Consider the following 221,940-nt stretch of genomic DNA (forward strand, 5'->3'; position numbering starts at 1 on the left):
ATTGTCAAGCATCGAAATTCCCCACGCAGCCCATGTTCACCCACCGCTGTGGCGCAGCGGCCCTAAAAACTGGTTAACGGGACGGTAGGATTTGGGGCGTGGCTACCCTATGCCCGTGAAACGGGTTGGTACCCCTCAAGCAGTTGAAGCCTGTTCCCCGGCGAAAGCCGGGGTCCATGCGAAGCGGCGCTGTGCCATCTGGACCCCGGCTTTCGCCGGGGAACAGTTCCTTGCCGGAAACAATCGCCAAACAGGTTCAGGGTGACGCAAAAGAGAAACCACGCCGATATCCGCATTCCATAGGCATGGGTCTGCCCCATCGATAAAGAGCCTCCTCGGCGGTCGAACGCGACGAAATGCGCTGGCCGGACGACGAAGCGAGACGCGATCGGCCGCATGGTGCCGGCGGGTTCAGCCAGGCGCCAGCATCGCGGTTCCAATCTGTCCCGCGGGGACCGACAGGAAAGGACGACCATGTTCTGGATGAAGAAATTCGCCCTGGCGGCGCTGATCGGCGCGAGCGCCGCGACCGCCGTGCCGACCGACGCCGACGCGCGCGACCGCCACCACCGGAGCGGCTATTACGGACATCGCGACAATGATCGCTACCGCGATTACCGGCGCGACTATCGCCGCGATTATAGGCGCGATCATTATCGCGACCGCCGATATTACCGTTCCCGCCATCACTGCCGCAGCGGAGGAACGACGGGGCTGATCATCGGGGGCGCCGCCGGCGCGCTGCTGGGACGCGAGATCGACCGCTATGGCGACCGCACGCCCGGTACGATCATCGGCGCGGCCGGCGGTGCGCTTCTCGGTCGCGAGATCGATCGCAACAGCCGCTGCTGATCCGGGCCAGGCGGGCGGGCGGTGGAGAGCCCACCGATGGCGTCATCGTCATCCCGGGCCTGCCCCGAGGTCCCCGCTTCCTTTCGTGTACGGACGGAAGAAAAGCGGAAGCCCGGGTCAAGCCCGCGATGACGAAATCGATGTGGCGAACTTCAAATTCAGATGATCAGGGCGATCCGTCGCTGGCCTCGCCGTCCGGCGCGGCCGCGCCGGGCCCTGCCAATGCGCGAGGCAGCAGCTTCAGCGCCAATGGGCCGAGCCGCACGCGCGGGGCCGCCCTGTCAGGGGAGGCGAAAATCGCAAAACCGGGGTCGAGACGCAGCGCGGCGGCCGATGTCCGATCGAGCCGGACCGTGTAGCGGCCATAGGGAACCCCTTCGAACAGGAAATAGCCGTCGAACTCGCTGAGCGTCGTCGCGCGCACGCGCCCTTCGGCATCGATCAGTTCGAGGCCCAGCCCCTCGATCGCCTGGCCGCCGTCGCGCAGCGCCATGCCTTCGATCTCCCCCGCCGCGACCATCGGCAGCGTGACGCGCGTGGCAACGCCGGGACGCGGCGTCACGACGATGCCGGGCAGCGCCGACTGGACATAGGGGTCGGGCAGGCTGCCGGCATCGATCCCGATCATCACCGGACGGAAGGGTTCGAGCCCGTCGATCATCGCCTGCCCCGCCGCGTCGGTCGCGGCATCGGCGTGGACCCGGCCCGCGGTCAGCGGCACGCCGGCCATCGCGCTCTCGCCCGGCTGGCGCACCCCGTCGCCATTGTCGTCGAGGAAGATATCGGCGAGCACCTGCCCGCGGCTCGCCAGCTTTTCGCTCGACAGCCGCCAGCCGCCGTCCGGTTTCGGACCGAAGCTGAAAGCGAGCGACAGCGACGCCGCCACCGACCCGTCGCTCGCCACCTCGCCGAACCCCGAAAGCTGGAAACGCCGGAAGCGCCGCGTGTAACCGATCCCGGCCCGCACCCGGTCGTAGCCGCGATCATAGCCGAACTCGCCCCGCCACTCGGCATCGCCCTTGCCCGCCCACTCGCCGATCAGCGCCATGCGCGCGGCGTCGTTGTCGCCCGCCAGCGCCACGCGCGCCTCGCCGCGCAGGCGGATGCGCCCGATCCGGGCGTTGGCGAGCAGGGTCGCGCCGAGATTGTCGGGCGGGTCCGTGCCGAAGGGGTTATGGCTGCGGACCCAGTCGAGTTGGCCGGTCAGGCTGATCGCGCGCAGATTGGCCGAGACGCGCGCGGTCGCCTCGAGACTCGAGACGCCCGTCCAGCGGTCGACCTGCCGCGCATCGACGTGGAGGGGCAGCACCGTCCGCCCCAGCGCCACCGCCTGGTCGAGCGAGAGCTGGTACAGGCCCCTGACGGACCCGGCGAACCGATCCGAGACGAAACCGCCCCACCCGCGCATCGCATCCGCGCGCACATAGGTTTCGCCGAAGGCGGCGAGCCAGCTGGCGCGCGCCGCCGATCCGCCATCCCCGGCATAGGCGCCCGCGACCTCGACCAGCGTCGGGCCGATCGCGCGGCGCAGCGCGACCTCGCCATAGGTCCGTCGGACATTCTCGATCATCAGACTGTGTGCATAGGCGGCGACCGAGGTGCGCGCGTCGAGGCCGCGCTCGAGCCCCAGCGTGCCACGCCAGCCGCGGCGAAAGGTCGCATGATGTCCGCCGAATTCGACGAGGTCGGCGTTTTCCTGCGCAATCCCCGCCCAATACCAGGTCCGCCGCGGCGGAATCGAGTCGATGCCGACCTGCAACTGCTTGATCTCACGCCGAATCTGGCCCTGCGGGCCGTACAATATGATCTCGAAGCGATTCGAGCCATATTGCAGCGGTATATCGAGGAATTCGTAGCGGCCGTCCGCACCGGGGGTCGCAAAGGCGAGCAGCTGGCCGTTGCGGTAGAGCTCCGCATCCCATCCGGCCGGCAGATCGCCGCGAAAATCGGTCCGGTCGAAGCTGTCGGGACGCTCGACCGGACGATTGGTGATCACCGCACCGCGCCCCGGCGCCGATTGCGCGACGAGTCCGGTCGACAGGAGCCCGACGTCGCCAACCGCATAATGGGTCGCCCGGAGCGGTCCGAGCAACCGCCCCTCCGGATCGGTGCGATAGAGGCGCAGGCGGAGGCTGTCGGGAACGCCGCGATTGTCCGACGACAGGCGCGCATCGACGCTGTGCCCGAGCGCCTCGACAGCGGCGAAAACCTCGTAGCGCGCCTGGACGTGCGAGCCGCCCCGCCGGTCGGCGACGGCACCGGCCGAGGCGACGACATCGACCGACGGCGGGGTCCATGCGCGGTACGGGCGGCGCGCCTGCGGCAGGCTCGCGAGATCGAACGACACTTGCGGCCGGAGCGCGGCCGCGCGGGCGCGCCGCTCGGCGGCGAGCTGGAACGGCAGCTTTTCCGCGGCGTCGATGCGCAGCACCGCGTTCGACAGGTCGGCGGCGATCGGCAGGCCGAGCCAGGTGTCGAGGCTCTCCAGATCGACGCACCACCCTGCCGCGGTGTCGCGGATCGCACCCGGAGCGATCCGCAGGCGCTGGCTGCCCGCGCGCACCTCCCCCGCCTCGCGGTCGATGGTCAGCGTGCGCCGCTCGTCGAACACCCAGCCGGTTGCGCGGCGCAACTTGCGATCGATACGCAGCGACAGGTCGAGCGCGAGCACCATGTCGCCGAGATCGACGCAGATCCCCTGTGGCGTCTGATAACCGCGCACGCCGCCGCCGAGCCTGTAGGCGCCCGAGCGCAGGTCGAACAGCCAGCTGTCGTCCTCGTTCGGCACCCAGCCGTCGGACACGGCCGCGACCCCGCCGTCTTCGGCGGCACGCGCCGCGGCGGGCGTGCATCCGACCAGCGCGAGCAGCGCGAGGATCGCCGGCCGCCATCGCGTCAGGGCGCGCGTGAACATGGCTCGATCCGCCGAACCGGCGGCCGGTCCGCCCTATCGCACCACCCGGTCGGCCGCGTCGATCGTCGCGCCGCCGATCTCGCGATCCTCGGTGTAGCGGATATGCACCGAGCCCCGAAGCTGCGCCGCGAGGTCGGGCGGGATGCGCAGCGACACGGTGCGCGCATCGACCTCGGGATAGACGGCGATTCCGCGCGCGACGAGCAGCGGCTGCGGTTCGCCTCGCCGGGTCACCTCGATGTCGCCATAGACCGACCGCGTGCCCGAGCGCGTCAGATCGAATTCGAACGCGGGACCGTCGCGGGTCTCGCCGATCCGGGCATCGCCGATGGTCGCCGATGCCTCCAGATCGCCGATGCGGACGATCACCGGAATGGTGATGCCGTAGATCGGCGTGATCGCGATCGACACGCTTTCGCCCGCCGCCTTCGGCGCGGTCGCGGCGACGCTTTCGGGCACGGCGCGGAACAGCATGTGCGCACGATATTCGCCGGGCGGCGTGCCCTCGGGCACGCGGACGCCGACGCGGATGACCTGCGGCTGGTTCGGCGGCAGGACAACGCGGCGCGGGCTGAAGGCGATCATCGCGAGCGCGGCCTTTTCCGCCGGCGTCGCTTCCGCCTCGGCGATCTCGTCGAGTCCGCCGTCGGCGGCCATTCGCTTGACCTCGAGGCTGATGCGATAGGTCGCGGGCTCGCTGCCGATATTGTTGAGCACGACCTCGGCCCCGCGCGAGCCGTCGAGGATGAGCCGCGTCGGTGCGACGAGCAGGTCGCCCGCCGCAAGAGCGGGCGTCGCGGGCAGCGCGAAGGCCGCCATGAAAAGGCACAGGAATGGCCCGAAAAGGCGCAGCATGGATACGATCCCCACAATCGTTGTCCGGCGCAGTCCCCACCGCACCGTCTGGTCGCATCCGGCTTTGCGCCACGATGGTTGATATTTCGCTAACCATGACGGCCGGGCACGGGCGCGGGTTCGGCGCATGCGGAAAGGGCCACGCGAGGCTGATGCCCCACGCGGCCCTTCGGATCGGCGGCCGCTGGGGGCCGCCTGCAGACGCCGTTACTGGTAGTTGACGGTCACATTATAGGTGCCGGCATAGTCGCCCGACGCCTGGTTGGCGCCGACGTTCAGCGTGCCGCCGACCTGGAAGTTGCCGCCGCTCGCGCCGAGCGTGACCGTGTTCGCCGAATAGGTGAGCGCCGCGGTCATCGTGCCGCTGATCGAGCCGTTGAGCGTCACGCTCGAATCGCCCGATACCGTCACGACGGCGCCGTTCGTGCCCTGAATGTCGAAGCTGCCGGCGGTGCCGGTGCCCGGGCAGGACAGCCCCGAACCGCAGGTCCGCGTCCCCGCGGTCGTCATCGCGACGGTCGAGGCGGTCGAACCGCTGATGATCGTCCCGAAGTCGAGCGGGCTGCCGGCGGTGAGCTGGATCTGGCGAAGGATCTTGGCCTTGGCCTGTCCCGTGGCCGAAGCGGCCTGCGCCGCCTGGGCGTTCATCGCGAGGGCAGCAATAGCGACGCCGGCGAGGGCGCGCTTCATTCCAATGGTGCGCATATGATTTGGTCCCTTGAACAGTCGATAGTCGAATGGAAATCCCACCCCATTCGCCGCCCCCTTTAGCGGATCACCCGTTCAGGCTTTGCTCAACGACCATGGTTAACGGTGCGGAAGGGATTGGCAGCAAACGCGTTGCGCCGCGGCGCTGCACCGTTCACCCGGCCGGCCGGATATGATAAGTGCGACGGTGTCGATCCATGGCGGTTTTCCGCGACTCGAACCGCGGAAGCCGCGCGATGCGGGAATTCCGACCGTGCCTTCGCAGGAGGAAATCGCTCTCTACGAACGGCTGCTGAGCCGGTATCTGCGCTTCTACGACGCGCTGCGAAAGCGCGAAAGGCGCCCGAAAAGCGCCGCTCAGCGCCAGTTCCAGGACGTCGCCTGGGGCAAGGAGACGCCCGTCACCGATCATGAAAAGGCCTATGTCTATCATCTGACCAGGGCTGGAATCCTGCGCGCCCCGAAACCGCCGGTCGCGCCCGATCAGGACCCGATCGAAGCCTATCCGACCGGCATGAAGCCCGTTCCCAACGAGATCGGGCGCAAATGGGACGAACGCTGGATCGACCCGCCGGGCGGATAATCCGGAAGTTCCGGCGGACGCGCCTTCAGATCGCCTCGCCCGACAGGCGCTGGCAGATCATGTCGAGCTGGTCGAGCGACGCGAATTTCAGCGTCAGCGCGCCCTTGCCGCCCCCCGCATAATGGATCGCCACGCCGATGCCGAGCAGTTCGGACAGATGCCGTTCGACCGCGACGATGTCCGGATCGCGCGCGCCATCCATGCTCTTATATTCGAGCGGCGCCTTGCGCCCGCCGCCCTTCGCCTCGCGCACCAGCGCCTCGACCGCGCGTACCGACAGGCCGTCCTTCACCACCTTGCGCGCGATGCCCTCGGCATTGTCCGCGCCGATCAGCGCGCGCGCGTGCCCCATCGACAGCGCGCCGCCGCCGACCAAATCCTGCACCGCCGCGGGCAGATCGAGCAGCCGCATCAGATTCGCGACATGGCTGCGCGACTTGCCGACCAGCTTCGCGAGCGCGTCCTGGCTGTGCCCGAAATCCTCGATCAGCTTGCGGTAGGCGCTCGCCTCTTCGATCGCGTTGAGGTCCTGCCGCTGGATATTCTCGACGAGCGCGATCTCGTAGGTCGCGGCATCGTCGAGGTCGCGCACCAGCGCCGGTATCTGATGCAGGCCGGCGCGCTGCGCCGCACGCCAGCGCCGTTCGCCCGCGACGAGCTGATACCCCTGCCCATCGGGCGCCCGCCGCACGATGATCGGCTGGAGCAGGCCGCGCGCGGCGATCGATTCGGCAAGCTCGACGATCGCCGCCTCGTCGAAATGCCGCCGCGGCTGGCCCGGAAGCGGGCGAATCGAGCCCACCGGGATCTGCTGGACCGCGTCGCCCGACATCGGCGCCGCCCGCGCCGCCGCGCCGGGCGCCGCGAGCACCGGCGCTTCGACCGCAGCATCGCCGAACAGCGCATTCAGCCCGCGCCCCAGCCCCGAGGGCCGCTTGCGCGCCGGGACCTGTCCGGTTTCCTCTTTCTTTTCCGTCATTTAAGCGGCCTTGCGAATGTTGGGAAGGCGGTCGATCAGCTCGCGCGCCAGCGCGATATAGGCGGCCGAACCCGCGCAGCGATGATCGTAGATCAGCGCCGGGAGCCCGTGGCTCGGCGCCTCCGACAGGCGCACATTGCGAGGGATGACGGTTTCGAACACCACGGGGCCCAGACATTCGCGGACATCGTCCGACACCTGATCGGTCAGCCGGTTGCGCCGGTCGAACATGGTCAGCGCGACGCCGATGATCGAGAGTTGCGGATTGAACCGCCCGCGCACGCGCTCGACCGTGGTGAGCAGCTGGCTCAGCCCCTCGAGCGCGAAGAATTCGCATTGCAGCGGCACGATCAGCGACTCGGCGGCGATCAGCGCGTTGAGCGTCAGCATGCCGAGCGACGGCGGACAGTCGATCAGACAGATGTCCCATTGCCCGGCCTCGGCGCTCGACAGCGCCTGCTGCAAGCGATGCAGCCGGTCGCCAAATTCGATCAGCTCGATCTCGGCCCCCGACAGATCGACCGTCGCGGGAACGATGTCGAGCCGCGGCACCGCGGTGCGCACCGCGCATTCGGCCAGCGCCGCGTCGCCGCGCAGCAGTTCGTAGCTCGAGCATTCGCGTTGCGCCTGACTGATCCCCAGCCCGGTCGACGCATTGCCCTGCGGATCGAGGTCGATGATGAGCGTGCGCCAGCCAGTCGCCGCCAACGCGGTCGCGAGGTTGATCGCGGTCGTCGTCTTGCCGACCCCACCCTTCTGGTTCGCCACGGCGATCCGGATCATCGCTTCCCTCGCTGTCTTGCGCCGATTGCTCCGGCGCCGACCAATATTCGGCTGTCGGCATCGGTCAGGCTCTGTTCCACGTGGAACATTCTCTGCCACGCCGACGGGAGCAACGCCAGTTCCTTAACCGCATTTCGCCCTTTTGGCAGCAGCCAGCGCGTGTTTGCGGTGGAAAAACGCGTGGACAGCGCGATCAATCGGTCGAGCGGAGCGAACGCGCGAGCGCTGATCGTCGCCGCCGGGCGCGTCGCGACCGCTTCGAGACGCGCTTCGGCCACCTCGACATGCGCCAGATCGAGCGCTTCGGCCACATCGCGCAGAAAGGCGCAGCGCCGCTTGCGCGACTCGACCAGCAACATCGGCCGCTCGCTGAGAATCGCGACGACGAGGCCGGGCAGGCCCGGCCCGCTGCCAAGGTCGATCCACTGGCCTTCCCCCTCGCGATCGAAGGCAAGCAGTTGCGCGCTATCGGCGATATGCCGGACCCACAGCGACGGAATCGTCGAAGCAGCGATCAGATTCTGCCGGTCATTCTCCGCGACCAGCATCGTGGCGAAGCGCTCCAGCCGCTCCCATTGCCGCGCCGATGGAGAAAAAACCGCGTCGAGCCAGGCACGCGCCTGCTCGCCGTCGACGAGCAGCGATGGCGTTTCGTTCCTCACGCGGCCTGGCGGCGACTGTGCACCAGAATGGCGGTGAGCGCCGCCGGCGTCACGCCGTCGATGCGCGCCGCCTGTCCCAGCGTCTCGGGCCGTGCCAGCGACAGCCGCTCGACCATCTCGCGCGAGAGGCCGCCGATGGCCGCATAATCGAGCGCCGGATCGAGCAGGATCGCCTCGTTCGCGGCCAATGCGCGCAGCTCGCTTTCCTGCCGCGCGATATAGGGGGCATAATGCACGTCCTCGGCGAGTTCCGCGAGAATTGGCGGATCGATCCCCGCCAGTTCGGGCGCCAGATCGCCAAGCGTGGCCATCGTGACGCCGGGGAAGCGCAGCAGGTCGATTCGCTTGCGGCCGACGCCATCGCCCGGAATGGCGATTCCGAGCGCGTGATAATCCGCCGTCGCCACCGGCTCGTCGAGCAGCTGTTCGGCGCGCCGACGCTCCGCCATGCGCGCTTCGAACAGTTGCGCGGTTTCCGCGCGCACCAGCCCCAGATCGATTCCCTTCGGCGTCAGGCGCGTCGCGGCGTTGTCGGCGCGCAGCCGGAGCCGGTATTCGGCGCGCGCGGTCAGCATCCGATAGGGTTCGGTCACGCCCTGAAGCACCAGATCGTCGACCATCACCCCGATGTAGGATTCGGCACGGTCGAGGATCAGCGGGTCGCGGTCCTGCGCAGCCAGCGCGGCGTTGGCGCCGGCAACCAATCCCTGCGCCGCGGCTTCCTCATAGCCGGTCGTGCCGTTGATCTGGCCGGCGCAATAGAGGCCGTCGATGCCGCGGACCTGCAACGTCCGGTCGAGCGCGCGCGGATCGATATGATCATATTCGACCGCATAGCCCGGCACGGTCATCTCGACCCGCTCAAGCCCCTCCATCGTCCGCAACAGCGCGAGCTGGATTTCGGCGGGAAGCGATGTCGATACCCCGTTCGGATAAACGAGGGGCGTGTCGAGCCCCTCGGGCTCCAGAAACACCTGGTGCCCGTCGCGATCGGCAAAGCGGTGAATCTTGTCCTCGATCGACGGACAATAGCGCGGACCCTTGGCGCCGATCGCGCCGGTGAACAGCGGCGAGCGATGCAGATTCTCGGCGATGATCCGATGCGTCGCCGCGTTGGTCCGGGTGATCGCGCAGAATATCTGCGGAACCGTCCGGCCCCTGTTCCACGTGGAACAGGTCCATTCGCCATCGTCGGAAGGCTGTTCTTCGAGCCTAGCCCAATCGATCGTCCGTCCATCGAGTCGCGGCGGCGTCCCGGTCTTGAGTCGCGCCATCGGCAGGCCGGCACCCCGGAGCTGTTCGGCGAGCCGATGCGCGCCCGCTTCGCCGACACGACCGCCTTCGCTCTGCTCCTCGCCGCGAAACAGGCGCCCGCCGAGAAAAGTGCCCGTCGCCAGAACGACGTCCCGCGCGGCGAGCACCGATCCGTCGCCGAGTTCGAGCCCTGTGACCCGCGATCCGTCGCTCGACCGAACCAGCGCCGCCGCTTCGCCCGAAACGACGGTGATGCCGGCCTCGGCCGCGAGGAAGCTCTGGATCGCAGCGCGATAGCGCGCGCGGTCCGCCTGGATGCGCGGCCCCTGCACCGCCGCCCCCTTCGAGGCGTTGAGCATGCGATAATGGATGGCCGCCGCATCGGCGGCGCGCGCCATCCAGCCATCGAGCGCATCGACCTCGCGCATCAGATGGCCCTTGCCGAGACCGCCGATCGCCGGGTTGCACGACATGGTGCCGATCAGCGCCGGGTCGAAGCTGACCAGTGCCACCCGCGCGCCGAGCCGCGCCGCGGCGGCGGCGGCCTCAGTCCCGGCATGCCCACCGCCGACGACGATGACATCGAAATTGCTGCTGCTGTCCATGATCGTCGCGGCTTTTAGCGGAAAGCGAAGTTCAAATCCATCGGCGTCTCATTTCCGCTTCTTGTTCCACGTGGAACATTATTTGCCGATGCAGAAACGGCCGAACAGCGTGTCGAGCATCTCCTCGACGCCGGCGCGCCCGGTGATGCGGTCGAGCGCCGCCGCCGCGAGGCGCAACCGTTCCGCCAGCAGGATGAGGTCGCCCGCCTCGCGCGACGCCGTATCGATCGTCAGCCAGTTCCTCGCTTCGGCAAGTGCCGCGCGCTGGCGCTGGCGCAGCGCCGCTTCGCCTTCGCGCGGAAGCAGGGTGCGCGCCATTTCGACGATATGCCGGTGAAGCGCCTCCATCCCCTCGCCCGTGGCGGCCGACAGGACGACGTCGCAACGCGCCGCATCGGCTTCGGCGGCCGCATCGCCGCGCCAGCAATCCACCTGCGCCGCAATCAGGATGCAGCGCGGATGATCGGGCGCATCCTTCGGCGGCCCGAGCCATAGCAGAATGTCCGCGGCATCGACCGCGGCACGCGCACGGTCGATGCCGATCGCCTCGATCGCATCGGCCCCTGCGCCGCGCAGCCCAGCCGTATCGGAAAAGCGCATCGCGATGCCGTCGAGCGCGAGCGGCGTTTCGATCACGTCGCGCGTCGTGCCCGCCACCGGCGACACGATCGCCAGCTCTCTTTGCGCCAAGGCATTGATAAGCGTCGATTTCCCGGCATTGGGCGGTCCGGCGATCACCACCGACAGACCCTCGGCGATCACCTCCGCCGCCGGACGGGCAAGCCACGCACTCAGGTCCGCCGCCAGCGTCGCCATCGCTTCGGTCAGGCGATGCGCGGTCGCATCGCCATCGTCGACATCGTCTTCATCCGAGAAGTTGAGCTCGGCCTCGGCGCCCGCCATCAGGGCGAGCAGCCGCGCCTGCCAGTCCTCGACCGCGCGCGACACGTGCCCGCTCGCCATCTCCAGCGCCTGGACGCGCTGGCTTTCGGTCTCGGCGGCGAGCAGATCGGCGAGCCCCTCGGCCTCGGCCAGATCGATCCGGCCGTTGAGAAAGGCGCGACGGGTGAATTCGCCCGGTTCGGCGCGGCGCAGGCCGGGCAGCGCAGCCAGTGCCGCCTCGACCGCGGCAATCACCCCGCGCCCGCCGTGTAGGTGCAGTTCGGCCAGATCCTCGCCCGTCGCGGTGGCGGGGCCCGGAAACCACAGGATCAGCGCCCGATCGAGCGGGCCGCCCGCGCGGTCGCGAAGAAGCGCCAGCGACGCGCGGCGCGGCGCGGGCAATCGCCCCGCCAGAGCCTCCAGAGCCGCGCCCGCCCGCGGCCCACTGAGGCGCACGACGCCGATGGCCGCCGGCGGCATCCCGCTCGACAGCGCAAAGATCGTGTCGTTCGCTTCGGGGTCGATCAGCTCTTGCGTCCCCCGCCCGTCTTGTCCGGATCGGCCTTAGGCGCGGGCTTCGCGCCAGCCCCCATCAACCCGCCGCCGAACTGGCCGAGCAGCGACTGGACGAGTCCCAGGCCCGATTCGCCCATCGGCACCCAGCTCTTGACCATCGCCTGCACCATTTCGGGGGTGATGCCCTTGGCCATCAACTCCTTGACACGGCTCAGATAAATATCGTGCAGCGGTTCGAGATCGGGGAGCCCGAACAGGCGTCGCGCCTCTTCGGGCGTGCAATCCACCTCGATATTGAACTTCATCGCCCGTCTCCCACCGAAAGTGTCTCCCGCCCGAAAGCCGCGCTTTGGCTTGAGCCGCGCTGCCGCGACCGCTAGCTTCGCCTCTTCACCGGCAAGAAGCAAGAGTCAGGAGACCTCCCATGTCCGCAACCAACACCGAAATCCCCGCGCTCGACGGCGAGGGCCGGATTCCCGCCTATATCGCGCGCCCCGACGCCGAAAGCTCGCGCGCCATCATCGTGATTCCGGAGATTTTCGGCGTCAACGGCGGCATCCGGCAGAAGGTCGACGACTGGGCCGCGCTCGGCTATCTCGCCATCGCACCCGACATCTTCTGGCGCTTCGCCCCCGGGGTCGAACTCGATCCCGACGTCGAGCCCGAATTTCAGCAGGCGCTCGGCTATTTCGGCCAGTATGACGCCGACGACGGGGTCAAGGACATCGAGGCGACGATCCGCTGGCTGCGCGACCAGGGCGTCGACAAGGTCGGCTGCGTCGGTTTCTGCCTGGGCGGCCGGCTCGCCTATATGGCAGCCGCGCGCACCGATATCGACGCGTCGGTCGGCTATTATGGCGTGATGATCGACACGATGCTGAACGAAAGCCACGCGATCTCGAACCCGCTGATGCTGCATATCCCGACCGCCGACCATTTCGTCGGCCCCGAGGCGCAGCAGAAGATTCACGAAGCGCTCGACCCGCATCCCAAGGTGACGCTCCACGACTATCCCGGTCTCGACCATGGGTTCGCCGCCACCAGCGGCAATCGCCGCGACGCCGAGGGCGCCGGGCAGGCCGACGCGCGCACCCGCGCCTTTTTCGCCGAGGCCCTGGCATGAGCGGTCCTACGGGGCTCGCCGCCTGGCACGCCTATATGGCGGGCGGCGGCGACCCGCAGGCGCTGCGCGACCTGCTCGCCGAGGATGCGGTGTTCCATTCGCCGGTCGTCCACACGCCGCAGCAGGGCCGCGACAAGGTTTTCGCCTATCTGCACGCCGCCAGCCACGTGCTCGGCGGCGAGCATTTCCGCTATCTGCGCGAAATCGTCGACGGCGATCAGGCCTGCCTCGAGTTTGCGAGCGAACTCGACGGCATCCATATCAACGGCGTCGACATCATCCGCTGGAACGACGAAGGAAAGATACAGGATTTCAAGGTGATGGTCCGTCCGCTCAAGGCCATCAACAAGGTATGGGAGAAAATGGCCGCGATGCTCGCCGCGCAGGCGGGCTGATCGCGCGGCCGTCCGATGCTTCGCTGGATCGCCTTTCCCGTCCTTTGCGCCGCGATCGCGCTTGCCGCGTGGTGGGGGCCGGCGCGCTGGACATTGATCCTGTGGGTGCCGCTGCTCGTCGTCGCCTTGTACGACGCCGGGCAGCGGCGCCATACGCTGCGCCGCAACTATCCGCTGATCGCGCATATCCGCTGGCTGTTCGAGGCGCTGCGTCCCTTCCTCTATGCCTATGTCGTCGAAAGCCCGTTCGACGGGCGCCCCTTCACCCGCAGCGAGCGCGACATCGTCTATGCGCGCGCCAAGGGCGATCTCGACGCGCATCCCTTTGGCACCGAACTCGACGTCTATTCGGACGAATATGAATGGATGAGCCACAGCATCGCGCCCGTGGTCGCCGCCGACCGGACGCAGCGGGTGCGCGTCGGCACCGCGCAATGTTCGCGGCCCTATGACGCCGCACTGCTCAACATTTCGGCGATGAGCTTCGGCTCGCTCGGCGCGAAGGCGATCGAGGCGCTCAACCTCGGTGCCCGCCGGGGCGGCTTCTATCACGACACCGGCGAGGGCGGCTTCAGCCCCTATCATCGCATCCACGGCGGCGACATCGTCTGGGAACTGGGCAGCGGCTATTTCGGCTGCCGCGACGCGACCGGCCGCTTCGACCCCGCCCGGTTCCGCGACCGCGCACAGGACGATCAGGTCAGGATGATCGAGATCAAGCTGAGCCAGGGCGCCAAGCCCGGCCATGGCGGCGTGCTGCCCGGCGCCAAGGTCAGCGCCGAGATCGCCGCGACGCGCGGCGTGCCGGAGGGGGAGGACTGCATCTCCCCCGCCGCGCATTCGGCCTTCGCCACCCCGATCGAAATGGTCGAATGGGCCGCGAGGCTGCGCGAGCTGTCGGGCGGCAAACCCGTCGGCATCAAGCTGTGCGTCGGCCAGCCGCACGAAATCTATGCCGTCATGAAGGCGATGCTCGAAACCGGAATCCGGCTCGATTTCATCGTCGTCGACGGCGCCGAAGGCGGCACCGGCGCGGCGCCGGTCGAATTCTCGAACCGCGTCGGCATGCCGCTGCGTGAGGGGCTGATCTTCGTGCGCAACGCACTCGTCGGTTGCGGATTGAAGGAGGAGATCCGCCTCGCCGCGTCGGGCAAGGTCCACTCGGGCGCGGGACTCGCGGTCCATTGCGCGCTCGGCGCCGACTGGTCGAATGCCGCGCGCGCCTTCATGTTCAGCCTCGGCTGCGTCCAGTCGCTGCGCTGCCATACCGACCTGTGCCCGACCGGGGTCGCGACGCAGGACCCGGGCCGCCAGCGCGGGCTGGTGGTCGAGGACAAGGCGGCCCGCGTCCACCGCTTCCAGGCCGCGACCGTCTCGGCGCTATGGGACATCAGCTGTGCGATGGGGCTCGACAGCCCGTGGCAGATCCGCCCGCACCATCTGCACGAGCGGCTCAATTCGGCGCGCTCGGATTCGATCGACCGCATCTATAATTTCTATCCGCGCGGCATCCTGCTCGACGATCCGGGGTCGGTCGCAAGCGCCCGTTACTGGGCGATGGCGCGCGCCGACAGCTTTGGGGCGGCGATGGAGGGAACGCCGGGATAAAGGCCGGAGCATCGTGCGCCAGATCATGATGACGTGGGAAAGACGCGTCATTGCGAGCGGAGCGAAGCAATCCAGAGCGTGCGCGAACCGCCCTGGATTGCTTCGCTCCGCTCGCAATGACGAAAGAGGTCAATCCAAAGTCAGCAGGAAAAGCGGGACCCCGGATCGAGTCCGGGGTGACGACGAGAGCAAAATCGCGTTCCTGCTTAACGCACGACGCCCTAGATCAGGCTGAGCTGGGCCAGTTCGCGATAGAGGTGCGGCGGCAGGTCGGCGACGCCGCTGCCGTCCTCGGCGCTCGCCGGCGCATCGGCGTCGGCCAGGTAGCGCCAGCCCTGATGCGCGCGTTTCGGCTGCGGATGCACGCGCTCGAGCTTCGCCACGCAGACGATGTCGAGCCGCCCGTCGGTGCGATCCTCGAAGCGCAATATCTCGACCCGGCCGACGAGCGTGTGCCGGATGATGAAATGCAGCTTGCCGCCGATCAGCTCGTCGGCGCGCTTCGGCCGCATCCGCGTCGTGAAACGCACCTCGCCCCCCTCGTCCCATGCCGCGATCCGCGCGGCGAGCGACGGATAATCGGGGCATCCGACGGCGACGCGGGTCATGTGGAGCTGGGGCATGAAAACCAAAATGGGCGCGATCGCGGCTGGTTCAAGGCACACGTCGGAAGCGGGGCCGCACGCAAATGATATTCGCTCCGTCCGTCCATGTTGACCGGCACCTGCAACAGGAGCAGCGGCGCGGAAAGGATCGCGAGCAAGGGTTTCAGGCCAAAGACCAACAGGGACGGCAGCGAGAACAGAGCCAGCGCCCCAGCCGCCGCCAGGGCGAACCGCCCGAGGGCGCGCGCCGCATGACCGTTGGGCTCGGGCGCGCGCGCCGCGAGCATCTCCGACAGCACCGCCGAGGCGTCCCCATACTGCCAGGCGGGAACGGTCAGTCGAAAGCCGCCGATCGCCAGCACCTCGGGCGACACGCTCGCATAATGCTCGCCGCCGACATGGACGATAATCCCTGCCGCATCGAGCATGGCGGCGACGGCCAGCATCTCTCCGCGTCCCAATATCCACGCAATCGGCACCATCGCATCGTCCGCCATCGGCAGAGAATGAAACGGCGCGGCGGCCTTGTCCATGGCCGGTGGGGAATCGGGGTTCGGCACGGTTTCTCTTTTCCGTCACCCTGATCTTGTCTGGCAATGATCCCCTTTCGATAAGGAACCGTTCCCCGGCGAAAGCCGGGGTCCATGCTTGGCAGCGCTGTGCCATCTGGACCCCGGCTTTCGCCGGGGAACAGCGCTCGACTGGCCTGAAGAGGATATATGCCGACTTGTTTCAGAGCCTGCCCCGGACCCGATCCGGGGGGCCATGGTCTGTCCTTGAATGAGAGGCGGCGCAAATGGGAAGGGCAGACCATGGACCCTGAAACAAGTTCAGGGTGACGAAGGGAGACGCTGTGCCGAACCCCGATTCCCCACCGGCCATGGAGCAGGATGACATCGGACGGAATCGTCATTGCGAGCGGCGAAGCCGCGCGGCAATCCAGAGTGGGCGCAGGCCGCCCTGGATTGCTTCGCTCCGCTCGCAATGACGAAGTGGTCAATCCAAAGTCATCGGAGTCTAGCCGAACAGCGTGCCGACGCCGACGCTCGGGTCGACCCAGCCTTCATGGATCATCTTGACCGCGACATAGAGGATCACCGCCAGCCCGACATAGGCGATCCAGCGATAGCGCTCGATATATTTGGCGATGATGTTGGCGGCGATGCCCATCAGCGCGACGGCGACGATCAGCCCGACGATCAGGATGCCGGGATGCTCGCGCGCCGCGCCGGCGACCGCGAGGACATTGTCGAGGCTCATGCTGACGTCGGCGATCGCGACCGCCCAGGCGGCGCCGAGGAAGCTCTTCGCGGGCTTCAGGCCCGAATGCTCGTCGCCCTCGATCTCGGGCGATCCCGCGGAATGGGCGCCGGCGCGCAGTTCGCGCCACATCTTCCACGCCACCCAGATCAGCAGCAGGCCGCCGACGAAGATCAGCCCGACGATCTGCATCAGTTGCGTGACGATCAGCGCGAAGGCGATGCGCAGCACCAGCGCCGCGATGACGCCGATGAAGATCACCTTGCGCCGCTGGTCCGCCGGCAGGCCGGCCGCGAGCGCACCGACGACGATCGCATTGTCGCCCGCCAGCACGATGTCGATCATCAGCACCTGCAGGAAGGCCGACAGCGCCGCGGGTTCGGTGATGTTCGAAAAATCGTTGACGATATGCGCCCAGATGCCGCCCGGTCCGCCGAAGCCCGTGGCGGCGACGGCACCTGCTTGAGCTAGGATTTCCAGGATCACAGCGGGTCTCCGAAATAGCTGACCTCGGGAACGGGGTCATAGAAAGGATGCAGCAATGCGCGCCATTGCCGGTAGCGGTCGGACTGGCGGAAGCCATCGCGATGATCGGCGACCGACTCCCACAATGCCAACAGCAGATAGGGCTGTCCGGTTCCCGCCGGACGGCGGATCTCGAGCGAGATAAAGCCCGGCGACGCCTCGATCAACGGCCGCGCCTGCGCGACGGCCGCCTCGAACGCGGCCTCGCTTCCGGCGCGAACGGGAAGCAGCGCATGTTCGACGACGGCCATCCGCGCGGCCTATTGGTTCATCGACTCGAAGAAATCCTCGTTGGTCTTCGAATCCTTGATCTTGTCGAGCAGGAATTCCATCGCGTCGACGGTGCCCATCTGCATGAGGATACGGCGCAGCACCCACATCTTCGACAGCTTGTCCTTTTCGACCAGCAGCTCTTCCTTGCGGGTGCCCGACTTGCCGACGTCGAGCGCGGGGAAGATGCGCTTGTCGGCGACCTTGCGGTCGAGCACGATCTCGCTGTTGCCGGTGCCCTTGAACTCCTCGAAGATCACCTCGTCCATGCGGCTGCCGGTGTCGATCAGCGCGGTCGCGATGATCGAGAGCGAGCCGCCCTCCTCGATGTTGCGCGCAGCGCCGAAGAAGCGCTTCGGCCGCTGGAGCGCATTGGCATCGACGCCGCCGGTAAGCACCTTGCCCGAGCTGGGAACCACGGTGTTGTAGGCGCGGCCGAGGCGGGTGATCGAATCGAGCAGGATGACGACGTCCTTCTTGTGCTCGACGAGGCGCTTCGCCTTCTCGATCACCATTTCGGCGACCTGGACGTGACGCGTCGCGGGCTCGTCGAAGGTCGAGGAGACGACCTCGCCGTTGACGCTGCGCTGCATGTCGGTGACTTCCTCGGGCCGCTCATCGATCAGCAGGACGATCAGATAGACCTCGGGATGATTGTCGGTGATCGCCTTGGCGATGTTCTGCAGCAGCACCGTCTTGCCGGTGCGCGGCGGCGCGACGATCAGCGCGCGCTGGCCCTTGCCCTGCGGGCTGACGAGATCGATCACGCGCGCCGACTTGTCCTTGACGGTCGGGTCGAGCGCGTCGAGCGACAGCTTCTGGTTCGGATAGAGCGGCGTCAGATTGTCGAAATTGACGCGGTGGCGCACCGCTTCGGGATTGTCGAAATTGACCGCGGTCAGCTTGGTGAGTGCGAAATAGCGTTCGCCGTCCTTCGGCGCGCGAATCTCGCCCTCGACCGTGTCGCCGGTGCGCAGGCCGTATTTGCGGACCTGGTTCGGCGAGACGTAGATGTCGTCGGGGCCGGCGAGATAATTGGCCTCCGGACTGCGCAGGAAGCCGAAGCTGTCGGGCAGGACCTCGATCGTGCCCGACCCGATGATTTCCTCGCCCTCTTCGGCGAGTTCCTTGAGGATCGAGAACATCAGGTCCTGCTTGCGCAGCGTCGATGCGCCCTCGACGCCCAGTTCCTCGGCCATTTCGACGAGTTGGGCGGGCGATTTGGTCTTGAGTTCTTTGAGATGCATGGATGGATTTTCCAGAAATGAAATTCGGGACAGGGATATGGCAATTCAGCGCACCGGATGCGCCTATCCGGTCGGGGGACGACCGTTCACGATAGCATCGGCGCACGACGCGCCGCCCGCGCGGGACGGGGTTGATCGGCCCCTATATCCGGCTTTTGCCCAAGTCAATCGGGCCAAGTCGGATCGGGGGCAATCGGGCGGCGGCATGGCGGTCGCGTCGGACGAGGCGAGGCGATGACTTCGGCCCGCGTCGCAATCGCTTGCAGCGCCATGCCATCTGGACCCCGGCTTTCGCCGGGGAACCGTCGCTGCACGGTCAAGGTGCGATAATTGCGGGGCCAGCCTCGATCGTAGCCGGCGATTCCCTGCTCTTGCCCGATCAGGGCCGGACGATGACGAGGATGACGATGATCGCCGCGGCGATGCCGGGCACCTCGTTGAGCAGGCGGAGCCGCTTTTCGCTGAGCGGGCGCTCGCCCTTGCGCAGCTTCTTGAAATAGCCGACCAGCCAGCCGTGATAGCCGGAGAGCAGCAGCACGAGCAGCAGCTTGCCGTGGAACCAGCCCTCGCTCCAATAGCCGCCGTTGAAGGCGAGCAGCAGGCCGAACACCCAGACGAGGATGATCGAGGGGTTGAGGATGATCCGGCGCAGCCGGTCCTCGCGCTCGATCCATTTGCGGTCCTCTTCGGACCCCACCGCGCACTGGTGATGATAGATGAAGAAGCGCGGCATCATGAACAGCCCCGCCATCAGGAAGATGACGAAGATCACGTGCGCCGCCTTCATCCACAGCATCGTCGCCCCCAGAAATCCGACCCAGTCCGTCATTGCCCTACCCGCCTCGCACGCGCCTGATCAGATGTTCGACATGGGCAATCGGCGTATCGGGCACGATGCCATGGCCCAGATTGAAGATATGGGGGCGATCGGGGAAAGCCGCAAGGATGCGGTCGACCGCCGCGTCGAGCGCCGCGCCGCCGGCGACGAGCGCGAGCGGGTCAAGATTGCCCTGCACCGGCAGATGCGCGGGCAGCGCCGCATCGGCCCAGGCGGGATCGACCGTCTCGTCGAGCCCGATCGCATCGACGCCGGTCTCGTCTGCATAGGCGGCGAGCTTGCCACCCGCGCCCTTCGGAAAGCCGATGACCGGCGTATCGGGATGCAGCGCCTTCAACCGGCGGACGATCTCGGCATTGGGAGCGATCACCCAGCGTTCGAACTGCGCGGGGGACAGGCTGCCGGCCCAGCTGTCGAAAAGCTGCACCGCCTCGACCCCCTGCTCGATCTGTCCTGACAGATAGGCGACGCTGAGCTCGACGATCGCGTCGACGATCGCCTGGAAAGCCGCGGGATCGCCGAAAGCCATGCGCCGCGCCGCAGCCTGGTCCTTCGACCCCTGCCCCGCGACCATATAGGTGGCGACGGTCCACGGGCTGCCCGCGAAACCGAGGAAGCTCGTCTCCGGCGGCAGCGCCGCGGCGACGCGCGCGACGGTCGCATAGACGGGGTCGAGCCGCTGCGGCGCCGCTTCGAGCGCGGCGAGCGTCGTGTCGACGAGCGCGGGCGCGAGGCGCGGCCCCTCGCCTGCCTCGAACCACAGATTCTGCCCGAGCGCGTGCGGAACGACGAGGATGTCGGAAAAGAGGATCGCGCCGTCGAAGCCGAAGCGCCGGATCGGCTGCAGCGTCACTTCGGCCGCCGCCTCGGGATCGTAGCAGAGTTCGAGGAAGCCGCCCTTGGTCTCGCGAAGGGCGCGATATTCGGGGAGATAGCGGCCCGCCTGGCGCATCAGCCACAGCGGCGGCCGTTCCTGCCGCACCCCGCGCAGCGTCGCCAGCAAGCTCTTCGGTGTCGCCTTCACGCGGCCCCTCTTTCTTCTATCAAAACAAGTATAAATGGATTGTGGTGGATTGTTGGCGGGCGGATAAGTGCGCTTTAGGCGCAGGCGCCCCTTTTGCCAACATCTTGACTCCCCGGCCGCCGCCGTCCGCCGCGGAGTCGGTGGCGGTCGTCCCCGTTCTTCACAGCCTGTGGACAAGATTCGTCCCCTGTGGATAAACGGCGGGACGGAATCGGCGCGGCCGGGGATGGAATCGCTGTCCCGCTTCGCCCCCCGGCTTGTGCCGGACTTGTCCACAGCCGGCCCGCGATGCTTCGCCGCTTGCCTTTTCGGGCGGCGCGGGGACAAGAAGGGCGATGGACCGGCTCCACCTGCACCTCATATCCGATTCCACCGGCGAGACGCTCGAAAATATCGCCAAGGCGGCGATCGCCCAGTTCGACGACGTCGAGGTGGTGCGCCATTTCTGGCCGATGGTCCGCTCCGAATCGCATCTCGACCGCATCATGGCGGAGGTGCAGGCGAGCCCGGGGATGATCCTGTTCACGCTGGTCAACGGCGACCTGCGCGCGAGCCTCGAGCGGCGCGCCGGCGCGCAGGGGCTGCCGCTCGTCCCGGCGCTCGACGCGGTCACCGATGCGCTGTCGCGGATGCTGGGACAGGAAGCGAAGGCGCGCCCCGGACGGCAGCATGTGCTCGATGCGGCCTATTTCGCGCGGGTCGAGGCGATCCAGTTCACCGTCGCGCACGACGACGGCATCGGCTGGGACAATTGGGAGGAAGCCGACATCCTGCTCGCCGGCGTGTCGCGCACGTCGAAGACGCCGACGAGCATCTATCTCGCCAATCGCGGCTACAAGACCGCGAACATCCCGATCGTCCCCGAATCGCCGCCGCCCGAGGCGCTGTTCACGCTGAAGCGCCCGCTGGTCGTCGGGCTGACCACCAGTTTCGACCGGCTGGTGCAGGTGCGGCGCAACCGGCTGCTGTCGCTGAATCAGGTGCCCGAGACCGCCTATGTCGACGAGGAGCGGGTGAAGGCCGAGATCGCCTATGCCCGCCGCATCTTCGCCGACAACGACTGGCCGGTGATCGACGTGACGCGCCGCTCGATCGAGGAGACCGCCGCGGCGGTGATCCAGCTCGCCGAGGATCGCGCGGGGCGCGCCGCATGACGGAACTGGTCCTTGCCTCGCAGAGCAGCGGGCGCGCCGCGATGCTGCGCTCCGCCGGGCTGGCGTTCGAGACCACCCCCGCGCATGTCGACGAGGAGGCGCTGACCGCGTCGCTGCGCGCGGCCGGGCAGACGCCGCGCAACATCGCCGACGCGCTGGCCGAGGCGAAGGCGATCAAGGTGTCGGCGCGGCTGCCCGGCGTCACGGTGATCGGCGCCGATTCGACCCTCGCGCTCGACGACGGGACGATGCTGGCCAAGCCCGAAAGCCCGGAAGAGGCGGCCGCGCACCTGCGCCGCATGGCGGGAACGCGGCACCGGCTGTTCAGCGCCGCGGTCGCCGCGCGCGACGGCGCGCCGGTGTGGCGCGCGGTCGGCGAGGCGAAGCTGTGGATGCGCCCCTTGTCGGAGGGCTTCATCGCCGCCTATGTGGCGCGCCACTGGGACAGCATCCGCTGGACCGTCGGCTGCTATGAGATAGAGGGAGCGGGCGTGCAATTGTTCGACCGGGTCGAAGGCGACCCCTGGACCATCGTCGGCATGCCGATGCTGCCGCTGATGGCATGGCTGCGCGCCGCCGGGCTGGCGCCGGCATGAGCGGAATCCCCTATGCGCCCCCTTACGCCGAGGTGATCGGCGATCCGATCGCGCATTCGAAGTCGCCGCTGATCCACGGCTTCTGGCTGGAGGCGCTGGGCATCGCGGGCGATTACCGGCGCGCGCATGTCCGCCCCGACGGCCTTGCCGCCTATATCGCCGAGCGCCGCGCCGATCCCGACTGGCGCGGCTGCAACGTCACCATTCCGCACAAGGTTGCGGTGATGGATCTGGTCGACGACCCCGGCAATATCCGCGGCACCATCGGCGCGATGAACACGGTGGTGCGCCAGCCCGACGGCGCTCTGATCGGCACCAACACCGACGCCGCGGGCTTCTATGCGCCGCTTGCCGAACTCGACCTCGAGGGCGCGCCGGTCGCGGTCGTCGGCGCCGGCGGAGCGGCGCGTGCGGTGCTGTTCGCGCTTGCCCGCGCGGGCGTCGGCCCTGTGACGATCCTGAACCGCTCTCCGCTGAAAGCGATGGGCCTGCTCGTGACGTTCGGCCTCAAGGGCGACGTCGTCGCGCTCGACGCGCCGCTGCCGCCGGCAGCGCTGCTCGTCAATGCGAGCAGCCTCGGCATGACCGGCCAGCCGCCGCTCGATCTCGATCTGACGCCGCTGCCCGAGGGGGCGATCGTCTACGACCTCGTCTATGCGCCGCTGCGGACCGGGCTGCTTGCGGCCGCCGAGGCGCGCGGGCTCGACACGGTCGACGGGCTCGACATGCTGATCGGGCAGGCGGCGCTCGCCTTCGAGCTGTTCTTCGGCCGCCCGCCGCCCGAGGGCCGCGACGACGAACTGCGCGCGCTGCTGACCGCATGACGCATTACAAGCGCCCCGGCTCGCGGCTGCGCCGTCCCTTCATCCTCGGCCTCACCGGGTCGATCGGCATGGGCAAGTCGACCGCGGCGACGATGTTCGAGCGCGAGGGCGTGCCGGTGTTCGACGCCGACGCCGAGGTGCACCGGCTGCAGGGCCCGGGCGGCGCGCTGGTGGAGGCGATCGAGGCGCGCTTTCCCGGCACCACAGGGCCGGGCGGCGTCGACCGGCAGAAGCTGGGCGCGCGCGTCCTCGGCCACCCGCACGAACTCGCGGCGCTCGAGGCGATCGTCCACCCCGCGGTCGGTCGCGCGCAGAAGCGCTTCCTGGCGCGGCACCGCGCGCGCCCCGTCGTCGTGCTCGACATCCCGCTGCTGTTCGAAAAGGGCGGCTGGCACCGCGTCGGGGCGATCGCGGTCGTTTCCGCGCCGCTGTGGATGCAGCGCAAGCGCGTGCTGCGCCGGCCCGGCATGACCAACGCCAAATTCAAGGCGATCCGCCATCTGCAGGTGCCCGACCGGGTCAAGCGCGCGCGCGCCGACTTCGTCATCGAAACCGGCCGTCCGAAAAGCGAGACGCATCGCCAGATTCGGGCCATCACCTCTTGTTTCCGCGCCCGATAGGGTCCAGATTGGATCATCAGATGCGCGAGATAATCTTCGATACGGAAACCACGGGGCTCGACCCCAGATCGGGACATCGACTGGTCGAGATCGGATGCATCGAGCTGGTCGATCGCCGCGAGTCGGGCCGGACCTTTCACGCCTATTTCCATCCCGAACGCGACATGCCGCCCGAGGCCGAGGCGGTGCACGGCCTGTCGATCCAGTTCCTGTCGGACAAGCCGCTGTTCGCCGAGCGCGCCGACGAGCTGCTCGAATTCCTGGGCGACGCGCCGATGATCGCGCACAACGCCGTCTTCGACTTCGGCTTCATCAACGCCGAGCTCGAACGCGTCGGGCGTCCGGCGCTCGACCTCGCCCGCATGTGCTGCACCGTGCAGATGGCGCGCAAGCTGCATCCGGGCGCCAAGCACAGCCTCGACGCGCTCTGCACCCGCTACGGCATCGACCGCAGCCACCGCATCAAGCACGGCGCGCTGCTCGACGCCGAGCTGCTCGCCCACCTCTATATCGAGATGACCGGCGGCCGGCAGATCGGGCTTGGTCTGGGCGCCGAGTCCGCCGCGATGGCGGCGGGCCTGTCGATGCGACCCGCCGCCCCGTCCCGCCCGTTTCGCGAGCCGCGCCCGCACGCCGCCACCGCGGTCGAGCTGGCGCGCCATGCCGAATTCGTCGCCGCACTCAATCAACCTTTGTGGCACGATAGCCCGTGACGGCGGCTCCCAGCGCCGTCACCGACACTGGAAGGAGAAGAAAGATGGAAATCCGCGTCTCTGGCCACCAGATCGAAACCGGTGAAGCGCTGCAAGCGCGTGTTTCGGACCGGATGAACGCGATTGCCGACAAATATTTCTCTCGAGCGATCGGCGCGCATGCGATTTTCGGCAAGGGGCCGCACGACAGCTTCCAGTGCGACATCGTCGCGCATGTGATGCAGGGGCTGGTCCTCAAGGGTCATGGACAGGCGCAGGATGCGCATGTCGCCTTCGAGAATGCGGCCGAGCGCATCGAGAAGCAGTTGAGGCGCTATATGCGACGGCTCAAGGATCGCGGCACGCCGACGCAGCCGTCGCCGACCCTCGACGAGATCCGGGGCAATGCCGGCTACACCGTGTTCGAGGCCGGCAGCGAGGAGGAGGAAGCGGGCGACGCCCCGGCGATCATCGCCGAAACGCGCGTCGACGTGCCGACCAGCAGCGTGTCGGACGCGGTGATGATGCTCGACCTTCGCAACACCAATGCGCTGCTGTTCCTCAACAGCCGGACCGACACCTACAACATGGTCTATCGCCGCTCCGACGGCACGATCGGATGGGTCGAACCGCAATAGGGGCTGGATTTTCTCCGCCATCCGGCCTAAGGGCCGCGCCCAACGAAGCCCTGAACCCGGATGGCGGGGCCTTACGACCGATCCGTGATCGTTGCCATCAGGACGGCGGGACGGCGTTGCCCCGCGACCATGCAGATTTGACAAGACCGATGAACCTTTCTTCCCTTCTTTATCCCGCGACGGTGCGCGCGCACGTCCAGCTCGATTCGAAGAAGGCGCTTTTTCCCTACATCGGCGATCTTGCGAGCCGCGCGCTCGGGCTCGACGCCGGCGAGGTGAGCGAAGCGCTGCTCGAACGCGAACGGCTCGGCTCGACCGGCTTCGGGCGCGGCATCGCGCTGCCGCACGCCAAGCTGGCCGACCTGTCGGGGGTACGCGGCCTGTTCCTGCAACTCGCGCGGCCGATCGACTTCCAGTCGGTCGACGGCCTGCCCGTCGACCTGCTGTTCGTGCTGCTGTCGCCGCTCGACGCCGGCGCCGATCATCTGAAGGCGCTGGCGGGCGTGTCGCGGATGCTGCGCGACGAAAAGGTCGCCGAACGGCTGCGCGGCGCCAAGAATGACGAAGCGCTCTATGCGCTGCTCGCCGACACCGAAACGCGCGACGCGGCCTGACGCCGTCGGCGCCGGCCCATACGGCTTGCGGGCCCGCAAGCGCGGGCTTCCCGGCGAAAGCCGGAATTCCGTGGATGTCGTGCTGCGACCCGTGGACCCCGGCTTTCGCCGGGGAACGCTTCCTTGCCGGAAAGAGGCGGCACCCGGCCGCGCCCGCTATCGTTCCCGGCCGATCCGATGCCGCGGCTGAAAAGCCGCTTCCTCGTCGACCTGCTGCTGCGCGAGGCGCAGGCGGCGGGCGGTTTCGCGGCCGTCCTCGCGCGCGGCGACGCCGATGCGGGGGCGATCCTGGTCCAGTGCAGCGACCGCGGCCGGCCGGGCCCGCTGCTCGAACGGCGCTTCGCGCTCGATGGCGGCTATCGCTGGGAAGCGGTCGGACCGGCCGATGGTGAAGAGCGCGAAAACTATTGCGAGCGGCGGCGAAAGGCCGATCCCGACCTGTGGATCGTCGAACTGGATATCGCGGATGCGCCACGACTCGTCGCGGAGTGGGGCGCGTTAACTTGACTCTGTTGCACCGCACAATAGGTCGCCCGCACGTTTAACGCGTAGGTCGTCCCGCGGGTTGCATCGGTTTGTCCGACGCGCCCGGTCGAACGGTTCGGACACGCAGTCGGATGAGGACCGCAGGCGGTATCGGGTCGATGACCCCCCACCTGTTTGTCATGGTTCGGTTCCTCAGCCGCCCTTTTGACGGACCTTATGAGTCGCATTCTGAACGCCGCCAGCACGGCCGCCGTGGGCATGACCGCCCTTGCCATGCTGGTTCTGGCCGAACCGGGCTTCGCGAGCGACCTGATTGCCGACGCGAGCCCGCCCGCCATCACCCTGCCCGCCGCCGAGGCGCCGGAAGCGGAGATGGCGACAGCTTCGACCGATCCGGTTTCTCCGGTCGAAGCCCCCGAGACGATCGACGAACAGGACGAGCCGGCGCCGCAGGCCGATTCGCTCGCCGCGCTGGTCGCGGCGACGCCGCGCCCGGCCGAGCTCGACCCCGAACTGCGCTGCCTCGCCGGGGCGGTCTATTTCGAATCGCGCGGCGAATCGCTCGCCGGCCAGCTCGCGGTCGCGCATGTCGTGATCAACCGCGCCAAGTCGGGCCGTTTCCCGACCAGCCTGTGCGGCGTCGTCCATCAGAAGAGCCAGTTCAGCTTCGTCCGCGGCGGCCGGATGCCGAAGATCCGCGAAGGCGCGCAATGGGCGAACGCGGTCTCGATCGCGCAGATCGCCCGCGACGGCAGCTGGTCGAACCGCGCGCCGGGGGCACTCTTCTTCCATGCGCGCCACGTTTCGCCGGGCTGGCGCAAGACGCGCATCGCCGCGATCGACAATCACATCTTCTATCGCTGAGGCGGACCGGGGCGCCGCTGCATGGGCAGCGGGTTCGTTCGGGTTCGGTGCGGCCATCTTCTCCCCTCCCGCTTGCGGGAGGGGATTGGGGTCTTTGCAGCCATATTCGATCCGGCCGTCCACCGCTGCGCGCCGTTCATTGCCAAGCCATGTTTCATCGCGCATGGTGCGGCGATGACGCGTCTTTCTTCCGTCGCCCTGCGGACCGCAGCGGCGCTTGCTCTCGGTGGCTGCGCAACGGCGGTGCCGCCGGTCGAGGTCACCCGCTTTCACGCCAATGCCGCCGCCGGCTGGGCGCCGGGGACGCGCTATGCCGTCGATCCCGCGCCGCTCGGCGATCCGGCGGCGACGATCGGTTCGGCGCAGCCGTCGCTCGAATGGGCGAGCTATCGCACCGCGGTCGAGCGGCAATTGCAGCTTCTGGGGCTGGTCGCGGCCGATTCGGGTGCGGCGGCGCCGCTGAAGGTCCGCATCGGCTTCGACCGCAGCGACCGGCAGACCGCGGGCAAGCGGTCGCCGGTGTCGGTCGGCGTCGGCGGCTCGACGGGCAGCTACGGCTCGGGCGTCGGGCTCGGCATCGGCCTCAACCTCGGCGGGGGGGCGCGGCAGATGCAGGACCTGCAGCTCAGCGTGCGCATCGACGACGGGGCGAGCGGGCAGGCCTTGTGGGAAGGGCGCGCGCTGACCGCGGTGCCGGTGAAGGCGCCCGCGGCGCAGCCATCGCTTGCCGCGGCCAAACTGGCCGAGGCCCTATTCAGGGGGTTCCCCGGCGAATCGGGACGCACTATCACGGTGCCATGACCATCAGCATCAACGCCGCTTTCGACAGCGGCAATATCGTCGTGGAGTCGCTCGCCGGCACGTCCGCCCGCCTCTCGATTCGCAAGGACCGCGAGTCCGACTTTTTCCAGTGGTTCCATTTCCGCGTCGCCTGCGCCGCGGGCGATGCGCTCGACCTGGCGATCACCGGCCTTGCCGATTCGGCCTATCCCGACGGCTGGCCGGGCTATGCCGCCTGCGCGAGCTATGACCGCGAACATTGGTTCCGGCTCGACACCGGCTATGAAGCTCAAACCGATGGCGGCACGCTGACGATTCGCCACACGGCCGAGGGGCCCTTGCTGTGGATCGCCTATTTCGCGCCCTATTCGATGGAGCGGCACCACGACCTGATCGCCTCGGCCGCCGAATGCGAAGGCGTCGCCTATCGCTGCCTCGGCACCAGCCTGGAGGGGCAGCCGATCGACTGCCTCGAAATGGGCGAGGGGCCGGTGCAGGTCTGGCTCTATGCGCGCCAGCATCCGGGCGAGAGCATGGCCGAATGGTGGATGGAGGGCGCGCTCGACATGCTCACCGATCCCGCCGACCCGCATGGCCGCTCGTTGCGGCGCAAGTGCCGCTTTCACATCGTGCCCAACATGAATCCCGACGGCTCGCGCCGCGGCCACCTGCGCACCAACCATGCCGGGGTGAACCTCAACCGCGAATGGCACGCGCCGTCCGCCGAGCGCAGCCCCGAGGTGCTGTGCGTCCGCAATGCGATGGACGAATCGGGGGTCGACTGGGCGATGGACGTCCACGGCGACGAGGCGATTCCCGCGGTCTTCCTCGCGGGGTTCGAGGGCATTCCGTCGCTGAAGCCCGAACAGCAGGAAAAATTCCTCGCCTTCCAGGCCGCGCTCGCCGCCGCGACGCCCGATTTCCAGACCGAACTGGGGTACGAGAGTTCGGCGCCGGGGCAGGCGAATCTGTCGATGTCGACGACCCAGCTCGCCGAACGCCATGGCGCGGTGTCGATGACGATCGAGATGCCGTTCAAGGACAACCGCGACCTGCCCGACCCGGTGCAGGGCTGGTCGCCCGACCGTTCCAAGCTGCTGGCGCGCGCGTGCCTCGAGACGCTCGACCGGATGCTGTAGTGCGAAAACGGGGCCCGGAAGACCGGGCCCCGTTCGTCATGCCCCGAGAGGGAGGGGCACAAGGATATGAGCGGGCGGGTCAGGCCGCCTGCTTGCTGCCGTTCTCGACCAGCGTCGGCTTGCTGTCGCCGATCGCGATCTTGTGCGGCTTCATCGCCTCGGGCACTTCGCGCACCAGATCGATGGTCAGCAGCCCGTCGGCGAGGTCGGCACGGTCCACCCGCACGAAGTCGGCGAGCTGGAAGCGGCGCTCGAAGGCGCGCGTCGCGATGCCGCTGTAGAGCAGCTTGCGCTCCTCGCCTTCCCTGGCGGGCGCCTTGCGGCCGGTGATCGCCAGCATGTTCTGCTGCGCGGTGATGTCGATCTCGTCTTCCTTGAAGCCGGCGACCGCGATGGTGATGCGGAAATGATCGTCGGCGACCTTCTCGATGTCGAAGGGCGGATAATTTTCCGCCGAGCCGCTGCTCTCGAGGAAATCGAACAGCCGGTCGAAACCGACGGTCGAGCGGCGATAGGGGGTCCAGTCAAAACTGTTGCGCATGGGTCATTCCTTCCTTTCCAAGCGAAGTCATGGGGCTGCGGCAAAACCCGCCGCGGCCACCGTCCGGTCCCGTTCCGGCGACCGGATGCGATCAATCTGGTAACGGCCGAAACCATTTCAAGGGGGCATTGGCGTTCCGCGAAAAGCCGCGCTAAGGGGGCCGCGAATCCCCTCCAGCCGAAGGACAGACCATGCCGCAGCTCATCCTCATCCGTCACGGCCAGTCGCAGTGGAACCTCGAGAACCGCTTCACCGGCTGGTGGGATGTCGATGTGACCGAAAAGGGCGCAGCCGAGGCGTGGGCGGCGGGCGAGCTGATGAAGGCGAAGGGCATCGCGCCCGACGTCGGCTTCACCTCGGTCCAGACGCGCGCGATCAAGACGATGAACCTCGCGCTCGAGGCGATGGGGCGGCTGTGGCTGCCGGTCACCAAGGACTGGCATCTGAACGAACGCCACTATGGCGGGCTGACCGGGCTCGACAAGGCCGAGACCGCGGCGAAGCACGGCGACGATCAGGTGAAGATCTGGCGCCGCAGCTTCGACGTCCCGCCGCCGCCGCTCGACCCGGGCTCGCCGTGGGACCTGTCGCACGATCCGCGCTATGCCGGGATCGCGGTGCCCGCGACCGAAAGCCTGAAGGACACGATCGCGCGCGTCCTGCCCTATTATGAAAGCGCGATCGTGCCCGAACTCAAGGCCGGAAAGACGGTGCTGGTCTCGGCACACGGCAACAGCCTGCGCGCGCTGGTCAAGCATCTGTCGGGCATTTCGGATGCCGATATCACCGGCCTCGAAATCCCGACCGGCCAGCCGATCGTCTATGATCTGGCGGCCGACCTGACGCCGGGCGAACGCTATTATCTGAGCGAGCGCTGAGCCGGCCCCGCGCCGCGAACGGGGCGGATCATATCTGGCCCGTCACGGTGAGCTGGAAATAGCGGCCATAGGCGCGCCGCCGGCTTTCGCCGAAGGCGACGGGGCCGTCGCGCCGGTCGACGAAGACGGTGCGGTCGTAGCCGTCCTTCTGCTCCGCGAGATTGCGGTAGGACAGCTTGACGGTGAAGCCCGCGACATTCTTGTGCTCGACGAAGGCGGTGACGAACGGGCCGGCGGTATATTCGCGCCGGATCGTGTCGAGCCGGAAGCCGGGGCTGAGGCGCTCGTCCGAATAGCCGCCGCCCCAGGCGAAATCGGTTCCCGGCACGTCGTGGCGCAGGCTGAGGTCGGCGATATAATCCTGCCCGAAGCTCTGCTCGCGCCACGCGCCGGTCAGCGGGTCACGCACGCGGTTGCGTCGCCAGGTGACGTCGGCGTTGATCCGCGCGCCGCGCCACCCCAGCGGATCGAGCAGCAGCGTCCCCTTGGTCGTGATGCGATAGAGATGCGCGGGCGGCAGGTTGCCGCGCCCCTCCTCGTTCGGCGACAGCGGGATCTGGTCGACCAGATCCTGCGCATAGGCATAGGCGAGAGCGATCGACGCATGGCCCCAGCGGCCCATGTCCTGCACCACTTCCAGCTCGGTGCGGTTGACGATGGGCGGGACGAGTTCGCCGTTGCCCGTGTTCCCCTGATTGTTCGCGACGTCGACCGAGCTGGCGAAATCGAAGAAGTCGAGCTGGTCGACGCGGCGCTGGAGCAGCCAGTTGATCGTCGTCGCCGGCCCGACCTTCCACGCGAGCGCGAACTTGCCCTTCGGCCGGACGAAGCGCCGCGTCAGCCCGCCCGGCCCCGACGAGGTCAGTTCGCTATATTCGGCGGCGAGGTTGAGCTGCGCGGTCAGGTTGGGCGCCAGCGCCCGGCCCCAGGTCAGCGACGCTTCGGCGCGCCTTTCCTCGACCTCGGTCCGCTCGCCGCCGAAGGCGACGGGAAGGAAGCTGCCGTCGGCCTGGAGCAGCGCATATTCGGCATCGACGTCGAGCGTGTTGTAGGCGCCTTCGAGCGCGACCTGCCAGTCGGTGCCGCCAGCGGTGCGCCAGCCATATTCGCCGCGCAGGATCGATTCGCCTTCGTCGGCGGTCTGGCTGAAGCGTTCGCCGCTGCGCCCGCCCACCGCGCGATCGACGATGAAGGTATCAACGAAGGGGCTGTGCTCGAACCGGTAGAGAGCGATCAGCTTGAGCCGCCCGCCGGCGAGACCGAGTTCGTAATCGCCGCCGATGTCGTAGTTATATTCGTCCTCGGTCACGGTGAACAGTTCGTCGACCCGGCCGATGCCCGGCTGGACCGATTCGCCGCGGGTGCGGTTGTCGATCCGCTGCAATTGGCCGCCGACGCTGGCGTTCCACTTGTTGCCGTTCGCCGTCGTGCGCGTCAGCGCCGCCGACAGGCGCGGCGGATCGTTATAATAGCTGGCGTGCTCGTCGCGCACGAAGCGCAGGGCGCCGGCGCCGTCGAACACGCGCTCCGGGCCCCAATGCCCCTGCCGCGTCGCTTCGTTCTTCAGGCTCAGCGTCACGCCGGTGCCGCCGATCCGCCCGGTCGTCGAAATCTCGCCGTTCAGCCAGTTGTTCGCGAGCCGCGACCGCCATTCGGGTTGCCAGCGCAGCGTCGTCTTGAAGCCGCCGCCGCCTTGGCGGCCGGCGACGAGGACGACATTGGCGACCTGTCCGGTCAGCCCCGGCACGTTCAGGCTGGCGCCGTCGACGATGTCGATATGCGCGACGTCGCTGGCGGCGATGCGCGCCAGCGCCGTGCGTGCGTCGGTCGCCTTGCTGGCGATCCGCTCGCCGTCGATCAGCACATTCTCGGTCGCCTGCCCCAGCCCGCGCTCGCCGCCGTTGGTGCCGGTGACGATCAGGAAGCCGGGAACCTTCTCGACCATGTCGAGCGCGGTGCGCGGTGCGAACCGGGCGAGATCGCCGGGCGTGTAGCGCTGCGCGCCCGCGACGGGCGTGGCGATCGGCGGCGGGTCGTCGCCCGTCACCTCCTGCGCGGCGGCGGGCAGGGCGGACAACGACGCCGTCACGGCGATCGAAGAGATGCGAATCCAGGCTGGCACTTTTCCTCCCCCGTCGCAGCCCTCGACGAGGAGGTCGCGCGCTTCATGCGAATAGTTCGCAATAGGGAGGGTGCACGCGCTTGTCTACCAACGCCCGTCGGGCGTCGACGGGCGGCGGGCGGAGGGTCGCGGCGTCAGTCGCGCAGCAGCTCGTTGATGGCGGTCTTGGCGCGCGTCTGCGCATCGACACGCTTGACGATCACCGCGCAATAGAGCGACGGACCCGGGCTGCCGTCGGGGAGCGGCTTGCCGGGCAGCGAGCCGGGGACGACCACCGCATAGGCGGGTACCTCGCCGACGAACACATCACCCGTCGCGCGGTCGACGATCTTGGTCGATGCGCCGAGGTAGACGCCCATCGACAGCACCGCGCCCTCGCGCACGATCACCCCTTCGGCAACCTCGGCGCGGGCGCCGATGAAGGCGCCGTCCTCGATCACCACCGGGCCGGCCTGCAGCGGTTCGAGCACGCCGCCGATCCCGGCGCCGCCCGACAGGTGGACGCCCGCGCCGATCTGCGCGCAGCTTCCCACCGTCGCCCAGGTGTCGACCATCGTTCCTTCGCCGACGCGCGCGCCGATGTTGACGAAGCTGGGCATCAGCACCGCGCCCTTGCCGATATGCGCGCCGTGGCGGACGATCGCGCCCGGCACCGCGCGGAAGCCCGCGTCGCGGAAGCGGTTGTCGCCCCAGCCGGCGAATTTCGACGGCACCTTGTCCCACCAGGTCGCGCCGCCGGGGCCGCCCTCGATCAGCGCCATGTCATTGAGACGAAAGGACAGCAGCACCGCCTTCTTCAGCCACTGGTTGACCTGCCATGTTCCGGCATCGTCGCGCTCGGCGACGCGCAGGCTGCCGTCGTCGAGCCCGCCGAGCGCCGCCTCGACCGCGTCGCGCACCGGCCCCCGCGTCGTCACGCCCACCGTGTCGCGCGCATCCCAGGCGGCCTCGATCGTCTTCTGCAGGTCGGTCGTCATGAAAATCCCCAAGATTGCGGCAAGCTGTCGAGCCAGTCGGCGATGTCGGTGACGTGGAAATCGACATGCTCCGGCCGGTGGTCGCGATGGCCGCTTTCGCTGCCGTTGTCCAGCCACACGGTGGTCATTCCCAGCGCCTTTGCCGGGGTCAGGTTGCGCGTCATGTCCTCGACGAACAGGCTGGTCGCCGGGTCGACGCCGAGATGGCCGATCATCGCCGCATAGGCGGCGGTGTCGGGCTTGGGCGCATAGCCGGTGACGCGGATGTCGCAGATGCCGTCGAACAGGTCGGCGATCCCGCGCGCGTCGAGCACGCGCGCGGCATAGTCGGCATCGGCATTGGTGAACACCAGCCGCCGCCCCGGCAGCCGGGCGAGCCCGGCGCGCAGCCGCGCGTCGGGGCCGATGCGGTCGAGCGCGATGGCGTGGACGTCGGTCAGGAAATCCTCGGGATCGACGCCGTGATGGCGCATCAGCCCCGCCATCGTCGTGCCGTGATCGTGAAAATAGCGCTTCTGCACCCGCCGCGCCTCCGCGGCGTCGCAGCCCAGCAGCCGCATGATGAAGGCGCCCATGCGCGCGTCGATCAGGTCGAACAGCTTCGCCGACGGCGGGTAGAGCGTGTTGTCGAGATCGAAGATCCAGCTGTCGATATGGTCGATGGGCAGAGGAGGGGGCGGGGCCATGGCGCGGCGCTTAGGGCTTCGGGGCGGCGGCGGCAAGCGCGGCGCGGAGCGCCCGCCAGCGCGCGAGCTTCGCGTCGAAGCCGATGGTGTGGGCGGCGCTGCTCGACGGCAGGTCGATCAGCGTCACGCCGGGCAGCGGCGGCAGTTGCCGCCGTCCGATCGCCGCGGCCTTGCCGCCGTTGAATCCGATCATGCGCAGGTCGGGCAGCGTCGCGACCAGCGCGGCGAGATCATGCGGCCGTGCCTCGCGGATGTCGCCGTCGCTGCTGGTCCGCCGCTCGGCGCTGTGGATCACGTCCCACAGGCCGATGTGCGCGGCGCGCAGCGCGGCGAGCCGCTGATCGTAGGGCAGCAGCGCGAGCGGCCGGTCGATCACCGCGCCGAGCAGGCGCCAGAACTGGTTGGTCGGATGCGCATAATATTGCCGCTCGGCCAGCGAGCGCGCGCCGGGCAGGCTGCCGAGGATCAGCAGCCGCGCGTCGGCGGCGACGTGCGGGGCAAAGCTGGCGTGGCGCGTCGCGGTCATGCGGCGGGGCTATCGGCGGAATGGCGCGCCGACAAGCCGGCAGCGACGCGATCGGCGCAAGACGGTTCTTCTTGACCGGCAGGGGAATCGCCGCTAGGGGCGCCCGGTTCGAAAACGGCGGATGTCCGTCCTTTCGAGTCACAACAGCGCTTGAACATTGCTGGCGCGGATGGAGCCTCCGGAAGATCGTAGCGATCCGCCGGGGTCTTTTGCTGTTATCAGGTCGGCCTTTCTCACGACGGGACGAAGCTTCATCCACCGCGGTAGAGTAACCGTTCGCTCCCCCCTGAAACGGAGGGATGCGGACACGAAAAGGTGAAGCATTCATGCCCACGATCAACCAGCTGGTCCGCAAGGGCCGGACGCCGCAGAAGGCGAAGTCCAAGGTCCCGGCGATGGAAGCGAACCCGCAGAAGCGCGGCGTTTGCACCCGTGTCTATACGACGACCCCGAAGAAGCCGAACTCGGCGCTCCGCAAGGTGGCCAAGGTTCGCCTGACCAACCAGCGCGAGGTCATCTCCTACATCCCCGGCGAAGGCCACAACCTGCAGGAACACAGCGTCGTGCTGATCCGCGGCGGCCGCGTGCGCGACCTTCCCGGCGTGCGCTATCACGTCCTGCGCGGCGTGCTCGACACCCAGGGGGTGAAGGACCGCAAGCAGAGCCGTTCGAAGTACGGCGCGAAGCGGCCGAAGTAAGGCACCGCCTCCTCATCGCTATTTGATCGTCCCGCGAGCGCCTTGCGCCGGGATGCTGTTGCAAAGGAATATCCCATGGCTCGTCGTCGCCGTCCCGAACGTCGCGAAATCCTGCCCGACCCCCGTTTCGGGGATGTCGTGCTGTCCAAGTTCATGAACAGCGTCATGCTCGACGGCAAGAAGTCCGTCGCCGAACGCATCGTCTATGGCGCGCTCGAATCGGTCGAGGCCCGCGCGAAGAAGGAACCGCTCGGCGTGTTCCACGAAGCGCTCGCCAACATCCGTCCGAGCATCGAGGTCCGCAGCCGCCGCGTCGGCGGTGCGACCTACCAGGTCCCCGTCGAGGTCCGCCCCGACCGCGCGCAGGCGCTGGCGATCCGCTGGCTGATCACCGCGGCGCGCAACCGCAGCGAGACGACGATGGCCGCGCGCCTGTCGGGCGAGCTGCTCGACGCGTCGAACAATCGCGGCAACGCGGTGAAGAAGCGCGAGGACACGCACCGCATGGCCGAGGCCAACCGCGCCTTCAGCCACTACCGCTGGTAACGGCGGGGCCGGTTGGCCTCCGCTGATTAAGCGCGCGGACGCATCGCGCGTCTCGCAATCGTAACACATCTTCCTATATCGGGGGCGGCCCCAAAGCCTCCCCCAAAACCCAAGGAAAAGACCATGGCCCGCAGCCATCCGCTCGAACGCTATCGCAATTTCGGTATCATGGCGCACATCGACGCCGGCAAGACCACGACGACCGAGCGCATCCTCTATTACACCGGCAAGAACTACAAGATCGGCGAAACCCACGAGGGTAGCGCGACGATGGACTGGATGGAGCAGGAGCAGGAGCGTGGCATCACGATCACCTCCGCCGCGACCACCTGTTTCTGGCGCGACCATCGGCTGAACATCATCGACACCCCCGGCCACGTCGACTTCACCATCGAGGTCGAGCGCAGCCTGCGCGTCCTCGACGGCGCGGTCGCCGCGTTCGACGGCGTTGCCGGCGTCGAGCCGCAGTCGGAAACCGTGTGGCGCCAGGCCGAGAAATACGGCGTGCCGCGCATGTGCTACATCAACAAGCTCGACCGTACCGGCGCGAACTTCTATTATTGCGTCCAGACGATCATCGACCGCCTCGGCGCGGTTCCGGCGCCGCTCTACCTGCCGATCGGCGCGGAGAGCGACTTCATCGGCCTCGTCGACCTCGTCGAAGAGCGCGGCATCGTCTGGAAGGACGAGAGCCTGGGCGCCGAGTTCGAATATATCGAGATTCCCGACGACCTGAAGGACAAGGCCGCCGAATATCGCGAAAAGCTGATCGAACTGGCCGTCGAGCAGGACGATGCGGCGATGGAAGCCTATCTCGAGGGCACGCTTCCCGACGTCGCCACGCTGAAGGCGCTGATCCGCAAGGGCACGCTGGCGCAGGCGTTCGTCCCCGTGCTGTGCGGCTCGTCGTTCAAGAACAAGGGCGTGCAGGCGCTGCTCGACGCGGTTGTCGACTATCTGCCGAGCCCGCTCGACATTCCCGACGTCCAGGGCATCAACCCGGCGAACGACGAACCCGACACGCGCGAGACGTCGGATTCGGCGCCGCTGTCGCTGCTCGCGTTCAAGATCATGAACGATCCGTTCGTCGGCTCGCTGACCTTCGCCCGCATCTATTCGGGCACGCTGAGCAAGGGCACCTACCTGAACTCGGTCAAGGACAAGAAGGAAAAGATCGGCCGCATGCTGCTGATGCATGCGAACAGCCGCGAGGACATCGACGAAGCCTATGCGGGCGACATCGTCGCGCTCGCCGGCCTCAAGGAAACCACGACGGGCGACACGATCTGCGCCTCGAACGCGCCGATCATCCTCGAGCGCATGGAATTCCCCGAGCCGGTGATCGAGCTGTCGGTCGAACCCAAGACCAAGGCCGACCAGGAGAAGATGGGCGTCGCGCTCAATCGTCTGGCCGCCGAGGACCCCAGCTTCCGCGTCTCGACCGACCATGAATCGGGCCAGACGATCATCAAGGGCATGGGCGAGCTTCACCTCGACATCCTCGTCGATCGCATGAAGCGCGAGTTCAAGGTCGAGGCGAACGTCGGCGCGCCGCAGGTGGCGTACCGCGAATCGCTCGCGAAGCCGGTCGAGGTTGACTACACCCACAAGAAGCAGTCGGGCGGCTCGGGCCAGTTCGGCCGCGTCAAGGTGCAGGTCACCCCGGGCGAGCGCGGCAGCGGCGTCACCTTCACCGACGAGATCAAGGGCGGCAACATCCCGCGCGAATATATCCCGGCGGTCGAGAAGGGCTTCCGCGAATCGGCGGAGAACGGCCACATGATCGGCTTCCCGATCATCGACTTCGACATCAAGCTGATCGACGGCGCCTATCACGACGTCGACTCGTCGGCGCTGGCGTTCGAGATCGCCGGCCGCGCGGCGATGCGCGAGGTGGCGGCGAAGGCCGGCATCAAGCTGCTCGAACCGGTGATGAAGGTCGAGGTGGTGACGCCCGAGGAATTCATGGGCGACGTGATCGGCGACCTCAACAGCCGTCGCGGGCAGATCCAGGGCACCGACACCCGCGGCAACGCGCAGGTGGTCGAGGCGATGGTGCCGCTCGCCAACATGTTCGGCTACGTCAACCAGCTCCGCAGCTTCACCCAGGGTCGTGCCCAGTACACGATGCAATTCTCTCACTATGAGGAAGTGCCGACGAACGTCGCCGAGGAAGTGAAGGCGAAGATGGCCTGACCGGCCGCCGGCCGTGCGGGGGTTGCCTCGCACGGCAAGACCTACTAAGGGCGGCGCCTGATTCAGGCAGGCTCGTCCGGGACTGATCAACTCAACACGCGAACAAGAAGGTTCAAGAAACATGGCCAAGGCTAAATTTGAGCGGACGAAGCCGCACTGCAACATCGGCACCATCGGTCACGTCGACCATGGCAAGACCTCGCTGACCGCGGCGATCTCGAAGGTTCTTTCGGAACGTGGCGGCGGCGCTGCGGTCGATTTCGCCAACATCGACAAGGCGCCCGAAGAGCGCGAGCGCGGCATCACCATCTCGACCTCGCACATCGAGTATGAGACCGATGCGCGCCACTATGCGCACGTCGACTGCCCGGGCCACGCCGACTATGTGAAGAACATGATCACCGGCGCCGCGCAGATGGACGGCGCGATCCTCGTCGTGTCGGCCGCCGACGGCCCGATGCCCCAGACCAAGGAGCACATCCTGCTCGCGAAGCAGGTCGGCGTTCCGACCATGGTCGTCTTCCTGAACAAGGTCGACCAGGTCGACGATCCCGAGCTGCTCGAGCTGGTCGAGCTCGAAATCCGCGAAGAGCTTTCGAAGCGCGACTTCGACGGCGACAATATTCCGATCATCGCGGGTTCGGCGCTCGCCGCCCTCGAAGGCCGCGACGACAACATCGGCAAGGAAGCCGTCCTGAAGCTGATGGAAGCCGTCGACAGCTGGATCCCGCAGCCGGAACGTCCGGTCGACCAGCCCTTCCTGATGCCGATCGAGGACGTGTTCTCGATCTCGGGCCGCGGCACCGTCGTGACCGGCCGTGTCGAGACCGGCATCATCAAGGTCGGTGAGGAAGTCGAGATCGTCGGCATCAAGGACACCAAGAAGACGACCGTCACCGGCGTCGAGATGTTCCGCAAGCTGCTCGATCAGGGCGAGGCCGGCGACAACATCGGCGCGCTGATCCGCGGCGTCGGCCGTGACGAGGTGGAGCGCGGCCAGGTCCTCGCGAAGCCCGGCTCGATCACCCCGCACACCGAGTTCACCTCGGAAGTCTATGTGCTGTCGAAGGACGAAGGCGGCCGTCACACGCCGTTCTTCGCCAACTATCGTCCGCAGTTCTACTTCCGCACCACCGACGTCACCGGCGAGGTCATCCTCCCCGAGGGCACCGAGATGGTGATGCCGGGCGACAACGTCCAGCTGTCGGTCAAGCTCATCGCCCCGATCGCCATGGACCAGGGCCTGCGCTTCGCGATCCGCGAAGGTGGCCGCACGGTCGGCGCAGGGGTTGTGGCGTCGATCACAAAGTAATATAGGGCCGCGAGCCGCGCGATTCGGACGAGTCGCGCGGCTCGTAGCTTACAGGTTTTGATGGCCTCTCCGGTCTCCCCGCGGGGACTCGGAACAGGCCATTTCGGCTCTTTCGCATCGTCAGACGGGATTCGACTGGAACAGTCATGGAAACGCAGAATATTCGCATTCGCCTGAAGGCCTTTGATCACCGCGTGCTCGATCAGGCCACCACCGACATCGCCGACACGGCGCGTCGGACGGGCGCCCTCATTCGCGGTCCCATCCCGCTGCCGACGCGTATCGAGAAGTTCACCGTGAACCGCGGCCCGCACATCGACAAGAAGTCGCGCGAGCAGTTCGAGGTGCGCACCCACAAGCGGCTGCTCGACATCGTGCAGCCCACCCCGCAGACGGTCGATGCGCTGATGAAGCTCGACCTCGCCGCGGGCGTGAACGTCGAAATCAAGCTGGCATAAGCCAGCGCAGCCCCGGACTCGATCCGGGGTCTCTATCGGCCAGGCGCCACGGCGCCGGCACACGTCCGGAGCGATCCGGACCGACGATAGGGTGGATACCGCCGGTCGCTTCCATCGGAAGCATCCAGACCGGGCTGCGTCCCCCGTCTCGCCGCACCACCCCACCGGGGCAGGCGGCACCTCAGCCCGGACGGGGCGACGCATCGAAATTTCGGGCTGGGAGGGTTTCCGTCGGGACGTGTTCCGAGGGGGTCCCGCAAGCCGCGCGGAATGGTCCGCCCGGCCTCTGTTAGGAGTATGGATCATGCGGACTGGCGTGATCGCGAAGAAAATGGGGATGACCCGCCTGTTTCAGGACGACGGCCGCCACGTGCCGGTCACCGTCCTGAGCCTCGAAGGCTGCCAGGTCGTCTCCGTGCGCGATAAGGAACGCGACGGCTATGTGGCCGTTCAACTGGGTGCCGGGTCGGCGAAGGCGAAGAACGTCGCCAAGCCGCAGCGCGGCGCCTATGGCAAGGCCGAGGTCGAGCCCAAGGCGAAGCTCGTCGAATTCCGCGTCGCCGACGACGCGACGCTCGACGTCGGCGCCGAGCTGTCGGCCGACCATTTCGTCGCCGGCCAGATCGTCGACATCCAGGGCGTCACGCAGGGCAAGGGCTTTGCCGGCGCGATGAAGCGCTGGGGCTTCGGTGGCATGCGCGCCAGCCACGGCGTCTCGATCAGCCACCGTGCCCATGGTTCGACCGGCAACCGCCAGGATCCGGGCCGCGTCTTCAAGAACAAGAAGATGGCCGGCCACATGGGCGCGCGCAACCGCACCCAGCAGAATCTGGAAATCGTCCGCACCGACGCCGAGCGCGGCCTCCTCTTCGTCAAGGGCTCGGTCCCGGGCTCGAAGGGCGGCTGGCTGCTCGTCCGCGATGCGGTGAAGCTGCCGCGCCACCCCGAGGCCCCCTATCCGGCGGGCATCAAGAGCGCGGCGAACAGCAACAATGCCCCGGCTGAAACCCCTGCGGACGCAGCGGTCGAAGCACCCGCGGCCGACGGCGCACAGGAGTCCTGATCATGAAGGTCAAGGTTCAGACCCTCGATGGCAAGGCTGGCGCCGACATCGACCTCAACGACGACGTCTTCGGCGTCGATGCGCGTGCGGACATCCTGCACCGCGTCGTCGCCTGGCAGCTCGAGAAGCGCCGTGGCCCCGCCCGCGCCGCCCGCGAGCGCAGCGACGTCGCCCGCACCGGCAAGAAGTTCGGTCGCCAGAAGGGCGGCGGCACCGCGCGTCACGGCGATCGCAAGGCGCCGATCTTCATCGGCGGCGGCAAGGCGCACGGCCCGCGGGCCCGCACCTTCGGCCATTCGCTGAACAAGAAGATCCGCACCCTCGGGCTGAAGATGGCGCTCAGCGACAAGGCGAAGGGCGGCAAGCTCGTCGTTCTCGACACGCTCGAGCTCAAGGATGCCAAGACCAAGGCGCTCGCCGGCAAGCTCGGCAAGCTGGAGCTTGGCGGCCGCGCGCTCTTCATCGACGGCGACGCCGTGCATGAGAGCTTCGTTCAGGCTTCGGCCAACATCGTCGGCGTCGATGCGCTGCCGGCGATCGGGGCCAATGTCTATGACATCATCCGTGCCGACACGCTGGTCCTGACCCGCGCGGCGGTCGAAAAGCTGGAGGCCCGCTGCAATGGCTAAGGCAAAGACCATCGATGCGCGTCACTACGACGTGATCCTGTCGCCGGTGATCACCGAGAAGTCGACGCTGCTCAGCGAGAACGACGCCGTCGTCTTCCGCGTCGCCAACGACGCGACCAAGCCGGCGATCAAGGCCGCCGTCGAGGCGCTGTTCGATGTCAAGGTGCTCAGCGTCAACACGCTGGTCACCAAGGGCAAGACCAAGCGCTGGAAGGGCAAGCCCTACACCCGCAGCGACGTGAAGAAGGCCGTCGTCCGCCTGGCCGAAGGCCAGTCGATCGACGTCACCTCGGGCGTCTGAGCGTCAGGGGAAGGCAAAGAAAATGGCACTCAAGCATTATAATCCGACCAGCCCCGCGCAGCGCGGCCTGATCCTCGTCGACAAGTCGTCGCTGTGGAAGGGCAAGCCCGTCAAGGCGCTGACCGAAGGCAAGCGCAAGACCGGCGGCCGCAACAACAAGGGCCATGTCACCTCGCGCGGCATTGCCGGCGGCCACAAGCAGAAGTACCGCTTCATCGACTTCAAGCGTCGCAAGTGGGACATGCCGGCAACCGTCGAGCGGCTCGAATACGACCCGAACCGCACCGCCTTCATCGCGCTGGTCAAGTATCAGGACGGCACGCTCGCCTATATCCTGGCGCCGCAGCGCCTGGCCGTCGGCGACACCATCGTCGCGGGCAAGAAGACCGACGTGAAGCCGGGCAATGCGATGGAACTGTCGCAGATGCCGGTCGGCACGATCGTCCACAACATCGAGATGAAGCCGGGCAAGGGCGGCCAGATCGCCCGCTCGGCCGGCACCTATGCGCAGGTCGTCGGCCGCGATCGCGGTCTCGTCATCGTGCGTCTCGGCTCGGGCGAGCAGCGCTACATCCGTGGCGAGTGCATGGGCACCGTCGGCGCGGTGTCGAACCCCGACAACGGCAACCAGAACCTCGCCAAGGCAGGTCGCGGCCGCTGGCTCGGCAAGCGTCCGCTGACCCGCGGCGTCGCGAAGAACCCGGTCGACCACCCGCACGGCGGCGGCGAAGGCCGCACCTCGGGCGGCCGCCACCCGGTCACCCCGTGGGGCAAGCCGACCAAGGGCGCCCGCACCCGCCACAACAAGTCGACCGACAAGATGATCATCCGGTCGCGTCACGCGAAGAAGAAGAGGTAAGCCATGGCACGCTCGGTCTGGAAGGGTCCGTTCGTCGACCTTCATCTCCTCAAGAAAGCCGAAGCGGCCCAGGACGGCGGCAGCTCTGCCCCGATCAAGACCTGGTCGCGTCGCTCCACCATCCTGCCGCAGTTCGTCGGGCTGACCTTCAACGTCTACAACGGCCGCAAGTTCGTGCCGGTGTCGGTCAATGAAGACATGGTCGGCATGAAGCTGGGTGAATTTGCGCCGACGCGCTTCTTCCCCGGCCACGCGGCCGACAAGAAGGGCAAACGCTAATGGGCAAGGAAAAGTCCCCCCGCCGCGTTGCGGACAATGAGGCGCTGTCGGTCGGCACGCAGATTCGCGGCTCGGCGCAGAAGCTGAACCTCGTCGCTGCGCTGATCCGCGGCCGCCGCGTCGAAGACGCGATGAACATCCTCGCTTTCTCGAAGCGGGCGATGGCGGTCGACGTGCGCAAGGTTCTCGCCAGTGCCGTCGCCAATGCCGAGAACAACCACAACCTCGACGTCGACGCGCTCGTCGTCAAGGAAGCGAGCGTCGGCAAGGCGTTCACGATGAAGCGCTGGCATGCGCGCGGCCGCGGCAAGTCGACCCGGATCGAAAAGCCGTTCAGCCGCATCCGCATCGTCGTCCGCGAACAGGAAGAAGAGGCGTAAGATGGGCCAGAAGAGCAATCCGATCGGCCTGCGCCTGCAGGTCAACCGCACCTGGGACAGCCGCTGGTTCGCCGAAGGGCAGGACTATGGCCGCATGCTGGTCGAGGATCTGGAGATCCGCAAGTTCATCTTCAAGTCGCTGCCGCAGGCCGCGATCTCGAAGGTGGTGATCGAGCGTCCCGCGAAGCTGTGCCGCGTGTCGATCTATGCCGCCCGTCCGGGCGTCATCATCGGCAAGAAGGGCGCCGACATCGAGAAGCTGCGCAAGAAGCTGGGCGAGATGACGGGCAGCGACGTGTCGCTGAACATCGTCGAGATCCGCAAGCCCGAGGTCGACGCCAAGCTCGTCGCGCAGGGCATCGCCGACCAGCTCGAACGCCGTGTCGCCTTCCGCCGCGCGATGAAGCGCGCGGTGCAGTCGGCGATGCGCCTCGGCGCCGAGGGCATCCGTATCAACTGCGCCGGCCGTCTGGGCGGCGCCGAGATCGCGCGCACCGAATGGTATCGCGAGGGCCGCGTACCGCTGCACACGCTGCGCGCCAACGTCGACTATGCCGAGGCCGAAGCCCACACCGCCTATGGCGTGTGCGGGATCAAGGTCTGGATCTTCAAGGGCGAGATTCTCGGCCACGACCCGATGGCGACCGACCGGCTGATGCTCGACGCGCAGACGTCGGGCGTTCGCCCGGCGCGCGATGAACGCCGCTAAGGACTGCTGACATGCTGCAACCGAAGAAAACCAAGTTCCGCAAGGCCTTCAAGGGCCGCATCCACGGCCTCGCCAAGGGCGGCACGACGCTGAACTTCGGCTCCTATGGCCTGAAGGCGATGGAGCCGGAGCGCATCACCGCCCGCCAGATCGAAGCGGCGCGCCGCGCGATCAGCCGTGCGATCAAGCGCCAGGGCCGCCTGTGGATCCGCGTCTTCCCCGACCTTCCCGTGTCGTCGAAGCCCGCCGAAGTCCGTATGGGCAAGGGCAAGGGCGCGCCCGAATATTGGGCCGCGCGCGTGAAGCCGGGCCGCATCCTGTTCGAACTCGACGGCGTCCCCGGCCCGGTGGCCGCGCTGGCGTTCGAGCGCGCGGCGATGAAGCTGCCGATCAAGACCAAGGTCGTCGCCCGCCTCGGCGACACCTCGCACCTGGAGGGCTGAGGGCCATGGCCAAGAGTGAAGACGTGACCAAGAAGACCGACGACCAGCTCTCCGAAGAGCTGGGCGAGCTGAAGCGCGAGGCGTTCAACCTGCGTTTCCAGGCCGCCACCGGCCAGCTCGAAAAGGCCTCGCGGGTCAAGGACGTGCGGCGCACCATCGCCCGCATCAAGACCGAGCAGACCGCGCGCGTCCGCGCGGCTGCCGCGAAGTAAGGAGACTGTCATGCCGAAGCGCATTCTGACCGGCACGGTGGTGTCCGACAAGGGCGACAAGACCGTCGTGGTGAAGGTGGAGCGGAAGGTCAAGCACCCGCTCTACGGCAAGATCATCCGCCGCTCGAAGAAGTATCACGCCCACGATGAGGACAACAGCTTCAAGGCTGGCGAAACCGTCCGCATCGAGGAAACGAAGCCGATTTCGAAGCTGAAGACCTGGAAGGTGCTCGACAAGGTCGAGACCCCCACCAAGGCGAAGGCGGCCCCCGCTTCGACCCCCGCGGCCGAAGTCGAGGCGTAAGAGTTTCACGGAACCGCCGGGACGGCCCGGTAGGCCAAGGAAGAAGGAAATGCATCGATGATCCAGATGCAGTCACAATTGGAAGTCGCCGACAACAGCGGCGCGAAGCGCGTCCAGTGCATCAAGGTGCTGGGCGGGTCGAAGCGCCGCACCGCCGGCGTCGGCGACGTGATCGTCGTGTCGATCAAGGAAGCGCAGCCGCGCGGCAAGGTGAAGAAGGGTGACGTGCATCGCGCCGTCATCGTCCGCACCGCCAAGGACGTGCGCCGCGCCGACGGATCGGTGATCCGTTTCGACAGCAACGCCGCCGTGCTCGTCAACAAGAATGAGGAGCCGATCGGCACCCGTATCTTCGGCCCCGTCGTCCGCGAACTGCGCGGCCGCGGCTATATGAAGATCATCAGCCTGGCGCCGGAGGTGCTTTGACCATGTCGATGGCCAAGATCAAGAAGGGCGACACGGTCGTCGTCCTGTCCGGCAAGGACAAGGGCAAGACCGGTGAAGTGACGCAGAGCCTGCCGAAGGACGGCAAGGTCGTCGTCGCGGGCGTCAACGTCATCACCCGCCACCGCAAGCCGAGCCAGGCGAACCCGCAGGGCGGCCTCGAACGCAAGGAAGCGCCGCTGCACGTCAGCAAGGTCGCGATCGCCGACCCCAAGTCGGGCAAGCCGACGCGTGTCCGCTTCGAAACCAAGGACGGCAAGAAGGTCCGCGTGGCCGTGAAGTCCGGGGAGACCATCAATGGCTGACAAATATACCCCGCGCATGAAGTCGCTCTATGACGACAACATCGTCAAGGCGATGATCGACAAGTTCGGTTACAAGAATGCGATGGAAGTGCCGAAGATCGAGAAAATCACGCTCAACATGGGCGTGGGCGACGCGGTCCAGGACAAGAAGAAGGTCGATACCGCCGCTTCGGAAATGGAGCTGATCGCGGGGCAGAAGCCCGTGATCACCAAGGCGAAGAAGTCGATCGCCGGCTTCAAGCTGCGCGAAGGCATGCCGATCGGCTGCAAGGTGACGCTGCGCCGCGAGCGGATGTACGAATTCCTCGACCGGCTGATCACCATCGCGATGCCGCGCATCCGCGACTTTCGCGGCGTGTCGCCGAAGAGCTTCGATGGTCGTGGCAATTATGCCATGGGCCTGAAAGAGCAGATCATCTTCCCCGAGATCAACTATGACCGCATCGATTCGGTGCGCGGCATGGACGTGATCGTGACCACCACCGCCCGCACGGACGACGAAGCCCGCGAACTGCTCCGGCTGTTCGGCTTCCCCTTCCCGATCGAGGCCAAGGAAAAGGAAGCCGCCTGATCCCGCGGGATCAGGCCGTGCTCTCTCAATAAGGAAAGAGAACTTAAGTCATGGCGAAACTGAGTTCGGTGAACAAGAACGAGCGTCGCAAGCGTCTGGTGAAGAAATATGCCGGTCGCTACGCGAAGCTGAAGGCCATCGCGGCCGACACCTCGCTCGACGATGGCGAGCGCCTGATCGCGCGCCTGAAGATGGCGGAGATTCCGCGCAACGGCAACCCGACCCGCATCCGCAACCGGTGCGAGCTGACCGGCCGTCCGCGCGCCTATTATCGCAAATTCCGGCTGTGCCGCGTTCAGCTGCGTGATCTGGCCAACAAGGGCCTGATCCCCGGCGTTGTGAAGTCGAGCTGGTAAGGAACACGCAAGATGGCAATGACCGATCCTTTGGGTGATATGCTCACCCGCATCCGCAACGGCCAGCAGGCGAAGAAGGACAGCGTCCTGACTCCTGCCTCGACGCTGCGTGTCCGCGTTCTCGACGTGCTGAAGCGCGAAGGCTATATCCGTGGCTACAGCGAGGAAGCACTGGGCGCGAAGGGCCAGCACAAGGGCCTGCGCATCGAGCTGAAATATTTCGAGGGCCAGCCCGCGATCCGCCATGTGGCGCGCGTTTCCAAGCCCGGCCGCCGCGTCTATTCGGGCTCGAAAGAGCTGCCGATCGTGCGCAACGGCCTGGGCATCACCATCGTGTCGACCCCGCGCGGCGTCCTGTCGGATGCCGAGGCGCGCGAGCATAATGTCGGCGGCGAAGTGCTGGCGGAGGTGTTCTGATGTCTCGCATCGGTAAAAGGGCAGTCGAGATTCCCAGCGGCGTCACCGCCGCGATCGATGGCGGCACGCTGTCGGTCAAGGGTCCCAAGGGCACGCTGGCGATGCCGCTGTCCGACATCATCAAATATGAGGTCGGCGAAGGCAGCATTTCGGTGCAGCCGGCGAACGACAGCCGCGAAGCGCGGGCCTTCTGGGGCATGCAGCGCACGCTGGTCCAGAATCTGGTCACGGGCGTGACCGAGGGCTTCACCAAGGTCCTCGAGATCACCGGCGTCGGCTATCGCGCCAACGCGCAGGGCAAGAACCTGAAGCTGAACCTCGGCTACAGCCACGATGTCGACTATGCGGTGCCCGAGGGCATCGAGATCAAGACGCCGGACAACACGACGATCGAGATCAGCGGCATCGACAAGCAGAAGGTCGGCCAGGTCGCGGCGGAGATCCGTCGCTGGCGCAAGCCCGAACCCTACAAGGGCAAGGGCATCAAGTATCGCGGCGAGTACATCTTCCGCAAAGAAGGCAAGAAGAAGTAAGCCATGGCACATCTCACCCCTTTCCAAAAACGTCGCCAGCGCGTCCGCACCGCGCTCCGTCTGCGCGCCGCCGGGCGTCCCCGCCTGTCGGTGCACCGTTCGGGCCGCCATATCTATGCGCAGCTCATCGATGACGCCGCCGGCAAGACGCTGGCCGCGGCCTCGACGCTCGACAAGGATCTGCGCGGCAAGACCGGCGCGACCGCGGAGGCCGCTGCCGAGGTGGGCAAGCGCCTTGCCGACGCCGCCAAGAAGGCGGGCGTGACGCAGGTCGTGTTCGACCGTGGCGGCTTCCTGTTCCACGGGCGCATCAAGGCGCTGGCCGACGCGGCGCGCGAAGGCGGATTGGAGTTCTAAGCATGGCTGACGAAGTACAGAACGTCGAAGGCGCGGTCGAAACGACCGAAAACACCGGCGCTCCCCGCCGTGGCCGTGGCGGCCGCGACGGCGGTCGCGGGGGTCGTGACGGTGGCCGTGGCCGCCGCGACGATCGCCGTCCGCGCGACGAGGACGGCGGCGAGGAGCTGATCGAGAAGCTCGTCCACATCAACCGCGTGTCGAAGACGGTGAAGGGCGGCAAGCGCTTCGGTTTCGCCGCGCTCGTCGTCGTCGGCGACGGCAAGGGCCGCGCCGGTTTCGGCCATGGCAAGGCGCGCGAAGTGCCCGAGGCGATCTCGAAGGCGACCGCCGCCGCGAAGAAGGCGATGATCCGCGTTCCGCTGCGCGACGGCCGCACGCTGCACCATGACGGCCGCGGCCATTTCGGCGCGGGCAAGGTCACGGTGCGCTCGGCCCCCGCGGGGACCGGCATCATCGCCGGCGGCCCGATGCGCGCCGTGTTCGAATCGCTGGGCGTCGCCGACGTGGTGACCAAGTCGGTCGGCACCTCGAACCCCTATAACATGATCCGCGCGACCTTCGAGGCGCTGGGCGAACAGACCAGCCCCAAGTCGGTGGCGCAGCGTCGCGGCAAGAAGGTTTCGGACCTGATCAAGCGGGGCGGCGCGGCCGACCGCGTGGCCGAGGCCGAAGCCGCGGCGGTGACGGAGTAAGACGATGGCCGACAAGACGATCAAGATCCGCCAGATCGGCTCGCCGATCCGCCGGCCCAAGGACCAGCGCAAGATCCTGACCGGCCTCGGGCTGGGCAAGATGAACCGCGAGGTCGAGCTGGTCGACACCCCGGAAGTGCGCGGCATGATCCGCAAGCTTCCGCACATGGTGGAAATCATCGAGGGCTGACGCACCGATGAAGCTCTATCGCCTGTTGACCGGACCCGATGACAGCGCCTTCTGCGCGCGCGTCGAGGGTCTGCTCAACCGGGGATGGCAGCTTCACGGCAGCCCATCGATCACCCAGGTCGATGGCCGCGGCTACGTCGCCCAGGCCATCGTGATGGAGAAGGCCGGGCCCTATCCCGGCTTTCAGCCGTCGAGTGAAATCGAACCGGACTAGCCCCCGAGGGGGACGGTCCATAGCGCGAACACAGCGAAAGCGAGTGCAATGACTATCAAGCTCAACGATCTTCGTGACAACAATGGCGCCCGCAAGGGCCGGATGCGCGTCGGACGCGGCATCGGCTCGGGCAAGGGCAAGACCGGCGGCCGCGGCCAGAAGGGCCAGAAGAGCCGCAGCGGCGTCTCGATCAACGGCTTCGAGGGCGGCCAGATGCCGCTCCACATGCGGATTCCGAAGCGCGGGTTCAACAACATCTTCGCGAAGGACTTCGCGATCGTGAACCTGGGGCAGGTCCAGAAGCTGGTCGATGCCAAGAAGCTCGATCCGAAGAAGACCGTCGATCATGCCGCGCTGAAGGCCGCGGGCGTCGCGCGCGGCGGTAAGGACGGCGTCCGCCTCCTCGCCAAGGGCGAACTGACCGCCAAGCTGAGCTTCGCGGTCGCCGGCGCGTCGAAGGGCGCGGTCGCCGCGGTCGAGAAGGCCGGCGGCAAGGTCGAACTGCCCGCCGCCGCCGCTGAGGAAGCGAAGGCGGAGTAAGGGATTGCGAGGGGGCGGTTCGTCCGGACCGCCCCCTCGCCATTTAGAGACGACAGATTCGCGTTCGTGTCGAGCGAAGTCGAGACACCCGTCGATGCGAACGGATAGATGGGGCGTTGTGAAGATCGCATCCCCAAATGGGCCTTTCCCCTTGCGCTTCGGCCTGAGCGAACGCACATAGGCGCCCGGGTCGCGGGGGGCGCGGTCCGCCACTGAGGAAAGATAGCATGGCCTCTCGCGCCGACCAGTTTGCTGCCAACCTGAACTTCTCGAAGTTCGGCCAGGCGACGGAGCTCAAGAACCGCATCTGGTTCACGATCGGTGCGCTGATCGTCTTTCGCTTCCTGTCCTATGTTCCGCTGCCGGGCGTCGACCCGGTCGCGCTGTCGCAGCTCTACAGCCAGGCGGCGTCGGGCGGCGTGCTCGACCTGTTCAACACCTTCTCGGGCGGCAGCCTCGAGCGCATGAGCATCATCGCGCTCGGCGTCATGCCCTATATCACCGCCTCGATCGTCGTGCAGCTTGCCGCGGCGCTGTCGCCGACGCTCGCCGCGCTCAAGAAAGAGGGCGAGAGCGGGCGCACCAAGCTCAACCAGTATACGCGCTACGGCACGGTCGGGCTGACCGCGATCCAGGGCTATTTCGTCGCGGTGGGACTCGAGACGCTGGGCGCCAGCCAGGGCGTCGGCGCCGTGGTCGATCCCGGCATGCTGTTCCGCGTCGGCGCCGTCATCAGCATCGTCGGCGGCACGCTGTTCCTGATGTGGCTGGGCGAGCAGATCACCAGCCGCGGCATCGGCAACGGCGTCTCGCTGATCATCATGGCGGGCATTCTGGCCCAGCTGCCGCGCAGCTTCAGCCAGATGTTCACGCAGGTCCGCGAAGGTTCGATGGGCGGCGGCACCGTCCTGCTCGTCTTCGTCGGCGGCGCGGTGATCATCGCCTTCATCAGCTTCATGGAACTCGCGCAGCGCCGCGTCCTCGTCCAGTATCCGAAGCGCGCGACCCAGCGCGGGGTGATGCAGGCCGATCGCAGCCACCTGCCGCTCAAGGTCAACACCGCGGGCGTGATCCCGCCGATCTTCGCCTCGTCGCTGCTGCTGATGCCGCTGACCATCACCCAGATGCTCGGCAACCGCGTATCGGGCGAATCGGTGTGGGGCGATTTCCTGATCACGCTCAACCAGTATCTGGCGGTCGGACAGCCGCTCTACATGGGCCTCTATGGCGCGAGCATCATCTTCTTCTGCTTCTTCTATGTCGCGGTCGTCTTCAACCCCGAGGAAACCGCCGACAATCTGAAGCGGCAGAACGGCTTCATTCCCGGCATCCGCCCGGGCAAGAACACCGCGGCCTACCTCGATTTCGTGCTGACGCGCATCACGGTGATCGGCGCGACCTATCTGGCGCTGATCTGCCTCATCCCCGAATATTTCATCGCCAACGCCGGCCTGCCCGTCCACCTCGGCGGTACCAGCCTGCTGATCGTCGTCAACGTGACCATCGACACGATCACCCAGATGCAGAGCCACATGCTGGCGCATCAATATGGCGACCTGATCAAGAAGGCCAAACTGAAAGGCGGCATTGCACGCCGCTGAGGCGTCGGTTACGGCCACCGCGACGGATCAGGGAACAAAGAGGGGCTTTCATGACGCGCAACATCATCTTGCTCGGCCCGCCGGGAGCGGGGAAGGGGACGCAGGCCTCGCGGCTCGAGCAGGAGCATGGCATGATCCAGCTCTCGACCGGCGACATGCTGCGCGCCGCGGTCAAGGCGGGCACGCCGACGGGCCAGCAGGCGAAGGCGGTGATGGACGCGGGCGGGCTGGTGTCGGACGAGATCGTTTCGGGCCTGATCGGCGAGCGGCTCGACGAACTGGGCGGCGACACGTCGGTCATCTTCGACGGCTATCCGCGCACCGCGGCGCAGGCGACCGCGCTTGACGAAATCCTGGCGGCGCGCGGCCGCAAGCTCGACCATGTCATCGAACTGGTCGTCGACGAGGATGCGCTCGTCGACCGCATCACCGGGCGTTTCTCCTGCGCGCAGTGCGGCGAAGGCTATCACGACCGCCACAAGCAGCCGAAGGTCGCGGAAACCTGCGACGTCTGCGGCAGCCACGAGTTCAAGCGGCGCCCCGACGACAATGAGGAGACGGTGCGCACGCGCATGGCCGAATATCGCGCCAAGACCGCGCCGATCCTGCCGATCTACGAAGCGCGCGGCATCGTCAGCAAGGTCGACGGCATGGCGCCGATCGAAACGGTGAACGGCGCGATCGAGGCGATTCTCGGCGGCTAGACTCCGATGACTCTGGATTGACCCCCTTTGTCATTGCGAGCGGAGCGAAGCAATCCAGAGCGGTTACCGCACGCTCTGGATTGCCGCGCGGCTCCGCCGCTCGCAATGACGAGTCCATTCGATGGCATCACGGTCTAGAACCGGCCCATCCGGTCCGGTGGTTCGGACCTGAAAGCCGTTAGCGCCCGACGGTTAGCGTCCCCGTCATGCCCGGATGATAGATGCAATAGAAGCGGACGGCGCCGGGCCGCCTGAGCAGCGTCCTGCCGCTCTTTCCCGCCGGCAGATCGACGTTGAAGCTGCCGTTGCGTGCGGTGGCGGTGTGCCGGAACAGGTCCTTGTTGATCCACAGGATCGTGTCGCCGACCCGTACCCCCGGCGGCACGGGACCGAATTTCATCTTGTCGATCACGACCTGGTGCACGCGGGGCGCGGGCGCCGCGCCGCCGAGCAGCGGCACGGCGGCGAGCGCGAGGGTGCAGAGGAGCGCGCGCCTCACCGGAGGCTCGCGGCCAGATGCTCGGCGTGCTTCTGATGCTCCCCGAACAGCGTCAGCCCGGTTTCGAGCAGCGATTTCAACTCGCCGTTGCTGGCGGACGGAATCAGCAGGTCGCGCAGCGCGCCGTTGACCGTCGCATGATAGGCGACTTCGTTCGCGACATAGGCGCGGTCGAAGGCGGCGCCGTCGAGCTTCGCCAGTTCGTCGTGCTTCTGCGCCGCCTGCGCGGTCAGCGCGGCGCTCGTCGCATTGGCCTCCGGCGTCACGCCGAGCCGCCCGACCAGCGCCAGCGCCTGCTCGTTCACCGCGCCATGGTCGCGCACCATCTCTTCGGCGAACGCCCGCACCGCCGGGTTCTTCGATTTGGCGAGCGCCTGCTTGCCGGCGTCGACGTCGATCTGTCCGGCCGTGTAGGCGATATGGGCGATCTGCGCGTCGCCGGGCTTCGCCGCGTCGTGCGACCAGGCCGTGCCGCCGACGGCGAGCGCCGCTGCGGCGCCGATCCGCAGGAATGTCTTGAGCATCGTGCTTCTCCTTGTCCGAATGCGGCCATTGGATGGCGCCGTGGCGATAAGGTTCCCGGGAACCTGTCGCGCGGCGCGGCATCCAATGGGCGTCACGAGGCTGGAGGCGCGAATGGAAATGTACGATCCGGATCCCGAACCGGTCGCGATGGCGGCGGGCGAATCCCCGTGCGGGACGCAGGCGCCGCCGTCGCGGGCCGCGGTCGAAGCGGCGGTCCGCACCCTGATCGCCGCGGCGGGCGACGATCCCGCGCGCGAGGGGCTGGCCGACACGCCGGCGCGGGTGGCGCGCGCCTATCGCGAATGGTTTGCCGGCTATCGGGTCGATCCGCATCGCCTGCTGGACCGCAGCTTCGGCGATGCGGCGGGTTATGACGAAACCGTCCTGCTGCGCTCGATTCCGCTCGTTTCGACCTGCGAGCATCATCTGGCGCCGATCGTCGGGGTCGCGCACGTCGCCTATCGCCCGCGAGGCCGGGTGGTCGGCATCTCCAAGCTGTCGCGGCTCGTCGATGCCTATGCGCGGCGGCTGCAGTTGCAGGAACGGCTGACGCGGCAGATCGCCGGGGCGATCGACGAGGCCTTGCAACCGCGCGGGGTTGCGGTGATCATAGAGGCCACGCACGGCTGCATGACGACGCGCGGGGTTCGGCAGCACGGCGTTTCGCTGGTCACCAAATGCTGGCTTGGCGAGTTCGGCGCCGACGCCGCGCTTCGCCGCGAACTGCTCGCGTCTTTGCCGTGTCGGGGCAATGGTGGGAGGATGGACGGATGACGGTGCAGACCCGGACCGATCCCGGCATCCTGTCCGACGTCGAACTGGCGGCGCGGATCGCCGCGCGTGACCGCGATGCGGTGCGGATCGTCACCGAGCGCAACAATCAGCGGCTGTTTCGCGTCGCCTGGAGCGTGCTCAAAGAACGCGCCGAAGCCGAGGACGTCGTGCAAAGCACCTATATGCGCGGCTTCGCGGCGATCGGCAGCTTCGCGGGCCGCTCATCGCTGTCGACCTGGCTGACGCGGATCGCGATCAACGAGGCGCTGGGCCGCGCCCGGGCGCGCGAGCGCCGGCGAAAGCGGCTCGATGCGACGTCGGTCGTCGACCTCAACGATTATCGGGATCATCTGATGCGCGGATCGATGCAGGGCAGCAAGCCGGACGCCGAACTGGCGCAGGGCCAGATACGCGAGATGCTGGAGGCGGCGATCGCGCAGCTTCCGTCCGAATTCCGCACCACCTTCGTCCTGCGCGAGATCGAAGGCGTGTCGGTCGAGGATGCGGCGACGCTGCTCGGCATCTCGCCGGCGACGGTCAAGACGCGCTGCCTGCGGGCGCGGCGGCGGCTCCAGCAACTGCTGTCGCCCGAGCTTCGCCTCGCGCTCAGCGGCAGCTTTCCCTTCGCCGGCGCCGACTGCCATGCGCTGACCGCGCGTGTCGTGGCGCAATGGTGCGGTTGAACCAGCAGCCCCTGCGACTCGGGTGATTTCCTCCGCGTGGAAAAGCCAGTATGGCCGCACGGTATCGCCGCCGATCGGGCGCGGCGCCGGGGCTGGGGGAATGGGACATGAAGCGCAGAAGCTGTTTCGCCGGGGCGCTGTTCGCCGCGGCGGTCGTTGCCGCGCCGGCGCACGCCAAGGTGATCGACCAGGGCGATGCCGGTTTCACCGTCGCGCACACGGCGCAGGTCGCGGCGAGCCCCGACGATGTATGGGCGATGCTTCGCATGCCCCAGAAATGGTGGTCGAAGGAGCATAGCTGGTCGGGCGATGCCGCCAATTTCTGGCTCGATTCGCAGGCCGGCGGCTGTTTCTGCGAAAAGCTACCCGACGCGGGGTCGGGGATGGGCAGCGTCCAGCATGCGCGCATCCTGTTCGCGAAGCCCAACCAGCTGCTGCGCCTGTCGGGCGCGCTGGGCCCGTTGCAGGGCGAGGCGCTGACCGGCACGCTGACGATCCAGATCAAGGAGATGCCGACCGGCAGCGCGATCCGCTTCGACTATGTCGTCGGCGGCTATATGCGCTTCAAGATCGCCGACATTGCGCCCACGGTCGATGCGGTGATCGGCGAACAGCTCGCCGGGCTGGCGAACGCCCTCGGCGGCGCGCTGGCGGTCGAGCGCGGGAACGACAGGGACGACGAGGCGAAGCCGGACGCCGAAGACAGGGAATCGGCGCGCGAGCCGGGACTCGACGCCGCGGTCGCCGATCTCGTCAGGGAGGCGCCGAAGGATTAGGCCGAATGGCGGGTTTGATTCCGCTGGATCGATTCGCGCAGAGGCGCTGAGATCGCAGAGAAGAATGGGAGTTCAGGGGGCGTGGCCGACCGGCCCCTTGATCCGCCGGCTTAGCGGATGATGACATCGCATGGACTCGTCATTGCGAGCGGAGCGAAGCAATCCAGAGCGGTTGCCGCCCACTCTGGATTGCCGCGCGGCTTCGCCGCTCGCAATGACGAGTCCATTCGATGCACGATGCTCTAGGCGTCGGGCTTGCTGCGCAGCCGGGCGAGCGCCGCGAAAGGCCCCGCCTGTTCCTCGCTCAGCACGCCCTTTTCGGCGAGGATGCGGTCGGCGTCGGGGTGGCGCGGGAAAGGGTCGAGCGCGAGCGACAGCGTCTGCACCGCCGCTTCGCCCAGATCGATCCGGTCGCCGTCGAGCGGCAATATGTCGCAATCCTCGCCGCTGATCTCGATCTCTTCATCGGCCGCGTCTCCGGTCTCCACCTCGCGCAGGAAGCGCAGGTCGAAATCTTCGCGCAGCGTCGCGGGCACCGGCAGGTCGGTCGCAGCGCACGACTGCACGACATCGGCCTCAACCGCGCCCGTGGCGGCGATGCCGCCGGCGACCGCGCGCACCTCGGCCGTCAGCGCGAAGCGGTCGAGCGCGACCAGCCCGAGCCGCGCGGCGATGCGCGCGCGCGCCGCGGCGTCGGCCTCGATCGCGATGCGGCGCCCCTGCCCGGCCTCGGCCAGCGTCACGAAGTGCGAAAATTCGGTCGCGCTCATGCCCCGTCTCCGGCCGCGTCTCCGGGCAGCCGGTCGGCGGCGATCAGCGCGGCGACGGGCATCGCCGCGAGCCCCGTGCGCAGCGCCGCCACCTGCGCCTCGACATGCGCGAGCGCGGCTTCGGCGGGTGCCTGCCCGCGCCACAGGTTACGGACCAGCGCCGCGCGCAGTTCGGGCGAGCCATCGGGCGCGGCATAGGCACCCAGCCGTCCGCCGAGCGCCCCCATCATCCGCCCGACCTGTTTGCCGACGACCATGTCGCCGAAGCCGATCTGGCGCATCTGGCCGTCCATGTCGGCGACGAACAATTCGGTGAGCTGCACGCCGGCGATCGTCTGCTCCGGCTCTTCGTCGATCCGGTGGAGGACCAGCGCGAGCACGAGGCTGATCATGTCGAAACGCCCGTCGAGCGTGTCGGGAACGCCGCCCTCGACATACCAGTGCGGGGCGCGGGCCGTCGCGACGACCGCCTGCCACAGCGGGCGGCGCGCCTCGCGGGGGTCGGGGTCGGGCCGAAAGAGCTTGCGGAGCGAGATCATCCCGCCCGCTTAGGCGCAATCGGCGGCGCGGAAAAGGGGGCGGCTGTCGCCGGGCGCGCCGGGGTCGTCGCGCGACAAGCGGCTTGTGCGCCGCGCCTGCTTGCGGTTAAGAGGCGCGGGAGATGCGCAGCGGCCTGCGTCGGTCGCCGGGGCGGGCGGCCAGGGGCGAGGTCAGGACTGCGCGCGACGGAGATTGCTGATGTTCGAAGCCAAGCCTGTCCTTGCCGCCCCCCGCCTGCGCCTGTTGGCGGTGGGACTGATCGTCGCGCTGGCCGCCAGCGGCTGCACGCAGCTTCGCGGGCGGCAGGGCTATGTGGTCGACCCGGTGCTGACCGACGCGATCACCCCCGGGGTCGACAATCGCGAATCGGTCGAACGGACGCTGGGCCACCCGACCTTCGTCGGCCAGTTCAGCAACAACGATTATTATTATCTGTCACGCGAGACGCGGGCGCTGGCCTTCGCCAATCCGCGCCCGGTCGCGCAGCAGGTGCTGCGGGTCCGCTTCGACCCCGCGGGCAATGTCGCCGCGGTCGATCGCACCGGGCTCGACCAGGTCAGCAAGATCAATCCCAATGGCGACAAGACGCCGACGCTGGGCCGCAGCCGCAGCTTCTTCGAGGACATCTTCGGCAATATCGGCGCCGTCGGGGCGCCGGGCATGGGCGGCGGAACGCCCGGCCAATAAGGCTCCCGCCCTCCCCGCCGCCGGTATGCGGGGGGAGGGTGCCGGGTCCTACCCCGCGATGCCGCCGGCGGCGAGCACGGCCAGCGTTACGAGATCGGATGCCGGCGACGCCATCGTCGCGACCTGCACCGGCTTTTCCATCCCGATCAGCATCGGGCCGATGACGGCGCTGCCGCCCAGTTCGCGCAGCAGCTTCGCCGACAGATTGCCCGATTGCAGTCCCGGCATGACCAGCACGTTCGCCGGTCCCGACAGGCGGCAGAAGGGGTAGTTCGCCATCACCTTCGCGTTGAGCGCGACGTCGGGCGCGATCTCGCCCTCATATTCGAATTCGGGCCGGCGTTCGTCGAGGATGTGCACCGCGTCGCGGATATTGTCGAGCCACGACCCCGGCGGGTTGCCGAAGGTCGAATAGGAGAGGAAGGCGACGCGCGGTTCATGCCCCATGCGCCGCGCGACCTGCGCGGTGCGTTCGGCGATGTCGGCGAGCATTTCCGCCGAGGGGCGTTCGTTGACCGTCGTGTCGGCCATGAAGATGGTGTGATGCTGGCCGACGAGGACGTGGATGCCGAAGGCGGTCTTGCCCTCGGCCGGGTCGATCACGCGGCGTACCTCGCGCATCGTCTGCGAATAGGTGCGGGTGACGCCGGTGATCATCGCATCGCCGAGGCCGAGCTTGAGCAGCAGCGAGCCGAAGATGTTGCGGTCGCGGTTGACCATCCGCTCGATGTCGCGGCGCAGATAGCCACGGCGCTGGAGCCGCTCGTAGAGCATCTCGACCATCTGCGGAACGTGCGGCGAATTGACGCTGTTGTGGACCTCGAAGCTTTCGGGGTCGGCGACGCCCATGTCGCGCAGCATGTCGTGCAGCCCTTCGCGCCCGACGAGCACCGGAATGCCGTAGCCGCCGTCGCGGAACTGGATCGCGGCGCGCAGCACAACTTCCTCCTCGCCCTCGGCGAAGACGACGCGCTTCGGATTCGCCCGTGCCGCTTCATAGGCGAGGGTGAGCACCGAGGTCGTCGGGTTGAGCCGGGCGCGCAGCCGGGTGCGATATTCGGCCATGTCGGCGATCGGCCGCTGCGCGACGCCGCTGTCGATCGCCGCCTTCGCGACCGCGGCGGGGACGATTTCCATCAGCCGCGGGTCGAATGGCGAGGGGATGATATATTCGGGGCCGAAGCTGGCGGCGCGCCCGCCATAGGCCGCCGCGACCTCTTCGGGCACCTGCTGGCGTGCGAGGTCGGCGATGGCGTAGGCGGCGGCGATCTTCATCTCCTCGTTGATCGCGGTCGCGCGCACGTCGAGCGCGCCGCGGAAGATGAAAGGGAAGCACAGGACGTTGTTGACCTGGTTCGGATAGTCCGAGCGCCCGGTCGCGATGATCGCGTCGGGCCGCGCGGCGCGCGCGTCGGGCGGCGAGATTTCGGGGTCCGGATTCGCCATCGCGAAGATGATCGGCGCCGGCGCCATGTCCTTCACCATCTCCGGCTTGAGCGCGCCCGCGGCCGAGAGGCCGAGGAAGACGTCGGCGCCCTTGAGCGCCTGCATCAGGTCGCGCGCCTCGGTCGGCACCGCGTGCGCCGACTTCCACTGGTCCATCCCTTCGGCGCGGCCCTGGTAGATCGTGCCCTTGCGGTCGCACATGATGACGTTTTCGTGGCGGACGCCCATCGCCTTGATCAGTTCGGTGCAGGCGATCGCCGCGGCGCCGGCGCCGTTGACGACCACCTTGATGTCCTTGAGATCGCGCCCGGTCAGATGGCAGGCGTTGATCAGGCCGGCGGCGGTGATGATCGCGGTGCCATGCTGGTCGTCATGGAACACCGGGATGTTCATCTTTTCCTTGAGCGCCGCCTCGATGATGAAGCAGTTGGGCGCGGCGATATCCTCGAGGTTGATGCCGCCGAAGCTCGGTTCGAGCAGTTCGACCGCGTCGATGAAGGCCTGCGGGTCCTCGGTCTTGACCTCGAGGTCGATCGAATCGACGTCGGCGAAGCGCTTGAAGAGGACGGCCTTGCCCTCCATCACCGGCTTCGAGGCGAGTGCGCCCAGATTGCCAAGGCCGAGGATCGCGGTGCCGTTCGAGATGACGGCGACGAGGTTGCCCTTGATGGTATAATCATAAGCAGTGGCGGGGTCGTCGGCGATGGCCTTGACCGGGACCGCGACGCCGGGGGAGTAGGCGAGGCTCAGGTCGCGCTGGGTCGCCATCGGTTTCGACGCGACGATCTCGATTTTGCCGGGTCGGCCGTGTTCGTGGTAGAGCAGGGCCTCGCGGTCCGAAAATTGCACCTTGCTGCCGCTGTCCATATTTTTCCCCTTGGGTTCGTTCAAGGCCCGCGCCGTTTCCCAATCCCCTAGCGTCACCGGCGGCGATTGTAACCGGGCTGAGCGAAAAAGATTCGCGGGACAGGGGTCATCCGTCCCACTCTTCCGCGATAGCCATGCGCGAACTTGCCATGCCGCCCTCAATCACTAAGCAGGGTTCGATGTCCGCAACCGCCCGCACCGCCGCCAACAGCAACGCCGCCCCCGCCGCGACGCCGATGATGGCGCAATATTGGTCGCTCAAGGAAAAGGCGGGCGACTGCCTGCTCTTCTACCGCATGGGCGATTTCTTCGAGCTGTTCTTCGACGATGCGAAGGCCGCCGCCGCGACGCTCGACATCGCGCTGACGTCGCGCGGCGAGCATGGCGGAGAGCCGGTGCCGATGTGCGGCGTGCCGGTCCATTCGGCCGAATCCTATCTTGCGCGGCTGATCCGTGCCGGACACCGCGTCGCCATCGCCGAACAGGTCGAAACCCCGGCCGAGGCGAAGGCGCGCGGCGGGTCGAAGGCGCTCGTCGCGCGCGCCATCGTGCGGTTCGTGACGGCGGGGACGCTGACCGAGGAGGCGCTGCTCGAAGGGCGCAGCGCCAACCGGCTCGCCGCGCTCGCGCAGGTCGGCAGCGAAAGCGAGATCGCGATCGCCGCCGCCGATATTTCCACCGGCCGCTTCGAAGTCGTCGCGGTCCGCCCCGATCAGGTCGACGCCGAACTCGCGCGGCTCGCGCCGTCCGAACTGCTGGTGAGCGAAACCGCCGAGGCGCTTCCCGCCTGGACCGCGCGGCAGGTGGTGCGCCGCCCGGCCGGCGAATTTTCGAGCGGTGCCGGGCAGAAGCGGCTCGAGTCGCTGTTCGCGGTCCAGACGCTCGACGGCTTCGGCGCCTTCACCCGCGGCGAGATCGCGGCGATGGGCGCGATCGCCGCCTATCTCGACCATGTCGGCACCGGCGGCGCGGTCTTTCTCCAGCCGCCGGTGCGGCACAGCGCGTCGGGGCGGATGGCGATCGACGCGGCGACGCGCGAAAGCCTGGAACTCGTCCGCACGATGGCGGGAACGCGCGACGGCAGCCTGCTCGGCACCATCGACCGGACCGTGACCGCGGCCGGCGCGCGGCTGCTCGCCGACGATCTCGCGAGCCCGCTGACCGACAAGGGCGCGATCCTCGACCGGCTCGACCTTGTCGATGCACTCGCGCGCGACGCGCTGTGGCGCGGCGAATTGCGCGCTGCGCTGCGCGCGCTGCCCGATGCGGGCCGTGCGCTCGGCCGCCTCGTTGCGGGGCGCGGCGGTCCGCGCGACCTCGCGCAGCTTCGCGACGCGCTCGGCGGCGCACGGTTGCTGCGCGAACGGCTCGCGCGGCGGCCCGACCTGCCGCCGCTGCTCGCCCGGCTGCTTCCCGGTCTCGACGGGCATGGCGCGCTGGTCGACGAACTGTCGCGCGCCCTGATCGAGACGCCGCCGGTCGATTCCGCACAGGGCGGCTATATCGCCGAAGGCTATGACGCCGCGCTCGACGCGTTGCGCGAGACCGCGCGCGACGGGCGCAAGGCGATCGCGGCGCTGGAGGCGCGCTATCGCGACCGCACCGGCATCGCCTCGCTCAAGATCCGCCACAATGGCGTGCTCGGCTATCATGTCGAGGTGCCCGCGAAGCATGCCGACGCGCTGATGGCGCCCGAATCGGGCTTCACCCACCGCCAGACGCTCGCGGGCGTCGTGCGCTTCAACGCGTCCGACCTGCACGAGGCGGCGAGCCGGGTGACGCAGGCGGGGGTGCATGCGGTCGCCGCCGAGGCGGCGCACCTCGAAGCGCTGACCGAGGCCGCGGTATCGCGGCGCGAGGCGATCGCCGCAAGCTGCGACGTGCTCGCGCGGCTCGACGTCGCCGCCGCGCTCGCCGATCATGCGATGAGCCACAACTGGTGCCGCCCCGACCTTGCCGACGATCCGTGCCTCGACGTGTCGGGCGGACGCCATCCGGTGGTCGAGGCGGCGCTGGCGAAAAGCGGCGAGCGCTTCGTGCCCAACGACGTCGCGCTGTCCGAGGCCGACCGGCTGTGGCTCGTCACCGGCCCCAACATGGGCGGCAAGTCGACCTTCTTGCGCCAGAACGCGCTGATCGTCGTGCTGGCGCAGGCGGGCGCCTTCGTGCCCGCCGCGTCGGCGAAGCTGGGGCTCGTCGACCGGCTGTTCAGCCGCGTCGGGGCGAGCGACAATCTGGCGCGCGGGCGCTCGACCTTCATGGTCGAGATGGTCGAGACCGCGGCAATCCTAGCGCAGGCGACGCCGCAGAGCTTCGTGATCCTCGACGAGGTCGGGCGCGGCACCTCGACCTACGACGGGCTCGCGCTCGCCTGGTCGGTGGTCGAGGCGGTGCACGAGGCGAACCGCTGCCGCTGCCTGTTCGCGACGCATTATCACGAGCTGACGCGGCTCGCCGAAACGCTGAACGCGCTGTCGCTTTATCATGTCCGCGCACGCGAATGGCAGGGCGATCTGGTCCTGCTGCACGAAGTCGCCGAGGGGCCCGCCGACCGCAGCTACGGCCTCGCCGTCGCGCGACTCGCCGGGGTTCCCGCGGGCGTCGTCAAGCGCGCCGAGGCGGTGCTCGCGAAGCTGGAGGCGGGCCGCGAGGCGACCGGCGGCCTCGCCGCGGGGCTCGACGACCTGCCGCTGTTCGCCGCGACGATCGCCGAGGCGCCCGCGGCGAAGCCCGACGCGCTGCGCGAGGCGCTCGCCGTCATCGACCCCGATGCGCTCGCGCCGCGCGAAGCGCTCGATGCGCTCTACCGGCTGAAGCAGCTATGGGCCGAGCAGGAGGGGAGCGGGCGATGACCGACCTGTTCGCCCATCTCGACGACCGCCGCGCGATCATCGACCGGCGCGCGCTGGCGGGGCGGCTCGACGCGCTGGCGGCCGAGACGGGCGATACCGGGCAGCGCCGCCGCGCGATGGTCGCGCTGCTTCGGCAGGCGCTCGACGCGGGGCGCGCGGAGATCGGCCGCCGGCTGCTGCTCCATCCGTCGGCAGGGCGGGTGACGGCGCATGCGACCGCCTTTCTGACCGACCAGATCGTCCGCCTGAGCCACGATTTCACGATCCACCACCTCTATCCGGCGAGCAACCCGTCGGCGGGCGAGCGGCTGACGCTGGTCGCGGTCGGCGGCTATGGCCGCGGCGACATGGCGCCGTTCAGCGACGTCGACATCGGCTTCCTGACCCCGTTCAAGCAGACGAGCTGGACCGAGCAGGTGATCGAGGCGCAGCTCTATACGCTGTGGGATCTCGGGCTGAAGGTCGGCCATTCGTCGCGCTCGCTCGACGAGATGATCCGCGCCGCGAAGGAGGATCTGACGGTGCGCACCGCGCTGCTCGAGGCGCGTTTCGTGTGGGGCGACCGGGCGCTCTACGATCAGGCCTCGGCGCGTTTCGATGCCGAGGTGGTCGCGGGCAATGCGCGCGCCTTCGTCGCCGACAAGCTGGCCGAGCGCGACGAGCGGCACAAGAGGATGGGCGATTCGCGCTATGTCGTCGAACCCAATGTGAAGGAGGGGAAGGGGGGGCTGCGCGACCTTCACACCCTGTTCTGGATCGGCAAGTTCATCCACCGCGTGCGCACCGTTCCCGAACTGGTCGACGCCGGGCTGCTCACCAGCCGCGAACTGCGCCAGTTCGCGCGCGCCGAGAATTTCCTGCTCGCCGTTCGCTGCCATCTCCACATGCTCGCGGGGCGCGCCGAGGACCGGCTGACCTTCGACGTCCAGCGCGAGATCGCGGCGCGGATGCAGTTCGCCGAGCGCCCGGGCAAGAGCGCGGTCGAGCGGTTCATGCAGCTCTATTTCCTTCATGCGAAGAGCGTCGGCGACCTCACCGGCACCTTCCTCGCGCATCTCGACGACCAGCTCGCGGCGCGCGGCCGCCGCTTCCTGCCGACGATCCGGCGACGGCCGGGCAAGCTCAACGGTTTCGTGCTCGACCGCGGCCGGCTGGCGCTGCCGTCGGACGACTTCTTTCAGCAGGACCCGGTGCGGCTGATCGAGATTTTCGCGCTCGCCGACCGGCATGGCCTCGAAATCCACCCGCAGGCGATGCGCCAGGCGCGCCACGACGCCAAGCTGATCGAGACGCAGGGCGTGCGCCGCGTCGCGCGCGCGAATGCCCTGTTCCTCGACGTGCTGACGTCCCCGCGCGACCCTGAAACGGTGCTGCGCTGGATGAACGAGGCGGGGGTGTTCGGCCGCTTCGTGCCCGATTTCGGCCGCGTCGTCGCGCAGATGCAGTTCGACATGTATCATCATTATACGGTCGACGAGCACACGATCCGCGCGATCGGCCTGCTTTCGGACATCGAGCAGGACCGGCTGAAGGACGATCATCCGCTGTCGACCGCGATTATGCAGCATGTCCAGTCGCGGCGCGTCATCTATGTCGCGGTGCTGCTCCACGACATCGCCAAGGGGCGCGGCGGCGATCACAGCATCCTGGGTGCCGAACTCGCGCTGCGCGTCTGCCCGCGGCTCGGGCTGACCGAGGCGGAGACCGAGACGGTGTCGTGGCTGGTGCGTCATCACCTGCTGATGGCGGCGACGGCGTTCAAGCGCGACCTCGCCGATTTCAAGACGATCCTCGACTTCGCGCAGGTCGTCCAGAGCCCCGAGCGGCTGCGCCTGCTGCTCGTCCTCACCGTCGTCGATATCCGCGCGGTCGGCCCCGGCGTGTGGAACAGCTGGAAGCGGCAGTTGCTGGCCGAATTGTTCGACGCCGCCGAAGAGGTGCTGCGCCTCGGCCACAAGCAGCGCGGGCGGGCGGCGCGGATCGCGGGCAAGAAGGAAGAGGCGCAGCGCCTGCTCGCGCTCGACGACAAGGCGTTCGCGCGGCTCGCGAGGCGGCTTCCCGAAAGCTATTGGATCGCCGAGCCGGTCGAGGTGATCGCGGCGAACCTGATCCATATCCAGAAGGCCGGCGGCGCCCCGCTGCATATCGCGGCGGTGCCCGACGACGATCGCGGCGCGACGCTGGTGATGGTGCTCGCGGCCGACCATCCGGGGCTCTTCTATCGCATCGCCGGGGGCATCCACCTCGCCGGCGGCAACATCATCGACGCGCGTATCCACACGACGCGCGACGGGCTCGCGCTCGACAATTTCCTGGTCCAGGATCCGCTCGGCCGCCCCTTTGCCGAGGCGGAGCAGATCGTCCGCCTGACGCGGGCGATCGAGGATGCGCTGGCGGGCCGCCAGAAGCTGCTGCCGAAGCTGGAGGCGCGCGCGCTGCCGCGCACCCGCGCCGAGGCGTTTCGCGTCGCGCCGAACGTCTTCATCGACAACAAGGCGTCGAACCGCTTCACCGTGATCGAGGTCAATGCGCAGGACCGCCCGGCGCTGCTCAACCAGCTTGCCTATGCGCTGTTCCAGTCGAAGGTGACGGTGCACAGCGCGCATGTCGCCACCTATGGCGAGCGCGCGGTCGACACCTTCTATGTCACCGACCTGATCGGCGACAAGATCGACAGCGCGGCGCGCGTGAGATCGCTGGAAAAGCGCCTGCTCGAAGCCGCCGCGAGCCGCAGCGAGAATGCCGTCGCCGCCTGATCCGGCCTATCCCCGCAGCACCGCGCCCAGTTTCGCGGCGGCGGCGACGATCCGGTCGGCGATCGCCTTCAGATCGGCATCGGTGAAGCTTTTTTCCGCCGGTTGCAGTTCAACCTCGACGGCCAGGCTGACCTGTCCTTCGGGAACGCCCTGGCCGGCGAAGCGGTCGAACAGGCGGGCTCCGGTGATCGCGCCCTTGTCGGCGCCCTTCACCGCGCGGATGAGGTCGGCGGCGGCGAGCGTTTCGGGAGCGAGGAAGGCGAAGTCGCGGCGCACCGCCTGCAGCGCGGGCGGCGTAAAGGCCGCGCGGGCCGGACCGCTCGCGCGCTTCGCCGGGATCGCGTCGAGGAAAATCTGCACCGCCATCACCGGTCCGTCGACGTCGAAATGCCGCGTCAGCGCGGGGTGGAGCGCGCCGAACTCGGCGAGCACCGCCTTGGGGCCGAGCCGGAGCGTCGCCGCCTGGCCCGGATGCCAGATCGCGCCCTGGGCGACCGGTTCCATCACCTGCAGCCGGTCGGCGGGGGCGCCGGCGGCTTCGAGCAGCGCGAGCGCCGCCGCCTTGGCGTCGAACGCGTCGAAGGGCTGCGCCTTGCCCGCCTGCCAGCTGCGCGCGCGGCGTTCGCCCGCCATCAGCAGCGCCAGCGTCGGATGCTCGGCATCGGCCAGATAGCGCCGGCCGATCTCGAACAGGCGGATGCTGTCCGCGCCGCGATTCGCGTTGCGCGCGGCCGCGGCGAGCAGGCCCGGCAGCAGCGAAGGACGCATCACCTTGAGATCTTCGCTGATCGGGTTGGCGAGCGCCCAGGTGCCGCCGCCGAACGGCGCCGCCTCACGCTCGCTGACGAAGCTCCACGTCACCGCCTCGTGGAAACCCGCCGCCGCCGCGGCGCGGCGCAGGCGGCGTTCGAGCATCTGCTCGGCCGTCGCGGTCGGCTTCGCCACCCCGTCGCTGCGCGGCAACGGGGTCGAGGGAATGGCGTCGAAGCCGTGAATGCGCGCCACTTCCTCGACGATGTCGGGCGCGGCGTCGACGTCGCGGCGCCAGCTCGGCACCGTGACCTGCCAGCGTGCGCCCTGTTCGATGACCGTGAAGCCCAGCGCCTCCAGAATCTCGCGCTGGCGCGCGGGGTCGATCGCGACGCCGCCCAGCGTCGCGGCGAGCCCGGGGTCATAATCGACGTGCCGCGTAGCGACCGGCGGGGCGCCCGCGCGCGTCACCGCCGAGGGGGTGCCGCCGCAGATGGCGAGGATATGGCCGGTGACGATCGCGGTCGCGTCGTCGAGGAAAGCCGGATCGACGCCGCGCTCGAAGCGGCTGCGCGCGTCGCTGGCGAGGCCGAGTGCCTGGCCGGTGAGCGCGATCCGCTCCGGGGTGAACCAGGCGATTTCGAGCAGGACGTCGGTCGTCGCCTCGCTGCACCCGCTATGCTCGCCGCCCATGATGCCGGCGATGTCGTGGACGCCGGCATCGTCGGCGATCACTGTCATCGTGTCGTGGAGCGTATAGCTCTTGCCGTTGAGCGCGACGACGCTTTCGCCCGCCTTCGCCCGGCGCGCGACGAGCGGTCCGGTCAGCGTCGCGCGGTCGTAGATATGGCTCGGGCGGCCGAGGTCGAACATCACATAGTTGCTGATGTCGACGAGCGCCGAGATCGAGCGCTGGCCGATCGCTTCGAGCCGGCGGCGCATCCACTCGGGCGCGGCGCCGTTGGTGACGCCGGCGATCGTGCGGCCATAGAAGGCGGGACAGCCTTCGGGGTCGTGGGTGGCGATCCCGGTCGCGGGCTCGCCTTCGCCGAGGATCGTCGGGACGGCGAGCGGCTTGAGCGTGCCCAGCCCCGCCGCGGCGAGGTCGCGCGCGATCCCGCGCACGCCCATGCAGTCCTGCCGGTTGGGGGTGATCGATATGTCGATCACCGGATCGTTCGTGCCCGCATGGTCGGCGAAGGGCATTCCGACGGGGGCGTCGGCGGGCAGCTCGATGATGCCGTCATGGTCGTCGCCGAGTTCGAGCTCGCGCGTCGAACACATCATGCCGTTCGATTCGACGCCGCGGATCGCCGAGACCTTCAGCTCCATGCCGTTCGCCGGGACGACCGCGCCGGGCAGGCCGAGCACACCGACAAGGCCGGCGCGCGCGTTGGGGGCGCCGCACACGACCTGCAACGGCGCGCCGGCGTTGATGTCGGGCCCGGCGTCGACGGTGAGCACCTGCAGCTTGTCGGCCTGCGGGTGGCGCTCGGCGGTCAGGACGCGCGCAACGCGGAAGCCGGCGAGCTTCTCGGCCGGATTCTCGACGCCTTCGACCTCGTGGCCGATGCGGTTGAGGGTCGCGACCACCGCCTCGACGGTCGCGTCGGTGTCGAGATGCTCCCTGAGCCAGTCGAGGGTGATCTTCATGCCGAAATCCCCCCCGACAGCGTCGGAACGCTCAGCGCGCCGAAGCCGTAGTGGGACAGCCACCGGAGGTCGCCGTCGAAGAAGGCGCGCAGGTCGTCCATGCCATATTTGAGCATCGCGAGCCGGTCGATGCCGGCGCCGAAGGCGAAGCCCTGCCATTCGTCGGGGTCGAGCCCGCAATTGGCGATGACGCGCCGGTTGACCATGCCGCTGCCGAGCAGTTCCATCCACGCATGCCCTTCGTCGTCGCCGCTGCCGCCGACGATGCGGCGACCCTTTTCCTGCCGGTATCCGACATCGACCTCCGCCGACGGCTCGGTGAAGGGGAAATAGCTGGGGCGCAGGCGCAGCACGATGTCGTCGCGCTCGAAATAGGCCTTGAGGAAGGTTTCGAGCGTCCATTTGAGGTGGCCCATGTGGATGCCGCGGTCGATGACGAGACTCTCGACCTGGTGGAACATCGGCGTGTGGGTCGCGTCGCTGTCGCTGCGATAGACGCGCCCCGGCGCGATGATGCGGATCGGCGGCTGCTGGCTCATCATCGTGCGGACCTGCACCGGCGAGGTGTGGGTGCGAAGCAGCATCGGACGGCCGTCGGCGTTCGCCATCTGCGGCGGGAAATAGAAGGTGTCGTGCATGGCGCGCGCGGGATGCGTCTCGGGGATGTTGAGCGCGGTGAAATTGCGCCAGTCGTCCTCGATCTCGGGCCCGGTGGCAACCGCGAAGCCCATGTCGGCGAAGATTTCCGCCAGCTCGTCCATCGCCTGGCTGACCGGGTGGACGCTGCCCTGCGGGGCGGCGTCGGCGGGGAGCGTCATGTCGAGCCGCTCGGCGGCGAGCCTTTGCTCGAGCGCCGCGGCTTCGAGCGCGGCCTTGCGCGCGGCGAGCGCGCCGGTGACGGCTTCGCGCAGGGCGTGGATCTGCGGGCCGCGCTCCTGCCGCTCCTCGGGGCTCATCGCGCCCAGCGTCTTGAGCAGCGCCGACACGCTGCCCGCCTTGCCGAGCGCGGCGACGCGCAGCGCCTCCAGCGCGTCGAGGTCGGCGGCCGCGGCGATGTCGCCCACAAGCTGGGCCTGCATGGCCTGATATTCGCTCATCTTCGTTCGTCCTGCGGCGGCCGCCCGCCGAGGCGCGCGCGATCGTCTATATGGTGGTTTCCGGATGCCGGGTCGTTCCGCCGCCGCTTGCACCGAAGGCGGCGCGCGGGTCAACCCCGAAGCGCTCAGGCGCCGGGCCGGTGCAGGCCCTGCACCGCTTCGCCCGCGGCGGCGGCGCGGGCGCGGGCGGCGGCGCCGAGGATCGGCTTGGGCCGCGCCGCGTAGGCGCGCGGGCTCATCCCCATGAAACGCTGGAAGTCCCGGGTGAACTGCGCCTGGTCGTGATAGTGGTGATCGAGCGTGTCGATCCACGCCATCGTCGGGTCGAGCATGAAGCGGGCAAGGCTGCGCAGGAAGCGCTGGCGGCGGAGCAGCAGCTTGGGCGGAAAGCCGAACGCCCGGCGGCTCAGCCGCTCGACCGAGCGCGCCGACAGGCCGAGCCGGGCCGCGAGGTCGGCGACGCTCGCCAGTTCCTCGTCGACGAGCGCGCCGTGCGCGGCGCGGATCGCCGGGTCGTCGCGCGGCGCGGCGCCGAGCAGCGCGGCGAAATGCGCGTCGATCGTCCGCGCCGCCTCTTCCACGTCCGCGGCGCGGGGTAGTCGTGCGGCGAGCGGCGCGAAGGCGGCGAAGGCGGGGTGCGCTTCGCCGTCGCAGAAACGGTCCGCCAATGCCTCGGCGGATATCGGGACATATTTGGCCCAGCCCATCGGTAACAGGCCGATCCCCCAGACGCGCATCGCGCCGGCCGCGAAATAGCTCGCCTTGCTCGTCGGGCCGGTGGCGATGAAGCGCGGCGCCGGGACCGGGACGCCGCCGCCGATCGCCGCGAGCGGCGCGGTGCCGTCGATGAAGCGCATGTTCGCCCATTCGGGGTGCAGATAATCATCGACGCGGACCCCCGGCGGGGCGGCGACGTCGGTCAGATAGATGATGCTGGCATAGGGGCGCAGCGCCTCCGACACCGGGAAGAAGCGGGTCGTCACGCGCACATCGGCGCCCGGCCCCTGCGGTTGCATCGCGTCGGTCATGCCCTGTCGCTTCTGCGGACGGATGCGCAAAAAAACAACAAGCTAAGCGACCCGATTGTCGGGTTCTTACAATTATTGTCATGTTCCGGACGGCATATGTCACGCTTCTTCGGCGCGGCTTGTGCCAGAGGATGGGAACACTTCCACCGGCCGTCGGCTTTCTGCGACCCACGGCTTAGCGGCTCGGAGGGAGGGGGGCGGTGTATCGCTTTGATCATCGTCGAGACGGCGCGGGGCCTGGCTCCGCGCCGTCTCTCTTTGCGCGGCGCGCACGCAAAAGGGCGGCCCCGGATGGGACCGCCCTTTTGCGATTCGATGGCTCGATCCGGCGTTACGCGGCCTTGGGCAGCGCCGCCTTCGCCTGGGCGATGATCGTGGTGAACACGCCGCCTTCGTTCATCGCCAGATCGGCCATGACCTTGCGGTCGAGTTCGATCCCCGCGAGCTTCACGCCGTGCATGAACTGCGAATAGGTCAGGCCTTCGGCGCGGACCGCGGCATTGATGCGCTGGATCCACAGGGCGCGGAAGCTCCGCTTCTTCACCTTGCGGTCGCGATAGGCGTACTGGCCGGCCTTCTCGACCGCCTGCTTGGCGATGCGGATCGTGTTCTTGCGGCGGCCGTAATAGCCCTTCGCCTGTGCCAGAACTCGGTTGTGCTTGGCGCGCGTGGTCGTGCCGCGTTTGATACGGGACATGGGGTCCGCTCCTTACTTCAGGCCGTAGGGCGCCCAGAGGCGCACATGGGCGGTATCGGCATCGCTGAGCACGCTGGTGCCGCGATTGGTGCGGATATATTTCGCATTGTGCGAGATCAGGCGGTGGCGCTTGCCGGCGACGCCGTGCTTCACCTTGCCCGAGGCGGTGAACTTGAAGCGCTTCTTCACACCGCTCTTGGTCTTGAGCTTGGGCATTTTGGTCTCCTTTGGAAGTCCGTTTGCGTATCGGCCTGGCAGCCCTTTCAGCCAGCCGACACAATCGGAAGGCGCGCGCCTAGCGGGATTCGCGCCGAAATGCAAGTCTCGCTCAAGATCCGGTCATTGCGAGCGAAGCGAGGCAGTCTCCAGCCATCGAGGCTTCTGCATGCCGGAGGCTGCGGGTTGCTACGCCCCCCGGATCAAGTCGACATATACCCTTCAGGCGAGTCAGGAGCCGTTCCCCGGCGAAAGCCGGGGTCCAGATGGCACAGCGCTGCCTCGCATGGACCCCGGCTTTCGCCGGGGAACAGTGACTTGTCGAAAAGGGAGGGTTGCCGATCAAGTCCGGGGTCCTCGCAATGACGAGGTTCAGAAGCTCGCCCCGTCGACCTTCTGGATCGTCAGCAAATCGAGGTCGGCCGCGGGGACGCAGCGCAGGTTGACCGCCGCCATCTTCGCCCCGTCGGGGCCGGTGCCGACCGAAAAGCCCTGACAGCCGCAGTCGGTGCAGAACTGGTGGTCGATATTATGCTTGTTGAACTTGTAGGAGGCGAGCTTGTCGGCGCCGCCGGTCAGTCGGAACTTGTCGATCGGCACGAAGGTCAGCAGGAATCCCTTGCGCCGGCAGTGCGAGCAGTTGCAGCTCATCGCCGTGTCGGGGATGTCGCCTTCGACCGTATAGGTCACCGCGCCGCAATGGCAGCTTCCGTCGAACGCCATGGTCTTCTCTCCCTGGGTCTTGGCCCTAATGGTGGCAGGCGAGGCCCTCGATAACATCTTCGAGCCGCGCGGGATCGCCCAATGCGATGACATGGCCGTCACTGTCGGCGTTCAGCGGATCGCCGTTCCAGTCGCACATCGTCCCGCCCGCGCCCTCGACGACCGGCACCAGCGCCGCGAAATCGTGGAGCTTCAGCCCCGCCTCGACCACCAGGTCGATATGGCCGCTCGCCAGCAGGCCGTAATTGTAGCAGTCGCCGCCGAAGAGCATGCGCTTGTGCGCGGTCTTTGCCGCGAGTGCCATGAAATGCTCGCCGTCGTGATCGCTGAAATACTGCGGTCCCGTCGTCGCGAGCGCCGCGTCGGCGAGGCTGCGGCAGGCGCGCGTCGCGGCGGGACGGCCGTTGAACAGCGTTGCTTGTCCGGTAGCGCCGACCCAGCGTTCGCGCGCGATCGGCTGGTCGATGATGCCGAGCACGGGCCAGCCGTCCTGCAACAGCGCGATCAGCGTGCCGAAGATCGGCCGGCCGGCCATGAAGCTGACCGTGCCGTCGATCGGGTCGAGCACCCACTGGCGCGCGGCGTCGGGCCGCTCGGCGCCATATTCCTCGCCGATGATGCCGTCGCGCGGCGCTTCGGCATCGAGCAGGCGGCGCATCGCGGCCTCGGCGGCGCGGTCGGCCTCGGTGACCGGCGAGTCGTCGCCCTTCGCCTCGTGCGCGAAACCGGCACGGAAATGGGGGCGGATCACGGCGCCCGCGGCGTCGGCGAGGCGGATGGCGAGGGCGATGTCGGATTCGAGGGTCATGGGGCAGAATCCAAGTTTTTAGCGAACGGGTAGGGAAGGGGGGAGCAGGAAAATACGAATCCGGACTCCCGGTGTATGGCCTGTGAGGATTCGGCGTTCGGCGCGCTGCCTCATCTGTTCGTCATGCTGAACTCGTTTCAGGGTCCATGGCCGGACCTCCCCCTTTTGCGCCGCCTTTCAGGTGAGGGCAGGCCATGGACCCTGAAACAAGTTCAGGGTGACGAAAGGGAGACGCTGTGCCGAAACCCGAATCCTCACGGGCCTCAATCGAACAGCGACGACACGCTGGTTTCGTCGGCGATGCGCTTGATCGCCTCGCCGAGCAGCGGCGCGACGGTCAGTGCGCGCACCTTGTCGCTGTCGTTGACCGCGTCGGTCGGCATGATCGAATCGGTGATGACGAGTTCGGTCAGTTCGCTCGCGTTGACGCGCGCCACCGCCCCGCCCGACAGCACGCCGTGGGTGCAATAGGCGACGACGCCCTCTGCCCCCTGCGCCTTCAGCGCGGCGGCGGCGTTGCACAGCGTTCCCGCCGAATCGACAATGTCGTCGATCAGGATGCAGAAGCGCCCCGACACGTCGCCGATGATGTTCATCACCTCCGATTCGCCGGCGCGCTCGCGGCGCTTGTCGACGATCGCCAGCGGCGCGTTGTCGAGCCGCTTGGCGAGCGCGCGGGCGCGCACCACGCCGCCGACGTCGGGCGAGACGACCATCAGGTTGCGGTCGCCGAAGCGCGCCTGAATGTCGGCGCTCATCACCGGCGCGGCATAGAGGTTGTCGGTCGGGATGTCGAAGAAGCCCTGAATCTGCCCGGCGTGCAGGTCGATCGCGAGCACGCGGTCGGCGCCCGAGGTGGTGATGAGGTTGGCGACCAGCTTGGCCGAGATCGGGGTGCGCGGGCCGGGTTTGCGGTCCTGCCGCGCATAGCCGAAATAGGGGATGACGGCGGTGATGCGCTTGGCCGAGGCGCGGCGCAGCGCGTCGGTGATGATCAGCAGCTCCATCAGATTGTCGTTCGCCGGATAGTTGGTCGGCTGGATGACGAACACGTCCTGGCCGCGGACATTCTCGTGAATCTCGACGAACACTTCTTCGTCGGCGAAGCGGCGCACGCTGGTGTCGGCGAGCGGCAATTCCAGATAGTCGGCGATCGCGCGGGCCAGGGGAAGATTGCTGTTGCCGGAAATGAGTTTCATGCGTGGCCCCTTGTCGCCGTGTGGGGAAGGATGCGCGCCCCTTAACCAGCGGGCACGCGAAGGGGAAGGGGGTAAAGGCGGGCGGGCGGTCGCGAACGCGGCGACGCTCGGCGGTTGAAATCGGGGCGGTTGCGCTTAAACCCCTGCCATGACCGAACAGCTTAACATCGTCCTGTCGCAGATGACGCAGGCGGTCGGCGACCTTGCCGCCAACGCCGATGCGATGCGCGCGGCGCGCGCGCGGTACCCCGACGCCGACCTGATCCTGTTTCCCGAACTGCAGCTGATCGGCTATCCGCCCGAGGATCTGGTGCTGAAGCCCGCGCTGGCCCGGCGCGCGGCGGCGCTGCTGGGCGACCTGGCGGCCGAGACCGGCGACGGCGGTCCGGCGATGCTGGTCGGGTCGGTCGAGCGGGGCGACGACGGGCGACTCTATAATATCGTCGCGCTGCTCGACGCGGGGCGGGTGGTCGCGACGCGGCGCAAGCACGAGCTGCCCAATTACGGCACCTTCGACGAAAAGCGCGTGTTCGCGCCCGGCCCGCTGCCCGACGTCGTCACGTGGCGCGGGGTGCGGCTGGGCCTGCCGATCTGCGAGGACGGCTGGCTGCCGACGGTGTGCGGGCATCTGGCGGCGCAGGGGGCCGAGCTGCTGATCTCGGTCAACGGCAGTCCCTATGAGATCGACAAGGACGACCGCCGCCTGACGCAGGTGTTCGCGGCGCGCGTCGCCGAAACCGGGTTGCCGCTGATCTTCCTCAACCGCGTCGGCGGGCAGGACGAGCTGGTGTTCGACGGCTGCTCGTTCGTGCTGAACGCCGACGGGGCGCCCGCGCACCGGCTGATCGACTGGGGCGGGGAGGATCGCGTCACGCGCTGGACGAAGGGGGCGGACGGCTGGGCGTGCGCGCCCGGCGACCTCGCCGAATGGGAGGCGCACCCTGCCGACATATACAGCGCGATGATCGTCAGCCTGCGCGACTATGTGATGCGCAACGGCTTTCCCGGCGTCGTGCTCGGCCTGTCGGGGGGGATCGATTCGGCGCTGTGCGCCGCGATCGCCGCCGATGCGCTGGGGCCGGACAAGGTCTGGTGCGTGATGCTGCCGAGCCGCTTCACCAGCCGGGAAAGCCTCGACGATGCGCGGGGCTGCGCGCAGATGATCGGGTGCCGGCTCGACACCATCGCGATCGGCCCCGCGGTCGAGGCGTTCGACGCGATGCTGGCGGACAGCTTCGCCGGCCGCGCGGTCGATGCGACCGAGGAGAATATCCAGTCGCGCATCCGCGGGGTGACGCTGATGGCGTTGTCGAACAAGTTCGGGCCGATGCTGCTGACCACCGGCAACAAGAGCGAAATGAGCGTCGGCTATGCGACCATTTATGGCGACATGGCGGGCGGCTACAACCCGCTGAAGGATGCGTACAAGACGACGGTGTTCGCCATCGCGCGGTGGCGCAACGCGCATGTCCCGCGGCTGTCGCGCAACCCGCGCGCGCCGGTGATGCCCGATTCGATCATCACCAAGCCGCCGAGCGCCGAGCTGCGCCCCGACCAGAAGGACGAGGACAGCCTGCCTCCCTATGCGGACCTCGACCGGATGCTGCACATGCTGGTCGAGGAGGAAGCGAGCGTCGACGACGTCGTGGCGCGCCACGGCTTCGACCGCGCGACGGTGGCGCGGATCGAGCGGCTGCTGATGCTCGCCGAATACAAGCGGCGGCAGGCGCCGCCGGGGGTGAAGCTGTCGACGCGCAACTTCGGCCGCGACCGGCGCTATCCGATCACCCACGGGTTCCGGACGGGGTAGGACGACGTTCGGAACGATTCGCGGCGAGGCGCAGAGAAAGAAAAGAGCGCGGCCAAGCCGTCCATTTCTCTTCTTCGCGTCTTCGCGTGAACCATTGTTTCCGCCGGGCGCGCAAAGCCGCTATAGGCGCGCACCATGACCGTCATCACCCGCTTCGCGCCCTCGCCGACCGGCAATCTCCATGTCGGCAACGTCCGCACCGCGCTGCACAACTGGCTGTGGGCGCGCAAGCATGGCGGGCGCTTCCTGCTGCGTATCGACGACACCGACCGCGAGCGGTCGAAGGAGGACTATGTCGAGGCGATCCGCACCGACCTTGCGTGGCTGGGGCTCGACGTCGACGGCGAGGAGCGGCAGTCGGCGCGCTTCGCACTCTATGACGAGGCGTTCGCGCGGCTGAAGGCGGCGGGGCGCGTCTATGCCTGTTACGAGACGCCCGAAGAGCTGGACATCCGGCGCAAGGTGCTGCTGTCGCGCGGGCTGCCGCCGGTGTACGAGCGCCAGCCCGAGGGGGCGCCGGTGCCCGAAGGGCGCGCGCCGCACTGGCGCTTCCGGCTCGACCATGACGCGCCGATCGCATGGACCGACCTGATTCGCGGGCCGCAGCATTTCGAGCCGAAGACGCTGTCCGACCCGGTGGTGCGGCGCGCCGACGGAAGCTGGCTCTATCTGCTGCCGAGCGTGATCGACGATATCGCGATGGGCATTTCGCACGTCGTGCGCGGCGAGGATCATGTGTCGAACACCGCGGCGCAGATCCAGATGTTCGCGGCGCTCGGCGCCGAGCCGCCGGAATTCGCGCACGAGGCGCTGCTCGTCGGCACCGAGGGCAAATTGTCGAAGCGGCTCGGCGCGCTCGGCATGGCGGACTGGCGCGCGGCGGGGATCGAGCCGATCGCGCTCGCGGCGCTGCTCGCGCGGCTGGGGACGAGCGACCCGGTCGAGCCGGTGACGACGCTCGATCCGCTGATCGCGGGCATCGACTTCGCGCGCTTCGGCCGTGCCCCGGCGCGCTTCGACGAGGGCGAACTGGCGCTGCTGAATCAGAAGATTCTCCACCACACCCCCTATGCCGCGGTCGCGCCGCGCCTGCCTGCGGCGATCGACGAAGCGCGCTGGATCGCGATCCGCCCGAACCTGGCGACGGTGGCGGAGGCGGCCGACTGGGTGGCGGTGTTCGACGGCCCCTTCGCACCGCCCGCGCCCGACGCGGCGGACCGGCCGGTGCTCGCGGCGGCGGCGGCGGCGGCGCCGGCGATCGACTGGAGCGCCGATCCCTGGCACGCGCTGACCGGTGCGGCGAAGGCGGCGACGGGCGCGAAGGGTCGCGCGCTGTTCCTGCCGCTGCGCCGCGCGCTGACCGGGCGCGACCACGGGCCCGACATGGGCGAGCTGCTGCCGCTGATCGCAAGGGACGAGGCGATCGCGCGGCTGTCGACGGCATAGACGGGGCGGCTGTCCCGCCCCTGTCCTGCATTGAAAAGGGCGCGGTACGACGCTCTTTGGGTTTGAAGGCGCCTGCTTCTTCGTCACCCCGGACTTGATCCGGGGTCCCGCTTTTCCACGTTGCTGAACGGGACCCCGGATCAAGTCCGGGGTGACGGGCGGCGGCGGAGCGTCCCGGCATCTTGCCCTTTCCGGCTCTCCATTGACAATAGCGGTGACGTTATATTATCACATCAATCGACCCGACCGATAGCGGCGGTCGATACGCGGCGGGGCCGGGTCGGCACAGGCAAGGAGAGATGCCATGACGCTGATACCCCTGATTTCGGCCCTCGCGGCGGCGCCGGAGCGCGCCCCTGCCCCCGCCGGCACCCCCGCCATCCCGGCACCGGGCGCGCGCTACGACCCCGGCGCCGGGCATCGCCCGCTGGCGGCGCTGTTCGCCTTTGGCGTGCCCGCGGCGCTCGTCGTCGCGGTGGCACTGTCGCCGATGATCATCGAGCGCACGCCGACGAGCGCGCCGGTGCCGTGGAAGAGCTTCACCCTGCCCCCGGCGCCACCGCCCGAACCCCAACCGCAGCCGCCGCAGGCCGAGCCGCAGCCGTCGGCGATGACGACGACGGTCTCGCCGCTGCCGCCGGTCGCGGCGGACCCGCCGTCGGTGCCGCCCGCGCCGCCGCTGACGCCGCCGTCGGGCAGCGGGGCGGGTGTGGCGGTCGCGGTCGATCCGCCGATCCCGCCGCGCCCGGCGCTCGTCGCCGCCGCGGTCGATCCGCGCTTCGCCGGGACGTTCCAGCCCGACTATCCCGCGCGCGAGCAGCGCGCCGGGATCGAGGGCGTCGTCCGCGTCCGCGTGCTGATCGGCACCGACGGACGGGTCAAGGCGGTCGAACTGGTCAGCACCGACGACCCCGCCTTCTTCGAGGCGACGCGCAGGCGCGCGCTGTCGAAATGGCGCTTCAAGCCCGCGACGCGCGGCGGCGTGCCCGAGGAAAGCTGGAAGGAAATGACCGTCCGCTTCCAGATTCGCGACGCCTGACGGCGCAGCGAGTTGGGAGCGGATGCGCTTGCCCCGTTCTCGCGCAGCATCGTTCTCCGCCATGCTGAACCGATTTCAGCATCCATGATCGGACCCTGCGACAGGCACCGCCCGGCTTTTGCCGGGCCGCTGGAAGTGTGGTTGTCTTTGAGCGAACAGCCATGTGCTCCCGCGAAGGCGGGAGCCCAGAGTGTCGGAGAGCCAGCGGTGGCGCGATGAGGCTCTGGGTCCCCGCCTGCGCGGGGACACGGCGGTGCTCGATTCAAGAACGATCCAGCCACACGGTCGATAAACCGGCATATCCAGGCCGGGGCAGCCTCTCGCCCGGCCCGGCTTTCGCTTGACATAGGCGCCGAATCCCGCCAAGGGCGCCGGGATGAAGGGGGGCGGCGTGCGACGCGGCCCTCTTTGTTTTTCAGCAATCGCCGGGGCCATCGTCCCGCCGTATGCGCCGGACGGGCCGGCGGATGCGTCAATAGTTCGAGGAACATGAGGCCATGGCCAAGCCGACGACCGTCAAGATCAAGCTGGTGAGCACCGCCGACACGGGCTTTTTCTATGTCACCAAGAAGAACCCGCGCACGATGACCGAGAAGATGGCGGTGCGCAAATACGATCCCGTCGCGCGCAAGCACGTCGAGTTCAAGGAAGCCAAGATCAAGTGACGCCGCGCCCGGCGCGCCCGATGGCGCGCGGGGTTCGAAAGCGCGTCATCCGGCAAAGGCCGGACGATGGACAGAAGGGCGGCCGCGAGCCGCCCTTTTTCGTGCCCGCCGGTGCGGGGCGGCTTCCGGGGCCGTCCTGTCGGACTTGAATCGTATCCCGCCCCATCAGGAGATGGGTGGGGGCAGCGGCCTTGCGCAAGGGTTCGAGCTCGCCCCCGACCCCTCCCGCAAGCGAGAGGGGAGATCGGATGAACGCACGAAATCCGCATGGACCCGCGCCCGTCGGCGGCTGTGGGTCGCTTTCGCAGGCCAATCGCGGACGGGATCGATTCGGGCGTGCTCCGCACCGTCACCCGCGAGGGAGATTGCTTCTTCGCCGTGCTCCTCGCAATGACGATTCCCTATCATGTCATCATGCTCTAACCCGCTGGGCGGAAGGAGCGGGCATGCAGGTGATGATCCTGGGGGCCGCCGGTTTCATCGGCCGGCACATTCTGACCGCGTTGCGCGACGCGGGGCACGAGGCGGTCGCGGTGGTTCGCCGGGTCGGGCACCTCGAGGCGGCGTTTCCGGGGGTCCGGTTCGTGGCGGTCGACCTGGCCGGAGCGACCGATGCGGCGGCGTGGCGCGCGCATCTGGCCGGCGTCGCCTGCATCGTCAACGCTGCGGGCGTGCTGCGCGGGCCCGACATGGAGGCAGTCCACGTCGCGATGCCGCGCGCTGTGTATGCCGCCGCGCGCGACGCGGGGGTCGCGCGCGTGGTGCTGCTGTCCGCGATCAGCGCCCGCGAGGAGGTCGCGACCGACTATGCGCGCGCGAAACTGGCGGGCGAGGCCGTTCTGCGCGCCTCGGGGCTTGGCTGGACGATCCTGCGCCCGTCGCTCGTCTATGGCGACGGCAGCTATGGCGGCACCTCGCTGCTGCGCGGAATGGCGGGGCTGCCGCTGGCCGTCCCGTTGCCCGGCGCGGGCGACCAGCGCTTCACCCCGATCCATGTCGACGATCTGGCGCGCGACGTGGCGCGCCTGTGCGCCGACGACCGCTTCGCCGCGCGGACGCTCGAGCCGGTGGGGCCAGAGACGATCGACCTGCGCGGCCTGCTGCGCGCCTATCGCGGCTGGCTGGGGTTCGGCGCGGCGCGCTTCGTGTCGATCCCGATGCCGGTCATGCGCCTGCTCGGCCGGATCGGCGACCTCGCGGGCGACGGGCCGATCGCGAGCAACAGCCTGGCGCAGCTCGTCGCGGGCAACGCCGGCGACAGCGCCGCCTATGCCCGCGAAACCGGCAGCGCGCCGCGCCGGCTGAACGATGCGCTCGCGGCGCGGCCGGCCGAGGTGCAGGATCGCTGGCACGCGCGCCTCTTCTTCCTCGCGCCCACGATTCGCGCGGCGCTGGCGCTGCTGTGGCTCGCCTCGGCATGGCTCGGGCTGGCGCATGGCGGCGAAGCGGCGCGCGCGCTGGCGGCGAGCCTGGGGCTGCCCGCCGGTCTGGCCGACCCGCTGCGCATCGGCGCCAGCCTGGCCGATATCGCGGTGGCGGCGCTGGTGCTGCTCGACCGCAAGGCGCGCTGGAGCACGGTCGTCCAGATCGGCCTGATCCTCGGCTACACGATCGTCATCGGCCTCGCGCTGCCGCGCCTGTGGCTCGATCCGCTGGGTCCGCTGCTCAAGAATCTGCCGATCCTGCTGCTCGTCGCGGTGCACGGCGCCATCGGGGACAAAAGGTGACCGACCTCTATCTGCTGGTGAAGATGCTGCACATCGTCAGCAGCACCGTGCTGTTCGGCTTCGGCGCCGGGACCGCCTGGTATCTGTGGAACGCCCATCTGACTCGCGACCCGGCGACGATCGCCGCCGTCGGCCGCATGGTGGTGCGCGCCGACTGGATCTTTACCGGCACCAGCGGCGTCGTGCAGCCGGTGAGCGGCTTGTGGCTCGCGCATCACGCGGGCTATTCGCTGACCGAGCCGTGGCTGCTCGCGACATATGCGCTCTATGCGCTGGCCTTTGCCTGCTGGGCGCCGGTCGTCGGCCTGCAGATTCGTGCGCAGCGGCTTGCCGAGGCGGCGGCGCGCGCCGGGCGGCCGCTGGGGCCGGATTACGAGCGGACGATGCGGCTGTGGTTCCTGCTCGGCTGGCCTGCGTTTCTGGGGCTGGTCGGCGTCTTCTGGCTGATGGTGGCGAAGCCGGCGCTCTGGTGAGCGGTCACAGGTCGCGCAGCGGGCGGCGCGAGGTGTCGTCCTCGACGATCGTGCGGATTGCGATCAGCGTGGTGAAGGAATGCACGCCCCTGTCCTCGCCGAGTGCGCGGCGCGTGAAGGCTTCATACTCCTCCATCGACCCGACCTGCACCTTCAGCAGGAAGTCGTCCTCGCCGGTCACGTCCCACGCGCCGGTGATTTCGGGGTGGCGCGCGATCTCGCGCGCGAAGCCGTCCATCGTCTGCGCGCCCGCCTGTTCCATCCGCACCAGCACATGCATGGTCAGCGCCGATCCGGTCAGCGCCGGGTCGACGATCGCGCGGTCGGCGACGATCACCTTTTCGTCGCGCAGCCGCCGCAGCCGGCGCAGTACCGCCGACACCGACAGCCCGACCTTGTCGGCGAGAGTCCGCGCGGGTTCGAGATTGTCGGCGCGCACCAGTTCGAGCAGCCGGCGGTCGAAACGGTCGAGGTCGATCTTTTTTCGCATTCCCTGCGTCATAACGCGAATTTTGGTCGCCGCCATGACCAAAATCGGCGCCAATGGCCGGGCCCGATGGCGTAGATACCTGGCTGCGCCAAGGGTTTCTCCCTTCCCCTCCCTTCTCCTTGCGCGCAACGATCGATTCAGGAGATACGACATGACTCGCAACGCATCCCGTTCGGGCCCGATCGGCCAGTTCTGGACCATGATGATCGAAGCGTCGACCGCCGCGGTGGCGGTTCATTATGATTCGCCGTGGCAGCGGCAGCCCGCTCCGGCAGGCCTGCGCCGGACCGCGCGGCGTTCCGTCCTCGCCTGATCGCGGGCGGAGTTGGAGCGATCGTCTTTGGATGACGCTCCGGTCGACCCGTCATTGCGAGCGGCGAAGCCGCGCGGCAATCCAGAGCGGTGTAAACCGCCCTGGATTGCTTCGCTCCGCTCGCAATGACGAAGTGGGCCAATCCAGGGTCGTCATGTCCCAGTCCGGGGCATCGGAAGCCGTCTTCGGCGCCGGGACACATCGATTGATGGGACGGTCCTAGGCGAAGGCGCCGACGCTTTCGATGAAGCGGATCACCGATATGGGTTTCGAGACATAGGCTTCCGCCCCCGCCGCGCGGATCTGTTCCTCGTCGCCCTTTCCCGCATAGGCGGTCACCGCCATGATCGGCACCGCGCGCAGCGCCGGGTCGGCCTTGACCTGCCCGATCAGTTCGAGCCCGCTGACGTGCGGAAGCTGGATGTCCATGATGATCAGGTCGGGCGCGATCTCGCGCGCCTTCGCCAGCGCATCGCGGCCGTCGCGCACTGGGTGCGCGCTGTAGCCATGGGCGTTGAGCAGGTCGCAGAACAGGCGCAGGTTGAGCTCGTTATCCTCGACGACCAGGACGGTCTTTCCCATGATCTGCCGCTTTCCCCGCTTGCGTCCGCGGCTCGTTTAGGCGAATCGGCGGCCGGACACAATTGCTTCCCATGGAAGGATCGCCTCTTGCGGGATGATGACGCGGCGCTGGCGCTGCGGGCGCTCGGCTGGATCGTCGGCGACGAGCCGCGCGCCGAGCGGCTGCTCGCGACCACCGGGCTGACGCCCGATGGCCTGCGCGCCGCGCTGGGGCAGCGCGCGACGCTGGCGGCGGTGCTCGCCTTCCTGACCGCGTACGAGCCCGACCTTGTCGCCTGCGCCGCGGCACTCGATATAGAGCCGGACGCGCTGGCCGCCGCGGCGCGCCGACTGGAAGGACAGGAAGGACAGGAAGCATGACCCGCCCGCTCGTCATCAGCGATTGCGACGAGGTGCTGATGCACATGGTCGTGCCCTTCGCGCAGTGGGTCGACGAAGCGCACGGCGTGCTGTTCCGCATGGAGGACACGAGCTTCGCCAATGCGCTGAAGCGCAAGGATTGCGGCACGCCGCTGGAGGCGGCCGAGGTGTGGCCGCTGCTCGACGGATTCTTCCGCACCGAGATGGCGCGGCAATATCCGATCCCCGGCGCGGTCGCCGCGATGGCCGCGATCGCGCGCGTCGCCGACATCGTCATCCTGACCAACGTCGGCCCCGACCACCAGCAGCGCCGCGCCGACCAGCTCGCCGCGCTGGGCCTCGACGCGCCGGTGATCGGCAGTCGCGGCGGCAAGGGCGAACCGGTGCGCCGGCTGATCGAGGAGCGCGCGCCGAGCGTCACGGTGTTCATCGACGACCTGCCGAACCACCACCATTCGGTCGCCGCCGCGGCGCCGGGCGTGTGGCGGCTGCACATGGTCGGCGAGCCCGCGATCGCCGGCCGGATTCCCGCCGCCGCGCACGCGCATGCGCGCATCGACGAGTGGGCCGCGGCGCGCGAGTGGATCCTCGCGCGCATCGCCGGCAACCTGCCCGCCCCGCCCCTTTGACCGGACAACCCATGGAAGGATGTATGATGGATATTGCCGCCAAGCTTGCCGAACTCGGCCTGGACCTGCCGACGCCCGCCGCGCCGGTCGCCGCCTATGTGCCCGTCGTCGAGCAGGGGGGGCTGCTGCACGTCAGCGGGCAGCTGCCGTTCCGCGACGGGCAGCTCGTCACCGGGCGGCTGGGCGCCGACATGGACGAGGCGAGCGGCTATGACGCCGCGCGCCGCTGCGCGCTGATGATCGTCGCGCAGGTCGGCAAGGCGGTCGGCGGCGACTGGTCGCGCGTCGAACGGATCGTCAAGCTGGGCGTGTTCGTGAACAGCGATCCCGGCTTCACGCAGCAGCCCAAGGTCGCGAACGGCGCGTCGGAACTGATGGAATCGCTGTTCGGCGAGGCCGGGCGCCATGCGCGCAGCGCGGTCGGCGTTCCGGTGCTGCCGCTGGGCGCGGCGGTCGAGGTCGACGCCATCGTGGCGGTGCGGCCGGCGTAGCGGGCCCGATGGCCGACGCCGACCCGCCCGCGCGGACGATTTCGCTCGGCACCGGGGTCGCCGCGGTCGAGGCGGCGGCGTGGGACGCGCTGGCGGGGGGCGCCAATCCCTTCGTCGGCCATGCCTTTCTGTCGCTGCTCGAGGAATCGGGAAGCGTCGGGCCGGGGACGGGCTGGCAGCCGGCGCCGCTGCTGGTCGACGACGGCGCGGGCGCGCTGGTCGCCGCGGCGCCCGCTTACCTGAAGACGCACAGCCAGGGCGAATATGTCTTCGACCACGGCTGGGCCGACGCGTGGGCGCGCGCGGGCGGCGCCTATTACCCCAAGCTGCAGATCGCGGTGCCCTTTACCCCGGTGCCGGGGCCGCGGCTGCTGGCGGCGGGCGACGAGGACGCGCGGCTGCTGATCCGCGCCGCTGAGGCGGTGGTGCGGCAGAACGCGCTGTCGTCGGCGCACGCGACCTTCGTCGCGCCCGAACAGATGCCGCTGTTCGAGGCGGCGGGATGGCTGGTGCGGCGCGACGTCCAGTTCCATTTCGCCAATCCCGGCTATCGCAGCTTCGACGATTTCCTCGCCACGCTGACCTCCGCGAAGCGCAAGCAGCTGCGCAAGGAGCGCGCGCGCGCGGTGGCGGGGCTGCGGATCGAGCAGGTGACGGGCGATGCGATCGGCCCCGCGCACTGGGATGCGATGTGGGCCTTTTATCAGGACACCGGCGCGCGCAAATGGGGGCACCCCTATCTGACGCGCGCTGCGTTCGACCTGATCGGCGCGCGGATGGCCGATCGCGTACTGCTGATCGTCGCTTATGACGGCGATACGCCGGTCGCGGGGGCGATGCACCTGATCGGTGCCGACACGCTCTATGGCCGCTATTGGGGCTGTGTGGCCGACATCCCCTATCTGCATTTCGAGCTTTGCTATTACCGCGCGATCGACGTCGCGATCGAGCGCGGGCTGGCGCGCGTCGAGGCGGGTGCGCAGGGCGGGCACAAGCTCGCGCGCGGCTATGGCCCCGTCGCGACCTGGTCGGCACATTTCATCGCTGATCCGGGGTTCCGGCGCGCGGTGGCAGATTTCCTGGAGCGCGAACGCGCGGCCGAGATGCAGGAAATGGAATGGCTGGAAGGCCATATGCCGTTCCGGCGGGCGGATTGAACCTCACCCAAAGGCGCGAAGGCGCGCAGAGAATTGCATGGCCGGTTTTCGGATAATCTCACACGAAGACACGAAGAGGGTGTGATGCGACTCGATCGTTGCGCCGGTTTCGACGCCGGCTGGAAAAGGGCCGGACAAAGTCCGGCCAGATAATCTCCGATGACGATCGCGAGTCGGAACGGCAGAAACCGCCCTCTTCGTGTCTTCATGTGAGATTTTCTTCTTCGCGCCTTCGCGTGAGTTTCAAGAACGCCCACGCGGACCGGGCATGACGTCAGGCCGCGAAGCGGCGGGCGGCGGGACGGCGGGCGGTCTCGTCGAGCCAGGCGCGCGCCTGGCGCTGCGCCTCGGCGATTTCGTCGCGGCTCATTTCGTTCGACACGTCGGCGCGGCACTGCTGGCCTTCGACATTGCCGCCGAGCGCGGCGAGGTTGAACCATTTGTGCGCCTGGATCAGGTCGACATCGACCCCGCCGGTGCCGGTCGAGAATGCGACGCCCAGGTCGAAATAGGCACTCGCATCGCCGCGCGCGGCGTCGAGCAGCCGGCTTTCGATCAGATATTGGGCAGACTTCAGACTGTTCGCCATGATAACCCCCTGTCGCCTCCACCCCACATGGAGACCTCGGCCCCAAAGTTGCGGCTTATGGTCAACAAAGCGTTAACGACGCGTCGGTTTTTTGGGGATTAGTAGCGGCGGGCGCTGAAATCCGCGGGTTTTCAAACCATGTTTTCCCGAAAGATTCGTCGCCCCAGCGAAGGCCGGGGTCGCTATCGGCTTACGCGACGATGACGGGAAACGCCGACATCGGCCCCGGCTTTCGCTGGGGCGACGGTGCTACTCGACCGCCAGATTGTCGATCAGGCGCGTGGTGCCGATCCGCGCCGCCGCGAGCAGGCGGGCCGGGGGGCGATATTCGGTCAGGCGTTCGAGGCTGTCGGCGTCGGCGAGCGCGACATAGTCGACGCTGGCGAAGCCGCCCGCGCGGATCGTCGCCTCGGCATCGGCGAGCGCCGCGGCGACCGCGCCGCCGCCGGCGATCGCCGCCGCGGCGGCGCGCAACGCGGCGGGAAAGGCGGCGGCGGCCGCGCGCTGCTCGGCGGTCAGATAGGCGTTGCGCGACGACAGCGCGAGCCCGTCGGGATCGCGCGCGATCGGCGCCCCCAGGATATCGATCGCGAAGTCGAGGTCGCGCGCCATGCGGCGGATGATCGCAAGCTGCTGCCAGTCCTTTTCGCCGAAGATCGCGATGTCGGGGCGCACCTGGTTGAACAGCTTGGCGACGACGGTCGCGACGCCGTCGAAATGGCCCGGCCGCGCCGCGCCGCAATAATCGGCGCCGAGTTCGGCGACCGCGATATGCGTCGCATGGCCGGGCGGATACATGACGGAGACGTCGGGCGCCCAGAGCAGCGCCGCGCCTTCCTCGACCAGCAGCGCGGCGTCGTGCGCCTCGTCGCGCGGATAGGCGGCGAAATCCTCGTTCGGGCCGAACTGCGTCGGGTTGACGAAGATCGACACGACGACATGGTCGGCGACGCGCCGCGCCATCCGCACCAGCGACAGGTGCCCCGCGTGCAGCGCGCCCATCGTCGGGACCAGCGCGACGCTCTTGCGCCCCAGTTTGAGCGCGTCGACCGCGCGACGAAGCGTGGCGATATCACGGATGATTTGCACGGCCGCCCGCCCTCCGATATTGGCGGCGTCCATACGCCACCCCATGCGGCCGCCATGCCGCGCCGACAGGAAAATCGCAACGCTCATGACGAAGCCAGCCCCCCACCGGATCATCTTTGCCAATGAAAAGGGCGGGACGGGCAAGTCGACCTGCGCGGTGCATTTCGCGGTCGCGCTGGCGAGCATGGGGTGGCGCGTCGCCGGAATCGACCTCGACCCGCGCCAGCGCACCTTCCATCGCTATCTCGACAATCGCACCAGCACCGCGAAGCGCCGCGGCATCGAACTGCCCATCCCGCATTTCGAGGTGTTCGAAGGCTCGACGGTCGAGGAACTCGACGAACAGGTCGCGCGGCTGGCCGAGGACGCCGACTATCTGATCGCCGACACGCCGGGGCGCGACGACCCGTTCGCGCGGCACATCGCGACCAGCGCCGACACGCTGGTGACGCCGATCAACGACAGCTTCATCGATTTCGACCTGATCGGCCAGGTCGATCCCGAGACGTTCCAGGTCGTGCGCCCCAGCTTCTATTCGGAGCTGATCTGGGACACGCGCAAGGCGCGCGCCAAGAGCGACGGGCGGACGATCGACTGGATCATCCTGCGCAACCGCCTGCAGCATGTCGACGCGCACAACATGCGGCGCGTCGGCGAAGCGCTGAACCAGCTGTCGCGGCGCGTCGGCTTTCGCGTCATCCCCGGCCTCGGCGAGCGCGTCATCTATCGCGAGCTGTTCCCGGCCGGGCTGACGCTGCTCGACAAGGCGCATCTCGGCGGCATGGGGATGGGGCATGTCGTCGCGCGGCAGGAACTGCGCGAGGCGATGGCGGGACTGAACCTTCCGGCGCGCGAGCGGTTTCATCCCGATGGCGACCTCTTCGCCGTCGCGTAACCCCTTCGCGCAGGAGCATTGTTGATGACCGCCGTTTCCGAGCCCGTTGCCGCCCACGTCTTTCACCCGACGATGCTGCGCGAATATGATATCCGCGGCATCGTCGGCGACACGCTGACCGCCGACGATGCGCGGGCGATCGGCCGCAGCTTCGCGACGCTGATCCGCCGCGCCGGCGGCCGGCGCATCGCCGTCGGCTATGACGGGCGGCTGTCGTCGCCGATGCTGGAAGAGGCGCTGGTCGAGGGGATCAACGCGGCGGGGGTCGATGCGCTGCGCGTCGGGCTGGGGCCGACGCCGATGCTCTATTACGCCGCGTCAACCGAAGACGTCGATGGCGGCATACAGATAACCGGTAGCCATAATCCCCCCGATTACAATGGCTTCAAGATGGTGTTTCAAGGACGCCCCTTCTTCGGCGCCGACATCAGGCGGATCGGCGAAATGGCCGCCGCGGGCGACTGGGACAGCGGCGAGGGTACGGCGCAGAGCATCGATATCGTCGACGCCTATGTCGATCGGCTGGTCGAGGGATTCGCCGGCGGCGCCTTTCGCATCGGCTGGGACGCCGGTAACGGCGCGGCGGGCACCGTGATCGAAAAACTCACCGCGCGGCTGCCCGGGGAGCATCATCTGCTGTTCACCACCATCGACGGCCATTTCCCGAACCACCATCCCGATCCGACGGTCGAGGCGAACCTCGCCGATCTGCGCAAGCTGGTCGCGGAGAGAAGCCTCGATTTCGGCGTCGCTTTCGATGGCGATGGCGACCGCATCGGCGCGATCGACGGCCAGGGCCGCGTGATCTGGGGCGACCAGCTGCTGCAAATCTATGCCGCCGCGGTGCTCAGGGAGCATCCGGGCGCGACGATCATCGCCGACGTCAAGGCGAGCCAGGCGCTGTTCGACCGCGTCGCCGAGCTGGGCGGCACGCCGCTGATGTGGAAGACCGGGCACAGCCTGATCAAGGCGAAGATGAAGGAAACCGGCAGCCCGCTCGCCGGCGAAATGAGCGGGCATATCTTCTTCGCTGACCGCTATTACGGCTATGACGACGCGCCCTATGCCGCGGTGCGGCTGATCGAGGCGGCGACCAAGCTGGGCAGGAGCGTCACCGAATTGCGCGACGCGATGCCGGCGATGGTCAACACCCCCGAATTGCGCTTCCAGGTCGACGAGGCGCGCAAATTCGCCATTGTGGACGAAGTTCTCGATCGGCTGACGGCGGCGGGCGCGCAGGTCGACCGCACCGACGGCGCGCGCGTGCTCACCGACGACGGCTGGTGGCTGCTGCGCGCGTCGAACACGCAGGACGTGCTCGTCGCGCGCGCCGAGGCGCGGGACGAGGCGGCGCTTGCGCGGCTGCTCGCGGCGATCGACGACCAGCTCGCGCAGTCGGGGGTGGAGCGCGGGGAAAGCGTGGGGCATTAGGCGGCTCATGAAACCATCCCCTTCAGGGGGGTGGTAACCGCGCGAGGTAAAGCAAGGTTTCCGGCCCCCACCCGCCGCGACTAGGGCCCGGCTGACGCCGGATCCAAGTCTCGCTGCCCTCCCCTGAAGGGGAGGGCGATAAACGGTGATGCAAAATCCCTGCCAGATTGACGGTCGCCGCGTCGCTGCGCTAACGCCCCAGCGGGGGCCCGAACGGATCTGACCTGCCTATGACCGACGAATCCACTGCTGCACCTTTGGCCGAAGGCGACCATGGCGTCGCCGAGCATGTCTCGCACGTCCAGCAGGATGCGGCGGCGGGCAACGGGCTCGCGGTCGTGTCGATCGCCAAGAGCTACGACAAGCGCGTCGTGCTGTCCGACGTGTCGCTGTCGGTCGGCAAGGGCGAGGTCGTCGGCCTGCTCGGCCCGAACGGCGCGGGCAAGACGACCTGCTTCTATTCGATCATGGGGCTGGTGAAGCCCGACGCCGGGCGCATCATGCTCGACGGCGCCGACATCACCGAACTGCCGATGTATCGCCGCGCGATCCTGGGCCTTGGCTATCTGCCGCAGGAAACCTCGATCTTTCGCGGCATGACGGTCGAGCAGAATATCGCCGCGGTGCTCGAACTCGCCGAGCCCGACCGGCTGGCGCGTCAGCAGCGGCTCGACGAGTTGCTCGACGAATTCGGGCTGACGCGGCTGCGCAGCGCGTCGGCGATGGCGCTGTCGGGGGCGGAGCGGCGGCGTGCCGAAATCGCGCGCGCGCTGGCGGCGAACCCGTCGATCATGCTGCTCGACGAACCCTTCGCGGGGATCGACCCGATCTCGATCGCCGACATCCGCGACCTCGTCGCCGACCTCAAGACGCGCGGCATCGGGGTGCTGATCACCGACCACAATGTTCGCGAGACGCTCGACCTCGTCGACCGCGCCTGCATCATCTATGACGGCAAGGTGCTGCTCGCGGGATCGCCCGCCGAACTGGTCGCCGACCCCGAAGTGCGCCGCCTGTACCTGGGCGAGGGCTTCTCGCTGTGAGGGATTCGGCAGCCCCTCGAAGCGCCCTGTGTTCCCGCGAAGGCGGGAGCCCAGAGCGTTTTCATGCTTCGTTGCGCGTCGACGCCCCGGGTTCCCGCCTTCGCGGGGACACACGGACATATTGATCGCATAGCCGGTCATGGCGTTGGGTCCGCGCCTCGATCTCCGCCAGTCGCAATCGCTGGTGATGACGCCGCAGCTCCAGCAGGCGATCAAGCTGCTCGCGCTGTCGAACCTCGAACTCGAGGCCTATCTGGCCGAGGCGCTCGAAGGCAATCCGCTGCTCGACACCGCCTCCGCCGACGGCGACGGGGCGGGCGACGAGCGCGGGGAAGAGGCGGGCGAGGCGGCGCCCGAGGCCGCCGATGAAGGCCCCGATGCCGAACCGACGCTCGCCTCCGACGCGGGCAGCGACCTCGACGTCGATTTCGACGAGCGCTTCCACCACGACAGCGCGAGCGACAGCGTCGGGCTGTCGGGATCGGGCGAGGCCGTCGATTTCGACAGCTTCGCGGGTGCCGAGGGCACGCTCTACGACCATCTGCTCGCGCAGGTCGGCGAGCGCTTCGACGGGATCGAGGCGATGGTCGCCGAACAGATCGTCGCGCTGATCGATGAGGCGGGCTATCTGCGCGCCGACCTCGCCGACCTCGCGCAGCGGCTCGGCGTGCCGCTGGCGCTGGTCGAGGCGGTGCTGGCGGGGGTGCAGGGCCTCGACCCCTCGGGCGTCGGCGCGCGCGACCTCGCCGAATGCATCGCGATCCAGGCGTGCGAGGCCGACCGCTACGACCCCGCGATGGCGACGATGATCGCGCACCTCGACCTGGTGGCGAAGGGCGCCTTTCCGCAGCTCAAGCGCATCTGCGGGGTCGACGACGAGGATCTGGCCGACATGATCCGCGAGCTGCGCGGCTACGATCCCAAGCCGGGGCTGCGCTTCGGCGGCGGCGCGGCGCAGGCGGTCGTCCCCGACCTGTTCGTGCAGCGCACCGCGCAGGGCTGGGCGGTCGAGGTCAACAGCGGCACGCTGCCGCGCCTGCTGGTCAATCGCCGCTATTACAGCGAGCTGGCGCGCGGGGCGGCGGCGAAGAGCAAGGCATGGCTGTCCGAACAGCTCGCGGGCGCCAACTGGCTGGTGCGCGCGCTCGACCAGCGCCAGCGCACGATCGTCAAGGTGGCGAGCGAGATCGTCCGGCAGCAGGAGGGCTTCTTCCTCCACGGCGTCGCGCACATGCGCCCGCTGACGCTGCGGCAGGTCGCCGAGGCGATCGGGATGCACGAATCGACCGTCAGCCGCGTCACCAGCAACAAATATCTGTCGTGCGCGCGCGGCCTGTTCGAGCTGAAATATTTCTTCTCGAGCGGCATCGCGGCGACCGACGGCGACGGCGCGGTGTCGGCCGAGGCGATCAAGAGCCGGATTCGCGCGCTGATCGAGGCCGAGGATGCCAAGGCGATCCTGTCCGACGAGACGATCGCGCAGAAGCTGGCGGCCGAGGGCCATGCGGTCGCGCGGCGCACGGTGGTCAAATATCGCGAGGCGATGGGCTATGGCTCGTCGGTGCAGCGGCGGCGGCAGAAGGCGCTGGCGGGGTAGGCGGGACGTTGCCGCGGCCCCGCTGCCATGTCGGTGATCTTTGGATGATTCGCGCAGCGGTGCAAAGATCGCAGAGAGAGGAAATGGGCGGCAATGCGGCCCGTCTTTTTCATTCCGTCGCAATCGGGTGCGTCGGGTGAAGCGGTTCGCCGGCTTCTCTGCGAACTTTGCGCCTCGGCGCGAATCTTTTCCGGGCCGATCGGCGGCGGCGCGGTTGACTTTTCGCCGGCTTCGCCATAGGTGCGCGCCTTCGCGTGACAACGCTCAGACCTTTACGGAAAAGATCATGAAGATTCGCAACAGCCTGAAGTCGCTGAAGGACCGCCATCGGGACAACCGCGTGATTCGTCGCCGCGGCCGGACCTATGTGATCAACAAGACCAACCGCCGCTTCAAGGCGCGCCAGGGCTGACGGCCTTGCCGGGACCACGGGTCCCCGCGCATCTGCGAGCCAGCGTGACGCCGTCGGATGCTTCCGGCGGCGCTTTCGCGTGTCGGGAGCGGCCATGATCCGCCAAAGCGTGATCTTCGACGTCGGCAAGGTGCTGTTCGACTGGGACCTGCGCCACCTGTTCGCCAAGCTGATCGACGACCCGGCCGAGCTGGAATGGTTCGTGACCCACGTCGTTACCTCCGAATGGCATTTCCAGCACGACGCGGGGCGCCCGCTTGCGGAGATGGTGCCCGAGCGCAAGGCCGAATTCCCGGCGCACGGCGCGCTGATCGATGCCTATGCGACGCGCTTCAACGAGACGATCCCGGGGCCGGTGCCCGGCAGCCTCGACCTTGTCGCGCGGCTCGACGAGGCGGGAGTGCCGCTGTTCGCGATCACCAATTTCGGGCATGAATTCTGGCAGGCCTTTCGCCCGACGCAGCCGGTGTTCGACCGGTTCCGCGACATCATCGTGTCGGGCACCGAGCGGCTGACCAAGCCCGACGCGGCGATCTATGCCCTCGCGATCGAGCGATTCGGTATCGACCCGGCGGGCGCGCTGTTCGTCGACGACAATGCCGCCAATGTCGCGGGCGCCGAAGCCGCGGGCATCGCGGCGCATCTGTTCAGCGATGCGGCGGGGCTGGAGGCCGAGCTGGCGGCGCGGGGATTTCTGGCGCGATAATTCTATTTCACGCGAAGACGCGTAGCCATCACATGAAGCCCGATCGGATGAAAACCCACGTGCTCCCGCGAAGGCGGGAGTCCAGAGCGACACAGGCCAGCGTCGGCCAGGACGCTCTGGGTCCCCGCCTGCGCGGCGACAGGTTAAAGAGCTCGCGCTTCGGCCTCTTCGCGCCTTTGCGTGGGAGTCCCGGAAAAAGCCCTATTTCTCCACCCCGAGCTGGGTCAGCACGAAGGCATATTCCTCGGCATCCTCGCGCAGCGCGCCCCAGCGGCCCGACTTGCCGGCGTGGCCCGCGCCCATGTTGGTGCGCAGCAGCAGCGGCGCGTCGTTGGTGCGCGTGGCGCGCAGCTTCGCGACCCATTTCGCGGGCTCCCAATAGGTGACGCGCGGGTCGTTGAGGCCCGCCGACACCAGCATCGGCGGATAGGCTTTTGCCGTCACATTGTCATAGGGGCTGTACGACAGCATATAGTCGAACGCCGCCTTGTCGGTGATCGGATTGCCCCATTCGGGCCATTCGCCGGGGGTCAGCGGCAGCGTTTCGTCGACCATCGTGTTGATCACGTCGACGAAGGGCACCCCCGCGAGTACCGCGCCCCACAATTCGGGCGCCTCGTTATACACCGCGCCCATCACCTGCCCGCCCGCCGAGCGGCCCTCGATCGAGATCCTGCCCGCGCTGGTATAGCCTTTCGCGATCAGCCCCTTCGCGACGTCGATGAAGTCGTGGAACGTATTCTTGCGCCGGCCGGTCTTGCCCGCGAGATACCATGCGCGGCCGAGATCGTCGCCGCCGCGGACATGCGCGATCGCATAGATCATCCCGCGATCGACGAGGCTGAGCCGCGTCGTCGAGAAGCCCGGCGCGACGCGATAGCCGTAGCTGCCGTAGACATAGAGGTGCATCGGCGCGCTGCCGTCACGCGGCGTGCCCTTCCTGTAGACGAGCGAGGCGGGAATCATCGTCTGCCCGTCGCGCGAGGGAAGATTAACCCATTCGGTTACATATTGACTTGCATCATAACCCGAAGGGATTTCCTGCACTTTCAGTGTTTCGAGCGTGCCGGCGGCGACGTCATAGTCGTAGACGGTGTCCGGGGTGACCATCGATTCATAATCGATGCGGATCTTGTCCTGATGATATTCGGGATTGTCGCCGAGCCCCGCGACGTAGGTCGCCTCCGGAAAGGCGATGCGCCCCGGCGTCAGCGGCGCGTCGTAGCGGCGCACGTCGACCTGATCGAGCCCGTCCTCGCGGCTTTCGAGCACGAAATAGTCGCGGAAGACCGACAGGCCGGTGATGTAGCTGTGGTCGGACCCCGCGATCAGCGTCGTCCATTCGCCGGGCGCGGAAAGGCTGGCGGTCGCGACGCGGAAATTGGGATGGTCGTCGTTGGTCAGGATGTAGAGCGTGCCCTCGCGCTCGTCGACGCTGTACTCGCGGCCCTTCCGGCGCGGCGACACGAGCAGCGGTTTCGCCTCCGGATCGGCGGCGGGGAGCAGATAGACCTCGCTCGTTTCGTTGTCGCCGGTCGCGATGACGATGTAATTGTCGGCGGCGGTCTTGCCGATGCCGACGCCGAAGCCGATGTCGGCCTCCTTGTAGAGCAATTTGTCCTCGGCCACCGGGGTGCCCAGCCGGTGCAGATGGACATTGTCGGTGCGCCAGTTCTCGTTGGCGAGGCCATAGAGCAGCGCGTCGCCGCCCGCGGTCCACACCAGCGCCGACAAAGTGCCGGGGATGACGTCGGGCAGCATGGCGCCGGTTTCGAGATCGCGGAAGCGCACCTCGAACCGTTCGGAGCCATTGTCGTCGACGGCATAGGCCATCAGGCGGCCGTTCGGGCTGACCGCCATGTCGGAGAGGCGGAAATACTCCTTGCCCGCGGCGAGCGCGACCTCATCGAGGATCAGCTGCGCGTCGCCGCCCGCGACGGGGCGGCGGTACCATTTCTTATACTCCGCCCCTTCCTCGAATTCGATCCAGTAGAGCCAGTCGCCGTCCTTCTGCGGCACGCTGGCGTCGGCCTCCTTGATGCGGCCCTTCATTTCCTGGAACAGCGTTTCGACCAGCCCCTCGTGCGGCTTCATCGCCGCGTCGAACCAGGCGTTCTCGGCCTTCACATAGGCGAGCACGTCGGGGTCGTCGACCACCGGATAGCTTTCGTCGCGCAACCAGTGCCACGGGTCGGACAGCGTCGTGCCGTGCAGGGTCAGCGTATGCGGGCGCTGCTCGGCGACGGGCGCGGAGGGCAGGGGGACGGCGGGCTGGGTCAACGCTTTTTCTTCCTCTTCGGCGAAAACGGGAACGGTCCCGACAAGCAGGGTGGCAATTGCCGCCAGAAACGCCCAAATAGCGCGCATCGCAAAAACTCCCGCGGCATCGCCCCGACAGCGGGGATCGGCCGCGATGTAGGAACAAGGAAAGCCATATGTCCAGCGCCGTTCATGCCGACCGCCTCGCCCGCCTGCGCGCCGAGTTGAAGGCGCGCGGCCTCGACGGCTTCGTGGTGCCGATCAGCGACGAGCATATGAGCGAATATGTCGGCGCCTATGCGCAGCGGCTCGCGTGGCTTACCGGCTTCGGCGGCTCGGCGGGCACCGCGGCGGTGCTGCCCGCAAAGGCGGCGATCTTCGTCGACGGCCGCTATACGGTGCAGGTGCGCGACCAGGTCGACGGGACGCTCTACGACTATGTCGGGGTGCCGCAGTCGAGCGTTGCCGAATGGCTGGGCGCCAACGTCGGCGCCGGGCAGCGGATCGGCTATGACCCGTGGCTGCACGGCATCGACTGGGCGCGCGGGCTCGCGCATGCTCTCGCGGCCAAGGACGCCGAACTGGTCGCGGTCGACAGCAATCCGGTCGACGCGGTGTGGGACGAGCGGCCGGCGCCGAGCGCCGCGCCGGTCGCGGTCCACGACACCGCGCTCGCGGGGCAGTCGGCGGCCGACAAGCGCGCGATCATCGCCGACTGGCTGAAGGCGAAGGGACTCGACACGACGGTGATGACCGCGCTCGATTCGATCGCCTGGACCTTCAACATCCGCGGCACCGACGTCACCCATACGCCGGTCGGGCTGGCCTTCGCGCTGCTCCATGCCGACGCCACCGCCGACCTGTTCATCGCGCCCGAGAAGATCACCGAGGCGGTGCGCGCGCATCTGGGCAACAGCGTGCGCATCCACGACCGCGACGCTTTCGAGGCGGCGCTAGCCGAGCTGGCGGGCAAGAAGGTGGCGGTCGATCCCGACCGCGCGGTCGCGGCGATCTTCACCGCGCTCGAGGCGGCGGGGGCTCGGATCGAGCGCCACCGCGACCCGGCGGTGCTGCCCAAGGCGATCAAGAACGACACCGAGCTGGGCGGCACCCGCGCCGCGCATGTCCGCGACGGCGTCGCGGTCGCGCGCTTCCTGAAATGGATGGAGGCGCACGCGCCGCAGGGCGGGCTCGACGAACTGTCCGCTGCGGCGAAGCTGCGCGCCCTTCGCGAGGAGAGCGGCGCGCTGAAGGACCTGTCGTTTGATACCATCTCGGCCGCGGGGCCGAACGGCGCGCTGCCGCATTACAAGGTCGACGAGACGACCAATCGCGCGGTCGAGACCGGCACGCTCTACCTCGTCGATTCGGGCGGCCAATATGCCGACGGCACCACCGACATCACGCGCACGATCGCGATCGGCCGGCCGACCGCCGAGATGCGCCGCCGTTTCACCCAGGTGCTGAAGGGGCATATCGCGCTCGCCACCGCGCGCTTTCCCAAGGGCACGCGCGGCAGCCAGCTCGACATCCTCGCGCGGCAATATCTGTGGGCCGACGGGGTCGATTATGCGCACGGCACCGGGCACGGCGTCGGTGCCTATCTGGCGGTGCATGAGGGGCCGCAGCGCATCGCCAAGCCGTCGGGCGGGCAGGCGGGGACCGAGGAGCCGCTGCACGCCGGGATGATCCTGTCGAACGAGCCCGGCTATTACAAGGCGGGGCATTTCGGCATTCGCATCGAAAATCTGGTGATCGTCGTGCCGCAGGCGATCGCCGGCGCCGAAGAGGAAATGCTGGGATTCGAGACGATCACCTTCGCGCCGATTGCGCGCGATCTGGTCGAGGGCGCGCTGCTTTCGCCCGCCGAGGCCGACTGGCTCGACGCCTATCATGCGCAGGTGCTCGAAAAGCTGGCGCCCGGCATGGACGAGGCCGACCGCGCGTGGCTGGCCGCCGCCTGCGCGCCGATCGATCGCGGCGCCGCGGCGCTGGCCGCCTGAGGCCGCGATGGACCGCGACACCTGGGCCGTCCCGCTCGCCGATTTCCGCGTCCGCGAACGGGTGCGGGTGCGCTATAACGAGATCGACGGGCAGAACAGCGTCTTCAGCGCCATCTATCTCGTCTATGCCGACATCGGGGTGACCGAGTATTTCCGCGCGCTGGGCGAAGGCCAGCCGGGCCCCTATTTTCACCAATATGGTACAGATATCCGCGAAACGCATAGCGAGATCGATTATCATGCCCCGGCGCGGCTCGACGATCTGATCACCATCGCGGCGCGGATCAGCCGCTTCGAGCGGACCAGCTTCACGCTGCACTGCGCGATCGCGCGCGACGAAGAGCGGCTTGCCGATATCGAGATCAGCTATGCGCATCTCGACCTCGACAGCGGGCAGCCGACGCCGCTGCCGGGCAGCTTCATCGCCGAGGTCCGCCGGTTCGAGACGCGGACCCCGCTGCAAGATTAGCGGTTTTTCAAGTCTTTGGGATATATGCCGCCGGATTTTCCCGGCGCTTTCCGGGCGCGGCGGGGCGCGCGGCCGCGTCGTCCGATCCGGCCGTCGCGGGCAATTCGGCACGGACGAAAAAAAAGGGCCGCCCGAGGGCGACCCTTGAAAGTTTTTGGGAGAGGATGCCTAAAAGGCAAGTGTGATATTGCACTGCACAATGATTTGTGCAACTGCGAAAAGAGCATTTATTGTTGCATTTTTTGCAATCGTTCGTGCCGGGGCTTTTGCGGCGCGCATTAGTCCTGCCCCCTCGCAAATCGAGGCGATATCGCCTAGATTGGGACGATGGGAATGTTCAACAATTGGGATGTCGGCGGCGGGCTCGGCGATTTCTGGGCCTATATCCGCGAACCGCGCCCGCATCGCTGGACGATGTGGGGGGTCGCGATCGCGCTGACCTGGGTGATCTTTCACGGCGTCTCGCAATATCTGATCCCCTATGAGAAGCCCGAGCGGCAGATCATCTATTTCGAGAACTGGCAGGCCGATCGCAGCGAGGCGGATATCCGCGCCGACTGGGTCGCGCGCGCCAAGGAAACGACGCGCGAGAATGCCCGGCGCCGCGCCGAATATCAGAAGCTCGCCGACCTGTTGGGGGTCGATTATGATTCGAGCGAGGCCGACAAGCTGACGCGCGAGACGCTCGGCCAGGAAGCCGACGAGCTGGCGAAGAAGCCCGCGCCGACGCGCTCGACGCTCGCCGAACGCGCGGCGCGCGGGCCGAAACCCGCGACGGCGCCCCGGCAACCCTAGCCGCCGATGCCGCCCGCCCCGACCGATGCCGACTGGATGGCGGCCGCCGTCGCGCTGTCGCAGCGCGGCCGGCCGACGGCGGCGCCCAATCCCAATGTCGGGTGCCTGATCGTGCAGCGCGGCCGGGTCGTCGCGCGCGGCTGGACGCAGCCCGGCGGGCGGCCGCATGCCGAGGCGATGGCGCTGGCCGCGGCGGGTGACGCGGCGCGCGGCGCGACCGCTTACGTCAGCCTCGAACCCTGCGCGCACGCCAGTCCGCGCGGCCCCTGCTGCACCGACGCGCTGATCGCCGCCGGGGTCGCGCGCGTCGTCGTGGCGGCAATTGACCCCGACCCGCGCACCGACGGGCAGGGCACCGCACGGCTGCGCGCCGCGGGGATCGCGGTCGGGACCGGCGTGCTCGCCGACGCGGCGCGCGCCGCGATGGCGCCGTGGTGGACGCGGCAGACGCGCGGGGCGCCGTTCGTGACGCTGAAGCTCGCGACCTCGCTCGACGGCTGCATCGCGCTCGCCGACGGGTCGAGCCGCTGGATCACCGGGGAGCGCGCGCGCGCGCACGGTCATCTGGAGCGCGCGCGGCACGAAGCGATTCTGGTCGGGCGTGGGACGCTGCTGGCCGACGCGCCGCGCCTCGACGTGCGCTTGCCGGGTCTGGAAGCGCGGAGCCCGAAGAAGCTGCTGCTGACGCGCGGCGGGACGGCGCCCGAAGGCTGGACGGCGGTCGCTTCGCCCGAATCGGTTGCGGGCGTCGATTCGCTGCTCGTCGAGGGCGGCGCGCGCGCGGCCTCCGCCTTCCTCGCTGCCGACCGCGTCGACCGGCTGCTGCTCTATCGCGCGCCGATCCTGATCGGCGGCGGCAAGGCGGCGCTCGGCGACATCGGTCTCGCCGATCTGGCGGCGGCGCACGGGCGCTGGAGCCTTGTGGACAGCCGCCTGCTTGGCAGCGACCGGCTCGACGTCTACGAGCGCATCAGGAAGGAATGACCGCGCCATGTTCACAGGACTCATCACCGATATCGGCACCATCCGCAGCCGCGAGGACCGCGGCGACGCGCGGCTGGTCATCGGCACCGCCTATGATGTGAGCGGGATCGATCTTGGCGCGTCGATCGCCTGTTCGGGCGCGTGCCTGACCGTGGTGGACAAGGGCGTGGATGACGGCGGCAACGGCCCCGGTGGCTGGTTCGCGGTCGACGCCAGCGCCGAAACGCTGGCTTGCACCGCGCCGGGCATGTGGGACGCGGGCCGCCGCCTGAACCTCGAACGCGCGCTCAAGGTTGGCGACGAGCTGGGCGGGCATATCGTCACCGGCCATGTCGATGCGGTCGGGCGGATCGTATCGGTCGAGCCGGTCGGCGACAGCGTCAAGGTGACGGTGGAGGCGCCCGCGTCGCTGGCGCCGCATATCGCGCCCAAGGGCTCGATCACCCTCGACGGCGTGTCGCTGACGGTCAATGAGGTGACCGATCAGGCGGACGGGACCGCGCATTTCACGCTCAACATCATCCCGCACACGCAGGAGATGACGACGCTCGACGAGGCGGCGGCGGGGCGGCCGGTGAACCTCGAGATCGACATCCTCGCGCGCTACCTTGCGCGGATGCAGGCGCGGGGATGAACGCGGGTTTCCGATAAATCTCACGCAAAGGCGCGAAGGCGCAAAGAAGAGCTGCGCCGACGGCTTCGCTTTCGGATAATCTCACACAAAGACACAAAGAGGGCGTGCGCCGCTGCGTTGTACGTTCCTGGGCAAGAGGCAGCTCATTGGAGATTGGCCGGACAAAGTCCGGCCGTTCAATGATCAAGGGCGACGCCACGGCTATGCCCGCCCTCTTTGTGTCTTTGTGCGAGATTCTTCTTTTTTTGCGCCTTCGCGCCTTTGCGTGAGATTATCCGGGTACCGCCCTCACCTCTCGACCCACCCCGCCGCCAGTTCGGGGTCCGCCATGATCATCGAGCGGCGCATTGCGAGGCGACCGATGCGCAGCAGTTCGGCCTTGCGGCGCGCCGGGGCGAGCGTGCAGCGCGCGGCTTCGCGCACCACCGCCGCGCCGTAGCGGTCGGCGACGATCAGCCCGGAGGTTTCGGGGCGATAGGCCGCGGTGTCGAGGATCGCGGGGTCGAGCCCCGCGGCGAGCGCCCAGTAGAAATGGTCGCACCAGTCGCAATAGTCGGGCCATTTGCCGTCGCCGTGCAGGTCGGCGCGGCTGACCTTGATCTCGACGATGGTGATATGCCCGCGCGCGTCGATCGCGGTGAGGTCGGTGCGGCGGCCGTTGGGCAGCGGCACCTCCGGAATCGCGACCAGCCCTGCCTGCGCGAACAGCCGGCAGACGCCGCGTGCGACGTCGGGAGCGGTCAGGGGCGGTGCGAATTCGAGGCCCGCCATGGCGAAGCCTGCTTTCCTCTATAGTCGATCAGAACGGAACATCGTCGTCGAGGTCGTCGTCGAAGGGCGGACGTCCGCCACCGCCGCCACCGCCGCCCGATCCGCCGCCGCCCTGGTTCCAGCCGCCGCCGCCGGAAGAACCGCCGCCGCCGCCCTCTCCCCAGCTGTCGCCCGAACCCGATCCGCCGCCGCCGCCCCAGTCACCGCCGCCGCGCGATCCGCCGCCGCCGGGGGCGCCGTCGAGCATCGTCAGCGCGCCGCCCATGCCGGCGATCACCACCTCGGTCGTATAGCGGTCGTTGCCGTCGCGGTCCTGCCACTTGCGGGTGCGCAGCGACCCCTCGACATAGACCTTGCTGCCCTTCTTCAGATAGCGCTCGACGACGCCGACCAGCCCGTCGCCGTTGATGACGACATTGTGCCATTCGGTGCGCTCCTTGCGCTCGCCGGTCATCCGATCCTTCCAGCTTTCGGAGGTGGCGATGCGGATATTAGCGATCCGGCCGCCGTTCTGGAACGACTTGATTTCGGGATCGGCGCCCAGATTGCCGATCAGGATAACCTTGTTGACGCTGCCTGCCATCGCCGCTCCGCTCCGCTTTCCAAGTTGGGGGATCAGCCGAGTCCGAAGGCGACGGCCGTCCAATAAGTGATACCAGCAGCGGCATAGGCGAGCGCGAACAAATAGCCAACCATGAACAGCGGCCATTTCCACCCGTTGGTCTCTCGCCGCGTGATCGCGATGGTCGAGATGCACTGCGGCGCGAAGACGAACCAGGCGAGGAAGGCGAGCGCGGTGGCGAGGCTCCAGCGCCCCTGGAGGCGCTCGCCGAGCGACTGGGCGACGGCTTCCTCGTCGTCGTCGGCGTCGATCGCATTGGCGGTCGCCATCGCCGATACCGCGACCTCGCGCGCCGCCATCGCCGGGATCAGCGCGAGCGCGATGTCGTGGTTGAAGCCGATCGGCCGCACCGCGACCTCCAGCCCGCTGGCGATGCGGCCCGCGATGCTGTAGTCGACCTGGCGCACGTCGCTGTCCGCCGGGGCCTGCGGAAAGGTGAGCAGCAGCCACAGCACGACGGTGGTCATCGCGATGATCGTCCCGGCACGGCGCAGGAAGATCCACGCGCGCTGCCACAGCCCGATCGCGACGTCGCGCAGCCGCGGCCATTGATAGCGCGGCATCTCCATCATGAAGCCCGCCGCGCTGCCGCGCACGACGGTGCGGCGCAGCACGAAGGCGACGACGAGCGCGCCGACGATCCCCGCGACATAGAGGCCGAACAGCACCAGCCCCTGCATCCCGATCGGCGTCCCCGCGACGCCGCGGTTGGGGATGAAGACGCCGATGATCAGCGTGTAGACGGGCAGGCGCGCCGAACAGGTCATCAGCGGCGCGATGAGGATCGTCGTCAGCCGGTCCTTCTCGTCCGAGATCGACCGCGTCGCCATGATTCCGGGCACCGCGCAGGCGAAGCTCGACAGCAGCGGGATGAAACCGCGCCCCGACAGGCCGACCTTCGCCATCAGCCCGTCCATCAGGAAGGCGGCGCGGGTCATGTAGCCCGACGCCTCGAGCAGCAGGATGAAGAGGAAGAGGATCAGGATCTGCGGCAGGAAGACGACGACCGCGCCGACGCCCGCGAGCAGCCCCTCGACGATCAGTCCGCGCACGAAGCCGTCGGGAAGCGCGGCGGTCACCGCGCCCTGCAGGGCGGCGATGCCGTCCTCGATCCAGCCGATCGGCGCTTCGGACCAGGCATAGACCGCCTGGAACATCACGAACATCAGCGCGAGCAGGATCAGGAAGCCCGCGACCGGGTGGAGGATGATCGCATCGATGCGCTGCGTCCAGCGGCGCACCGGCGTTTCGGCGAGGATCGCGGCGCGCGCGAGCGCGCGGGCGCGCTGGTGGAGCGCGGCGTCGGAAGGCGCTGCGGCCGGCGGCCGCGGCTCGTCCTGCGCGCGGCTCGCCTGCACCGCGGCATCGACCGCGGCGAGCAGCTCGGCGATCCCGCGCCGCCGCACCGCGACGGTCGGCACCACCGGCACGCCCAGCTCGCGCGCCAGCCGGTCGGGATCGAGTGTCAGCCCGTCGCGCTCGGCAAGGTCGACCATGTTGAGCGCGATCACCGTCGGCAGGCCGAGCGCGATCAGTTCGAGCGCGAAGCAGAGATGATTGTCGAGATTGGCGGCGTCGACGACGACGATCAGCGCGTCGGGACGCGTCTCGCCCGCCTGGCGGCCGAGCACGACGTCGCGCGTCACCGCCTCGTCGGGGCTGGACGGGGTCAGGCTGTAGCTGCCCGGCAGGTCGACCAGCGCCAGCGGCCGGCCGTCGGCGAAGCTGGCGTGGCCCGCCTTGCGCTCGACGGTGACGCCGGGATAGTTGGCGATCTTCTGCCGCGCGCCGGTCAGCGCGTTGAACAGGCTCGACTTGCCGGCATTGGGATTGCCGACCAGCGCGACGGTGGGGAGCGGGCCGGTCATGGCGTCGTCGGTTCGACCTCGATCGCCGCGGCCTGCTTGCCGCGGATGATGACCTTCATCCGCCCGATGGTCAGCGCGAGCGGTTCGCGCGAGAACAGGCTGCCGCGGTGCATCGGTACCACCTCGCAGCCCTCCATCAGCCCGAATTCGCGCAGCCGGCGTCCTTCGTCGTGCGTCATCGACGTCCAGTCGATGCGCGCGATGCGCACCGTGGTGCCGAGCGGAGAGGAATCGAGCTTCGCAAGCATTGCGAGCGATTATCAATAACCCCGGGGGAAGGCCAGCCCTTTGTTGGGTGCGGTCAGCGCCCCGGATAGCGCAGGCGGCCGACGAAGCGGGCGAGGCTCGGGCGTTCGGTGCGGCGTGCGGCGCGGCGGTGCTTCCAGCCCTCGAAGCGCATCACCTGATCGATACGGCGCGCAAGGAAGGCGCGCGTGTCGGCGAAATCCTCGCTCTCGTCGTTCAGCGCCACCGCCATCGTCGCGGCATAGACGCCCGCCAGGATCGTGCGCTTGCTGTAATGGTTGAAATCGGTCGCGGTGTCGCCCGCCAGCCGCCACATCAGGTCGGCGGCACGCCAGCCGAGTCGGGCCGCGAAGCGCGCGTTGGTCGGCAGCGCGAGCAGCGCCAGCGCGCGGCGCAGCGATTCGCGATCCGGCGCGATCAGCGCGAGGCGCGTTTCGACGAGCGTCGTGATCCGCTGACGGATCTTGAGCGTCGCCAGCGCCTCGGGCGGGCAGCGTTCGGCCATCGCGGCGTCGATCGTGGCGAACCAGGCGTCGACCATGTCGCGGCCGCCGCCGGGAAAGGCGAGCCGCGCCACGTCCGGATCGACGCCCGCGCGCGCCGCGGCATCGGCGAGCGCGGCGTCGCCGAAGCCGTCGAACGCGGCGTTGCGTGCGATCAGCGGAGCGAGCGCGGCGCGAATCTCGTCGAGCGTCGGGTCGGCGGGCAGGGCGGCGGACGGGGACTGGACCATGACCATCAGATAGGCGCCATGCGGCGGCTCGGCAACCGAATCAGCACGAGCGCGGCGCCGACGAGCATGCCGCCGAACAGGTCGATCGGCCCCAGCCGCTCGCCGAACATCAGCCAGCCGGCGAGCGCCGCCACCGCGGGCTGGACGAGCAGGGTCAGCCCGATCACCAGCGGCGTGAAGCGCGGCAGCGACCAGATCATCAGGCCCTGTCCGACGATCTGGCTGGTCAGCGCGAGCAGGATCAGCGGCGTCCAGTCGCCCGGCATCACCGGCTCGCCGAGCACGAGCGCGACCGCGAGGAGCAACGGCACGCACACCGCCGACGCGATGGTGAGCGCGGTCCACGGCTCCAGCGTGCCGCGCACCTGCTTCATCAGGATGACGTAGCCGGTGTAGAGCATTCCGGCGAGCAGGCTGAGCAGGTCGCCGGCGAGATAGGCGGGCGACAGCTCGTAGCTCTGCCCCATCAGCAGCGCCGAGCCGGCGAAGGCGAGCAGGATCGCCAGCGCCTGCCAGCCGCGCGGCAGCTCGCGGGTCAGGAAAATGCCCCACAGGACGAGCAGCAGGCTCGCGCAATTGCCGAACAGCGTCGCGTTGGCGATCTTGGTCTGGAGAATGCCGACATGCCAGGCGGCGAGGTCGAGCGCGAAGAAGATGCCCGCCGCGGCGGCGACCATGACGGCGGGGCGGGGCGGGAGCCGCCCGCCGGTCTCGCGCCACGCGAAAAGCAGCAGCAGCGGCAGCGCGAGCGTCATCCGCCAGAAGGCCGAGGCGGTGGGGCCGACGTCGTCGGCGAGCCGCACCAGCATCGCGCCGAGCGACAGCGCGATATTGCCGCCGAGCAGCGCGGCGAAGGCCCAGCGGTTCGCCCGCGCTTTCGCCTGCCCGCTGCCGTCGCCGCTGTCCATCTTCGCTGTCATTTAGATTTTCTTTTGCTACCTAGCATTGTGCCGGCACCGGAGCGTCCATAGCTTCGCTGCCCATAGCGGCGGCCATCGGGGCCGTCGCGCAGAAAGTGGATAGTGGAGGAATCATGCCCGCAACGCTGTTCGATCCGATCAAGCTGGGCGCCATCGCGGCGCCGAACCGCATCGTCATGGCGCCGCTGACGCGCGGCCGCGCCGGCCCCGGCTTCGTGCCGAACGAGCTGGCCGTCGAATATTATCGCCAGCGCGCCTCGGCGGGGCTGATTATCTCCGAAGCGACGGGAATCTCGCAGGAAGGTCTCGGCTGGCCGTCGGCGCCGGGGTTGTGGACCGACGCGCAGGTCGAGGGCTGGAAGCCGGTGACCGAGGCGGTGCATGCCGCGGGCGGGCGCATCGTCGCGCAGCTCTGGCACATGGGCCGCGTCGTCCATTCGGTGTTCAACGACGGCCGCCCGCCGGTGTCGGCCTCGGCCACCACCGCGCCGGGCAAGGCGCACACGCCGGTCGGACGGCGCGAATATGAGGAGGCGCGGCCGCTGCGCCTCGACGAGATTCCGCGGCTGATCGACGATTATGCGAAGGCGGCGGAGAATGCGAGGAAAGCCGGGTTCGACGGGGTCCAGCTCCACGCCGCCAACGGCTATCTGATCGACCAGTTCCTGCGCGACGGGACCAATTTGCGCGACGACGCCTATGGCGGCCCGGTCGAGAACCGCATCCGCCTGCTCGGCGAGGTCACCGCGGCGCTGATCGGGGTGTGGGGCGCCGATCGCGTCGGCGTGCGCCTGTCGCCCAACGGCGATTCGCAGGGCGTCGACGACAGCGCGCCCGAGCGGCTGTTCCCGGCGGCGGCGGCGGCGCTCGACGCGCTCGGCATCGCTTTCCTCGAACTGCGCGAGCCGGGCCCCGACGGCACCTTCGGCCGCACCGACGTGCCCAAGCAGTCGCCCGCGATCCGCAAGGTCTTTGCCGGGCCGCTGATCCTCAACAGCGACTATGACGTCGACCAGGCGAAGGCGGCGCTGGAAAGCGGCGTCGCCGACGCGATCAGCTTCGGCCGCCCCTTCATCGCCAACCCCGACCTCGTCGAGCGCATCCGCACCGGCGCCGCATGGGCGCCCGACAATATGCAGACCTGGTATTCGCCGGGGCCGGAGGGCTATATCGACTATCCGGCGCTGGTTGCGGCCTGACCCGGAAAGGCGCGTCGCCCCTGCGAAAGCAGGGGCGACGTGGGGGTCAATCGCGCGCGGCGACCGCCCTGTCGACGATCCCGGCACCGATCGGACCCAGTATCTGCCCGCCGAAGCGGAAGAGCAGGAAGGCGCCGGCGAAGGCGACCAGCGGCGCGATGAACAGCGCGGCGATGGCGACGACCAGCAGGACGAGGGCCAGCGTCGTGAAGCCGCTCGACAGCGTCTGCCGGCCCCTGGGGCCGAGCGCGATCGTGCGCGGACCCTTCGCGTCCCACCATTTGCCGGTGACGATCGTCTTGCGGCCGCTTGCGGCAACGGCGGCGGGTCGTGACGCGCGGGCGGGAGCGGCCGGAGCGGTGGGCCTTGTGTCGCGATTCGTCCACGGCTGCTTGCGATTCGCCTTGGCTGCGACCGCGCGATCGGCCGCGGGGCGTGCGGGCGGCGGGGGCGCTTCGGGGATTTTGGCAGGCGCCGGGATTTCGGGGACGGCGCGCGCGGCGGGGCGGATCGGCTCGTTGCCCATCCGCCGGTCGTGCTCGGCCATCCGCTCGGCGGCGGTCGGCGGCGTCCGGCCGGTGTCGCGGTCGAGCACCACCAGCCGCCCGCCGCGCTCGACGATCGCGTAGCGGCTGGGGGGCGGCCGGTCAGCCAATGCCGAATTTTTCCTTCAGGTCGAGCATCGCCAGCGCGGCCTTCGCCGCCCCGCCGCCCTTGTCCCCCCGCGTCCGGTCGGCGCGCGCCAGCGCCTGCGCCTCGTCCTCGACGGTCAGGATGCCGTTGCCGATCGCCAGCCCGTCGAGGGTCAGCGCCATCAGCCCGCGCGCGCTTTCGTTCGACACCACCTCGAAATGATAGGTCTCGCCGCGGATGATGACGCCGAGCGCGACATAGGCGTCGAAGCGTCCGGTCTCCGCGCCCAGCGCGATGGCGGCGGGCACCTCGAGCGCGCCGGGGACGGTCACCGTCTCGTGGCTGTGTCCCGCCGCCTCGACCGCGCGGCGCGCGCCGTCGAGCAGCATGTCGTTGAGATGCGAATAGAAGCGCGCTTCGACGATCAGGACATGCGCCATCAGGCCGCCTCCCCCGGGATCGCGCGCTCGCCGACGATCGACAGGCCATAGCCTTCCAGCCCGACGATATTGGTGTGCGACGGGGTGAGCAGCTCCATCGCATGGACGCCGAGGTCGGCGAGAATCTGCGCGCCGATGCCATAGGTGCGCAGGTCCATGCCGCCGGCGGGCGGCGGGCTGGCATCGGCGGCGGCCGAGCCGGGCAGCGGGCGCATCAGCATCACGATGACGCCGGCGCCGGCCGCGCCGATCGCCTCCATCGAGCGCTGCAGGCGGCGCTTGCGCGGCCCCGGCCGGCCCATGATGTCGTCGAAGATCGACACCGGATGCATCCGCACCAGCGTGACCGCCTCGGGATCGACGACGCCCTTCTGCAGCACGAGGTTCACCGACCCGTCGATCTTGTTGCGATAGGATTTGAGCCGCCAGTCGCCGCCGTAATCCGATTCGAAGGGTTCGTCGGACACGCATTCGACCAGCCGGTCGTTGCGGTGGCGATAGGCGATCAGGTCGGCGATCGTCCCGATCTTGAGCCCGTGGCGCCGCGCGAAGGGGATCAGGTCGTCGAGCCGCGCCATCGTCCCGTCGTCGTTCATGATCTCGCAGATCACGCCCGAGGGGTTGAGCCCGGCGAGGCGGCTGATGTCGACCGCGGCCTCGGTATGGCCGGCGCGCACCAGCACGCCGCCGTCGCGCGCGATCAGCGGAAAGACATGGCCCGGGGTGACGATGTCGTCGCGGCCCTTGCCCGCGTCGATCGCGACCGAGACGGTGCGCGCGCGGTCGCCCGCCGAAATGCCGGTGGTGACCCCCTCGCGCGCCTCGATCGAGGTGGTGAAGGCGGTTTCGTGGCGGGTGCCGTTGTTGCGGCTCATCAGTTCGAGGCCGAGCTGTTCGACGCGCTCGCGGGTCAGCGTCAGGCAGACGAGCCCGCGCCCGTGGGTGGCCATGAAGTTGATCGCGTCGGGGGTCGCCATCTGCGCCGGGATGACGAGGTCGCCCTCATTCTCGCGGTCCTCGTCGTCGACGAGGATGAACATGCGGCCGTTGCGCGCCTCCGCGATGATCTCCTCGGGCGTCGCCATCGGCGACAGGTCGCTGCCGTGCGTCAGCCAGCTTTCGAGCTTGCGCAGCGTTTCGGCGGTGGGGTTCCAGCCGGGCGATTCGAGGTCGCGCAGACTGTTGGCATGAAGACCGGCGGCGCGCGCAAGCCCCGAGCGGGACATGCTGCCGTCATCGACGATGGCGCGGATGCGCTCGATGAGTTGCGTGGACATGGAGGGCAGTTTTCACACTGTGGTGTGAATGTCAATGCGGATATCACATTGATACTGCATTGTCGGGTTTTGGAGGGCGTGCGAATGCTTCTCCTCACCCCGGATCAAGTCGGGGCCATGCCCCTCAGGCCAGCGCCCCGGCGAAAGCCGGGGTCCAGATGGCGTAGCGCTGCCCTGCGTGGACCCCGGCTTTCGCCGGGGAACGACACCGTGCTGGAAGAAGTGCGAGGCAGGGAAAGCCCCGCAGCCGGCCGGGTCACTTCGGCCCGAAGACCGGCCCGATGTCGCGCATCGGCGCGTCGGGCTTGGCGTCGAGCAGCGTGAGGAGCTGGCCGCTGCGGTCGTCGCGCTTCGCATAGTCGCGCGCCGACATGCCAGCGATATGGTCGGCCTTGTCGGGGTTGGCGCCGCGCCGGACGAGCAGGCGGACCATCGCGCTGTTCTTTGCCTGCACCGCCAGGATCAGCGCGGTTTCGCCGCGGCGGTTGGTCTGGTCGACCGGCGCGTTCCGGTTCAGCAGTTCGTCCGCGCCGTCGGTGAAGTCGAGCAGCGCGCTGTGCATCAGCGGCGTCACCCCCTGCCGGTCGGCGATCGCCGGGTCGGCGCCCTTGCCGAGCAGGAAGCGCAGCCAGGTCGCGTCGCGGCGCTTGACGACGATCGCCAGCGCGGTTTCCCCCGTGTCGGGGTTGCGCGCGTTGATCAGCGTCGAATCGTCCTTCAACGCGTCGGTCGCCTTGTTGCCGTCGCGATTCTCGACCGCTTGCAGAAAGGCATAGCCGCCGCGGAACTGCGCCTGCGCGCCCGGAACGGCAAGCGTCCCCAGCGTCGCCGCGATCAGCAGGGTGGAAGCGAAGCGAAAGGACGCGCGCCTGGACATGATCGAAGAACCCCCGAACAGGATCGTCGTCCCCCCAGCGACGACAAAGGTTGATTTTCGGCGTCTAGCCCCGCAAGGCTGGCCCGATGATGAACGGCCTGAATATCGCCCGAAGCCTGCTCCGCGCAAGCCTGATGCTCGTCTTTTGCACCGCGCTCGCCGCGTGCGGCGGCCCGGCCAAGGCGCCCGAGGCGCAGCCGCCGCTCGCCGGGGCGCGGATCGGCGGCCCCTTCACGCTGACCGACCAGGACGGCCGCACGGTGCGCGATAGCGATTTCGCGGGGAAATACCGCATCGTCTATTTCGGCTACAGCTATTGTCCCGACATCTGCCCGGTCGATTTGCAGAAGCTGATGCGCGGGCTGGCGCAGTTCGAAAAGGCCGACCCCGCGCGGGGCGCGAAGGTGCAGCCGCTGTTCGTCACCGTCGACCCGGCGCGCGACACGCCCGCGGCGCTGAAGCCTTTCGTCGCGCGCTATCACCCGCGCCTGCTCGGCCTCACCGGCACTCCCGAACAGATTGCGGCGGTCGCGAAGGACTATGCCGTCGTTTACAACAAGGTCGCGGGATCGGCGCCCGACCGCTACCTGATGGCGCACAGCCAGATCGCCTTCCTGATGGACCCCGACGACAAGCCGCTCGCGATGCTGCCGCTCGACGACCCGTCGACCGATGGCGACGAGGGCGCGCCGGCCGAGGTCGCCGCCGAGCTGGCGAAATGGGTGAAGTAACGCCCGCGCGCCGCTTCTGGGAGGCGCCGCTCGCCAGCCTCGACGCCGGCGAGTGGGAGGCGCTGTGCGACGGCTGCGGCAAATGCTGCCTCCACAAGCTGGAGGACGAGGACACGGGCCGCATCTATCCGACCAATGTCGCGTGCCGCCTGCTCGACCTGACGACCGCGCGGTGCGGCGACTATCGGCACCGCCGCCGCCACGTCCCCGACTGCCTGACGCTGACCAAGGCCAAGGTCGCCGAGATCGAATGGCTGCCGCAAAGCTGCGCCTACCGACTGCGCGCCGAGGGGCGGCCGCTGCCCGACTGGCACTATCTGGTGTGCGGCGACCGCGACGCGGTGCACCGCGCGGGCGAATCGATCGTCGGCTGGACGGTCGGTGAGGATTTCGCCGGGCCGCTGGAGAACCATCTTGTGGAACGCGTCGTCTGATCGCGCGGCGGAGGCGCCGCAGATCCGGATCGGCGACGAGGTCTGGCCGGTGCGGCTGGTCCACCATGCCCGCGCGCGGCGCTATCGCCTCGTCCTCGACGCCGCGCGCGCCGAACTGCGGCTGACGCTGCCGCGCCGCGGGAACAGCGCCAAGGCGCTGCGCTGGGCGAGCGAGCAGCAGGACTGGCTCGCCGAACAGGTCGGCAAGGCGGCGGCGCCGGTGACGGTCGGACCCGACACGCTGCTGCCCTTGTTCGGGGTCGAGCGGCGCATCCTCTGGTCGGTCTCCGCGCCGCGCGCGGTGCGGCTGGCGGACGATGCCCTGCATGTCGGCGGTCCGGCCGCCGGGGTGGGGCGACGGGTCGAGCGCTGGCTGAAGGTCGAGGCGCTGGCGCTGATGGAGCGCGAAAGCCGCGCGATCGCGGCGGCGGCGGGGCTGCGCGTCGGCCGCGTCGGGGTCGGCGACCCGCGCAGCCGCTGGGGAAGCTGCACCGCCGCGGGCGACCTGCGCTATAGCTGGCGGCTGATCCTGGCGCCCGACCATGTCCGCCGCGCCACCGTCGCGCACGAGGTCGCGCACCTCGCGCACATGGACCACGGCCCCGCGTTCCACGCGCTCGTCGCGGCGCTGCACGACGGCGACGTCGCCGCCGCGCGCGCCTGGCTGCGCCGCGAAGGGCGCGGGCTGCACCGCTATCGTTTCGGCTGACCGGAGCGGCCGACGCCCGATCTGGATTGCCGCGCGGTTTCGCCGCTCGTGGGGACGTCCTTGCCGAACGTCACCCCGTCCGGTCGCCCTCGCCGTTCGGCGGGCGCGCCGGGGTTTTGGGCAGGGGGACGATGATCTTCGGGGCGGCGGCCGGCGGGGCCTTGAGCTGCGGCACGGCCCTGGGCGCCGCGCCGGGGTCGGCGGGCGGGCGGCGGCCGGTCTGCTCCTCGATCCACTGCTGGTTCAGCACCGGGCCGTCGGCGGGCGGGGGCGGCGGCGCGGCGGCGCCTTCTTCGGGCGGCGGGCCGAGCGCGGGCAGTTCGATCGGCATGCCGTTCTCGTCGACCAGCGCGCCGTCCTCCTCGGGGGCGCCGAAATAGGCTTCGCCATCCTCTTCGAGCTGCCATTCGGGCAGCTTGACCTCGGTATCGAAGGGCTCGATCGGGCGCTTGGCGACCGCGACGCGCATGAAGTCGGCGAAGGCGCGCGCCGGCGCGCGGCCGCCCTGCAGCCCGCCGACCGGCTTCGCATCGTCGCGGCCCATCCACACGCCGGTGGTGATGCCGCTCGAAAAGCCGAGGAACCAGCCGTCCTTGTTGCTCGACGTCGTGCCGGTCTTGCCCGCGACCGGGCGCCCGATCTGCGCCGCCTTGCCGGTGCCGGTGTTGACCGCGGTCTGGAGCAGGTCGGTGATGCCGGCGGCGACCCAGTGATCGACCAGCACCTGCCCGCGCTCGGCGGGGCGCTGATAGAGCAGGCGGCCGTCGGCGGTGGTCACCCGCGTGATGCCATAGGGCTGCACCGACACGCCGCCGCGTGCGACCGCGGCGAAGGCGGCGGTCATGTCGATCACGCGCACTTCCGCGCTGCCCAGCACCATCGACGGATGGGTGTTGATCGGGGTGGTGATGCCCAGCCGGCGCGCCATGTTGGCGACCGACGAAAAGCCGATCTCGTCGCCCAGCTTCGCGGCGACGGTGTTCACCGAATAGGCGAAGGCGGTGCGCAGGCTCATCGGTCCGGCGAAGCGCCCCGACGAGTTGCGCGGGCTCCAGCCGTTGATCGTCACCGGCTCGTCGACGACCTGGTCGTCGACCTTGTAGCCCGCCTCGAGCGCGGCCATGTAGACGAACAGCTTCCACGCCGACCCCGGCTGGCGCACCGCCTGCGTCGCGCGGTTGTAGTTGGAGGTGACGTAATCGGTGCCGCCGACCATCGCGCGCACCGCGCCGTCGCGGTCGAGCGCGACGAGCGCGCCCTGCACGCCGCCGGGGGCGTTGGCCTGGATCGCCGCGGTCGCCGCGCGCTGCATGCCGAGGTCGATCGTCGTGTAGACGTCGAGCGGCTCGTTGCCCTCGTCGATCAGCATGTCGAGCTGCGGCAGCGCCCAGTCGGTGAAATAGCGCGCGCTGTTCTGTCCCGTCTCCTGCGCGAGCTGGACGTTGGCGGGCTCGGCGCCGGCGGCCTGCGAGCGGGTGATGAAGCCCGCGTCGACCATCGTTTCGAGCACGACGCCGGCGCGGCCCAGCGCCGCCTGCGCGTCGGCGGTCGGCGAATAGCGCGACGGCGCCTTGACCAGCCCCGCGATCACCGCCGCCTCCGACAGCGACATCTGGGTCGCGCTATGCCCGAAGAAGCGGCGCGACGCGGCGTCGACGCCATAGCTGCCGCCGCCGAAATAGACCTTGTTCAGATAGAGTTCGAGCAGCTCGTCCTTCGAGAATTTCCATTCGAGCGCGAGCGCGAGCACCATCTCGCGCCCCTTGCGCGTCCAAGTGTAGCTGTTCGACAGGAAGATGTTGCGCGCCAGCTGCTGGGTGATCGTCGAGGCGCCCTGCATGCGCCGCCCGGTGCCGTGGGTGCGCACCGCGAACACCGCCGCGCGGGTCATCCCGACCGGGTCGAGGCCGGGGTGATAGCGAAAGCGGCGGTCCTCGACCGCGACCATCGCATCCTGCATCACCTGCGGCACCTCGCGCAGCGTCAGCCAGCGCCCGTAGTTCGGCCCGAGCGAGAAGAAGACGGTGCCGTCGGCGGCGTGGATGCGCACCGTCTGGCCGGCGGGCGATTTCTTGAGCGCCTCGAAGCTGGGCATCCGCTGCACCGCGAGCCCGACCGCGACCGCCAGTGCGACCGCGCCGACGAAGGCGAGCGCCAGCCCCCAGCGGACGGCGCGGCGCAGCCACAGCCGCCAGCGCGGCAGCGCCGCCGCGCCCGAGCGGGGCGTTTTGCCCGAAGACGAGGATTTTCCCGACGAAGCCGGCTGTCGTTCGCGGCGCAAAGTCCGTGTTCCTTCCCTCGCTGCGCCCTGTCAGTCACAGCCCGTTGACGTCGGCCCCTTGGGCGCGAGGGATGTAGGGTCCTGACCCTGGTCAGCCCGCGCCGGTCTCCGCCTCATCCCGTCCGCGCTCGGCGAAGTCAAGCGCCGCGCTGTTGATGCAATAGCGCAGGCCCGCCGGGCCGGGGCCGTCGGGAAAGACATGGCCGAGATGGCCTTCGCACGCGGCGCAGCGCACCTCGATCCGCGTCATGCCGTGGCGCGTATCGCGATGCTCGCTGACCGCGCCCTCGTTTGCGGGGGCGGTGTAGCTCGGCCAGCCCGAGCCGCTGTCATATTTGGTGCGGCTGTCGAACAGCGGCGCGCCGCAGCCGGCGCAACGATAGATGCCGTCGCCCTTGAAATCATTGTATTTGCCGGTGAAGGCGCGCTCGGTGCCGCTTTCGCGCAGCACATGATGCGCCATCGGGTCGAGGGCGGTTCGGTTGTCGGTCATCGGGGCTCTCCTTGCGGGTGCGCGCGGCGGGGCGGCGCGGCCTTCCGCTCGCATATATCGGCCCGCCGCCGCCGCGTCGCAAGGGGGCGGGCGGAGGCTGCCCCCCTTTGCGACGGGGCGGCTTTACGCGCACTTAACCATGATCGTGGCAGGGTGGGGGCGTGAGATGGCCCCTCGCCCTCGTTCCGATCCTGGCTTTCGCGGCGGCGCCGGCGGCGGCGCAATGCCTGCTGTGCGCGCCCGGCGCCGCAGCCGGGGCCGCGCCGCGAATCGGGCCCACCGCGGAAACGCCGCTGCGCGTCGAGATCGAGACGCAGCTCGACATGGGCCGCGTCGCGGTCGGCGCCGCGGGCGGCGAGGTCGAGATCGACCCCGTATCGGGCGCGCGGCGGCTGCGCGGTGCGCTCTTCGATCTCGGGGGTTTCGCGCTGTCGGGGGTGGTGTCGGTGCGCGGCGAGCCGGGCGCGGCGGTGCGCGTCGTGCTGCCGGCGGTGGTCGACCTCGAAAGCGACAGCGGGCGCGCGGCGCGCGTCACCGGGCTCGTCACCGACCTGCCGCCGGCGCCGCGGCTCGGCCCCGACGGCCGGCTGCGTTTCCGCTTCGGTGGCCGCCTGCAGGTCGCGGGGCTCGACGACGGCGATTATCGCGGCCGCATCCCGGTGACGGTCGAATATCAATAGTGGGTCCGCACCCCAGGCCGATGCGGACCCGCCGTTGCGCGCGTCAGGCCGAGGCTTCGAGTTCGACCGAGCGGAGATAGGGCTTCAATGTCTTGAATCCCTGCGGAAAGCGCTGCTTCGCGTCCGCGTCGGACAGCTTCGGCGAGATGATGACCGCATCGCCGGGGTTCCAGTTGACCGGGGTCGCCACCGGCTGCGCGTCGGTGAGCTGGAGGCTGTCGATCGCCCGCAATATCTCCGCGAAATTGCGGCCCGAGCTGGGCGGATAGGTCAGGATCAGCCGGATCTTCTTGTTCGGGTCGACGACGAACACCGAGCGCACCGTATAGGTCGGGTCCGAATCGGGATGGATCATCTCGTAGAGCGCCGAGACCTTGCCGTCGAAATCGGCGAGCAGCGGATAGTCGAGCTTCTGCCCCTGCGTTTCCTCGATGTCCTTCGCCCAGCCGAAATGCGAGTCGAGCGGATCGACCGACAGGCCGATCGTCTTGACCCCGCGCTTGTCCCACTCGCCGCGCAGCCGCGCGACCTCACCCAGCTCGGTGGTGCAGATCGGCGTATAATCCTTGGGGTGGCTGAACAGCAGCCCCCACGAGTCGCCGAGCCATTCGTGGAAGCGAATGGTCCCCGCGGTGCTTTCCTGTTCAAAATCGGGTGCGGCCTGTCCCAGCAAAATCGACATGTCAGCTCTCCTTGGCAATGGCGGCGACCATCGCAGAAGGCAGCAGGCGACCGAACCTAGATATTGTTGGGCGGCGCAAATCAAATATTGAATCCCGTGATGACTGCAGGATCGGAGCATTAAACAGAAAATATATTGAACATCATCATAAAAATTTTTGCTGCTTATTGAAGCGGTAAAGAATCCTTTGGCCGATCCCAACTTATTATCGCCGCGGATTCCCAACATTTCCTTTGCCAGTTTTCCGCCCGCCGTGCGATCTGCGCCGCCATTGCGCTCGCCTCGCTGCCGCGCCGCATACGAGTGGGCAGCCGGAGGCGAAGCGCCTCCCTATCGTCGAAGGGTCGAGAGAGATGACGGCTGAAATCATGACGGCACCGCAGCATGCCCCTGCCCTGCTGACGGGCGAGCAGGCCGGGCTGGTCGAGGCGCTGGGCGCGACGCTGACCGCCGAGCAGGCGCGCTGGGCGAGCGGCTATTTCGCGGGGCTGGCGCTGGGACTGGCGCGCGGCGGCGGTGCGGCGCCGCTGACGCCGTCGGCCCCCGCTGCGCCGCGCCCGGCGGCGCGCACGCTCGCCATCCTCTATGGCACCGAGACCGGCAACGGCGCCGAACTGGCGAAGAGCCTCGCCGCCGCGGCGACCGCGCAGGGTCTCGCTCCGGTGCTGTCGGACATGGCCGACTACAAGCCGCGCCGGCTGAAGGACGAGCAGGACCTGCTGATCGTCGTCGCCACCCATGGCGAGGGCGACCCGCCGCAGCCGGCGGCCGATTTCTTCGATTTCGTCGAGAGCCGCAAGGCGCCGCCGCTGCCCGATCTGCGCTATGCCGTCCTCGCGCTCGGCGACATGAGCTATGAGCAGTTCTGCGGCGCCGGCAAGCGGATCGACGCGCGGCTGGAGGCGCTGGGGGCGCAGCGACTGCGTCCGCGCGTCGACTGCGACGTCGATTTCGACGAGCCCGCGGCCGAATGGAGCGTCGACATATTGGCGCTGCTCGCCGCCGAACAGGCCGAAGCGGTGCCCGCGGTGCCGGCCGCGCCGGCCGGTGCGGCGCCCGCGTCCGCCCCGGATGCCGGCCACGACAAGCGCAATCCCTTTCCGGCGACGGTGATCGAGAAGATCCGCCTGTCGGGGCGCGGGTCGAGCAAGGAGACCCAGCATGTCGAGCTGTCGCTCGCGGGATCGGGGCTCAGCTATCAGCCCGGCGACGCGCTGGGGTTCGTCGCGCGCAACGACCCGGCGGCGGTCGAGGCGCTGCTGACCGCGCTCGACCTGTCGGGCAGCGCGCCGCTGACCCTCAAGGGCAAGGCGACGACGCTGGAAGAGGCGCTGGCGACGTCGCTTGAGGTGACGACCGCGACGCTGCGTTTCCTCGACCATTGGGGCGCGCTGACCGGAACGGGCGACGTGTTCGCGGCGATGGACAGCGGCGAGCGCGCGGCCTTCCTCCACGCCAACCATATCGTCGACATCGTCCGCGCCTTTCCGCTGAAAGGCGTCGATCCGCAGCGCTTCGCCGATGGGCTGCGACCGCTCCAGCCGCGGCTCTATTCGATCGCGTCCAGCCTCGCCGCCTGCCCCGACGAGGCGCATATCACCGTTGCGCCGGTGCGCTATGCGCTGCACGACCAGCCGCGGTCGGGGGTTGCCTCCGGCCAGATCGCCGACCGCGTGGAAATCGACTCGGTGGTTCCCGTCTATATCCAGGCCAATCCGCATTTCCGCCTGCCGCCCGAGGGACGGCCGATCATCATGATCGGCGCCGGCACCGGCGTTGCCCCCTATCGCGCCTTCCTGCAGGAGCGCGAGGCGCGCGGTGGCGGCCGGGCGTGGCTGTTTTTCGGCGAGCGTCATTTCCGCAGCGACTTCCTCTACCAGACCGAATGGCAGCAATGGCTGGCCGACGGCACGCTGACACGGATGGACGTCGCCTTCTCGCGCGACGGCGCGCAAAAGCTCTACGTCCAGCACCGCCTCCGCGAGCAGGCGCGCGACGTCCATGCCTGGCTGGAGGAGGGCGCGCACCTGTATGTCTGCGGCGACGCGGCGCGGCTCGCGCCCGACGTCCACGCCGCGCTGGTCGCGCTGATCGCCGAACAGGCGAGCGTCCAGATCGAGGATGCCGAGGAGTATCTGCGCGATCTGCAGCGCGACGGCCGCTACCAGCGCGACATTTATTGAGGAACCGCCCGATGGACCTGCTTCCCCCCACCGACCGCAGCCAGGACGTGTCGCAGCCGCTCGACCGGCTGAGCCCCGACGAGACGCTGAAGGCCGAAAGCGACCAGCTGCGCGGGACGATCGCGCTCGGGCTGCTCGACCGCATTACCTCCGCGGTGCCCGGCAACGACATCAAGCTGATGAAGTTCCACGGTATCTATCAGCAGGACGACCGCGACGTCCGCGACGAGCGCCGCCGGCAGAAGCTGGAGCCCGCCTTTCAGTTCATGATCCGCGTCCGCCTGCCCGGCGGCATCTGCACGACCGAACGCTGGCTGAAGATCGCCGAACTGGCCTGCGCGCACGGCGGCGAGACGCTGCGCATGACGACGCGCCAGACCTTTCAGTTCCACTGGGTGCTCAAGCAGGACCTCGTCCCGCTGATCCGCGGGCTGCACGAGGTGCTGCTCGACACGGTGGCGGCGTGCGGCGACGATTCGCGCGGCGTGATGGCGACCGTCTATCCCGAATTCCCCGCGCTCCAGGCCGAACTCGCCGATCTGGCGAAGGCGGTCAGCGACCATGTGATCCCCAGGACCGGCGCCTATCACGAAATCTGGTACGGCGAGGAACGGGTCGCGGCCTCGGGCCCCGAGGAGCCTTTCTACGGGCGCACCTACATGCCCCGCAAATTCAAGATCGGCTTCGTCATCCCGCCGAACAATGACATCGACATCTATGCCCAGGACCTCGGCTATATCGCCATCGTCGGCGGGGACGGGCGAATCGCCGGCTTCAACGTCGCGATCGGCGGCGGCATGGGGCGCACCGACAAGGCGCCGCACACCTATCCGCGCACCGCGTCGGTGATCGGCTTCATCACCCCCGACCGGCTCTATCCGGTGACCGAGGCGGTGATGGGCGTCCAGCGCGACTATGGCAACCGCGCCGACCGCGCGCGGGCGCGGTTCAAATATACGATCGACGACAAGGGGCTCGACTGGATCAAGGCGGCGATCGAGGATCGCGCCGGGCCGCTCGACCCCGCGCGCCCCTATGCCTTCACCTCGAACGCCGACCGCTATGGCTGGACCGAATCGGACGATGGCGTCCACCATTATACGCTGTTCGTCGAGAACGGCCGGCTCGACCGCGATCTGCTCGACCGGATCGAACGGATCGCGCGCGTCCACAAGGGGCATTTCCGCCTGACCCCCAACCAGAATCTGATGATCGCCGGGGTCGCCGCTGCCGACCGGCCGGCGATCGAGGCGCTGCTCGCCGAGACCGGGCTTGCCGCGCTCAACGCGCGCAGCACGCTGCGGCTCAATGCGATGGCATGCGTCGCGCTGCCGACCTGCGGCCTCGCGATGGCGGACAGCGAACGCTATCTGCCCAGCCTGATCACCCGCATCGAGGCGATCCTGTCGCGCCACGGGCTGGAAAAGGAGCCGATCACGCTGCGCATGACGGGGTGTCCCAACGGCTGTGCCCGCCCCTATATCGCCGAGATCGGGCTGACCGGCCGCGCGCCGGGCAAATATAATCTCTATCTGGGCGGCGGTTTCCACGGCCAGCGCCTCGGGCGCCTCTATCGCGAGAATATCGGCGAGGCGGCGATCCTCGAGACGCTCGACGAGACGCTGGGCCGCTATGCCGCCGAGCGGCAGCCGGGCGAGCATTTCGGCGATTTCACCATCCGCGCGGGCATCGTCCGCGAAGTGACCGAGGGCCGCTTCTCGAACGATTAGGGCGCGTCTTCGGGCAAAGGGCCGATCAGCGCGCCGCCGCCGCCGGGCGGTTGCGGTCGGCTTCGTCGAGCGCGAGCAGCGACGCCCCCCTGGTCTCGCGCATCGCCAGCGCCGACAGCAGGCTGACCGCGGCGGCGATGGCGATATAGACGGCGATCGGGGTCCAGCTGTCATATTCGCGCAGCAGCGCGGTGCCGATCAGCGGCGCCCACGACCCCGCGACGATCGCCGTCACCTGATAGCCGAGCGACACGCCCGAATAGCGCATGCGCGTCGGAAACATCTCCGCCATGATCGCGGGCTGCGGCGCATACATCAGTGCGTGGATCGCGAGGCCGAGCATGATCGCGGCGAGGATCGTCGCGGTGGCGCCGGTGTCGAACATCGGAAAAGCGAGGAACGGCCAGACCATGGTGAGCGCGGCCCCGGCGATATAGACGGGCCGGCGCCCGATCCGGTCGGCGAGCGCGCCGACCAGCGGAATCGCGACGACGTGGAGGATGTGCGCGGCGAACAGCAGCGCGAGGATGCGCGTCGTGTCGATCTCGCGGTGGTGGAGATAGGTGATCGAGAAGGTGACCACCATGTAATAGACGATATTCTCGCCGAAACGCAGACCCATCGCGGTGAACACGCCGCGCGGATAGTGGCGAAACACCTCGGTAAGACCATAGCCCGCTTCGGCCGAGGCCTCGGCGTGCGCCCGCGCCTCCTCGAAGATCGGCGAGTCGCTGACCTGGGTGCGGATATAATAGCCGATGACGACGATCACCGCCGACAGCCAGAAGCCGACGCGCCAGCCCCAGGCGAGGAAATCCGCGTCGGATAGCGTCGCCGCGAGGATCAGCAGCACCGCGGTCGCGAGCAGGTTGCCGAGCGGCACTCCCGCCTGCGGGAAACTGCCCCAGAAGGCGCGGCTGCGGTTCGGGCTGTGCTCGGTGACGAGCAGCACCGCCCCGCCCCACTCGCCGCCGAGCGCGAAGCCCTGCACGAAGCGCAGCAGCACCAGCAGCGCCGGCGCCCAATAGCCGATGCTGTCGAAGCTCGGCAGGCAGCCCATCAGGAAGGTCGACACGCCGATCAGCACGAGGCTGAGCTGGAGCAGCGCCTTGCGGCCGATGCGGTCGCCGACATGGCCGAACACCACCCCGCCCAGCGGCCGGGCGAGGAAACCGACGGCATAGGTGGCGAAGGCCGCGATGATGCCGTCGAGCTCGTTGCCGGTGTCGGGGAAGAAGAGCTTGCCGAACACCAGCGTCGCGGCGGTGCCGTAGAGGAAGAATTCATACCATTCGACGACGGTGCCGGCCATCGACGCGCCGACCACCTTCTTCAGATAGGGAAGGTCGGCTGTCTGTTCATGGTCCATCTCGCTTTCCTCCCCGACGCTGCTGTCTTCCTTAGTCCCGCGCCCCGAACAGGGCGGTGCCGACGCGCACGTGCGTCGCGCCCAGCATCACCGCGGTCGGATAATCGCCGCTCATCCCCATCGAGCGCAGCGGCAGCGCGTGCCGTTCGGCGAGTTCGTCGAGCAGCGCGAAATAGGGCGCGGGTTCGCGGTCCGCCGGGGGGATCGCCATCAGCCCCTCGATGCGCAATCCGGCGTCCGCCGCATCGGCGAGCAATGCGGGCAGGTCGGCGACCGCGCAGCCGCCCTTCTGCGCCTCGTCGCCGACATTGACCTGGACGAAGAGGCGCGGGCGCCGGTCCAGCCGGTCGCACGCCTTCGCCAGCGCCTGCACCAGCGACAGGCGGTCGACCGAGTGGATCGCGTCGAACAGCGTCACCGCATCCTCGGCCTTATTCGACTGGAGCCGGCCGATCAGGTGCAACGCGATGCCGGATGCTTCGGCGCGCAGCGCGGGCCATTTGGCTGCGGCCTCCTGCACGCGATTCTCGCCGAAATGACGCTGGCCGGCGGCGATCAGCGGGCGGATGGCGTCGGCGTCGTGCGTCTTCGACACCGCGATCAGGCAGACGGCGTCGGCCTCGCGGCCGGCGCGCTTCGCCGCCGCCGCGATGTTGCCCCGCACCTCCGCCAGCCGCTCTGCCGCTTGGTCCATTCCGTTCGCCTCCGGGTGGCGTGCGCGTTGCGCGCTGCCCCGACGCGCCTATAGGAAGAGCGATGCCTCGACGCCACCCCCCGCCGCGCGGTGCCCGCCTTTCCGGTGTCTGGTTGTTCACCGACGAACGCGCCGCGACGCCGCTCGCGCGGCTGGCGGTGCTGCTGCCGCCGGGCAGCGGTATCGTCGTGCGGCACGACGGGCTGGCGCCCGGTGCGCGCTGGCGCCTGTTCCGGCGGCTCGCGCGCATCGCGCGGGCGCGGCACCTGTCGCTGCTGCTCGCGGGGCCGCCGGCACTGGCGCGGCGCTGGGGCGCCGACGGCGTGCATCTGCGTCGGCAGGGCGGCGGCGCGGCGGCGCAGGCGCGGCGGCTGGATCTGGTTCGCACGATGGCTGTCCACGACCGCGCCGAGGCGCGCGGCGCGCGTCGTGCCGGGGCGCAGGCGGTGTTCGTCTCGCCGCTCCATCCGACGCGTTCGCACCCCGGCGCGCCGACGCTGTCCGCCGCCGAGTGGTTGCGGCTCGCGCGGCTGGCGGGCGGGCAGGCGGTCGCGCTCGGCGGCATGACGCCGGCGCGCGCGCGCGCGCTGCGCCGCCGCGCGGCGGGCAGCGGCATCGCCCTGCCCGGCTGGGCGGCGATCGACGCGTGGGATGATCGGGGAAAGATGAAAGCGGCGAAGCGCCAGCAGCGTCAGAAGCGGAACGCCGTCCCGACATAGACCGCCTGGCTGTCGCGGCGCGAATCGGTCAGCGGCTGGAAGCGGTCGTCGGTACGATAGCGCACGCCCGCGGTGACATCGAGATTCTTCGTCAGGCGATAGCTGCTGACGACATCGACGCTCTGGTTGTCGCCCGGCGCGGTGATGCGGTCGGTCGCGCCCGCCGGATCGCTGGCGCGGTTGATGACGCGGGTGGCGAAGCGCGACTTGGCCTCTTCCTGCTCGGGCGCCTTGGCGACGGGCAGGTTGCGCAGGTCGGTGCCGCTCGGCAGCGCCGGGGTCACGAACTTCTGGAAGCCGACCGATGCGCCCAGATCATAGGCGACGGGGGCGATGCCGATCGGTGTCTTGCTGCGCCCGGCGGCCAGCGCGGCGGTGCGTGCGGCGCTCGACGCCTCGTCGCGGGCGCGGATCACGACGGTGATCGCGCGATTCTTGCGGCTGTCGTCGGTGATCGCGGGGGTGAAGCTGAACGCGCGGCGCGATTCTTCCGACATGCGGGCATAGCGCGCGATCAGGCGTGGATCGCCCGACGCGGGGGTGAACTGGCCGAGCAGGGTCTGCGACAGCGTCGTGTCGCGGATGCGGTCGGCGCGGCTCATCGCGGCGAGAGCAGGGGGCAGGGCAAGCGAAAGGGTCGCCAGAACGACGACGCTACCCCTCCAAAAATGTCGCGGTTTCCGCGCCATTATCCTGCGACTCCAACCCCAATCGAATCTTCAGATAGGACGGCTGCCGCCGGATTGCCAGCGTTTCCGCTTCGCCCGATCGTCCCATGCCCGCTTTTGCCCGGATTGTTGCACGATGACCACAGTCGGGACCGCGGCGGATGGCGCATTGCCGCGCTTGCCGGACGGCGGCAACGGCGATAGAGACGCTTGCAATTCCCGCAGCGCAGCCGGCCGCCCGGCCCGGCGGCGCCCCATGATAAGGTATTCGGCATGCCCCAGCTTTCCTTCCTTGCCCGGCTCGGCCGCCGCCCGGCGGCGCTCGCCCTGCTCGGCGTCGCGGCGCTCGGCCTCGCGGGGTGCGGCGGCGGGAAGGAACGGCCCAAGGCCGACCTCGCCGCGTCGCAGGTGACGACGATCGGCGTGAACAGCTATCTGTGGCGCGCGTCGCTCGATTCGCTGTCGTTCATGCCGCTGCTCCAGGCCGATTCGTCGGGCGGGGTGATCATCACCGACTGGTACGCCAATCCGAGCAACCCGAACGAGCGCATGAAGGTGACGGTTTCGATCCTCGACCAGGATCTGCGCGCCGACGCGCTGCGCGTCGCCGCGTCGCGCCAGGTTGCGCAGGGCGGCGGCTGGGTCGACGCGCCGGTGCAGGCGGCGACGGTGCAGAAGCTGGAGGAGATCATCCTCACCCGCGCCCGCGACCTGCGCCGCAGCGCGTTCGAAGGCTAATTCTCCGGCGCGGACCCGCGCCAACCGACAGACAACGGGGTAAACAGGACATGACCCGCGAATCGCGCTTTGGCGCCCTGGCTGCCGACGCCCGCTGGCAGGCGGCGTGGGAGGCCGCGAACAGCTTTGCCACCGACGACACCAAAGATATGGTCGGGGGCGACAAGCCGAAAGCCTATATCCTCGAGATGTTCCCCTATCCGTCGGGGCGCATCCATATGGGGCACGTCCGCAACTATGCGATGGGCGACGTGCTCGCGCGCTTCAAGCGGATGACCGGGCACGCGGTGCTCCACCCGATGGGCTGGGACGCCTTCGGCATGCCGGCCGAGAATGCGGCGATGGAAAAGGGGGTCCATCCCGGCGGCTGGACGCGCGACAATATCGCCGCGATGCGCGCGCAGTTGAAGCGCCTCGGCCTCGCGATCGACTGGAGCCGCGAGCTCGCGACCTGCGAGCCCGACTATTACGGGCAGGAACAGGCGCTGTTCCTCGATCTGTTCGCCGCGGGGCTGGTCACGCGCAAGGAAAGCTACGTCAACTGGGACCCGGTCGACATGACCGTGCTCGCCAACGAGCAGGTGATCGATGGGCGCGGCTGGCGGTCGGGCGCGTCGGTCGAGAAGAAGAAGCTGTCGCAGTGGTTCCTGAAGATCACCGCCTTTGCCGACGATCTGCTCGACGGGCTCAAGAGCCTCGACCATTGGCCCGACAAGGTGCGGCTGATGCAGGAGAACTGGATCGGCAAGTCACAGGGGCTGGAATTCTCATTCCGCCTCGCGGGCGGCGCGCCGGGGTTCGATGTCTTCACGACGCGCCCCGACACGCTGTACGGCGCGAGCTTCGCGGCGATCGCACCCGACCATCCGCTCGCCGAGCGCCTCGCCAAGGATTCGCCCGAACTCGCGGCCTTCATCGCCGAATGCCGGCGCCAGGGCACCTCGGCCGAACAGCTCGAAACCGCGGACAAGATGGGCTTCGACACCGGCGTATCGGTCCAGCATCCGCTCGACCCCGACTGGCATCTGCCGGTGTGGGTCGTGAACTATGTGCTGATGGATTATGGCACCGGCGCGATCTTCGGCTGCCCGGCGCACGACCAGCGCGACCTCGATTTTGCGCGCAAATATGGCCTGCCGGTCCACCGCGTGATCGCCGACGGCGACGAGACCGAACAGGTCTTTGCCGGCGACGAGGCCTACACCGGCCCCGGCAGGCTGGTGAACAGCCATTTCCTAGACGGCATGACCGTCGACGAGGCGAAAGCCGCGATCATCGCGCGCGCCGAGCATGAAGGCTGGGGCAAGGGCACGACCGTGTGGCGCCTGCGCGACTGGGGCGTGTCGCGCCAGCGCTATTGGGGAACGCCGATCCCCTTCATCCACTGCCCCGCGTGCGGCACGGTGCCGGTGCCCAGGGACCAGCTTCCCGTCGTGTTGCCCGAGGACGTCGATTTCTCGGTCCCCGGCAATCCGCTGCTGCGCCACCCGACGTGGAAGCATGTCGCCTGCCCGTCGTGCGGCGGCGCCGCCGAGCGCGAGACCGACACGCTCGACACTTTCGTCGATTCCTCCTGGTATTTCCTGCGCTTTGCGAGCGCACCGGCGGATCGGCCGTTCGACCCGGAGGTCATCCGCCGCTGGCTGCCGGTCGACCAGTATATCGGCGGCATCGAGCATGCGATCCTCCACCTGCTCTATGCGCGCTTCTGGACGCGCGCGCTCGAACGGCTGGGGATGGTCGAGATCAAGGAGCCGTTCGCGAGCCTGTTCACGCAGGGCATGGTCACGCACGAAACCTATAGCCGGGCGCAGGGCGAGGGGATGCCGCCGCTCTATTTCACCCCCGACGAGGTGACGCGCACCGCCGACGGCGCGACGCTCGACGCCGACGGCGCGCCCGTCGCGGTCGGCCGCGTCATCAAGATGTCGAAGTCGAAGAAGAATGTCGTCGATCCCGACGCCATCCTCGACCAATATGGCGCCGACGCGGCGCGCTGGTTCATGCTCTCCGACAGCCCGCCCGAGCGCGACCTGCCGTGGAGCGAGGCGGGAATCGAGGGTGCGTGGCGCTTCGTGCAGCGATTGTGGCGGATCTTCGGCGAGACCGAGGCCGTCGGCGATGGCGGTGAGGACAAGGCGCTCGCGCGCAAGCTGCACCAGGCGATCGCCGGGGTCGCCGCCGACATCGAGGCGCTCGGCTTCAACAAGGCGGTGGCGAAGATCCACGCGCTCGCCAACGAGATCGAGAAGGCGAAGCCCTCGGCGACCCGCGGCGAGGCGTGCCGGACGCTGATCCTGCTCGTCGCGCCGATGATGCCGCACCTTGCCGAAGAGGCGTGGGCGGCGCTTCCCGACAGCCGGCGCAGCGCCGCGATGGTCGCCGACGCGGCATGGCCGGCCGCCGATCCGGCGCTGCTCGTCGACGACGAGGTGACGATCGCGATCCAGATCGCCGGCAAGCTGCGCGATACGATGACGCTGGCCAAGGGCGCGGACAAGGAGGCGGCGGAGGCCGCGGCGCTGGCGCGGCCTCGCATCGCCGACCTGCTCGGCGGCGCATCGCCGAAAAAGGTGATCGTCGTCCCCGACCGGCTGGTGAATATCGTTCCCTGAAGATGGATGCTGCCGACTCTCCGGCTTCGTTGAATGCGAAAGGGCCGCTACCTTGCATCGACTTCGGTCGGAGGCCCCCTGCTGGCGGTCGACGGGCTCGACACGAACAGGGATTGCGGTCATTATTCCCCCGATGCGTAGCCTCCTGACCTTCTCGCTCGTCGCCGCCTCGCTGTTGCTCGGCGGCTGCGGACTGCGCCCGCTCTATGCGAACGGCAGCCAGGGCGCGGTGGCGCGGACGCTCGCCGATGTCGATGTCGCGCCGATCGAGGGGCATTCGGGCTGGCTCGTCCGCAACGCGCTGCGCGACCGGCTCCAGCCGACGCAGGCGGGGCAGGGCGCGGGCGCGCGGCTGCGGCTCGACGTGCGGCTCGAGGATTCGATCACCGGCTTCGGCGTCCGCTCGGACGATGCGGTCACGCGCGAGCGGCGGACGCTGCGCGCGCGCTACCAGCTCGTCGATGCGGGGTCGGGCGAGGTGCTGCTCGACGCGACCGCCGCGGCCGACGCGGGGATCGACGTCGTCGGCAGCGAATATGCGACGATCGCCGCCGAATCCTCGACCCTCGAACGGCTCGCGCAGGGCATCGCCGACCAGATCGTCGCGCGTGTCGCGGTGTTCGCGAGCCGCGGCGGCGGGCAGGCCGCGACTGCCCCGGCACTCCCGTCGGCGCGCTGAGCGGCGATGAAGCCGCTCAAGCCCGCCGACCTCGAACGCCAGACGCGCCTCGATCCCGCGGTCCGCTTCGTCCTGCTCACCGGTCCCGACGAGGCGACGATGGGCGCGGTCGCCGCGCACCTCGTCGGGCTCGCGGGGGCGGAGGCCGAGCGGCTCGATCTCGCCTCGCCGCAGTTGTCGCAGGATGCGGCGCTGCTCGCCGCCGAGGCGGCGTCGATGTCGCTCTTTTCCCCGGCGCGGGTGATCCGGCTGGAGATCGCGGGCAGCGGCGACGATTGCCTGTCGGCGGTCGAGGCGCTGCTCGCCGCCGACACCGCGATCAACCCGGTGATCGCGACCGGCGCGTCGGTGAGCGCGCGTTCGAAGCTCGTCAAGCTGGTCGAGGGCGCGGCGGGGGCGGTCGCCGCCATCTGCTACCAGCCCGACCGGCGCGCGCTGGTCGGCATCGCGATGGACGCGGCGCAGGATCAGGGGTTGCGCCTGTCCAACGCCGATGCGCAGCTGCTCGTCGATCTCGTGTCGGGCGACCAGGCGCTGATGCGGCGCGAGATCGAGAAGATCGCGCTCTACCTCGACGCCGCGCCCGACCGGCAGCGGCAGGTGACGGCGGCCGACATCGCCGCGCTGGGCGCCGCGACGCACGAGGAGGACGTCAGCGCGTGTATCAACGTCGCGCTCGGCGGCAAGGTGCGCGACCTGCCCGACATGCTGGCGAAGGCGGCGGCGATCGGCGTCGCCGAAATCCGCATCATCCGCGCGCTCGGCATCCGTGCAATGCAGCTCGCGCGGCTGCGCGCCGAGGTCGATGCGGGCGCACATCCGGCGACGGTGGTGTCGGCGCGGAGCAGCGGCGTCTTCTGGAAGGAGCGCGATGCGGTGACGGCGCAGCTCCACATCTGGGATTCGCTGCGTGTCGCGCGGCTGATGACGCGGCTGCTCGATTGCGAGCGCGCGCTCAAATCGTCGGGCACCGCGGGGGCGGTGCTGTTCCGCAAGCTGATGACCGACATCGCGCACCAGGCGGCGCGGGCGCGCTAAGCTGGACCATGATGACATCAGACGGCCTCGTCATTGCGAGCGGCGAAGCCGCGCGGCAATCCAGAGTGTGCGCAGGCCGCCCTGGATTGCTTCGCTCCGCTCGCAATGACGAAGTGGGTCAATCCAAAGTCATCAGAGTCTAATTCAGGGATCGGCTCAGGGAGCCGCCTCGCGCGCCTCGATCCGCGTGCGCGGGTCGTCGGGCGGGACGAAGGTCCAGATCGTGTCGCCCGGCTCCACCGGCGGCCGATGCTGGGCGGAAAAGACGGCGAGGTCGCCCGACGGCCGCGCGACCATCAGGCTGTCGCCGCCCGACGCCTTCATCCGCGCGACGAAATCGGCATAGGGGAATTTCTCGGTGATCCGGGTGCGGCCGAAGGTCCAGCCCGCCTGCAGCCGGTCGAGCTGCGTCTCGATCGGCGTGCCCGCGAGCGTCAGGACGCGCCCGCGCCGCCGGCTGCCCTGCGGCGCTTCGGCGATCACCCGGCTGACCCGGTCGTGGCCGACCTCGGGCGCCAGCTCGCTGCACACCAGCGCGTTATAGGCGTCGTTGTCGGTCGCGGCGATCAGCTGCTGATAGCGTCCCATGTCGAGATGGTCGTCGTGCGTCTCGTCCAGTATGTCGCCGTGATAGACGGACAGGTCGGCGTGCCGCGCGCGGCGCAGCGCAAGCTGGCTGGTGTCGGCGACCAGCACCGCGCGGCCCTGTGCCTTGACGAACTCGGCGAAGGCGATCGTCCAGCCGTTGGCGCCGACGAGCAGCACCCCGTCGCCCTTGCCGCGGTCGAGCCCCAGCCAGCGCGCGAAGGGCGCGGCGGTGAAGCCGTGCGCGAAGATCGTCGCGATGACCACTGCAAAGGACAGCGGCACCGGCGCCTCCGCGCCCGGCACTCCGTAATCCGACAGGCGTAGCGCGAACAGGCCGGTCACGGCGGCGGCGACGATGCCGCGCGGCGCGATCCAGGCGACGAACAGGCGCTCGCGCAAGGGGATGCGGGTGAAGAGCAGCGCGGTCATGATCGTCAGCGGCCGCACCACAAAGAGCAGCAGGACGAGGAAGAGCAGGAAACGAAGCTGGAAATTCTGCACGACGGTCCAGTCGAGCGTGGCGGACAGGATGATGAACACGCCCGAGACGAGGAGGACGGTCAGATCCTCCTTGAAGCGCATCAGCATATGGCTCGAATCGGTCTCGCGGTTCGCCATCACCACTCCCATAACAGTGACGGTGATCAGTCCCGTTTCGTGCATGATGAGGTCGGAGAGGACGAAGACCGCGATCACCGTCGTCAGCAGCACCGGCGCCTTCAGATATTCGGGCACCCAGCCGCGCACGAAGGCCGCGGTCAGCGCGAAGGCGGCGGCGCCGCCGATCAGCATCGCGAGCAGGCTGGCGGCGACGACATCGGTGACGATGCCGACGCCGTTCGCCGCGCTGCCGCCGTGGATGATGTAGGAATAGATGCCGACCGCGAGCAGCGCGCCGATCGGGTCGTTCACGATCGCTTCCCATTTCAGCATGTGCTTGACGCGCGGCGTGATGTTGAGCGTGCGCAGCAGCGGCACGATGACCGTCGGGCCGGTGACGACCATGATGCCGCCGAACAGCGCCGACAGCTCGAACGGCAGCCCCGCGCCGTAATAGGCGGCCGCGGTGCCGAGCGCCCAGCCGACCGGCACGCCGACGAAGACGAGCATGAACACCGCGACGCCGGCATGGCGCAGTTCGCGGAATTTCAGGCTGAGCCCGCCCTCGAACAGGATGACGGCGACCGCGAGCTTGATGATCGGTTCGCGCAGCGCCCCGAAATCCTTTGCCGGGTCGATCAGGCCCAGCACCGGGCCGGCGACGATGCCGGCGAGCAGCATCAGCGCGATCGCGGGCCGTCCCGTCCGCCAGGCGACCCATTGCGCGCCGATACCGATGACGCCGATCAGGGCGATTTTGACGAGCAGGGAGTCGATCGCGAACATCGCGCAAGCCTATGCAAGGACAGGCGAAAAGCAAAAGAAAACCGCCCGCGCGCGGGATGGCGCGCGGGCGGTCGAAGCGCGATCGCGCCGGATCAGAACTGGCCGCGCAGCGTCACGCCATAGGTGCGCGGTTCGCCGGGGAAGCCGACGAAAAGCTGGCTCGCCGTCGCCGGGAAGCCGAGTGACGCGGGCGCCGCGACCGAGCGGAAGGTGCCGCTGCCCTGCAACGGCATGTCGGCCCCGATCTGGTAGTAGCGCTTGTTGAGCAGATTCTGCCCCCACAGTTCGATTCCCCAGCGCCGGTCGGGACCGTAGAGGCCGACGCGGCCGTTGACGACCGCGAAGCCGTCCTGGATCTTCTCGACGTCGAGGTCGGAGCCGGTGTTGGTGTCGCTTTGCAGGCGCGTATCGAGATAGAAGAGCGCGCTCATCCCCGAGCCGCCGATCGGCGGCGTCCAGCTGATCCCCGCGGTCGCGACATATTTGGCGGCGTTCGACACGCCGCGACCGGGAAGCTGGAACAGCACCGGCGACAGCGGCCGGCCTCCGGTGCCGACGAGATTACGGCGATAGAGGGTGTCGACATAGGTCAGCCCCATGTTGACCGACAGATAGCGCGCGGGGCGCAGGAAGGTCTCGATCTCCAGCCCCTTGGCGACGACGCCGGGTTTCAGCCGGTCGGCCGCGCAGCCGCCGGTAAGGGCGCTGTTGTCGATCGGGCCGGTGCCGAGGTCGTCCTTGCACGCCTGGATGTTCGTCACCTCGAAATTGACGCCATTGTAGGTGTTGAGCTGGTAATTGCTGTATTCCTGCCAGAAGGCGGCGATGTTGACGTCGATTCCCGGCCCGTCCCACTTGATGCCGAGTTCGTAGGCGTCGACCTTTTCGCTCGCGAACTGGAGGTCGCTCGCCTCGGGCCGCCCGTTGGCCGGGGTGTTGGCGGGAAGCGCGAGCAGCGCGGTGCAGGCGGCGTTCTGCGCCGGCGACCCCGCGGTGGTGCTGCACGGCCGGTCGAGCGCCGAGAAGTCGAGGTTGAAGCCCCCGGCCTTGTATCCCTTCGACGCCGAGCCATAGATGAGCAGGTCGGGCGTCGGTTTCCAGCTCAGCACCGCGGTGCCCGTCCACTGGCTGTCGCTGAAGCGCGTGCCCGGCGCGCCCTTGACGAGGTCGGGCGCGGTGCCGTTGATGACGCAGGCGAGGCTCGCGAGCGCCTGCAGCGACGAATTGACGATCGCCGGGCACAGCGTGTTGGTGAAATTGGCGTCGCCGGCCAGCGTCTTCTTTTCATGCGTGTAGCGCGCGCCGATCGTCAGCGTCAGCCGGTCCTCGACGAGGTCGAAGCTGTTGTGGGTGAACAGCGCATAGTTGGTGCTGCGCTGGTGAAAGCTCGGATCGGCGGCGCCCGTGCCGTTGAGGCGCGGCGCGTTGAGCAGTGCCGCGATCCCCTGGAAGCCGGGGAAGGAGGCCGCGGGCAGGTTCGAGCAGGTGGCCGAGGCGGGATTGACCAGCGTCGGCGCGAGCGTCACCGCCGCAAGGCAGTTGGCGAAGCGCTCGTAATCGGCCCCATAGACGATGTCGTCGTCGACATCGAGCTTCTCGTTGGCGAAATAGCCGCCGATCAGCCAGTCGAGCCGCCCGTCGAACGCATCGCCCTGCAACCGCAGTTCCTGCGTGAACAGGCGGAAGCGGCGGTCGAGGTCGGTGCGGTGCAGGATGTCGAGCGCGTTGAAGTCGGCGTCCTGCCCCTGCGCATTCTTGTAGTCGCGATAGGCGGTGATCGAGGTCAGCGTCGCCGGGCCGAGCTCCCACGTCAACTCGCCCGAAACGCCCCAGTCCTTGGTGTCGGAGCGATAGGTGATGCCGGGGGTGGTCGCCTGGGTGCGGATGAAGCTCTCTCCCGGGGGCGGCACCTGATGGTTGGCGCCGAGAAGCTGGAGCAGCGGCAGCAGCGTGTTGGGTCCGGCGACCGGAAAGCCGTCGGCGCCGCGCGTCAGGCCGCGCACCGGGCCGAGCAGCACGCCGCCGCAGCAATTCTCGTCGCGCTCGCTGTAATCGGCGATCAGGCGCAGCCTGATGCTGTCGCTCGGTTCGAACAGCATCTGCCCGCGCACCAGCCAGCGGTCGCGGTCGTTGATGTCGGGTTCGCCGGGCGTCGCATTCCTGATGAAGCCGTCGCGCTTCTGCCACACGCCGTCGAGACGCAGCGCCGCCTTGTCGCCGAGCGGCGCGTTCAGCGACCCGTCGATGCGCCAGTAATCATAATTGCCGTAGCTGACCGACCCCTTGCCGCCGAAATGGCCGAGTTCGGGCCCCTTGGTGACGATGTTAATCAGCCCGGCGGTCGAGTTGCGTCCGAACAGCGTACCCTGCGGCCCGCGCAGCACCTCGACGCGTTCGATGTCGCCCAGTTCGGACAGGCCGACTCCGGTGCGGCTGCGATAGACGCCGTCGATGAACAGGCCGACCGAGCTTTCGAGCCCGGGATTTTCGCCGACCGTACCGATGCCGCGGATGCGCGCGGTGAAATTGACCTCGCTCGTCGCGCCCGACACGAGCAGCGACGGTGCGACCTGCCCCAGCGCGCGCACGTCGGTTGCGCCGGTCTTTTCCAGCGTCTCACCGGTCACGGCCGATACGGCAATCGGCACGTCGGACAGCATCTCGCTGCGCCGCGTCGCGGTGACGATGATCGAATCGGGATCCTCATATCCCTCGCCGCCGCGCGCCTGCGCGAGCGCCGGGGTCGCGGCGAAGGCGACCGCCAGCGATACCCCTAGCGCGCTGGTGTGAAGCAGGTGGGACGCGGAAAAACGCTTGGCTTTCATCGGTGGTCCTCCTCTCGCAATATCTTTTCATTCTGCGAGGAAGGAGCATATCAAAATGGCGTGAAGCGACCAGAGGCCGCCCGTTTCCGTAGCGGTTTTGCGCCGCGGGCGCGTCTTTTCTGCCACAGCTGCCACGAATGCCAGTTTGACAAAAAGAAAAAGGCGGGGCGCGTCGGCCCCGCCTTTTCCAATCGGGGCGGCCGCGGCCGCCCCGACCCCCTTGCGGCTCAGAACTTGCCGCGCAGCGTCACGCCATAGGTCCTCGGTTCGGCGAGGAACATCGAGAAGATCTGGCGGCCGCCCGGATATTGCGGATCGGCGAAATCGGCCGTCGTCGCACCTTCCTGGAACGGCGAGTTGAAGGCGACCTGCGAATATTGCTTGTTGAAGATATTCTGCGCCCACAGCTCGATGCCCCATTTCTCGTCGGGGCCACGCACGCCGAGGCGCGCGTTGAAGATGGCATAGCCGTCCTGTTCCTTCTGCGGAAAGAGGTCGGAGCCGGTGTTGTAGTCGCTGGTCATGCGGCCGTCGACATAGACGAGCCCGGTCAGCCCGCTGCTGCCGATGTCGGGCGTCCAGGCGATGCTGCCGGTCGCGACCAGTTCGGGCGCGTTCGACATATTGTCGCCGGGAAGCTTGCGAAGCGCCTGGTCGAGCGGCGTGCCCGACGAGTTGCCGACCAGATTCTTGTTATACTTGGTCCGGGCATAGGTCAGCCCCGCGGTCATGCGGAAGCTGCGTGCCGGGATCAGCGAGGCTTCGAGTTCGAAGCCCTGCGAGCGCACGCCCCAGGTCACGTCGTCCGGGGCGCAGGCGCCGGTCGTTCCGGCTGCCGCGTTGTAGTTGGGCGCGCTCGTAAACTTGCTCTGGTCACGGTCGGCCCCGCCGAGATCGGCCGAGCAGCCGTTGATCGTCTGCACGATATAGGTCGAGCCGTTGAAGGTGTTGAGCTGGAAGTTCTTGAAGTCGGTGCGGAACAGGGTCAGCCCGGCGCTGAACGGACCGCCCGAATATTTGGCGCCGAGTTCGTAGCTGGTGACGAGTTCGGGGTCGAACTGGAGGCCGCTGACCAGCGCCTGCGCGCCCGCCTGACCGCCGAACGGAACGATCGGCGATTTCAGCGCCGAGCGGTCGAGGTTGAAACCGCCCGCCTTGTAGCCGCGCGAATAGCTGGCATAGGTCATCAGATCGTCGGTGGGTTTCCACGACAGGATCGCGGTGCCGGTGAACTTGTCCTCGCTGCGCTGGTCGCTGATCGACACGCCATTGAGCTCGGCGGTAGCATTGCCCTGACAGCCGAGACCGATCAGCGCGCCGGCGAGGGCCCTAGCCGTTGCACGTTGCCCCAACACGGCAACGCTATCGCCGGGTTGGTTCTGCTGGGTCAGATCGTCGAGCACCAAGCCCTGGATCGTCGTGCAGACCGTGTTGTCGTTGGTGAAGCTGGCCGAGAATTTCTTCTTGTCGTGCGTGTAGCGCAGGCCGAGCGTCAGATCGAGCGTGTCGGTGATGTGGAAGATATTGTGCGTGAACAGCGCCCAGTTCGTTCCGTTCTGCCGATAGCGGTCGTTGATCGAGCCGAGGTCGTTGAGGCCGTCGAGCGCGGAGAAGGCGGCGACGATATCCGCCCCAGAAGCACCCGAAGCGCCGAGGATCGTATTGCGGCCAACCCCGAGCGGATTGTCGATACCCCCCGCGACGCAGCCTTCTTGGCCTGGCGAATAGAGGCCCGCAAGCGGGCTGCCGCTAACGAGGCGGCAGTTGGCGAAGCGGCCATAATCGTCGCCGAAGCGCAGATTGTCGCGCACCGTCAGCTTTTCGTTCGCGTAGAAGCCGCCAATCAGCCAGTCGAGCTTGCCGTCGAAGGCTTCGCCCTGCAGCCGCAGTTCCTGGGTGAAGGTGTGGAACTGGCGATAGGCGTCCTTGTCGTCGGCGCGATAGAGGATGTCGACCGCGCCGTAGTCGAGGTCGCCCGCCTGTCCCGAGCGATATTCGCGATAGGCGGTAATCGACGTCAGCGTTGCGCCGCCGAAATCATAGTCGATCTGGCCCGAGAAGCCGTAATCCTTGGTCTTGCCGGCATAGCTGCGGCCCGGGGTGACATAGATGTCGCGGTTGTAGCCGGGGGTCAGCGCCGCGGCGGGCTGTCCCAGGTCGATCAGCACCCGCGTGATGTTGTTGGTCGTCGCGGTCGCGGCACCCGTCGGGCTCGGATTGTTGAGGTTGCCGATATAGGGATTGACGCTGTTGTCGACATAGATGGCGGCGCAGCAGCGCTCGTCGCGGTTGGTGTAGTCCGCGATCAGGCGCAGCGACAACGCATCGGTCGGTTCGAACAGCAGTTGCCCGCGCAGGAAATAGCGGTCGCGGTTGTTGATCTGCGTGTTGTTGTTGACGTCGTTGTAGAAGCCGTCGCGCTTCACCCACACGCCGTCGATGCGCGCCGCGAGCGTGTCGCTGATCGGCCCGGTGACGCTGCCGCCGAGGCGCCAATAGTCGTGGTTGCCGTAGGTGACCTCGCCATTGGCGCCGAAGGTGAAGGAGGGTTTCTTCGAATAGATGCTGATCAGGCCCGCCGACGAGTTGCGGCCGCCCAGCGTGCCCTGCGGCCCGCGCTGCACCTCGACCCGGTCGATCTCGCCCAGTTCGTTGAGGCCGATGCCGGAGCGCGAGCGATAAACACCGTCGATGAACACCGGAACCGAGCTTTCGAGCCCGGGGTTGTCGCCGACGGTGCCGATGCCGCGGATGCGTGCCGAGCCGTTGGCCTCTGAACCGGTCGACGAAACGAGCAGCGACGGGGCGACCTGGTTGAGCTGGCGGATGTCGTTGGCGCCGCTGTTCTGCAGCGTCTCGGCGCTGACCGCCGAGATGGCGACCGGCACGTCGGACAGCAGCTGCGCGCGGCCCTGCGCGGTGACGATGATCGGCGCGTCGCCGCTGTCGTCCGCCGTCGCCTGATCCTGCGGCGCGGCGTCCTGCGCGAAGGCGGGAACGGCAACCGCGGCGACCGCCAGCGATACGCCGAGCGCGCTCGTGCGCAGCAGGTGGGCAGACAGAAGGGAAGATGATTTCATTTTGGGGCACTCCTCTCATAGAATTTCTGTTCTCGTTGCCGCGCGATCATAGCCCGATCGCTTCCGCGTTCCAGTCAAGCTCGCGCTTTTGCGCGTTTCTTTGCAACGAGTGATGCTTTTTCGCCACAGCCGCGCCGGGGCACGCCGGGCGGAATTTAGGGGAAGTCCCCTATGCCGTAGCGTCACATCCGGCGGCGTCGCGGCACGGGAAAGCGAGCAGCCGTCCCTGCGCGACGAGCATTGCGCGATAGGGGCCGGAAAATTGCTCTGCGATCGCCGCGTCGCGGACGTCGAGACCGCCCGTGAGGCTGCCGAAGGCCGGCAGCATCAGGCGCCGGTCGTCGGCGGCGAAGCAGGGGCGCGACACGCTGCGGCCGCGCAGTGCGAGGCGCAGCTTGGGGTGGAAATGCCCCGAAATCTCGGGCCGTGTTTCGCCGGGCAGGCATTGGTGGCGCAGCACGATGCCGTCGACGACCAGCTCGTCGGCGACGGTACCGCCCCACGCGTCGCCGCTCAGCCCGTCGTGATTCCCCGCCACCCAGACGAGCCGCGCCTGCGCCGCATGGCGGGCGAGCCGCCGGGCGATCGCCGGTGCGACGGCGCGCGCCGCCTGTGGATCGTGAAAGCTGTCGCCGAGGCACCAGATCTGCCGCGCCCCGGTGTCGGCGGCGAGCCGCGCGAGCCGGTCGAGCGTGTCGATGCTGTCATAGGGCGGCAGCGGCTGGCCGCGCGCGGCATACCAGCGCGCCTTTTCGAGGTGCATGTCGGCGACGATCAGCGCGCCGTGCCGCGCCCAGAACAGTGCGCGGTCGCCCGCCACGGCAAAGCGGTGGCCGGCGAAGTCCAGCGTCGGCGAAGCCGCGGACGGCGATGGGGCGAGCGGGGCGGGCGCCATCGCGCGGCTATGGCAAGGCTGCGGGACGGCGGCAAGCGCCGGGCGACAGGCTGCGACGATCAGCTTCCGGCAGCGATCCCCGCGGCGGCATAACGCAGCGCCGGGTCGCGGCTCGCGCGTTCGGGCAGGTCGAAGACGACGCGCTTGTTCGGGAAATCGATCTCGACCCGATCGAACAGCGACATGCTGTCCATGCCGAGCAGCAGCGCCGGACGCTCCGCGAGATCGAGCGCGCGAAACGCCTGCGAATCGGCGAAGCTGACCGGCAGGTCGTTGACTTCCATCCCGTTGATCGAGATGCGGCGGACGATCGTACGCATCGCCGCGACCGGCTCGCCGGTCACTGCGTTGAGCGTCACCGGAAGAAAGGGCAGGCGGTTCTGCTTCCGGTTGGCGACGAGCCGCTGGAAGGCGAGGTTGCCGACGCTGGTCTGCGCCCCCGTATCGACGATCACGTCGACGCGGTGGCCGTCGAGCCGCGCGTCGGCGAGGATCAGCCGCCCCGCCTGATTGCGCGCGGTGACGACGATCGCATCGTCGTCGCGGATGATCGGCCGCGCCCGGCGCCGGGTCTCGAGAATCGCCATGCTTTCCTTGCGGAAATCGATGAGGACGCGGCGGTCCTCGAGCATGTCGACGCCGATCAGCCCCGCGGCGCCGATATGGCGGCCGGCGAAGGCCGGGGCTTCGAACCCGCTCATGTGCAGGTCGGTCATCTGCAGCGCCGCGACGCGATAGCTCTGCGCGGTCGCCGAACCGCCGATCGTCGCGAGGCGCAGCGTCGCGCCGGGAAGCAGGCCGAGCCGCTCGGCAAGCTCCTTGGCGATCACGGTGCGTTCGGCGCCGGTATCGACGAGGAAGGAAAAGGGCCCTTGCCCGCCGACCATGACGTTGACCGCCATGCGCCGCGTCGCGTCGAGGTCGAACGGCTGGATGAAGGGCGTGACCTCGCTCGTCGTCGTCGCCGGGTCGGCGATGCCGTCGGTCGGGGACGCGGGCACGATCGGCGCCGTCGGGATCGTCGCGCCCGGCGGGGTCGATCCCAGCAGCACGGGGGCCGCGAGCAGGAGGATCCAAAGCGGCGCGCGGGTGGCGGCGTGTCTCATGGCGGCATCCTTCTTTTGATGCCAGTCTACGCCTGCGGCGGCGCCGCGGCAAGCGGGACGAGGAGTCGCCTTTTGGGTGGCCCTAGGGCCCCATCGCCGCTTCGGCGAGCGTGTCGGCGAGTTCGCCGAGCAGCGCGTCGTCGAGATCGGCGGCGGCGACGTTCTCGCGGCCGATCAGGACCAGGACGGGGATTGCGAGCGGGCTGATGCGGTCGAGCCGCTGGTGCACCATCGTTCCGGCCGCGCGGTCGAGCAGGTCGCCGAGCCGTGCGACGTCGGTCAGCCGCTCGCGCGCATCGGCCCAGGCGGCCTCGAGCAGCAGATGGTCGGGCTCGTACTTGCGGAGCACGTCGAAGATCAGGTCGGTCGAAAATGTCACCTGCTTGCCCGTCTTGCGCTTGCCCGGATGCTGGCGCTCGATGAGGCCGCCGATCACCGCGACCTCTCGGAAAGCGCGTTTCAGCAGGTGCGATGTCTCGACCCACTCGACGAATTCGCCTTCGAGGATCGTCGCGTCGAACAATGCCTCGGGATCGGTGACCGGCCTCAGCGACCAGAGCGCGATCGCATAGTCGGAGGCGACGAAGCCGAGCGGCTGCAGCCCCGCGCGCTCCATCCGCTTCGACAGCAGCATCCCCAGCGACTGGTGCGCGTTCCACCCCTCGAACGGATAGCAGACGAGATAATGCGCGCCTTCGTGCGGAAAGGTCTCGACGAGCAGTTCGCCGGGACGCGGCAGCACCGACCGCAGCGCCTGCATCTCCAGCCAGAAGCGGACGTCCTCGGGAAAGCGCCGCCAGCTTGCCGGATCGGCGAGGAAAGCCCGCACCCGGTCGGCGAGGCGGGTCGAGATGGCGAGCCGCGCGCCCATATAGCTGGGGATGCGCGCGGGGCGCGTCGTCGCGCGGACGATCAGGTCGGTGTCGCGGATCGCCTCGACCTCGAGGCTGAGCCCCGCGAAGGCGAAGGTGTCGCCGGGCGTCAGCGTGCTGGCGAAATATTCCTCGACCTGTCCCAGGCGCCGCCCGTTCCGGAACCGCACCGCGGCCATTGGCGCCTCGACGATGATCCCGGCGTTGAGCCGATGCTGCGCCGCGAGCCGGGGGTGCGCGACCCGCCAGCGCCCCGGTCCATCGGGCGCGAGGCGGCGGAACCGGTCATAGCTCTTGAGCGCATAGCCGCCGTCGCGCACGAAGCCGAGCAGGCGCGCGAAAAGCCCGGCATCGACCCAGCGATAGGGCGTCACGGTGCGAATCTCGGCAAGCAGTTCGGCCTCGTCGAACGGCGCCGCGCAGGCAAGCGCCATCACATGCTGCGCGAGCACGTCGAGCGCGCCGGGGCGGAAGCGGTCTGCGTCGCGCTCGCCCGCCGCGACCGCGTCGAGCGCGGCGCGCGCCTCCAGATATTCGAAGCGGTTGCCGGGCACGATCAGCGCGCGGCTCGGCTCGTCCAGCCGGTGGTTGGCGCGGCCGATGCGCTGGAGCAGCCGCGACGAGCCCTTGGGCGCGCCCATCTGGATCACGCAGTCGACGTCGCCCCAGTCGAGCCCGAGGTCGAGGCTGGCGGTCGCGACAAGCGCGCGCAGCCGCCCCTCGGCCATCGCCGTCTCGGCGCGCTGGCGCGCCTCGCGGTCGAGGCTGCCGTGGTGGATCGCGATCGGCAGCGACAGGTCGTTGACCTTCCACAGTTCCTGAAAGATCAGCTCGGCGAGCCCGCGCGTGTTGCAGAAGATGATCGTCGTGCGGTTCTTCGCGATCTCCGCCATCACCTGATGCACCGCATAGCGCCCCGAATGGCCGGCCCACGGCACCGCGCCCTCGGGCAGCAGGATGCGGATGTCGGGATCGGCCCCGGGCTCGCCCTCGACCAGCGTCACCGCCCCGGCATCGGCGTCGGGCGCCAGCCAGGCGCGATAGGCGTCGGGGTCGGCGATGGTGGCCGACAGGCCGACGCGGCGCAGGCCGGGCGCGATCCGCTGAAGCCGCGCCATCGCGAGCGACAGGAGGTCGCCGCGCTTGCCGGGCGCAAAGGCGTGTATCTCGTCGATCACCACCGTCTTCAGATCGGCGAACATCGCGAAGCTGTCGGGCCAGGAGAGCAATAGCGACAGCGATTCGGGCGTCGTCAGCAATATGTTCGGCGGCTTCGCGCGCTGCCGCGCCTTCCTGTCCGAACTGGTGTCGCCGCTGCGGCTCTCGACGCTGATGTCGAGGCCCATGGCGGCGATCGGACCGAGCAGGTTGCGCTCGACATCGGCGGCGAGCGCCTTGAGCGGCGAGACGTACAGCGTGTGCAGCCGGTCGCTGGGACGACCCGCAAGGTCGGTCAGGCTGGGCAGGAAGCCCGCGAGCGTCTTGCCCGCACCGGTCGCCGCGACGAGCAGCGCATGCTCGCCGCGCTCCGCCGCCGCGAGCATGGCGGCCTGATGCCCGCGCAGCCGCCATCCGCGCGCAGCGAACCAGTCGGCGAAGGGGGGCGGCAGGGCCATGCAGCGGATGTGGCGCCGTGGACGGCAGGGGGCAAGCCCCCGGACCGACGGCCGCGCTACGGATGTTCGCTTTCGACTGGAAGACGTCGTCTGTTCTTTCGTCGCCCTGAACGTGTTTGGCGTATATGTCCTTCAGGCAAGGCAGGAACTGTTCCCCGGCGAAAGCCGGGGTCCAGATGGCACAGCACCGCCTCGTGTGGACCCCGGCCTTCGCAGGGGAACAGCTACTTGTCGAAAAGGGATCATTGCTGAGTTGGTTCGGGGTCCATGGTCTGCCGCTTCCTTAGGGCGTCGCATTGGATGAGAGGGCGGGCCATGGATGCTGAAACAAGTTCAGCATGACGAAGGGGGGGAGGACCGTTTCCTACCCCAAAGCCAGCACCGGTTCAGAGAAGTTCGCTCAACCCCTTGAGCAATCTTCGCCAATGCTCGCCCAGCCGATGCTGGAACAGCATCAGCTCGAACCCGTGCCGCGCGGCGTGATGCTGCGGAATGCCGTCCCATCCGCGATGCTCGACCGTTACCCGCGTCTCGGCGCCGGTCGCCTCGAAGCGCACCTCGACTTCGGTGGTCTGGTCGGGCGCGAAGCTGGGCAGCCGCCAGCCGAAGGCGAGGCGTTCGCCGGGCGACCAGTGCCGCACCGCCCCGATCTCCCACTCGGTGTCGTCGGCGAAGCGGGTGACGAGGCGGCCGCCGGGGCCGGGAGGATCGAAGCGCAGTTCGCCGTCGCCTTCCGGCGTCAGCGGGAAGAGCGGGTGGCTCGTCCACCAGCGACCGATGTCGCGGGTGAAGGTGGTGAAGGCCGTTATCGGCGACGCGGCGACGCGCAGCGCGACGATCACCGCCGCACGGCTCACGCGCTCCGCCCTTCGACATGCGTCTTGAACGCCGCGAGCTGGTGCGCCCAGCGCGCCTCGGTTTCGGCGAGCCAGGCCTTGAGCTCGTCGGTCGCGCCGTCCTTCAGGCGATAGATGCGCACGCGCGCGTCGAAATCGGGATGCGCATCCTCGACCAGCCCGCCGGCCTTGAGCGCGCGCAGATGGCGGCTCATCGCGGGCGGCGCAAGACCGAGCGCGCCGGCGAGATCGCCGGCGCTGCGCGGCCGCTCGCGCAGCAGCTCGACCGCGCGGCGGCGCTGCGGATCGGCGAGCGCGGTGAGGGTGCGGTCGAGCGCGGCGCTCAATTGTCGAGCCGCGTCTTGGTGGTGAAACCGCCCTCGGCGTCCCATTCCTCCGCGGTTTTGGCTTCGACGGTGACCCCGAAGGTCCAGATATGCCCCTCCGGGTCTTTGGCGCGATAGGTACGGTCGCCGTAGAATTGCGTCTCGGGCGCGGCGATGATGTCGGCGCCCGCGGCGCGCGCGCGGTCGCAATGCGCGTCGATGTCCTCGCCGGCGCCGAGCTGGACATGCACCGACTGCGTATTCTTGCCGCCTATCGATTTGGGGCTGCGGTGATCGTCCGACCATTCGTTGCCGACCATCACCACCGAATCGCCATAGCCCATCTCGCTGTGCGCGAGATTGCCGTCGGCATCGAGCAGCACGAACAGCGGCTCGAAACCGAACGCCGCCTCGAGCCAGCGGAAGGCGGCCTTGCTGTCCCGATAGCTGACCGCGCTCGAAAGTCCCTTGGGACGGTGCTGTTCGGTCATTTTCCGTCTCTCCTGCGAATCATATGATTTCGTATATCTATAATATTTGCAGGAAATTAAAAATATATAGGTGAAAAGCGATGTTCGGATCCTGTCGGCGGCGCCTGTCTTTTTGAAACCAGCCTCTCCCTGAGAGGGGAGGAGCTTATCGGCCGTTCGGCCTGACCGGTCGACCGCTCAGTCGTCGAGCAAGGTCATGTTGACGCGCGCGGTGCCGGAGCGGTGCATGCCGATCTCCTTCGCGGCGGCGTGACTGACGTCGATCACGCGGCCGCGGCCGAAGGGGCCGCGGTCGTTGATGCGGACGACGACGCTCTGTCCGTTGGCGATGTTGGTCACGCGCACCTTGCTGCCGAACGGCAGCGTGCGGTGCGCGGCGGTCAGTTCGTCGGGATCGAAGGGTTCGCCGCTCGCGGTGCGGTTCCCGGCGAGTTCGTCGCTGTAATAGCTGGCGACGCCGCTGCCCATTTCGGTGCCGTCGTCGGCGTCGGCTTCGCCCGGACCCTGATCCTGCGCGATCGCCGGCGCGGCCGACCACAAGGACGGGGCCAACAGCAAGGCCAGGGCCAATCCCATCGAACGCCGCATATGCAGACCTTCCCCTTTGACGTGGGCGGCATCAAGCAGCGGCGCCCGCGGGGTGCAAGCGGCCGGCGTCGTATCGGTTCGAATTCGCGGCCAGCGGTGGACCGGTCAGACGTCGAGATTGGCGACCGACAGCGCGTTGGTCTGGATGAAATCGCGCCGTGGTTCGACCTCGTCGCCCATCAGCCGCTCGAAGATGTCGTGCGCGATGTCGGCCTGTTCGGCCTCGACGCGCAGCAGCGAGCGGTTGGCGGGATCGAGCGTGGTTTCCCACAATTGCTCGGCATTCATCTCGCCCAGCCCCTTGTAGCGGCTGATCGCCAGCCCGCGGCGGCTGTGCGCGAAGATCGCGTCGAGCAGTTCGGACGGGCGCGTGACCGGCGTCGCGCGCGCCGCGGGCGTCCGGGCGGCTTCCGCCTCCTCGTCGTCGGACGCCGCCTCGACCTCGGCCGCGGCGCTGCCCGCCTTCACCAGCCGGGCGGGGCGCGCATAGGTTTCGACCTGCTCGGCGGCGAGCTTGTGGAGGCGGCGCGCCTCCTGGCTCGCGAGGAAGGCGGGGTCGATCGCATGATGATCGCTGACCCCGCGCCAGCGGCGTTCGAGCGTATAGCCGCCGCCCTCGACCGCGGCGATCGTCCACACCGCTTCGTTGCCGCCGGTCAGCGCGCGCTCGGCGGCGTTCAGCCAGCGGCTGGCGGTTTCGGCGGCGCTGTGGCGGCCCGCGGCGTCGAGTTCGGGATCGAGCGCGCCCGCGAAGGCGAGCGCCTCGATCAGCCCGGCGTCGAGGGTGCGCGGCACGTAGCGCATCAGCGCGCGCAGCCGCCGCCCGTGCTCGATCAGCTCGCGCAGGTCCTTGCCCGAGCGCGCGCCGCCCGCGGTTTCGAGCAGCAGCGCGTCGATGCCGGCGTCGATCAGATAATTTTCGAGCGCGGTGTCGTCCTTCAGATAGACCTCGCTGCGCCCCTTCGCGACCTTGTAGAGCGGCGGCTGGGCGATGTAGAGATGGCCGTTCTCGATGATCTCCGGCATCTGGCGGTAGAAGAAGGTCAGGAGCAGCGTGCGGATATGCGCGCCGTCGACGTCGGCGTCGGTCATGATCACGATCTTGTGATAGCGCAGCTTCTCGACGTTGAACTCGTCGCGGATGCCGGTGCCGAGCGCCTGGATCAGCGTCCCGACTTCCTTCGACGAGATGATACGGTCGAAGCGCGCGCGCTCGACGTTCAAGATCTTGCCCTTCAGCGGCAGGATCGCCTGGACGTGGCGGTCGCGGCCCTGCTTGGCCGACCCGCCCGCCGAGTCGCCCTCGACAAGGAACAGCTCGCATTTCGCGGGATCGCGCTCCTGGCAGTCGGCGAGCTTGCCGGGCAGGCTGGCAATGTCCATCGCGCCCTTGCGCCGCGTCAGCTCGCGCGCCTTCTTTGCCGCCTCGCGCGCGGCGGCGGCGTCGACGACCTTCTGGATCACCGCCTTGGCATGGCCCGGATTTTCCTCGAGCCATTCGGTCATGCGGTCGGCCATCAGGCTTTCGAGCGGCTGGCGCACCTCGCTGCTGACCAGCTTGTCCTTGGTCTGCGACGAGAATTTGGGGTCGGGCAGCTTGACCGAGACGATCGCGGTCAGCCCCTCGCGCATGTCGTCGCCGGTCAGGCTGACCTTCTCCTTCTTGAGCAGTCCCGACTTCTCGCCATAATTGTTGAGCGTGCGCGTCAGCGCGGCACGGAAGGCGGCGAGGTGGGTGCCGCCGTCGCGCTGCGGGATGTTGTTGGTGAAGCAGAGGACATTTTCATAATAGCTGTCGTTCCATTCGAGCGCGACCTCGATGCCGATGCCGTCGCGTTCGGAGGTGATCGCGATCGGATCGGGAAGCAGCGCGGTCTTGTTGCGGTCGAGCCATTTGACGAACGCCGCGATGCCGCCTTCGTAGAAGAGGTCGTGGACGACATGCTCGGTGCTGCGTGCATCGACCAGCTTGATGCGGACCCCCGAGTTGAGGAAGGCAAGTTCGCGGTAGCGATGTTCGAGCTTCTCGAAATCGAACTCGGTGACGTTCTTGAACGTCTCGGTCGAGGCCTGGAAGGTGACGCGCGTTCCCTTCTTGCCCGCCGGCGCGGGGCCGCGGACGACCAGCGGCGCGACCGCGTCGCCATGCTCGAAGCGCATCCAATGCTCCTCGCCGCCCCGCCAGATGGTGAGTTCGAGCCATTCGGACAGCGCGTTGACGACGCTGACGCCGACGCCGTGCAGGCCGCCCGACACCTTGTAGGCGTTGTCGTCGCTGGTATTCTCGAACTTCCCGCCGGCGTGGAGCTGGGTCATGATGACCTCGGCCGCCGATACGCCTTCCTCCGGATGGATGCCGGTCGGGATGCCGCGGCCATTGTCTTCGACGCTGACCGACCCGTCGCTGTTGAGCGTGATGAGAACGAGGTCGCAATGCCCGGCCAGAGCCTCGTCGATCGCGTTGTCGCTGACCTCGAACACCATGTGGTGCAAGCCCGACCCGTCGTCGGTGTCGCCGATATACATGCCCGGCCGCTTGCGCACCGCGTCGAGGCCCTTGAGGACCTTGATCGAATCGGCGCCATAGGCATTGGTGTTGGGATGCTTGCCGCCGTGGTCCGGCGCGTTCGTCTCTGCAGTGTCCGTCATGTCGATCATATAGGGTCCGGGGGGGCAAAACCCAAGCGAAAATGCGCCTCTTGCCGCGGCGCCGGGGGGCGTTGCACCGACGCCGCAGGACGGCTAATTTCGCGGCATGAGACAGACATATGCTCCCCGTTCGATGCTGTGCGCGCTGGCGCTGATCGCGCTGCCGGTCGCCGGCTGTTCCAAGCCGGCGCCGCCGCCCGCCGACAATGCCCCGGCGGTGGCCGGCGACCCGATCGCCAGCCGGCCGGTGATGGTCGGCACCGAAGGGCCGAGTCTGCCCGCCTGTTCGAGCGTCAGCCGCGTCAAGGACGGCGGCACCGACGTCTATTGGGCGCCGGGCGAGACGCGCGCGGTCAAGGCGAAGCTGGCTGGCGGCGCGCCGGTGTCGCTGTGCGAGGCGACCGACGACGATGCCTGGTTCGGCGTCGTCTTCATCGCGCCGGGCACCGACAAGGACATGTGCGGCGTCGGCAAGCCGGTGCCCGCGGCGCGCGAATATCAGGGCCCGTGCCGCTGGGGCTGGATTCGCGGCGGCACGGTGCGGCTGGGGGCTTAAAGGGACAAAAACTCGTATCGGTGGGTCCGGTTTGTATCCTTTGTGGCTTTAAGGAGACGTTGCGCGGGCGCGGGGCGGTCTGCCTTGCCGTGTCAGCGCGGGGCAGGGGGCGCGGATGACGAGCCGACGAGCGGTTACCGCCTGCTCCGGATTGCCGCGCGGCTTCGCCGCTCGCAAGGATGGTCCCCAATATATGAATCCCTTTACGGTCTGCGGGAATCCGGGGTTCGGCGCGTTTTTTCTCATTCGTCACCCTGAACTTGTTTGGCGTTTATACCCTTGAGACAGGGACGCTGGTGATCCCCGGCGAAAGCCGGGGTCCATGCGAGGCAGGCGCACGTAGCTGGACCCCGGCTTTCGCCGGGGAACGCTCACCTGTCGGAAGGGGATAATTGCCAACTGGTTTCAGGGTCCATGGCCCGTCTTTGAATGAAAGGCGGCGCAGAAGGGAAGGTCCGGTCATGGATGCTGAAACGAGTTCAGCATGACGAAGGATGGGGCAGCACGCCGAAACCCGAATCCCCACAGGCCGTAGAGCAGCGTGCCGTTAATGCGCCGTTTGCCCTGAGCACGAACGGAAGAAGGGATGGCGCATCATTTCCGAGCGCGTTTCATCGGCAATCCTCGATCACGCGGCCGATTTCGGACTGCACCGGCAGGGTTAGGACGCGGCCGGCGCCTTCGAGCGCGAAGCGGCCGCGGCTGAAGGCGATGCGGTCGAGGCGGATGTCACGGTTCGGCACCGTCGCGCTGCCGCCGTCGAAGCGGATCTGGTCGGTGCCCGCGCTGGTGCGCAGCGCGACCGGGCCGTCGAGCCCGGCGGTCAGGCGGATGACGCCGCCGCTGCACGCCATCGTCAGCAGCGGGCGGGCGCCGCCGGTGGGCACGAAGCGGGCTGTGCGGCTGCCGGCGTCGTAGCGCCACGCGCCGCCGTCGAGCGCGCGTGCGTCCCACGCCGCGGCCGGCGGCGGCGCGGGGGACGGCGGCACCGCGGCGGTCGGCGGAGGCGCGGGCGGCGGCGCCTCTGGCGCCGGGATCGCGGTGCAGCCGGCGGCCGCGAGCAGCAGCGCCGCGGCGGCGGCGGAACGAAAGCGGATGGATGGGCGGTTCATGCGTCGAATCCCTGCCAGTCGATGACTTCGTCCAGCCCAACGCGCGGCACCGGCCAGCGGTTCACTGGCGCCTCCTCGTCGGCGTGGCCGATCGCCAGCCCGCAGAATAATATCTGCCCATCGTCCAGCCCCAGTTCGGCGCGCACGGTCGCACCATACATCGCCCAGCATTCCTGCGGGCAGCTCGCAAGGCCGTGCTCGACGAGTAGCAGCATCACCGATTGCAGCCACATCCCCATGTCGGCCCATTGCGGCGGCCCCATGATCCGCGAGCAATGGAGGAAGACCATCACCGGCGCGCCGAAGCCGCGGTAATTCTGCTGGAACTGGGCGATCCGCCCCGCCTTGTCCTCGCGCGCGATGCCGAGCGACGCGTAGAGCGCCTCGCCGACGCCGAAGCGGCGGCTGTCCCACGGATCGGTGAGCCCCCGGGGATAGATGTCATATTCGGGCTGGAACCCCTCGCGTCCCATCGCGATACGCGCCGCGACCGCGTCCTGCACCGCCTGCCAGCGCTTTCCGGTGACGACGGTCGCCTGCCACGGCTGGAGGTTGCCGCCCGACGGCGCGCGCTGCGCGCTCTCGAAGATCCGCGCGAGCAGCGCGGGGTCGACGGGCCGGTCGGTGAAGGCGCGCACCGAACGGCGGCGGGCGAGCGCCTCGCTGGCCGAAAGGGAGAGGGTGTCAGTCGCTGGCATATTTATCCTCGCGTCGCTTGCCGAACAGCAATTTGCGTTCGAGCCGGGTCTTGAGCTGGCGATAATAGGAAAGCAGGAAGACGTCATCCTCTTCGGCGATCGGCCGGCCGATCTTGTGCCGGATCGTGTCGGCGACCTCGCGCATCACCCGCGCGTCGCGCCCGCGCAGCACGCGTTCGAGCTCCTGCAGTTCGAAGATGCCATAGACCGAGAGTTCGGCATCGGTGAAGCGCAGAGCGTCGCCCGCCTCCGCCCCCGCCGCCATGTCGCGGTCGAGCTTCGCGCGCTGCGCCATCACCACCCAGGTGCCCGCGATCAGGTCGCCCATCCGCATCCGGTCGCGGTTGAACAGCAGGAACAGGCTGAGCGTCGCCGACCACAGCACCCCCGCCAGCGCGGTCCAGCCCGACACCATGTCCTCTGCCGCGCCGAAGCCGATCATCATCAGCGGCAGGAAAATCTCCAGCTCGCGCATCAGGTTGCGGGCGATCACCGCATCGGCGGTCAGCCGCCCGCCGTCGCGCGCGACGACGCGGATGCCCATCGCGCGCTTGCCGGGGGTCGCGGCGCGCTGGCCCAGTTCGAAGCCGACGAACCAGAAGGTCCGCAGCACGAAGGCGCCGAGCAGCCAGATGCTGATCATCAGGTCGGAGTTCGACGCGAAGCCCGCCCAGACCATTAGCAGCGTGAAGGCGACCAGCGCCGCGAGCAGCAGCATGAGGTCGATCAGCAACGCCCCGAATCGCAGCGACGCGCTGGCGATCCGCAGTTCGAGGTCGACGCCCTCGGGCGTGACGAAGGCGCGGACCTTGTCGCGCCGCGGGCGCGCGACGGCGGTCATGCGGCGTCCTTTCGCCGCGGGAGGTAGTAATAGGCGAGCCAGAAGAGCAGCATCGCCGTCCCGATGCCATAGCGCAGCAGCGTGTCGGTGACGAGCTGCCGCCCGAAGCCTTCGAGCAGGCCGGCGGCGAGCAGCATGAGGATCACCCCGACCATCACCTTGCCCGCGGTGCGCCCCGCTTCCGACGCCGCCTGCAGCCGGCCGCGCGCGCCGGGGAAGAGGATCGCGGTGCCGATGCGCAGCCCGGCGGCGCCCGAAAGCGCGGCGGCGAACAGCTCGGTCGTGCCGTGGATGAACAGCCAGCCGCCGAAATCGACCCCCAGCCCCTTGCCCGTGAACAGCGCGAGCATCGCGCCGAGCCCGATCCCCTGATAATATTCGAGCATCATCGTCGGCACGCCGAAGGCAAAGCCGAGCGCAAAGGACAGGATCGACACGCGGCTGTTGTGCGTGAACAGATAGGTCGCGAAGATGTGCAGCCCGCTCTGTTGTTCGTCCGCCGCCTTGCCGTGGCCGAGCGTCGCTTGCAGGAATTCGGCCGTGGCGCGCGGGTCGCGCCCGCCCGCCATCTCTTCGGGCACGAAATTGAAATACCATTCGGGATTGTGCGCGACGAGCGTCCAGCTGGTCAGCGCGCCGAGCAGGATGACGAGCGCGACGATCAGCGTCTCCTTCCACAGTGCGCGCACCGCGGCGGGCCAGTCGGTGCGGAAGAAGCGCCGCACCCGGCTCCAGCGCGTCTCGCGCACGCCATAGATCAGGAAATAGCCGCGCATCGATAGCGATTCGAGATAGTCGAGCAGCGCGCGGTCAAGGCTGGTCGCGCGCGCGATCGACAGCGACGACAGCGTCGCGCGGTACAGCGAGGGCAGTTGCAGCAGCTCGTCGCTGGTCAGCGCCTTCGCGCCCTTGCGTTCGAGCCGACCGAGCAGGGTTTCGAAGGCGATCCAGTCGGCCTCGCGCTCGGCGCGGAAGCGGCTGGTCGAGAAATTCGGCGTGTCGAGCCGGGCGAGCGCTTCGGGGGCCGGGATCGCGGGCGGCATCACAGGCTGCCCTGGCGCTTGATCGCCAGATAGGCCTCGACGACGCTGGCGCCCATCGCGTCGGCGGGCACCTCGATCACCTCGACGCCCAGCCGCTGGAGCCGCGCGATGACGCGCTGGCGGTCGCGCAGCATCGCGGCGGCGACGTTCGACCGGGTGACGTCCGACGCCTGTTCGGGGCGGCGGCGCTCCTCGCTCTCCAACTCCTCGTCGCGCAGCACGACGCACAGCAGCCGGTGTTTGCGCACCAGCCGCCCGGCGGCGCGGATCATCAGGTCGGCGCTGGTCGCATCGGTGAATTCGGTGAACAGGACGATCAGCGAGCGGCGGTCGAGCCCGGCCGACAGCGTTGCCAGTGCGAGGGTGAAATTGCTTTCGACCGGCGCATAGTCGATGCGGCTCGCCGCGCGCTGCAGTGCCGGGAAATCGCGCGTGTGCATGTAAGCCGGGGTCAGCGCCTGCGGCTGCGCGGCGAAGGAGAAGAGGCTGATCCGGTCGCCAAGCTTCAGCCCCGCATAGGCGAGCAGCATCGCCGCCGACACCGCGCGGTCAACGCGCGGCATGCCTCCTGCCGGTTCGGCCATCGTCCGCCCGGCGTCGATCGCCAGGACGAGCCGGTTGTCGCGCTCGACGCGATATTCCTTCGCGAGCAGGCGGCCGTGGCGCGCCGAAGCCGTCCAGTCGATTGCGCGGCGGTCCATCCCCGGATGATATTCGGCGAGCGCCTCGAACTCGCTGCCCTCGCCGCGCAGTTGCTGGCGGCGCAGCCCGAACCAGTCGCCGCGCCGGAACAGTCGCGCCCCCTCCTCGCGCACCGCGCGCAGGCTGGGGACGACCGCGACGACGTGCCCGATCGGAAAGCGGCGCTGTTTCCACGCGAGCCCGAGCGGCCCCGCCCAGCGCAGCCACAGCGCCTCGACCGGCGCCGGCCCGCGCCGCGCCGCCGCGAGGGTCAGCGTCGCCGACAGCACCCCGCCCATCGCGCCCGCGCCGCCCGCGCGCATCGTCGCGGCGATGCGGCCGCCGGGCGCCAGTCGCTCGTCGAGCGCGAGCGCCATGTCGGCGCGCGGCGGCACCGCGCCGCCCGCCGCGGTGAAGGCCAGCTCGAACGGATCGCCGACCCCCGCCTGATGCGGAATCCGCGCGTCGAGCGCCAACCGGCGCGGATGCGGCCCGGCGAGCGCGTCGAGCGCGAGGCAGGCAAGGATGACCGCGATCCATCCCGGCGCAACGAGCCACAGCTCGGGCCGCGCCAGCCCGAGCAGCAGCGCCGCGGGGGCGCCGAGCAGCAGCAGATAGATGGCCCGGCGGGTCGGGTAGATCACCGCGGCACCTCTTCGCGTTCGAGCAGTGCGGCGACGACCTGTTCGACGTCGCGGCCCTCGATCTCGGCCGCCGCCGACAGGATGACGCGGTGACGCAGCACCCCCGCCGCGAGGCGCTGGACGTCGTCGGGGATCACATAGTCGCGCCCGTCGAGCGCCGCCGCGGCGCACGCCCCGCGCGCGAGCAGGGTCGCGGCGCGCGGGCTCGCCCCGCATTCGAGGTCGGGGCTGGCGCGCGTCGCGCGGATCAGGCGGACGATATAGTCGACGATCTCGTCGGCGAGGCGGACCGTCGCGATGGCGTCGATCGCGGCGGCGATGGCGTCGGCGTCGGCGATCCGCTCGACCCCGAAATCGGCGACCGCCGGGGTGCGGAAGCGGCCGCCATGCTCGGTGACGATGCGCCGTTCGGCGTCGGCGTCGGGATAATCGACGACCAGCTTGAACAGGAAGCGGTCGAGCTGTGCCTCGGGCAGCGGATAGACGCCCTGCTGCTCGATCGGGTTCTGCGTCGCGAGGACGGTGAAGCGCGGACTGAGCGCGTGCGGCTCGCCGCCCAGCGTCACGCGCCGTTCCTGCATCGCCTCCAGCAGCGCCGCCTGCGTCTTGGGCGGGGTACGGTTGATCTCGTCGGCGAGCAGCAGCTCGGTGAAGATCGGTCCCTTGGTCAGCGTGAAGCTCGACGTCTGGAAGTTGAACAGGTTCGACCCCAATATGTCGCCCGGCATCAGGTCGGGGGTGAACTGGATGCGCCCGAAATCGAGCCCGACCGCGCGCGCGAAGGCCTGCGCGAGCAGCGTCTTGGCGGTGCCCGGCGGGCCTTCGAGCAGCACATGGCCGCCCGCGAGCAGCGCGATCGTCACCATGCGCGTCAGATCGGCCTGGCCGATCACCGCCTTGGCGACCTCTGCCTCGATCGCGGCCCCGAGGGCGCGGACGCTGTCGATGGAACTAGCTGTCACGGAGAAGATCCTTCCTGATGGCATGCAGCGCCTGTGCGTCTGCAAGGAAATCGTGCCGGCTCCGCGCCAGCGGCAGGCGCCGCGCAAGGGCCGAGAAACGCGGGCCGTCGGCGCGCATCCGACGGTCGATCCAGGCGTCGGTCGCCGCGGCGTCGAGGCCGGGGGGCGCGTGCAGCCGCCGCGCGATGGCGCGGCGCTGGCCCTGGACATAGGCGTCGGCGCCGTCGAGCTCGCGCCGCGCCTGGCGGATCAGGTCGGCGCTGTTCGCGATCAGCGCTGCCTTCGACACCGGGATCGCGCGCTGCGGGCGCAGCGTCGGGCCGAAGCGCATCCAGGCCTGCCACAGCGCGAGCAGCCCCGCCGCGATCAGGCACAGGGTGATGCCGATGAAGGGCGGCACGAAGGCGAAGCGGAGCAGCGACCGCTGGCCGCCGAAGCCGTTCAGCGTCAGGTCGAAGGCGAAGCCGTCGGCATCGGCATCCTCGGCGACCGCGTCGATCAGCAGCGCCGCGCCCTCGGCCTTCTGGCGCGAGGCGAAGGCGAGATTGTCGACGAGGTCGGGGTCGGCAAGAATATAGAGGTCGCGGTCGGTCGCGCGCGCCAGCACCGCGCCGCCGTCGGGGGCCGCGACCAGCGTTTCCAGGGCACCGCCCGCGATCGTCTGCGCGCGGTCGGGAAGATGCGCGGTGAAGCGGCGCCCCGCGACGTCGGCGGCGACCGCCCGCGGCCCCGCCTTCGAGGCATCGATGCGCACCGGGCCGACGAGCGCCTCGACCAGGCGCGAAGAGGGCGCGCTGCGATAGGCCTGCGCGACCCAGCCGGGCTTGCCGCCCTGCCCGGGCGTACGCATCGCCTGCCACTTGGGCAGGATGACGAGCAGCCGGCCGCCCTGCCGGTCGGCGAGCGCGCGCAGTTCGTCCGGCCGGGTGCGATGCGTCGGGGTCAGGATCAGCAGCGGCTGGTCGGAATAGCCCGTGCGCGGACCGGGCTGGCGGCGCAGCTCGACATCGCCGCCCGCGCGCTCGATCAGGTCGACGATCCCGGCATAGCCCGGCGCCGCGCGCGACAGGGCGTGGCCGCCGCCGTCGTTGCCGCTCGAAAGCTGGGGGCCGAGCGCGACGAGCGCCCACAGCGCGATGAAGGCGACGACGCCGATCGCCACCACCCCCGCGATCAGGCGCGGATCGAAGCCGCCCTCGGCGTCCGGCGCCGCGCTCATGTCCGCGCCCAGGCGCGCGGGACGGTCAGCTCGGCATAGGCGGTGCGGCACTGCTCCCACGCGGCGGCGTCGATCGGCCGGCCGCCGAACAGGCTGATCTCGACCGCGCGGGCGATGCGCCCGAAGGCGTCGCGCGCCGCGCCGGGCAGGTCGCGCGCCCCCGCGAGAGCGCGCGAGGTCGTCGCGGGCCGGACGAGGCCGGGACGGCGGCCCGCGATGTCCTCGATGCTGCGGAAGAGCAGCAGGTGGACCGCCTCGGCATAGCGGCCCGCTGCGGCGAGCGCGTCGGCCTCCGCCAGCAGCGCGCGCGCCGCGCCCGCCTCGGCCGTCCCCACCGGGTCGGGCGCGGGCGCGTCGCCGCGCCGGCGGCGCAGCGCATCGACAAGGCGCGCGAAGGCGGGAACGAAATGATAGAGGAGAACCAGCGCGAGCAGCGCCACCACGATCCACAGCAACGGCTTGCCGGCGGGCGCGCTCCATTCGAAGAAGCGGGCGAGCGCCCTGCCGATCGCCAACAGCCATGTGGGCGTTTCGGGAACCGGCGGCGGGGGCGGGATGCTGGTCTGGATGCTGCCGGACGCCATCGTCTGGCCGAAGCCCGGGCCGATCAGTTCGGGGTCGAGCAGCCATCCCCGGTCGGATGCCGCAGCGGATGGGGCAGCCGCCGACGCCTGGGCGATTGCCAATGCCATCATGTGGAAAAACAGGCCCCGCGCCGCTCGCTCATCGCGACAGGTGGTAGCGCGAGGCGGCGCGGCAAGGCAAGAGATGCTTGCGCCGCCGGGGACCGCACGGCAAAGGCGGCGATGGTTGCAGGCGTAACCGGATGGCGAAGGCGCAGCAGGAGGATCGGCGTGGACGCGGCACAGACGGTGCATGAAAAATTCCTCGCGGCGTTGACGGCGGGCGCGCTGCCCGATCGCGCCGATGCCCCCGATCCGGGCGCCGTCGGCCTGTCGCGCGCCGAGGCGACCGACATCTTCCTGTCGCAGCTCAACAGCCGCCAGATGGACCGGCTGTCGCGCGCGCTGCAGGCGCGCGGCGAGGGTTTCTACACGATCGGGTCGTCGGGGCACGAGGGCAATGCCGCGGTCGCGGCGGCGCTGCGCGTCACCGACATGGCGTTCCTCCACTATCGCTCGAACGCCTTCCAGCTCCACCGCGCGCGCCAGCTCCCGGGGCAGACCCCCCACTGGGACATGCTGCTGAGCTTCGCTGCGTCGGCGGAGGACCCGATTTCGGGCGGGCGGCACAAGGTGATCGGGTCGAAGCCGCTTTCCATCCCGCCGCAGACCTCGACGATCGCATCGCACCTGCCCAAGGCGGTCGGCGCCGCCTTTTCGATCGGCATCGCGCGGCGGCTGGGGCGCACCGGCCTGCCGCTGCCCGACGACGCGGTGGTGCTCGCGAGCTTCGGCGACGCCTCGGCCAACCATTCGACCGCGCAGGGCGCGTTCAACACCGCGGGCTGGGCGGCGTATCAGCGGACGCCGCTGCCGTTGATCTTCCTGTGCGAGGACAATGGTATCGGCATTTCCACGCGCACCCCTGACGGCTGGATCGCGGCGCAGTTCCGCCAGCGCGCGGGGCTGCACTATATCGCGTGCGACGGCAGCGATCTCGTCTCCGCCTATGCCGGGGCGAGAGAAGCGGCGGACTTCGCGCGCCGCACCCGCAAGCCGGTGTTCCTCCACATGCGCACGGTGCGGCTTTACGGCCATGCCGGGTCGGACGTGCAGGGCGCCTATCTGCCGAAAGCGCTGATCGAGGCCGACGAGGCGCGCGATCCGCTGCTGGCGGGCGCGGCGCTGATGACCGAACGCGGCTGGATGACCGCGGCCGAGGTCGCCGAGGCCTATGAGGAGATCGGCGCGACGCTGGCGCGGCAGGCCGAGGCGGCGATCCGGCGGCCGAAGATCACGACTGCCGCCGGGGTGATCGAAAGCCTGATCCCGCCGAGGCGCGAGCGCGCGCGGGCGAACACGCCGTCGGCCGAGGATCGCGCGGCGCTGTTCGGCGGCGACGCCGCGCAGATGGGCAAGCCGATGCACATGGCGCGGCTGCTGTCGTGGGCGCTCGCCGACCTGATGCTCGCGCACGAGGAGATCGTCGTCGCGGGCGAGGACGTCGGGCCGAAGGGCGGCGTCTACAACGTCACCGCAAAGCTGCATCAGCGCTTCGGTTCGGCGCGCGTCGTCAACACCCTGCTCGACGAACAGGCGATCCTCGGCCTCGCGATCGGGCTGGCGCACAATGATTTCCTGCCGATGCCCGAGATCCAGTTCCTCGCCTATGTCCATAATGCCGAGGACCAGATCCGCGGCGAGGCGGCGACGCTCAGCTTCTTCTCGAACGGCCAATATGCGAACCCGATGGTGATCCGCATCGCCGGGCTCGGCTATCAGAAGGGGTTTGGCGGCCATTTCCACAACGACAACAGCCTGGCGGTATTCCGCGACATTCCGGGGCTGATCCTGGCGGTGCCGTCGAACGGCCGCGACGCGGTGGCGATGCTGCGCGAATGCGTGCGGCTGGCGCGCGAGGAGCAGCGGGTGGTGGTGTTCGTCGAGCCGATCGCGCTCTACATGACCCGCGATCTGCACGCGGAGGGCGACGGGCTGTGGACCAGCGTCTACGAGGCGCCGGGCGAAGGCGCGCCGATCCGGCTGGGCGAGCCGGGGGTGCATGGCGACGGGACCGACCTGGCCATCGTCACCTATGGCAACGGATATTATCTGTCGCGGCAGGCGGAAAAGCTGCTCGCCGCCGAGGGCGTCGCGGCGCGGGTGATCGACCTGCGCTGGCTGGCGCCGCTCGACGCCGACGCGCTGCTCGCCGCGACCGGCGCGGCGGAGCGGGTGCTGATCGTCGACGAATGCCGGATCACCGGATCGCAGAGCGAGGCGCTGATGGCGCTGTTCGCCGAGCGCGCGCCGGGCAAGCGGCTCGCGCGGATCGCCGCCGACGACAGCTTCATCCCGCTGGGCAAGGCGGCGACGCTGACGCTGCCGAGTCGGGACTCGATCGTCGCGGCGGCGCGGGAGCTTCTTTCCAGAGACTGATCCTCAAATCCGTTCGCCCTGAGCTTGTCGAAGGGCTGTCCTTATTTTGAACCGAAGAGAGAAGAAAGAGAAGAACGGTGCTTCGACAAGCTCAGCACGAACGGAGGGCAGGATGACCGCGAACAAGAAGACCGCGATCGTTGTCGCGCCGGGGCGCGGCACCTATGGCAAGGGCGAACTGGGCAGCATCGCGCGGCTGCACGGCGCGCGCTTCGCAGACCTCATCGCCGATTTCGACGCGCAGCGCCGCGCGCGCGGGCAGCCGACGGTGAGCGAACTCGACGGCGCCGACCGCTTCAGCGTCGCGACGCACATGCGCGGCGACGTCGCGGCGCCGCTGATCTATGCCGCGACGCTGCTCGACTGGCTGAGCATCGACCGCGAGCGCTACGACGTCGTCGCGGCGCTCGGCAATTCGATGGGCTGGTACAGCGCGCTCGCGATCGGCGGCGCGGTGTCGGTCGCCGACGGTTTCCGCATCGCCAATGCGATGGGGCTCAACAGCCAGGCGCACGGGCCGGGCGGGCAGATATTGCTCCAGATCGTCGATGCGGACTGGCGACCGGTGCCGGGGCTGCGCGACACGCTGCTCGCGCTCGCCGCCGCGATCGACGCGCGGCCGGGGCATGCGCTGGCGCTGTCGATCGACCTTGCCGGGATGCTGGTGTTCGCGGGCAATGAGGAGGGGCTCGCCGCGCTGCTGGCAGAGGCGCCGCCGACGCCGGGCCGCGACCCGCTGCGGCTCGCCGGGCACGGGCCGTTCCACACGCCGCTGATGGCGGGCAGCGCCGAACGCGCGCGCGCCGAACTGCCGGCGGCGCTGTTCGGCCGGCCCGCGCTGCCGCTGGTCGATGGGCGCGGGCATATCTGGCGGTGCTTCTCGGCCGACCCGGCGATGCTGTGGGACTACAGCTTCGGACACCAGATTCTCGCGCCCTATGATTTCGCGCTGTCGGTGCAGGTGGCGGTGAAGGAATATGCGCCCGACGTCATCATCCTGCCGGGCCCCGGCGACACGCTGGGCGGCGCGATCGCGCAGGCGCTGATCGGCATCGGCTGGCAGGGGCTGACGAGCAAGGCCGCCTTTGCGCAGCGGCAGGCGTCGGATCCGATCCTGCTGGCGATGGGCCGCGCCGAGCAGCGCGCGCTGGTGGCGGGGTAGAGCATCGAGCCATGAATCCGAACGATTGGGAGTGATGCAGATTTACGGCACGCCGCTTTAGGTTGCGGCCGGCGGAGGTGGAACCTCCTCCGCCGGCACGCGTGGGACGCACGGTCCAGGTGGGGTTGGGCCCGTGCAGACGAACGGCGACGCCGATGGGGACCAACTCAAGGGCGGACCGCCGTTCGATCTCCTTATAGGCGGGGCGCGGCGCCGCCGGTCGCGCCTGCGCCGAAATGGACCGGATTGCCGCCGCGCGCGCCCTCCTGCTCGACGGTGAAATGCAGCCGCAGCAACTCGGCGACGCTGGCGGCGCCGGCGCGGCGCATCATGCTGGCGCGGTGCACCTCGACGGTGCGCGGGCTGAGGTCGAAGCGCCGCGCGATCGCCTTGTTGCCGAGCCCGGCGGCGACCGCCTCCAATATGTCGCGCTCGCGCGGGGTCAGCGCGGCGAGCCGGGCCGCGGCCTCGCGGTGCCGCGCGGCGGCGCGTTCGCGTTCGCGCCACTCGTCGAGCGCCGCCTCCACTGTGCGGCGGACGAGCCGCGGGTCGAGCGGCGCGGGCAGCAGGTCGCGCGCGCCCGCGCGCAGGATCGCGCGCGCTTCGTCGAAGCTGAGCCGCTCGGCGGCGACGAAGGCGATGAGGTCGCCGCGCCCGGCGATCCGGTCGAGCAGCGCGGCGCCGCTCGTCGGGCCGGGCTGGCGCCAGCGCAGCAGCAGGATGCCGCCGCGCGCACCGTCCTGCGCCTCCAGCCAGGCGTCGGCGCTGGCGAAGCTGCGCACCACGCGGTTGGCGCCGCGCGCCAGCAGCCGGAAACAGGCCGCGCGCTCGACCGGGTCGGGCAGGACGAGATGGATATGGCCGCCGCTGTCGCTCACGCCCGCGATGCTGCGGGCGGGCGCCGGCAAAGCCCAGCGGGATTCGCTCGATTCCGGCGCCGATCCGAAGCGATCGCAGGGGTGCGGGGGTCAGGTGGGCTGGTTGTACATCTCCGTCGGCCCGGGATATTCGCGGCCGTCGTCGGCCCCGACCTCGCGCGCGACGAGCGCGTTGACCATCTTGTTGAGCCGCAGCATCGTCGCCTTGTGCTTCGGGTCGTTCGCGAGGTTGACCATCTCGCCGGGGTCGGAGCTCGTATCGTAGAGTTCGAGGTCGTTCATCGCGGTCAGCGTCTTCCAGTCGGTCGGCGTGTGGTGATGCGCCGGCGCGAAATAGCGCGCGAACTTGTAGCGGCCGTCGTGGATGCCGCGGTGCAGGCGGCGCTTCGACAGATCGAAGCGTTTGCCGTAATCGGGCTCGCCCGACGGCAGGTTGGCGGCGCGGTTGGCCGCGACCGACGTCGGCTCCCAATAATGGGCGACCGCATAGTTGAAGAGATGCCCCTGCCGGTCGCGCTCGGTCGGCGCGGTGGGCGCCGCGAGCAGCCCCGAGACGTCGAGCCCGGGCAGGCCGGGGAAACGCGTCTTCTGCTCGTCCGCCGACAGCCCCGCGAGGCTCATCAGCGTCGGGGCGAGGTCGATCGCGCCCATCAGCCCGCGTGTCGTGCGCCCGCCCGCGAAATCGGGGTGGGCGACGATCATTGGGATATTGACCTCTTCGCGGTACATGGTCGCGCCCTTCTGGCGCATCCCGTGCGCGCCGGCGCGCTCGCCATGGTCGCTGGTGTAGATGATGATCGTGTTGTCGATCTGACCGCTTTCCTTGAGCGCCCAGAGCAGCTGGCCGATGCTGCGGTCGACGTCGCGCAGGCAGTTGTAATAATAGTTGATGAAGCGGTGCCAGCTTTCCTCGTCGTCGTGGGGCATGGCGCCGTAGAAGAGGTCGTTGAGGCGGACGATCGCGCGATGCGCCTCGGGCTTGCCTGACAGATCGTCCTTGTAGAAGCTTTCGGGCAGGTCGAACTTGTTGTCGACCGCATAGAGCGGGTCGCCCGGCTCGCGGCGCAGAGGGCCCAATATGTTGGGATCGGGGCGGCTTTCGGCCTGCTTGCCGGTCGCGTCATAGAACATGATGTCGTGCGGATTGACGAGCCCGACGACCTGGAACCAGGGCTTGCCGCCCGCCTTGTCGCGCTGCGCATAGTCGAAGATCGAGCGCGCCGCGTCGCCGGCGACGAACCGGTCGGCGCGATAGCCGTCCCAGGTCAGCCCGACCTCCTCGCCGTCGAAGCCGTAGTCGTGGAAGCCGTATTTCTCCATCGCATGCTCGGTGGTCGGATAGATGCCGCCCGGAATGCGCGTCCAGTTGCGGTCGAAGTTGATCCGGCTGAGGTGCCACTTGCCCTTGTAGCTGGTGTAATAGCCCGCGGCCTGCATCATGTGGCCGAGCGTCGGCATCGTCTCCGCCGCGACCGGATAGGGAGCGTTGTCGCTGTTGAGGAACAGCCCCGTCTGCTGGGTGTGGTGCCCCTGGAAGATCGTCGAGCGCGACGGGGTGCAGGGGGTGGTGTGGACGTGGTAGTTTTCGACCAGCATCCCGCGTTCGAGCAGCTCGCGGTGCGCGGGCAGCTTTTCGAGCAGCCCCCTGGGATAGCTGGCGATGCTCTGTTCCTGGTCGGTGACGATCATCAGGACGTTCAGCTTCCGGCCGTTCTTCGCATAGGCCGGCAGCGCCAGCCCCGCGGTGGCGAGCGCCCCCATGCCGACGAACGTGCGGCGATCCAGATCCCAGGTCATCAGACTCTCCCGTATAGGTCCTTTTGCAGAAACAGAAAATCCCGCGGCGCCGGTTCGCGCCGCGGGACATGGCCGTCAGAATTTGACCGCGAAGTCGACCCCGAATTCGCGCGGCGGCTGATAGAATTGCGAGATCGGGGTCGCGCCGGCGTTGGTCGCGCCCGAAATCACCTTCTGGTCGGTGAGGTTCGAACCGTAGAGGGTGACCTTCCACCGGTCGTCCTCGCCCGCGACCGCGACGCTCGCGTTGAGCAGCACGACCTCGTCGCGGTAATAGCCGGGCAGGTTGCTGCGGCCCCAGGTGTTGAAGCGCGACGAATAGCGCGCGTCGCTGTGCAGCTTGATCTCGCCGAACGACATCGGGATCGCATAGTCGACCGCCAGGCTGCCGCTCCACTTGGGCGCGTTGGCGAGGTCGAGGCCCGACGAATCGGTGGGGACCGCGAAGGTGCCGTTGGGCACGCCGTTGATCAGGATCGGCTGCGCCGGACCGCACTGGCCGGGTTCGGGCGCCCCGTTGGTGAAGACGCCGTTCGTGTCCGCGCAGAAATCGGTATAGCGCGCGTGGAGATAGGCGAGGTTGGCCCCGATCGTGAGGCCGTCCGCCGGACGCAGCAGCGTCTCGACCTCGAAGCCGTAGATTTTCGCCGCGGCGATGTTGGTCGTGATATTCTCCGCGCGGACGGCGCCCATCTTCGTCACCGACCCCTGAAGGTCGCGGTAGTTGTTGACGAAGCCCGCGACGTTGAAGCGCAGCAGCCGGTCGAACAGGTCGGTCTTCGCGCCGACTTCGAAGGCGTTGACATATTCGGGGTTATAGGGGCCGACATTCTCCGCGATCGTGCCGCGCGAGTTGAAGCCGCCCGCCTTGTAGCCCTGCGAATAGTTGGCATAGATCATCGCGCTCGGCGAAACGCGATATTCGACGGTCAGGCGCGGGGTGAATTCGGACCACGACGCCTTGAGGCTGGTCGCGAAGGACGAAAGCTGCGCGCCGCTGAGCAGCGACTGCATCACCGCCTGGGTATAGGCGTCCCCGGTCAGGTTCCCGACCGAGGTGGTGTTCGTGCGCACCTGCGTCGCGATGTCGTATTTCTTGCTGTCATGGCTGAAGCGGCCGCCGAGGGATAGTGTCAGCCCTTCGACGGGGTGCGCGTTGACCAGCGCGAAGACCGCATAGCTTTCGGTGTTCTGGTGCAGCTGCGCCAACGTCGTCGTCGTGGGGGTCGCGAACACCGTGTTGAACTGCCGCCACTTGTCGGTCTGGTAATAGAGGCCGACGACGAAATCGACCGGCTCGCCCGCCGGCGAGACATAGCGCAGCTCGCCGCTCTTCGATTCGCCGGAGAAATCGCGGATGACATCGAGCGCCGGACGGGGATCGATCAGCCCGTCGAAATCGCCGCGCGTGACATAGGTCAGGTGGCGATAGCCGAGCACCGAGGTGATCGTGCCGTAGCCGACGTCGAGGTTCGAGGTCCACGACCCGCCATAGGTTTCGGTGTTGGCATAGGGATCGAACAGCACCGCCGCCTTGCGGACGTCGGTCTTGACGACGTCGGGCAGCAGGTCCCAGTTGGCATCGCCGTTGTCGAGGACGTGCGGCGCCGGACCGGTGGTCTTCTGCTTCAGCCAGTCGGCGACGATCGTCGAATCGAAAGCGCCGCCCCGGTCGAAGTTGAGCGCGCCGCGCACCGACTTCACATTGGCGCCGTTGAGGCGGTTGCCGGTGATCACGTTGCGGGCGTAGCCGTTATAGTCGCGGAAATTGACCGAGACCTTGGCCGCCAGCGCGTCGTCGGCGAAACGGCCCGAATTGAGCTTGCCGCGGAACTGCTTCAGCCCGAACGAGCCGAGCGTGACGCGCGCCTCGCCGCTGAAATCGTCGGTCGGCCGCGCGGTGATGACGTTGATCGTGCCGGCCAGGTTGTTCTTGCCAAACAATACGCCCTGCGGACCCTTCAGCACCTCGATGCGCTCGACGTCGAACAGGTCGAGCATCGTGCTCGACACGAAGGGGATGTAGACGCCGTCGATGATCGTGCTGACCTTGGGGTCGGCGTTGGGATCGGGGTCCGCCGTGCTCATGCCGCGGATCGAGATCATCGGCACGTTGGCGACCAGCCCCTGCGTCTGCAGCACGACGTTGGGCGCGATGCCGTTGAGGCTGGTGATATTGGTGCTGCCGCTCGATTCGACCATCTCGCTGTTGAACGCGGAGATCGAGATCGGCACGTCCTGCACGCTCTCGCTGCGGCGCTGCGCGGTGACGACGATGTCGCCGAAACCGCCGCCCGAAGCGCCCTCGTCGGCCGACTGGGCGTGGGCGGGCGCGCTCGTCAGCGCGACGGCGGCGACCGAAAGAAACAGAAATGCGGTTTTCATCATGTCCTCCCTGATGGGCGGACGCACGCGCCCGCCCGCGCATCTGCGCGGCGAACCGTCATACGGCCGCTGCCTTGGTGGAACGGGAGTCCTGGGGGCTTTTTGCCTCTTCACTCGCGATGCGGCCCCGGCCTGTGTCCGGCACCGACGGGTCTGCGATCCTCACGTCCCACGGCTCCATTAGCATAGGAAAAATATACTTCAAGTACTAAGTATTATCAGGCTGAAAAAGGGGAAATCCCCGGAAAAGCGCTTGCTACATCGGGAGTGGATTGGCTACAAGTTAGATATCTAAGTATTTTGCGCGACTCCGCCCGGCAGGCGGGAGGCGCGTCGGGGGAGCGCGGCGGTGCGAGAATCGAAAGGCGGCGACGAAAGGATGGCGGCGGCTCGGCGCGCGCTGCGCCCGAGTCGTTTCGCCGCGCGCGCCCGGCGCGGAAAGGCTGCCCGCCGATGATCGCGCCGCGCACACTCTACGACAAGATATGGGACGCGCACGTCGTCGCCGAGGACGATGGCGAGACCTTGCTCTACATCGACCTGCACCTGCTGCACGAGGTGACCTCGCCGCAGGCTTTCTCCGCGCTCGCCGCCGCCGGCCGGCCGGTGCGGCGGCCCGCGCTGGCGCTCGCGCTTTCCGATCATAATGTCCCGACCGAAGAACAGGCGGGCGGGCCCGCCGCGGTCGCCGACGGCCAGGCGCGCGCGCAGATCGAGGCGCTTTCCGACAATTGCGCGCGCTTCGGCGTCGAGCAGTTCGCGATGGGCGACCCGCGCAACGGCATCGTCCATGTCGTCGGCCCCGAACAGGGGCGCTCGCAGCCCGGGATGACGATCGTGTGCGGCGACAGCCATACCTCGACCCACGGGGCCTTCGGCGCGCTCGCCTTCGGCATCGGGACGAGCGAGGTCGAGCATGTGCTCGCGACGCAGACGATCCGCCAGCGCCGCTCGCGCAACATGCGGATCACGGTCGACGGCGCGCTGGCGCCGCACGTCCACGCGAAGGACCTCGCGCTCCACCTGCTCGCGATGCTGGGGGTCGACGGCGCGACCGGGCATGTCATCGAATATGCCGGGTCGGCGATCCGCGCGCTGTCGATGGAGGCGCGGATGACGCTGTGCAACCTCAGCATCGAAATGGGCGCGCGCGCCGGGCTGATCGCGCCCGATGCGACGACCCATGCCTATCTGAAGGGGCGCCCGGCCGCGCCGGCGGGGGCGGCGTGGGACGCGGCGCTGGCGCGCTGGGGCGCGCTGGCGAGCGACGAGGGCGCGCATTTCGACCATGAGCTGTGGGTCGATGCCGCCGCCGTCGGTCCGATGGTGAGCTGGGGCACCAATCCGGCACAGGTGGTCGGAATCGGCGGCCACGTCCCCGACCCGGCGCGCTTCGCCAGCGCCGAGGCGCGCGCCGCCGCGGCGCGGGCGCTCGCCTATATGGACCTGACGCCCGGGCAGCCGATCGCCGGGCAGCGGCTCGACCGCGTGTTCATCGGCAGCTGCACCAACAGCCGGATCGAGGACCTGCGTGCCGCCGCCGCAGTGCTGCGCGGGCGCCGCGTCGCGCCGCACGTCCGCGCGATGGCGGTGCCCGGGTCGGGGCTGGTCAAGCGACAGGCCGAGGCGGAAGGACTCGACGCCGTGTTCCGCGCCGCGGGCTTCGACTGGCGCGAGCCGGGCTGCTCGATGTGCGTCGGGATGAACCCCGACCGGCTGCATCCCGGCGAGCGCTGCGCGGCGACGTCGAACCGCAATTTCGAGAATCGCCAGGGGCGCGGCGGCCGCACCCATCTGATGAGCCCGGCGCTTGCGGCGGCGAGCGCGGTGGCGGGCGCGATCGCCGCGCCCGACGACCTCGACGCGCCGCGCTGAGCGGCGTGCCTGCGTTCAGCTTCGCTGCGCCACCCTCATCGCGTTTGACCTATATGCCCGGCGGTCGGGCAAGGGGCCTGTTCCCCGGCGAAGGCCGGAGTCCTGATGGCGTTTTCGCCGGGGAACGATCCGTGCCGGACCGGGACGATCGTCAACTTGTTTCCGGGGGCATGGATGCTGAAACAAGTTCAGCATGACGAAGGTGGGGATAACCCCGTTGAAACCGGAATACTCACGAATCCCCGACCGAACGCGCCTCGCGGGCGGATTCGAATCGGGCGATCGCGGCGGCGTGGCGCAGCGTGCGGTTGATGTCGTCGAGCCCCTCCATCAGCGTGCGGCGGTCGTCGGGATCGACGGTGAAGGCTAGCGATTCCCCGGAGGCGAGGTCGATGCGCTGCTCGGCGAGGTCGACGGTGATCGGCGCGAACTGCGCCAGTTCGACCTCGCGCCGCAGCCTCTGGCACAGCGCGTCCGGAAGGCGGACCAGCAGCAGCCCGTTCTTGCGCGCATTGTTCGCGAAGATGTCGCCGAAGCTGGGCGCAATGACGCAGCGGATGCCGAAATCGGTGAGCGCCCACACCGCATGCTCGCGCGACGAGCCGCAGCCGAAATTGCGGTCGGCGATCAATATCTGCGCGTTCCGGCACGGGCCGCGGTTGAGGATGAACGAATCGCGCTCGGCGCCGTCGTCGCGGTAGCGCAGTTCGTGGAACAGGTGGCGGCCCAGCCCGTCGCGGGTGAGCGACGTCATGTAGCGCGCCGGTATGACCATGTCGGTGTCGACATTGGCGAGTGGGAGCGGTGCGGCGGTCGCGGTCAGCCGATCGAATTTTAGCATGGCCCATCCTTTGAACTTAGGATACTAAGTATATCGGATCGGCGGCGCTGTCCAACCCTGCCGGCGCGCCGAAACTATTGCCGGACGAATCATAGGCCCCTACGGTCGGTTTCAGGTTCGTTCGATCAGACAGGGTCCGCGCGACCGGCGGACCGACGGGGGAAGAGCATTGGCCAAGACGAATCCGACATTGCGCTATCCGGCCGAATATTTCACCAATCCGGAAAACAGCATCGGCTATCTCGCCCGCATCACCTTTCGCTCCTTTTCGCGCCTGCTCGAACGCGGCACGCTGTCGCACGGCGTATCGTCGGGCCAGTGGCGCTTCCTGCGTCAGCTGTGGCGCGAGGACGGCATCACCCAGCGCGAGTTGAGCGAGCGGGTCGGGATGCGCGAGCCGACGACGGTGGTCGCGCTGAAAGGGCTGGAGAAGGCCGGCTTCATCACGCGCCGCAAGACCGACGCGGACCGGCGCAAGACCTTCATCTATCTGACTCCGCACGCGAAGAAGCTGGAAATCCTGCTCGCGCCGATCAACGCCGAGGTGCACCAGATCGCGACGCGCGGGATGAGCGACGAGGAGGTCGCGCAGCTGCAGGCGCTGATGCGCCGCGTCATCGCCAACCTCGCCGACGAGACGGCGAAGCTGACGATCCTGTCGGACGCCAGCGCCTGATCCGTTCGTCGGCGGTTGCCCCCGCTACGATTGAAGGTTAGAACACTAACCAATTTCGATCGGGAGGGACCATGACCCATATCGCAGTCATCGCCGGCAGCACGCGCGCCGGATCGTTCAACCGTGCGCTCGCCCGGCTTGCCGCGGCCCGGCTCGCGGCGCATGGCGCCGAGGTGGTCGAGGTCGATCTGGCGACCTTCGACCTGCCGCTCTATTCGGCGGCGCTGGAGGCGGAGGCCTTTCCGCCCGACGCGCTGCGCCTCAAGCAGCTGTTCGCGGCGCAGGACGGGCTGCTGTTCGTGTCGCCCGAATATAATGGGTCGGTGCCGCCGCTGCTCAAGAACGCGATCGACTGGGCGTCGCGCCCGACCGGCGACGAGGGGCTTGTCGCGCTGACCGCCTATCGCGGCAAGGCGACGGCGGTGATGGCGGCGTCGATCAGTCCGTTCGGCGGGCTGCGGGCGCTCGCGCACCTGCGCCAGATCCTCTCGACCGTGCAGACGCTGGTGATTCCCGAACAGGTGCTGGTGCCGAACGCCCATGCGGCGTTCGACGCCGACGGCGCGCTGAAGGATGCGCTGCCCGCGTCGCTGGTCGACATGACCGCGGCGCGGCTGGTCGCGGTCGCCGGGGCGTTGGCGGGCTAGGACGTCGAGGTCAGGCGCGTCCGGCGGCGTCGGGCTGGCGCTCGATATTGTCGCCCCAGTCGGCCTCGAGCGCCTCGAGCAGCGCGTCGAAGCGCTCCTGTCCCAGCTTTTCGGCGAGCTGGCCGGTGAGCGCGTCCATCGCGCGCTGCGCGTCGCGGCGCATCCGCGCGCCGAGTTCGGTGAGCGACACGGTCATGTGGCGGCGGTCGCGCGGGTCGACCTCCAGCCGGACGACGCCGAGCCGGACCATCTGGTTGATCGTGCTGTGGATCGCCTGGCGCGACACGCCGAGGTTGCGTGCGATGTCCGACGGGCGCACGATGCCGCTGGCGATGTTGGTCATGATCATCGACTGCGGCCGGCTGATGTCGGGCCAGCCGCGATCGTGAAGCCGCGACTGCAACCCTTCGTCGAGCCAGCAGAAGCGTTGGAACAGTGCGATGATGAGCTGATTGGTGCGCATGGAATGCCGCGATGAACCCCTGTTTCCCGGTCGGACGCCGGCGGCGCGACGCTAGAAGAAGGGGCGGGGCGAAGCAAGGCAGAGCGGCGTTGCAAACCGGAGATACTTAGTATACTATGCTTTTACCGGCCGGGGATGCAAGGAGGCCGGACCAACGAGGGAGGATCGCGGGCCCATGGACGGACTGATGCAGAATGTGCCGCTGACCGTCGATCGCATCATCGATCATGCGGCGGCCTGGCACGGCGCGCGCGAGATCGTGTCGCGCGATGCCGAGGGGCGCGTCACCCGGTCCACCTATGCCGCCGTCCGCGCCGACGCCAGGCGCGTGTCGAACGCGCTCGCCGCCGAGGGGATCGCGCCCGGCGACCGCGTCGCGACGATGGGCTGGAACGGCGCCCGCCACCTTGCCGCCTGGTACGGCGCGGCGGGGATGGGGGCGGTGCTTCACACGCTCAATCCGCGGCTGTTTCCCGAACAGATCGCCTATATCGCGAACCATGCCGGCGACCGGCTGCTGATCGCCGACCCGGCGACCGCCGACCTTGTCGAGGAATTGCTGCCGCAGGTGCCGTCGATCGAGAAGGTGATCTTCTTCTGCGATGCCGCCTCGCTGCCGAAGACGAGCTTTCCCGCCGTCGCCTTCGACGACTGGATCGCGGATCATCCGGCTGACTATGCGTGGGGCGGGTTCGACGAGAATGCCGCCTGCGGCCTCTGCTACACCAGCGGGACGACGGGCAATCCGAAGGGCGTGCTCTATTCGCACCGCTCCAATTACATCCACGCGCTGATGACCTTGCAGCGCGACGCGCTCGCGCTGTCGGCGCGCGACACGGTGCTGCTCGTCGTGCCGATGTACCACGCCAACGCCTGGGGTGTCGTCTATTCGGCGCCCGCGGTCGGTGCGAAGCTGGTGCTGCCGGGGCAGCGGATGGACGGCGAATCGATCTACAACCTGATCGAGCAGGAGGGCGTCACCTATTCGGCCGCGGTGCCGACCGTGTGGCAGATGCTGCTGCAATATATGCAGGAGAACGGCAAGCGCTTCACGACGCTGGAGCGCGTGACGATCGGCGGCTCGGCATGCCCCGAATCGATCATCCGCACCTTCCGCGACGATTATGGCGTCGACGTCATCCAGGGCTGGGGGATGACCGAGACCTCGCCGCTCGGCACCGTTTCGGTCCCGAACGCGTCGGTCGCGGCAAAGTCCGACGCCGATCAGATGGCGTACAAGCTGAAGCAGGGCCGGCTGCTCTGCGGGCTGGAGATGAAGCTGGTCGACGATGCGGGGAACCGCCTGCCGCACGACGGCCGGACGCCCGGACGACTGATGATCAAGGGGCCGACGATCGCGGCGGGCTATTTCGGCGGCGAGGGCGGCGACGTGCTCGACGACGAGGGCTTCTTCGACACCGGCGACGTCAGCACGATCGACGCCGAAGGCTATATGCAGATCACCGACCGCGCCAAGGATGTGGTGAAATCGGGCGGCGAGTGGATCAGCTCGATCGAGATCGAGAATATCGCGATGGGGCACGAGGCGGTCGCCAACGCCGCGGTGGTCGGCGTCGCGCATCCGAAATGGGACGAGCGGCCGATCCTGCTGTGCGAGCTGAAACCCGGCGCGACGGCTTCGGCCGACGACCTCAAGGCCTTTCTCGACGGCAAGATCGCCCGATGGTGGATGCCCGACGACGTGCTGTTCGTCGACGCCATCCCGCTCGGCCCCACCGGCAAGATCGACAAGAGGGCGATCCGCGCCGGGCTGGAGGGCTATGAACTGCCTTTCGAGGTCAGCCGTTGATATGTTCCCCACTTTCGTCATCCCGGATCAAGTCCGGGATGACGATGGTGAGATATAACCAGCAGGAGAGAAACTAATGGACCCGAACGGGATCGAAGGACTGGACGCGCAATTCATCGGAAGGGTGTCGCCGACCGCGCCGCGCATCCAGGCCGGCGGGCATCCGTGCCAGGGCATCTACTGGACCGAGGCGGGCAAGCGCCCGAAGGTCGCGATCATCGCCACCCATTACAACGTCGATTTCTCCGAACATTATATCGCGCCCTATTTCGCGCGGCAGGGCTTCGGCTTCCTCGGCTGGAACACGCGCTATCGCGGGATGGAGGACCAGTTCCTGCTCGAACATGCGGTGCTCGACATCGGCGTCGGGATGAAGTGGCTGAAGGAAGAGGCCGGGGTCGAACAGATCGTCATCCTCGGCAATTCGGGCGGCGGCTCGCTGATGGGCGCCTATCAGGCCGAGGCGATCGCGCCGACGCTGACCGACCGGCTGTCCTCCGCCGGGCAGGACGCGCTCGCGCAGCTGGTGAAGGGCGACCTCTATATCAGCTTCAACGCGCACCAGGGCCGGCCCGAGGTGCTGACCGACTGGATGGACGCGTCGGTGATCGACGAGAATGACCCGACGCTGACCGATCCCGCGCTCGACCCGTTCAACCCCGACAACGGTCCGCCCTATTCGGAGGAATTCATCGCCAGATATCGCGCCGCACAGCGCGCGCGCAACCAGCGGATCACCGACTGGGCGAAGGCCGAGCTGAAGCGCCTCAACGACGCCGGGATTCCCGATCGCATCTTCCCGATGTTCCGCTGTTGGGGTGACATCCGCTGCGTCGATCCGGCGATCGACCCGTCGGACCGCAAGCCCAACTGGTGCTATCGCGGCGACCCCGCGATCGCCAACCGCTCGCCGAGCATCGGCCGTGCGAATACGATCAAAACCTGGCTCAACATGTGGAGCCTCGAAACCTCCCCCTGCCAAGGCCAGCCGCACCTCGCCAAGCACGACACCCCGGCGCTGGTCGTCCAGGGAACCGCCGACACCGGCGTCTTCCCGAGCGATGCGCGCAAGATCTTCGATTTCCTCGGATCGACCGACAAGCAGATCGAACTGATCAAGGGCGCGCATTATTTCGAGGATTCGATCGAGGAGCGGCAGAATGCCGCCGACCTCGTCGGCGCGTGGATCCGGGAGAAGCTGTAAGTGGACACGGCCGGTGCCGACATCGTCGAAGGGCTGCGCGGCGCCGGCCTGATCGGGACGGAGGCGCCGGCGCTCGAGCCGCTGACCGGCGGCGTGTCGTGCGACGTGTGGAAGGTCGAGACGGCGGTGGGCCCGATCGTCGTCAAGCGCCCGCTCGAACAGCTCCGCGTCGCCGCCGAATGGCACGCGCCGGTCGAGCGCGGCGCGAGCGAGGTGCGCTGGCTGAAGCGCGCGCGCGGCGTCGATCCGCGCATCGCGCCCGAGGTGCTCGCCGAGCTGCCGCACTACGGCTTCGCGATGCGCTTCCTGCCCGATTGCCCGGTGTGGAAGGACGAACTGATCGCGGGACGCGTCGATGCGGATTTCGCGGCGATGGTGGGCGCGCGGATCGCCGCGGTGCACGCCGCGACCGCGAACAGCGCCGCCGACCGCGACGCCTTTCCGACCCAGGCGATGTTCCGCGCGCTGCGCATCGATCCCTTTCTGCTGCACGTCGCCGATCACGACGCCGAGCTGGCGCCGGTGCTGCGCGACCTCGCCGACGCGCTGTCGGCGGCGAAGATCGCGCTGGTGCATGGCGACGTCAGTCCCAAGAATATCCTCGTCGCCGCCGACGGCCCGGTGTTCCTCGACGCCGAATGCGCGGTCTATGGCGATCCGGCCTTCGACCTCGCCTTCTGCACGACGCATCTGCTGCTCAAGGCGGTGTGGCTGGACGATGCGCGGCTGGGCGATGCGGCGGCGGCGCTGGTCGCGGCCTATCGCGCCGGCATCGACTGGGAAGCGCCGGACGGGCTGCTGCTGCGCGCCGGCCGGCTGACCGCCGCGCTGCTGCTCGCGCGCGTCGAGGGCAAGTCGCCCGCCCCCTATCTGACCGACCCCGAACACAAGCGCATCGTGCGCGATCAGGCGCGGGCGCTGCTGCGCGATCCCGCGCCCGTCGACGCCCTCGTCGCCAACTGGAAAAGGACTTTTGCATGACCTCGCGTATCGCCTCCGTCACCGGCCGCCAGCTCTGGGATTCGCGCGGCCGGCCCACCGTCGAGGCCGAGGTCCTGCTCGAATCGGGCGCGGTCGGCCGCGCGATCGCGCCGGCGGGCGCCTCGCGCGGGGCGCATGAGGCGATCGACCTGCGCGACGGCGGCACGGCGTTCGGAGGCTATGGCGTCAATGGCGCGGTCGCCGGAATCGGCGCCGAGATCGCGGGGGCGATCGCCGGCATGGACGCGCGCGATCAGGCGGCGGTCGACAAGGCGCTGTGCGACCTCGACGGGACGCCGAACAAGGCGCGGCTCGGCGCCAATGCGGTGGTTGCGGTGTCGATGGCGGTGCTCCACGCGGCCGCGGCCGATGCGCGCGAGCCGCTTTGGCGCTATCTGGCGGGCGGGCGCCCGGCGCGCATTCCGCTGCCCGAAATCCAGATCTTCGGCGGCGGCGCGCATGCGGGACGGCGCACCGACGTGCAGGACTTCATGGTGATGTGCCCGAAGGCGGGCAGTTTCCGCCGCGCGCTCGAGATCACCGACGACGTCTATCGCGCCGCAGGCCGGCTGATGGAGGCGAAGGGCCCGCTGTCGGGGGTCGCCGACGAAGGCGGCTGGTGGCCCAATTTCGACTCAAACGAGGACGCGCTCGACACGCTGACCAGGGCGATCGAGGCGAGCGGGCACCGCGCGGGCGAGGAGGTGTTCATCTCGCTCGACATCGCCGCGAACGAGCTGGGCGACGCATCGGGCTACAGCCTCGCGCTCGACGACGGGCGCCTGACGAGCGAGCAGATGGCGGCGCGGATCGTCGAATGGGCGAAGCGCTACCCGATCCTGTCGATCGAGGATCCGGCGGGACAGGACGACTGGACGGCGATGGCGGCGGTGACCGCGGCGATCGGCGACCGGGTGCAGATCATCGGCGACGACGTGCTCGTCACCAATGCGGAGCGCGTCGAACGCGCGGGCGAGGCGGCGGTGTGCAACGCGGCGCTGATCAAGGTCAATCAGGTCGGCACCGTGACCGAGGCGAAGGCCGCGCTCGACGCGGCGGTGGCGCGCGGCTGGGGGGCGATCGTCTCGGCGCGCTCGGGCGAGAGCGAGGATGTCACCATCGCGCATCTCGCGACCGGATGGGACGCGGGCCAGCTCAAGGTCGGCAGCTTCACCCGGTCCGAACGCATGGCGAAGTGGAACGAGATGCTGCGGATCGAGGAGGCGATGGGCGCCGACGCGGTGTTCGCGGGCTTCGGTGCCTTTGCCGCGCCGATCGGGACCGTCGCGGCATGATCGTCCTCCACGCGCGCCCCAGCCCCGGATTTCGCGACGCGGTCGACGCGGTCTTCGGCCCTGGCGTCGTGGTGCATGTCGACGAGGCGGCACCGCTCGACGCGGTGGCGCCCGACATCACCGCGCTGCTTCACGTCCTGACTCCCGTCACGCCCGACTTCATCGCCTCGGCGCCGAAGCTGAAGCTGATCCAGAAGCTGGGGGTCGGCGTCAACACGATCGCGCTCGACGCGGCGCAGGGCCACGGCGTCGCGGTGTGCAACATGCCCGGCACCAACAGCCAGGCGGTCGCCGAGATGGCGCTGTCGCTGATGATGGCGGTGCTGCGCCGCACCTGCTTCTTCGACGCGCGGACGCGCGCCGGGGAGGGGTGGAGCGCCGACCCGTCCGAACTCGACAGTGTCGGCGAGGTGGCGGGGCGCACGGTCGGGCTGGTCGGTTTCGGCCATTCGGCGCAGTTGCTCGCGCCGGTGCTCGCGGCGCTGGGCGCGAAGGTCGTCTACACGGCGCGCAGCCGCCGCGACGCGCCCTACGCCTATTGGCCGCTGGAGCGCATCGTCGCCGAAGCCGACATCGTCTCGCTGCACATGCCGCTGACCGACGAGACGCGCGGCGCCGTCGATCCGCTGGCGATGAAGCAGGGCGCGGTGCTGGTGAACACCGCGCGCGGCGAGCTGGTCGATGCCGCGCGGCTGGTCGAGGCGCTCGCTTCGGGGCATCTGCGCGGTGCCGGGCTCGACGTGTTCGACCGCGAGCCGGTGGCGCCGGGCGATCCGCTGCTGGCGCTGCCCAACGTCGTGCTCGCGCCGCATATCGCGTGGCTGACGCCCGAGACGCTGGTGCGCAGCCTGTCGGTCGCGCACGAGAATATCCGCCGGCTCGGCGCGGGCGAAGCGTTGCTGCATCGGGTGGTATGATTTTGTCCGTCATTGCTTCGCTCCGCTCGCAATGACGAAGCTTCAGGAATGAACCCATGACTCTCCCCATCGTCCTCATCACCGGCCAGCTTCTGACCGACGCCGTCTGGCAGCCGCTGCTCGACGCGTGGGCCGATCGCGAGGTCATCCTCGCCGACAACCGCAGCGACGACCGGATCGAGGATTTTGCGCAGCGGTTGCTCGACAACGCCCCGCCGCGCTTCGCGCTGATCGCGCACGCGATGGGCGGCTTCGTCGCCTTCGAGGTGATGCGCCGCGCGCCCGAACGCGTCGCGCGGCTCGCGCTGCTGTCGACGCTCGCCTCGGCCGACGGTCCGGCGCAGACGGCGCGACGGCAGGGCTATATCGACCTGGTGGAAAGCGGTCGCTTCGACCAGGTGGTCGAGGAACGCATCCCGATCCTTTTTCCCGAGGAGAAGCGCGGCGACGAACGGCTGCTCGGCATCGCGCGGCGGATGGCGGCCGACACCGGCGCCGACACCTTCCTCGCGCAGCAGCGCGCGATCATGGCGCGCATCGACAGCCGCCCGCGGCTCGGCGAGATCGCGGTGCCGACGCTGCTAGTCTGGGGCGAGAAGGACGGCATCACCAGCCGCGCGCATCATCAGGAGATCGCCGACGCGATCCCCGGCGCGCGGCTGGCGGTGGTGCCCGGCGCGGGGCATCTGACCACCATCGAGGCGCCCGAGGTGGTGGTGCCGCTGCTGACGGAATTCGTCGACGGGTGATTTGCGGCGCAATAACGCCTTGTCATTCCCGCTTTCGCGGGAACGACAGAGCTATTTCAGTTCCGCACGCGCCAGCGCCGCGCCGTCGACCATCGCCTTGAGCTTGGCCAGCGAATGCTCGCGGCTGTGATATTTCATCCCGCAGTCGGGGGCGATCCAAAGCCGGTCGGCGTCGACGTAGCGCAGCGCCTCGCGGATGCGGCCGGCGACGACCTCCGGGGTCTCGACCTCGGGGATCGAGAGGTCGAGGACGCCGTACATGATCGTCTTGGACGGCAGCTCGGCGAGGATCGCGGGGTCGAGCCCCGGCTGCGCCGCCTCGATCGAGATGACGTCGATGTCGGAGGCTTCGAGCTCGGCGAGGAAATCATAGGCCTTGGGCTTGGGGCCGGTCGCCCCCGCGCCGTGGTGGACCATCGCGTAGCCGAAGCAGATGTGGAGCGCGGTCGTGCCCTCGACCCCGTCGAGCGCGCGGTTGATCGCCTCGATCGCATAGCCCTGCGCTTCGCCCGCGCGCGCCTGGAGATAGGGTTCGTCGAGCTGGACGACGTCGACCCCGGCGGCGAACAGGTCGCGCACCTCGGCATTCACCGCGTCGGCATAGTCCATCGCCAGCGACCGCGCGTCGGGATAATAGCCGTTCTCGGCCTGTTGGGTCATGGTGAAGGGACCGGGAAGGGTCAGCTTCACCGGCTTCGTCGAATGGCGGCGCAGGAAGGCGGCGTCCTGCGCCTCGATAGGCGCGACGCGGCGGATCGGGCCGGAGACGAGCGGCACCGGGTTCGCATTGCCGGTGCGGTCGATCGCGGTGCCGTGCCGTTCGCGGTCGATCCCCGACAGCGCGGTCGCGAGCCGGTTCGAATAGCTTTCGCGCCGCATCTCGCCGTCGCCGACGATGTCGATGCCGACCTCTTCCTGGTCGCGGATCGCCATCAGCGTCGCGGCTTCCTGCGCGTCGGCGAGCCACGGGTCGGGGATGCGCCACAGCGTTTCGGCGCGCACGCGCGGGGGCAGGCTGGCCTTGAGCCGCTCGCGATCGATCAACCAGTCCGGCTGGGGGTAGCTTCCGACGATGGTTGTCGGCAGGATGGGGTGATCGACCAAGGCAAATCCTCTCTTTTTGGACTAGTCAAATATTTACTTAGTATTCTATCTAACTCAAGATCAAAGTGACGGTGGGAGAGCGAAATGATTGACCTGGATGCCATCCGCACGCTGGCCGACATACCGGCGGCGCAGGCGCGCAAGCGCGGTGACGCCGTCGCGGTGAAATTCGGCGACCGCGAGACGCGCTTCGCCGAACTCGACGCGCAGTCGAACCGCGTCGCGCACGCGCTGATCGCAGCGGGGGTCGCGCCGGGCGACCGCGTGTCGGTGCTGACCAAGAATCACGACGCCTGGTATCCGCTCTTCTTCGGCACCGCGCGCGCGCGCGCCTGCCTTGCGCCGACCAACTGCCGGCTCGCGGCGGGCGAGATCGAATTCATCCTGGGCGATGCCGGGCCGAAGCTGCTGTTCGTCGGCGAGGATTTCTTCGACACCGCGCTCACCGCGGTCGCCGGATTGCCGAACCCGCCGCGCCTCGTCGCGCTCTATGGCGCGCATCCGGCGTTCGAATCGCTCGACGCCTGGATCGGCGACGCGCCCGCGACGCCGCCCGCCGACGAGCCGCAACTCGGCGACGACGTGCTCCAGCTCTATACCAGCGGCACCACCGGGCGGCCGAAGGGCGTGGTGCTGGCGAACCGGACCTATCGCCGCTTCCTCGAGATGGCGACCGAGATCGACGGCTTCGCCTATGACGAGGACGAGACGGTGATGATCGTCATGCCGCTGTTCCATGTCGCGGGGACGAACGTCAGCTTCTCCGGCCTCGCGCAGGGCGGGCGGCTGGTGCTGGTCAAGGATTTCGCCGCGGGCGACGCGATCGCGATGCTGAGCGAGGAACGCGTCGCGCACGCCTTCCTCGCGCCCGCGATGATCCAGATGATGCTGCAGCAGCCGGGGGCGGAGACGGGCGACTATGCGCGGCTGCGCTCGATCGCCTATGGCGCCTCGCCGATCGCCGAGGATGTGCTGCGCCGCGCGCGCGCCGTCTTCGGCTGCGACTTCGTGCAATTCTACGGCATGACCGAATCGGCGGGGGGCGGTTCCTATCTGTCGCCTGCGGCGCACGACCTGCCCGGCAAGCTGACCTCCTGCGGCCAGCCGTGGCCGGGGGCCGAGATGGCGATCCTCGACGGCGAGGGTCGGCCGCTCGGCGACGGCGAGATCGGCGAGATCGCGATCCGCGGCGACATCGTGATGAAGGAATATTGGAACCGGCCCGAAGCGACTGTCGAGACGGTCGTCGACGGCTGGCTGCACACCGGCGATGTCGGCTATCGCGACGCCGACGGCTATTATTTCGTCCACGACCGGATCAAGGACATGATCGTCTCGGGCGGCGAGAATGTCTATCCGGCCGAGGTCGAAAGCGCGATCATGGGCTGCCCCGGCGTCGCCGACGTCGCGGTGATCGGGGTTCCCGACGCCAAGTGGGGTGAGGCGGTGAAGGCGCTGATCGTCCCGGCGCCCGGCGCCGAGGTGGCGGCCGACGACGTCATCGCCTGGGCGCGCGAGCGCATCGCCGCCTACAAAGCGCCGAAGAGCGTCGACATCATCGACGCGCTGCCGCGCAACCCGTCGGGCAAGGTGCTGCGCCGCGAACTGCGCGCGCCCTATTGGGAAGGCCGCGACCGCGCGGTGGGATAAAGGCTTTCCGACCCTGACGGCGTCGTGGCGGGGACCGATTTCCGTCGTCCCGGCGAAAGCCGGGACCGCCTGAAAGGCTGACGCCGGCGCGACAGCGGTCCCGGCTTTCGCCGGGACGATAATTTGGCGCTTTGGCATTCGATGATTCCCCCAAAAAAGGGCCCGGCGCGCGGCCGGGCCACAGGGGGTTCCCAGTGACCCGGGACTATTCGGCGGGCGTCATCTCGCCGGCCAGCGCCGCGTCGTTCGCCGCCAGCGCCTTGTTGCGCAGGACGAATCCCTCGCGCCGGGTGCCGTCGGCCTGGCGCGGGTCGTGCGCGACGTCGGCGTCGGTGAACTCGCCGTTCGCCATCGTCCACGCCGCGAATTCGAGGCAGACGCCGTCGGGGTCGAAGAAATAGATCGAGCGGACATAGACGCTGTCGTCGAAGCTGTCGGCGACCTGCGTTTCCGAATTGTCGTGGTTGAGGATCGGCGTGACGTCGATACCCTTGTCGATCAGCCGCTGGTGATATTCCTCGAACTTCTCGGCGGGCACGTTGAAGGCGATGTGGTTCATCGACCCGTGCGCCGACATGAAGTTGCCGCGGGTCGGCAGCGCCTCTGGCGCCGCGATGCCGGGCGCCGCCTCGGGCGCTTCGGGGAACCAGAAGAAGGCGAGGCTGTCGCCGTTGCCGAGGTCGAAGAAGAAATGCTGTCCGCGCCCGCCCGGCAGGTCGAGCGTCTTGACGAGCGGCATGCCGAGGACGTCGCGATAGAATTCGACCGTCTTCGCCATGTCCTTGCATACCAGCGCCAGGTGGTTGACGCCGCGAAATTCGAATTCTTTGTTGGTTGCAGCCATGATCCGTCTCCTTCGTGCAATCGGCTGTAGTCAGTTCGGGTTGGCGCCGGGGCGGGCCTTCATCCCCGCGAACCAGCGCGCGATGTTGGTGCAGGCGGGGTCGAGCGGCTGGCCCACCGTGGCACCGAAATCGAGAAAGGCGAAAAGCAGCAGGTCGGCGAGGCTCAGCCGGTCGCCGGCGATGAAGTCGCGCCCGGCGATCAGCGGATCGAGCCAGCGCAGCCCGTCCTGGGCGATCGCCTTCAGCCCCGGCGCCGCCTCCGGCACGCAGCGCATCCGCGATTCGAACAGCGGCAGCCCTTCGGCGAAGCGGAAGCCGTTGGCGAGCGGCTCGCAGATCTTGAGGTCGACACGGCGCACCCACATGCGCGTGCGTGCGCGTTCCTCGGCCGTGGTGCCGATCAGCGGCGGCGCGGGAAACAGCTCCTCCAGATATTCGCAGATGGCGGTGATCTCGGTCAGCACCGAGCCGTCATCGAGTGCGAGCGCGGGGGTCTGCCCGGCGGGGTTCACCGCGCTGTTATAGGGCGCGCGCCGGTTCTCGCCGCCGCGCAGGTCGACCTCGACCGTGGGGATGTCGATCCCCTTTTCCGCCATGAACAGGGTCACGACGCGGGGGTTGGGGCCGACCGAATTATAGAATTGCATCGCTATCCTCTCGGCACGATTCCTAGCATGTTCGGAGCCAACCGTCAATTAACTTGACGATTGGCTCCGCGTCCCTTCGCACGACCCTTTCGCCCGGTCATTCGGGCTTGCGCGCCGGGGCGCTCAGGAAGTCGGCGGCGTTGAAGCCCTCGGGCGCCGCGATCTCGACGATCGGCTCCTCGCGCGCGTCATATTCCATGCGCAGCGCGCGGGTGATCACCGCGTGCATGTCGTAAAGGCAGGTGATGTAGGTGAATTCGAAGATCTGCTCGTCGTCCCAGAAGCTCTTGAGCTTGTCGAACACCGCGAGCGGGACGCGGCCGCCCGCCTGGCTGAGGCAGTCGGCATAGGCGAGCACGGCGCGTTCCTGCGCGTCGAAGCAGTCGGCGACCGCCCAATGCGGGATGGCGGCGATCTTCTCGTCGGACACGCCGAGCCCGCGCAGCGACTTGCAATGCTGCGAAAAGACGAACTGGCTGCCCTTCACCCAGCCCGCGCGCGTCTGGCCGAGCTCGCGCAGCACCGGGTCGATCTTGCGCGCCGGATGGCGATAGACCGCGAAGCCGTCGACCGCATGCTTGAAGATGTCGGGCGCAAGCGCATAGACGGTCCACCAGTCGCCGGGTGTGCCGGTCGCGGTGCCCGGCTCGGCGACCGGGTCGCGATCGCCGAACAGGCGGTTGTAATAGGCGATGACGGTCTCGTCGGTCACTTCGGACCGGGGGACCTGGCGCAGCACGGGCATGGCGTCCTCCTCAGGCGTCGGCATATTTGCGGAATGCGGCAACATGCGCCGAATCGAAATATTCGTCGAGCCGCGCGATCTTGCCGTCCTCGACGCGGCAGACGATCGCGCAGGGCAGCCGCACCGCGACGTCGTCGTGCACCCGCCGGCCCTTCAGCACATGCTGCTGGACGAAGCCGCCGGGAAAGACGTGGAGCTGGCGTTCGGCATAGGCGCGGTCCTTGATCCGCGCGACCATGCCGGTCAGCGTCGCGGCGGTCTGCTCGGGGGTGACGATCGCCTCGTCGCTGTTGTGCCAGATCTCGGCATCGGGGGTGAAGCTGGCCTTCATCGTCTCTATGTCGCCGGCCTCGATCGCGTCGAAAAAGCGCTGGGCCATCACCCGGATATCGTCCTGTTCTGCCATCATCGTCTCCCGATCATTTCCTGAAAATAGGGTCACTCGGCGAAATCGCCCTCGAGGTGGCGGGCCATCGCATATTGCGCGACCCCCGCCGCGGCGGCGAAGGGCAGGATGCTCAGCAGCGCCCAGCGCAGGCTCTCGTCGCCATGGGCCGCCTTCAGCGCGTCGCTGACCATGCCCACGAACAGCGGCCCGAGCCCCAGCCCGACGATGTTGAACATCAGCAGCAGCAAGGCCACCGACGTCGCGCGCGAACCCGGCGGGGTCAGGTTCTGGACCAGCGCCAGCGCGGGCGCCACATAGACGGTGCAGGCCGCCATCGGCAGCAGCATCAGCGCCAGCGACAGCCGCCAGTCGTCGACCAGCAGCGCCGCCGCCAGCGTGGGAACGAGGATCAGCGTCGCGAGCGCCGGGATCGTGCCATAGGCCCGTGTCGAGCGGCGCGCGAAGCGGCTGACCAGCCAGCCGCCGCCGAGGATGCCGATGCCGAAGGTAAGCCCGGCGGCGCTCGCATACCAGGTCGCCATCGCTTCGAGCGGCATCTTCTGCGTCCGCATCAGGAAGGCGGGAATCCAGTTGAGCATGCCATAGCTGACGAAGGCCGCGAGCCCGCTGCCGACCAGCACCATCCGCAGCGAGGGGCGGCGGACGAAGGCAGCGAAGCATTGGGCGAAGGTCGGGCTGGCGTCGGCGGCCATCCCGGCGCCCGCCGGCACGCGCGCCGGCGCGTCCATCTGCCCGCGCGGCGGCTCGCGCACCAGCCAGACGAGCAGCGGGGCGACGACGAGCCCGACGAGCCCGACCGCGAAAAAGGCCTGGCGCCAGCCGATGTGCGCGGCCGCCCACGCGCCGAAGGCCGTGCCGAGAAAGACCCCGAACGGCCCGTTGAGGGTGAAGAGGCCCGACACGAACGGCCGCTGCGCCGGCGGATAATAGTCGGCGAGCACCGACAGCGACGGCGCGGTCCCGCCCGCCTCTCCGGTGCCGACGCCGAAGCGCATCACCGCCAGTTGCCAGAAATTCGACACCATGCCGCACGCGGCGGTGAAGACGCTCCATATCACGCAGGCGATGCCGACCAGCTTCACGCGGTTCCAGCGGTCGGCGATCATCGCCACCGGCACGCCCATCGCGGCATAGAAGAGCGCGAAGGCAAGGCCGGTGAGCAGCCCGAACTGGGTGTCGCTGAACTGCATCTCGGCACGGATCGGCTCGACGAGCACAGAGAGGAGCTGGCGGTCGAGGAAGTTGATCGTCCCGACGAGGAACAGCATCGCGAGCGCGACGGTCCGGCGAAGGCCGAGGCCGCGATCGGGCGGCGCGGCGCCTGCTTCCAGCGCGGTGGCTTGCGTCATGGCTCTCCCCGAAACGTGATTCTTGCTTCGCCGGAATGCTTAGGTATTTAAGTTTATCTGTCAACGCGCTTTACGGTCGACCGGGCGCGGCAGCGGGAGAGATATCATGGACATCAAGGGAAAACGCGCGATCGTCACCGGGGCGGCGTCGGGCATCGGCCGCGCGACCGCACTGATGCTCGCCGGGCGCGGCGCGGCGGAGATCGCGCTCGTCGACATCGACGGCGCGGGGCTGGAGGATAGCGCGCGGCAGGTCGCGGCGCTGGGCGCGCACGCGATTCCGCACCGACTCGACCTTGCCGACCTCGCGGCGGTCGAGGCGTGGTTCGGTGCGCAGGGCGATGTGGACATCCTGCACAACAATGCCGGGGTCGTGTCGGGCCCTGACGCCTTTCCTGAAATGCCCGTCGACCGGATCGGCTGGATCGTCGACGTCAACCTGACCTCGCTGGTCGTCGCGACGCAGATCGCGGCGCGGGCGATGCGGGCGCGCGGCGGCGGGGTGATCGTCAACACCGTGTCGACCGTCGCGCTCGGCCCCGGCTTTCGCGATGCGATGTATGCGACGACCAAGGCGGGGGCGATGATGTTCACGCGCTGCTGCGCGGCGCTGAAGGCCGACTGGAACGTCCGGGTCATGGGGGTGCTCCCCGGTCTCACCGACACGCCGATCCTCCACACGACCGGCGGCGACCGCGCCGCCGACTGGATGGCCCCGATCCTCGCCAACAACGAACGCTGCCAGCCCGAAGACATCGCTGCGGCGGTGATCGACCTGATCGAGGACGACGGTCTTGCCGGCGGCGACTGGGTCGCAGTGCGGCGCGAGCAGGGCGTCGTCACGCGGCAATGGGGGCATGAAACGCCGGCCGCCTAGAGTGTTTTCAAGTCAGGCGGAATCGCCTGACGACTGGGAAAACGCGGCAAAACAACAATCCGGAGTGCCGGTTTCGATTCGATCAAAACCGAACACACTATAGAAAAACGGCCCCCTCCGCAGATGCGGAGGGGGCCGCCTTCACCCCAGGGACTGGCCCCTGTTTTAGAATTTCACTCCGGCCTCGATCGCGATGTTGCGCGGCGGTTCGACGAACAGGATCGAGCGTTCCGAGGTGGTGATCGGGACCGGCAGGCGGAAGGCGCTGCCGGTGGTCAGCTTGTCGGTCAGGTTCTTGCCGACCAGCGCGATGTGCCAGCTGTCGTCCTGCGGCGCGAATTGCAGGCGCAGGTCGAGCTTCGCATAGCCGCCCTGATAGCCGTAGAGCGGGCTCTGGTCGTCGGAGTCGAAGAAGCCCGAGCGGCCGCCGAGCACCGCCGTGCCGTCGAGCTTGTAGTCGCTGACGTCGACGCGACCGTGGACCGCGACGTTGCCGGTGAACTTCGACGTATAGGGCAGGCGGCGCCCGCTGAGATCGCAGATCGGGCCCGTCATGCCGGCCAGGCAGGGGGCGTCCGGATAGCGATCATATTTGATGTCCTGATAGGCGGCCGACGCCGTGATGTCGAAATAGCGGCTCGGCGCGATGCGCAGCGAGGCCTCGACGCCCTTCGCCGTCGCCGACGCCGCGTTCTTGGTGATGTAGGACGAGGAATCGGGGTCGTAGCCCGAGGTCTGGAGGTTGGTGAACTTGGTATTGTAGACCGACATGTTCAGGGTCGCGCGGCCGTCCCACAGCGTCGACTTGATGCCCGCCTCCCAGTTGCGCGAGCGTTCGGGCTTGTAGACGAAGGTCGCGTCGGTGGTGCCGAAGGTGTTCGACACGAAGCCGCCCGACTTCGACCCGCGGCCATAGACCGCATAGACCATCAGGTCGCGCGACAGGTCGTACTGGACCGTGATCGACGGATCGGTGAGACCTTCGCTGATCGAACCGCTGGCCGTGGTCAGCGGCCGGAACATCTGGCCGTCGAGCAGCTTGCCGCTGAACGTCCCGTCCTTGTGCGTGTTGGTGTAGCGCAGGCTGCCGATGATCCGCACGCCTTCGACCGGACGCACGGTCGCCTGACCGAATACCGACAGGGTGCGCGATTTCTGGTGGAAATAGAGTTGGTTCAGCGAAACCAGATTATAGGCGCGCAGATCGTAGTAGAGAAAGGGATCCACATTGTAGCGCGCAGTGTCGTAATAGGCGCCCACGACATATTCGAGCGTGCCGCCGGTCGGCGACAGCAGGCGGAGTTCCTGCGAGAACTGGTGGAAATTCTCGGGATATTTGTTGGCGACCGAATTTTCGACGACCGGACCCGCGGGCGTCTGCTGGTCGAAATAGTTGGTGACGTCGCCGTTGAACCACGAATAGCCGGTGATCGAGGTCAGCGTGTGGTCGCCGACCTTGAGATTGGCGATGACCGAACCGAGCACCGAGCGGTTGCTATAACCTTCCAGGCCGAGCGGATATTCCTCGGTATAGCGCTCCAGCTTCGGGCGCTGGCTGGTGTTGACGGGACTCGACACGCCGAGCCCGCCGATGCGGTCGTAGTTCGATATTTCGAGCTTCGCCGACATGTCGAAGCTGTCGCTGGGTTCCCACAGCGCGCTGACGCGGAACAGCTGCAGCTTGTTGCGCGGGTCGTCGCGGCCGGTCGCGACGTTCCGGATATAGCCTTCCTGATTCTGGAGCCGCGTCGCGACACGCAGGCTCAGCGTGTCGCTGACCGGGCCGGAGACATAGCCGGTCAGGTCATAGCCTTCGAGGTCGAAATTATAGGTGCCGGTGACGCCGCCCTCGAACGACGAGGTCGGACCGGCGCTGACGACGCTGACCGCGCCCGCCGGCGTGTTCTTGCCATAGAGCGCACCCTGCGGCCCGCGCATCACCTCGACGCGCGCGACGTCGAAGAAGGGGTTGAGCGCCTGGCGCATCTTGCCCGCGTAGATGCCGTCCATATAGACGCTGACCGCCTGGTCGAACGAGAAGTTCTGCGGCGGCGAGCCGAAGCCGCGGATATAGATGGTGTCGTTGCCGTTCGTCTGCTGGACGAAGACGTTCGGGACGTAATTCTGCACCGCCTTGAAGTCGGCGGCGGCGAAGTCGGCGATGCGCTCGCCGCTCACCACTTCCATCGAGATCGGCACATCCTGCAGATTCTGCGCGCGCTTCTGTGCGGTGACGATGATCTCGCTGCCGGTCGCGGCGGTGTCGGCGGCATCCGCGGCCTGCGCCATCGCCGGCGCCGCGCCCGCGGTCATCGCGGCCAGGGCCACGCCGGATAGCAGAATCGGATGAAGAAACTTCATGTGCACCCTCCCTTTTCGTTGTTTCGGCATCCCGATAGCGTCCGGGGTCCGTCAATCTGATTGACCCTTAGTATACTAATGGTTTTATACTGTCCATAGCTTTGGCAGGAGGATTCAGCATGACGCAGCAGGATAAGGCACCGGTTCCGGCGGGACTCGAAAGCCGCCACCTGTGCACGGTGGAGTTCGATGTCGGCGGCGGCATCATCGCGATCGGGGCGTCGCCCTTTGGCGAGCAGCGCGTCGGCTATGTCACCGGTGGCCGCATCCTGGGGCCGCGAATCACCGGCGAAGTGCTGCCGGGCGGCGGCAACTGGCCGCGTTCGGGCCGGATCGGCGACGCGGCGGTGGGCACTTTCGACGCGCGCGCGGTGTGGAAGACGGACGAGGGCGACCTCATCTACCTGACCTATACGGGACGCAGCCTGATCCCCGACGACGTCCGGGCGCTGTTCGCCGACCCCGCGAAGCCGCCGGTCGATCCGTCGCGCTATTATCTGCGCATCGCCGCGGTGTTCGAGACGGCGAGCGAGACCTACGGCTGGCTCAACGGCACCCTCGCGGTCGGGGTGGGCGAGGTCACCAGCTTCGGCGTACGGCACGTCTTCTACGAGATCGGGTGACGGTTCCGCCGTTCCGGAGCGTAGGGATTTTGAATGGACCCGCTTGCGTCATTGCGAGCGGAGCGAAGCAATCCAGGGCGGTTTACGCTACTCTGGATTGCCGCGCGGCTGCGCCGCTCGCAATGACGGGTCGTTTGGGGGCGCCTTATCCCTCGCTCCATTCGCGATGACAATGCGCTGGCGTCCTATCCCTCGCGCCCCAGCCAGCGTTCGAGCACCGCGTCGGTGTCCTGTCCGACCGCGACCGGGGCGGGGCGGCGGATGCTGCCGGGCGTCGCCGACAGCTTCGGAAAGACGCCCTGCATGGTGACGGTTCCGAACTCGGCGTCGGGCACCGTGACCAGCGCCTCGCGCGCGGCGAAATGCGGGTCGGCCATCATCTCCCCGGCGTCGTAGATGCGCCCGGCGGGGACGCTCGCCTCGATCATCTTCGCTTCGAGTTCGGCGACGGTCAGCGTCGCGGTCCATGCGGCGATCAGCGCGTCGAGTTCCTCCTGATGCGCGCCGCGCGCGAGATGGGTCGCATAGCGCGGGTCGGCCGCAAGTTCGGGCCGCCCCATCGCTGCGGCGAGGCGGGCGAAGATGGCGTCGCCGTTGGCGCCGATCAGATATTCGCCGTCGCGGCACGGATAGACGTTCGACGGCGCGATCCCCGGCAGGGTCGATCCGGTGCGCCGGCGCCGGGTGCCGCTGACCGAATAGTCGGACACGGTCGATTCCATCACCTGCAGCACGGCTTCGTAGAGCGCCGAATCGACGATCTGTCCCTCGCCCGTCCGCTCGCGGTGGTGGAGTGCGGCGAGCGCCCCCATGCAGCCGTAGGTCGCGGCGAGGGTGTCGCCGATCGAGACGCCCATGCGCGCGGGCGGCCGGTCGGGATAGCCGACGATGGCGCGCCACCCGCCCATCGCCTCGCCGATGCCGCCGAAGCCGGCGCGCGCCGCATAAGGGCCGGTCTGGCCGTAACCCGACACGCGCACGACGATCAGCCGCGGGTTGGCGGCGCGCAGGTCGGCGGGGTCGAGATTCCATTTCTCGAGCGTGCCGGGCTTGAAATTCTCGATCAATATGTCGGCGCGTGCGGCGAGGCCGCGCGCCAGCTGCTGCCCCTCGTCCGACCGCAGGTCGCAGGCGACCGAATATTTGTTGCGTGCGATCACGCGCCACCAGCTCGGCTTGTCGCCCTGGCCCCAATGACGCATCGGGTCGCCGGTCCCGGGGGGTTCGAGCTTGACGATCTCCGCCCCCATGTCGCCGAGCAGCTGGCCGCAGAAGGGACCCGCGATCAACTGTCCCATCTCGACGACGCGAATGCCGTCGAGCGGCCCCTTGCTCTTCCCCGTTGCAGTCATGATCTTCCTTTCGGCATCGATGTCGGTTCATGATAGGGCGCCGGACGCGATCCGTCGTCCCCCCTTGGCTTCGATATACTTAGAGTGCTATGTATTTTTCAACCGCCAATGGGATGGCGAATGCGGAAGGGCAGGCGATGACGGGGTTTCGCAAGGTCGAGATGGTCGAGGTCGGGCCGCGCGACGGGCTGCAGAACGAGGCGGCGGTGGTCGCGACCGCCGACAAGGCCGAACTCGTCCGCCGCGCGCTGGCCTATGGGGTGCGGCGCATCGAGGTGACGAGCTTCGTCAACCCGAAGAAGGTGCCGCAGCTCGCCGACGCCGAGGAACTGGTGGCGCTGCTCCCCGACCGCGACGACGTCACCTACATCGGGCTGGTGCTCAACCGGCGCGGCGCCGAGCGCGCACTGGCGACCGGGCGGATCGACGAGCTGGGCGCGGTGTGCGTGACGAGCGATACGTTCGGAATCCGCAATCAGGGGCAGAGTTCGGCCGAATCGCTGGCGGCGGCGACCGAGATCGTCGCGCGGGCGAAAGCGGCGGGGCGCGGCGGCCAGATCACCATCGCGACCGCCTTCGGCTGTCCCTTCGAGGGAGAGATCGCCGCGGCGCGCGTCGTCGAGATGGCGAAGCGCGCCGCCGACGCGGCGCCGCGCGAGGTCGCGCTCGCCGACACGATCGGCGTCGGCGTCCCGGCGCAGGTCGCCGAACTGGTGGGTCGGGTGCGCGAGGCGATCGCGCCGCTGCCGGTGCGCGTGCATTTCCACAATACGCGGGGATCGGGGCTCGCCAATGTCTGGGCGGCGGTCGGCGAGGGCGCGGCGAGCGTCGACGCGGCGCTCGGCGGACTCGGCGGCTGCCCCTTCGCGCCGGGCGCGGCGGGCAATGTCGCGACCGAGGATGTCGCCTATATGCTCGAACGCAGCGGCGTCGCGACCGGGCTCGCGCTGCCGGGAGCGGTCGAGGCGGCGGGCTGGTTCACCGGCGTGATGGGCCGGCCGCTGCCCGCGATGGTCAGCAAGGCGCCTGTCTTTCCGCCCCCCGCTGCCTGAGCGCGGTGCGCGCTAGGACGGATCGACCTTGACGGTCCAGCCGCCGCGGCGCGACTGCTGGGGCGGCCCGAAGCGTGCCGATGCGCCGAGCCGGTCGCTGAGCGCCTCCAGCCGCTCGGCGACGGACCGCGCCGACGCGGCGGATGCCAGCCGGGGACTGCCCCGCACGCGCCGCCCCTCGTGGACGAGCCCCCGGGCGTCGAGCTGGACCGGGACCAGCCGCGTCGCCGCGACCCGGCCGTCGACAAGGTCGAGTTCGGCGATCGCCGATTGCCACGCCTCGGGACCATAGGCGCCGTCGGGCTTTTCGGACTGGAATATGAAGGACGACAGCCCGTGGAACAGCGGCGCGCCGCGATGAAATTCCATGCCTTGCAGTTCGGGAACGCCGTGCGCGACGAAGGTCGCGGCGCCCGCGTCGACGGCGCGCCGCGCCAGATCGCGCTGCCACGCCGGCGTGTCCGACTTGCGCGGCTCCCAATAATGATTGTGAAGATAGGCGATCACCGTCGCGCCGCCGGTCGCGGCGAAGCGGATGGCGCCGAGATAGCGTTCGACGTCGGCCGCGACCAGCGCCCCGTCCGGTTCGCGCCGCAGCTCGTTGACGCCCGGCCGCGTCGCGGTCGCGGCGGCGCCGTCGCGGATCGCGCCCGCCGCCGCCGCGACCAGCGCGACCCGCCCCGCGACGCCCGGCGCGCTGGCCTGCGCCAGGTCGCGGCCCGTCCCGGCAAAGGCCAGCCCGCGCGCCCGCAACGCCTCGATCGTCGACACGATGCCGCCGGTGTCGAGGTCCCAGGCATGGTTGTTCGACGTCGCGACGATATTGACGCCGATCGCCTGCAGGCAGTCGATCACCTCCGGTTCGGCGACATGGAGCACCTCGCTGTCCGCCGGGCGCGTCGACCGGCCGGCCAGCGGTCCGCCGATCACCGTTTCGAGGTCGGTGAAGACGAGGTCGCGTCCCGCCAGTATCCGCCGGAATTCGCCCAGGCCCTGCCAGCCGATCCGACGCAGATCGGTCTTGATCAGCGATTGGCCGAGCAGGCTGATGCGCAGCGGGCGACGCCCGGCTCCCGCCACGACCGGCAGGAATATCAGGGGAAAACCGGCCTTCAGCAGCAGCCGCCGCGTTGGCGTATCGAAACCGGTCGACCCCATGACTCATCCCCCTTTGATATCAGCCATACAAAGATTGTTTGGATCGGGGCAATCTCATGCGCTTTCGTTATGACTGCATCCGCGAGCGTCATAATATTTTTCGCCGCCGCGCTTCCTCCTAAGCCGATGCGCGAATCACAAACTTGGGGGACATCATGATCATCGCATCCGCTCGCTTCGCTCGGCGCCGTCATCTGGCCAAACTGGTCGCTGCCGCTGGAATCAGCCTCGGCGCCCTGGCCTGGCCGACGCTCGCGCAGGCGCAGGCATCGGGCGATGAAGCGGCCACGGCGTCGGGCGGCGGCGACATCATCGTCACCGGGTCGCGCATCGGGCGCAAGGATGCCGATTCGGTCGGGCCGATCCTGACGCTGACGTCGGAGGACATCATCAAGTCGGGCACCTCGTCGATCGGCGACCTGCTCCAGAAGCTGCCATCGGCGGGGGTCAGCCTCAATTCGAACGGCACGCAGGGCACCTCCTACGGCGCAAGCTCGATCAACCTGCGCTATCTGGGCGGTGCGGAGGGCAGCGGCAATCGCGTCCTCGTGCTCGTCGACGGCCATCGCTGGGTCGACGGCGTCGGCCAGCGCGGATTCCGCGACTTCGTCGATCTCAACACCATGCCGCAGGGGATGATCGACGGTATCGAGATACTGAAGGACGGCGCCTCGGCGATCTATGGCGCCGACGCGATCGCAGGCGTCGTCAACATCAAGACGGTGCAGCCGTTCGACGGGTTGCGCGGGTCGGTCCGCGCCGGAATCACCAGCCATGGCGACGGCGCCGAACTGGGGGGCAAGCTGACGGTCGGCAAGACCTGGGACCGCGCCTCGATCATCCTGTCGGGCAGCTATTCGCGAACGCACGCGATCCGCACCGACGCGCGCCAACTGACGACGCGGACGCTGGTGCCGCAGACCGCGGTCGGCACCAACCCCAACGGCCTGTTCATCCTGCCGGGCCTCGCGAACAACGGCTATTTCGGCACCGCGGCGGGCTTCGCCAGCTCGGCGAACCCGATCGTGCTCAATCCGGGCGCGACGATCGGCGCGGGCAATCTGGCCGACAACGCCTTTCACGTCGGCGCGCTGCCGGGCGACGCATACAACACGCAGGCGCAGGGCATCTATTCGGCGGGGCCGTCGGAACGCTACGGCGTCTATGGCCGCTTCGACTATGAACTGGCCGACGACGTCACGATCCGGATCGACGGCGTCTACAACCGGCGCAAGTCGAACCAGCTTTTCTCGCCCGTCCTGCTCGACGTCGGCGGCACCGCGGGAACGGTGCGCGGCTTCGCGATTCCGAACAATCAGGCGTATAATCCCTTCGGCACCGCCAACGGCGTTCCGGCCGCCAATGCGCTCGCCTTCGGCGCCAACAGCGCGTGGCGCATCCGCAAGGTGATGACCGACGTCGGCAACCGCAACAATGTGCAGGATGTCGAAACGATCCGCCTGTCGGTCGGCGTCGACGGCAGCGTCACGATCGGCGGCGGTGAATGGCGCTGGGACGTCTTCGGTTCCTATGCGAAGAACAGCATCCACACGATGGCGGAGAACGGCATCAACTACGACAATCTGTTCCTCGGCCTCGGCTCGCCCGCGACCTGCGCCGCGACGGCGGGCTGCGTGCCGATCAACCTGTTCGCCCCGATGACCGAGGCGCAGGCGGCCTATATCCGCTACACGACGCGCGAGTATAATCGCACCGAACTCTACAACGCCGCCTTCAACGTCACCGGCAACCTGTTCGACCTGCCGGCAGGGCCCGTCGCGCTCGCGGTCGGCTACGAATATCGCCAGAACCGCGGCTTCGACGCCCCCGACGCCTACGTCAACGCCGCGTCGCGTTTCCTGGCGTCGCAATATGCGACGACCACCTCGCAGACGCGCACCGCGACGGTCGGCAGCTACGACCTGCACGAGGCCTATGCCGAGCTCAACGTGCCGATCTTCCGCGACCAGCCCTTCGCCGAAAGCCTCGAGCTGAGCCTGGCCGGCCGCTATTCGGACTATTCGACCGTCGGCAACAAGGTGACGCTGAAGGCCGGCGTCGGCTATCGCCCGATCGAGGACATCCTGTTCCGCGGCACCTATTCGCAGGGCTTCCGCGCGCCGTCGATCCTCGAACTCTATCAGGGCGCGCGCCAGACGAGCTTTCAGGGCAACGATCCCTGCAACGGCGGCGCGGCGGCCAATCCGGGGCTGCCCGGCTGCGCGGGCGTGCCGGCGGGCTACAACCAGATCAACTATAATCTCAACGGTCTGATCCCCGGCGTCATCAGCGGCAACACCAGCCTGAAGCCCGAAACCGCCGATACGTTCAGTGCCGGGATCGCCATCTCGCCGCGCGGCGTGCGCGGGCTGTCGCTGACGGTCGATTACTACAAGATCAAGATCAAGGATGCGATCGCGTCGCAGACGCCGACCCAGATCATGCAGCTCTGCGCGGTGCGCGGCGGCGTCTTCTGCGACCTCGTCAGCCGCGACGCGGGAACCGGCGCGATCCTCGAACTGCTGCAGGGGGCGCAGAACCTCAACTCGATCACCACCGACGGGGTCGATGCGACGCTGCGCTACGATTTCAGCACCGGCATCGGGCGCATCTCGGCGGTGGTCGACGCCTCCTGGCTCCATTCGTTCAAGACGACTGCGCCCAATCCGGCGGGCGGCGCCCCGATCGTCGACGAACGCGCGGGGCGCGGCGATTCGCCGCGCGCGACCTATCCGCACTGGAAGGGACAGGCGTCGCTCGGCTGGACCGGCGACACCGCCGACGCGACGCTGCGCGCGCGCTACATCGGTCCGACCACCGACGTCGTGAATGCGGTGAAGGATGCGCGGACGCGGTCGATCATCTACACCGACCTCGAAATCGGCTTCGCCATCGCCGACGACGCGGCGCGGTTCAGCCTGGGGGTCAACAACCTGTTCGACAAGGCGCCGCCGGCTTCCTACGCCAATGCGCCGATCAACTACGACATCTATACCTATGACGCGCGTGGCCGCTTCCTCTACGCCAGCTTCTCGGTGAAGATGTGATCGGACGGCCGCGCCGGCACCCCGGCGCGGCCACCGAAACGGGATTGCGGGGCGGGTCGGCGATGCCAGCGAACAGCAAGACGCAGAAATGGCTCGACCGGGTCGAGCGCTGGGGCAATGCCCTTCCCGACCCGGTCTTCATCTTCCTCGGCCTGATCGCGCTGCTCGTCGCGGTGTCGGTCGCGGCGGCACAGCTGGGCTGGAGTGCGGTCCACCCGGTCACGGGCGCGACCCTGACCGCCAGTAGCCTGCTTTCGGCCGAAAATGTCCGCAAGCTGCTGACCCTGATGCCCGAGACGATGGCGGATTTCCCGCCGTTGGGGCTGATCCTGGTCGTCATGCTCGGCGCGGCGGTCGCCGAGCGGTCGGGGCTGTTCACCGCGCTGATGACGCGCGCGATGCGGGGCGTGTCGAACCGCTTCCTCAGCCCAGCCATCTTCCTGATCGGCCTGTTGTCGCATCAGGCGGCCGACGCGGCCTATGTCGTGCTGATCCCGCTCGCGGCGATCATCTTCGCGGCGGCGGGTCGGCATCCGTTCGCGGGCATCGCGATCGCCTATGCCGGCATTTCGGGCGCCTTCGCCGCCAATCTGCTGCCCGGACAGTTCGACGTGCTGATGCTGGGGATCACCAAATCGGCGGCGGCGCTGCTGGGCCCCGCCCCGATGCTCAATCCGCTCGGCAACTGGTATTTCACCGCGGCGCTCGGCCTGATCCTGATCCCGATCACCTGGCTGGTGAACGACCGCATCGTCGAACCGCGGCTCGGCGTCTGGACCGATCCGCCGCCCGAAGGCGACATGGAGGATATCGCCGACCCCGCCAGCCAGCGAAAGGGCCTGCGCCGCGCCGGGATCGCGGCGCTCGTCATCGCCCTTGCCTTCGCGGTGCTGGCGCTGTGGCCCGGTTATAGCCCGCTGATCGACGCGGGCGCGACGGGGCCCGCGCGCCTCGAACCCTTCTATTCCTCGCTCGTCGCGGGCTTCATGCTGCTCTTCCTCGTCTGCGGCTGGATCTATGGCGCCGCGGTCGGCACGGTCCGCTCGCACCGCGACGTCGTGAAGATGATGACCGAGGGGCTCGCGACGATGACCCCGTTCCTCGTCATCGCCTTCTTCGCCGCCCATTTCATCGCGATGTTCGCCTGGTCGAACCTCGGCCCGGTGATGGCGATCAACGGCGCCGACTGGCTGCGCGCGCAGCAGCTCGCGACGCCGGTGATGCTGATCCTGCTGCTGCTGATGTCGTCGGTGTTCGACCTCGTCATCGGGTCGGCGTCGGCGAAGTGGAGCGCGATGGCGCCGATCGTCGTGCCGATGCTGATGCTGCTCGGCGTCTCGCCCGAGATGACGACCGCGGCATACCGGATGGGCGATTCGATCTTCAACATCGTCACCCCCGTCGCGTCGAACTTCGTGCTGGTGCTGGTCCTCGCCCAGCGCTGGCGCGCCGATTTCGGTGTCGGGTCGCTGATCGCGCTGATGCTGCCCTTCTCGATCGCCATCGGGCTGACGGGCCTGTGTCTCGTCGGCCTGTGGACCGGCCTCGAACTGCCGGTCGGGCCGGGCGCTCCGGCCACTTATGCGATGCCGCTTCCGTGACCGGCGTCCTCATTCCGAACGTCATGGTGCCGATGCGTGATGGCGTCCGTCTTGCCACCGACGTCTATCTTCCCGAGGGCGCAGCAGACATCCCGCTACCGGTGCTGCTCGAACGCACCCCCTATGACAAGCGCGGCACCAACCATGCCGACTTCTCCGTCGCCGACGAAGTGCCGCTTTCGAAGCCGGAGATCGCGCGGATATTCGCGGCGAACGGCTATGCCTTCGTGCTTCAGGACTGCCGCGGCCGCTATGCCTCCGAAGGCATGTTCCGCAAATATCTGTCGGAGGCGGAGGACGGCGCCGACACGCTCGCCTGGATCATGCGCCAGCCGTGGTGCAACGGCCGGATCGGCACGCTCGGCCTGTCCTACAGCGCGCATGTCCAGGCGGCGCTCGCGACGCTCGACCCGCCCGGTCTCGCCGCGATGTTCCTCGATTCGGGCGGTTTTTCGAGCGCCTATCACAGCGGCATCCGTCAGGGCGGCGCCTATGAGCTCAAGCAGCTCACCTGGGCGCTGAAACATGCGCAGCTCGCGCCCGAGACGATGGCTGATCCCGCGCGCCGCGCGGCGCTCGAGGCCGTCGACATCCGCCGGTGGATCGGGGTCGAGAAATGGCGGCCCGGCCATTCGCCGATCAGCGCCGCCCCCGAATATGAGGATTTCATCCTCGAACAGTGGAACGAGGAGGGATTCTCCGACTTCTGGAAACAGCGCGGCATCTATGCCCGCGGCTGGTACGACGCCTTCGCCGACGTGCCGATGGTGCATATGTCGAGCTGGTACGATCCCTATGCGCTGACCGCGGTCGAGAATTTCGTCGGGCTGTCGCAGCGCAAGCGCGGCCCGGTGAAGCTGATCATGGGGCCGTGGACCCACGGCAAGCGCTCGCTCACCTGGTCCGGCGATGCTGATTTCGGCCCGCAATCGACGCTCGATCATCTGTTCGGCGACTATGTCGCGCTGCGCCGGCGCTGGTTCGACCGCCACCTGAAGCGGGAGGGCGCCGATCCGCTGCCCGAACCCGTCTATCTCTTCACCATGGGTGGGGGGTCGGGACGGCGGCTGCCGAGCGGGCGGCTCGACCACGGCGGGCGCTGGCGCACCGCGCCGGCGTGGCCGCCACCCGACATGGCGATGACCCCCTTCCACCTGCATCCCGACGGCGGCCTCCGCGCACAGCCTCCGGCCGCGCCGGGCCGGTGCAGCTTCGTCCACGATCCCCGTCATCCGGTGCCGACGATCGGCGGGGCGATCGCGTCGGGCGCGCCGGTGATGGAGGCGGGCGGCTACGATCAGCGCGAGGCGCCGGCCTTCTTCGGATCGCGGGCGCCCTGGCGGCCGCTCGCCGATCGGGCCGACCTGCTCGTCTTCGAAACCCCGGCGCTCGATGCCGACGTCGAACTGACGGGACAGGCGGTCGCCGATCTGTTCGTGAGCTCGACCGCCGCCGACACCGATATCACGATCAAAATCGTTGATGTTTATCCGCCGAACGCCGACTATCCGGACGGCTATGCGCTCAATATCGCGCACGGCATCTTGCGGATGCGGTTCCGGGATTCGTTCGAGGCGCCCGAACCGATGGAGCCCGGGAAGGTCTATCGCGTGCGGATCGCCTCTTTTCCGATGAGCAACCTGTTCGCGAAGGGGCATCGCATCCGCGTCGAGATCGCGGGCAGCAATTTCCCGCATTTCGACATCAACCCCAATGTCGACTGGCGCGTGCCCGGCCTGCCGCCGGTCGCGGCCGAAAGCAGCGTGCATCTGGGACCGCGCGCGGGATCGCGCCTCCTGCTGCCCGTCGTTCCCGCAAGGGCGGGCTGAGGATGCGCAAGCCGCTGGCACCCGCGGGCGTCGAGCCCGACAAGGATGTCAGCTTCCGCGCGCTGCGCGTCTTTGCCGAGATCATGCGGACCGGCTCCGCGACCGCCGCCGGCAAGCGACTTTCGCTGTCGCAGCCCGCGGTCAGCCGCCTGATCGCGCAGCTCGAGGCGCAGGTGGGCTTCGACCTCTTCTATCGCGACCGCGGCAAGCTGGTCCCCACCGCCGACGGCGTCAAGCTGCTGCAGGAGGTCGAGCTGACGCTTGCCAGCCTCGACCGCTTCAACAGCCTGGTGCGTGACATCGCCGGCTATTCGGCCGGAACCGTCCGCATCGTCGCGCCGCCGAGCTTTGCCGAAGGGGTGCTGCCCGACATCGTCTCGCGCTTTCGCGAGCGCTTTCCGGGGGTCGAATTCAACATCGATTCGCGTAGCGTCGAAACCGCGCGGACGATGATCGCGATGCGCTACGTCGACTGCGGCTTCGTGAAGCTGCCGATCGACGAGAGCGACCTGGCGGTCGAGCGGATTGTGGCGAACGGTTCGGTGTGCGTGATGCGCCGCGATCATCCGCTGGCAGCGCTCGCCGCCGTCACGCCCGCCGACATCGGCCAGCATCCGCTGATCCTGCTCGGCGCCGGCCGCTATTGGCGCACGCAGGTCGATGCCGCCTTCGCGGCTTTCGGACTGCGCCCGGTGGTCGCCATCGAAACGCACACCCACGGATCGGCGTGCGCGCTCGCGGCGCGCGGCAACGGCATGGCGATCCTGAACGCGCTGCTCGTGAAGCCCTATCTGGACCCGGCACTGGTAACGCGCCCCTTCGATCCGCCGATCACGCACGAATATGCCTTCGCCGTGTCGAACGTATCGCGCCCGTCGCGCCTGACCGAAGAATTCCGGAAAGAGGTCCGCCGCTATTTCGATAGCCGCGCGTCACAGGGCGCGCTGCAGGCGTAGGGCGCGCGCTATCGAAATCTGCGGGTGAGAGTTTTTCAAACCGCAGCGAACTGTCATTCTGAATCTCTCGGAGAGGGGTTCTGATGAACCAACCGACCACTATCGAAACGCCAGCCCATTACAGTTCCTGATCGATATTGCCGCGATCGGCGAAATGATCGCCGTGGCGCGCTCGCAATTCGGTCTTGAGAAGCTTCCCCGTTGCCGTGTGCGGCAGGTCGTCGACGAACAATATATCGTCGGGAAGCCACCAGCGCGCGACATGCGCGGCGAGATGGTCCAGAATCTCCGCCCGGTCGCCGTTTTCGCCGAGATGCAGCCGGATCAGCATCAGCGGCCTTTCCTGCCATTTGGGATGGGCGACACCTATCACGGCCGCCTCGGCGACCTTGGGATGCGCGACGGCCGCATTTTCGAGGTCGATGGACGAAATCCATTCGCCGCCCGACTTGATGACGTCCTTGGCACGATCGGTGATCTGGAGGAAGCCGTCGGCGTCGATCCGGGCGACGTCGCCGGTATCGAACCAGCCGTCGGCATCGACGGCGCTTCCCGATGCCTGACCGTGATAGGCGTTGAGCACCCAGGGGCCGCGCACCTTGAGCAGACCCGATAGCTCGCCGTTTCGCGGCAGCTCGCGGCCTTCTTCGTCCTCGATTCGCAGTTCGACGCCGAATACCGCGCGCCCCTGCAGCGCGCGCAGGTCGATCTGCGCGTGCGAAGGCAGGTCTGCATGATGAGCCAGCGGACGGCAGACGGTGGCGACGGGGCTCGTCTCGGTCATCCCCCACGCCTGTATCGTCTCGACGTCCAGAAGCGTGCGGAATTGTTCGATCAATGCACGGGGTGTCGCGGCGCCGCCAGTGAACACCCGGTTGAGCCTGAGGGCCGCCCGCTCGTCGCTCGATCGCTCGCGGCGCAGATGATCGAGAAGGGCCAGCCAGACCGTCGGGACGCCGAGCGAGAAGGTGACGCCCTCGTCGCGCATCAGATCGTGAAGCGAGACGGGATCGAGTGCCGAGCCGGGAAGGACGAGCTTCGCGCCCGCCATCGCCGCGGAATAGGGAATTCCCCACGCGTTGACGTGAAAGAGCGGCGTCACGACAAGGATCGAATCGGCAGCGGCGAGCGCCATGGAGTCGGCCGCGAGTGCGCTCATCGCATGCAGCACCGTGGACCGATGGCTGTAGAGGACGCCTTTCGGATTCCCCGTCGTCCCCGACGTATAGCATAATGCGCTCGCCGAATTCTCGTCGATGATCGGCCAGCGCTCGATCGGGCGCGCTTCGGCGATCAGGCCGTCATAGGCGATGGGGGTGGTGATCGTCGTTGCCGGTATCGCCGCCTGCGGCGCGAGGACGATCACCCGTTCGATCTTCGGCAGGTCGGCCAGCATCGGTTCGACCAGTGGCAACAGGTCGGGATCGACGCAGAGCACCCGCGCGCCGCCATGGTCAAGAATATAGCGGATCTGTTCGGGAAACAGACGCGGATTGACCGTGTGCAACACCATCCCGGCCGCGCTGACCCCATAATAAAGCTCAAGGTGCGGCAGGCGATTCCACGCCAGCGTCGCGACGCGGTCTCCGGGACGAAGTCCCAGGCCGGCCAGCGCCGCTGCGACGCGGCGTGCGCGGCTTTCCACGGTCTGCCAGTTCGACCGGGTCAGCCTTCCGTCTTCGCCGCGCGACACGATCTCGCGGAGCGGATGATTGGTCGCGGCATGCTGGATCAGCATTGCGGTCGTCAGCTGGTGCGCCTGCATCGCGCCGAGCATCATCTCTCTCCTTCCAAAGCCGGACTGCGACCTGATCGCGTGCCGCGGCGCGCAAGCGAAGCAGGGCATGATGCGTGCCCCGACAATCACATTTGCGAAATTGGCGCTCTCGCCGCCGGACCGCGAGCCAGGCGGCGGCGGCCGTGGCTATGGGCACCCCAAGCAGGATGGGAGATGCCCGATGAATCTGGCCCTGACCCCCGAAGACCGGGAATTCCAACGAGAGGTCCGCGCCTTTTTCGCGAATGCCATTCCCGACGCATGGAAAACGACGGTGCGTGCCGGACTGCGGCTGCCGCCCGAAACATTGACCGCCTATCAACGCTGCCTGGCCGACCGCGGCTGGGGGGCGCCCACCTGGCCGACCGAATATGGCGGTACCGGCTGGACGCCGCAGCAGCTCCACATATTCTGGTCGGAAGCTTCGGCCGCCGATGCACCTTCGCAATATCACCAGGGGCTCGAACTGATCGGACCGATCATTTTCACCTATGGTAGCCAGGCGCAGAAGGATTTCTATCTGCCGCGCATCATCAGCGGCGAGGACTGGTGGTGCCAGGGTTATTCGGAGCCGGGCGCGGGATCGGATCTGGCGGCGCTACGCACGCGGGCGCTACGCGATGGCGATACCTATATCCTGAACGGCCACAAGATGTGGACCAGCTATGCCCATGTCTCGACCCGCATGTTCGTGCTGGCGCGCACCTCCAGCGAAACGCGGCGGCAACAGGGCATTTCGCTATTACTCGTCGACATGGACACCCCCGGCATCAGGGTCAGCCCGATCCGCACGCTCGACGAAAAGCATCACACGAACGAGGTGTTCCTCGACGATGTCCGCATTCCGGCCGCGAACCTGGTCGGCGAGGAGGGCATGGGCTGGAATTACGGCAAGGTCCTGCTTGATCGCGAGCGGATGGTCGCCGCTGCGACCGCGATGTTCCTGCCGCAGACGCTGCGCGCAGTGCGCGCCGCGGCCGCGCGGTGGCGGACATGCACGGGTCCGTTGATCGAACAGCCCGGCTTTCGTGCGAAGCTGGCGCAGGTGGAGATCGAGGCGCTGGGAGTGCAATCCATGGTTTTGCGCCTGATGGCCGACGCGGCGGCGGGCGCGGATTCGGGACCGCGCGGATCGATGGTCAAGTTGCGCTGGTCCGAACTCATACAGCAGGCGATGGCCCTGTGGATCGAAGCGCTCGGGCCGCAAGCGCAGCATTTCGAATCGCTCGATGACGGCGGCCTGTCCGACGACATGCCGCTGGCGCTTCAGGGCGCGCTCTTCTCGCGTGTCACGACCATCTATGGTGGGTCGAGCGAGATTCAGCGCAACATCATCGCGCGCCGCGCGCTCGGGCTTTGAAGGGGAGGGGCCGATGCAGTTCGCCTATAGTGACGAGCAGCAGATGCTGCGCGACAGCGTCGAGCGTTTCGGCGAAGAGGAATGGAACGCCGCCGACCGCCTGAAGCGCCTGGCCGAAGGCCCCGCGGGCGGTCGCCGCCGCTGGGCGAAGATGGCCGAACTCGGATGGCTGGCGCTGCCGATTTCCGAGAGCGAGGGCGGACTGGGCGGCGGGCCGGTCGAGGTCATGGCGATCATGGAAGGCATCGGCCGACACCTGATGACCGAGGCTTATGCCAGCCATTGCGTCCTTGCGCCGGCGCTGATGCGCGGCGGCGGCGAACATTGCGCGGTATTGCTCGAACAACTCGGCGCCGGCGCGATCCGCATCGCCGCCGCGTTGATCGAGGATAGCGGGTTCGACCCCGCATCGATCCGCACCGAAGCGCTCGCCGATGGCGGTGGCGTTCGTTTGTCCGGCACGAAAATCCATGTCGAGGACGGGGCCGACGCCGACTGGTTTCTCGTTTCGGCGCGCACGTCGGGAAGCGTCGGCAGCCGGGACGGCATCGGCCTCTTTCTCGTGCCCTGCGATGCGGACGGACTCGACGTCCGGCGATTCCGGTCGGTCGATGGGCATCGGCATGCCTCGCTCGTGCTCCGCGGAGTCTCCGCCACCCCCGTCGGACAGGTGGGGGAGGCGGCCGATCGGATCGATCTGGCGATGGATCGCGCCATTCTCGCCGTGCTGGCGGAATCGGTCGGTTCGATGGAAGCCGCTCTTGCGGCGACGCTGGACTATGTCCGGACGCGCCAGCAGTTCGGCGCGCCGATCGGAACATTCCAGGCGGTGCAGCACAAGCTGGTCGACATGAGCCTCGCCTGCGAGGAGGCGCGCGCCCTGACGATGGTCGCCACGGCCCAATATGCGCAGACGGCATCGGATGCGGCGCTGGTGGCGGCGGCAAAGGTCCGCGTGGCCCAGTGCGGCATCGCCGTCACCCAGCAGGCCGTCCAGCTGCACGGGGGTGTCGGAACGAGTGAGGAACTGGTGGTCAGCCATCATCTGCGACGCCAGATGATGCTGGAGCTGGCCTTCGGGGATGCGTCCTTCCACAAGGCCCGCTTCGCCGACGCCTCGTTCCGGTAGGCGCGTCGCGTTCATCGCGGCGGCGATTCTGGCGGGCTGCCGGGATCGGCCCGGCAGCCGCATGTTCAGATGACGAAGAAGCCGTGCGTGCCGTCGCGCTCCAGCTGGGCCACCAGCCCGAATTCCCAATCGAGATAGGCCTGCATCGCTTCGACCGGGTTGTCGGTGCCTTCATAGGGTCGTCGATAGCGATCGTCTGCCGCGGTAAGCCGTTGACCGGCTCCGGCGACCCATGCCAGCCCCTCGCTGCGCCAGACCCGATTGCCGCCGTCGAGGGCGAGGACCTCGGCATTCACCAGCGGCTGCAATTCGATGGCCGCGAAGCGCGCCGTATAGCCGTCTTCGCTTGTCACCACGATCCGGCCGAACGTGTCGAGAGCCGCAACCGCATCGGCCAGGCGACTGCGCATCGCGAACATGGCGTCGGGAATATGCCCTTCCGAATAGCATGTGCTGAGCGATACATCGACGACACCGCACGCGGCATCGCCAGCCATGTCGTGCAACTCGGTCGCGGTGATCGTCGGCGCTTTGGGCGCGGGCGGGCGTGGGGCTTCATGCTCGCCGGTCGCCAATTCGCCGTCGAAGCCGCCTTCGAGCACATAGGCATCCCATCCCATCTGGGCGAGCCAGGAGGCGGACATGTCGGCGCGAGGCCCGATGTCGTCGGCCAGCACGATGCGGGCGCCGCGCACCGGCGCATACATGTCGGTCTCCTGCACGAGCTGCCCGCCGGCGATGTTGACGAACCCCTCGATATGGCCCTTCCGATATTCTTCCGCGGTTCGCACGTCGAACAGATAGAGCGTCCGCGACCGATCGTCCTTCAGCGCATCGAGCTGTTGGGGGGAGAGGCGTTTCACTCCGGCGCGGTAGGAAACTGCCTGCGCCGCGGTCCGGGCATCTTCGCGCTCCTTTTCGTCGACGTCGGGGAAACTTTCGGTGTGACCGTGATTCAGTTCCTGCCCGGCCAGCGTCCATCCGATCGTGCCGTTGCGAAGCGCCATCACTCTGTTCGGCAACCCCGCGTTGATCAGCGATTGTGTCCCGATCAGGCCGCGCGTGCGCCCCGCGCAATTGACGATGATCGTCGTTGCCGGGTCGGGCGCGATCGTCCGCGCGCGCATTACGAGTTCGGCACCCGGAACGCTGATCCCATGCGGAATGCTCATCCGCTGATATTCGTCGAAGCGGCGCACATCCAGAACGACCAGGTCTGCGTCGCTCTCGATTAGGGCGCGAGCGTCCTGCGGGGAGACGGACGGGGTATGGCGGCGGGCCTCGACCAGTTCCCCAAAGGCCTTGCTGGCCGAATTGACATCTTCGAACAATTCATAGCCGGCGCCCTTCCACGCGGAGAGCCCGCCCTTCATGACCGAAACATCGGTATAGCCGATCGCCGTCAGACGATCGAAAGCCGGGACCGCATATCCTTCGCCGTCATCATAGACGACGACCGGTGTTTCCTTGCGCGGCACGAGGAGGAGGATGCGCTGTTCGAGATGGCCCAGGGGCAGGTTGGCGGCGAACAGGGGATGGCCGGTCGCGAACGCCGCCTCTCCGCGAAGGTCGAACAAGGCGATCTCCCTTTGCGATAGCAGCGCGAGACGGATCGCTTCGGGCGTCGTGAATTTCATTGCGGCAGGCTCCCCGGCCAGTCGTCGGGAACGTGCGCCGCGGAATAGTCCGAGACGAAGCTCCGTCGCTGCCCGTCGATGGTGTAGATGTGGCGTTCGATGCGGCCGATGTCGCCGCCATACACATGGATGCTGACCGACGCCGTTTCCGCGGCGTTGCTGACCCTGTGAATATCACCGGTTTCGGGGTCGAGAACCGCGACGTCCCCCGGATGCAGTATCTGCGTGCCGCCGGCAACCAGCGATCCCTGCCGTCGATGGAAGCCCTGCGAGGCTTCCCGCCCGCGAAGCATGCCCACGAGCCCCCATGTGCAATGATCGTGGATCGGCGTCGACTGGCCGGCCGCCCAAACGAAACTGACGACGCTGAAGCGCGCCCGTGGATCGAGATGCAGCAGATATTGCCGGTAGCTTCGTGAATCGGGGAGCGCGAAGGGCGCCGGCAGCCAATCGTCGCGCGCCACGAGGTCGGACAAGAGGCTGGCGCCCCGATCGAGATCGGGCCGCCGATTCCACCCGTCGACCGCCTCGGTGAATTGGGCGATGAATCGGTTCCAGCGCGCGATGGGAAGGGCCGCGTTCATCCATCGACCGATAGCGCAGCAGAAATGCCAATGCCCGCCGGACGGCCGCGCGGCCGGCTTATTTCATGCGTGATTTGGATCGCAGACGGGCAAGTTCCATTGCAGCGCCGGGGCTGATCCGGCGGTGTGCCTGCGCGAAATTCATCGAAAAGGAAAATAGGGTCATGATTCTTCATCACGCAAAAGGAAGCTGTTCGCTCGGAATCCTCGTGCTGATCGAGGAATTGGGGATCGATTGCGAGGTTCGTCATGTCGATCTGCCCGGCGGTGAGCAGCGAACGCCGGAATTCCTGGCGATCAATCCGAAGGGCAAGGTGCCCGCGCTGATCCGCGACGACGGTCAGGTCATCACCGAATGGCCGGCCATCGCTTCCTATCTCGCGGCCCTGAAACCGGAACGGCAACTGCTGCCTGCCGATCCTCTGGGTCTGGCTCGTGTTGTCGAAGCCGTCGAATATGTCGTTTCGACCATGCATATGCAGGGGTTTTCGCGAATCGTCCGGCCCGAGAATTTCTGCCCGGAACGGGATCAGGCCGAACAAGTGAAAGAGCGGGGGCTCGAGATTTTTCGTTCGGGTTTCGACCTGTTCGACAGGGCGCTGGAGGATCGGCCGTTCGTCGCCGGATCATTCTCGATCGCCGACGCGGCGCTCTTCTATGCCGAATGGTGGATGGTCAATCGGCTGGACGGCCGATTGCCGCGCAATTGCAACGCACATTATGAGCGCCTGATGGACCGCGCGGCCGTGCGGCGCGCCCTCGATCGCTAAGACGGGCGGCGTCGCCGGTCAGACTCCCAGACGGACCGCGGCGAGGGTGATCGCCAGGGCGGTCAGCGTCGCGGCGGCGACGACGATCAGCTGCCTGCCGCCGCTGCCGGTCAACTGCCGCAGCGGCGAACGAACCGCCGTTGCCGTCACGGCCGCCGCCAGCAAGCCCGCGGCCAGGCGATCCGCCTGAGTTCCCACGAATCCGGGAACGATCCCCAGCGAGTTGATCCCGGCCATGACGAAAAAGCCGACCACGAAAAGCGGGACGCCGGGGCGCCGTCGACCGGCCGTTTCCGTCCGGAAGCAGAGTGCGATGATCGCCAGTACCGGGGCGAGCAACGTCACCCTCGTCAATTTGACGATCGCCGCCGTCTGCCCGGCCGCGTCGGAGAAGGAATAGCCCGCTCCGATCGCCTGCGAGACGTCGTGGATGGCGGCGCCGAGCACGAAACCGGCGTCGATGTCGCCGAACGAAAGTTTGTGCAGCAGGATGGGATAGGCGATCATCGCGATGGCGCTCATGCCCGACACCCCCACCAGCACCAGCGTGAGCTGCGCCTGGCTGATCCGCCGTTCGCCAAGGGTGGATGCGATCGCCATCGCCGCCGACGCGCCGCAGATTCCGACCGCGCCGCCGGCGAGCACCCCGAAGCCGTTGCCAAAGCCGAGCAGGCGGCTGATCCCCACGGCGACCAGCATCACCGACGCCATGACGATCATCGTCGCGATCAGGACGCCCGGACCCAGGTCGGCGATCTGGCCGAAAGTGATCCTGAGCCCGACGAGCACGATGCCGGCGCGGAGCAGATATTGCGATGCGAAGGCCAGCCCCGCGTCGAGCCGCTCGTCGGCAGACAGGAAGTTCAGGGCAAGGCCGGTCAGCAACGCCGTCAGCGTCAGCGGCATGGCATAACGGTCGGCGATGAATCCGGCCGCGAGCGTCGCCATGCAGACGACGACGAGCCCCGGCAACAGGCTCCGCCACGTGTGGCCCGGGCGGTCGATGATGTCGCCGTAAAGGTCGCATGCCATGGGATAGGGCGAGGATCCGGCCATGGAATCTCCTGCGGCCCGCGGCGGCGAGCCCTGAGCGGATGGAAAGGGGATGGGCCGGCCGGCAGAGGCCGGCGACGCTATCGGGCGTCCAGATCGATCACGCGCGTCAATTCCCGACGCGCGATCTTCCACCCTTCGGGCGTGCGTCGATATTGGTCGCGATATTCGCCGACAAGCTCGACCCCTCCCATGGCGACCGGAAGCGAACGGTCGCCCGCCGGGCCATAGATCGCCAGGCCGATGCAGAAGCCTTCCGCACGGTCGGGACCATGGACGATGATCCTGGGATTGACGAGCAGATGCCGGCGCAGCCTGTCGGAGTGGACGATGATCTGATCCATCGCCGCGCGCAGACCGTCATGGCCGGACACCTCGAACACGGGTTCGGGAACGACGCGCGAAAAGACGCAATCCTCGGTCCACAGCGTCAGGAACGCCTCGATGTCGAGTGTGTCGTTATAGATATTATAATCGACCATCAGTCTGTGGCATTCGCGCTCGATGAGCATCTTGTCGAGTTCGTTCATCGGTGAATCGACCTTCTAGCGGAGACCAGCAGTCGCGGCGCTGCGGTCATCCTCGGAATAGGCGGGGTTGCGCGAAGCGGCGAGCAGCCAGTCCGGATCGACATACCCGTCCTGAGCCGACGATCCGATGTCGCGCCGTATCGCCGCATAGCGTTCTTCGATAAGGCCGGCATATTCGGGATGCGAGAAGATGTAGAAATCATTGTCGCGGATGGCGCGCAGAACGCGACGACCGACCGAGACCGGCTCCATCATCTCCGGATTGATCGGCCGGTTCGACAGAAAACCTGCCTCGCGATCGAAACCGGAGCCCAATTGCTCGTTGCGGCGCTCGGCGGACGTGGTGTCGAGGCTGCTCTGGACGCCGCCGGGACATAGAAGCGAAACGCCGATATTGCGAGCCGCAAGCTCTGCACGCAGCGACTCGGACAGCGCCGTCACCGCATATTTGGAGGCGCTGTAGGTCGCGAGGCCGGGCGGGGCGATCAGTCCCGCCATCGATCCCGTATTCACGATGTGCCCCGCCGCCCCCCGTGCGACGATGCGCGGAACCATCGTGCGGACGCCCAGAAACGCCCCCGCGACATTGATGTCGAAGACAAGCCGGAAAAGCTCTTCGTCGGTTGCTTCTAGAAGTAGCCGCGTTCCATCGGTCCGTCGTCCCTGTCCGACGCCGGCATTGTTGCAGAGGATGTCGACTGCCCCGAATCGGGCTTCGGCATCGTCGGCCGCGGCTTTCCATGATGTTGCAGAGCGCACGTCGAGGTCGACGCCGTGGCAGGCGAAACCGCTTTCCGACAAGGCGCCGACCGCCGTCTCCCGCCGCTCGGCATTGACGTCGGCGATGACCAGCTTCATCCCCGCTTCGCCGAAGGCCTGCGCCATGCCGAAGCCGATGCCGCTGGCGCCGCCGGTGATGAAGGCGACCTTCCCCTCCACTCGTTCCATGTCGATGTTCTCTCTGCTTCGGCCGCCTGCGGAGGGACCGGAAAAATGTGGCAGCGCCGCGCGGCGCCGGGCTCATTTGATGGCGAAGACGTGGTACAATGGGCCGTCGTCGGTGCGCATGCCGTTCGAGACGGCGATCACGCGGTTCAGCCATTCATATTTTTCATGTGCGGTTTCGAACCGCGGCGTCGTGTGCAGATAGAGGTCTTCGTAAGGGCCGGGTTCGCGGCGGGCGAAGCGCGCGGCGGCTTCTGGCGAGGTCGGTGTCGACAGCCCGGTATATTGCATCGAGATCAGGGCGCCGTCGTCGGTCTCCAGGGCCGTGCGCACGTCGATCAGCATCGTTCCGTCGCTGCGCCAGGATACCCAGTCGGCGCCCCCGTCGAGAACGCGGCCTCGCATTCTGGGGCCTTCGAAGGTGCCTCCGACGACCGGGAAGATGCCCCGCTTGTTCTCACCGCCGACGGGCTGCGCCCGATCATAGGCGACATCCAGCCGCATCGCGAACAGCGGTTCCCAGGAAAGGGTTTCGATTCCGGCCATCTTCATCCTCCACTCGATTTCAGGGCGGCCATGCCGCAGTCATTCCGGCTTGTAGAGCAGCAACCTCGGCCGGCTCCAAATCGGGCGCCGGGCCCGGCCCCAAAATCACATTCGTAAAATTGGGGCGCAAGGCGATTTGGACTACGACTTGCCGACCGAATTGCGCCACGATGTCCGCAAGCCTTCCCACAAGAGGCATGGCTGAGATGGCAGAGGAGCGACCATGTCTCGTGCAACGGGCACCGCCCAGGGATCAGGCGGCGAAGGCGGAACCGCGAGCGTTTCGCCATCCTACCGCCGCTATATTCTGACATTGCTGCTAGTCGTCTCGACGCTCAATTTCCTGGATCGCCAGATCATCAACATTCTGGTCGAGCCCATCAAGCAGGACCTGCAGCTCGCCGACTGGCAACTGGGAATGCTGACCGGGCTGAGTTTCGCACTCTTCTATTCGGTATTGGGATTGCCGATCGCGCGACTGGCCGATCGCTCCAACCGGCCGGTCATCATCGGGATTTCGCTGCTCGCATGGAGCGCCTTCACCGCGCTGTGCGGCCTCGCCAGCTCGTTTGTTCAGTTACTGCTCGCGCGCATCGGCGTCGGATGCGGCGAAGCGGGTGGCGGGCCTCCCTCTCATTCGCTGATTGCCGATTTCACGACGCCCCAGAACCGCGCGTCCGCCCTCGCCTATTTTTCGCTGGGCAGTCCGATCGGCACGCTGCTGGGCCTCGGCCTCGGCGCAATCGTCGCCGATGCGTTCGGCTGGCGAATGGCTTTCTTCGTCGCGGCGGTTCCCGGCATTCTCCTCGCCGCCGTTCTGATGGCGACGGTCAAGGAACCGCGGGACCTTCGTTCGCTCAAGGCCGGGCCGAAGGCGGGGATCAGAGAGGCGTGGATCGAATTGAGGTCCAAGCGCACTTTCTGGTGGATATGCCTTGCAGGTGCTGCAACATCCGTCGCAACCTATGGCCAAGGCGCATTCTGGAGTTCCTTCTTTCTCCGTGTCCATGGGGAGGAAATTGCGGCCTTGGCCCCGACCGGCACGGGGCCGCTCGTGCTGGTCGGTCTCAGCCTTGGTCTGGTAAAGGGACTTAGCGGCGTGGCCGGCGTCATCACCGGCGGATTGATCACCGACCGTCTCGCCCGGAACGATCTGCGCAGCTATTGCTCCGTCCCGGCCATCGCTCTCATGCTGGCCTCCCCGGCCTTCGTCCTGGTGATGCTGGCGCCTGATTTCACGACCGCCGCCGGCCTTCTGATCCTTCCCGTCTTCCTGTCGAGCCTGATATTCGGCCCGTCCTTCGCGGCGGTTCAGACGCTGGTTTCGCCCGGAACGCGCGCGACGGCCGCGGCGATCCTGCTTTTCATCCTGACACTGACGGGCCTTGGACTCGGGCCGCTGCTCATCGGCATATTCTCCGACCTCTTCGCGGCATCGCTCGGGAGTGCAGAAGGGTTGCGCTGGGCGCTTCTCCTGACCGCGCCGGCGAATCTGGTTGCCGGGATAGGCTTTTGGTTGGCCCGCCGAACCATCGTTCAAGAGCTTGAACTTGATTGAACCGAGGATTTTGTATGATTCCCGACCATCTTTTTGAGCCCTTTCGTTCGCAAGGACTCGATCTGCCCAACAGGATCGTCATGGCCCCCATGACGCGGTGCTTCAGCCCCGATGGCGTGCCCGGCGACGATGTGGTGCAATATTATCGCCGACGGGCGGAGGGCGGAGCGGGGCTCATCATTTCGGAGGGGACGGCGATCGACGAGCCTGCCGCGATCACGAGCCCCCGAATCCCGCGATTCCATGGAGAAGAGCCGCTCGGCGGCTGGCAGCGGATCGTTGATACGGTCCATGCTGCCGGCAGCGCGTTCTTCCCGCAGCTCTGGCATACCGGGGCTGCGCGGCAGTCCGAACTGAGTGCCAATCCCGAAATCGAGGCCATTTCGCCTTCCGGGTTGTTCGCGCCCGGACAGGCGGTGGGACGCGCCATGACCGACGCGGACATCGAACGGCTTGTAACGGCTTATGGCCAGGGGGCAGAGGATGCGAAGCGGCTGGGCTGCGACGGCATCGAACTCCACTTTGCCCATGGCTATCTCGTCGACCAGTTCTTCTGGCCAGAGGTGAATCTGCGCGAGGATGCCCATGGCGCCGACCGCTATTTGCTCGCCGAAGCGATCGTGGCCGAGTGCCGGCGGCGGGTGGGCCCCGGCTTCCCGATCGGTCTGCGCTTCTCGCAGTGGAAACAGCAGGATTACGATGCCCGGATCTTTGCAAACTCCGCGGACCTCTCCGCATTTCTGACGCGCATGGTCGATGCCGGCGTGACCATCTTCCATTGCTCGTCGCGGCGTTTCTGGGAGCCTGAATTTGCAGGCGAAACGCTCAATCTGGCCGGGTGGACCAAGAAGCTGACGGGCGTGACCGTGATCACCGTGGGCTCTGTCGGACTGAACCAGGAATTTCTGGTCAGCAGAACGGGGATCGATACCGCGATCGACGAAAGCCGTCTGGAAACGCTGAACGGCATGCTGGCTCGCGGCGAATTCGACCTGGTCGCGATTGGCCGGGCGCTTCTGGCTGATCCTTTCTGGCCGCGCAAGGTGCGCGCCGGCCGCTTCGAGGATCTGGTCACCTATTCAAAGGACGCCGAACGGACGCTCGTCTGAGCGGTCGGGCGCACTCATTCGAAGGGAGAAGAGTATCATGGGTTTGATCGATTTTCGGGCGCGCCCGAATACCAGGGAAATTATGTCGCTCTACGATCAGCCGGGGCGTGAATTCCTGTGGAAACGCTGGGGCTGCCCCCCGCCTCCCAAGGTCGAGCTCGCCGATTTCATGGCCGATCTGCGCGATGCCGGCGTGACGCGGGCGGTGGTCACCGGACGGCAGGTTGTGTCGGATCAGGGTGTCGCGTTCGGGACGAGCAACGACTATATCGCCGATTGCGTGAAGCGGTATTCGGACGTGCTCATCGGCTTTGCGGGCATCGACGTCTCGTCCGGCGATCGGGCGGTCGCAGAGATCGAAAGAGCCGTGCGGGACCTTGGCATGAAGGGAATCTCGATTGATCCCTTCACCGCGCGTATCCTTCCCAACGACAGGCAGCTCTATCCACTGTATGAAAAGGCGGCCGAACTCGGCATTCCGGTCGTCACGACCGTGGGGCCGCTAGTCGGTCGATTCGGCGATCCGTATCTGTTCGATGAGCCGACCGCGGATTTTCCGATGGTTAAGTTCGTCTATTCGCATGCGGTATGGCCGCAGGTCCTCGATTGGCTCGGCCTGGCATTCCGGCGGCCCAACGTTTTTCTCGAACCATCGATCTATTGGACCAATCCGGGATGCGACGCGATATGGATCGCGGCCAATGGGCAATTGTCGGATCAGATCATCTATGCCAGCGCCTTTCCCTTTGCGTCGCTGAACGCGATGGAAAAGATTCGCGCGCGGTGGGACTGGAGCGACGAGGCCTGGCACAGGTTCACCTATACCAACGCCGCCCGGATTCTCGGCATTGAAGAAGGGTGAGCCGGCGACGTCTCGCGCGCGCCTGGCTCTCGTCACGGGGGCTGGTCGCGGGATAGGTCGGGCGATTGCCGAGGGGCTTGTGGAAGACGGGTGGCATGTCGTCGCCGCGGATCGTGACAGTGATGCCCTTGATGCGTTGGTCCATTCCTCGCCCGGCTCCGCGCCCCTGTCGACCGAGGTCATGGATGTCACCGATCGAGGCGCGGTGGTAGCTGCGCTCGCCCGGCTTGGAACGCTCGACCTCCTCGTGAACAATGCCGGGATCGCCGGAAAGCGGTGTGCGGTCGGGACCATTTCCGAAGCCGAATTTCGAGATGTGCTGCGCGTCAACATGCTCGGGATATTCATCGCGTCGCAGGAAGCAGTGCGGCGGATGGGGAAGGGGGGCGCTATCGTCAATATTGCATCCGCTTCCTATCTGGTGAGTCCCAATGTCCCTCACTACGGCATGACCAAAGGTGCGGTGGTCGGTCTGACACGGTCGATGGCCCTGGAATTCCGTCGCCACGGGATCAGCGTCAACGCCGTCGGACCGGGTGCGATCGACACGACGATGCAGAGCGCGCTGTCCGACGAACAGCGCGCGCATCTCGCCCGTATCTATTCCGATGGACCCATGCCGCCCGATGTCATCGCCGCCGCGGTTCGCTATCTCGCGTCTTCCGAAGGGCGACGGGCGCGGGGCCAGATGCTTATCGTCGACGAGGGCACCAGCTTGGGCATCGACCTATGGTAGGCGCGCGCTCCCTTTCCCTGAAAGTGTTCGGGAACGGGTCCGGGGTTGCGGAGGCGATCGCCGGGCGGCTGACGGACATTCACGGTCTCGTCGAAACCAGCGATGGACCGTTCGACCTCGTCGTGATCGATGCTGTCGACGAGGCGCGGAGCATTCGCTTTCTCGACCTTTCCGACGAGGATTTCGAGCGGCTCTATCTGGCGCCTACGATTCGTCTCGAGCGCATGGTCGGCGTGGCGCGTGCGCTGACCGGATCTTCGGGCAGTCTCCTGCTCGTCGGAACGGATGCTTTTCTGGGAAAGCCGGAAAGCGCGCCCCAGGCAGCGGCGGCGGGTTCGATGATCCAGCTCGGGCGCTCGCTCGGACGGATGCATCCGCCCGTGCGGTGCAACATGCTCATCCTGCCGATCGAGCCCGTCCGGAGAAGCTCGGGCATGTTTGATGATGCGGCGTGTTTCGCGTCGGTTGTGGCCGGTTCGGAAAGGCTGTGCGGGTTACGGCTGTTCCTGGACGGCGCCTCGCATCTCGACAGCCGCTACGTCGACCATCGCTGAAAAGTGGTGATGCGCTTGCGTGCGAGCGGGCCGGGCCCGGGCGCCCGGCCTGCCATGAAGTCCGGTCAGGAAGCGGATTCCGCCGCCGAAACGGCATCGAGCGCGCGGGCGGAATAAACGAGCGCAGCGCCCGCGTTCAGCGCGACCGCGACGCCGAGAGCTTCGGCAATTTCTCCCTTGCCGGCCCCCGCCTTTACCGCCTTGTCCGAATGGACCGCGATGCAGCCATCGCAACGGGTGGTGACGGCCACGGCCAAGGCAATCAGTTCCCGGGTCTTCGCGTCGAGGCAATCGGTTTTAGCGCCGGCGCCGCTTGCCATCATGTAGCCGCCGACAGTATCCGGCGACAAGGCGCCGAGCTCGCCGATCCGGCCCATCAGCGCTTCGCGATAATCTTTCCAGTCGATCATTCCATCCTCCGTCGATTGGCCGCTGAGATGCCATCCGGCCGTCACGGGCCTTTTGTCGATCATCGACGACGTCGCGAAGCGTCGCGCCGAAAGGTGACGGATAATCACATCTTGAATAACGGACGAATGTTCCCGCGCGATGGCGACAGACGGGAGCGCCGATTGTATATTTCTCTTATAAAATATCGTTTTTCGAGAATGAAATATAGGAACTAATTTTATTTCTTTCTTATGAATAGATCAAAATTAATTTCAAATGGAACAAGGTCTGTGGGAGAGTTGTAAATGAATATTTCTATCAGGAAGATTTGTCTATCGAGCGCCTCGGCCGCCACCATCATGGTGGCCTGCCCTGCTTTTGGGTATCAGGCGGCGGAAGACGCGAACGCCTCCGCGGAAACCGTCGGTGCCGGCGACATCGTCGTCACGGCACAGCGGCGCGAGGAAAGCCTGCAGAATGTGCCGATTGCCGTGTCGGCATTCGGCACCGAGACATTGAAAGCCCAGAAGATCGAGGGCGGTCTCGACATCCAGACGGGCGTGCCCAACATGACCTTCGCGCAGGGGCAGCGCGGGGACAATGTCACCATCCGCGGCATCGGGACGAAGGCGTTCTCCGGATCGAGCGATTCGGCGACCGGGGTCCATTTCGCCGGTGCGCCGGTCACGGACAATCGCCTCTTCCAGATGGACCTGTACGACGTCCAGCGGCTCGAAGTGCTGCGCGGGCCGCAAGGCACACTTTACGGCCGGAACGCGACGGGCGGCGTGATCAATGTCATTCCGGCGCGCCCGACCGATGACTTCGAGGCGTCGCTGAACGCCGAATTCACCAACCATGGCGGCCGCAAGTTCCGGGGCATGGTCAATATTCCGCTCGCCCGGGATGTTCTGAGCCTGCGGCTGGCGACCAGCATGTTCGACCGGAACGGCTATGTCCGCAATCTGATGAACGGCGACACGATCGACGGCCGCAGCATGTATTCATTCCGCGCGACACTGGGCTTCACGCCGACCGAGCGCCTCAGCGGCTATTTTACCTGGCAGCGCTTTCGCGAGGACGATGACCGGCTCACCACGGGCAAGGGCGTGTGCGCCGCAGATCCCGGCCCGGCTTCGCTCGGCGGTGTGGACATCACCAATCCCATCGTACGGGGGTTGCTGAGCCAGGGCTGCGCGAATGAGGTGCTGACGCCGGGGAAGGCGACGGCGCTTCCCAATTCGCTGGCTACATTCTTCGGCCTTGCCGCCTATCGGGCGGGCCTTGCTTCGGGCGACGTATTTGTCGGCCAGACGCAGATCCCGGGTTTCGATCAGGTCGCTACGCCGGTCACGCCGGCCTATGTGGCGCAACAGGACATCTATCAGGGCGGCCTGACCTGGGACGCGACGGACAGCATCCGCGTCGAATATCTGGGGTCGTATCAGACCGGCAGGACCGCTTCGCGGCAGGATGCGCTTTTGGTGTATCCGGAGATCGCATTCAATTCGACCGCCCTTTATCCCGGCGGAATCGTGAACGATCCGCAGTTGGGCGCCTATGACAGGCTGATGTACCTCAACTCGAACGATCGGACGAGCAAGCAGCATTTCCACGAATTGCGGGTGGCTTCGTCCTTTTCCGGTCCCTTCAATTTCAGCATCGGCGGAAACTATCTGGACTACCGGCTGGTTCAGGCCGCCGGCAATTATTCGCACACGCTGACCGCCTTCGCCAATGTCGCGAACGGTGGTGCTTCCTGTGCCATCGGCAACAATAGCTGCATCTATATCGATCCGGACTCGAGCCTGATGGGTCAGGGGCATAATTATTTCCTGAGCTATCAGCCCTACCGGCTGCATTCCTACGCCGGTTTCGGAGAACTCTATTTCGAGCTTTCCGACACGGTGAAGCTCACGGCCGGCGCACGGTACACGAAGGATGACAAGCGGCTCGACAATATTCCGGCCCGGCTTCTTACGCCCGGGTCGGGTTATCCGGCCGGCGTGCCGGCTGCCCTCAAGGCCAGCTTCGAGGCATTCACCGGACGTATCGGGATCGACTGGAAGCCCGAATTGAGCTGGACGGACTCGACCCTTGTCTATGCGTTTGCGTCGCGCGGATACAAGGGCGGCGGCCTCAACCCCGTGACACCCGACGTCGGGGCGACCTTCGCACCGGAATATGTCAATGCCCTGGAGATCGGAACGAAGAACACGCTTCTGAACGGCGCGCTGTCGCTGAATGCGTCGGCCTTCTATTACGACTACAAGGATTATCAGATTTCCAAGTTCGTCAATCGGGTCAATGTGACCGAGAATGTCGACGCGCGGGTGATGGGACTGGAACTGGAAGCGGTTGCGCGGCCGCTCGATGGCCTCCGCCTTAATTTCACCGGCGGTCTTCTGGACTCGAAGATCAAGAACGGCACCTCGCTCGATCTGTTCGATCGCACTCAGGGTGATGCCGATCTCGCCATCGTGAAGAATGGCTCGGCTTCGGTGTGCGTCGTGCCGAAGGCGGCGCTCGCGGACTTCGTCGCGATTGTGCAGCGGAGCAACGGAGCGCCGGAAGTGGCTGGAATTTCGGGCAATCCGAATTCCATGTTCAACATCTGCGGCGGGACCTATGCGTCGATGGGACTGGTGCCCACGCAAGGGGCACCGGCCAATCTCGCCGGAAACAAGCTGCCCAACGCGCCGGACTGGACCGTTTCCTTCGGCGCCGAATATCGCTGGAACCTGAGCGACAGCTGGTCGACCACCTTGCGCGGCGACTATTATCGCCAGGGGAGTTCTTTCGCCCGGCCCTATAACGCCGCGGTGGATTATCTGCCGGCTTGGGAAAATCTCAATCTCAGCCTCAAGTTCACGCAGGAGGAGATGATGCTGGACGTCGAATTCTACGTGAAGAATGTGACGAACAATCGTGCGACGACCGATTACCTCTATAACGATGATTCGATCGGCCTGACCGCGCGTGCATTCCTGCGCGAACCGCGGATCTATGCCATCTCGATTTCCAAGGCTTTTTAAAGGGGCCGGCCGGACGGCGGCACCCTTGCGATGCCGCCGTCCGTTCGAACCGTTGCCGTTCTATCAGGGAAAGCGACTGTCATGCGGAGCGAAGACGAACTGCTCATCGAAGCGGCGTGCCGGAAATTGATGACCCGCTATTGCGTCGGGCTCGATACACGGGATGCGGACCTGTTCCTTTCGGTCTTTTCGGCCGATGCCATTTGGGAACTCGTGAACGACACGCCGCGGACCCTGGCCGGGCACGATGCCATTCGGTCCTACTTCGAATCGCGTCAGAAGAAGGTCTTCAACCTGCACCTCCTCCAGAACCCGCTCGTGACTGTCACGGGGCCGACCGAAGCGGAAGGCTATTGCATCGCGTTGATTGTCGATGGGCCGTGGGGCGACGGCGCGCTGCCCGTGCCGCTGCGGGGAACGGAAATGGTCACGGAATATCGCGACCGGTTTGAATTGCGGCCGGAGGGGTGGCGGATCGTGCGGCGGACGATGCGAAAGCTCATCGACAAGAAATCCGCGCCGCCTGCCTGAAAAGGCTTGGCTCGCCGCCACGGCAGCAGTCCGCCGCGACAGCCCGGATGGGTCCCCGGGGAGCCCGGGCCCGTCTCGTCGCATCGCGCTTTCAGCGAAATCACATATGTGATATGCTTGGCGGGCATGGCGGTTTGGGTGGAGTCTGTCTGCCATTCATCCTTCATGGGCATCGCAGAGATCGCCTCGAGGCGACAAATGACTGATCGGCATTATGCCGCAGCAGTTGGGTGGAGAGATGAAACGCAGGCCCGTCAAATCGGCTTCGCGCACGTTCGAAGTGCTGGAGCTGTTCCGTGATCGTCGCACGCCGTTACGGCTCAACGAGATTTACTCGGCACTCGGCTATCCTCAGTCGAGCACCACGAATCTGCTCAAGAGCATGGTGATCGAGGGGTATCTGAATTACAATCGGGCCACGCGCACCTATCTTCCCACCTTGCAGGTTGCGTCTCTCGGAAGCTGGATATTCAGCCACATTGCCTTGGCGAATGGTTATCATTGGCTGATCGACGAGCTTTTTCGGCTTACCGACGAGACGGTGGTCCTGGTCACGCAGAACGACCTGTTCATCCAATATATGATGATGCGGGTTCCCGACCATCCGCACAAGCGGCCCCCCAATACCGGGGAGATGCGGTTGATGCTCGATGCCTCCTCGGGAATGGCGCTGATGAGCCAGATGCGCGACCGCGAAATCGACAAAATCTATCGCTATTCCAACTATTACGAGCTGAATCCGGGCCAGAGGATCTCCTTGCCCGACGTGATGCAGCATATCCGCTGGATACGGCATACGGGCTATTGCTATTGGCCGGATCATCCGGTGCCCGGCATCGGTTCGATCGCCATGCCGCTCGGGGAGACCCTGCACGGAATACCGCTCGTCATCGGTATCGGCGGGACGACCGAGCGCCTGTCTCCGCGGCGCGCCGAACTGGTGGAAATCATGCGGAACACGATCACGGAGTTTCGTCTGCGCTATCCGCAGGAGGATCGTCCGGCCCCCGACCTGGACGATTGCCTCGACGAATTGGCCGTCGCCGCCGAATGACGCCATCACAGTCGCGATAAACTGCGCTGGAGACCTCGTCTGCAGGGCGCGCATCCGGCCGCCGTCTATCGTGCGGGCAGAGAGGAAGTGCCGATGCCCGTGGAAATCGATTTGCTGCCGGTCGGGGTTGCCGGTCTGGGTGAAAGCCCATTGTGGGACCATCGTTCGAAACGGCTGTGGTGGGTCGATTCGACCGGCCCGACGCTCCATGCATGCGATGCCGAAGGGCAGAACGCGGAGCATTGGGTGCTGAATCAGCCGATCGGCAGCATCGGGCTCGCCAAGGAGGGGCTGCTCGTCGCACTGGCGGACGGCTTCTACCGGTTCGATCCCGATGGCGCGAAGCTGGTGCCGATTGCCCAGCCCGAGATGGCACCCGCGACGCGGCTCAACGATGGCAAGGCGGATCGGTGCGGACGCTTTCTCTCTGCGTCGATGTGCACCGGGGCCAATGTCCGAGCCGGCGGCCTGTTCCGGCTCGACGCCGACGGCGGGTGCGAACGGCTCGAAGACGGCGTCACCATCGGCAATGCCATCTGTTTCTCGCCCGATGGCGACACGCTCTATTTCGCCGACAGCATGGACGGAATATTGAGGCGCTACGATTATGCCGGGGACAGCGGAACGATCGGGCCGCGAGCCGATCTGGTCGATTGCCGGGACCAAGGGTCCGCCCCCGACGGCGCGACGGTGGACAGTGAAGGATATATCTGGGTCGCGCTGGTGCTGGCGCAGGCGGTTGCCTGCTATTCGCCCGAGGGCCAATTGCTGCGTTCGATCCCGCTGCCGCTTCCTTATCCCTCCTGTCCCGCGTTCGGCGGTCCGGGTCTCGATACGCTCTATCTGACGAGCATCGCCAATTCGGGGCACCGGCTTGTCGCGGACCATCCCGATGCGGGCCGGATCACCGTCATTCGCGGGCTGGGCGTCACCGGGCTGGTCGAAGGCGTCTATCGCTGAACGATCACCGCAGCGCGATCGAGATGCCGCCGTCAACGAGCAGCGATTGCCCGGTGACGAAGCCCGACCGCGCGCTGTCGGCGAAGAAGAGAACGGCCTCCGCAATATCGGTGGTTTCGCCCAGGCGGCCCAGCGGCGTGCTGGCCACGCGCGCCGCGAAGGCCGCCTCGTCAAGCATCGCGCGCACGCCTTCGGTGGCGATCGTCGAGGGAGCGACCGCGTTGACGCGGATGCCCGCAGGCGCGAGTTCGATAGCAGCCGAACGCGTCATCCCCTCCACCGCTGCCTTGATCCCGCAATAGACCATGGCGTTGGGCAGGCCCATCCGCGCCGAAACCGATGCGATATTGACGATGGCTCCGCCGCCGCGCGGCCGCATGTATCTCGCCGCCGCCTGCGTTCCCCAGACGATTCCGGCGATTCCGACCCCGAGCATCCGATCGAGGCTCTCCTTCTCGATCTGCTCCACCGGCGCATAGCGGGTCCACATGGCATTGTTGACGACCACGTCGAGGCCGCCAAGCGCCTCAACCGCGGCATCGAAGGCCGCGTGGAGCGCCTCGCGATCCGAGACGTCGCAGCCAAGGGCGATCGCCCGTCCGCCCGCCGATTCGATCTCCTGTGCAAAATCCTCGGACCAACGCGCCTTGCGGTCGACGAGCGCGACTGCTGCCCCTGCCGCCGCGAGCCGTGCGGCGATGTCGCGGCCCAGCCCCCGCGATGCGCCGGTCACCAGCGCGATGCGTCCATCGAGTTCGTTTGCCATGATCGATCCTGGATGTGGAAGGGGCCGGTCGATACCGTCGATGCGGCTGCCCCGCTTTGACCGCGGGAAATCGTTCGACGCTACGGCGGAAATCGCAACCGTCGATGCGGTCGGCGGTGCGATATCACAGGGGCGATGCCGCCCGGACCCAGGATCGAGCGCCAAGTTTCTCAGATGAGATTTTCGCCGTCCGGCGCGGCTTTTCCGAAGGGATCGGAGCGGACGATGCCATCTTCCCGCCGATATGGGAGAAACCTGATGGGCAATGTCCGCACCGAAATCGAAAACCACGTCGCATTGGTGACGCTCGACAATCCGCCGGTCAATGCGGCTGCGCTCGCCATGCTCGAAGAAATCACCGACACCTTCGACAGCTTCAACGATCGCGACGAGATACGTGCGGTCGTCCTGACGGGTGCGGGGCGTTGCTTCAGCGCGGGGGCGGACCTCAAGAACCGTCCCGATCTGTCGGTGGCCGGCACGCGCTGGCGCCGCAACCGCGTGGTGCGCGAGGTCGGCTATTCGATCGCCGACTGCGCCAAGCCCGTGATCGCCGCGGTCAACGGGCCGGCCCTCGGCGCCGGCCTCGGGCTGGTGGCGAGCTGCGATATCATCGTGGCATCGGAGGATGCCGTGTTCGGACTCCCCGAAATCGACGTCGGCTTGATGGGAGGCGGCACGCATGCGGGACGCCTGCTGCCGCATTCGCTGGTCCGCCGCATGATGCTGACCGGTTACCGTGCGCCTGCCGCGGAACTCTATCGGCGCGGGATCATCGAAGCCTGCCTGCCGGCCGGCGATCTCCTCCCATATTGCCTCGACATGGCGGCCGTGATCGCATCGAAAAGCCCGCTGGCGACGCGCCTTGCAAAGGACAGCATGCGCACGATCGAGAATATGACGCTGCGCGACGGCTATATCTACGAGCAGGGCAACACGGCGAGACTGTCGACATCGCACGACGCGCAGGAAGCCGTGGCGGCGTTCGTCGAGAAACGCCCGCCCGTCTTCCTCGGTCGCTGAGTAGGAATTCCCATGGATTGGAATTTCGGTGACATCATGGACGTGACGGCGGCGCATGTTCCCGGCGAACGACCCGCGATCATCCGCGGCGACCATGTGACCTGTTGGTCGGATTTCGACGCTCGCACCAACCGCCTGGCGCGCGCTATGATGACGGCCGGGCTGGCGCCGGGCGATCGGGTCGCCATCCTTGCGCGCAACATTCCCGAGTTCATCGAGGTCGCCGCCGCCGCTTTCAAGGCGCGGCTGACGCACGTCAACCTCAACTATCGCTACACCACCGCAGAGATCGAATATGTGCTGCGCGACTGCCAGGCTGCGGGTCTGTTCTATCAGGACGAGTTCGCGCCCATCGTCGCCCCGCTGATCGGTGGTGCGATCGATCATCTGATCCATGCGGTGCAGATCGGCGGAACGGGCGCCTATGACGCCGTCGTCGCGCAGGGCGATCCGACACCGCTGGGGATCGAGCGTTCTCCCGACGATGGCTACCTGCTGTACACCGGCGGGACCACCGGTCGGCCAAAGGGCGTGATGTGGCGCTCTGCCGATGCCCGGCGCTCGCAGCTCGAATCGCCCGTTGCGGTCGCGACGCCGGAAAGCATGGACGATCATATCGCCCAGGTTCGCAGGGGCACGGCCGGACGCGTGATGCCGGCATGTCCGCTGATGCATGGTGCGGGGCTCAACAGTTCTCTTGCCGAATTGCTGATCGGCGGCACGACGGTGCTCCTGCCTTCGGATCGCTTCGATGCCGCCAGCCTGTGGGACGAGGCGGAGCGTCATCGCGTCACGCGCATCCTGATCGTCGGCGATGCCTTTGCGCGGCCGATGGCCGACGCGCTGCTCGCCCATCCCGGACGATGGGATCTTTCGGCCCTGCGCCTCATTTCCTCGGCGGGCCTCATGTGGTCCGAACAGGTCAAGGCGGCGCTGCTCGCCGCGCTGCCGGATCTGACGCTGCTCGACATATTGGGCGCGTCGGAAGCGTCGGGCTTCGGCTACGCCATTACAAACCGGGACAGAACGACGCCGACCGGTCTGTTCGAGCCCGGGCCGCAGACCGTCATCATCGACCAGCACAGCGACCGGGTGCTCGCCGACGACGAGCCGGGGCAGGGGTGGCTCGCGCGCCGGCCGCCGTTCGGGGTGGGGTATCACGGCGACCCGGAGAAGACGGCGAGCGTCTATCGGACGATCGGCGGACAGCGCTACGCGATCCCCGGCGACATGGCCGAGCGCCTGCCCGGCGGGCGGCTCCGTCTGCTCGGTCGCGGCAGCCTGTGCATCAACACGGGCGGCGAGAAAGTCTATGTCGAAGAGGTCGAGGAAGCGCTCAAGCGCGTGCCGGGCATCGCCGACGCAATGGTCTTCGGCCTTCCCGACCCCAGATGGGGCAGCGCCGTGACCGCGTTGATCGAGGCGGGCGATGCGCCGGACGACAAGGCGATCCGGGCGCATCTGTCGCAGGACCTCGCCGTCTACAAACAGCCGCGAACGATCGTTCGCATCGCGGCGATGCCGCGCCACGCGAGCGGAAAGAGCGACTATCGCCAGGGGATGGAACTCGCAAGGGCGCGCATCGGCGCCGCCTGACCAGCGGCGCTCGCCTTCACGCATGTGATGTTCGGGCTTCGCGGGCGGCCGCGCTTGGTGGCCTGCAAAAGCCGATTAACGACGGGGCAAGTTCCAAATTTCTTCGGGGAATCATCAATGAAGCAATCTTCCGATCGGGCCGCCACGATGCCGCGCAGGCTCGACGCGCTGATCATCGGTGCCGGCTTTGGCGGCATGTATGCGCTTCACCGGGCGCGCGGCATGGGGCTCGACGCCCACGCGATCGAGACCGGTGACGACGTCGGCGGGACCTGGTACTGGAACCGCTATCCCGGCGCGCGCTGCGACGTGATGAGCATCGACTACAGCTATTCCTTCTCCGACGAGATCCAACAGGAATGGACGTGGAGCGAACAATTCGCCGCGCAGCCCGAAATCCTGGCCTATGCGCGATTCGTCGCCGACAAGCTGGATCTGCGCCGCGACATCAGCTTTGGAACGCGCGCGACGGCGGTTGAATATGACGAGGATGCCGCGTTGTGGCGGATCACGACCGACGACGGCACGACGTTCGAAGCCTCCTATTGCCTGATGGCGACCGGCCCGCTGTCGGTGCCGAAGCAGGTCGACATCCCGGGGGCCGACCGCTTCGGCGGAGAACTTTATCTATCGGGCAAGTGGCCGCACCATCCGGTCGACTTCGCCGGCAAGCGGGTGGCGGTGATCGGCACCGGATCGTCGGGTATCCAGATCGTTCCGGTCGTCGCCGAACAGGCGGCGCAGCTTTATGTCTATCAACGCACCCCCAGCTTCACGCTGCCGATGCGGAATCGTGAACTTACCCCCGACTTCATCGCGCACATCAAGACATATTATTCCGACCTGCGCGCCTCGGCGCGCCACTCGCTGACCGGTGGGGTCCGGCCGATCACCTACCGCCCGCTGTTCAGCGTTTCGCCTGCCGAGCGGGACGAATTGATGGAAGGGGCGTGGCAGTATGGTGGCCTCGCCTTCCTGGGCCTCTTCTCGGACATTCTGACCAACCGCGAAGCGAATGAGGTGGTTGCCGAATTCGTTCGCGGCAAGATTGCGGAGGTCGTCGAAGATCCCGATACCGCGCGCCGCCTGACGCCGCGGGGCTATCCGATCTTCGCGCGGCGCCCCTGTCTCGATACCGGCTATTACGAGGCATTCAACCGCGACAATGTGACGCTGATGGATTGCCTGGAGCATCCGATCGTCGAGATTACCGAAAAGGGCATTCGGACCGACCAGGGTGAGGTCGAGGTCGACATCATCATTGCCGCGATCGGCTATGACGCGCTGACCGGCGCCATGCTGTCGATCGACGTCAAGGGCAAGGACGGACGCAGTCTGAAGGACAAATGGGCGGAAGGCGGCAGATCGCACCTTGGCCTGATGATCGAGGGTTTCCCGAACCTGTTCGTCATTGCGGGGCCCAACGGTCCGTCCGCACTCGCCAACTTCATCCTGCTCAACGAACAGAATGTCGATTGGGTTTGCGATTGCATCGCCCACCTGCGCGCCAACGGCTTTCGCTCGATCGAGCCGCGGCTCGAGGCTGAGGAAGACTGGATGACGAAGGTACGCGAACTGGGTTCGCGCTCGCTCTATCCCACCGCCAATACCTGGTATACCGGCGCCAATGTGCCGGGCAAGCCGCGGACCTTTCCCGTCTATATCGGCGGGCTCGGCCGTTATCGGGAGATTTGCAGCGAAGCCGCCGCCGGGGGATATCGCGATTTCAAACTCCTTTGACGGAGTCGGCTCACCCATCATCGGCGCGCCCACTCGGCACAGTCGACCGCGCGCCATAGCCGGGCCGATGGCTCCATCGCCAAGCCGCTAAAAACGATGTGCAGGCAATGGGCGACTTCGCAGCCGCCACATTCTATAATGCCGGGCCCGGCCAATGCGTCCCCATCCAAAGAGGGGGAGCCATTTCTTCTATCTTGTTTTCCGTGATTTAGGGAGTGTCAACACACATGTCTTGTGATTTGTCCCATCGGCCGCCCCTGTCGAGGCAGCTATCCACAGTCATGTAGTCCCAAAATAGATAGCTGATACCCAGGACGGCCAAAATCACAGCGGCAATAACAACTATTCTTATTTTCATTGCAATACCCTCAATACTCATCCGGCAGTTCGTGAGGGCGAAGCGATCCGCAACCAGCAGTGCAGATATTAGGAGCAGTCTGATTTTGTACGCCGGAAATTGGAGACATTCCGCGCGCTGCTGCATCGGCTCCTGCTGCGCATTATAGCCCAGCGCATAGCTCACGTCGTTCGCCGTCGACGCTAGGTCGTGCGTCAGGCTCGTCAGACGGCCTGTTGTCGTAATTTAGAGAATTATGCACCTGTCACCGTAACCCGTAATTCAATTCCAATTCCTGTCACCGTAATTCTAGATGCAACTACCAGCGATTAATTTCTAATCGTATCGCATCAGTCACAAAATTTTCATCGATACCAGAAATACTGGCCCAGTAGTAGATCATATCAGCTAGTTGATCATTAAGGATATCGATATCTGATGTAATACATACTAGCAGCCTATTTCGTGCATTATATACAGGATCATTTGCAAGTGAGTCGATAACTGACCATATTCTTGATCGAGCTTCAATCAGTTCGGATTGCGAAATTTCACCAGATTTAAAGCGTGATATAAGTTCTTTATCTGGCAAA

General features: G+C 68.0%; 221 protein-coding genes (2 of these 221 running past the window's edge). 121 read left to right on the top strand and 100 right to left on the bottom strand.

Translation table 11 applies throughout. The features are described 5' to 3' along the window. A protein-coding gene (locus tag SGRAN_RS01285; protein ID WP_067180030.1) for an NAD(P)/FAD-dependent oxidoreductase crosses the window boundary here: on the bottom strand, nucleotides 1-12 show its start. Its footprint begins 1,515 nt before the window's first position; only the first 12 of its 1,527 coding nucleotides appear in the window; it begins with the start codon at nucleotides 10-12; its stop codon lies off the left edge, out of view. A 471-nt stretch (nucleotides 13-483) separates the two neighbouring features. Between SGRAN_RS01285 and SGRAN_RS01290 the strand changes: the two genes are divergently transcribed. Next, nucleotides 484-852 (top strand): glycine zipper 2TM domain-containing protein, encoded by a 369-nt coding sequence (locus tag SGRAN_RS01290; protein WP_148650774.1) that lies wholly within the window; start codon nucleotides 484-486, stop codon nucleotides 850-852. 166 nt (nucleotides 853-1,018) lie between these two features. On the opposite strand, the gene SGRAN_RS01295 is transcribed toward SGRAN_RS01290, so the two are convergent. The 3 genes from SGRAN_RS01295 to SGRAN_RS01305 form a co-directional block, all read right to left on the bottom strand. After that, a complete protein-coding gene (locus tag SGRAN_RS01295; RefSeq protein WP_067180036.1) occupies nucleotides 1,019-3,766 on the bottom strand; it encodes an MSCRAMM family protein in 2,748 nt (915 codons plus the stop codon). Between the two features lie 33 nt (nucleotides 3,767-3,799). Beyond that, nucleotides 3,800-4,621, bottom strand: coding sequence for a fimbrial biogenesis chaperone (locus SGRAN_RS01300; RefSeq protein WP_067180039.1), 822 nt, complete (start codon nucleotides 4,619-4,621; stop codon nucleotides 3,800-3,802). A gap of 207 nt (nucleotides 4,622-4,828) precedes the next feature. Then, nucleotides 4,829-5,326 (bottom strand): DUF4402 domain-containing protein, encoded by a 498-nt coding sequence (locus tag SGRAN_RS01305; RefSeq protein ID WP_067180043.1) that lies wholly within the window; start codon nucleotides 5,324-5,326, stop codon nucleotides 4,829-4,831. Nucleotides 5,327-5,501: 175 nt separating this feature from the next. Between SGRAN_RS01305 and SGRAN_RS01310 the strand changes: the two genes are divergently transcribed. Next, complete coding sequence (locus tag SGRAN_RS01310; protein WP_237233677.1) at nucleotides 5,502-5,912, top strand: hypothetical protein; 411 nt, start codon at nucleotides 5,502-5,504, stop codon at nucleotides 5,910-5,912. A 25-nt stretch (nucleotides 5,913-5,937) separates the two neighbouring features. On the opposite strand, the gene SGRAN_RS01315 is transcribed toward SGRAN_RS01310, so the two are convergent. The 6 genes from SGRAN_RS01315 to SGRAN_RS01340 form a co-directional block, all read right to left on the bottom strand. After that, on the bottom strand, nucleotides 5,938-6,891 hold the full coding sequence (locus tag SGRAN_RS01315) for a ParB/RepB/Spo0J family partition protein (protein ID WP_067180046.1): 954 nt from the start codon (nucleotides 6,889-6,891) through the stop codon (nucleotides 5,938-5,940). Next, nucleotides 6,892-7,674, bottom strand: coding sequence for a ParA family protein (locus SGRAN_RS01320; protein WP_067180050.1), 783 nt, complete (start codon nucleotides 7,672-7,674; stop codon nucleotides 6,892-6,894). It lies immediately after the preceding gene. Beyond that, a complete protein-coding gene (gene rsmG / locus SGRAN_RS01325; protein WP_082737033.1) occupies nucleotides 7,671-8,336 on the bottom strand; it encodes a 16S rRNA (guanine(527)-N(7))-methyltransferase RsmG in 666 nt (221 codons plus the stop codon). Before rsmG ends, SGRAN_RS01320 begins: the two co-directional genes overlap by 4 nt. Beyond that, nucleotides 8,333-10,195, bottom strand: a complete 1,863-nt coding sequence (gene mnmG, locus SGRAN_RS01330; RefSeq protein ID WP_067180054.1) for a tRNA uridine-5-carboxymethylaminomethyl(34) synthesis enzyme MnmG — start codon at nucleotides 10,193-10,195, stop codon at nucleotides 8,333-8,335. Before mnmG ends, rsmG begins: the two co-directional genes overlap by 4 nt. A 78-nt stretch (nucleotides 10,196-10,273) precedes the next feature. Then, nucleotides 10,274-11,578: a tRNA uridine-5-carboxymethylaminomethyl(34) synthesis GTPase MnmE gene (gene mnmE, locus SGRAN_RS01335; protein ID WP_311880707.1), complete on the bottom strand. Its 1,305-nt coding sequence runs from the start codon at nucleotides 11,576-11,578 to the stop codon at nucleotides 10,274-10,276. A gap of 23 nt (nucleotides 11,579-11,601) precedes the next feature. Beyond that, nucleotides 11,602-11,898, bottom strand: a complete 297-nt coding sequence (locus SGRAN_RS01340) for a DUF6489 family protein (protein ID WP_067180060.1) — start codon at nucleotides 11,896-11,898, stop codon at nucleotides 11,602-11,604. 119 nt (nucleotides 11,899-12,017) lie between these two features. Between SGRAN_RS01340 and SGRAN_RS01345 the strand changes: the two genes are divergently transcribed. From SGRAN_RS01345 to SGRAN_RS01355, 3 genes are read left to right on the top strand one after another with little or no spacing between them, the layout of a single operon-like run. After that, nucleotides 12,018-12,716, top strand: coding sequence for a dienelactone hydrolase family protein (locus SGRAN_RS01345; protein WP_067112600.1), 699 nt, complete (start codon nucleotides 12,018-12,020; stop codon nucleotides 12,714-12,716). Continuing rightward, the gene (locus SGRAN_RS01350; RefSeq protein WP_067180063.1) at nucleotides 12,713-13,111 is read left to right on the top strand and encodes a nuclear transport factor 2 family protein; all 399 of its coding nucleotides are present in this window, start codon (nucleotides 12,713-12,715) and stop codon (nucleotides 13,109-13,111) included. Before SGRAN_RS01345 ends, SGRAN_RS01350 begins: the two co-directional genes overlap by 4 nt. Nucleotides 13,112-13,126: 15 nt before the next feature. Next, nucleotides 13,127-14,719, top strand: a complete 1,593-nt coding sequence (locus SGRAN_RS01355; protein ID WP_067180066.1) for an FMN-binding glutamate synthase family protein — start codon at nucleotides 13,127-13,129, stop codon at nucleotides 14,717-14,719. A gap of 221 nt (nucleotides 14,720-14,940) precedes the next feature. Here SGRAN_RS01355 and SGRAN_RS01360 read toward each other — a convergent pair whose 3' ends face one another. From SGRAN_RS01360 to hemE, 7 genes are all read right to left on the bottom strand, one after another. Further along, a complete protein-coding gene (locus SGRAN_RS01360; RefSeq protein ID WP_237233679.1) occupies nucleotides 14,941-15,327 on the bottom strand; it encodes a DUF1489 domain-containing protein in 387 nt (128 codons plus the stop codon). Next, nucleotides 15,324-15,884 (bottom strand): hypothetical protein, encoded by a 561-nt coding sequence (locus SGRAN_RS01365; RefSeq protein ID WP_210434187.1) that lies wholly within the window; start codon nucleotides 15,882-15,884, stop codon nucleotides 15,324-15,326. Before SGRAN_RS01365 ends, SGRAN_RS01360 begins: the two co-directional genes overlap by 4 nt. A 457-nt stretch (nucleotides 15,885-16,341) precedes the next feature. After that, nucleotides 16,342-17,064 (bottom strand): TerC family protein, encoded by a 723-nt coding sequence (locus tag SGRAN_RS01370; RefSeq protein ID WP_067186791.1) that lies wholly within the window; start codon nucleotides 17,062-17,064, stop codon nucleotides 16,342-16,344. Between the two features lie 2 nt (nucleotides 17,065-17,066). Further along, nucleotides 17,067-17,360 (bottom strand): antibiotic biosynthesis monooxygenase family protein, encoded by a 294-nt coding sequence (locus SGRAN_RS01375; protein WP_067180075.1) that lies wholly within the window; start codon nucleotides 17,358-17,360, stop codon nucleotides 17,067-17,069. A gap of 9 nt (nucleotides 17,361-17,369) precedes the next feature. Further along, entirely contained in the window at nucleotides 17,370-18,626 is a 1,257-nt protein-coding gene (gene rho / locus SGRAN_RS01380; protein ID WP_067180078.1) for a transcription termination factor Rho, read from the bottom strand. 379 nt (nucleotides 18,627-19,005) lie between these two features. Beyond that, nucleotides 19,006-19,455 (bottom strand): CopD family protein, encoded by a 450-nt coding sequence (locus SGRAN_RS01385; protein WP_067180081.1) that lies wholly within the window; start codon nucleotides 19,453-19,455, stop codon nucleotides 19,006-19,008. A 4-nt stretch (nucleotides 19,456-19,459) separates the two neighbouring features. Then, nucleotides 19,460-20,488 (bottom strand): uroporphyrinogen decarboxylase, encoded by a 1,029-nt coding sequence (hemE, locus tag SGRAN_RS01390; RefSeq protein WP_067180084.1) that lies wholly within the window; start codon nucleotides 20,486-20,488, stop codon nucleotides 19,460-19,462. Between the two features lie 335 nt (nucleotides 20,489-20,823). Between hemE and SGRAN_RS01395 the strand changes: the two genes are divergently transcribed. From SGRAN_RS01395 to SGRAN_RS01445, 11 genes are all read left to right on the top strand, one after another. Beyond that, nucleotides 20,824-21,642: a pyruvate, water dikinase regulatory protein gene (locus tag SGRAN_RS01395; RefSeq protein ID WP_067108827.1), complete on the top strand. Its 819-nt coding sequence runs from the start codon at nucleotides 20,824-20,826 to the stop codon at nucleotides 21,640-21,642. After that, nucleotides 21,639-22,238, top strand: a complete 600-nt coding sequence (locus SGRAN_RS01400; protein WP_067180088.1) for a Maf family protein — start codon at nucleotides 21,639-21,641, stop codon at nucleotides 22,236-22,238. Before SGRAN_RS01395 ends, SGRAN_RS01400 begins: the two co-directional genes overlap by 4 nt. Continuing rightward, entirely contained in the window at nucleotides 22,235-23,062 is an 828-nt protein-coding gene (aroE, locus tag SGRAN_RS01405) for a shikimate dehydrogenase (RefSeq protein ID WP_067186793.1), read from the top strand. Before SGRAN_RS01400 ends, aroE begins: the two co-directional genes overlap by 4 nt. Further along, nucleotides 23,059-23,682: a dephospho-CoA kinase gene (gene coaE, locus SGRAN_RS01410; protein WP_067108824.1), complete on the top strand. Its 624-nt coding sequence runs from the start codon at nucleotides 23,059-23,061 to the stop codon at nucleotides 23,680-23,682. Before aroE ends, coaE begins: the two co-directional genes overlap by 4 nt. Nucleotides 23,683-23,702: 20 nt before the next feature. Next, nucleotides 23,703-24,395, top strand: a complete 693-nt coding sequence (gene dnaQ, locus SGRAN_RS01415; protein WP_067180090.1) for a DNA polymerase III subunit epsilon — start codon at nucleotides 23,703-23,705, stop codon at nucleotides 24,393-24,395. 44 nt (nucleotides 24,396-24,439) lie between these two features. Then, a complete protein-coding gene (hpf, locus tag SGRAN_RS01420) occupies nucleotides 24,440-25,012 on the top strand; it encodes a ribosome hibernation-promoting factor, HPF/YfiA family (protein ID WP_067108823.1) in 573 nt (190 codons plus the stop codon). Nucleotides 25,013-25,161: 149 nt separating this feature from the next. Beyond that, nucleotides 25,162-25,626 carry a PTS sugar transporter subunit IIA gene (locus SGRAN_RS01425; RefSeq protein ID WP_067108822.1) on the top strand — a complete coding sequence of 155 codons (465 nt, stop codon included), beginning with the start codon at nucleotides 25,162-25,164 and terminating at the stop codon, nucleotides 25,624-25,626. A 123-nt stretch (nucleotides 25,627-25,749) separates the two neighbouring features. Next, nucleotides 25,750-26,133, top strand: a complete 384-nt coding sequence (locus tag SGRAN_RS01430) for a DUF1491 family protein (protein WP_311880357.1) — start codon at nucleotides 25,750-25,752, stop codon at nucleotides 26,131-26,133. Nucleotides 26,134-26,328: 195 nt separating this feature from the next. Continuing rightward, a complete protein-coding gene (locus tag SGRAN_RS01435) occupies nucleotides 26,329-26,976 on the top strand; it encodes a cell wall hydrolase (protein WP_067108815.1) in 648 nt (215 codons plus the stop codon). A gap of 174 nt (nucleotides 26,977-27,150) precedes the next feature. Then, nucleotides 27,151-27,777: a DUF4136 domain-containing protein gene (locus SGRAN_RS01440; RefSeq protein ID WP_067180093.1), complete on the top strand. Its 627-nt coding sequence runs from the start codon at nucleotides 27,151-27,153 to the stop codon at nucleotides 27,775-27,777. Then, complete coding sequence (locus tag SGRAN_RS01445) at nucleotides 27,774-28,895, top strand: M14 family metallopeptidase (protein WP_067180096.1); 1,122 nt, start codon at nucleotides 27,774-27,776, stop codon at nucleotides 28,893-28,895. The genes SGRAN_RS01440 and SGRAN_RS01445 overlap by 4 nt, the downstream gene beginning before the upstream one ends. Before the next feature lie 79 nt (nucleotides 28,896-28,974). On the opposite strand, the gene SGRAN_RS01450 is transcribed toward SGRAN_RS01445, so the two are convergent. Continuing rightward, nucleotides 28,975-29,436 carry an Hsp20 family protein gene (locus SGRAN_RS01450; RefSeq protein WP_067180099.1) on the bottom strand — a complete coding sequence of 154 codons (462 nt, stop codon included), beginning with the start codon at nucleotides 29,434-29,436 and terminating at the stop codon, nucleotides 28,975-28,977. A 191-nt stretch (nucleotides 29,437-29,627) separates the two neighbouring features. Here SGRAN_RS01450 and gpmA point away from each other — a divergent pair, with 191 nt between their 5' ends. Then, complete coding sequence (gpmA, locus tag SGRAN_RS01455) at nucleotides 29,628-30,314, top strand: 2,3-diphosphoglycerate-dependent phosphoglycerate mutase (protein WP_067180102.1); 687 nt, start codon at nucleotides 29,628-29,630, stop codon at nucleotides 30,312-30,314. 28 nt (nucleotides 30,315-30,342) lie between these two features. Here gpmA and SGRAN_RS01460 read toward each other — a convergent pair whose 3' ends face one another. From SGRAN_RS01460 to SGRAN_RS01475, 4 genes are all read right to left on the bottom strand, one after another. After that, entirely contained in the window at nucleotides 30,343-32,436 is a 2,094-nt protein-coding gene (locus SGRAN_RS01460) for a TonB-dependent receptor (protein WP_067180106.1), read from the bottom strand. A 134-nt stretch (nucleotides 32,437-32,570) separates the two neighbouring features. After that, the gene (gene dapD, locus SGRAN_RS01465; RefSeq protein WP_067180108.1) at nucleotides 32,571-33,413 is read right to left on the bottom strand and encodes a 2,3,4,5-tetrahydropyridine-2,6-dicarboxylate N-succinyltransferase; all 843 of its coding nucleotides are present in this window, start codon (nucleotides 33,411-33,413) and stop codon (nucleotides 32,571-32,573) included. Further along, nucleotides 33,410-34,099 (bottom strand): pyrimidine 5'-nucleotidase, encoded by a 690-nt coding sequence (locus SGRAN_RS01470; RefSeq protein WP_067180111.1) that lies wholly within the window; start codon nucleotides 34,097-34,099, stop codon nucleotides 33,410-33,412. Before SGRAN_RS01470 ends, dapD begins: the two co-directional genes overlap by 4 nt. Nucleotides 34,100-34,109: 10 nt before the next feature. Continuing rightward, nucleotides 34,110-34,625, bottom strand: coding sequence for a DNA-deoxyinosine glycosylase (locus SGRAN_RS01475; protein ID WP_067180114.1), 516 nt, complete (start codon nucleotides 34,623-34,625; stop codon nucleotides 34,110-34,112). 326 nt (nucleotides 34,626-34,951) lie between these two features. On the opposite strand from SGRAN_RS01475, the gene rpsL reads away from it, so the two are divergent. From rpsL to SGRAN_RS01615, 28 genes are all read left to right on the top strand, one after another. Further along, nucleotides 34,952-35,323 (top strand): 30S ribosomal protein S12, encoded by a 372-nt coding sequence (rpsL, locus tag SGRAN_RS01480; RefSeq protein ID WP_067108793.1) that lies wholly within the window; start codon nucleotides 34,952-34,954, stop codon nucleotides 35,321-35,323. A gap of 75 nt (nucleotides 35,324-35,398) precedes the next feature. Beyond that, on the top strand, nucleotides 35,399-35,869 hold the full coding sequence (gene rpsG / locus SGRAN_RS01485) for a 30S ribosomal protein S7 (protein ID WP_067108789.1): 471 nt from the start codon (nucleotides 35,399-35,401) through the stop codon (nucleotides 35,867-35,869). Between the two features lie 123 nt (nucleotides 35,870-35,992). Beyond that, nucleotides 35,993-38,065 (top strand): elongation factor G, encoded by a 2,073-nt coding sequence (gene fusA, locus SGRAN_RS01490; protein ID WP_067180118.1) that lies wholly within the window; start codon nucleotides 35,993-35,995, stop codon nucleotides 38,063-38,065. 121 nt (nucleotides 38,066-38,186) lie between these two features. After that, a complete protein-coding gene (gene tuf / locus SGRAN_RS01495; RefSeq protein ID WP_067180121.1) occupies nucleotides 38,187-39,377 on the top strand; it encodes an elongation factor Tu in 1,191 nt (396 codons plus the stop codon). A 146-nt stretch (nucleotides 39,378-39,523) separates the two neighbouring features. Further along, a complete protein-coding gene (rpsJ, locus tag SGRAN_RS01500) occupies nucleotides 39,524-39,835 on the top strand; it encodes a 30S ribosomal protein S10 (protein ID WP_011543089.1) in 312 nt (103 codons plus the stop codon). Nucleotides 39,836-40,139: 304 nt separating this feature from the next. Further along, the gene (gene rplC / locus SGRAN_RS01505) at nucleotides 40,140-40,898 is read left to right on the top strand and encodes a 50S ribosomal protein L3 (RefSeq protein ID WP_067180124.1); all 759 of its coding nucleotides are present in this window, start codon (nucleotides 40,140-40,142) and stop codon (nucleotides 40,896-40,898) included. Nucleotides 40,899-40,900: 2 nt separating this feature from the next. Beyond that, the gene (gene rplD / locus SGRAN_RS01510; RefSeq protein ID WP_067180127.1) at nucleotides 40,901-41,527 is read left to right on the top strand and encodes a 50S ribosomal protein L4; all 627 of its coding nucleotides are present in this window, start codon (nucleotides 40,901-40,903) and stop codon (nucleotides 41,525-41,527) included. Then, nucleotides 41,520-41,828 carry a 50S ribosomal protein L23 gene (locus SGRAN_RS01515; RefSeq protein WP_067108778.1) on the top strand — a complete coding sequence of 103 codons (309 nt, stop codon included), beginning with the start codon at nucleotides 41,520-41,522 and terminating at the stop codon, nucleotides 41,826-41,828. Before rplD ends, SGRAN_RS01515 begins: the two co-directional genes overlap by 8 nt. 22 nt (nucleotides 41,829-41,850) lie before the next feature. After that, nucleotides 41,851-42,687 carry a 50S ribosomal protein L2 gene (gene rplB / locus SGRAN_RS01520; protein ID WP_067180130.1) on the top strand — a complete coding sequence of 279 codons (837 nt, stop codon included), beginning with the start codon at nucleotides 41,851-41,853 and terminating at the stop codon, nucleotides 42,685-42,687. 3 nt (nucleotides 42,688-42,690) lie between these two features. Then, a complete protein-coding gene (rpsS, locus tag SGRAN_RS01525) occupies nucleotides 42,691-42,966 on the top strand; it encodes a 30S ribosomal protein S19 (protein WP_003042215.1) in 276 nt (91 codons plus the stop codon). Beyond that, nucleotides 42,966-43,346, top strand: a complete 381-nt coding sequence (gene rplV, locus SGRAN_RS01530) for a 50S ribosomal protein L22 (protein WP_067108769.1) — start codon at nucleotides 42,966-42,968, stop codon at nucleotides 43,344-43,346. The genes rpsS and rplV overlap by 1 nt, the downstream gene beginning before the upstream one ends. Before the next feature lies 1 nt (nucleotide 43,347). Next, a complete protein-coding gene (gene rpsC, locus SGRAN_RS01535; protein WP_067180132.1) occupies nucleotides 43,348-44,055 on the top strand; it encodes a 30S ribosomal protein S3 in 708 nt (235 codons plus the stop codon). 11 nt (nucleotides 44,056-44,066) lie between these two features. After that, nucleotides 44,067-44,498: a 50S ribosomal protein L16 gene (gene rplP / locus SGRAN_RS01540; RefSeq protein ID WP_067108766.1), complete on the top strand. Its 432-nt coding sequence runs from the start codon at nucleotides 44,067-44,069 to the stop codon at nucleotides 44,496-44,498. Between the two features lie 5 nt (nucleotides 44,499-44,503). Next, complete coding sequence (gene rpmC / locus SGRAN_RS01545) at nucleotides 44,504-44,710, top strand: 50S ribosomal protein L29 (RefSeq protein WP_067108764.1); 207 nt, start codon at nucleotides 44,504-44,506, stop codon at nucleotides 44,708-44,710. A 10-nt stretch (nucleotides 44,711-44,720) separates the two neighbouring features. Next, entirely contained in the window at nucleotides 44,721-45,014 is a 294-nt protein-coding gene (gene rpsQ, locus SGRAN_RS01550) for a 30S ribosomal protein S17 (RefSeq protein ID WP_067180137.1), read from the top strand. Nucleotides 45,015-45,071: 57 nt separating this feature from the next. Continuing rightward, nucleotides 45,072-45,440 carry a 50S ribosomal protein L14 gene (rplN, locus tag SGRAN_RS01555; protein ID WP_011543078.1) on the top strand — a complete coding sequence of 123 codons (369 nt, stop codon included), beginning with the start codon at nucleotides 45,072-45,074 and terminating at the stop codon, nucleotides 45,438-45,440. Nucleotides 45,441-45,442: 2 nt separating this feature from the next. Beyond that, nucleotides 45,443-45,763, top strand: coding sequence for a 50S ribosomal protein L24 (gene rplX / locus SGRAN_RS01560; RefSeq protein ID WP_067108760.1), 321 nt, complete (start codon nucleotides 45,443-45,445; stop codon nucleotides 45,761-45,763). Continuing rightward, nucleotides 45,756-46,334: a 50S ribosomal protein L5 gene (rplE, locus tag SGRAN_RS01565; RefSeq protein ID WP_067180140.1), complete on the top strand. Its 579-nt coding sequence runs from the start codon at nucleotides 45,756-45,758 to the stop codon at nucleotides 46,332-46,334. The genes rplX and rplE overlap by 8 nt, the downstream gene beginning before the upstream one ends. A 50-nt stretch (nucleotides 46,335-46,384) precedes the next feature. Beyond that, the gene (gene rpsN / locus SGRAN_RS01570) at nucleotides 46,385-46,690 is read left to right on the top strand and encodes a 30S ribosomal protein S14 (protein ID WP_067108754.1); all 306 of its coding nucleotides are present in this window, start codon (nucleotides 46,385-46,387) and stop codon (nucleotides 46,688-46,690) included. A gap of 12 nt (nucleotides 46,691-46,702) precedes the next feature. Next, complete coding sequence (rpsH, locus tag SGRAN_RS01575) at nucleotides 46,703-47,107, top strand: 30S ribosomal protein S8 (RefSeq protein ID WP_067108750.1); 405 nt, start codon at nucleotides 46,703-46,705, stop codon at nucleotides 47,105-47,107. Continuing rightward, entirely contained in the window at nucleotides 47,107-47,640 is a 534-nt protein-coding gene (gene rplF, locus SGRAN_RS01580; RefSeq protein ID WP_067108742.1) for a 50S ribosomal protein L6, read from the top strand. Before rpsH ends, rplF begins: the two co-directional genes overlap by 1 nt. A gap of 3 nt (nucleotides 47,641-47,643) precedes the next feature. Beyond that, a complete protein-coding gene (gene rplR, locus SGRAN_RS01585; protein ID WP_067108739.1) occupies nucleotides 47,644-47,997 on the top strand; it encodes a 50S ribosomal protein L18 in 354 nt (117 codons plus the stop codon). 2 nt (nucleotides 47,998-47,999) lie between these two features. Continuing rightward, nucleotides 48,000-48,692 (top strand): 30S ribosomal protein S5, encoded by a 693-nt coding sequence (rpsE, locus tag SGRAN_RS01590; RefSeq protein ID WP_076073401.1) that lies wholly within the window; start codon nucleotides 48,000-48,002, stop codon nucleotides 48,690-48,692. 4 nt (nucleotides 48,693-48,696) lie between these two features. Beyond that, a complete protein-coding gene (gene rpmD, locus SGRAN_RS01595; RefSeq protein WP_067108737.1) occupies nucleotides 48,697-48,882 on the top strand; it encodes a 50S ribosomal protein L30 in 186 nt (61 codons plus the stop codon). 7 nt (nucleotides 48,883-48,889) lie between these two features. Next, nucleotides 48,890-49,096 (top strand): DUF1737 domain-containing protein, encoded by a 207-nt coding sequence (locus SGRAN_RS01600; protein WP_067180143.1) that lies wholly within the window; start codon nucleotides 48,890-48,892, stop codon nucleotides 49,094-49,096. Between the two features lie 54 nt (nucleotides 49,097-49,150). Continuing rightward, nucleotides 49,151-49,636, top strand: a complete 486-nt coding sequence (rplO, locus tag SGRAN_RS01605) for a 50S ribosomal protein L15 (protein ID WP_067108837.1) — start codon at nucleotides 49,151-49,153, stop codon at nucleotides 49,634-49,636. A gap of 227 nt (nucleotides 49,637-49,863) precedes the next feature. Continuing rightward, complete coding sequence (gene secY, locus SGRAN_RS01610; RefSeq protein WP_067180146.1) at nucleotides 49,864-51,237, top strand: preprotein translocase subunit SecY; 1,374 nt, start codon at nucleotides 49,864-49,866, stop codon at nucleotides 51,235-51,237. 50 nt (nucleotides 51,238-51,287) lie between these two features. Further along, entirely contained in the window at nucleotides 51,288-51,941 is a 654-nt protein-coding gene (locus SGRAN_RS01615) for an adenylate kinase (RefSeq protein ID WP_067108722.1), read from the top strand. 178 nt (nucleotides 51,942-52,119) lie between these two features. On the opposite strand, the gene SGRAN_RS01620 is transcribed toward SGRAN_RS01615, so the two are convergent. Together SGRAN_RS01620 and SGRAN_RS01625 are read right to left on the bottom strand one after the other, a co-directional pair. After that, nucleotides 52,120-52,440 carry a cupredoxin domain-containing protein gene (locus SGRAN_RS01620; RefSeq protein WP_067180149.1) on the bottom strand — a complete coding sequence of 107 codons (321 nt, stop codon included), beginning with the start codon at nucleotides 52,438-52,440 and terminating at the stop codon, nucleotides 52,120-52,122. Beyond that, complete coding sequence (locus tag SGRAN_RS01625; protein WP_067180153.1) at nucleotides 52,437-52,964, bottom strand: DUF4142 domain-containing protein; 528 nt, start codon at nucleotides 52,962-52,964, stop codon at nucleotides 52,437-52,439. Before SGRAN_RS01625 ends, SGRAN_RS01620 begins: the two co-directional genes overlap by 4 nt. A 148-nt stretch (nucleotides 52,965-53,112) precedes the next feature. Here SGRAN_RS01625 and folE point away from each other — a divergent pair, with 148 nt between their 5' ends. Genes folE through SGRAN_RS01640 form a run of 3 tightly spaced genes read left to right on the top strand, consistent with a single transcriptional unit; the run spans nucleotide 53,113 to nucleotide 55,198 of the window. Further along, nucleotides 53,113-53,739, top strand: coding sequence for a GTP cyclohydrolase I FolE (folE, locus tag SGRAN_RS01630; protein ID WP_148650948.1), 627 nt, complete (start codon nucleotides 53,113-53,115; stop codon nucleotides 53,737-53,739). Continuing rightward, nucleotides 53,736-54,422 (top strand): RNA polymerase sigma factor, encoded by a 687-nt coding sequence (locus SGRAN_RS01635; RefSeq protein WP_067180160.1) that lies wholly within the window; start codon nucleotides 53,736-53,738, stop codon nucleotides 54,420-54,422. Before folE ends, SGRAN_RS01635 begins: the two co-directional genes overlap by 4 nt. 50 nt (nucleotides 54,423-54,472) lie before the next feature. Then, nucleotides 54,473-55,198: a hypothetical protein gene (locus tag SGRAN_RS01640; RefSeq protein ID WP_237233681.1), complete on the top strand. Its 726-nt coding sequence runs from the start codon at nucleotides 54,473-54,475 to the stop codon at nucleotides 55,196-55,198. A 242-nt stretch (nucleotides 55,199-55,440) separates the two neighbouring features. On the opposite strand, the gene SGRAN_RS01645 is transcribed toward SGRAN_RS01640, so the two are convergent. Beyond that, entirely contained in the window at nucleotides 55,441-55,968 is a 528-nt protein-coding gene (locus tag SGRAN_RS01645) for a YceD family protein (protein ID WP_067180164.1), read from the bottom strand. Next, nucleotides 55,965-56,507 carry a ubiquinol-cytochrome C chaperone family protein gene (locus SGRAN_RS01650; protein WP_067180167.1) on the bottom strand — a complete coding sequence of 181 codons (543 nt, stop codon included), beginning with the start codon at nucleotides 56,505-56,507 and terminating at the stop codon, nucleotides 55,965-55,967. The genes SGRAN_RS01645 and SGRAN_RS01650 overlap by 4 nt, the downstream gene beginning before the upstream one ends. A gap of 199 nt (nucleotides 56,508-56,706) precedes the next feature. Here SGRAN_RS01650 and SGRAN_RS01655 point away from each other — a divergent pair, with 199 nt between their 5' ends. Continuing rightward, nucleotides 56,707-57,195: an outer membrane protein assembly factor BamE gene (locus SGRAN_RS01655; protein WP_067180170.1), complete on the top strand. Its 489-nt coding sequence runs from the start codon at nucleotides 56,707-56,709 to the stop codon at nucleotides 57,193-57,195. 48 nt (nucleotides 57,196-57,243) lie between these two features. On the opposite strand, the gene SGRAN_RS01660 is transcribed toward SGRAN_RS01655, so the two are convergent. Further along, nucleotides 57,244-59,508 (bottom strand): NADP-dependent malic enzyme, encoded by a 2,265-nt coding sequence (locus SGRAN_RS01660; protein ID WP_067180173.1) that lies wholly within the window; start codon nucleotides 59,506-59,508, stop codon nucleotides 57,244-57,246. Nucleotides 59,509-59,687: 179 nt separating this feature from the next. Between SGRAN_RS01660 and mutS the strand changes: the two genes are divergently transcribed. Beyond that, nucleotides 59,688-62,360, top strand: coding sequence for a DNA mismatch repair protein MutS (mutS, locus tag SGRAN_RS01665; protein WP_067186798.1), 2,673 nt, complete (start codon nucleotides 59,688-59,690; stop codon nucleotides 62,358-62,360). Next, nucleotides 62,357-65,116 carry a [protein-PII] uridylyltransferase gene (locus SGRAN_RS01670; protein ID WP_067180176.1) on the top strand — a complete coding sequence of 920 codons (2,760 nt, stop codon included), beginning with the start codon at nucleotides 62,357-62,359 and terminating at the stop codon, nucleotides 65,114-65,116. The genes mutS and SGRAN_RS01670 overlap by 4 nt, the downstream gene beginning before the upstream one ends. A gap of 6 nt (nucleotides 65,117-65,122) precedes the next feature. Here SGRAN_RS01670 and pheT read toward each other — a convergent pair whose 3' ends face one another. The 8 genes from pheT to SGRAN_RS01710 form a co-directional block, all read right to left on the bottom strand. Beyond that, nucleotides 65,123-67,519, bottom strand: a complete 2,397-nt coding sequence (pheT, locus tag SGRAN_RS01675; protein ID WP_067180178.1) for a phenylalanine--tRNA ligase subunit beta — start codon at nucleotides 67,517-67,519, stop codon at nucleotides 65,123-65,125. Next, a complete protein-coding gene (pheS, locus tag SGRAN_RS01680) occupies nucleotides 67,516-68,616 on the bottom strand; it encodes a phenylalanine--tRNA ligase subunit alpha (protein ID WP_067180181.1) in 1,101 nt (366 codons plus the stop codon). Before pheS ends, pheT begins: the two co-directional genes overlap by 4 nt. A gap of 125 nt (nucleotides 68,617-68,741) precedes the next feature. After that, nucleotides 68,742-69,644, bottom strand: a complete 903-nt coding sequence (locus SGRAN_RS01685) for a helix-turn-helix domain-containing protein (protein WP_237233686.1) — start codon at nucleotides 69,642-69,644, stop codon at nucleotides 68,742-68,744. A gap of 331 nt (nucleotides 69,645-69,975) precedes the next feature. Next, nucleotides 69,976-70,341 (bottom strand): 50S ribosomal protein L20, encoded by a 366-nt coding sequence (gene rplT / locus SGRAN_RS01690; RefSeq protein ID WP_067112161.1) that lies wholly within the window; start codon nucleotides 70,339-70,341, stop codon nucleotides 69,976-69,978. A gap of 12 nt (nucleotides 70,342-70,353) precedes the next feature. Next, a complete protein-coding gene (gene rpmI, locus SGRAN_RS01695; RefSeq protein ID WP_067112163.1) occupies nucleotides 70,354-70,557 on the bottom strand; it encodes a 50S ribosomal protein L35 in 204 nt (67 codons plus the stop codon). A 372-nt stretch (nucleotides 70,558-70,929) separates the two neighbouring features. Continuing rightward, a complete protein-coding gene (locus SGRAN_RS01700; RefSeq protein WP_067180184.1) occupies nucleotides 70,930-71,280 on the bottom strand; it encodes a GFA family protein in 351 nt (116 codons plus the stop codon). A 25-nt stretch (nucleotides 71,281-71,305) separates the two neighbouring features. Continuing rightward, a complete protein-coding gene (gene hisN / locus SGRAN_RS01705) occupies nucleotides 71,306-72,088 on the bottom strand; it encodes a histidinol-phosphatase (protein WP_067180187.1) in 783 nt (260 codons plus the stop codon). 263 nt (nucleotides 72,089-72,351) lie between these two features. After that, complete coding sequence (locus tag SGRAN_RS01710; protein ID WP_067180190.1) at nucleotides 72,352-73,287, bottom strand: ribose-phosphate pyrophosphokinase; 936 nt, start codon at nucleotides 73,285-73,287, stop codon at nucleotides 72,352-72,354. Nucleotides 73,288-73,435: 148 nt separating this feature from the next. On the opposite strand from SGRAN_RS01710, the gene SGRAN_RS01715 reads away from it, so the two are divergent. The 7 genes from SGRAN_RS01715 (at nucleotide 73,436) to SGRAN_RS01740 (ending at nucleotide 80,447) form a co-directional block, all read left to right on the top strand. Then, nucleotides 73,436-75,097: an NAD+ synthase gene (locus tag SGRAN_RS01715; protein ID WP_067180193.1), complete on the top strand. Its 1,662-nt coding sequence runs from the start codon at nucleotides 73,436-73,438 to the stop codon at nucleotides 75,095-75,097. Nucleotides 75,098-75,232: 135 nt separating this feature from the next. Next, nucleotides 75,233-76,543 carry a glutamate--tRNA ligase gene (gltX, locus tag SGRAN_RS01720; RefSeq protein ID WP_067180197.1) on the top strand — a complete coding sequence of 437 codons (1,311 nt, stop codon included), beginning with the start codon at nucleotides 75,233-75,235 and terminating at the stop codon, nucleotides 76,541-76,543. A 304-nt stretch (nucleotides 76,544-76,847) separates the two neighbouring features. Beyond that, a complete protein-coding gene (locus SGRAN_RS01725) occupies nucleotides 76,848-77,582 on the top strand; it encodes an energy transducer TonB (RefSeq protein ID WP_067180201.1) in 735 nt (244 codons plus the stop codon). A gap of 497 nt (nucleotides 77,583-78,079) precedes the next feature. Next, nucleotides 78,080-78,247, top strand: a complete 168-nt coding sequence (gene rpmG, locus SGRAN_RS01730) for a 50S ribosomal protein L33 (RefSeq protein ID WP_067113762.1) — start codon at nucleotides 78,080-78,082, stop codon at nucleotides 78,245-78,247. Nucleotides 78,248-78,514: 267 nt separating this feature from the next. Beyond that, a complete protein-coding gene (locus SGRAN_RS22485) occupies nucleotides 78,515-78,670 on the top strand; it encodes a hypothetical protein (RefSeq protein WP_172709598.1) in 156 nt (51 codons plus the stop codon). A gap of 23 nt (nucleotides 78,671-78,693) precedes the next feature. Then, nucleotides 78,694-79,974, top strand: a complete 1,281-nt coding sequence (locus SGRAN_RS01735; RefSeq protein WP_067180204.1) for an SDR family oxidoreductase — start codon at nucleotides 78,694-78,696, stop codon at nucleotides 79,972-79,974. Then, entirely contained in the window at nucleotides 79,971-80,447 is a 477-nt protein-coding gene (locus SGRAN_RS01740) for a DUF2269 family protein (protein WP_067180207.1), read from the top strand. Before SGRAN_RS01735 ends, SGRAN_RS01740 begins: the two co-directional genes overlap by 4 nt. Nucleotides 80,448-80,451: 4 nt before the next feature. Here the strand turns inward: SGRAN_RS01740 and SGRAN_RS01745 are convergent, their stop codons facing one another. After that, nucleotides 80,452-80,937, bottom strand: a complete 486-nt coding sequence (locus SGRAN_RS01745; protein ID WP_067186801.1) for an Lrp/AsnC family transcriptional regulator — start codon at nucleotides 80,935-80,937, stop codon at nucleotides 80,452-80,454. A 151-nt stretch (nucleotides 80,938-81,088) separates the two neighbouring features. Here SGRAN_RS01745 and SGRAN_RS22490 point away from each other — a divergent pair, with 151 nt between their 5' ends. Then, nucleotides 81,089-81,250 carry a hypothetical protein gene (locus SGRAN_RS22490; protein ID WP_156483138.1) on the top strand — a complete coding sequence of 54 codons (162 nt, stop codon included), beginning with the start codon at nucleotides 81,089-81,091 and terminating at the stop codon, nucleotides 81,248-81,250. A 219-nt stretch (nucleotides 81,251-81,469) separates the two neighbouring features. On the opposite strand, the gene SGRAN_RS01750 is transcribed toward SGRAN_RS22490, so the two are convergent. Next, nucleotides 81,470-81,832, bottom strand: coding sequence for a response regulator (locus SGRAN_RS01750; RefSeq protein WP_067113488.1), 363 nt, complete (start codon nucleotides 81,830-81,832; stop codon nucleotides 81,470-81,472). Between the two features lie 87 nt (nucleotides 81,833-81,919). On the opposite strand from SGRAN_RS01750, the gene SGRAN_RS22875 reads away from it, so the two are divergent. Genes SGRAN_RS22875 through SGRAN_RS01770 form a run of 4 tightly spaced genes read left to right on the top strand, consistent with a single transcriptional unit; the run spans nucleotide 81,920 to nucleotide 84,469 of the window. Beyond that, nucleotides 81,920-82,192, top strand: coding sequence for a DUF3572 family protein (locus SGRAN_RS22875; protein WP_067180210.1), 273 nt, complete (start codon nucleotides 81,920-81,922; stop codon nucleotides 82,190-82,192). Continuing rightward, a complete protein-coding gene (locus SGRAN_RS01760; protein ID WP_067180213.1) occupies nucleotides 82,189-82,821 on the top strand; it encodes a hypothetical protein in 633 nt (210 codons plus the stop codon). Before SGRAN_RS22875 ends, SGRAN_RS01760 begins: the two co-directional genes overlap by 4 nt. Nucleotides 82,822-82,847: 26 nt before the next feature. Next, the gene (locus SGRAN_RS01765) at nucleotides 82,848-83,312 is read left to right on the top strand and encodes a RidA family protein (protein WP_067180217.1); all 465 of its coding nucleotides are present in this window, start codon (nucleotides 82,848-82,850) and stop codon (nucleotides 83,310-83,312) included. Nucleotides 83,313-83,320: 8 nt separating this feature from the next. Beyond that, complete coding sequence (locus SGRAN_RS01770) at nucleotides 83,321-84,469, top strand: GNAT family N-acetyltransferase (RefSeq protein ID WP_067180227.1); 1,149 nt, start codon at nucleotides 83,321-83,323, stop codon at nucleotides 84,467-84,469. A 274-nt stretch (nucleotides 84,470-84,743) separates the two neighbouring features. Here the strand turns inward: SGRAN_RS01770 and SGRAN_RS01775 are convergent, their stop codons facing one another. Further along, nucleotides 84,744-85,058: an SEL1-like repeat protein gene (locus SGRAN_RS01775; protein ID WP_067113472.1), complete on the bottom strand. Its 315-nt coding sequence runs from the start codon at nucleotides 85,056-85,058 to the stop codon at nucleotides 84,744-84,746. Between the two features lie 249 nt (nucleotides 85,059-85,307). Then, nucleotides 85,308-86,147 carry a pantoate--beta-alanine ligase gene (gene panC, locus SGRAN_RS01780; RefSeq protein WP_067186803.1) on the bottom strand — a complete coding sequence of 280 codons (840 nt, stop codon included), beginning with the start codon at nucleotides 86,145-86,147 and terminating at the stop codon, nucleotides 85,308-85,310. Between the two features lie 85 nt (nucleotides 86,148-86,232). Here panC and SGRAN_RS01785 point away from each other — a divergent pair, with 85 nt between their 5' ends. The 6 genes from SGRAN_RS01785 (at nucleotide 86,233) to SGRAN_RS01810 (ending at nucleotide 92,231) form a co-directional block, all read left to right on the top strand. Then, a complete protein-coding gene (locus SGRAN_RS01785) occupies nucleotides 86,233-87,042 on the top strand; it encodes a division plane positioning ATPase MipZ (protein WP_067113470.1) in 810 nt (269 codons plus the stop codon). 24 nt (nucleotides 87,043-87,066) lie between these two features. Beyond that, nucleotides 87,067-88,473: a phosphoglucomutase/phosphomannomutase PgmG gene (gene pgmG, locus SGRAN_RS01790; RefSeq protein ID WP_067180230.1), complete on the top strand. Its 1,407-nt coding sequence runs from the start codon at nucleotides 87,067-87,069 to the stop codon at nucleotides 88,471-88,473. Nucleotides 88,474-88,703: 230 nt separating this feature from the next. Further along, nucleotides 88,704-89,516 carry an LPS export ABC transporter ATP-binding protein gene (lptB, locus tag SGRAN_RS01795; RefSeq protein ID WP_210434189.1) on the top strand — a complete coding sequence of 271 codons (813 nt, stop codon included), beginning with the start codon at nucleotides 88,704-88,706 and terminating at the stop codon, nucleotides 89,514-89,516. 139 nt (nucleotides 89,517-89,655) lie between these two features. Beyond that, nucleotides 89,656-91,113 (top strand): RNA polymerase factor sigma-54, encoded by a 1,458-nt coding sequence (rpoN, locus tag SGRAN_RS01800; protein WP_067180232.1) that lies wholly within the window; start codon nucleotides 89,656-89,658, stop codon nucleotides 91,111-91,113. Between the two features lie 286 nt (nucleotides 91,114-91,399). Next, nucleotides 91,400-91,525 (top strand): type B 50S ribosomal protein L36, encoded by a 126-nt coding sequence (gene ykgO, locus SGRAN_RS01805; protein ID WP_003046794.1) that lies wholly within the window; start codon nucleotides 91,400-91,402, stop codon nucleotides 91,523-91,525. A 94-nt stretch (nucleotides 91,526-91,619) separates the two neighbouring features. Further along, a complete protein-coding gene (locus tag SGRAN_RS01810; protein WP_067180234.1) occupies nucleotides 91,620-92,231 on the top strand; it encodes an HAD-IA family hydrolase in 612 nt (203 codons plus the stop codon). Nucleotides 92,232-92,432: 201 nt separating this feature from the next. On the opposite strand, the gene SGRAN_RS01815 is transcribed toward SGRAN_RS01810, so the two are convergent. Beyond that, a complete protein-coding gene (locus tag SGRAN_RS01815) occupies nucleotides 92,433-94,598 on the bottom strand; it encodes a S9 family peptidase (RefSeq protein ID WP_148650777.1) in 2,166 nt (721 codons plus the stop codon). Nucleotides 94,599-94,666: 68 nt separating this feature from the next. On the opposite strand from SGRAN_RS01815, the gene SGRAN_RS01820 reads away from it, so the two are divergent. The 5 genes from SGRAN_RS01820 (at nucleotide 94,667) to SGRAN_RS01840 (ending at nucleotide 99,375) form a co-directional block, all read left to right on the top strand. Further along, on the top strand, nucleotides 94,667-96,493 hold the full coding sequence (locus tag SGRAN_RS01820) for an aminopeptidase P family protein (protein WP_067180237.1): 1,827 nt from the start codon (nucleotides 94,667-94,669) through the stop codon (nucleotides 96,491-96,493). A gap of 7 nt (nucleotides 96,494-96,500) precedes the next feature. Continuing rightward, the gene (locus SGRAN_RS01825; RefSeq protein WP_067180240.1) at nucleotides 96,501-96,962 is read left to right on the top strand and encodes an acyl-CoA thioesterase; all 462 of its coding nucleotides are present in this window, start codon (nucleotides 96,501-96,503) and stop codon (nucleotides 96,960-96,962) included. Between the two features lie 333 nt (nucleotides 96,963-97,295). Then, entirely contained in the window at nucleotides 97,296-97,757 is a 462-nt protein-coding gene (locus SGRAN_RS01830; protein ID WP_082737037.1) for a hypothetical protein, read from the top strand. Between the two features lie 36 nt (nucleotides 97,758-97,793). Next, nucleotides 97,794-98,741, top strand: a complete 948-nt coding sequence (ribD, locus tag SGRAN_RS01835) for a bifunctional diaminohydroxyphosphoribosylaminopyrimidine deaminase/5-amino-6-(5-phosphoribosylamino)uracil reductase RibD (protein WP_067186809.1) — start codon at nucleotides 97,794-97,796, stop codon at nucleotides 98,739-98,741. Between the two features lie 7 nt (nucleotides 98,742-98,748). Beyond that, entirely contained in the window at nucleotides 98,749-99,375 is a 627-nt protein-coding gene (locus SGRAN_RS01840) for a riboflavin synthase (RefSeq protein WP_067180245.1), read from the top strand. A 288-nt stretch (nucleotides 99,376-99,663) separates the two neighbouring features. Here SGRAN_RS01840 and SGRAN_RS01845 read toward each other — a convergent pair whose 3' ends face one another. The 6 genes from SGRAN_RS01845 to SGRAN_RS01870 are packed head-to-tail and all read right to left on the bottom strand — an operon-like array spanning nucleotide 99,664 to nucleotide 104,535. Further along, a complete protein-coding gene (locus tag SGRAN_RS01845) occupies nucleotides 99,664-100,146 on the bottom strand; it encodes an MmcB family DNA repair protein (protein WP_067180247.1) in 483 nt (160 codons plus the stop codon). 28 nt (nucleotides 100,147-100,174) lie between these two features. Continuing rightward, nucleotides 100,175-100,729: a single-stranded DNA-binding protein gene (ssb, locus tag SGRAN_RS01850; protein ID WP_067180250.1), complete on the bottom strand. Its 555-nt coding sequence runs from the start codon at nucleotides 100,727-100,729 to the stop codon at nucleotides 100,175-100,177. A 32-nt stretch (nucleotides 100,730-100,761) separates the two neighbouring features. Continuing rightward, nucleotides 100,762-102,636, bottom strand: coding sequence for a ferrous iron transporter B (feoB, locus tag SGRAN_RS01855; RefSeq protein WP_067180253.1), 1,875 nt, complete (start codon nucleotides 102,634-102,636; stop codon nucleotides 100,762-100,764). Next, complete coding sequence (locus SGRAN_RS01860) at nucleotides 102,633-102,884, bottom strand: FeoA family protein (protein WP_067180255.1); 252 nt, start codon at nucleotides 102,882-102,884, stop codon at nucleotides 102,633-102,635. Before SGRAN_RS01860 ends, feoB begins: the two co-directional genes overlap by 4 nt. A gap of 53 nt (nucleotides 102,885-102,937) precedes the next feature. After that, nucleotides 102,938-103,621: a COQ9 family protein gene (locus SGRAN_RS01865; RefSeq protein ID WP_082737038.1), complete on the bottom strand. Its 684-nt coding sequence runs from the start codon at nucleotides 103,619-103,621 to the stop codon at nucleotides 102,938-102,940. Continuing rightward, the gene (locus tag SGRAN_RS01870) at nucleotides 103,621-104,535 is read right to left on the bottom strand and encodes a DMT family transporter (protein WP_082737039.1); all 915 of its coding nucleotides are present in this window, start codon (nucleotides 104,533-104,535) and stop codon (nucleotides 103,621-103,623) included. Before SGRAN_RS01870 ends, SGRAN_RS01865 begins: the two co-directional genes overlap by 1 nt. A 113-nt stretch (nucleotides 104,536-104,648) precedes the next feature. Here SGRAN_RS01870 and SGRAN_RS01875 point away from each other — a divergent pair, with 113 nt between their 5' ends. Continuing rightward, entirely contained in the window at nucleotides 104,649-105,734 is a 1,086-nt protein-coding gene (locus SGRAN_RS01875; protein ID WP_067180260.1) for an alkene reductase, read from the top strand. 46 nt (nucleotides 105,735-105,780) lie between these two features. On the opposite strand, the gene SGRAN_RS01880 is transcribed toward SGRAN_RS01875, so the two are convergent. The 4 genes from SGRAN_RS01880 to SGRAN_RS01895 form a co-directional block, all read right to left on the bottom strand. Beyond that, nucleotides 105,781-106,389 carry a hypothetical protein gene (locus tag SGRAN_RS01880; protein ID WP_067180263.1) on the bottom strand — a complete coding sequence of 203 codons (609 nt, stop codon included), beginning with the start codon at nucleotides 106,387-106,389 and terminating at the stop codon, nucleotides 105,781-105,783. Continuing rightward, nucleotides 106,382-106,807 (bottom strand): 6,7-dimethyl-8-ribityllumazine synthase, encoded by a 426-nt coding sequence (ribH, locus tag SGRAN_RS01885; RefSeq protein ID WP_067180264.1) that lies wholly within the window; start codon nucleotides 106,805-106,807, stop codon nucleotides 106,382-106,384. Before ribH ends, SGRAN_RS01880 begins: the two co-directional genes overlap by 8 nt. Further along, nucleotides 106,807-108,084, bottom strand: coding sequence for a 3,4-dihydroxy-2-butanone-4-phosphate synthase (gene ribB / locus SGRAN_RS01890; protein ID WP_067180267.1), 1,278 nt, complete (start codon nucleotides 108,082-108,084; stop codon nucleotides 106,807-106,809). The genes ribH and ribB overlap by 1 nt, the downstream gene beginning before the upstream one ends. A 256-nt stretch (nucleotides 108,085-108,340) precedes the next feature. Continuing rightward, nucleotides 108,341-108,961: an ankyrin repeat domain-containing protein gene (locus SGRAN_RS01895; RefSeq protein ID WP_067180269.1), complete on the bottom strand. Its 621-nt coding sequence runs from the start codon at nucleotides 108,959-108,961 to the stop codon at nucleotides 108,341-108,343. 86 nt (nucleotides 108,962-109,047) lie between these two features. Between SGRAN_RS01895 and SGRAN_RS01900 the strand changes: the two genes are divergently transcribed. The 3 genes from SGRAN_RS01900 to SGRAN_RS01910 are packed head-to-tail and all read left to right on the top strand — an operon-like array spanning nucleotide 109,048 to nucleotide 110,835. After that, nucleotides 109,048-109,692 carry an SCO family protein gene (locus SGRAN_RS01900; RefSeq protein ID WP_210434190.1) on the top strand — a complete coding sequence of 215 codons (645 nt, stop codon included), beginning with the start codon at nucleotides 109,048-109,050 and terminating at the stop codon, nucleotides 109,690-109,692. Beyond that, complete coding sequence (locus SGRAN_RS01905; protein ID WP_067180271.1) at nucleotides 109,680-110,126, top strand: YcgN family cysteine cluster protein; 447 nt, start codon at nucleotides 109,680-109,682, stop codon at nucleotides 110,124-110,126. The genes SGRAN_RS01900 and SGRAN_RS01905 overlap by 13 nt, the downstream gene beginning before the upstream one ends. Further along, nucleotides 110,107-110,835, top strand: coding sequence for a M48 family metallopeptidase (locus SGRAN_RS01910; protein ID WP_237233688.1), 729 nt, complete (start codon nucleotides 110,107-110,109; stop codon nucleotides 110,833-110,835). The genes SGRAN_RS01905 and SGRAN_RS01910 overlap by 20 nt, the downstream gene beginning before the upstream one ends. A 70-nt stretch (nucleotides 110,836-110,905) precedes the next feature. Here the strand turns inward: SGRAN_RS01910 and SGRAN_RS01915 are convergent, their stop codons facing one another. Further along, nucleotides 110,906-113,116 carry a transglycosylase domain-containing protein gene (locus tag SGRAN_RS01915; protein WP_067180274.1) on the bottom strand — a complete coding sequence of 737 codons (2,211 nt, stop codon included), beginning with the start codon at nucleotides 113,114-113,116 and terminating at the stop codon, nucleotides 110,906-110,908. A gap of 91 nt (nucleotides 113,117-113,207) precedes the next feature. Beyond that, nucleotides 113,208-113,609, bottom strand: coding sequence for a peptide-methionine (R)-S-oxide reductase MsrB (gene msrB / locus SGRAN_RS01920; protein WP_067111696.1), 402 nt, complete (start codon nucleotides 113,607-113,609; stop codon nucleotides 113,208-113,210). 161 nt (nucleotides 113,610-113,770) lie between these two features. On the opposite strand from msrB, the gene SGRAN_RS01925 reads away from it, so the two are divergent. After that, nucleotides 113,771-114,289, top strand: coding sequence for a DUF4402 domain-containing protein (locus tag SGRAN_RS01925; RefSeq protein ID WP_067180275.1), 519 nt, complete (start codon nucleotides 113,771-113,773; stop codon nucleotides 114,287-114,289). A 43-nt stretch (nucleotides 114,290-114,332) separates the two neighbouring features. On the opposite strand, the gene SGRAN_RS01930 is transcribed toward SGRAN_RS01925, so the two are convergent. Beyond that, complete coding sequence (locus tag SGRAN_RS01930; RefSeq protein ID WP_067180278.1) at nucleotides 114,333-114,971, bottom strand: peroxiredoxin; 639 nt, start codon at nucleotides 114,969-114,971, stop codon at nucleotides 114,333-114,335. Nucleotides 114,972-115,324: 353 nt separating this feature from the next. Here SGRAN_RS01930 and SGRAN_RS01935 point away from each other — a divergent pair, with 353 nt between their 5' ends. Together SGRAN_RS01935 and SGRAN_RS01940 are read left to right on the top strand one after the other, a co-directional pair. Next, nucleotides 115,325-117,154, top strand: a complete 1,830-nt coding sequence (locus SGRAN_RS01935; protein ID WP_237233692.1) for an assimilatory sulfite reductase (NADPH) flavoprotein subunit — start codon at nucleotides 115,325-115,327, stop codon at nucleotides 117,152-117,154. 11 nt (nucleotides 117,155-117,165) lie between these two features. Further along, nucleotides 117,166-118,884: an NADPH-dependent assimilatory sulfite reductase hemoprotein subunit gene (locus SGRAN_RS01940; RefSeq protein WP_067180281.1), complete on the top strand. Its 1,719-nt coding sequence runs from the start codon at nucleotides 117,166-117,168 to the stop codon at nucleotides 118,882-118,884. Between the two features lie 25 nt (nucleotides 118,885-118,909). On the opposite strand, the gene SGRAN_RS01945 is transcribed toward SGRAN_RS01940, so the two are convergent. Next, on the bottom strand, nucleotides 118,910-120,253 hold the full coding sequence (locus tag SGRAN_RS01945; RefSeq protein WP_067180283.1) for an MFS transporter: 1,344 nt from the start codon (nucleotides 120,251-120,253) through the stop codon (nucleotides 118,910-118,912). A gap of 31 nt (nucleotides 120,254-120,284) precedes the next feature. Further along, the gene (locus tag SGRAN_RS01950) at nucleotides 120,285-120,947 is read right to left on the bottom strand and encodes a YggS family pyridoxal phosphate-dependent enzyme (RefSeq protein WP_067180286.1); all 663 of its coding nucleotides are present in this window, start codon (nucleotides 120,945-120,947) and stop codon (nucleotides 120,285-120,287) included. A 62-nt stretch (nucleotides 120,948-121,009) separates the two neighbouring features. On the opposite strand from SGRAN_RS01950, the gene SGRAN_RS01955 reads away from it, so the two are divergent. After that, entirely contained in the window at nucleotides 121,010-121,666 is a 657-nt protein-coding gene (locus SGRAN_RS01955) for a thiamine phosphate synthase (protein ID WP_067180288.1), read from the top strand. Here SGRAN_RS01955 and SGRAN_RS01960 read toward each other — a convergent pair. After that, nucleotides 121,639-122,268 (bottom strand): hypothetical protein, encoded by a 630-nt coding sequence (locus SGRAN_RS01960; RefSeq protein WP_237233693.1) that lies wholly within the window; start codon nucleotides 122,266-122,268, stop codon nucleotides 121,639-121,641. The two genes, SGRAN_RS01955 and SGRAN_RS01960, sit on opposite strands and share 28 nt — an antisense overlap. Before the next feature lie 339 nt (nucleotides 122,269-122,607). On the opposite strand from SGRAN_RS01960, the gene SGRAN_RS01965 reads away from it, so the two are divergent. The 4 genes from SGRAN_RS01965 to holA all read left to right on the top strand — a co-directional run bounded on the left by SGRAN_RS01965 (nucleotide 122,608) and on the right by holA (nucleotide 127,404). Then, nucleotides 122,608-123,072, top strand: coding sequence for a DUF3576 domain-containing protein (locus SGRAN_RS01965; RefSeq protein WP_067186816.1), 465 nt, complete (start codon nucleotides 122,608-122,610; stop codon nucleotides 123,070-123,072). Between the two features lie 50 nt (nucleotides 123,073-123,122). Then, the gene (gene leuS, locus SGRAN_RS01970) at nucleotides 123,123-125,687 is read left to right on the top strand and encodes a leucine--tRNA ligase (RefSeq protein WP_067180294.1); all 2,565 of its coding nucleotides are present in this window, start codon (nucleotides 123,123-123,125) and stop codon (nucleotides 125,685-125,687) included. Nucleotides 125,688-125,820: 133 nt separating this feature from the next. Further along, nucleotides 125,821-126,366, top strand: coding sequence for an LPS assembly lipoprotein LptE (gene lptE, locus SGRAN_RS01975; protein WP_067180297.1), 546 nt, complete (start codon nucleotides 125,821-125,823; stop codon nucleotides 126,364-126,366). Between the two features lie 6 nt (nucleotides 126,367-126,372). Further along, complete coding sequence (gene holA / locus SGRAN_RS01980) at nucleotides 126,373-127,404, top strand: DNA polymerase III subunit delta (RefSeq protein WP_067180299.1); 1,032 nt, start codon at nucleotides 126,373-126,375, stop codon at nucleotides 127,402-127,404. Between the two features lie 156 nt (nucleotides 127,405-127,560). Here the strand turns inward: holA and SGRAN_RS01985 are convergent, their stop codons facing one another. From SGRAN_RS01985 to gyrB, 11 genes are all read right to left on the bottom strand, one after another. Continuing rightward, a complete protein-coding gene (locus tag SGRAN_RS01985) occupies nucleotides 127,561-129,378 on the bottom strand; it encodes a cation:proton antiporter (protein WP_172709599.1) in 1,818 nt (605 codons plus the stop codon). 92 nt (nucleotides 129,379-129,470) lie between these two features. Next, complete coding sequence (locus tag SGRAN_RS01990; protein WP_067180302.1) at nucleotides 129,471-132,203, bottom strand: TonB-dependent receptor; 2,733 nt, start codon at nucleotides 132,201-132,203, stop codon at nucleotides 129,471-129,473. A gap of 227 nt (nucleotides 132,204-132,430) precedes the next feature. Then, nucleotides 132,431-135,283, bottom strand: coding sequence for a TonB-dependent receptor (locus SGRAN_RS01995; protein WP_067180305.1), 2,853 nt, complete (start codon nucleotides 135,281-135,283; stop codon nucleotides 132,431-132,433). A 169-nt stretch (nucleotides 135,284-135,452) separates the two neighbouring features. Then, the gene (gene pdeM, locus SGRAN_RS02000; protein WP_082737040.1) at nucleotides 135,453-136,178 is read right to left on the bottom strand and encodes a ligase-associated DNA damage response endonuclease PdeM; all 726 of its coding nucleotides are present in this window, start codon (nucleotides 136,176-136,178) and stop codon (nucleotides 135,453-135,455) included. 59 nt (nucleotides 136,179-136,237) lie between these two features. Beyond that, a complete protein-coding gene (locus SGRAN_RS02005; protein WP_067180307.1) occupies nucleotides 136,238-137,284 on the bottom strand; it encodes a retroviral-like aspartic protease family protein in 1,047 nt (348 codons plus the stop codon). Nucleotides 137,285-137,366: 82 nt separating this feature from the next. Continuing rightward, nucleotides 137,367-139,772 (bottom strand): ligase-associated DNA damage response DEXH box helicase, encoded by a 2,406-nt coding sequence (locus SGRAN_RS02010; RefSeq protein WP_067180310.1) that lies wholly within the window; start codon nucleotides 139,770-139,772, stop codon nucleotides 137,367-137,369. Between the two features lie 386 nt (nucleotides 139,773-140,158). Continuing rightward, entirely contained in the window at nucleotides 140,159-140,629 is a 471-nt protein-coding gene (locus SGRAN_RS02015) for an SRPBCC domain-containing protein (RefSeq protein ID WP_067180312.1), read from the bottom strand. Then, nucleotides 140,626-140,955, bottom strand: a complete 330-nt coding sequence (locus tag SGRAN_RS02020) for an ArsR/SmtB family transcription factor (RefSeq protein ID WP_067180318.1) — start codon at nucleotides 140,953-140,955, stop codon at nucleotides 140,626-140,628. Before SGRAN_RS02020 ends, SGRAN_RS02015 begins: the two co-directional genes overlap by 4 nt. Next, entirely contained in the window at nucleotides 140,952-141,425 is a 474-nt protein-coding gene (locus tag SGRAN_RS02025) for a VOC family protein (protein WP_067180320.1), read from the bottom strand. Before SGRAN_RS02025 ends, SGRAN_RS02020 begins: the two co-directional genes overlap by 4 nt. Before the next feature lie 177 nt (nucleotides 141,426-141,602). Continuing rightward, nucleotides 141,603-142,001 carry a septal ring lytic transglycosylase RlpA family protein gene (locus tag SGRAN_RS02030; protein ID WP_311880391.1) on the bottom strand — a complete coding sequence of 133 codons (399 nt, stop codon included), beginning with the start codon at nucleotides 141,999-142,001 and terminating at the stop codon, nucleotides 141,603-141,605. Nucleotides 142,002-142,118: 117 nt separating this feature from the next. After that, nucleotides 142,119-144,662 carry a DNA topoisomerase (ATP-hydrolyzing) subunit B gene (gene gyrB / locus SGRAN_RS02035; protein WP_067186821.1) on the bottom strand — a complete coding sequence of 848 codons (2,544 nt, stop codon included), beginning with the start codon at nucleotides 144,660-144,662 and terminating at the stop codon, nucleotides 142,119-142,121. Nucleotides 144,663-144,768: 106 nt separating this feature from the next. Between gyrB and SGRAN_RS02040 the strand changes: the two genes are divergently transcribed. Further along, nucleotides 144,769-145,218 (top strand): hypothetical protein, encoded by a 450-nt coding sequence (locus SGRAN_RS02040; protein WP_148650778.1) that lies wholly within the window; start codon nucleotides 144,769-144,771, stop codon nucleotides 145,216-145,218. 611 nt (nucleotides 145,219-145,829) lie between these two features. Here SGRAN_RS02040 and SGRAN_RS02045 read toward each other — a convergent pair. From SGRAN_RS02045 to SGRAN_RS02080, 8 genes are read right to left on the bottom strand one after another with little or no spacing between them, the layout of a single operon-like run. Next, a complete protein-coding gene (locus SGRAN_RS02045; RefSeq protein WP_067180328.1) occupies nucleotides 145,830-146,330 on the bottom strand; it encodes a hypothetical protein in 501 nt (166 codons plus the stop codon). After that, on the bottom strand, nucleotides 146,327-147,028 hold the full coding sequence (locus SGRAN_RS02050; RefSeq protein WP_067180330.1) for a nitroreductase: 702 nt from the start codon (nucleotides 147,026-147,028) through the stop codon (nucleotides 146,327-146,329). The genes SGRAN_RS02045 and SGRAN_RS02050 overlap by 4 nt, the downstream gene beginning before the upstream one ends. Continuing rightward, entirely contained in the window at nucleotides 147,015-147,869 is an 855-nt protein-coding gene (locus tag SGRAN_RS02055) for an RDD family protein (protein WP_067180331.1), read from the bottom strand. Before SGRAN_RS02055 ends, SGRAN_RS02050 begins: the two co-directional genes overlap by 14 nt. Continuing rightward, entirely contained in the window at nucleotides 147,866-148,912 is a 1,047-nt protein-coding gene (locus SGRAN_RS02060) for a stage II sporulation protein M (RefSeq protein WP_067180332.1), read from the bottom strand. Before SGRAN_RS02060 ends, SGRAN_RS02055 begins: the two co-directional genes overlap by 4 nt. Beyond that, the gene (locus SGRAN_RS02065; RefSeq protein ID WP_067180333.1) at nucleotides 148,912-150,237 is read right to left on the bottom strand and encodes a DUF58 domain-containing protein; all 1,326 of its coding nucleotides are present in this window, start codon (nucleotides 150,235-150,237) and stop codon (nucleotides 148,912-148,914) included. Before SGRAN_RS02065 ends, SGRAN_RS02060 begins: the two co-directional genes overlap by 1 nt. Further along, entirely contained in the window at nucleotides 150,234-151,199 is a 966-nt protein-coding gene (locus SGRAN_RS02070; RefSeq protein WP_237233703.1) for an AAA family ATPase, read from the bottom strand. Before SGRAN_RS02070 ends, SGRAN_RS02065 begins: the two co-directional genes overlap by 4 nt. Further along, the gene (locus SGRAN_RS02075; protein ID WP_067180335.1) at nucleotides 151,189-152,418 is read right to left on the bottom strand and encodes a DUF4350 domain-containing protein; all 1,230 of its coding nucleotides are present in this window, start codon (nucleotides 152,416-152,418) and stop codon (nucleotides 151,189-151,191) included. The genes SGRAN_RS02070 and SGRAN_RS02075 overlap by 11 nt, the downstream gene beginning before the upstream one ends. Next, nucleotides 152,415-153,113 carry a DUF4129 domain-containing protein gene (locus SGRAN_RS02080; RefSeq protein ID WP_067180343.1) on the bottom strand — a complete coding sequence of 233 codons (699 nt, stop codon included), beginning with the start codon at nucleotides 153,111-153,113 and terminating at the stop codon, nucleotides 152,415-152,417. Before SGRAN_RS02080 ends, SGRAN_RS02075 begins: the two co-directional genes overlap by 4 nt. A gap of 159 nt (nucleotides 153,114-153,272) precedes the next feature. Here SGRAN_RS02080 and SGRAN_RS02085 point away from each other — a divergent pair, with 159 nt between their 5' ends. Then, on the top strand, nucleotides 153,273-155,480 hold the full coding sequence (locus SGRAN_RS02085) for a dehydrogenase E1 component subunit alpha/beta (protein ID WP_067180346.1): 2,208 nt from the start codon (nucleotides 153,273-153,275) through the stop codon (nucleotides 155,478-155,480). A 112-nt stretch (nucleotides 155,481-155,592) separates the two neighbouring features. Further along, nucleotides 155,593-156,642 carry an acyl carrier protein gene (locus SGRAN_RS02090; RefSeq protein WP_067180348.1) on the top strand — a complete coding sequence of 350 codons (1,050 nt, stop codon included), beginning with the start codon at nucleotides 155,593-155,595 and terminating at the stop codon, nucleotides 156,640-156,642. A 194-nt stretch (nucleotides 156,643-156,836) separates the two neighbouring features. On the opposite strand, the gene SGRAN_RS02095 is transcribed toward SGRAN_RS02090, so the two are convergent. The 3 genes from SGRAN_RS02095 to SGRAN_RS02105 form a co-directional block, all read right to left on the bottom strand. Next, nucleotides 156,837-157,520, bottom strand: a complete 684-nt coding sequence (locus SGRAN_RS02095) for a response regulator transcription factor (protein ID WP_067186822.1) — start codon at nucleotides 157,518-157,520, stop codon at nucleotides 156,837-156,839. A 90-nt stretch (nucleotides 157,521-157,610) separates the two neighbouring features. After that, nucleotides 157,611-159,317: a sulfatase-like hydrolase/transferase gene (locus tag SGRAN_RS02100; protein WP_067180350.1), complete on the bottom strand. Its 1,707-nt coding sequence runs from the start codon at nucleotides 159,315-159,317 to the stop codon at nucleotides 157,611-157,613. A gap of 75 nt (nucleotides 159,318-159,392) precedes the next feature. Next, entirely contained in the window at nucleotides 159,393-161,702 is a 2,310-nt protein-coding gene (locus SGRAN_RS02105; protein ID WP_172709600.1) for a TonB-dependent receptor, read from the bottom strand. Nucleotides 161,703-162,155: 453 nt separating this feature from the next. Between SGRAN_RS02105 and leuC the strand changes: the two genes are divergently transcribed. After that, nucleotides 162,156-163,577 carry a 3-isopropylmalate dehydratase large subunit gene (gene leuC / locus SGRAN_RS02110; protein WP_067180357.1) on the top strand — a complete coding sequence of 474 codons (1,422 nt, stop codon included), beginning with the start codon at nucleotides 162,156-162,158 and terminating at the stop codon, nucleotides 163,575-163,577. A gap of 232 nt (nucleotides 163,578-163,809) precedes the next feature. Here the strand turns inward: leuC and leuD are convergent, their stop codons facing one another. Continuing rightward, on the bottom strand, nucleotides 163,810-164,418 hold the full coding sequence (gene leuD, locus SGRAN_RS02115) for a 3-isopropylmalate dehydratase small subunit (protein ID WP_067180358.1): 609 nt from the start codon (nucleotides 164,416-164,418) through the stop codon (nucleotides 163,810-163,812). A 169-nt stretch (nucleotides 164,419-164,587) separates the two neighbouring features. Here leuD and SGRAN_RS02120 point away from each other — a divergent pair, with 169 nt between their 5' ends. Further along, nucleotides 164,588-165,094 carry a MarR family winged helix-turn-helix transcriptional regulator gene (locus SGRAN_RS02120; protein ID WP_067111202.1) on the top strand — a complete coding sequence of 169 codons (507 nt, stop codon included), beginning with the start codon at nucleotides 164,588-164,590 and terminating at the stop codon, nucleotides 165,092-165,094. A 71-nt stretch (nucleotides 165,095-165,165) separates the two neighbouring features. Beyond that, nucleotides 165,166-165,741, top strand: coding sequence for an NADPH-dependent FMN reductase (locus SGRAN_RS02125; protein WP_067180360.1), 576 nt, complete (start codon nucleotides 165,166-165,168; stop codon nucleotides 165,739-165,741). A 10-nt stretch (nucleotides 165,742-165,751) separates the two neighbouring features. Here SGRAN_RS02125 and SGRAN_RS02130 read toward each other — a convergent pair whose 3' ends face one another. Further along, nucleotides 165,752-166,204 (bottom strand): MarR family winged helix-turn-helix transcriptional regulator, encoded by a 453-nt coding sequence (locus tag SGRAN_RS02130; protein ID WP_067180361.1) that lies wholly within the window; start codon nucleotides 166,202-166,204, stop codon nucleotides 165,752-165,754. 175 nt (nucleotides 166,205-166,379) lie between these two features. On the opposite strand from SGRAN_RS02130, the gene SGRAN_RS02135 reads away from it, so the two are divergent. The 6 genes from SGRAN_RS02135 (at nucleotide 166,380) to SGRAN_RS02160 (ending at nucleotide 173,160) form a co-directional block, all read left to right on the top strand. After that, a complete protein-coding gene (locus SGRAN_RS02135) occupies nucleotides 166,380-168,014 on the top strand; it encodes a long-chain-fatty-acid--CoA ligase (protein WP_067180367.1) in 1,635 nt (544 codons plus the stop codon). 76 nt (nucleotides 168,015-168,090) lie between these two features. Beyond that, on the top strand, nucleotides 168,091-169,218 hold the full coding sequence (locus tag SGRAN_RS02140; protein WP_067180369.1) for an alpha/beta hydrolase: 1,128 nt from the start codon (nucleotides 168,091-168,093) through the stop codon (nucleotides 169,216-169,218). After that, nucleotides 169,219-170,199: a phosphotransferase family protein gene (locus tag SGRAN_RS02145; protein ID WP_067180371.1), complete on the top strand. Its 981-nt coding sequence runs from the start codon at nucleotides 169,219-169,221 to the stop codon at nucleotides 170,197-170,199. Beyond that, complete coding sequence (gene eno, locus SGRAN_RS02150; RefSeq protein ID WP_067180373.1) at nucleotides 170,196-171,494, top strand: phosphopyruvate hydratase; 1,299 nt, start codon at nucleotides 170,196-170,198, stop codon at nucleotides 171,492-171,494. Before SGRAN_RS02145 ends, eno begins: the two co-directional genes overlap by 4 nt. After that, nucleotides 171,491-172,411, top strand: a complete 921-nt coding sequence (locus SGRAN_RS02155; RefSeq protein ID WP_067180374.1) for an NAD(P)-dependent oxidoreductase — start codon at nucleotides 171,491-171,493, stop codon at nucleotides 172,409-172,411. Before eno ends, SGRAN_RS02155 begins: the two co-directional genes overlap by 4 nt. 56 nt (nucleotides 172,412-172,467) lie before the next feature. Then, entirely contained in the window at nucleotides 172,468-173,160 is a 693-nt protein-coding gene (locus SGRAN_RS02160; protein ID WP_067180377.1) for an alpha/beta fold hydrolase, read from the top strand. A 51-nt stretch (nucleotides 173,161-173,211) separates the two neighbouring features. Here the strand turns inward: SGRAN_RS02160 and SGRAN_RS02165 are convergent, their stop codons facing one another. After that, nucleotides 173,212-174,264: a cobalamin-independent methionine synthase II family protein gene (locus SGRAN_RS02165; protein WP_067180378.1), complete on the bottom strand. Its 1,053-nt coding sequence runs from the start codon at nucleotides 174,262-174,264 to the stop codon at nucleotides 173,212-173,214. Between the two features lie 84 nt (nucleotides 174,265-174,348). Between SGRAN_RS02165 and SGRAN_RS02170 the strand changes: the two genes are divergently transcribed. Next, nucleotides 174,349-175,914 carry a long-chain-fatty-acid--CoA ligase gene (locus SGRAN_RS02170; RefSeq protein ID WP_067180380.1) on the top strand — a complete coding sequence of 522 codons (1,566 nt, stop codon included), beginning with the start codon at nucleotides 174,349-174,351 and terminating at the stop codon, nucleotides 175,912-175,914. A 205-nt stretch (nucleotides 175,915-176,119) separates the two neighbouring features. Here the strand turns inward: SGRAN_RS02170 and SGRAN_RS02175 are convergent, their stop codons facing one another. The 5 genes from SGRAN_RS02175 to SGRAN_RS02195 all read right to left on the bottom strand — a co-directional run bounded on the left by SGRAN_RS02175 (nucleotide 176,120) and on the right by SGRAN_RS02195 (nucleotide 179,909). Beyond that, nucleotides 176,120-176,758 (bottom strand): VOC family protein, encoded by a 639-nt coding sequence (locus SGRAN_RS02175; RefSeq protein ID WP_082737042.1) that lies wholly within the window; start codon nucleotides 176,756-176,758, stop codon nucleotides 176,120-176,122. Between the two features lie 30 nt (nucleotides 176,759-176,788). After that, a complete protein-coding gene (locus SGRAN_RS02180; protein WP_067180381.1) occupies nucleotides 176,789-177,406 on the bottom strand; it encodes a glutathione S-transferase family protein in 618 nt (205 codons plus the stop codon). A gap of 97 nt (nucleotides 177,407-177,503) precedes the next feature. After that, nucleotides 177,504-178,151 carry a carboxymuconolactone decarboxylase family protein gene (locus SGRAN_RS02185; RefSeq protein WP_067180383.1) on the bottom strand — a complete coding sequence of 216 codons (648 nt, stop codon included), beginning with the start codon at nucleotides 178,149-178,151 and terminating at the stop codon, nucleotides 177,504-177,506. 10 nt (nucleotides 178,152-178,161) lie between these two features. Continuing rightward, on the bottom strand, nucleotides 178,162-178,560 hold the full coding sequence (locus SGRAN_RS02190) for a nuclear transport factor 2 family protein (RefSeq protein ID WP_067180390.1): 399 nt from the start codon (nucleotides 178,558-178,560) through the stop codon (nucleotides 178,162-178,164). A gap of 29 nt (nucleotides 178,561-178,589) precedes the next feature. Then, nucleotides 178,590-179,909 carry a spinster family MFS transporter gene (locus SGRAN_RS02195; protein ID WP_067180392.1) on the bottom strand — a complete coding sequence of 440 codons (1,320 nt, stop codon included), beginning with the start codon at nucleotides 179,907-179,909 and terminating at the stop codon, nucleotides 178,590-178,592. Between the two features lie 106 nt (nucleotides 179,910-180,015). Between SGRAN_RS02195 and SGRAN_RS02200 the strand changes: the two genes are divergently transcribed. Next, the gene (locus SGRAN_RS02200; protein WP_067180410.1) at nucleotides 180,016-180,786 is read left to right on the top strand and encodes an SDR family NAD(P)-dependent oxidoreductase; all 771 of its coding nucleotides are present in this window, start codon (nucleotides 180,016-180,018) and stop codon (nucleotides 180,784-180,786) included. 165 nt (nucleotides 180,787-180,951) lie between these two features. Here the strand turns inward: SGRAN_RS02200 and SGRAN_RS02205 are convergent, their stop codons facing one another. Further along, on the bottom strand, nucleotides 180,952-183,147 hold the full coding sequence (locus SGRAN_RS02205) for a TonB-dependent receptor (protein WP_067180413.1): 2,196 nt from the start codon (nucleotides 183,145-183,147) through the stop codon (nucleotides 180,952-180,954). 119 nt (nucleotides 183,148-183,266) lie between these two features. On the opposite strand from SGRAN_RS02205, the gene SGRAN_RS02210 reads away from it, so the two are divergent. After that, entirely contained in the window at nucleotides 183,267-183,770 is a 504-nt protein-coding gene (locus SGRAN_RS02210) for a DUF3237 domain-containing protein (protein ID WP_067180415.1), read from the top strand. 185 nt (nucleotides 183,771-183,955) lie between these two features. Here SGRAN_RS02210 and SGRAN_RS02215 read toward each other — a convergent pair whose 3' ends face one another. Then, nucleotides 183,956-185,122: a CaiB/BaiF CoA transferase family protein gene (locus tag SGRAN_RS02215; RefSeq protein ID WP_067180417.1), complete on the bottom strand. Its 1,167-nt coding sequence runs from the start codon at nucleotides 185,120-185,122 to the stop codon at nucleotides 183,956-183,958. 137 nt (nucleotides 185,123-185,259) lie between these two features. On the opposite strand from SGRAN_RS02215, the gene SGRAN_RS02220 reads away from it, so the two are divergent. Then, the gene (locus SGRAN_RS02220) at nucleotides 185,260-186,174 is read left to right on the top strand and encodes a hydroxymethylglutaryl-CoA lyase (RefSeq protein WP_067186824.1); all 915 of its coding nucleotides are present in this window, start codon (nucleotides 185,260-185,262) and stop codon (nucleotides 186,172-186,174) included. 12 nt (nucleotides 186,175-186,186) lie between these two features. On the opposite strand, the gene SGRAN_RS02225 is transcribed toward SGRAN_RS02220, so the two are convergent. Next, nucleotides 186,187-187,332: a CapA family protein gene (locus SGRAN_RS02225; RefSeq protein WP_067180419.1), complete on the bottom strand. Its 1,146-nt coding sequence runs from the start codon at nucleotides 187,330-187,332 to the stop codon at nucleotides 186,187-186,189. A gap of 155 nt (nucleotides 187,333-187,487) precedes the next feature. Here SGRAN_RS02225 and SGRAN_RS02230 point away from each other — a divergent pair, with 155 nt between their 5' ends. From SGRAN_RS02230 to SGRAN_RS02245, 4 genes are all read left to right on the top strand, one after another. Next, entirely contained in the window at nucleotides 187,488-190,379 is a 2,892-nt protein-coding gene (locus tag SGRAN_RS02230; protein ID WP_067180420.1) for a TonB-dependent receptor, read from the top strand. 62 nt (nucleotides 190,380-190,441) lie between these two features. Next, on the top strand, nucleotides 190,442-191,980 hold the full coding sequence (locus SGRAN_RS02235) for an AbgT family transporter (protein WP_067186828.1): 1,539 nt from the start codon (nucleotides 190,442-190,444) through the stop codon (nucleotides 191,978-191,980). Then, nucleotides 191,977-193,809, top strand: a complete 1,833-nt coding sequence (locus tag SGRAN_RS02240; protein ID WP_210434192.1) for a CocE/NonD family hydrolase — start codon at nucleotides 191,977-191,979, stop codon at nucleotides 193,807-193,809. The genes SGRAN_RS02235 and SGRAN_RS02240 overlap by 4 nt, the downstream gene beginning before the upstream one ends. Before the next feature lie 2 nt (nucleotides 193,810-193,811). Next, nucleotides 193,812-194,765: a LysR family transcriptional regulator gene (locus SGRAN_RS02245; RefSeq protein WP_067180424.1), complete on the top strand. Its 954-nt coding sequence runs from the start codon at nucleotides 193,812-193,814 to the stop codon at nucleotides 194,763-194,765. A 118-nt stretch (nucleotides 194,766-194,883) separates the two neighbouring features. Here the strand turns inward: SGRAN_RS02245 and SGRAN_RS02250 are convergent, their stop codons facing one another. Then, a complete protein-coding gene (locus SGRAN_RS02250) occupies nucleotides 194,884-196,542 on the bottom strand; it encodes a long-chain fatty acid--CoA ligase (protein WP_067186830.1) in 1,659 nt (552 codons plus the stop codon). A gap of 181 nt (nucleotides 196,543-196,723) precedes the next feature. On the opposite strand from SGRAN_RS02250, the gene SGRAN_RS02255 reads away from it, so the two are divergent. Together SGRAN_RS02255 and SGRAN_RS02260 are read left to right on the top strand one after the other, a co-directional pair. Then, on the top strand, nucleotides 196,724-197,902 hold the full coding sequence (locus tag SGRAN_RS02255) for an acyl-CoA dehydrogenase family protein (RefSeq protein ID WP_067180425.1): 1,179 nt from the start codon (nucleotides 196,724-196,726) through the stop codon (nucleotides 197,900-197,902). A 13-nt stretch (nucleotides 197,903-197,915) separates the two neighbouring features. Then, nucleotides 197,916-199,031, top strand: a complete 1,116-nt coding sequence (locus tag SGRAN_RS02260) for an acyl-CoA dehydrogenase family protein (RefSeq protein WP_067180427.1) — start codon at nucleotides 197,916-197,918, stop codon at nucleotides 199,029-199,031. 65 nt (nucleotides 199,032-199,096) lie between these two features. Here the strand turns inward: SGRAN_RS02260 and SGRAN_RS02265 are convergent, their stop codons facing one another. Next, nucleotides 199,097-200,668 carry a rhodanese-like domain-containing protein gene (locus tag SGRAN_RS02265; protein WP_067180429.1) on the bottom strand — a complete coding sequence of 524 codons (1,572 nt, stop codon included), beginning with the start codon at nucleotides 200,666-200,668 and terminating at the stop codon, nucleotides 199,097-199,099. After that, entirely contained in the window at nucleotides 200,665-201,252 is a 588-nt protein-coding gene (locus SGRAN_RS02270) for a cysteine dioxygenase family protein (RefSeq protein ID WP_067180430.1), read from the bottom strand. Before SGRAN_RS02270 ends, SGRAN_RS02265 begins: the two co-directional genes overlap by 4 nt. Nucleotides 201,253-201,416: 164 nt before the next feature. Between SGRAN_RS02270 and SGRAN_RS02275 the strand changes: the two genes are divergently transcribed. After that, nucleotides 201,417-202,022 (top strand): glutathione S-transferase family protein, encoded by a 606-nt coding sequence (locus SGRAN_RS02275; protein ID WP_067180432.1) that lies wholly within the window; start codon nucleotides 201,417-201,419, stop codon nucleotides 202,020-202,022. An 18-nt stretch (nucleotides 202,023-202,040) separates the two neighbouring features. Here SGRAN_RS02275 and SGRAN_RS02280 read toward each other — a convergent pair whose 3' ends face one another. From SGRAN_RS02280 to SGRAN_RS02295, 4 genes are all read right to left on the bottom strand, one after another. After that, nucleotides 202,041-203,078, bottom strand: coding sequence for a YeiH family protein (locus tag SGRAN_RS02280; RefSeq protein WP_237233719.1), 1,038 nt, complete (start codon nucleotides 203,076-203,078; stop codon nucleotides 202,041-202,043). Between the two features lie 77 nt (nucleotides 203,079-203,155). Continuing rightward, a complete protein-coding gene (locus SGRAN_RS02285; RefSeq protein WP_067180434.1) occupies nucleotides 203,156-203,605 on the bottom strand; it encodes a nuclear transport factor 2 family protein in 450 nt (149 codons plus the stop codon). A gap of 15 nt (nucleotides 203,606-203,620) precedes the next feature. After that, a complete protein-coding gene (locus SGRAN_RS02290) occupies nucleotides 203,621-204,553 on the bottom strand; it encodes an SDR family NAD(P)-dependent oxidoreductase (protein WP_082737044.1) in 933 nt (310 codons plus the stop codon). Nucleotides 204,554-204,625: 72 nt separating this feature from the next. Beyond that, complete coding sequence (locus tag SGRAN_RS02295; RefSeq protein WP_172709601.1) at nucleotides 204,626-205,096, bottom strand: DUF3237 domain-containing protein; 471 nt, start codon at nucleotides 205,094-205,096, stop codon at nucleotides 204,626-204,628. Nucleotides 205,097-205,319: 223 nt separating this feature from the next. Here SGRAN_RS02295 and SGRAN_RS02300 point away from each other — a divergent pair, with 223 nt between their 5' ends. The 5 genes from SGRAN_RS02300 (at nucleotide 205,320) to SGRAN_RS02320 (ending at nucleotide 209,915) form a co-directional block, all read left to right on the top strand. Next, on the top strand, nucleotides 205,320-206,654 hold the full coding sequence (locus SGRAN_RS02300; RefSeq protein WP_067180440.1) for a spinster family MFS transporter: 1,335 nt from the start codon (nucleotides 205,320-205,322) through the stop codon (nucleotides 206,652-206,654). Nucleotides 206,655-206,668: 14 nt separating this feature from the next. Continuing rightward, nucleotides 206,669-207,763, top strand: a complete 1,095-nt coding sequence (locus SGRAN_RS02305; protein ID WP_067180441.1) for an NADH:flavin oxidoreductase — start codon at nucleotides 206,669-206,671, stop codon at nucleotides 207,761-207,763. 37 nt (nucleotides 207,764-207,800) lie between these two features. Beyond that, nucleotides 207,801-208,625 (top strand): amidohydrolase family protein, encoded by an 825-nt coding sequence (locus SGRAN_RS02310; protein ID WP_082737045.1) that lies wholly within the window; start codon nucleotides 207,801-207,803, stop codon nucleotides 208,623-208,625. Further along, nucleotides 208,612-209,361 carry an SDR family NAD(P)-dependent oxidoreductase gene (locus SGRAN_RS02315; protein ID WP_237233723.1) on the top strand — a complete coding sequence of 250 codons (750 nt, stop codon included), beginning with the start codon at nucleotides 208,612-208,614 and terminating at the stop codon, nucleotides 209,359-209,361. Before SGRAN_RS02310 ends, SGRAN_RS02315 begins: the two co-directional genes overlap by 14 nt. A 122-nt stretch (nucleotides 209,362-209,483) precedes the next feature. Then, nucleotides 209,484-209,915: a hypothetical protein gene (locus tag SGRAN_RS02320; protein WP_148650779.1), complete on the top strand. Its 432-nt coding sequence runs from the start codon at nucleotides 209,484-209,486 to the stop codon at nucleotides 209,913-209,915. Nucleotides 209,916-209,980: 65 nt separating this feature from the next. Here SGRAN_RS02320 and SGRAN_RS02325 read toward each other — a convergent pair whose 3' ends face one another. Further along, complete coding sequence (locus SGRAN_RS02325; protein WP_067186836.1) at nucleotides 209,981-210,325, bottom strand: carboxymuconolactone decarboxylase family protein; 345 nt, start codon at nucleotides 210,323-210,325, stop codon at nucleotides 209,981-209,983. A gap of 285 nt (nucleotides 210,326-210,610) precedes the next feature. Between SGRAN_RS02325 and SGRAN_RS22495 the strand changes: the two genes are divergently transcribed. The 4 genes from SGRAN_RS22495 (at nucleotide 210,611) to SGRAN_RS02345 (ending at nucleotide 215,885) form a co-directional block, all read left to right on the top strand. Then, the gene (locus SGRAN_RS22495; RefSeq protein WP_082737046.1) at nucleotides 210,611-213,340 is read left to right on the top strand and encodes a TonB-dependent receptor; all 2,730 of its coding nucleotides are present in this window, start codon (nucleotides 210,611-210,613) and stop codon (nucleotides 213,338-213,340) included. Between the two features lie 81 nt (nucleotides 213,341-213,421). Next, nucleotides 213,422-213,871: a nuclear transport factor 2 family protein gene (locus tag SGRAN_RS02335; RefSeq protein WP_067105157.1), complete on the top strand. Its 450-nt coding sequence runs from the start codon at nucleotides 213,422-213,424 to the stop codon at nucleotides 213,869-213,871. Nucleotides 213,872-214,085: 214 nt separating this feature from the next. Next, complete coding sequence (locus tag SGRAN_RS02340) at nucleotides 214,086-214,925, top strand: IclR family transcriptional regulator (RefSeq protein ID WP_234002563.1); 840 nt, start codon at nucleotides 214,086-214,088, stop codon at nucleotides 214,923-214,925. A gap of 93 nt (nucleotides 214,926-215,018) precedes the next feature. Next, a complete protein-coding gene (locus SGRAN_RS02345; RefSeq protein ID WP_067180453.1) occupies nucleotides 215,019-215,885 on the top strand; it encodes an SMP-30/gluconolactonase/LRE family protein in 867 nt (288 codons plus the stop codon). 4 nt (nucleotides 215,886-215,889) lie between these two features. Here SGRAN_RS02345 and SGRAN_RS02350 read toward each other — a convergent pair whose 3' ends face one another. Then, nucleotides 215,890-216,651, bottom strand: a complete 762-nt coding sequence (locus SGRAN_RS02350) for an SDR family NAD(P)-dependent oxidoreductase (RefSeq protein ID WP_067180454.1) — start codon at nucleotides 216,649-216,651, stop codon at nucleotides 215,890-215,892. Nucleotides 216,652-216,909: 258 nt separating this feature from the next. On the opposite strand from SGRAN_RS02350, the gene SGRAN_RS02355 reads away from it, so the two are divergent. The 3 genes from SGRAN_RS02355 to SGRAN_RS02365 all read left to right on the top strand — a co-directional run bounded on the left by SGRAN_RS02355 (nucleotide 216,910) and on the right by SGRAN_RS02365 (nucleotide 221,010). Next, nucleotides 216,910-217,674, top strand: a complete 765-nt coding sequence (locus tag SGRAN_RS02355) for an enoyl-CoA hydratase/isomerase family protein (RefSeq protein ID WP_082737048.1) — start codon at nucleotides 216,910-216,912, stop codon at nucleotides 217,672-217,674. A gap of 12 nt (nucleotides 217,675-217,686) precedes the next feature. Continuing rightward, complete coding sequence (locus SGRAN_RS02360) at nucleotides 217,687-219,270, top strand: AMP-binding protein (protein WP_067180460.1); 1,584 nt, start codon at nucleotides 217,687-217,689, stop codon at nucleotides 219,268-219,270. A 117-nt stretch (nucleotides 219,271-219,387) separates the two neighbouring features. Continuing rightward, complete coding sequence (locus SGRAN_RS02365; RefSeq protein WP_067180463.1) at nucleotides 219,388-221,010, top strand: flavin-containing monooxygenase; 1,623 nt, start codon at nucleotides 219,388-219,390, stop codon at nucleotides 221,008-221,010. Nucleotides 221,011-221,218: 208 nt separating this feature from the next. Here the strand turns inward: SGRAN_RS02365 and SGRAN_RS02370 are convergent, their stop codons facing one another. Together SGRAN_RS02370 and SGRAN_RS22065 are read right to left on the bottom strand one after the other, a co-directional pair. Further along, a complete protein-coding gene (locus SGRAN_RS02370) occupies nucleotides 221,219-221,533 on the bottom strand; it encodes a hypothetical protein (protein ID WP_067180465.1) in 315 nt (104 codons plus the stop codon). Between the two features lie 133 nt (nucleotides 221,534-221,666). Beyond that, nucleotides 221,667-221,940 carry the 3' portion of a hypothetical protein gene (locus SGRAN_RS22065; protein ID WP_148650780.1) on the bottom strand. The gene runs 104 nt beyond the window's last position, so only the last 274 of its 378 coding nucleotides appear in the window; its start codon lies beyond the right edge, outside the window; its stop codon occupies nucleotides 221,667-221,669.

The organism is Sphingopyxis granuli (assembly GCF_001559015.1).
Lineage (GTDB): Bacteria > Pseudomonadota > Alphaproteobacteria > Sphingomonadales > Sphingomonadaceae > Sphingopyxis > Sphingopyxis granuli.

Excerpts from the sequence above, each read along its gene's own strand:
- SGRAN_RS02050 (WP_067180330.1), bottom strand. The coding sequence starts at position 147,028 with ATGCCAGCGACTGACACCCTCTCCCTTTCGGCCAGCGAGGCGCTCGCC.
- SGRAN_RS01360 (WP_237233679.1), bottom strand. The coding sequence starts at position 15,327 with ATGACCCGCGTCGCCGTCGGATGCCCCGATTATCCGTCGCTCGCCGCG.
- SGRAN_RS01820 (WP_067180237.1), top strand. The coding sequence starts at position 94,667 with ATGTCCAGCGCCGTTCATGCCGACCGCCTCGCCCGCCTGCGCGCCGAG.
- SGRAN_RS01875 (WP_067180260.1), top strand. The coding sequence starts at position 104,649 with ATGCCCGCAACGCTGTTCGATCCGATCAAGCTGGGCGCCATCGCGGCG.
- mutS (WP_067186798.1), top strand. The coding sequence starts at position 59,688 with ATGTCCGCAACCGCCCGCACCGCCGCCAACAGCAACGCCGCCCCCGCC.
- SGRAN_RS01295 (WP_067180036.1), bottom strand. The coding sequence starts at position 3,766 with ATGTTCACGCGCGCCCTGACGCGATGGCGGCCGGCGATCCTCGCGCTG.
- rpsJ (WP_011543089.1), top strand. The coding sequence starts at position 39,524 with ATGGAAACGCAGAATATTCGCATTCGCCTGAAGGCCTTTGATCACCGC.
- SGRAN_RS02215 (WP_067180417.1), bottom strand. The coding sequence starts at position 185,122 with ATGACTGCAACGGGGAAGAGCAAGGGGCCGCTCGACGGCATTCGCGTC.
- SGRAN_RS02180 (WP_067180381.1), bottom strand. The coding sequence starts at position 177,406 with ATGCAATTCTATAATTCGGTCGGCCCCAACCCCCGCGTCGTGACCCTG.
- secY (WP_067180146.1), top strand. The coding sequence starts at position 49,864 with ATGGCCTCTCGCGCCGACCAGTTTGCTGCCAACCTGAACTTCTCGAAG.
- SGRAN_RS01345 (WP_067112600.1), top strand. The coding sequence starts at position 12,018 with ATGTCCGCAACCAACACCGAAATCCCCGCGCTCGACGGCGAGGGCCGG.
- rpmG (WP_067113762.1), top strand. The coding sequence starts at position 78,080 with ATGGCCAAGCCGACGACCGTCAAGATCAAGCTGGTGAGCACCGCCGAC.
- SGRAN_RS02030 (WP_311880391.1), bottom strand. The coding sequence starts at position 142,001 with ATGGGATTGGCCCTGGCCTTGCTGTTGGCCCCGTCCTTGTGGTCGGCC.
- SGRAN_RS01315 (WP_067180046.1), bottom strand. The coding sequence starts at position 6,891 with ATGACGGAAAAGAAAGAGGAAACCGGACAGGTCCCGGCGCGCAAGCGG.
- leuD (WP_067180358.1), bottom strand. The coding sequence starts at position 164,418 with ATGCTAAAATTCGATCGGCTGACCGCGACCGCCGCACCGCTCCCACTC.
- SGRAN_RS02045 (WP_067180328.1), bottom strand. The coding sequence starts at position 146,330 with ATGAACCGCCCATCCATCCGCTTTCGTTCCGCCGCCGCCGCGGCGCTG.
- SGRAN_RS02080 (WP_067180343.1), bottom strand. The coding sequence starts at position 153,113 with ATGATGGCATTGGCAATCGCCCAGGCGTCGGCGGCTGCCCCATCCGCT.
- SGRAN_RS02205 (WP_067180413.1), bottom strand. The coding sequence starts at position 183,147 with ATGAAGTTTCTTCATCCGATTCTGCTATCCGGCGTGGCCCTGGCCGCG.
- SGRAN_RS02195 (WP_067180392.1), bottom strand. The coding sequence starts at position 179,909 with ATGACGCAAGCCACCGCGCTGGAAGCAGGCGCCGCGCCGCCCGATCGC.
- lptE (WP_067180297.1), top strand. The coding sequence starts at position 125,821 with ATGCGTAGCCTCCTGACCTTCTCGCTCGTCGCCGCCTCGCTGTTGCTC.
- SGRAN_RS02340 (WP_234002563.1), top strand. The coding sequence starts at position 214,086 with ATGCCGCAGCAGTTGGGTGGAGAGATGAAACGCAGGCCCGTCAAATCG.
- SGRAN_RS01470 (WP_067180111.1), bottom strand. The coding sequence starts at position 34,099 with ATGGCCCCGCCCCCTCCTCTGCCCATCGACCATATCGACAGCTGGATC.
- aroE (WP_067186793.1), top strand. The coding sequence starts at position 22,235 with ATGAGCGGAATCCCCTATGCGCCCCCTTACGCCGAGGTGATCGGCGAT.
- SGRAN_RS02160 (WP_067180377.1), top strand. The coding sequence starts at position 172,468 with ATGACTCTCCCCATCGTCCTCATCACCGGCCAGCTTCTGACCGACGCC.
- rpsE (WP_076073401.1), top strand. The coding sequence starts at position 48,000 with ATGGCTGACGAAGTACAGAACGTCGAAGGCGCGGTCGAAACGACCGAA.
- SGRAN_RS01650 (WP_067180167.1), bottom strand. The coding sequence starts at position 56,507 with ATGATCTCGCTCCGCAAGCTCTTTCGGCCCGACCCCGACCCCCGCGAG.
- tuf (WP_067180121.1), top strand. The coding sequence starts at position 38,187 with ATGGCCAAGGCTAAATTTGAGCGGACGAAGCCGCACTGCAACATCGGC.
- leuS (WP_067180294.1), top strand. The coding sequence starts at position 123,123 with ATGACCCGCGAATCGCGCTTTGGCGCCCTGGCTGCCGACGCCCGCTGG.
- SGRAN_RS01830 (WP_082737037.1), top strand. The coding sequence starts at position 97,296 with ATGTTCAACAATTGGGATGTCGGCGGCGGGCTCGGCGATTTCTGGGCC.
- rpmI (WP_067112163.1), bottom strand. The coding sequence starts at position 70,557 with ATGCCCAAGCTCAAGACCAAGAGCGGTGTGAAGAAGCGCTTCAAGTTC.
- folE (WP_148650948.1), top strand. The coding sequence starts at position 53,113 with ATGGCGGCGGGCGAATCCCCGTGCGGGACGCAGGCGCCGCCGTCGCGG.
- mnmG (WP_067180054.1), bottom strand. The coding sequence starts at position 10,195 with ATGGACAGCAGCAGCAATTTCGATGTCATCGTCGTCGGCGGTGGGCAT.
- rpsL (WP_067108793.1), top strand. The coding sequence starts at position 34,952 with ATGCCCACGATCAACCAGCTGGTCCGCAAGGGCCGGACGCCGCAGAAG.
- feoB (WP_067180253.1), bottom strand. The coding sequence starts at position 102,636 with ATGACCGGCCCGCTCCCCACCGTCGCGCTGGTCGGCAATCCCAATGCC.
- SGRAN_RS02365 (WP_067180463.1), top strand. The coding sequence starts at position 219,388 with ATGAAGCAATCTTCCGATCGGGCCGCCACGATGCCGCGCAGGCTCGAC.
- ssb (WP_067180250.1), bottom strand. The coding sequence starts at position 100,729 with ATGGCAGGCAGCGTCAACAAGGTTATCCTGATCGGCAATCTGGGCGCC.
- SGRAN_RS02170 (WP_067180380.1), top strand. The coding sequence starts at position 174,349 with ATGATTGACCTGGATGCCATCCGCACGCTGGCCGACATACCGGCGGCG.
- rplV (WP_067108769.1), top strand. The coding sequence starts at position 42,966 with ATGGGCAAGGAAAAGTCCCCCCGCCGCGTTGCGGACAATGAGGCGCTG.
- SGRAN_RS01350 (WP_067180063.1), top strand. The coding sequence starts at position 12,713 with ATGAGCGGTCCTACGGGGCTCGCCGCCTGGCACGCCTATATGGCGGGC.
- SGRAN_RS02140 (WP_067180369.1), top strand. The coding sequence starts at position 168,091 with ATGGACCCGAACGGGATCGAAGGACTGGACGCGCAATTCATCGGAAGG.
- SGRAN_RS01845 (WP_067180247.1), bottom strand. The coding sequence starts at position 100,146 with ATGGCGGGCCTCGAATTCGCACCGCCCCTGACCGCTCCCGACGTCGCA.
- SGRAN_RS01710 (WP_067180190.1), bottom strand. The coding sequence starts at position 73,287 with ATGAAACTCATTTCCGGCAACAGCAATCTTCCCCTGGCCCGCGCGATC.
- SGRAN_RS02130 (WP_067180361.1), bottom strand. The coding sequence starts at position 166,204 with ATGCGCACCAATCAGCTCATCATCGCACTGTTCCAACGCTTCTGCTGG.
- SGRAN_RS01940 (WP_067180281.1), top strand. The coding sequence starts at position 117,166 with ATGGACCTGCTTCCCCCCACCGACCGCAGCCAGGACGTGTCGCAGCCG.
- rplR (WP_067108739.1), top strand. The coding sequence starts at position 47,644 with ATGGCACATCTCACCCCTTTCCAAAAACGTCGCCAGCGCGTCCGCACC.
- SGRAN_RS02005 (WP_067180307.1), bottom strand. The coding sequence starts at position 137,284 with ATGAGACACGCCGCCACCCGCGCGCCGCTTTGGATCCTCCTGCTCGCG.
- SGRAN_RS01750 (WP_067113488.1), bottom strand. The coding sequence starts at position 81,832 with ATGGGAAAGACCGTCCTGGTCGTCGAGGATAACGAGCTCAACCTGCGC.
- rplC (WP_067180124.1), top strand. The coding sequence starts at position 40,140 with ATGCGGACTGGCGTGATCGCGAAGAAAATGGGGATGACCCGCCTGTTT.
- SGRAN_RS01965 (WP_067186816.1), top strand. The coding sequence starts at position 122,608 with ATGCCCCAGCTTTCCTTCCTTGCCCGGCTCGGCCGCCGCCCGGCGGCG.
- SGRAN_RS02270 (WP_067180430.1), bottom strand. The coding sequence starts at position 201,252 with ATGAACGCGGCCCTTCCCATCGCGCGCTGGAACCGATTCATCGCCCAA.
- ribB (WP_067180267.1), bottom strand. The coding sequence starts at position 108,084 with ATGTCCACGCAACTCATCGAGCGCATCCGCGCCATCGTCGATGACGGC.
- SGRAN_RS01435 (WP_067108815.1), top strand. The coding sequence starts at position 26,329 with ATGAGTCGCATTCTGAACGCCGCCAGCACGGCCGCCGTGGGCATGACC.
- SGRAN_RS01290 (WP_148650774.1), top strand. The coding sequence starts at position 484 with ATGAAGAAATTCGCCCTGGCGGCGCTGATCGGCGCGAGCGCCGCGACC.
- SGRAN_RS01715 (WP_067180193.1), top strand. The coding sequence starts at position 73,436 with ATGACCGAACAGCTTAACATCGTCCTGTCGCAGATGACGCAGGCGGTC.
- rpoN (WP_067180232.1), top strand. The coding sequence starts at position 89,656 with ATGGCGTTGGGTCCGCGCCTCGATCTCCGCCAGTCGCAATCGCTGGTG.
- SGRAN_RS01320 (WP_067180050.1), bottom strand. The coding sequence starts at position 7,674 with ATGATCCGGATCGCCGTGGCGAACCAGAAGGGTGGGGTCGGCAAGACG.
- SGRAN_RS01375 (WP_067180075.1), bottom strand. The coding sequence starts at position 17,360 with ATGGCCGTCGTCGAACATGCGCTGCTTCCCGTTCGCGCCGGAAGCGAG.
- SGRAN_RS02235 (WP_067186828.1), top strand. The coding sequence starts at position 190,442 with ATGCCAGCGAACAGCAAGACGCAGAAATGGCTCGACCGGGTCGAGCGC.
- SGRAN_RS02225 (WP_067180419.1), bottom strand. The coding sequence starts at position 187,332 with ATGGGGTCGACCGGTTTCGATACGCCAACGCGGCGGCTGCTGCTGAAG.
- hisN (WP_067180187.1), bottom strand. The coding sequence starts at position 72,088 with ATGACCCTCGAATCCGACATCGCCCTCGCCATCCGCCTCGCCGACGCC.
- SGRAN_RS02310 (WP_082737045.1), top strand. The coding sequence starts at position 207,801 with ATGGGTTTGATCGATTTTCGGGCGCGCCCGAATACCAGGGAAATTATG.
- SGRAN_RS01655 (WP_067180170.1), top strand. The coding sequence starts at position 56,707 with ATGTTCGAAGCCAAGCCTGTCCTTGCCGCCCCCCGCCTGCGCCTGTTG.
- SGRAN_RS01865 (WP_082737038.1), bottom strand. The coding sequence starts at position 103,621 with ATGGTCATGGTCCAGTCCCCGTCCGCCGCCCTGCCCGCCGACCCGACG.
- SGRAN_RS02200 (WP_067180410.1), top strand. The coding sequence starts at position 180,016 with ATGGACATCAAGGGAAAACGCGCGATCGTCACCGGGGCGGCGTCGGGC.
- SGRAN_RS02360 (WP_067180460.1), top strand. The coding sequence starts at position 217,687 with ATGGATTGGAATTTCGGTGACATCATGGACGTGACGGCGGCGCATGTT.
- SGRAN_RS01600 (WP_067180143.1), top strand. The coding sequence starts at position 48,890 with ATGAAGCTCTATCGCCTGTTGACCGGACCCGATGACAGCGCCTTCTGC.
- rpmD (WP_067108737.1), top strand. The coding sequence starts at position 48,697 with ATGGCCGACAAGACGATCAAGATCCGCCAGATCGGCTCGCCGATCCGC.
- SGRAN_RS02295 (WP_172709601.1), bottom strand. The coding sequence starts at position 205,096 with ATGGCCGGAATCGAAACCCTTTCCTGGGAACCGCTGTTCGCGATGCGG.
- SGRAN_RS01745 (WP_067186801.1), bottom strand. The coding sequence starts at position 80,937 with ATGCGAAAAAAGATCGACCTCGACCGTTTCGACCGCCGGCTGCTCGAA.
- SGRAN_RS01950 (WP_067180286.1), bottom strand. The coding sequence starts at position 120,947 with ATGGACCAAGCGGCAGAGCGGCTGGCGGAGGTGCGGGGCAACATCGCG.
- SGRAN_RS01785 (WP_067113470.1), top strand. The coding sequence starts at position 86,233 with ATGACGAAGCCAGCCCCCCACCGGATCATCTTTGCCAATGAAAAGGGC.
- SGRAN_RS01635 (WP_067180160.1), top strand. The coding sequence starts at position 53,736 with ATGACGGTGCAGACCCGGACCGATCCCGGCATCCTGTCCGACGTCGAA.
- rpsQ (WP_067180137.1), top strand. The coding sequence starts at position 44,721 with ATGCCGAAGCGCATTCTGACCGGCACGGTGGTGTCCGACAAGGGCGAC.
- rplP (WP_067108766.1), top strand. The coding sequence starts at position 44,067 with ATGCTGCAACCGAAGAAAACCAAGTTCCGCAAGGCCTTCAAGGGCCGC.
- SGRAN_RS02345 (WP_067180453.1), top strand. The coding sequence starts at position 215,019 with ATGCCCGTGGAAATCGATTTGCTGCCGGTCGGGGTTGCCGGTCTGGGT.
- rpsG (WP_067108789.1), top strand. The coding sequence starts at position 35,399 with ATGGCTCGTCGTCGCCGTCCCGAACGTCGCGAAATCCTGCCCGACCCC.
- SGRAN_RS02075 (WP_067180335.1), bottom strand. The coding sequence starts at position 152,418 with ATGAGCGCGGCGCCGGACGCCGAGGGCGGCTTCGATCCGCGCCTGATC.
- SGRAN_RS01660 (WP_067180173.1), bottom strand. The coding sequence starts at position 59,508 with ATGGACAGCGGCAGCAAGGTGCAATTTTCGGACCGCGAGGCCCTGCTC.
- SGRAN_RS02335 (WP_067105157.1), top strand. The coding sequence starts at position 213,422 with ATGCGGAGCGAAGACGAACTGCTCATCGAAGCGGCGTGCCGGAAATTG.
- SGRAN_RS01395 (WP_067108827.1), top strand. The coding sequence starts at position 20,824 with ATGGACCGGCTCCACCTGCACCTCATATCCGATTCCACCGGCGAGACG.
- coaE (WP_067108824.1), top strand. The coding sequence starts at position 23,059 with ATGACGCATTACAAGCGCCCCGGCTCGCGGCTGCGCCGTCCCTTCATC.
- SGRAN_RS02325 (WP_067186836.1), bottom strand. The coding sequence starts at position 210,325 with ATGATCGACTGGAAAGATTATCGCGAAGCGCTGATGGGCCGGATCGGC.
- SGRAN_RS02175 (WP_082737042.1), bottom strand. The coding sequence starts at position 176,758 with ATGGCTGCAACCAACAAAGAATTCGAATTTCGCGGCGTCAACCACCTG.
- SGRAN_RS02350 (WP_067180454.1), bottom strand. The coding sequence starts at position 216,651 with ATGGCAAACGAACTCGATGGACGCATCGCGCTGGTGACCGGCGCATCG.
- SGRAN_RS22490 (WP_156483138.1), top strand. The coding sequence starts at position 81,089 with ATGACTCGCAACGCATCCCGTTCGGGCCCGATCGGCCAGTTCTGGACC.
- SGRAN_RS01305 (WP_067180043.1), bottom strand. The coding sequence starts at position 5,326 with ATGCGCACCATTGGAATGAAGCGCGCCCTCGCCGGCGTCGCTATTGCT.
- SGRAN_RS02355 (WP_082737048.1), top strand. The coding sequence starts at position 216,910 with ATGGGCAATGTCCGCACCGAAATCGAAAACCACGTCGCATTGGTGACG.
- rplT (WP_067112161.1), bottom strand. The coding sequence starts at position 70,341 with ATGTCCCGTATCAAACGCGGCACGACCACGCGCGCCAAGCACAACCGA.
- dnaQ (WP_067180090.1), top strand. The coding sequence starts at position 23,703 with ATGCGCGAGATAATCTTCGATACGGAAACCACGGGGCTCGACCCCAGA.
- SGRAN_RS02090 (WP_067180348.1), top strand. The coding sequence starts at position 155,593 with ATGACCGCGAACAAGAAGACCGCGATCGTTGTCGCGCCGGGGCGCGGC.
- SGRAN_RS02125 (WP_067180360.1), top strand. The coding sequence starts at position 165,166 with ATGACCCATATCGCAGTCATCGCCGGCAGCACGCGCGCCGGATCGTTC.
- SGRAN_RS01840 (WP_067180245.1), top strand. The coding sequence starts at position 98,749 with ATGTTCACAGGACTCATCACCGATATCGGCACCATCCGCAGCCGCGAG.
- SGRAN_RS02300 (WP_067180440.1), top strand. The coding sequence starts at position 205,320 with ATGTCTCGTGCAACGGGCACCGCCCAGGGATCAGGCGGCGAAGGCGGA.
- SGRAN_RS02185 (WP_067180383.1), bottom strand. The coding sequence starts at position 178,151 with ATGCCCGTGCTGCGCCAGGTCCCCCGGTCCGAAGTGACCGACGAGACC.
- SGRAN_RS01300 (WP_067180039.1), bottom strand. The coding sequence starts at position 4,621 with ATGCTGCGCCTTTTCGGGCCATTCCTGTGCCTTTTCATGGCGGCCTTC.
- SGRAN_RS01475 (WP_067180114.1), bottom strand. The coding sequence starts at position 34,625 with ATGACCGCGACGCGCCACGCCAGCTTTGCCCCGCACGTCGCCGCCGAC.
- SGRAN_RS01340 (WP_067180060.1), bottom strand. The coding sequence starts at position 11,898 with ATGAAGTTCAATATCGAGGTGGATTGCACGCCCGAAGAGGCGCGACGC.
- SGRAN_RS01760 (WP_067180213.1), top strand. The coding sequence starts at position 82,189 with ATGACCCGCCCGCTCGTCATCAGCGATTGCGACGAGGTGCTGATGCAC.
- SGRAN_RS01725 (WP_067180201.1), top strand. The coding sequence starts at position 76,848 with ATGACGCTGATACCCCTGATTTCGGCCCTCGCGGCGGCGCCGGAGCGC.
- SGRAN_RS01770 (WP_067180227.1), top strand. The coding sequence starts at position 83,321 with ATGGCCGACGCCGACCCGCCCGCGCGGACGATTTCGCTCGGCACCGGG.
- SGRAN_RS02230 (WP_067180420.1), top strand. The coding sequence starts at position 187,488 with ATGATCATCGCATCCGCTCGCTTCGCTCGGCGCCGTCATCTGGCCAAA.
- SGRAN_RS01985 (WP_172709599.1), bottom strand. The coding sequence starts at position 129,378 with ATGTTCGCGATCGACTCCCTGCTCGTCAAAATCGCCCTGATCGGCGTC.
- SGRAN_RS01765 (WP_067180217.1), top strand. The coding sequence starts at position 82,848 with ATGGATATTGCCGCCAAGCTTGCCGAACTCGGCCTGGACCTGCCGACG.
- rplN (WP_011543078.1), top strand. The coding sequence starts at position 45,072 with ATGATCCAGATGCAGTCACAATTGGAAGTCGCCGACAACAGCGGCGCG.
- rplB (WP_067180130.1), top strand. The coding sequence starts at position 41,851 with ATGGCACTCAAGCATTATAATCCGACCAGCCCCGCGCAGCGCGGCCTG.
- SGRAN_RS01450 (WP_067180099.1), bottom strand. The coding sequence starts at position 29,436 with ATGCGCAACAGTTTTGACTGGACCCCCTATCGCCGCTCGACCGTCGGT.
- gyrB (WP_067186821.1), bottom strand. The coding sequence starts at position 144,662 with ATGACGGACACTGCAGAGACGAACGCGCCGGACCACGGCGGCAAGCAT.
- SGRAN_RS02025 (WP_067180320.1), bottom strand. The coding sequence starts at position 141,425 with ATGACCGAACAGCACCGTCCCAAGGGACTTTCGAGCGCGGTCAGCTAT.
- SGRAN_RS02210 (WP_067180415.1), top strand. The coding sequence starts at position 183,267 with ATGACGCAGCAGGATAAGGCACCGGTTCCGGCGGGACTCGAAAGCCGC.
- rpsS (WP_003042215.1), top strand. The coding sequence starts at position 42,691 with ATGGCACGCTCGGTCTGGAAGGGTCCGTTCGTCGACCTTCATCTCCTC.
- pdeM (WP_082737040.1), bottom strand. The coding sequence starts at position 136,178 with ATGGCGCCCGCCCCGCTCGCCCCATCGCCGTCCGCGGCTTCGCCGACG.
- SGRAN_RS22495 (WP_082737046.1), top strand. The coding sequence starts at position 210,611 with ATGAATATTTCTATCAGGAAGATTTGTCTATCGAGCGCCTCGGCCGCC.
- SGRAN_RS01990 (WP_067180302.1), bottom strand. The coding sequence starts at position 132,203 with ATGAAAGCCAAGCGTTTTTCCGCGTCCCACCTGCTTCACACCAGCGCG.
- pgmG (WP_067180230.1), top strand. The coding sequence starts at position 87,067 with ATGACCGCCGTTTCCGAGCCCGTTGCCGCCCACGTCTTTCACCCGACG.
- rpsH (WP_067108750.1), top strand. The coding sequence starts at position 46,703 with ATGGCAATGACCGATCCTTTGGGTGATATGCTCACCCGCATCCGCAAC.
- SGRAN_RS02280 (WP_237233719.1), bottom strand. The coding sequence starts at position 203,078 with ATGGCCGGATCCTCGCCCTATCCCATGGCATGCGACCTTTACGGCGAC.
- ribD (WP_067186809.1), top strand. The coding sequence starts at position 97,794 with ATGGCGGCCGCCGTCGCGCTGTCGCAGCGCGGCCGGCCGACGGCGGCG.
- SGRAN_RS01355 (WP_067180066.1), top strand. The coding sequence starts at position 13,127 with ATGCTTCGCTGGATCGCCTTTCCCGTCCTTTGCGCCGCGATCGCGCTT.
- rplE (WP_067180140.1), top strand. The coding sequence starts at position 45,756 with ATGGCTGACAAATATACCCCGCGCATGAAGTCGCTCTATGACGACAAC.
- eno (WP_067180373.1), top strand. The coding sequence starts at position 170,196 with ATGACCTCGCGTATCGCCTCCGTCACCGGCCGCCAGCTCTGGGATTCG.
- SGRAN_RS02135 (WP_067180367.1), top strand. The coding sequence starts at position 166,380 with ATGGACGGACTGATGCAGAATGTGCCGCTGACCGTCGATCGCATCATC.
- gltX (WP_067180197.1), top strand. The coding sequence starts at position 75,233 with ATGACCGTCATCACCCGCTTCGCGCCCTCGCCGACCGGCAATCTCCAT.
- SGRAN_RS01775 (WP_067113472.1), bottom strand. The coding sequence starts at position 85,058 with ATGGCGAACAGTCTGAAGTCTGCCCAATATCTGATCGAAAGCCGGCTG.
- SGRAN_RS01615 (WP_067108722.1), top strand. The coding sequence starts at position 51,288 with ATGACGCGCAACATCATCTTGCTCGGCCCGCCGGGAGCGGGGAAGGGG.
- SGRAN_RS01810 (WP_067180234.1), top strand. The coding sequence starts at position 91,620 with ATGATCCGCCAAAGCGTGATCTTCGACGTCGGCAAGGTGCTGTTCGAC.
- SGRAN_RS02255 (WP_067180425.1), top strand. The coding sequence starts at position 196,724 with ATGAATCTGGCCCTGACCCCCGAAGACCGGGAATTCCAACGAGAGGTC.
- SGRAN_RS02060 (WP_067180332.1), bottom strand. The coding sequence starts at position 148,912 with ATGCCGCCCGCGATCCCGGCCCCCGAAGCGCTCGCCCGGCTCGACACG.
- SGRAN_RS01825 (WP_067180240.1), top strand. The coding sequence starts at position 96,501 with ATGGACCGCGACACCTGGGCCGTCCCGCTCGCCGATTTCCGCGTCCGC.
- SGRAN_RS02010 (WP_067180310.1), bottom strand. The coding sequence starts at position 139,772 with ATGGCCCTGCCGCCCCCCTTCGCCGACTGGTTCGCTGCGCGCGGATGG.
- SGRAN_RS02245 (WP_067180424.1), top strand. The coding sequence starts at position 193,812 with ATGCGCAAGCCGCTGGCACCCGCGGGCGTCGAGCCCGACAAGGATGTC.
- leuC (WP_067180357.1), top strand. The coding sequence starts at position 162,156 with ATGATCGCGCCGCGCACACTCTACGACAAGATATGGGACGCGCACGTC.
- SGRAN_RS01645 (WP_067180164.1), bottom strand. The coding sequence starts at position 55,968 with ATGAGCGCGACCGAATTTTCGCACTTCGTGACGCTGGCCGAGGCCGGG.
- holA (WP_067180299.1), top strand. The coding sequence starts at position 126,373 with ATGAAGCCGCTCAAGCCCGCCGACCTCGAACGCCAGACGCGCCTCGAT.
- SGRAN_RS01895 (WP_067180269.1), bottom strand. The coding sequence starts at position 108,961 with ATGTCCAGGCGCGCGTCCTTTCGCTTCGCTTCCACCCTGCTGATCGCG.
- SGRAN_RS02055 (WP_067180331.1), bottom strand. The coding sequence starts at position 147,869 with ATGACCGCCGTCGCGCGCCCGCGGCGCGACAAGGTCCGCGCCTTCGTC.
- SGRAN_RS01685 (WP_237233686.1), bottom strand. The coding sequence starts at position 69,644 with ATGACCGACGCGATGCAACCGCAGGGGCCGGGCGCCGATGTGCGCGTG.
- ykgO (WP_003046794.1), top strand. The coding sequence starts at position 91,400 with ATGAAGATTCGCAACAGCCTGAAGTCGCTGAAGGACCGCCATCGGGAC.
- rpsC (WP_067180132.1), top strand. The coding sequence starts at position 43,348 with ATGGGCCAGAAGAGCAATCCGATCGGCCTGCGCCTGCAGGTCAACCGC.
- SGRAN_RS01955 (WP_067180288.1), top strand. The coding sequence starts at position 121,010 with ATGCCTCGACGCCACCCCCCGCCGCGCGGTGCCCGCCTTTCCGGTGTC.
- rplX (WP_067108760.1), top strand. The coding sequence starts at position 45,443 with ATGTCGATGGCCAAGATCAAGAAGGGCGACACGGTCGTCGTCCTGTCC.
- SGRAN_RS02220 (WP_067186824.1), top strand. The coding sequence starts at position 185,260 with ATGACGGGGTTTCGCAAGGTCGAGATGGTCGAGGTCGGGCCGCGCGAC.
- SGRAN_RS01515 (WP_067108778.1), top strand. The coding sequence starts at position 41,520 with ATGGCTAAGGCAAAGACCATCGATGCGCGTCACTACGACGTGATCCTG.
- SGRAN_RS01445 (WP_067180096.1), top strand. The coding sequence starts at position 27,774 with ATGACCATCAGCATCAACGCCGCTTTCGACAGCGGCAATATCGTCGTG.
- pheS (WP_067180181.1), bottom strand. The coding sequence starts at position 68,616 with ATGAGCGAATATCAGGCCATGCAGGCCCAGCTTGTGGGCGACATCGCC.
- SGRAN_RS02105 (WP_172709600.1), bottom strand. The coding sequence starts at position 161,702 with ATGAAAACCGCATTTCTGTTTCTTTCGGTCGCCGCCGTCGCGCTGACG.
- SGRAN_RS01425 (WP_067108822.1), top strand. The coding sequence starts at position 25,162 with ATGAACCTTTCTTCCCTTCTTTATCCCGCGACGGTGCGCGCGCACGTC.
- SGRAN_RS02305 (WP_067180441.1), top strand. The coding sequence starts at position 206,669 with ATGATTCCCGACCATCTTTTTGAGCCCTTTCGTTCGCAAGGACTCGAT.
- SGRAN_RS02275 (WP_067180432.1), top strand. The coding sequence starts at position 201,417 with ATGATTCTTCATCACGCAAAAGGAAGCTGTTCGCTCGGAATCCTCGTG.
- SGRAN_RS01400 (WP_067180088.1), top strand. The coding sequence starts at position 21,639 with ATGACGGAACTGGTCCTTGCCTCGCAGAGCAGCGGGCGCGCCGCGATG.
- pheT (WP_067180178.1), bottom strand. The coding sequence starts at position 67,519 with ATGAAGATCACCCTCGACTGGCTCAGGGAGCATCTCGACACCGACGCG.
- rplD (WP_067180127.1), top strand. The coding sequence starts at position 40,901 with ATGAAGGTCAAGGTTCAGACCCTCGATGGCAAGGCTGGCGCCGACATC.
- fusA (WP_067180118.1), top strand. The coding sequence starts at position 35,993 with ATGGCCCGCAGCCATCCGCTCGAACGCTATCGCAATTTCGGTATCATG.
- rplF (WP_067108742.1), top strand. The coding sequence starts at position 47,107 with ATGTCTCGCATCGGTAAAAGGGCAGTCGAGATTCCCAGCGGCGTCACC.
- SGRAN_RS01860 (WP_067180255.1), bottom strand. The coding sequence starts at position 102,884 with ATGCTTGCGAAGCTCGATTCCTCTCCGCTCGGCACCACGGTGCGCATC.
- rpsN (WP_067108754.1), top strand. The coding sequence starts at position 46,385 with ATGGCGAAACTGAGTTCGGTGAACAAGAACGAGCGTCGCAAGCGTCTG.
- SGRAN_RS01995 (WP_067180305.1), bottom strand. The coding sequence starts at position 135,283 with ATGAAATCATCTTCCCTTCTGTCTGCCCACCTGCTGCGCACGAGCGCG.
- SGRAN_RS01385 (WP_067180081.1), bottom strand. The coding sequence starts at position 19,455 with ATGACGGACTGGGTCGGATTTCTGGGGGCGACGATGCTGTGGATGAAG.
- SGRAN_RS01670 (WP_067180176.1), top strand. The coding sequence starts at position 62,357 with ATGACCGACCTGTTCGCCCATCTCGACGACCGCCGCGCGATCATCGAC.
- dapD (WP_067180108.1), bottom strand. The coding sequence starts at position 33,413 with ATGACGACCGACCTGCAGAAGACGATCGAGGCCGCCTGGGATGCGCGC.
- SGRAN_RS01310 (WP_237233677.1), top strand. The coding sequence starts at position 5,502 with ATGATAAGTGCGACGGTGTCGATCCATGGCGGTTTTCCGCGACTCGAA.
- SGRAN_RS02100 (WP_067180350.1), bottom strand. The coding sequence starts at position 159,317 with ATGACCTGGGATCTGGATCGCCGCACGTTCGTCGGCATGGGGGCGCTC.
- SGRAN_RS01815 (WP_148650777.1), bottom strand. The coding sequence starts at position 94,598 with ATGCGCGCTATTTGGGCGTTTCTGGCGGCAATTGCCACCCTGCTTGTC.
- SGRAN_RS01900 (WP_210434190.1), top strand. The coding sequence starts at position 109,048 with ATGATGAACGGCCTGAATATCGCCCGAAGCCTGCTCCGCGCAAGCCTG.
- SGRAN_RS01905 (WP_067180271.1), top strand. The coding sequence starts at position 109,680 with ATGGGTGAAGTAACGCCCGCGCGCCGCTTCTGGGAGGCGCCGCTCGCC.
- rho (WP_067180078.1), bottom strand. The coding sequence starts at position 18,626 with ATGCATCTCAAAGAACTCAAGACCAAATCGCCCGCCCAACTCGTCGAA.
- SGRAN_RS01935 (WP_237233692.1), top strand. The coding sequence starts at position 115,325 with ATGACGGCTGAAATCATGACGGCACCGCAGCATGCCCCTGCCCTGCTG.
- hpf (WP_067108823.1), top strand. The coding sequence starts at position 24,440 with ATGGAAATCCGCGTCTCTGGCCACCAGATCGAAACCGGTGAAGCGCTG.
- SGRAN_RS01735 (WP_067180204.1), top strand. The coding sequence starts at position 78,694 with ATGCAGGTGATGATCCTGGGGGCCGCCGGTTTCATCGGCCGGCACATT.
- SGRAN_RS01440 (WP_067180093.1), top strand. The coding sequence starts at position 27,151 with ATGACGCGTCTTTCTTCCGTCGCCCTGCGGACCGCAGCGGCGCTTGCT.
- SGRAN_RS22485 (WP_172709598.1), top strand. The coding sequence starts at position 78,515 with ATGGACCCGCGCCCGTCGGCGGCTGTGGGTCGCTTTCGCAGGCCAATC.
- SGRAN_RS02190 (WP_067180390.1), bottom strand. The coding sequence starts at position 178,560 with ATGATGGCAGAACAGGACGATATCCGGGTGATGGCCCAGCGCTTTTTC.
- SGRAN_RS01960 (WP_237233693.1), bottom strand. The coding sequence starts at position 122,268 with ATGAGCCGCGCCGACCGCATCCGCGACACGACGCTGTCGCAGACCCTG.
- SGRAN_RS02155 (WP_067180374.1), top strand. The coding sequence starts at position 171,491 with ATGATCGTCCTCCACGCGCGCCCCAGCCCCGGATTTCGCGACGCGGTC.
- SGRAN_RS01930 (WP_067180278.1), bottom strand. The coding sequence starts at position 114,971 with ATGTCGATTTTGCTGGGACAGGCCGCACCCGATTTTGAACAGGAAAGC.
- gpmA (WP_067180102.1), top strand. The coding sequence starts at position 29,628 with ATGCCGCAGCTCATCCTCATCCGTCACGGCCAGTCGCAGTGGAACCTC.
- SGRAN_RS02040 (WP_148650778.1), top strand. The coding sequence starts at position 144,769 with ATGAGACAGACATATGCTCCCCGTTCGATGCTGTGCGCGCTGGCGCTG.
- SGRAN_RS01945 (WP_067180283.1), bottom strand. The coding sequence starts at position 120,253 with ATGGACCATGAACAGACAGCCGACCTTCCCTATCTGAAGAAGGTGGTC.
- ribH (WP_067180264.1), bottom strand. The coding sequence starts at position 106,807 with ATGGCGCATGTCCTGATCGTCGAAGCGCGCTTCTATTCGCATCTCAAC.
- SGRAN_RS02250 (WP_067186830.1), bottom strand. The coding sequence starts at position 196,542 with ATGCTCGGCGCGATGCAGGCGCACCAGCTGACGACCGCAATGCTGATC.
- SGRAN_RS01870 (WP_082737039.1), bottom strand. The coding sequence starts at position 104,535 with ATGACAGCGAAGATGGACAGCGGCGACGGCAGCGGGCAGGCGAAAGCG.
- SGRAN_RS02265 (WP_067180429.1), bottom strand. The coding sequence starts at position 200,668 with ATGAAATTCACGACGCCCGAAGCGATCCGTCTCGCGCTGCTATCGCAA.
- msrB (WP_067111696.1), bottom strand. The coding sequence starts at position 113,609 with ATGACCGACAACCGAACCGCCCTCGACCCGATGGCGCATCATGTGCTG.
- SGRAN_RS02260 (WP_067180427.1), top strand. The coding sequence starts at position 197,916 with ATGCAGTTCGCCTATAGTGACGAGCAGCAGATGCTGCGCGACAGCGTC.
- SGRAN_RS01700 (WP_067180184.1), bottom strand. The coding sequence starts at position 71,280 with ATGGCGTTCGACGGAAGCTGCCATTGCGGCGCGGTGACCTATACGGTC.
- rpmC (WP_067108764.1), top strand. The coding sequence starts at position 44,504 with ATGGCCAAGAGTGAAGACGTGACCAAGAAGACCGACGACCAGCTCTCC.
- SGRAN_RS01625 (WP_067180153.1), bottom strand. The coding sequence starts at position 52,964 with ATGCTCAAGACATTCCTGCGGATCGGCGCCGCAGCGGCGCTCGCCGTC.
- SGRAN_RS02290 (WP_082737044.1), bottom strand. The coding sequence starts at position 204,553 with ATGGAACGAGTGGAGGGGAAGGTCGCCTTCATCACCGGCGGCGCCAGC.
- SGRAN_RS01640 (WP_237233681.1), top strand. The coding sequence starts at position 54,473 with ATGGCCGCACGGTATCGCCGCCGATCGGGCGCGGCGCCGGGGCTGGGG.
- SGRAN_RS02285 (WP_067180434.1), bottom strand. The coding sequence starts at position 203,605 with ATGAACGAACTCGACAAGATGCTCATCGAGCGCGAATGCCACAGACTG.
- lptB (WP_210434189.1), top strand. The coding sequence starts at position 88,704 with ATGACCGACGAATCCACTGCTGCACCTTTGGCCGAAGGCGACCATGGC.